Source organism: Streptomyces sp. G7(2002) (genome assembly GCF_028870195.1).
Classification (GTDB): Bacteria; Actinomycetota; Actinomycetes; order Streptomycetales; family Streptomycetaceae; genus Streptomyces; species Streptomyces nigrescens.
Genome location: NZ_CP102609.1, coordinates 7,787,823 through 8,015,903, shown reverse-complemented (window position 1 = coordinate 8,015,903; position 228,081 = coordinate 7,787,823). Strand labels below are relative to the sequence as shown.

The window sequence follows — 228,081 nt, the reverse complement described above, 5'->3', positions numbered from 1 at the left end:
CGGGCACTGGTGGCGAGTTGGATCCCGGACAAGGCCGAGGACGCCACCCGGGACCAGCTGGAGCGGCGGGTCGGCAGGGCGCTGACCGAGGAGGATCTGGACCGGCTGGCGGCCATGAGTGTGCTCGTACGCACCGATGATCCCCGGGTCTTCCGCGTCGACCCGGGTCTGCTGCACCTGGGCACCCGGCTGCTGGACGTCCCGATCTCCCTGGAGACCATCCTCGCGGCGCGCAGCGTGGTCATCGAGCACACCCGCTCGGCGGCCCGGGAGCTGAGCCGGCTCTTCAAGGACGAGGTGTGGGAGCCGAACCGGGGTGGCGGGCCGGACGAGGACGAGATGGCGCGGATGAAGTCGCTCTCGGCCCATATGCAGCCGATGGTGGTGCAGGCACTGGTGACCGCCTTCCAGCGGTCGATGAAGCAGGAGCTGCGGGAGTCGTTCGGCATGGAGGGCGACCGGAGCCAGGAGAGCCGCACCCCCGAGGGGTGACGGGGGCGGGCCGCCGGGGCCCGCCCCCATGACCGGTCAGTCGCTGAACTTCTCGCCCTTCTCGGCCTTTTCGACCAGCAGCGCGGACGGCGCGAACCGGTCTCCGTAGGCTTCCTGCAGCTCACGGGCGCGGGCCACGAAGCCGGGCAGCCCGACGAGCTCCTCCCGCCCCGGCCCACCCTGGTAGCCGTTGATGTACTGGATCACGCCGCCGGTCCAGCCCGGGAAGCCGATGCCCAGGATGGAGCCGATATTGGCGTCCGCGACGGAGGTGAGCACGCCCTCCTCGAAGCAGCGGACGGTGTCCAGCGCCTCGGAGAAGAGCATCCGCTCCTGCATGTCGATGAACGGAACGGCGGCGTCCTTCGTGGTGAAGTGCTCGCGCAGCCCCGGCCACAGACCGGTGCGCTTACCGTCCTCGCCGTACTCGTAGAAGCCCCCGCCACCACTGCGGCCGGGCCGGCCGAACTCGTCGACCATCCGGTCGATGACCGCGTCGGCCGGGTGCGGCTGCCAGGTGCCGCCGGCCTCCTCGACCGCCCGCTTGGTCTCCTCGCGGATCTTGCGCGGAAGGGTGAGGGTCAGCTCGTCCATCAGGGACAGCACCTTGGCCGGGTAGCCGGCCTGGGCGGCGGCCTGCTCGACCGAGACCGGGTCGAGGCCCTCGCCGATCATCGCCACACCTTCGTTGATGAAGTGGCCGATGACGCGGGAGGTGAAGAAACCGCGCGAGTCATTGACGACGATCGGGGTCTTCTTGATCTGGCGGACCAGGTCGAAGGCGCGGGCCAGTGCCTCGTCACCGGTCCGCTCGCCCTTGATGATCTCCACCAGCGGCATCTTGTCGACCGGTGAGAAGAAGTGCAGTCCGATGAAGTCCTGGTCGCGCTCGACGCCCTCGGCCAGCAGGGTGATGGGCAGCGTGGAGGTGTTGGAGCACAGCAGCGCGTCGGGCGCGACGAGGTGCTGGATCTCCTTGAAGACCTTGTGCTTGAGGCCCACGTCCTCGAAGACCGCCTCGATGACGGCGTCGCAGCCCGCGAGGTCGGTCGGCTCGGCCGTGGGCGTGATGCGCGCCAGCAGCTCATCGCGCTGCTGCTCGGTCGTACGGCCCCGGGAGAGCGCCTTGTCGAGCAGGCCCTCCGAATACGCCTTGCCCTTCTGCGCCGCCTCCAGGGAGACGTCCTTGAGGACGACCTGCATCCCGGCCCTGGCGCAGGAGTAGGCGATGCCCGCGCCCATCATGCCGGCGCCGAGGACCGCGACCTTCTTCACCGGGCGGGGCTCGATGCCCTTGGGGCGGTTGGCGCCTGAGTTGACGGCCTGCAGATCGAAGAAGAACGCCTGGATCATGTTCTTGGAGATCTGGCCGGTCACCAGCTCGACGAAGTAGCGCGCCTCGATGGTCTGCGCGGTCTCGAAGTCGACCTGTGAGCCCTCCACCGCGGCGGCGAGGATGTTGCGCGGTGCGGGGTAGGGCGCGCCGTTGAGCTGCTTCTTGAGGTTGGCGGGGAACGCCGGGAGGTTGGCCGCGAACTTCGGCTGGGCCGGGGTGCCGCCCGGGATGCGGTAGCCCTTGACGTCCCAGGGCTGCTGGGACTCGGGGTGCTCCTCGATGAAGGCGCGGGCCTTGGTGAGCAGTTCCTCGGGGGTGGCCGCGACCTCATGGATCAGCCCGGCGTCCTTGGCGCGGGTGGCGTTGTACTGGGTGCCCTGGAGCAGCACCTTCAGCAGCGCGTCGGCGATGCCGAGCAGCCGGACCGTACGGGTGACGCCGCCGCCGGCGGGCAGCAGGCCGAGGGTGACCTCGGGCAGGCCGATCTTGGTGCCGGGGGTGTCGAGGGCGATGCGGTGGTGGCAGGCCAGCGCGATCTCGTAACCGCCGCCCAGCGCGGCGCCGTTGATCGCGGCGACGACGGGCTTGCCGAGGGTCTCGATACGCCGCAGATCGCGCTTGATGCCGTTGCCCGCCTCGAAGGCCTGCTGGGCCTTGTCGGGGGTGACGGCGATCAGATCACGGAGGTCGCCGCCGGCGAAGAAGGTCTTCTTGGCGGAGGTGAAGATGATGCCGCGGACGCTGTCCTTCTCGGCCTCCAGGCGGTCGGCGACCGCGGTCAGGGAGGCCTTGAAGGCGTTGTTCATGGTGTTGGCGGACTGGTCGGGGTCGTCCAGGACCAGGGTGACGATGCCGGTCTCGTCCTGTTCCCAGCGGATGGTCGACGACGCAGGGGACTCGCTCACTGTGGCTTCTCCGTAAGGGGGGATGGGACGGGCGGTCAGAGGCGCTCGACGACGGTGGCGATGCCCATACCGCCGCCGACGCAGAGGGTGGCCAGGCCGTAGCGCTTGTCCTGCCGCTCCAGCTCGTCGATCAGGGTGCCGAGGATCATCGCGCCGGTGGCGCCGAGGGGGTGGCCCATGGCGATGGCGCCGCCGTTGACATTGACCTTGTCCAGGCTCAGGCCCATGTCCTTGACGAAGCGCAGCACGACGGCGGCGAAGGCTTCGTTGATCTCGACGAGGTCGATGTCGTCGATGGTCAGCCCGGCCTTGGCGAGGGCCTTACGGCTGGCGGGGGCGGGGCCGGTGAGCATGATCGTGGGCTCGGAGCCGGAGACCGCGGCGGAGATGATGCGGGCCCGCGGGGTCAGGCCGTAGCGCTCACCGACCTCCTTGGAGCCGATGGCGACGAGCGCCGCGCCGTCCACGATGCCGGAGGAGTTGCCGGCGTGATGGACGTGGTCGATCTTCTCGACCCAGTGGTACTTCTGCAGGGCGACCGCGTCGAAGCCGCCCGCGTCACCGATGGTGGCGAAGGACGGCTTGAGGCCGCCCAGGGAGTCGGCGGTGGTGCCGGGACGCATGTGCTCGTCGTGGTCGAGGACGACGAGGCCGTTGCGGTCGCGTACCGGGACGACGGAGCGCTCGAAGCGGCCGTCCTTCCATGCCTCGGCGGCGCGCTCCTGGGAGAGCGCGGCGAATTCGTCGACATCGCGCCGGGTGTAGCCCTCAAGGGTGGCGATCAGGTCTGCGCCGATGCCCTGCGGGACGAAATTGGTGTCGAAGTTGGTCATCGGGTCGGCGAACCAGGCGCCGCCGTCCGAAGCCATCGGGACCCGCGACATGGATTCCACGCCGCCCGCCAGGACCAGGTCCTCCCAGCCCGAACGCACCTTGGCGGCGGCCATGTTGACGGCCTCCAGGCCCGAGGCACAGAAGCGGTTCTCCTGTACGCCGGCGACGGTGTCGGGCAGCCCGGCGGCGATCGCCGCGATCCGGGCGATGTCGGAGCCCTGGTCGCCGACCGGGCCGACGACGCCGAGCACGATGTCGTCGACGGCCGCCGGGTCGAGGCCGGGGAAGCGGCGGCGTACCTCGTGGATCAGGCCGACGACCAGGTCGATCGGCTTGGTGCCGTGCAGTGCGCCATTGGCCTTGCCGCGGCCGCGCGGGGTGCGGATCGCGTCGTATACGTACGCTTCGGTACTCAAGTCAACAAGCCTTTCGCATGAGGGTGGAGGCAGGGGCAGCGGGTGGGGACCGGGGGCGGTCCGGGGTCAGCCGAGCAGGGAGCGGCCGATGATCTCCTTCATGATCTCGGTGGTCCCTCCGTAGATCGTCTGGATACGGCCGTCGGTAAAGGCCCTGGCCACGCGGTATTCCGCCATATAGCCGTAGCCGCCGTGGAGTTGCAGACAGCGGTCGGCGACCCGCTTGTGCAGCTCGGTGGCCCACCACTTGGCCATCGAGGCATGCACCGCGTCCAGCTCGCCGGCCGAGTGGTCGGCGATACAGCGGTCGAGGAACGCGCGGGTGACGGCACATTCGGTGGCCATCTCGGCTATCTCGAAGCGGATGTGCTGGAGCTTGGCCAGCGGCCGTCCGAACGCCTCGCGCTCCTTGACGTACTGGCTGGTGATCTCCAGCAGGTGCTCGGCGCCGGCGATACCGGCGACGGCGATGCCCATCCGCTCCTGGGCGAGGTGGGTCATCAGATGGCCGAAGGCGCCGTTCAGCTCGCCGAGCAGATTCTCCTTGGGGACGCGGACGTCGTGGAAGAACAGCTCGGCGGTGTCCTGGGACTTCTGGCCGATCTTGTCGAGGTTGCGGCCCCGCTCGAAGCCCTCCATACCCCGCTCGACGACCAGCAGGCTCAGACCGTGCGCCCCGCCCTCCGGCGTCGTCTTCGCCACGACGATGACCAGGTCGGCGAGGATGCCGTTGGAGATGAAGGTCTTGGAACCGTTGAGGATCCAGTGGTCGCCGGCGTCCTCGGCGTGGGTGCGGATGCCCTGCAGGTCGGAGCCGGCGCCGGGCTCCGTCATGGCGATGGCGGTGATGATCTCGCCGCTGCAGAAGCCGGGCAGCCAGCGGCGCTTCTGCTCCTCGGTACCGAGGGTCGTCAGATAGGGGCCGATGATGTCGTTGTGCAGTCCCACGGCGAGCCCGGCGGCACCGGCCCGGGTGAACTCCTCGGCGAGCACCGCGCTGTAGCGGAAGTCGTGCTGCCCGCCCCCGCCGTACTCCTCCGGCACGTCCAGCCCCAGCAGCCCCTGTTTGCCGGCCGCCAGCCAGGCGTCCCGGCTGACGATGCCGTCCTTCTCCCACTGCTCGTAATGGGGTGTCACTTCCTTGGCGAGGAAGGTCCGCACGATCCCTCGGAAGGCCTCGTGGTCCTCGGTGAAGATCTGGCGCTTCATCTGCGCGGTCATGTCTGCGGGCCCTCCTCGGAGCCAGTGCTTGACGGTCTCGGTGAACTCGGCGGGCCCCGGCCCTACGGGGCGGTGGTGAAGCCTCGTCCCGCCCGCCTCCCGGAAGCCCCCGGTCCGGTCGCGGACGTACCCGCGGGCCCGCAGAGCGGCTTCCGGTCGCGGAATGCGTCCCGCCCGGCCCCTGCGGGCCCAATGGGCGCCGAGGTCGGCCACGGCGAGGGCGGCAGCCTCGTCTGCGGCTTGGCGCGGGCCGGCCGCATACCGGAGCGTCGGGACGCGTTCCATCAGCCGGCGGTGTCCTTCTGCTCGGTGCGGCTCGGGCCGGCGGGCGGGGCGGGGGCGGCCGGCGACGAGGCGCTCGGCAACGGGGCGAGGAGGCCCGGGGCCTGCCAGTCGCGGGCGATCTCTTCGGTGTCCGCGCCGGGCAGCGCCGGCGGTCTGCGCACCGCGCCGGGCGTGTGCGAGAAGCGCGGCGCGGGCGCGGGCTGGGTGATCCCACCGTGCTCGACGAAGGTGCCGCGGGCGGCGAGATGCGGATGCGCCGGGGCCTCGCGCAGGGAGAGCACGGGCGCCACACAGGCGTCGGACTCCTGGAAAACGGCCGTCCACTCCTCGCGGGTACGGGTCTTGAAGCGGGCGGCGATGACGGTACGCAGCTCATCCCACGCGGCGAGGTCGTCGCGGCTGGGCGCCTCCTCTTCGATCCCCAGCAGGCGGATGAACTCGCCGTAGAACCGCTTCTCCAGCGCGCCGACCGCCATATGGCCGCCGTCGGCGGTCTCGTAGGCCCCGTAGAACGGCGTCCCGCCGTCGAGCAGATTGGCACCGCGCCGGTCCTGCCAGCCGCCGGCCGCCAGCATCCCGTGGATCATCGCCGTCAGATGAGCCGTGCCGTCGACGATGGCGGCGTCCACGACCTGGCCCTTTCCGCCCTCGGTGCGGGCGTGCTGGAGGGCGGCGAGGACACCGATGACGAGGTAGAGGGAGCCGCCGGCGTAGTCACCGACGAGATTGGCCGGGACGGCGGGCGGGCCGTCGGGCGGGCCGATCATGCCGAGCGCGCCCGTGATGGCGATGTAGCCGATGTCGTGTCCGGCGGTGTCGGCGAGCGGGCCCTCCTGCCCCCACCCCGTCATCCGCCCGTAGACCAGCCGGGGGTTGCGTGTCAAACACTCCTCGGGGCCCACCCCCAGCCGCTCGGCCACCCCGGGGCGGTACCCCTCCACCAGCACATCGGCGCGCTCGACCAGCTCGAGCACCTGCGCCACCCCATCGGGGCTCTTCAGGTCCACCAGCACGGAGCGCTTGTTGCGGTTGGTGATGTCGTAGGCCGGATCGATGCCCAGCCCCGCGCCTCCGGGCCGGTCGACACGGACGACATCGGCGCCGAGGTCGGCCAGGAGCATGGCCGCGAAGGGGCCGGGGCCGATGCCCGCGAGTTCGACCACCCGCACCCCGCTCAGTGGGCCGTTGCCTGGCTCTGCCATCGCGCCCCATGCCTTTCCGCACTGTGACACTTCTGATGTAACACTCGTGATGTTAAGAACGTGTTCCACTTTCCACAAGACCCCCGTGCCAAGTGGCCACCACGGAAAAGGCCCGTGCCGACGAGGCTCAACCGCCCTCGCCGTCACGGGCCTTTCGCGCGCCTGCCGCCGCTGCGCCGCTATGCCCCGTCAAGCTCGGCGATGAGCTTCTTGGGGGCTATGACGCGATAGGACTCCTCCGCCCAGTCGCAGAGCAGCTCGGCCGGCGGAGCGTCCGGCTCCTCCAGGGGGACCTGCACCCACCCGGACTTGCCCAGGCCGTAGCCCGCAGGCCGGGCGCCGGGCGAGGTCAGCGCATGGGCATGCGCCTCCGGGTCCTTGAGTTTCAGCGTGACCCCGAGCGGATGGCTGCCGTCGTCGACGCCGAGGAAGACGAAGACCTTCTTGTTGACCTTGATGACGCTCTCGCCCCAGGGAAACTCCTCCACGGCCCCGGGAAGGCCGAGCGCGAACGCCCGCACCCGCTCCCGCACCGCCGCCGGCCCGGCCGCCTTCGCCATGCGCTCCTCCATGTCCGTTCCCCCTCCGGCACCGCCTGCGATGCCGCCCGGCCGCACACTCCTCCCGCGCGGGCCGACCCACGCATTCCACGCTAACGGCGACCACTGACAACGGCCCGCGGAGCGCCGGACGGCGGGCCGGCCGAGGGACACCTGACGCCCTGTCCGGCCCTGTCCGGGCCCTTACGACGGCAACTCGCCGCGGCCCTGTCCGACTTCCGCGGCGGCCAGGGGGTACGCCGTTGCCCCGAGTCTGCGACAGGCGACGGGCGACAGCACCGCTGCTGTCCTCGCTGCCCGCCCGCAGCGGACGGCGGACTGCGCACGGCGGGCAGCGGCCCGTCTCTCGGCGGGCGACGGCCCGGCTCCCGGCTGCCCGGGGCGCCGCTATGCCGAGTCGGGCGCCGCCTTCCCGGAAGCGGAGCCGGACGTGGCGGGCAGGGCCCCCGCTCCCCCGGCCGCCGGCACCAGGTGATCGTCGGGCGCCTGACGGTCCACCAGACGCCCCAGCCGCTGGGGGACATTGCCGCCCACCAGGAGGATGACGACGAGCGTCAGCCCGAAGGTGAGCACGGCGAGTGCCCGCCCCAGGGACATGCCTTCGGCCAGATGGGCACCGAGAACGGGCGCCACCGCTCCGCCCAGGGCCCCGACGTTGTAGACGAAGCCCACTGAGGCGGCCCGGGTGGCGGTCGGGAAGTGACCGGCGAGGTACTTCGGCAGGATGCCGGAGATGCCCTGGCTGAGCGCGAGCAGCACGAAGACCAGCGCACCGAGCGCCGGGAGGCTGTCCTGCATCGCGAAGACCGGGAAGACGAAGACGAGCGACGCGAGCAGCGTGCAGGCGTAGGCGCGACGGGTACCGAGCCGGTCGCCAACGAAGCCCGCCAGCCAGCAGCCCGCCATGGTGCCGAAGCCCGCGTAGAACATCACGTCGGTGACCTGGCCGGGGGCGTATCCGAGGTCGGTCTTGAGGTAGGTGGGCAGCAGGGCCTGGATCGGCCAGCTGTAGAGGAAGGCGCAGAACACCGTCACCATCAGGGAGACGTACAAAAGCCATCCGCGCCGGCCGCCGAGCTGGGCGGCGAAAGCGGTCAGGCACAGCGCCGCGACGGCGGACAGCCAGGGGACATATCCCGCGCCGACGGGTGTGAAGACGCAGAACAGCGCCACCAAGGCGGCCACCGCGAGGGCCGCGTTGGCCCCGGAGCGGATCCGGCCGGTGAACAACGGCCGGAAGGGGTTCGGACGCGCCGCTGGCGCACCGGTGGCAGCGGCGCCGATCTCCTTCTGCCAGTCCCCGGCCTCCGGCAGCGCCCTGCGCATCCAGAGGGCGACCAGAACGGGCAGCACACCGATCCAGAACATCCAGCGCCAGCCCCAGTGGGGCACCACCCACTTGTAGAGCTCGGCCGCGAGGACCGTGCCGCCCGCGTAGCCGGAGATCAGGAATCCGGAGGCACGGTTGCGCCATCGGGTGGGCCAGCTCTCCAGCACATACGTCACGCCGGCGCTGTACTCCCCCGCCATGCCCAGGCCGATCACCAGCCGCGCGACGAACAAGCTGGTGTAGTCCCAGGCGAATCCGCAGGCGAAGGTGCCGAGCGAGTAGAGCAGGATGCTGTTGATCATGGCGGCCTTGCGGCCGTAGCGGTCGCCCAGCGCGCCCAGGGCCGCGCCGCCCAGCCATCGGGTGATGAAGGCGCCGGAGATCAGCGAGGCGGCGGTGGCGGTGCTCAGCCGGAAGTCCTCGGCGATTTCGGTCAGCACCAGGGTGATCAGGACAAAGTCGAAACCGTCGAGGAGGTAGCCGATCCAGGCGGCGAACATCGCCTTCCACTGGGGCGGGGTGACCTCCTGCCACCATCTCCGCGCCCGGTCAGGGGTGTCCGTGGGGGGCATCGTCACAGCAACCCGGCCTCCTCCGGCAGTCGGCGGACGGTTCGGTCCGGTTTCGGGGAAGAGCGACGACCGGCAGAACCAGACATTGGACGTCCTACGTCATCGGTGCCATTCGTGAATCTGGCCCCGCTTCGACACCCTGTCAAGACTGCATGCCAGACTCCGTAGCACCCACGGGGCGGCCAAGAGGGCTGCCAGGAGCGGACATTGACGGGGCAACGACGACTCCCGGGGTCCGGGCTCCAGGGCCAGTGAGCGATCGAGAGGATGCGCGATGCCACGGCAGGACACCTCCGGACGGGCCTATGACCTCGTCCTCTACGGCGCGACCGGTTTCACCGGCGCCCTCACCGCCGCCTACCTGGCCGCACACGCCCCCAAAGGCTGCCGTTGGGCACTCGCCGGGCGCAGCACCGCCAAACTGGAGCAGCTGCGCGACCGACTGGCGAAGTCCGACCCGTCCTGTGCCGACCTGCCGCTGCTGCGGGCCGACAGCAGCGATCCGGGCTCGCTGCGCGACCTCGCCGCCGAGACCCGGGTACTGGTGACGACCGTCGGCCCGTATCTGCTCCACGGCGAGCCCCTGGTGGCGGCCTGCGCCGCGGCGGGCACCGACTATGTCGATCTGAGCGGTGAGACGGAGTTCATCGACCGGATGTACGTGCGGCACGATGCGACGGCCCGCGCCTCGGGCGCACGCCTCGTGCACGCCTGCGGGTTCGACTCCGTCCCGTACGACCTGGGGGTCCGCTACACGGTGGGGCTCCTCCCCGAAGACGTCCCCGTACGCATCGACGGCTTCGTACGGACCAACGCGTCGTTCTCCGGCGGCACCCTGTCCTCGGCACTGACCGCCGCCTCGCGCCCGGTCGCCATGGCGCGGGCCGCCCGCGAGCGTCAGCGGGTCGAACCACGACCGGCCGGCCGTACGGTACACGCGCCCTTCGGCCCGCCGATTCGGAGCAGCGAAACGCGCACCTGGGGTGTGCCGTTGCCGACCCTCGATCCGCAGATCATCGCCCGCTCGGCGGCCGCGCTGGACCGTTACGGGCCCGACTTCCGCTACCGCCACTACGCGGGGGTGCGGCGGCTGCCGATCGCCGTCGGCGGGGTGCTCGGGGCGGGGGCACTGTGTGCGCTCGCCCAGGTGCCGTCGGCGCGGCGCTGGTTGTCGGGGCGTCTGGAGCCGGGCGACGGGCCGAGCCCCGAACGGCGTGCGCGCAGCTGGTTCAAGGTGCGCTTCGTCGCCTCCGGCGGTGACACACGTCTGATCACCGAGGTGTCCGGTGGCGACCCCGGCTACGACGAGACGGCGAAGATGCTCGCCGAGTCGGCGCTCAGCCTGGCCTTCGACGACCTGCCGGAGACGGCCGGTCAGGTGACGACGGCGGTGGCCATGGGGGCCGCGCTGACGGCTCGCCTCCAGGAAGCGGGCATCAAGTTCGGTGTCGTCCAGGAGTAGCCCGGGCCCGCGCCCCGGTACCACCGTCAGGCGTCGGCGAGCGCCCTCCGGCACAGGGCGTCGGCGGCCCGGGTCGTCTCCGGTAGACGGTAATCGGCCGCCAGATGGAGGGTGTGCGCACAGGCCCGGTCGAGGTCGGTGCGGTGCCCTACGGAGACGAAGACCGGCTTGACGCCCTTTTGGGTACGCAGCGCACGTCCCACCTCCTCGGCCCCGTCCAGAAGCGGCGAGGTGGCGCCGCGCTCCGGGCCGGGAGGTGCGTACCGGAAGGTGAAGGGGTTCTTGGCGACACCGATGGTGGGCAGCCCGGTCAGCACCCCCAGGTGGCTGGCGAGCCCGAAGCGGCGCGGGTGCGCCAGCCCGTAGCCGTCGCAGACCACCAGGTCAGGAGTGCGGGCGAGGCGGCCGAGAGCGTCGAGCACGGTAGGGATCTCGCGGAAGGCGAGCAAGCCGGGGACGTACGGGAAGTAGATCTGCCCGACGGCGGTGGCCCGGTCGACGACGGCGCGGGTGCGGGCGTCCAGTGCGACGGCGGCAGCGGCGACGACGTCTCGTTCGTCGTCGTAGGCGACATCCACCCCGACCACGGTGCCCTCGAACCCGGGTTCCGGCCCCGCCTCATCGAGCCGTACAGAGGGCCGCAACCGGTCCTGGACCGCACGCGCCTGGGCTTCGTCGGTCGGCCAGTGCCGCAGTTCGTCGTCGCAGGAGATCATTCCGGGAGTGTCCATGATGGCCGCAACGCTACCGAACCGGTGATCGATCCCATGATCGGGCGGATCGGCGCAAGGTTCAGCTGTTCAGAGCTCAGGGCACGCAGTCCAGGGCTCACTGTCAGTGGTGCTCGGTACCGTGATGAGCGTGAACCCAGCCGGTGTTGACCTGGATGCTCTCGACCGCCGGAACATCGCTGCCCGGCGGCTCGACGGGCGTACTGTGCGGCGGCGGGTCATCTCGTCGCTCGGCCACCGGGAGCGTACGGCCGCCGGCCCGGCACAGCGGTCGCCCGGCGGCGGACCGGCGCCGGGCACGGGGCTGCCGGCCCACGGTGCCTCGGTGTCTCCCGCCGTGAAGAGTCCGCCTGTCCGCTCCCCCGCCGCCTGCCTCCCTGACGCCCCCGGAGGTCCTTGATGCCCGACGCGCTCCATCAGCTCGATGCCACCGAACTCGCCACCCTGCTGCGCCGCCGCGACCTCTCCGCCCGAGAGGTCGTACAGGCTCATCTGGACCGCATCGACCAGGTCAATCCGGCCGTCAATGCGCTCGTCACCCTCGACCCCGAGGGCGCCCTCGCCGCCGCCGCGCGCGCCGACGAACGGCTCGTCCGGGGCACCGCCGTCCCGCCCCTGCACGGCCTGCCGATCGCCTTCAAGGACACCCGTCTCACCCGCGGTATGCGCACCACACACGGCTCACCGCTCTTCGCCGACCACATCCCGGACGACGACGATCTGGTGGTCGACCGGCTCCAGCGGGCGGGCGCCATCCGCCTCGGCAAGACCAACGTCCCCGAATTCGCTGCCGGTTCGCACACCTTCAACCCGGTCTTCGGCACCACCCGCAATCCGTACGACCTCACGCGCTCCGCGGGCGGCAGCAGTGGTGGCGCCGCCGCGGCGCTGGCGGCCGGGCTGCAACCCCTCGCCGACGGCAGTGACATGGGCGGCTCACTCCGCAATCCCGCCTCGTTCTGCAATGTGGTCGGGCTGCGGCCGACGCCGGGCCGCGTCCCTTCGCACCCCGGCAGCAACCTCTGGGACACCCTGTCGGTCCCGGGCCCCATGGGGCGGACCGTCGCCGACACCGCGCTGCTGCTGTCGGCGATGGCCGGTCCCGATCCGCGCTGCCCCATCAGCCTGGAGACCCCGGGAGCAGCCTTCCGTGTGCCGCTCGACCGCAATCTGCGCGGGCTGCGGATTGCCTGGGCACCCGACCTGGGTGGATTCGCCCCGGCCGACCCAGACGTGCTCGCCGTTCTGGAGCCCCAGTTGAGGGTCCTGGAGGAGCTCGGCTGCCGTGTCGAAAACACCTGCCCGGACCTCACCGGCGCCGACGAGACCTTCCGTACCCTGCGGGCGCACAGCTTCGACCTTGCCCTCGGCCACCTGCTCGACTCCGACCGGCAGGCCCTCAAACCCAGCATCGTCTGGAACATCGAACAGGGCCGCCGGCTCACCGCGGCCGACCTCCGCACGGCCACCGCGACCCACAGCCGGCTGTACCTCGGCATGCTGGATTTCTTCTCCGGGTACGACCTGCTCCTCGCCCCCGTCAGCCAAGTCGTGCCGTTCGACGCGGAGCTGGAGTATCCACGCGAGGTCGCGGGCCGGCCCACACACAGCTATCTGGACTGGATGCGGTCCGCCTACCTCATCTCTGTCCTCGGCGTACCCGCCCTTTCGGTGCCCGCGGGATTCACTCCGGGCGGTCTGCCCGTGGGGCTGCAGTTCATCGGTGCGCCGCGCGCCGACCTCGCCGTCCTCCAGGCCGGTCATGCCTACGAGAGCGCGACTCGGCACGGGCGGCGCCGACCGGACCTGCCGACGACCTGAAGCCGAGGTCCGCTCTATCGGGGGCGGGGGCTGGCCGGGAGCGCCCGCCCCGGGGGCAGGAGAACCAACCGCACATCGACTCGTCAGCTGCCAAGGCATCCCGCATACCGTCCTGGCCTGCGCATTCCTTGCGCGCTAGCACGCCGCGGCCCCACCCGCCCCGTCCTCTATATTGCAGCTATGTTCGTACTGGAACTGACCTATACCGCGCCCCTAGAACGCGTCGAAGCCGTCCTTGAGCAGCATGTGGAGTGGCTGCACAAGGAGTACGCCGCCGGGCATTTCCTCGCCGCCGGCCGCAAGGTCCCCCGGGACGGAGGCGTGATTCTCGCCGCCGGGATGGACCGTGCCACCGTCGAGCGGATCGTTTCCGAGGACCCGTTCACCCTCGCCGGGGTGTGTGAGTACCGGATCACGGAGTTCCTGGCGACGACGACCGCGCCGGCACTGGAGCAGTACCGGGAGCAGCTGCCCTCCTGAAGCACCGGCATCCTGGGGCCCGGACCGCCGGACTGCTGCCTTCGCACCGCTTTCCCCGCTCCTTCAACGGGATTCGCTCCGCCTACGGAGCCGCTCACCGCCGTCCCCCATCCTCATGGGGACGGCGGTTTTGGTTGCCGCCTATCGCTCCCTACGCCTCGAAGCTATGAAGTCGTGGTCGGAGGAACCCCTGAATTGGCGAGCTGGCCGGGGCCTGCCGAGGCGGGCGCGACCGGTGCGGGCCAGCGCCCCCCATTGCGCCAGTAATCCTGGATCTCCTCCAGCTGACGGCCCTTGGTCTCGGGTGCGGTGACGGAGGCGAAGACCAGGGCGGCGAGGGCGAGGACGCCGAGGCCCGCGAAGGTCCGGGCCGCGCCCGCCCAGGCCATCAGGGCGGGGAAGAACTGGGCGATCAGAAGATTGGCGACCAGATCGGCGGTGAGCATCACCGAGGCCCCGGTCGAGCGCAGTTGGGCGGGGAATGACTCGCTCGCATAGACCCAGATCAGCGATCCGAAGCCGAAGTTGAAGGCTGCGGTGAACAGGAGGATGGCGGCGAACCCCACCCAGGTCGTCGCCCCCTGCAGCTCGCCCATGCCGAAGACCGCCGTCAGGACGGCGAGCATGACGACCATCGTGCCGATGCCGCAGAGCAGTACCACCCGGCGGCCGAGCCGGTCGATGATGAGGATGGCGAGCACCGTCGCGGCCAGCGAGGCGAGTTGGACGAAGGACGGCAGCAGGAAGTTCTGGCCGTTTCCGGTGAACCCCATCTCCTCGAAGATCTGCGGGCTGTAGTACGTCACGGCGTTGATGCCGGTGATCTGGCAGAAGAATCCGAGGCCGACGACGAAGACCGCGGCACGGGCGTAGGGCTTGCGCAGCAAGGAGCGCGCCGACCCGCCGCTCTCTTCGGCGAGCGCGGCCTCCACGGCCGCGACCTCCGCGCGCGGATCGACGTCGGGGTCGGTCGTGGCCATGACCTCGACGGCTCGTTCCGTACGGCCCTTGAGGACGTACCAGCGCGGGGTGTCCGGCAGCCGGAGCAGCGGGATCAGGACAAGTGCGGCGGGGATCGCGGACAGACCGAGCATCCAGCGCCAGTGCCCGCCGCCGGACAGGCCCCAGTTGACGAAGTACGTGAGGACGATGCCCGCGACCGTGGCGACTTGGTAGGCGGCGACGGAGGCTCCCCGAATGCGTGCCGGGGCCGATTCGGCGACGTAGAGCGGGGCGGCGACGATCGAGATACCGATGGCGATGCCGAGCAGGAAGCGGACGGTGTCCAGCACGACGACGTTGGGCGCGACCGCGGAGAGGGCGACGAATACGGCGTACGAGGCGGCGACGATCAGCATCGCGGCCTTACGGCCCAGGGCGTCGGCGAGCTTGCCGCCCATCAGCGCGCCGACGATGGAGCCGAACACCAAAATGCTGTTGACCAGGCCCTTTTCGGTCTCGGTGAGATGGAAGTCCTTGCTCAGGAACACCAGGGCACCGGAGATGCTGCCGGTGTCGTAGCCGTAGATGACGCCGACGACGGCGCCGGTGAGCGCGAACAGCCGGCCGGTGCGGCGTGCGGTCTTGGGTGACGGCGGCGGGGGCGTCGCCGAGAGCGTGGCAATGGACATGAGGAGTCCTCTGTGCGGCGGAGCGGGCCTTGCTGCATGACGATCTCGCATGACTGATCTTGCGAGTATTCGGCGCCTTTCAAGCAACTGTCAACACATTCCCCATGCACTTTCCAGCCTGCCGCCCACCCCTCACGCGCCCCGTTTGCGCCGCACCCCAGCAGCTGACAGGGCCCGCACACTCTCATCCCTTCTGGCGCATCCACTCGTACGAGGGATGGATCGCGGTCAGGATTCTGCGTACAGTCGATTGCAACGAAGCCAAATTTTGCAGTTTCACGCACTCGATTGCCACATCACGGGAGGGTGGGCCATGAGCGAGACCTCGTACATGGAGCAGGAGCTGTGCAGCCAGCCGGAGACCTGGCGGCAGGCCGCACGGATCGGGGCGGCGGCAGGCCCCTTGCCGAAGGCCGGACAGCGGGTGGCCGTCGTCGGCTGCGGAACCTCATGGTTCATGGCCCAGTCGTATGCGGCACTGCGCGAGGCAGCCGGACAGGGGGTGACGGATCCGTTCGCCGCGTCCGAGGCGTTCCTCGGCGGTGACCGCGGCTATGACGCGGTGGTGGCGATCACCCGGTCCGGCACCACGACCGAAGTACTGCGCGTACTCGACGCCGTCAAGGGGCGCATCCCGACGGTGACGATCCTCGGTGACCCCGAGACGCCGGCGGTGGCACTCTCCGACGAGACGGTCACGCTGCCGTTCGCCGACGAGAAGTCGGTGGTGCAGACCCGGTTCGCGACGACGGCGCTGACACTGCTGCGCGCGCACCTGGGCGAGGACATCTCCCGCGCGGTGACCGACGCGGAGGAGGCGCTGGCCGCGCCGATGGAGAAGGAGTGGGTGGACGCCGAGCAGTTCTCCTTCCTCGGCTCGGGCTGGACGTTCGGCCTGGCCAATGAGGCCGCGCTCAAGATGCGGGAGGCATCGCAGAGTTGGACGGAGTCCTACCCCGCGATGGAGTACCGCCACGGTCCGATCGCGATAGCCGCACCCGGCCGCGTGACCTGGCTGTTCGGTCAGGCACCGGACGGGCTGGAGGCCGATGTCGTGCGGACCGGTGCGCGCTTTGTGCACCATGCGCGCGATCCGCTGGCTGATCTGGTGCTGGTCCAGCGGGTGGCGCTGGAGCGGGCCCGCGCCCGCGGTCTGGACCCGGACAACCCACGCAGCCTGACCCGTTCGGTGATGCTCGAGACGCCGGCCGCCTCGTAGACATCCACCTCCCCCGTCTCCACCAGTCCCGCCCGCAAGGGAGAAGGGAGCCGGCATCCCATGCCACTCGTTCCGACCTCATCGATCGTCGACGCCGCGCGTGAGGCGCGGGTCGGTGCCGCGGCCTTCAACGTCATCCACCTGGAAACTGCCGAGGCGCTCGTCACCGCCGCCGAGCGCACCGGTATCCCACTGATCCTTCAGATCAGTGAGAACTGCATCCGCTACCACGGCAGCCTGCTGCCCCTTACCCGCGCCACACTCGCCCTCGCCGAGGACTCCACGGCCCGGATCGCGGTCCACCTCGACCACATCACCGATGCGGACCTCGTCCATCAGGGCATCACCGCCGGGGTGGGATCCGTCATGGTGGACGCCTCCGCTCTTCCGTACGAAGAGAACGTCGCCACCACCGCCGAGCTCGCCGCCTGGTGCCATGACCGCGGCGCCTACGTCGAGGCCGAACTCGGCGAGGTCGGCGGCAAGGACGGGGTCCATGCGCCCGGGGCGCGCACGGACCCGGACGAGGCCCTGGCCTTTGTCCGCGCGACAGGTGTGGATGCCCTCGCCGTGGCCGTGGGTTCCTCACATGCGATGCATGAGCGCACGGCCGTACTGGACAAGGACCTCATCACGGCGCTGCACACCACTCTGCCGGTACCGCTGGTCCTGCACGGCTCGTCGGGGGTGCCGGACGATGAGCTGCGCCGCGCCATCGCCGCCGGAATGACGAAGATCAATATCTCCACGCACCTGGTCTCCGTCTTCACCCACTCGATACGGCAGACGCTGGGCGCCGATCCCGCGCTCGTCGACTCCCGTAAGTACATCAAGCCGGCCCGGGAGGCGGTGGCCGAGGAAGCGGCGAGGCTGCTGGGGGTGCTGGGTACTCCGGCGACGGTTCCGGGCCAGTACGCGGCCCAGGCGCCTGCTCGGGGATGAACCAGCGGACGGGACGACCGCCCTGGTCACACCTCGTCACGGCAGCAGAGCCCCCGCGGCGGCACCCTGTCTGGCGTGCCGTCCGGGGCCGCCGACCCCCGGCTTCGGCGGCGGCCGCCGGGGCGCCTACCGCGCGTCACCGTGGTGTGCCGAAACGAATTAGGCTCAGGCCATGAAGCGCCATGAACGGATGAACGCACTGCTTGAGCTGCTCGGGGACCGCGGCCGGGTGGACGTCGAGGAGGCGGCGACCGCACTGGAGGTTTCGGCCGCCACGATGCGGCGCGACATGGACGCCCTGGCCGAGCAGCAGTTGCTGACCCGCACCCGGGGCGGAGCGGTGCTCAGTTCGGTGGCCTACGACCTGCCGATCCGCTACAAGCACGCTCACCGGTCGGAGGAGAAGGAAGCGGTGGCGAAGGCCGCGGCGAAGCTGGTCGAGCGGGGTGATGTGGTCGGGCTGAGCGGTGGCACGACGACCACGGCGATCGCCCGGGTGCTCGCCACCCGTCCGGACTTTGCGGAGGCCGGCCCGCAACCGCATCTGACGATTGTCACCAACTCCCTCAACATCGCCAATGAGCTGGCGGTGCGGCCACAGATCAAGATCGTGCTCACCGGTGGGGTCGCGCACTCACGGTCGTTCGAACTGGTGGGTCCGTTCAGCGAGTTGGTGCTGCAGCAGATCTCCATCGACATCGCGTTCATCGGGGCCAACGGCATGGACCCGATGATGGGGGCCACAGTGCACGACGAGGCAGAGGCCCGGGTCAACCGCCTCATGGCCGAGCGTGCCCGGCGTGCCGTGGTCGTCGCGGACTCGTCGAAGATCGGCGAACGCTGCTTCGCCCGGGTCGGCGACGCGGATGTCTTTGACACGTTCATCACGGACAACGGCGCAAAGGAGGCAACCCGCCGCGAGTTCGCGGACCGGGGGCTGAAAGTGGTGACGGCACGCCCGTCTGCCGGAGAGTGAACCGCCGGCCCCCGGACGACGGCCGGCGGCTGACGGCTGACGACTGACGGCCCCGGACGACAGCCGACGACCGACGGCACTGTCAGGAATCCCTTGGCCTGTGGGGCTTCCTCGGGTGCGCCTTGTGACCGGGGGCGGCCGTAGCCAGGACTCCTAGTTGCTGGCTACCAGACGGGCGTCCGTCCTCCTCCCCCCGGACCACCACGTCGGCGCCGCCACCATCCACGAAGACGACCTGGCCGGTGACATGCGTGTTCTCGGGGGAGGTCAGCCAGGCGAGCAGCGGGGGCTACCTGCTCGGGGCGGGCGTGGCCGTGCAGCGGCATGAGGACGCTTGCGTCGACGGCCTTGCGTATTTTCGGCGTCGGCGAGCATGGGCTCGGTCATGGGGGGGCACGGTCGTGCCGGGGGCGACGGCGTTAAGGGGGATGCTGGCGGCGGCCCAAGCGTCGGAGATGGGCGTACGGCGGAGCCAGTGGGCGAGCGGCGGCGGCAGGAGACCCGGCTGGAGATCGCCGAGGACTCGGCGGCTCCTCTTCGGTCTCGGCCCGGCGGCTCGTGGGCACCGAGCAGGCCCGTCGGCTGGTTCGGGCATGGGCAGCGTTCCGGCCATTTGGATGCGGTGGCTCGCGGCGGGCCGGGAGATGCAGGATCGGCTGTTGCCGGCGCTCGCGGCACGCAAGGGTGCTCCGGAGAGCGGCATGGAGGTACGGCTGCCGGCCTGTGCCTTGCGCGACGCGATCGGTGTCGCCATGGAGCACTGGGCCTGGCAGGACGAACCGGAGGACGTGGCGGAGCTGACCCGGCGCGCACTGCGCTGTCTGCGCATTCGGCGCGTTGTAGCCCGGTGGCCCGGCCCCGTTCCGAAAGGGTCGCTCTTATGTAGCGCTTGTGTCCCTGTGTGGCCCCCGGGGCTGATTTCCATTGGGCGGGTATGGACAATGGGGAATGAACGTGCGAACACGGTAGAGGTTCGCGAGGGGATTCCAAGGTTTTCAACGGGGGAGATCACGTGCGGAAGATCATGGCCATAGCGCTGGCAACCGTGGCGTGCAGCGCCTCGCTGACACTGGCCACCGCCTCGGAAGCGGCAGCCGCGGGCCGGGCGCCGCAGTGCGTCAAGGTGCGGAAGTACTTCAACAAGGGCCACCAGCGCTACGTCCGCCTGACGAATCTGTGCACTCAGCGGACCTCGTGCTTCACCATCGTCGTCCCGCACCACCACGACCCCCGTGGCAGGCTCCCCAAGGGTGTGACCAAGGACATCCGTTACGGCACGACCGGGGCGCCGCGGGCCCTGTATGTGAAGAACGTTCCCTGCTGAGCGGTCACGGCCAAGGGGCCGGGGCGTGGCGCGGTTGGGCAAACACCCCCCTTGCGGGAACCGCCCCTTGCCAGGGCCTCCCCTTGCGGGAGCCGCCCCTTGTGGCTGTGGGTCACGTGCGTACGGCGATACCGTCCAGCACCATCGAGAGGTACTGGCGGGCGATCTCCTCAGGGCTGTGCTGCCCGCCCGGCCGGTACCAGCTCGCCGCCACCCAGACGGTGTCGCGGACGAAGCGGTAGGTGAGCCGGATGTCGAGGTCCGCGCGGAACGCACCGTCGGCCACACCGCGCTCCAGGGTGCCCAGCCAGGCCTTCTTGAATTTCTGCTGGGAGTCGGCGAGATAGCCGAAGCGGGGCTGCGCGGCGAGGTGCTTGGACTCCTTCTGGTAGATGGCGACGGCCGCGCGATGCCGGTCGATCTCCCGGAAGGACTCGGTGACCAGGGCTTCGATGGTCTCCCTGGGGCCGAGCCCGGCGGCGAGTACGGCGTCATAGCCGTCCCACAGCTCGGTCAGGAAGCTGGACAGGATCTCGTCCAGCATCGATTCCTTCGAGTCGAAGTGGTAGTAGAGGCTGCCCGCTAGCATCCCGGCTTCGTCCGCGATGCGGCGGACGGTGGTGGCGTTGTAGCCGTGCGCGGCGAAAACCTCCGCCGCGATGGTGAGCAGTTCGCGGCGACGCTCGGGCGAGGCACTCGCGGTCGTCGTCTTCTTCTTGGCGGCTGGCACCCGGCCATTGTCACCCTCTGCACCACACGACTGGTCAACCGCTCGTCGATCACATTTCTCCTGCCGGTCGCTCACGCCACCTGTCGCCCGCCCGCCCGCACCACCTGCCGGTCACCCGTACCTCCCGTCGCCCGCCCGCACCACCTGCCGGTCACCCGTACCTCCCGTCGCCCGCCCGCACCACCTGCCGGTCACCCGTACCTCCTGTCGCCCGCACCCCCGCTCAACGTCCACCCGTCCCGCGCGTCGCCCGCCCCAGCGCTCCCCACCGGCAGGAATATTTCACGAGTAAAACACCTGCTAACCTTCTCCGCATGGGGAAGCATGCCAAGCCGTCCGGGAAGAGTGCGTTCGATGCTCCGGGGGGCATGGTGCGCGCCCGGCCCCTGCCGGTCAGGAGCGCCGTGCGACTGCGCCGCCCCGTCGACATCTGGCACAAGCCGGCGCTCAGCGCGGTGGCGGCACTGGCGATCCCCGACCTCACGCTGTGGGCGCTGGGGCGGCTGGATCTGCTCCTTTACACCTCGGCCGGGGCGATGTGCGCCCTGTACGCGCACGGTCTGCCGTACGCCGCCCGCGCCCGCACGCTGGCGTGGGTGGTGCTCGGAATGGTCGCGAGCCTCGGCATCGCGCTGACCGCCGCCTCGTTGATCACCTCGACCGCACTGCTCGTCGTGTGCGCCTCGCTGGTGGCCTCGGTCCACAAGGTGGTCTGTGAGGCGACGCGTATCGGCCCGCCGGGCAACATCATCCTGACCTTTATCGCCGCGTCGGCGTTCTTCGTGCCGCAGCACCCCGGGCAGGTGCCCCTGCACATCGCGCTGGCGCTCGGCGCCGGGGTACTCGCCTGGCTGGTCTGTATGGCTCCGGCGCTGATACGGCCGCAGGGGCCCGAGCGGATCGTTGTCGCCCGCGCGCTGGAGGCGGCCGCGGGGTTGTTGCGTACGGAAGCGGAGGCCGACAGCGGGCAACCGGCCGGGGTGCCGCACGCCCGCCATGCCACCGCGGCCGCGGTGAATGCTGCCTGGCACACGCTGTTCCTGGTCCCGGTGCGTACCCCGGCCAGGGCCGCGGCGCGGGCAGGGCTCGAACGGCTGCTGGTGCGCGCCGAGTCGGCGTTGGGGGATACGGGGCCCGCGATCGAGGCATCCGCCGAGGCCGAGCCGCGCGACGCCCGATTCGCCAAGGCCGAGCCGCGCGACACCCGATCCGCTGAGCCCGAACCGCGCCACACCCGGACCACCGGGCCCGAACCGCGCCACACCCGATCCGCCGAGCCCGAACCGCGCGACGCCCGATTCGCCAAGGCCGAGCCGCGCCACACCCAGTTCGCCGAAGCCGAACCGCGCCACCCCCGATCCGCCGGACCCGAACCGCGCCACACCCGATCCGCCGGGCCCGACCCGAGCGACACCCGGCCCGCCGCGTCCAAGGCCGAGGCCGACCGGCTGGGTGGCTGGGCGCGTGAACTGCGGAGTGGGCGGCCGCTGCCCGAGGTTGTGCTCTCGGCGGCGCAGGCCGAGGAGTTGGCGGGCGTCGCCGCGGAAGAGCCGGGGTCACAGCGGCCGGGGTCGCCGCGTCCGGGGCCACGGCGGCCCGCGCCCGGTCACCCGCGCGGGGTGCGGGCGGTGCTCGCCCGGCTGGCGCCCGGGTCGCCGCTGCTGCCCATCGGCGCGCGGGTCGCCGCCGGGTGTGTGCTGGCGGGCTGGGCATCGATGGCCGTCGGAGTCGGGCATCCGTACTGGGCCGTGGTCACCGCGGCCTCCATCTACCAGGCCAACACCACGCTCTCCTGGCAGCGGGCGCTGCAGCGCACCCTCGGCAATCTGCTCGGGCTGCTCCTCTACACCGCGCTGCTGCCCCTGATGCACCTCGGCCCGCTCGCAATGATCGCGCTCGCGCTGGCCTGCCAGCTCGGCGCGGAGGCCGGTATCACCCGCAACTACTGGCTCGGTTCGGTGTGCGTCACCCCGATGGCGCTGCTGCTGACCGAATTCGGCAGTCCGGTCGCGGCGACGACGCTGATCGCCGACCGCTGGATCGACACCGTGGTGGGCGCGGCAGTGGGCCTGGCCTGCTGCGTGCTGGTCACCAATCGGCGTGCCGCGGACCGTATCGAGGTGGCGCTGGGGCGGGTGGCGGCCGCGGAGGCCGTCGCGTTCGGGCTGCTCGCGGCGGGGCCCACGCCCGGCGCTGACGAAGCCCGGGACATCGGCTGGGCCCGTGACCGGCTGGCGGGATGTCTGGTCGAGCTCCGTGAGGCCGTGGAGGTCGCGGCCGGTGAGTGGTGGCAGCGGCCCCTTCCGGAGGAGCGGATCGCCCACGCCGAACAGCGAGGTCACCGGGCGCTGGCCGGGCTCGTCCGGCGGCTCTCGGCGCCGGCACTCGCCGCCTGACCCGTGCGCCTGCCCGGCACCGTACGGCAGGCACAATGAGCGGCGTACGGCACGGCCGAGAGGAGACTGCGGGTGACCGAGGACATCGTCGCGGGGGTGCTGCGCCAGTGGCAGCAGGTGCACCCCGGGCTGGACACCGGCCCGATGGCGGTGATCGGGCGGCTCAACCGCTGTTCCGCACTGTTGCAGCAGGCGTCGGACGCGCCGCTGCGGAGGGCCGGACTCACCCGTCCCGAGTTCGACATTCTCGGCACCTTGCGCCGGATGGACCGCGAACTGACCCCCGGGCGGGTGGCCCGCGAGACCTTCGCCTCCGGTGCCGCGGTCACCAAACGCGTACGGCAGTTGGAGGAGCGGGGTCTGATCGTCCGTCGCCCCGACGACCGGGACCGCCGCGTCAGCCATCTCTCGCTCACCGACGAGGGGCGCGACACCATCGACCGGCTGCTGCCCGAACAGCTGCGGTACGAGGCGTCGCTGCTCGACGGCATCGGCGATCAGCGACAGGAGGAACTCTCCACGGCGCTGAGCGAGTTGCTGGTGGTTCTGGAGGGGCGGCTCGGCAGCCTGCTGGAGTGAGGAGGGCCGCCATGCTCCGGCCCTGGCAGGAGCATGGCCGCCCGGGCGGGACCGGCGGGCCCGGGAAGGCGTGGCGCGCCCGGGGAGGGCGGGCGACCGGGGAGGACGGGCGGCCGGGCAGGGACAGCGGGACCGCGCAGGCGTGGCGCACCCAGGCAGGACCGGCGGGCCCGGGCAGGACCGGCGGGCCCGCGCAGGCGTGGCGCACCCGGGCAGGGATGGCGCGGCCAGGCAGGGATGGCGGGACCGCGCAAGGACGGCGGGACCCCGCAGGGACGGCGCGCCCGGGCAGGGACGCCGCCCCCGCGCAGCGACAGCGCACCCGGCTCACCCGGCAGACCCAGCCGATCCACCCCCGAACGTCCCGCCCCCCCGAGGCCCCACCCCCACGCGGCTGACCGGCCCTCACGGCTCCAGGCGTGCGATCCGCCCCCGCTCGCCCGCGGCCCAGCAGCCCAGGTCGGGGGCGCAGTCGACGGTGTCGTACGAACCGCTGTCGAAGGTGTGCCAGGTGCGGCCGGCGTCGAGGGTCAGATCGCTGCCGGACGGGCCGACGGCCAGGGCGAGGCGGCGGGAGTGCGGGATCCAGGCGGCGCCGGAGCGGTAGGCCTTCGGGGGCTCGGCGGACGGCGTCCAGGTGGCGCCGGCGTCGTCGCTGACCGCGGCGGCGTGGGGTGAGGGCTGGTCGGGGCGGTAGTCGCCACCGACCGCGAGGGCGTGGCCGCGGTCGCGCACGGCGAGTGCGAAGACGCCCCGCGCCGGGTCGCCCGCGGGCAGCGGGGTGTCGGTGACCGACCAGGTGCGGCCGCGGTCAGCGGTGTGCAGGACGCGGGAGGTGGCCGCACCGCCGGTCGCGATCCAGGCGTCGCGGCTTCCGGAGGAGACCAGGCACTGGCCACTGGCGGCGAATGCGGCCTCGCCCTGCTGGGCCGGCGGCATCCCGTCCGACGGCAGGACCCGCCAACTGCGGCCGCCGTCCGCCGTGGACAGGATGCGGTACTTCCCGTCTACGGGGTCGCTGAGCGCGATGCCGTGCCGCCGGTCGAAGAAGGTCAGGCAGTCGTAGAAGGCCCGTGGGTCGGGGTTGCGGAAGCTTTCGGTCCAGGTGGCGCCCGCGTCATCCGTACGGAAGACGCGCGAGGCCGCCCCCTCCCCGATCGCGAGGACGACCGCGCGGCGCGCATCCAGCGCCTCGATGTCGCGGAACTCCAGCGCCCCGGCACCGGGTGGGGAGATGTTGCTCCAGTGCTTGCCGCCGTCGTGGGTGCGCAGCACAGTGCCTGCCGTGCCGGCGACCCAGGCGGTCGTGCGGCTGACGGCCGCCAGGCCGCGGAAGCGGGCGGTGCTGCCGCTGTCCTTGAGCCGCCAGCCGGCGTGCGGAGTGGTGAGCGAGGCCGCCGACAGCGACCCCCGGGCCGGGGCGTGGGGCGTCGCGGAGGAGACCGTGCGGGCGGTCGTGTGGGAGGCCGTATACGGGGTCGTGTGGGAGGCCGTGTCCGTGGGGGTGTTCATCGGCCGGGCCGCGGCCGCGGGGCCGGCCGCCAGCGCGGCGAGGACCACCGCACCGGTGGTGAGGGTCGCCCGGCGTCCGGCTCCGGGCGGGCGCAGCCCCCGGTTCTCCCCTCGCCCCGAGCCCAGACACAACAAACGTCCCGTGCGTCGCATTTCGCCCCACCCCGCTCTGGTTTTGGGCTGGAAGCTAGCCCAGCCCGACCGCCCCGTCCAGACCGCCGCCCCTCGCTGCCGCCTCTCGCCGCCGACCGTCGTCGCCCGTCGTCGCCCGTTACAGCCCGCACTCCCCGATGCGCCCTCAGTGGCCGGTGGGCCGTGACCATGGGGCGCCAACTCGCCTGACGGGCCGTCAAGTTGAACCTTCGAGGGTCGCACGCGAGCGCCGAGCACACAGCAAAGAGGGCATATACGTACATTCAAAGGCCCGTGACGCAGGTCACATAGGAATCCAATGCACCTGGTCCGATGGCCCGTGCGTCTTAGTGGTCGAAGACTCAATGAACCGCACCGAATGCAAGGGAGCCGGCGATGTCCAGCGTCATCGACCAAGCCGTTCAGGCCCGTCTCATCGCGACCGCTCCCCGGTCGCAGGTGATTCCGGCGAGCCTGCGTTATGACCGCGCCGACCCCTTCGCGGTGCGGTTGGTCTTTCCGCCGGCCGCGTCGCTGGACGGGGCGGAGGTGACCTGGACGTTCGGGCGTGAACTGCTGGAGGAGGGACTGCACGGGGCCGCCGGGGCGGGCGATGTGCAGATCTGGCCGTACGACGACGAGGCCGTGGTGATCGAGTTCCACGCCGTCGGCGGCATGGCGGTGGTGCAGTTCGAGACGCAGGAGCTGAGGGCCTTCCTGACGCAGTCGTACGAGCTCGTCGCGAAGGGCGACGAGGCGCGGCATCTGGACGTCGAGGCCGATCTCGCCGCCCTGCTGCGCGAGGCGTAAGCCACACCCCGTCAGCGCCGGAGCCCGCCCGAAGCCCCGGCGCACGACCACGTCGAGCCGCCCCACGCGAGCCGACCACTCATCTGCGGCACGCCGCCGGCTTCCGACAAGCCGCCGGCCTTCGATATGCCGCCCGCAGTACGGCAGATGCGCCCGCGGTACGGCAGACGCCGCCCCCGTTCACGGTGCGGCCCGGCCGGACGACGCCGGGGCTTCCGCTCCCCGCCCTCCCCCAACCTCGGCTGCCCGATCCGCCCCGCCTCGCGCTGCCCGCACCGCACCGCCTCCCACAGCCCGATCCGCCCCACCTCCCGCAGCCCGTTCCGCCCCGAAGAGATTCTCCAGATGCAGATCCAGCAGCCGTAGTGCGTCCTCGGGATCATGCACACCCAGCAGGACATAGGTGGCGAGCCCCTCGGTCATGCTGATCAGCAGCATCGCCTCGTCCTCGGTGGCGCGCTCCGGCGGCAGTTCGCCGCGGTCCGCGGCCAGCCGCAGCTGGTCGGCGAAGAACGTCCGGAGCGGGGGGATGCCGTTCTTGGCCTCGGCGCGCAGGGCCTCGTCATGGACGGCGCGGGCGTAGTAGGCGGCGCCGACCAGCAGGCCGATGCGGCTCTTCTCGTCCAGCGGCAGCATGCCCGACAGACAGGCCCGCAGCACCTCACGGGGCGTCGGCTCCTCGGCCAGCGACGCGATGCGCTCCCGGATCCGGTCCGCGGCGAGGCGGTTGATGTGCTGGAGGGCGAAGAGCAGCATCTCGTCCCTGGTGCGGAAGTAGTGCTGGAGCCGGCCGAGCGAGATGCCGGCCTCCGCGGCGACATCGCGCAGGCTCGTCCCGTCCAGACCTCGGCTGCCGGCGATCCGCCACAGCGCCTCGGAGATCTCCTGGCGCCGGGCTTCGTGGTCCACCTTCTTGGGCACGGATGACCTCCCTCGTACGGTGCGCGGTCCACGCGCGGGGTCGATTCCGTAGACCCGGCCCGTTTTTACAAGTCGCTTGTACCGTTATAACGTACCGCTACTCAATACGCTTGACTTGGAAACCGGTGACCCTCATGCCCGAGCACGCCGCCCCACTGCTGCGACCACCCCGCCACCGTGTCGACCCCCGGGCCCGCCGCTGGTGGACGCTCCAGGCGCTGCTGACCCTCAGCGGCCCGATGCTGCTCACCGCGCTCATCATGGCGGTCCTGTCCCTGCTCTTCTTCCCGGGCGCGATGCCGTGGCTGGGCCCGTTGCTGCTGGTCGTGCTGGTCCTGCCGGCCCTCGTCTATCTCGTGGTGATGCCGCGGTGGCGGTATGCGGTGCATGCCTGGGAACTGGGCGGCCAGGCGGTCTACGCGGCGGGCGGCTGGTTCTGGCAGAAGCGGCGGATCGCGCCGCTGAGCCGGGTGCAGACGGTGGACACCGTGCGCGGGCCGCTCCAGCGGCGGTACGGGCTGGCGACGGTGACCGTCACCACCGCCTCGACCGCGGGCGACATCAAGATCGCCGGACTGTCCGACGCGGACGCCGAGGAGCTGTCCCAGCGGATCAGCGAGGCCGCACAGGACGTGCCGGGTGATGCCGCATGAGCACGCCACGGGAACCCGGTGCGCCCGGCATGCACCCGGGCGCGTCCGCCGGGTCCGGGCCCGATGCCCCTGTCGAGGAGACACCGTGGCGGCGGCTGGATCCGCGCACCCTTCTCGTGCACTGCGGCTGGATGGCGGCACCGTTCGGTTCGCTGGCGCTGACGGCGCTGGCCACCGGGGGCCGGATCAGCATCGAGGCATGGATCACGCTCGCCGCCCTCACCGCCTCGTTCGCCGTCCTCACCACGCTCGGCCTCATCCGGTGGGCCCGTACGGACTTCCGTATCACCATGCCCCGGCCCGGCAGCGGACCGGGCGGCGCCTCCCCCACCTTCGATGTGCGGAGCGGGCTGCTGACCCGACGGCTGCGCAGTGTGCCGCTGCACCGGATCCGTACCGTCGATCTCACCGCGACACCGATCCACCGGGTGCTGGGCGTCACCGTGTTGCGGGCCGGTACGGCGGGCTCGGGGGACGGCAGCAGTGAACTGTCCCTGGAGGCGCTCGCGGTTGCCGAAGCGGAGCGGCTGCGCACGGAACTGCTCGCCTACGCCGATGCCGAGGCGGTCGCGAACGACCCGGTGGTGGCCCGGATCAGCTGGCGCTGGCTGCGCTACGCACCGCTCACCTTCTGGGTCATCGGCGGGGTGTTCGTGGTGGCCGGAGGGGCCTACCGGGCCCTGGACGGCATCGGCATCGAGCCCTGGAAAATCGGCCTCGTCCAGCAGGCGTTCACCGAATTCGGTACCAGTGCGCTCTGGCTGACGATCCCGGCGGCGCTGCTCGCCATCCTCGCGCTCGGTTCGGTCGGCGCGGTCGTCCTGTACGTCGAGAACTGGTGGAGCTACTGCCTGGAGTGGACCGATTCACGCACGCTGCGGGTGCGCCGCGGGCTGCTCACCACCCGTGCGGTCACCATCGAACGGGCCCGGCTGCGCGGGGTGGTGCTGCGCGAACCGCTGCTGCTGCGGGCCGGCGGCGGCGCGCTGGTGCGTGCGGTGGCGGGTGGTCTGGGCAACCGCGAGGAGAACCGCAAGCGCAGCGGGCTGCTGCCGCCGGCGCCCCGCGCGGAGGCACTGCGGGTGGCGGGCGGCGCACTGCGCTCACCCTTCCCGGGAAGCGCGGCACCGGCGGAGCTGACGCCGCACCCCAAGGTCGCCCTGCGCCGGCGCCGGGTACGTGGGCTGCTGTTCGTGGTCCTGCCGGGCACCGCCGTCCTCGCCGGTCTCGGCGCGGCGTTCACTCCTGTCCTGCTGCACTGTGCATGGATCTACGCGGTGGTCACGACGGCGATATCTCTGTGGCTGGCCCGGGACGCGTACCGCAATCTGGGACACGGCCTGCAGGGCCCGTATCTGGTTGCCCGCTCGGGCACCTTCAGCCGCGACACCGTCGCCCTCCAGCGCGACGCCATCGCCGCCTGGACGTTCTCGACCTCGCCGTTCACCCGCCGGGCCGGTCTGGTCACGCTCACCGCGGCGGTCGCGGCGGGCGAGGACGGCTACCGCATCCCGGACCTCCCGGCCGCCGACGCCCCTGGCTTCGCCACGACGGCGGCCCCGGGAATCCTGGACGAGTTCCTGGTACACCCCGGGCCGGAACACGTTCCGGGACAGCGACTGCGGTAGCGGCAGGCCCCGGTCCGCGCGGGAACACACGGTGTTTGCCGGGCAGTTGGGACGCGGGTGGATACCACCGCTCACGACGGCCGACGCAGCCGACAGCCGGCCGTCGGCAGCCACACGGCAGCTGACGCCTACGCCTACAACGGCGGCCCGTCCACCGAGGACGGGCCGCCTTTCGCGTACGGGCCCGGACGGCCGCTTCGCCCCATGGCGTACCCGACGCGGTTCCGCAACTCCCGCACGGCGGCCGGGTGCAGAGCCGATGCCCGGCAGGGGGCCGCATGACCTGCACACACGCCGCGATGCGGCATGAATCAGCCACCGCCGCAACATGAGATACCTCACACCCGTGTCGCGTGCACGACGAGGCCGGGCACACCGTCCTACTGGACGAGTCTTTGCCCATGACCCGACAGCCGTGAGGGAGCAGCGCGATGAACCCCGTCATCGACCAAGCCGTCCAGGTCCGCCTCATCGCCACCGCCCCCGGCCCGCAGGCGGTTCCCGCGGTGCTGCACTATCAGCCCGCCGACCCGCTGGCGGTGCGGATGTCCTTCCCGCCGGAGATCTCGCTGGACGGCTCGGCGGTGGACTGGGCGTTCGCCCGCGAACTGCTCGACGAGGGGCTGCGGGTGCCGGCCGGGCGGGGCGATGTGCGGGTACGGCCGTCCGGTCCGGACCGCACGGTGATGGAGTTCCACGCGGACGAAGGCATCGCCATGGTCCAGTTGAAGACCGCGGACGTACGGCGGTTCCTCGCCCGCTCCTACGAGGCCGTACCCGCGGGCGCCGAGCCGGCCCACCTCGGTATGGAGCGCGGTCTCGCGGAGCTGTTCGGCGCGGCGTGAGACGGAGAGGGGGAGGGGCGGCGGTATCCGCTACCGCCGCCCCTCCCCCTGCCTCACCGATGCTGCCCGGCGCCCTGGGCGTGCCGGGACAGCACACCTAGCGCTTCGGGAACCCGAACCCGTACCCCTGCTGCTTCATCCACGGCAGCAGCCGCTCCAGCGAGTCGACGGTCCGGGAGCGGTCGCCGCCGCCGTCGTGGAACAGGACCGTCGGGCCGTTGGGGAGTTCGCCGCGCACCGTTGCCTCGATCATGTCGACGGTGCCGCCCTCGAAGTCCTTGCTGTCGACGTTCCAGCCCAGCGGCCGCATGCCGTGGTCCGCGGCCAGCTTCCGGCTGTAGGGCGTGAAGGCGCCGCCGGGGGCGCGGTAGTACTCGACCTGGGTGCCGCCCGCCGCTTCCTCGATCATCTTCTGGGCGTCGAGTATCTGCTGCGACTGGTAGCTCTCCGACTCGTGATCCATACCGGTGTTGTGGCTCATGGTGTGGTCGCAGAGCTTGTGCCCCGCGGCCACCACCTTCTTGACCAGGTCGGGGTGCGCCTTGGCCTGCGGGCCGATCATGCAGAAGACCGCTTTGACGTCATGCCGCTTCAGCACCTCCAGCACCTTCGGGGTCCAGACCGGGTCCGGGCCGTCGTCGATGGTGATGTTCAGGCTGCGGCCGGGGCGGTCCGAGACGTGCACGATGGAGGGGTCGACCGGGACGACCCGGGGCGCCTTCTTGGGCTGCTCGGCGTTGTCCGCCGCACTGGAGTCCGTGCCGGCCCCGGAGAAGACGAGCGCCCCCGCGGCCGCGAGTGCCACGACAGCCGCCGCGGCCACTCCGATGATGCCGCTCTCTTTACCGAAGCCCCGTGCCATCCCGATTCCCGTCCCTCGTACCGTGCTCGTGTGCGTTCCGACCGGCGGTGGGTGCTGCACTCGCACCGCCTTGCACCACGACAGATGCACCAGGGATCGAGCAGGCTGCTCCTGTTACGGATCCATCATGAAACTTATTGATACTGGACCCATGCCACGTGTACTTCTGATCGAGGACGACGCCGCCGTACGGGACGGAGTGACCCTCGCGCTACGGCGGCGCGGCCACGAAGTGGCCGCCGCGGCCAGCGGCGAGGAGGGTCTCGATGTCCTGCCGGGTTTCCGTCCGGACATCGTGCTGCTGGATCTGATGCTCCCCGGCAAGGACGGCTTCGAGGTCTGCCGGCTGATCCGCGCCGACCGGCAGTTGCCGATCATCATGCTGACCGCCCGTGGCGACGACCTCGATGTGGTGCTCGGGCTGGAGGCCGGGGCCGACGACTACATCATCAAGCCGGCCCGCGGTGAGGTCCTCGAAGCCCGCATCCGTGCCGTGCTGCGCCGTACCGCACTGCCGGCCGACGGCACGCCGGCCGCCGCCGAGCCGGGCCCGGCCCCGGTCGAGACCTACGGCGAACTCGCCATAGACCGCGCCGGTCTGGTCGTCGGCAAGGGTGGCCAGGACCTGGCCCTGGCCCCCTCGGAGATGAAACTGCTGCTGTTCCTGTCCGCCACCCCCGGGCAGGTCTTCAGCCGCCAGCAGCTGCTGGAGCAGGTGTGGGAGCACAGCTACCACGGCGACGCGCGGCTGGTCGACGCCTGTGTCATGCGGCTGCGGACGAAGATAGAGGACACCCCGCGCAGCCCCCGTTACGTCCAGACCGTGCGCGGCTTCGGCTACCGCTTCGGACCCCTGTGAAGCGCCCCCGCCGCTGGGCGGACCTCCCCCGCCTCCGGCACGGGAACCCCCAGCTGCTGCGTGGACTACGGGCCCGGCTCGTCGTGGGATTCCTGGTGGTGGCCGCGGTCAGTGCGCTGACCACCGCGCTGCTGACCTACCAGGAGGCCCGTAACGCCATCCTCCAGAGCTCCCAGGACACCGCCGTCAACGATCTGCGGGCGCAGGTCAATTCGCTGGCGCCCGAGCTCCCGGTGCCGCCGGCCCAGGCGGACCTGGACTCCCTCCGGGTCCAGCTGGAGCGCTCCGGACAGCCGCGGGACTGGGACATTTCGGTGCGGTACCGCGGAATGCGGGACAGCGGCGCGGGGAGCACGCGGAGCAACCTCGTGATGCCGGCCGCCTTCACGAGTTCGGTGGAGAAGCGCCATGTACCGGTCTTCCAGCGTGTGACCCGCGACGGGAGTCCCTCCCTGCTGATCGGGATGCCGGTGCGGCAGACCGACGGCAAGGCCTCCGCGCTCTCCGTCTATGCCCAGGTTCCGCTGGACGACGAGGAGGCCAACATCGAGGCGCTGGTGGCCGCCGCCCAGCGGGGCGCGCTGCCGGTGCTGGTGCTGACCGTGATCCCGGCGCTGCTCGCCGCGCGCGGTGTGCTCCGGCCCGTACGGGGGCTGCGGCAGGCCGCCGGGCGGATCGCCGAGGGCAAGCTGGACACCCGGCTGGAGGTCAAGGGCGCCGATGAACTCGCCGATCTGTCCCGGACGTTCAACGACATGGCGGCCCGGCTGGAGGAGAGCATGGCCGAGCTGCGCCGGCTGGAGTCCAACGCCCGGCGGTTCGCTGCTGATGTGTCGCACGAGCTGCGGACACCGCTCGCGGCGATGACCGCGGTCACCGATGTGCTCGACGAGGACGCCGACTCCCTCGACCCCGACACCGCCTCCGCGGTCCGGCTGATCAGCCAGGAGACCGGGAAGCTGGCGCGGATGGTGGAGGACCTGATGGAGGTCTCGCGGTTCGACGCGGGAGCCGCGGCGCTCCATCTCGACGAGGTGGACGTCGCCGAGACCATCCGCAAGACCCTGCAGGCCAGGGCCTGGCAGAAGCGGGTGACGGCGGAGCTTCCGGCCGACGTACGGGCCCGGCTCGATCCGCGGCGGCTCGATGTGGTGGTCGCCAACCTGGTCGGCAATGCCCTGCACCACGGCGGCGAACCGGTCCGGGTGCGGCTGCACGCCCCGGAGCCGGGCGCGGACCGGCTGCTGATCGAGATCTCCGACAGCGGGCCCGGTATCGACCCCGAGGTGCTGCCGCACGTCTTCGAGCGCTTCTACAAGGCGGACTCCGCCCGCGCCCGTTCGGAGGGCAGTGGCCTGGGTCTGGCCATCGCGATGGAGAACGTACGGTTGCACGGCGGCGTCATGCGCGCCGCCAACTCCCCCGAGGGCGGTGCGGTGTTCACGGTGGATCTGCCGCTGCGCCACGGCGAGCCGGCCGGGTCGGCGGCCGAGAGGGCGGCCGACCCGCCGGACGCCCCCTGGGCGGGCGAGGAGACCGCGGACGACAACCGGGACGGCACGCGTCCCGAAGCCGGAGAAGAGAACCACATATGAGCGCCACGAACGCCCTGAACGCCCTGCGTGCGGTGCGGGCCCGGCGGCTCGTCCTGGGCGGTGTGCTCACCGGGGCGCTGGCCGGCGCCCTCTCCGGGGCGCTGGCGGGCTGCGGTATCGCGCCCACCGATGTCATCGACGCCGGCGAGCCCGCCACCGGAGTGAAGTCGCCGGGCCAGCCCGACGCCGATGTCCAGCTGTTCTTCTACGGGCCTTCCGGACTGCGCTCAGCGACCCGGCCGGCGAAGACACCGGCCGAGCCGGAGGAGGCCCTCCGGCTGCTCATGAAGGGGCCGAACCACGCGGAGCGGATGCGCGGCCTGACCAGTGTGCTGCCGAAGTTCCTCGCCGCGCCGACCGCCGAGACCCGCGAGGGCGCCGTCGTGATCACCCTGCCGCTGGGCGTCGAGCTGCTGGACTCCGCCTCGCTGAACCAGCTGGTGTGCACCGCCGCCAACGCCCGGGTGCCCGGGGACAAGCCGCCGGGGCAGGTCACCGTGACGCTCGTGAGCAAGGCCGACAAGGTCGGCCCCATGGTGTGCGGCGGCAACAACGCCTTTCCCGTCGTCGAGCCGAGCCCGACCCGTCCCGCCGACGCGGGCGGGTCCGGGGCGGGCGAGGCCGGCAGGGAGCCGGACCCGACGGGCTGAACCGCCACGGGCCGCCCCTCGCGCCCCGGCTCCGCGTTACCGTGAAAGCAGGAACGCACCTTCCTGGCACGCCGCCCGGTGCGGACCGGCCGAAAGGTCCCTGAACCCTCGGGAGACGCACGCGATGACCGAGCGCAAACCCCCCGGTGTCACCTTCGAGACCTGGATCGACAAGCAGATCCGCGAGGCGGCGGAGCGCGGCGACTTCGCCGGTCTCGCGGGCGCCGGCAAGCCCCTCCCCCACCTCGACCAGCCGTATGACGAGATGTGGTGGATCAAGGAAAAGATGCACCGGGAGCACCTCTCCTACCTGCCGCCGACCCTCGCCCTGCGCAAGGAGGCGGAGGACGCCCTGGAGGCCGCGGCCGCCGCTCCCACCGAGGCGGCGCTGCGCCGCATCCTGACGGCGGTCAATGAGCGCATCAGCGCGGCGCTCCGCACCCCCCTCGAAGGCCCGCCGCTGAACCTCGTGCCGTTCGACATCGACGAGGTGGCCCGCAAGTGGCGGGAGCAGCAAGGGAGTTGAACGACCGGAGGCCGACCGTCCGACCGGACCGGCCGCCGGACCGCGCGCCCCGGCTCACCGCCCGGCGGGGCCCATCCGGATCCGCAGGAACCGCGGCCGGTACAGATCCACATCGCCGTTGAGCCGGGGGTCGGCCGGGACGCCGGGCGGACCGAGCCAATTGATGTCGTAGCTGAGCACGAGCGCGCCGTCCGCGGTGAATTCGGGATGCGCCTGCGGGTTGTAGGCGGCGACGTACTGCGGGTCGGCGGCCGGCGGGCGGGGCGGGGTGAGCCGGCCGTTCGGCCCGTGCCAGGGGCCGTGGGGCGAGCAGGACCAGTAGCTGGTGAGGGACCGCATCCCGGCCGCGCCGCCGCCCCCGGTGTCCATGGTGATCAGCACCCAGGCGGGGCCGTCGCGGACGACGGTGAAGGCGCTGCCCACGCCGCGCCGGCCGCCGTCCCGCAGCACCGGCGCGGCCCGCCCGGCCCGCCGCTGCCAGTGGGCGCCGTCCCAGAACCGCCAGCTTCCGCGGTCCCCGAGCCGCCCGGCCGGGACCCGGGCGAGATAGGCGCTGGAGGCCGGTGACGACGGCGGGTCGTCGCTGCCGAAGACATAGGTCCAGCCGCCGTCGCGGACCGCCGCCGCACCATAGAGGACCCGCCGGCCCGGGTCCGCCGAGCTCGGGCCGACGGCCGGTGTGATGCCTTCCAGGCGCAGGCCGGGGAGCGAGAGCGTGGCGACCTCGGTGCCGCGCGGCAGGCCGAAGATCCACGGTCCGGTGCCGGGGGCGCGGTTCCACAGCAGGACACGGACCACTTTTTCGGGCGATCCCGGGCTGCGGGGCTCCACGCTCGCGCGGACCGGCCAGCGCCAGCCGCCGCCGGGCGGGTCGGGGAAGAACGGTCCGGGGGCCGCCGCGGTGCCGCCGGTCAGGGTGCGCTCCAGGCGGCCCGAACGGGACATCACCACGGCGGAGTTGTGCCGCAGGAACGGGGTGCCGCCGGTGTCGGTGGTGCGCCAACGGCGGTTCTCCCCTTGTGGGTTGGGCGGTGCCTGGACGCGGTCGAGGAAGGTGTCGGAGAAGAGCCAGAGCGTCCGGCCGTCGGGGAGCCGCACCGAGTGGGTGCCGTCGCCGCCGGTCCAGTCGTCCGTCCGGGTGTTGTCATTGCCGTAACGGGCGAATTCCGCGGTATGCCGGGAATCGGCGGACCAGGAGGTGATCCGGCGTCCGGTGCAGTCCGCGGCGCGGCCGGGGGCGCCGGCCCGTGGAAGGGCCAAGAGGAGCGCGGCGACGGCCAGCAGCAGCGTGGCGGCGGTCACGGTGCGGGTCAGCGGCGCCTTGGGCATCGCGCTCCTCGGTCGGGTGCCGCGCCCACCGTACTGAACCTGCGCCGACGCCCCGGCCGAGGCGCGGCCCGTGGGTCACATGATGACTCCGCGCGATACGGGCGACCCGCCCCACCTGCCCCATCCGGCCCATGGATATCAACATTTCTGCGCGGTCAACGAGTGCAACGTCACAGCTGGAGCCCCTGCTCCAGCTAACGGTCGTTCGCCTAGCCTGCTGCCATGACCGCCGAGTCCCCCGAACTCCCCCTGGCCGCAGCCTTCCCGGATGCCGACCGCGCACAGTGGCAGCGCCTCGTCGAAGGCGTGCTGCGCAAATCGGGCGTCGCAGAGGCAACGGGCGCCGCCGCCGAGGACACGCTCGCCACCGATCTCCAGGACGGCATCCGCGTCCGCCCGCTCTACACCGCCGAGGACGGTACGGCCGCCCCGGGCCACCCGGGCTTCCCGCCGTTCGTACGGGCCGGCCGGCCCGAGGGCACGACCGTCGCCGGGTGGGACGTACGCCAGCGCCATGTCCACACCGATCCGCGGCGCGCCAATGAATCGGTCCTGGCCGATCTGGAGAACGGCGTCACCTCGGTCTGGCTGACCGTCGGCGACGGCGGGGTGCCGGTGGCCGGTCTGGAGCAGGCGCTGCAGGGGGTCTATCTGGACCTGGCCGCGGTGGTGCTGGACGCGGGCGCCGATTTCGCGGCGGCCGCCGAGGAGTTGCTGCGGCTGTACACCGCGTCCGGTGCGCCGGTGCGCGAGGCCGCCGGCTGCCTGGGCGCCGACCCGCTCGGTCTGCTGGCCCGTACGGGCGACGACGCCAAGCTGCGCGTCCAGTTGGAGTCGGCCGCCCGGATGGCCGCGCGCTGCTCCGCCGAGGCACCCGGTGTGCGGGCACTGGCCGTCGATGCGCTGGCCTACCACGAGGCGGGCGGTTCCGCCGCCGAGGAGCTGGGCACCTCGCTGGCCACCGGCGTCGCCTATCTGCGGCAGCTGACGGATTCCGGCCTCGGCATCGACGACGCCTGCCGGCAGCTGGAGTTCCGCTATGCCGCCACCGCCGACCAGTTCCTGACGATCGCCAAGCTGCGCGCGGCCCGCCGGCTGTGGGCGCGGGTCGCCGAGGTGTGCGGGGCCTCCCCCGCCGCGTCCGCGCAGCGCCAGCACGCCGTCACCTCCACGGTGATGATGACCCGTCGGGACCCGTGGGTGAACATGCTGCGCACCACGGTCGCCGGGCTGTCCGCGGGAGTGGGCGGCGCCGACGCGGTGACGGTGCTGCCGTTCGACGCCGCCCTGGGCCTGCCCGACGCGTTCGCCCGCCGGATCGCCCGGAACACCCAGTCCGTGCTGCTGGAGGAGTCGCATCTGTCGAAGGTGATCGACCCGGCGGGCGGCTCCTGGTACGTGGAGAGCCTCACCGATGAGCTGGCCCGTGCGGCCTGGGCGTGGTTCCAGGAGATCGAGGGGGCCGGCGGCCAGGCCGCGGCACTGCGCTCCGGGATGATCGCCGGCCGGCTGGCCGAGACCTGGGAGCGCCGTACCGAGGACCTCGCCCACCGGCGCGAACCGATCACCGGGGTCAGCGAGTTCCCGCACCTCGCCGAGCCGCCGGTGAACCGCGAGCCGGCGCCCGCGCCGATCGGCGGCGGGCTGCCGCGGGTGCGCAGGGACGATACGTTCGAGCGGCTGCGGTCGCGCTCCGATGCGCATCTGGCGGCGAGCGGCGCCCGCCCCAAGGTCTTCCTGGCCGCGCTGGGCCCGGTCGCGACACACACCGCGCGGGTGGCGTTCGCCGCCAATCTGTTCCAGGCGGGCGGCATCGAGACGGTCGCCGAACCCGCGCCGGTGGATGCGGAGTCGGTGGCCGAGGCGTTCGCCCGCAGTGGCGCGCGGATCGCCTGTCTGTGCGCGGGCGACGCGGTGTACGGCGAGCAGGGGGCGGCCGTGGCGGCCGCGCTGAAGTCGGCGGGGGCGCTGCGGGTGCACCTGGCCGGCAAGCCGCGCGGGCAGCGGGACGAATTGGTAGCGGCAGGCGTGGACTCCTTCGTCTTCACGGGCTGCGACGCGGTCGAGGTGCTGTCCTCGGCCCTGGATGTCATGGAGGTGGCGTGATGGAGGAGACGACGCAGCAGACGGGCGCCGTCGGCGGGCCGCCGCACGGTTCCTCGGCGCCCGAGGGCGCCATCCCGGACTTCAGCACGGTCGAACTCGGGGGCCCGGCCACCACGGACGCCGCCGGCGGGGCCGGGGAGTGGGCCGCGGCCGTACAGCAGGCCACCGGCAAGGGCGTGGCGGATCTGACGTGGGAGACGCCGGAAGGCATCGACGTCAAGCCGCTGTACACCGAGGCGGACCTCGACGGTCTGGACTTCCTGGGGACCTACCCGGGCATCACGCCGTATCTGCGCGGCCCGTACCCGACGATGTACGTCAACCAGCCCTGGACGATCCGGCAGTACGCGGGCTTCTCCACCGCCGAGGAGTCCAACGCCTTCTACCGGCGCAATCTCGCCGCCGGCCAGAAGGGCCTGTCGGTCGCCTTCGACCTGCCCACGCACCGCGGCTACGACAGCGACCACCCCCGGGTGACCGGCGATGTCGGCATGGCGGGCGTCGCGATCGACTCGATCTATGACATGCGGCAGCTCTTCGAGGGCATCCCGCTGGACAAGATGACCGTGTCGATGACGATGAACGGCGCGGTGCTTCCGGTGCTGGCGCTCTACATCGTGGCCGCGGAGGAACAGGGCGTACCGCCCGAGAAGTTGGCCGGGACCATCCAGAACGACATCCTCAAGGAGTTCATGGTCCGCAACACCTACATCTATCCGCCGCAGCCCTCGATGCGGATCATCTCCGACATCTTCGCGTACACCTCGCAGAAGATGCCGCGCTACAACTCCATCTCGATCTCCGGCTATCACATCCAGGAAGCGGGCGCGACGGCCGACCTGGAGCTGGCGTACACCCTGGCCGACGGGGTGGAGTACCTGCGCGCGGGCATCGCGGCGGGCATGGACGTGGACTCCTTCGCCCCGCGCCTCTCCTTCTTCTGGGCGATCGGCATGAACTTCTTCATGGAGATCGCCAAGCTGCGGGCGGCCCGGCTGCTGTGGGCGCGCCTGGTGCAGCGCTTCGAGCCGAAGAACCCCAAGTCCCTTTCGCTGCGCACCCATTCGCAGACCTCGGGCTGGTCGCTGACCGCGCAGGACGTGTTCAACAACGTCACGCGGACGTGTGTGGAGGCGATGGCCGCCACCCAGGGGCACACCCAGTCCCTGCACACCAACGCCCTCGACGAGGCCCTCGCGCTGCCCACCGACTTCTCCGCCCGTATCGCCCGCAACACCCAGCTGTTCCTGCAGCAGGAGTCGGGCACCTGCCGGGTCATCGACCCGTGGGGCGGCAGTGCGTACGTCGAGAAGCTCACCCACGATCTGGCGCAGCGGGCCTGGCAGCACATCGAGGAGGTCGAGGCGGCCGGCGGGATGGCCAAGGCCATCGACGCGGGCATCCCCAAGCTGCGGGTGGAGGAGGCCGCGGCCCGTACCCAGGCGCGGATCGACTCGGGGCGGCAGGCGCTGATCGGCGTCAACAAGTACCGGGTGGAGACCGACGAGGAGATCGAGGTCCTCAAGGTCGACAACTCCTCGGTGCGCGCCCAGCAGATCGAGAAGCTCAAGCGGCTGCGCGCCGAGCGTGACGAGGACGCCTGCCGGACGGCGCTGGAGGCGCTGACCGCGGCGGCCAAGTCCGGTGCCGGTGAGGGGCTGGAGGGCAATCTGCTGGCGCTGGCGGTGGACGCGGCCCGCGCCATGGCGACCGTCGGTGAGATCTCGGACGCACTGGAGTCGGTCTACGGGCGGCACTCCGGCCAGATCCGTACGATCTCCGGTGTGTACCGAGACGAAGCGGGCCCCTCCTCCGGTGTGGAGCGCACCCGGGCGCTGGTGGCCGAGTTCGAGCGTGCCGAGGGCCGCCGGCCGCGCATCCTGGTGGCCAAGATGGGCCAGGACGGCCATGACCGTGGCCAGAAGGTGATCGCCACGGCCTTTGCCGACCTGGGCTTCGACGTGGATGTCGGCCCGCTGTTCCAGACGCCGGCCGAGGTGGCCCGCCAGGCGGTGGAGGCGGACGTCCATATCGTCGGGGTGTCCTCGCTGGCCGCCGGTCACCTCACCTTGGTGCCCGCGCTGAAGGAGGCGCTGGCGGCGGAGGACCGCGAGGACATCACGATCGTGGTGGGCGGGGTGATCCCGCCGCAGGATGTGCAGCCGCTGCGGGACATGGGCGCCGCCGCGGTCTTCCTGCCCGGCACGGTCATCCCCGAGGCCGCCCACGATCTGGTGCGGGACCTGGCGTCGGTCCTCGGCCACGAGCTCTGAGCGGGGGGTCATGCCTGCGACGATCGATGTCGAACGGTACGCCGAGGGCGTCCGGGCGGGTTCCCGTGCCTGGATCGCCCGCGCCGTCACCCTGGTCGAGTCCACCCGCCCGGACCACCGGGCGGCGGCCCAGCGGCTGCTGATCGAGCTGCTGCCGTACTCCGGCTCGGCCCGCAGAGTGGGCATCAGCGGGGTGCCGGGTGTCGGCAAGTCGACCTTCATCGACGCGCTCGGCACACTGCTGACCGGGATGGGACACCGGGTGGCGGTGCTCGCCGTCGACCCGTCCTCCAGCCGTACCGGCGGCTCCATCCTGGGCGACAAGACCAGGATGGAGCGGCTGGCGACCGACCCGGCGGCGTTCGTCCGGCCCTCCCCGACGTCCGGCACGCTGGGCGGGGTGGCACGGGCCACCCGGGAGTCCATCGTGGTGATGGAGGCGGCGGGCTATGACGTGATCCTGGTGGAGACGGTCGGCGTCGGCCAGTCCGAGACCACCGTCGCGGGCATGGTCGACACCTTTCTGCTGCTGACCCTGGCGCGCACCGGCGACCAGCTCCAGGGCATCAAGAAGGGCGTGCTGGAGCTGGCGGACCTGGTCTCCGTCAACAAGGCCGACGGCCCGCACGAGCGCGACGCCCGCTCCGCGGCCCGCGAACTGGCCGGTGCGCTACGGCTGTTGCAGCCGCCGGACGCGGCCTGGACCCCGCCCGTGCTGACCTGCAGCGCCCGCGAGGGCACCGGTCTGAAGGGCGTCTGGGAGCGGATCGAGCAGCACCGCACCCTGCTGGAGTCCACGGGGGCGCTGGCCGAGCGGCGCCGTACCCAGCAGGTCGACTGGACCTGGTCGATGGTGCGCGAGCGGCTGATCGACCGCCTCCAGGAGCACCCCGAGGTGCGCCGGCTGGGTCCGGAGGTCGAACGCGCGGTGCGCGACGGCGAGATCACCGCGACACTGGCCGCCGAACGCCTGCTGACGGCCTTCGGCCTGGCGGACCGGGCGCCGGGAGAGGCGTAGGGCCGGGAGAAGTGTAGGGCCGGGCGCCGGCCGTAGTTCAGCTACCGCGCCCGCCTCAACTACCCCATCGATACGGGACGTTGCCCCCTCTCGGCGAAGTGGGCGACGGCCAGGTCCCGGAAGCGCGCGGCGGCCGTGGAGAGATAGCTGTCCTCGCGCCGGACCAGGCTCAGGGTCCGTACGCAGTCGGGGGTGTCGAGGTGCAGCCAGGCGAGCGGCACCGAGGCGAGGTCGGCGCGGGCCAGCGCGGGCATCAGGCCGACGCCGAGACCGGCCGCGATCAGGAAGTGGGTGGCACCCGGCTCGTCCCCCTCGCAGGAGATCACCGGTCGGCGTCCGATCGCGGTGAACAGCCGCTCCAGCAGCGCCCGTTGCCAGTGGCCCGGCCTGGTGGTGATGAAGGGTTCCTCCGCGACCTCCTCGACCGTGACCCGTTCCCGGCCGGCCAGCGGATGCCCGGCCGGGACCGTGAGCAGCACCTCTTCGTGCAGCAGCCGCAGCGCGCCCAGACCGGGTCCGGGCAGCGGCTGCGAGGCGATGCAGAAGTCCACCTCCCGGGCGCGCAGCTGCTCCCGCATCATCTCGGGGGTGGACTGGAGGCCCCGGACGGTGACGCCGGGGTGGGCGGCGCGGAATCCCGCCAGCAGCTCGGTGAGGGGCAGCAGGGTCTCGGCGGCGATCGCGATCCCGCCGTCGTCGAGTCCGGCCGCATCGGCCATTTCCCGGCGGGCGTCGTCGAGTTCGTCCAGCGCCCGCTCGACCCGGGTCAGGAACGCGGCGCCATGACGGTTGAGCCGGATGGCCCGGCCGTGCCGGTCGAAGAGCGGCACGCCCAGTTCGGCCTCCAGCCGGGCGATCGTCCGGCTCACCGAGGGCTGGGCCACCCGTAATTCCTCGGCGGCCCGGCTGATGTGTTCTCGGCGCGCGACCGCCCGGAAGTAGCGCAGGGACAGCAGATCCATCGGTTTCTCGGGCCTTCCGCTCAGGTAACGGCGACCCGGGAATCGTCACATACGGCAGCGCCAGGACCCGTTCTTCACGGGAGGCCGGCGCAGCGTCCCGTACGGGCGGGTCTCAGCCGCGCATCGACATCGTCGCCCAGACCGTCTTCCCTGACCGGTCGGGGGGCGTCCAGCCCCAGGAGTCGCTCAGCCGGTCGACGATGTACAGGCCTCGCCCGGATTCCGACAGGGCGTCCTGGGGCTTGATAACGGGGGTGCCGGGGCCGGCGTCCGAGACCGCGCACAGCACGGTGGTCTCCTGCCGGGTCAGCGCCAGCCAGGCGTTGCAGAAGGGGACGGGTGCCGCGGTGTCCTTGCCGCCCGCTCCGGTGCCCCGGAGGCCGTGGCGCAGGGCGTTGCTGACGAGTTCGGAGACGACCAGGACCGTGTCGTCGGCGAGACCGGCGCACACCCGCCAGCCTTCGAGGGTCGCCCGGGTGAACCGGCGGGCTTCCGGCACGGTGCGCGCGTGGCCGCTGAGGGCACAGGCGGCGAAGCCGTCGGGGGCGGGCGCCCACCAGGCGTCCTCATACGGTTCCTCCCGAAGGGCGTCGTGCACGGTCTCTGCCGGATGTGTGGTCATCAACATCTCCGCGAAGGGGATTTCGGGGCTGGGCCGGACTGCCTCGGAGGGCTAATATCCTCGTCAGCCGTCGCCCGGTGCAAGTGCATCTGCAATTACATCGGTAAGTACGGCGACACAGGGGCTCGTTCACGCCAAGGTGATCGCAGGCTCGGCATCGATCGGAGGAACGCCCTCCAGCAAGGGAGCAGTTGTGATGGAGTCGGTGAGCAACGGCATGCAGGCGACCAGCATCGAAGGGGCCGTCTGGCGCAAGAGCCGCCGCAGCAACCCCAGTGGCAACTGCGTTGAACTGGCGGTTCTTTCGGACGGCGGAGTGGCGGTGCGCAACTCCCGGTTCGCCTCCGGTCCGGCGCTCATATACACCCGCGAGGAGATGGTGGCCTTCGTCCAGGGCGCCAAGGACGGCGACTTCGACGATCTCATCGCCCGGGACTGACGCGGATGCCGCCACGATTGGCGCATATGTCGACTGGATAATCCCCCCGCCTGTACGCAGCCTCGGGGCGATGGGACACTGGGCGTTCGCCCGACCACTCAGGGGAGTCAGCATGAGCGCCGCGCAGCCGAGCAGCGGTCCGTCCCTGCGCCGCTATCTCGACCATCCGCGGGGCGGCCCGACCGTCCTGCGCATCGTGCTGGGCACCCAGCTCCGCCGGCTGCGGGAAGGCGCGGGCATCACCCGTGAGGCCGCCGGGGACGCCATCCGCGGCTCGCACGCAAAGATCAGCCGCCTGGAACTCGGCCGGGTGAGCTGCAAGGAGCGCGATGTCGCCGATCTGCTGACGCTCTACAACGTCACGGACGAGGCGGTCCGCGCCGACTTCCTCAAGCTGGCCCGCCGGACCAGCAGCCCCGGCTGGTGGCATCAGTACGGCGATGTGCTGCCCGGCTGGTTCGAGACCCATATCGGCCTCGAAGAGGCCGCCTCGGTGATCCGCACCTACGAAGTCCAGTTCGTGCCGGGCCTGTTGCAGACCCCGGACTACGCCCGTGCGGTGGCGCAGCTCGGCCATCCGCGGTCCTCGCCCGAGGAGATCGAGCGCCGGGTGCAGCTGCGGGTACAGCGCCAGGAACTGCTGACCATCCCCGACGCACCGCGGGTGTGGGCGGTGATCGACGAGGCATCACTGCGCCGCCCGCTCGGCGGGCCGGAGGTGATGGCAGATCAGCTCAGACATCTGCTGAAGATGACCAAGCTGCCGAATGTCACGCTGCAGATCGCCCCGTTCAGCCTCGGTGGACTGGCGGCGGCCGGTGGTCCGATCACGATCCTGCGGTTCCTGGAGCCGGATCTGCCCGACATCGTCTATCTGGAGCAGCTGACCAGCGCGCTCTATCTGGACAAGCGCGATGATGTGGACCACTACCTCGCGGTGATGGACCGGCTCAGCGCCCAGTCCGAGTCGCCGCGCGAATCCGTGGCGATCCTGGAGCGGCTGCTCAAACAGGAGAGCTGATCCGCAGGCGCCGGCGGAGCGGGGCGGGGTACCCACCGGGGTGCCCCGCCCCGCTCCCGTGTCGCCGGGTGCCCCCGCTACGGCTTGCGGGCGACGCCCCCGTACTCGATCCACTCCTGGGTGAGCTGCTTGGGGCCGATGTCCGCGTCCGGCTTCCAGGTGGAGACCTCCACCAGGCCCGGCTCCTGGACCTCCAGCCCTTCCAGGAATCCGGCCAGCTCATGCGCCTGTCGTACCCGGCCCCACTGGCCGTGGGTGCTGACCCGCATGAATTCGGTGACGAAGTCGCGGGTCGCGGCGTCCTCGCTGACCAGCTGGCACACCACCAGGAAGCTGCCGGGTACCAGCCGGTCGGCGACCCGCTTGATCAGACCGGCCGGGTCGTCGGCGTCCGGTATGCAGTGGAGCACGGAGACGAACAGCGCGGCGACGGGCCTGTCGAAGTCGATCAGCCGCTCGACCTCGGGGCTGCCGAAGATGCCGTCGGTGTCCCGCATGTCCGCCTGGATGACGGCGGTGTTGGCGTTCTCCTCCAGCAGGGCACGGCCGTGTGCCAGCACGATGGGGTCGTTGTCGACGTAGACCACGCGGGAATCCGGGTCGACCTGCTGGGCGACCTGGTGGACGTTGTCCTGGGTCGGCAGGCCTGATCCGTGGTCGATGAACTGCCGGATGCCGTGTTCACGAGCCAGCCAGCGGACCACTCGCTGCAGAAAGCGCCGGTTGTTGATCGCCAGCACCTGGGTGCTCGGTACGACCTTGCTCAGCTCTTCGCAGGCCTCGCGGTCGACCGCGTAGTTGTCCTTGCCGCCGAGGTAGTAGTCGTACATCCGCGCCACACTCGGGATGCTGACGTCGACGGCGCTGGACTGCGGTCGCGTTTCTTGGCTCATTCCACACTTTCCCGTCGCTTCGGCAGCCATCAGCCAGGGGGCAGCGGCCGATCGTTGCGTGATTGTACGACCACGCCCCGCAGTCCCCAACATACCTAGCGGAGGGCGGTTGTTGCAGACGAGCGACAGTGTTCCTTGTGACCGGTCGCGAGGTGACGGCGCGTCACTTTATAGGCAGCCAGGCCACGGAGAAGGTTTCGGCCGATGCGGGGGTACGGGCCGCCACCACGCCACTCACAGGCGGCGGCCCGTTCCATTTCCCGGCGACACCCAACGCCGGGCACGCCCCGCGCGGTCCGGGCCCGGCCCAGGAACACCCGGGCCCTGCCGCATCCGTCCGCCTCAGCAGCCACCCGGACAACTGCCGTTGCGGAATGGAGCGTTGCGTGGGGTCGCCTACCACCGTCACCCCGCTTTACACCTCTCGATGGCGGCCCCGGCGAGCAGCGTCCCCTCCCCCGCGACCTTACTTCGAAGTAAACTTACCCATCAGTAAGGCTGAGGTAGGCTGGCACGAATGAGCGATACACGCAGGCGACGCATCCCCCGGCCGGTCCGGGAGCAGCTGATCATCGACGCGGCGATCGGGGTCTTCGCCAAGCGCGGCTACCACGCCTCCTCGGTCGACGAGATCGCGGAACTCGCCGGGATTTCCAAGCCGATGGTCTATCTCTATCTCGACTCCAAGGAAGGACTGTTCCTCGCCTGTCTGCGCCGCGAGGCCGAGCGCCTGGTGGCCGCGTTCCGGGCCGCCGCGGGCCCCGCGCCCTCCCCCGAGCTGCGGCTGCGGGCGGGGCTGCTGGCGTTCTTCACCTTCGTCACCGAGCATCCGGACAGCTGGGTCGTGCTGCACCGGCAGGCGTCGGAGCTGAGCCCGGCGATAGCGGCGGAGCTGGCGCAGACCCGGCGGGCGGTGCTCGCCGAGGTCTCCGGGCTGGTCCGGATCTGCGGCGCGGAGAGCACCGGCCCCGCCCGCCCCGACGACGAGGCCGACTTCGTGGCGTACACCCTGGTCGGAGCGGCGGACTCGCTCACCGACTGGATGGTGCTCCACCCCGACGAGCCCCCGGAGCGGATCACCGTGCGGCTGATGAACATGGTGTGGGTGGGGATGCGCAATGTCCTCGACGGGGAGGTGTGGACGACACCGGCCGAGGAGGGGTAGGAGGCGCCGGCCGTCCCTCCGTCCCCTACGGGTGGCCTCCCCGGCCCGGTGGGTAGGAGGGACGGATGACCATGAACAAGAGTGAACTGACGCCCTTACCCGGAATCCCGCCCACCGCCGAGGAGATGGTCCTGGCCAACCAGGCGAACTGGGACGCCCGTACCCCGGTTCATGTGGCCAGCGAGTTCTACGGACTGGACGGCTCCCGTACCGCCGAGGACTGGTTCGCGCCGTTCGAGTGGACGGATCTCGGCGAGCTGGCCGGGCGGGACGTGCTGCATCTGCAGTGCCATCTGGGCACCGAGACGGCCGCGTTCGCCGAACGGGGCGCGGCGCACACGGTGGGGCTCGACTTCTCCGCGGCGGCGGTCGCGGAGGCCCGGCGGCTCGCCGCGGAGGGCGGCCGGACCATGGAGTTCGTCCAGGCCGATGTGCACCGGGCCCCGGAGGCGCTCGGTGCGCGGCGGTTCGATGTCGTCTACACCGGCAAGGGGGCGCTGTGCTACCTGCCGGATCTGACCGCCTGGGCCGGGATCGTCAGCTCACTGCTCCGGCCGGGCGGGACGTTCTATCTGGTCGAGTTCCATCCGCTGCTGGACTCCCTGGGGCCGGCCGGGGGGCCGGACCAGCAAGAACTCCTCCTCCGGAACGACTACTCAGGCGGCCGCGGTCCCCTCAGGAGCGATACGCCGTGCACCTACACCGACGGTCCGCCGGTGCAGGGAGCCACGACGAGCTATGAGTGGCGGCACGGGCTCGGGGAGGTCATCTCCGCCGTGATCGGTGCGGGGCTGACCGTCGAACTGGTGCGGGAGACCGAGATGTTGCCCTGGAAGCGGTTCGATGCGATGGTGCCGGCCGAGAACGGCTGGTGGCGCCTTCCGCCGTCGGAGCCGATCGTTCCGCTGCTGTACGCACTGCGGGCGGTCAAGAACTGAGCCTTCGGACGGGCCCACCCCGTCCGGTCCCGTTGAGTGCCTTGGCCTCCGGGACCGGGCGGGAACCGCCGTATGCGGCTCAGCTCGCCGGCCCGTGGAACCGGCGGTGGGTCAGCGCCCACCAGACCTCGGCCAGATCCGCCGGGTCACGGAGGTTGGTACCGGTGATCTCCTCGAAGCGCCGGAGCCGGTTGCGCAGGGTGTTGGGGTGGACGTAGAGGGTCCGCGCGGCAGCCTCCAGGCGCAGCCCCTGTCGTAGATAGGCGGCCGCGGCCTCCTCCAACTGAGCGCCGTCCTCGCCCCGTTCGGCCAGCGGGGACAGGCGGAGCGTTACCAGTTGTTCGCCCACGGCCGGCAGCGCCACGACCGTGGCCCGTAGCCCCAGCTCCTCACGGGTGAACGCCCCGACGAGCCCGAATCCGGCGGCGGCCCGCAGCGCCTGGGTGGCCCGGGTGAATTCGGTGGCGAGTCCGGACGCGGGCGCCGGGGCGCCCAGTCCCAGCATCAGGCTGCGGCACAGCCCGGCCGGGCGCCCGACCAGCAGCCCGGCCACATCCCCGTCCACGGTCGTGACCAGGGGCCGCCCCGCCTCGTCCAGGGCGAGCCAGGGACGCAGCAGATCGACGGTCCGGCGGAAGGCGCGGTCGCCGGGACCGGCATGGCCCGCGGCGGCGGGGGCACCGCCCGGGTCGCCGGGCGGGGAAACCTCGGGCAGCCGCGCACGGAAGGGGAGGCGGAGGGCGCTGTGCACATATGAGCCGTCCTCGGTCTCCGCGTCGTCGGCCTGCCGCTCGGTCCGGTATCCGTCGGCCGGCCTGTCGCCGGTGAGCCCGGCGCCCCAGGCGCCGAAGCCGGCCGGGGACTTGTCCCACCGCGCCTCGCCGAGCAGCAGGGCGCGGACCATGGCCGCATGCCGGCGGTCCGCCGCCGGGTCGTCGCCCTGGAGAGCGACCCGGCAGGTGCGGACGATCCGCAGGGTGTTGGCGTCGACCCACGCCCGCAGGGTCTCGGCGATCGGCAGCAGATCCTCGGCGGTCCCGCCCCGGGCGGTCATCTCCTCGCCGAACCGCCGCCAGACGATGTCCGTCCCGATCCGGTAGGCCGAGATGATGTCCTCGACGGGCAGCGAACGGGCCAGGTCCGTCACCTCGTCCAGGTGCGCCGACGGGATGCCGTACGCCGGGCCGTCGTCGCGGCCGCTTCCCCGCGCGGTCCGCCGCTCCTCGGCCCAGCGCTGCACCAGCGAGAGGCCGTTGCGCAGCGACGCCATCACCCTCGGCCGGATCTGGTCCGCCGACACCGCCGCGTAGGAGGGGAGTTGGGCCCGCAGGCCGTCGATGACCTCGTCGGTGAGCGCGTCGATCCCGGCGTGCAGCGCGGCGGCGGACTCCGGCACCGTTGTGGAAGTCTCCACCCGTCCCCTCCCGACTCGGTGTCTTTCCCCATGGCGAAAGCGATCATTCGTCGCCATGCTACGAGGAAGCCGCCCGAACCCCTACAGATGTTCGATCTTGGATGACTTTCCCCAGTCATCCGGACTCGTCCCTGCGTTCGGTGCGCGGCCCCGCTGTTCCTCCCCGCCACCCCCCGCACCATCAAGGAATCCCATGGCTGTTTCCTGGCGTCGCCTCGCGGTGCCCGCCGCCGCGGTCGGCGTACTCGTCCCCGCCGCGCTCGGCACCCACGCCCTGTTCTCGGGTCCCGACACGCCGCGCACGTCCTCGGCCGGCATACCCGCCACCGGGCCGACGGCCCCCGGTGCCGTGCCGGACGATGCCCGCGCCTCCGGTCCGGAGGGCGCTGCCGCGGTCGCCCGGCCGTCCGACGCACCGACGCGTTCCGGCAATTCGGTCTCCGTGCAGCTCTCGTCGTACGACGCGCAGCGCAAGCAGGCCGAGCTCAAGCCGTCGGCCGGCAAGACCGTACGGACCGGTGATGTGATCGCCGCCGCGCCCAACCGGCACGCCCCCTCGGGTGCGCTGTTCAAGGTCGGCAAGGTCACCGGCTCCCGCGACGGCAAGGTCCGGGTGACCACGTCCCCCGCCACGCTCTCGGAGCTGCTCGGCGATCAGAAGGTGGACCAGCGCTCGGCGTTGCAGCCCGGCGAGATCTCGGTCAAGCCGCTCTCCTCGGGTGTCACCGTCAAGAAGCCCGCTACCGGCGCCGGTTCGGACAGCGGCGGCCCGGCACCGTCCGGCAGCCCGGGCACGTCGTCCGGCAGCCCGGACGCCACCGCCTCCGGCTCCCCGAGCCCGTCGGCGTCCGACTCCTCCGGGGTGCGCACCCAGCTCGTCCCCTCCGGCACCCGCCCGGCCCCCAGCTCCTCCGGCAGCGCGCTGTCGCCCGAGGCGCGCAAGGCGCTCACCACCCTGCGGCTGGGCGTCAATGTGCCGCTGCCCAAGGGCGTGCAGGCGACCGCCAAGTCCCCCGCCCGGCTGTCCGGCGAGGTGTCGTTCCGGCCCGAGCTGATCTTCCAGTACGAGAAGCGCGGCGGGCTGAACCTGCTGCCGCAGCGCGCGGCCATCGGCCTGGGCGGCTCCTACGGCTATGGCTGGCAGGTGCACGGCAAGGTCAAGGGCAAGGCGGACACCGGGCAGGTCGCGGTGCCGCTCGCGGCGGTCACCGGACGGCACGTCTTCTGGGTGGGCCCGATTCCCGTCGTGGTCAGCACCGAGGTCACCTTCACTTACCGCTTCTCCGCTGACGGCCGCATCGTGCTCGACGCCGACCAGCGCACCGCCGGTTCGTTCGCCGTCGGCGCGAAGTACGACCGCAGCCAGGGCTGGAAGCCGCTGCACGAGGCCCAGCAGCAGACCAAGGGAGCGGCGCCGCGGGTCGAGGGCGCGGCCTCCGCGACGGCCCGTATCGGGGCTCGGGCCGAGGTGTTCCTCTACGACACGGCGGGCGTGGGCGGCGAGCTGTCCGTCCACCTCACCGGACGGGCCGCGGGGGCGACCGGTGGCGGAGCCCCGGCGTGGGCGCTCAGCGCGGGCTATGACCTGAAGACCGAGCTGATGCTGCAACTGAAGATCTTCGGCATCCAGATCGCCGATCTGCGGACCACGCCGTTCGCGCTGCACGACGAGCGGAAGCTCTTCGGACGGGGGAAGCTGCCCGCCGCCTGAACCCTCATCTGACCGACGCCGGCACCCCCGCGGACATCTGTCCCCGGGGGTGCTGTGCGCTGTGTACGGGGGACGGCCCCGCGGACGCCCGCACCGGCCCGGTCGCGGTCACCCCAGCCGCCGGTAGACCGAGCACAGCAACTGGTCCTTCGCCGGACCGCCGACCCGCCACTCCAGATGCCAGGTGTCCGGCCCGACGGCGGTGAAGGTCCCCTCGTACCGGTCCGCGGCACAGGGGTGGACGGTGGTCCACCGGCCGGTCCGCAGGTCGAGGTCGTGGAAGGGCCGTCCGTCGGCGAACTCGATCGCGGCGGTGCCGTCCGGGCGGGGCCGTACGCGCAGGGTGCGGCTCACCGGAGCCACCGTCCCGCCCCAGCTCAGCTGCCCCTCCTCGCTGTGCAGCAGCCCCCCGCCGGCCGCGTCGGGCCGGAATGCGGCGGTGCCGCGGAAGCTGCCCTCGGCACCGGTCCGCAGGTCGCGGACGGTGCGCTCGATGCTCCAGCGCCCGGAGAGGTACGCCGCGACGTCGGGAACGGGGTGCCGCCCCGTGGCCGGCTCCTCCCGATCCCGACCCCGATCCCCGTCACGCTCCGGCTTCCGGTCCCGGCCCAGCTCGCTGCCCATCCCTCCATTCTCCTGTCCGCCCGCCCGTGTCACTCCGTCGGCCCCGCCCGGTGCCGCTCCCCTCTCCCCCGGCCCCTCGTACCGTGCGGAGCCGCACCGCCCGTCTTACTCTCGGTGCAGTGATCGTCACCGAGGTCCGCACGGCGGGCCGACCGGCGGCCTGACGCCGCCGGCCGGGGCGGCCGCGCCCGCCGCGGCCGCCCCGTACGAGCCCGGAGACCGGAGGCACCACCATGCCGGAGCTGTTCATCGGCGGTCAGTGGACCGCAGCGGCCGACGGGCAGGTGCGCGAGATCCGCTGCCCCGCGGACGGCACGCTGGTCGCGACCGTGGACGAGGGCGGGCCGAAGGAAGCGGCGGCGGCGATCTCCGCGGCCCGTACGGCGTTCGACGACGGGCCCTGGCCCCGTACCCCGGCGGCCGAGCGCGGCCGGCTGGTGCTGCGCGTCGCCGAGCTGCTGGAGCGCGACCGGGACGCGCTGGCCCGGGCCGAGTCGCTGGACACCGGCAAGCGGCTGGTCGAGAGCGGCTACGACATGGACGACATCGCCAACTGCTTCCGCTACTTCGGCAACCTCGGCGCGGCCGGGGGCACCGACCGGGTGGTGGACGCAGGTGCCGCGGAGATCGCCAGCACGGTGTGCCACGAGCCGGTCGGTGTCTGCGCGCTGATCACCCCGTGGAACTACCCGCTGCTGCAGACCGCCTGGAAGGTCGCGCCCTGTCTGGTCACGGGCAACACCTTCGTCCTGAAGCCCAGTGAGCTGACCCCGCACACCGCCATCCACCTCATGCGGCTGCTGGCCGAGGCCGGACTGCCCGACGGGGCCGCCAACCTGGTGCTGGGCACCGGCCCGGCCGTGGGTGCCCTGCTGACCGAGGATCCGCGGGTGGACATGGTGTCGTTCACCGGCGGTCTGCTCACCGGCCGGCGCATCATGGCCGCGGCGGCGCCCACCGTGAAGAAGATCGCGCTGGAGCTGGGCGGCAAGAACCCGAACATCGTCTTCGCGGACGCCGACTTCGACACCGCCGTGGACTACGCCCTGATGGCGGTCTTTCTGCACTCCGGGCAGGTCTGCTCGGCGGGCGCCCGGCTGCTCGTCCAGGAGGAGCTGCACGATGCCTTCGTCGACGAACTGGTCTCCCGCGCCCAGCGGATCCGGCTCGGCGGGCCGTTCGACGAGCATGCCCGCACCGGCCCGCTGATCTCGGCCGCGCACCGGGCAAAGGTCGAGGCGTATGTGTCGGCCGGGCTCGACGAGGGCGCCGTACTGCTCTGCGGCGGCTCCGCACCCGACGATCCGTCGCTGGCGAACGGCTTCTACTATCTGCCGACCGTGCTGGACGAGTGCACCCCGGACATGTCCGTCGTCCGCGACGAGAGCTTCGGCCCGGTGCTGACCGTCGAGCGGTTCCGCGACGAGGACGAGGCGGTCTCGCTCGCCAACGACACGGTGTACGGACTGGCCGGGGCGGTGTGGACCCAGGACAGCGAGCGTGCCCACCGGGTCGCCGCCCGGCTGCGCGCGGGAACGGTGTGGATCAACGACTTCCATCCGTATGTGCCACAGGCGGAGTGGGGCGGGATGAAGCAGTCGGGCGTCGGCCGTGAGCTGGGGCCCGCGGGGCTGGCCGAGTACCAGGAGGCCAAGCACGTCTGGCGCAACACCGCGCCACGGCCGCAGAGGTGGTTCGAGTGACCGGTCCCGAATCCTCCCGCCCCGGCACCCGGGCCGACGGTTCGCACGACGACGACGCGATCGCCGAACTCGGCTACAAGCCGGAACTCAAGCGCACGCTGGGCAACTTCCACACCTTCGCCGCCGGAATCAGCTATATCTCCATCCTCACCGGCACCTTCCAGCTGTTCTACTTCGGTATCGCCCATGGCGGCCCGGCGTACTGGTGGTCCTGGCCGATGGTCTTCGCCGGACAGCTGATGGTGGCGCTGTGCTTCTGTGAGCTGGCCGCCCGTTATCCGGTGGCCGGATCGGTCTACAACTGGGCCAAGAAGCTCGGCGGCCCGCACATCGGCTGGCTCGGCGGCTGGATGATGGTGACCGCGACCATGGTCTCGCTGTCCGCGGTGGCGCTGGCCTACCAGGTGACGCTGCCGCAGATCTCGTCGTGGTTCCAGTTCATCGGCGACGGCACCGGCAAGTCCGCGGCCGAGAACGCCGTACTGCTCGGCACCGTGCTGATCACCTTCACCACCCTGGTCAACGCCTTCGGCGTCAAGCTCATGGCGCGGATCAACTCCGCGGGCGTGGCGATCGAGCTGATCGCCGCCATCGTCCTGATCCTGCTGCTCGCCGCGCATGTCACCCGCGGCCCCGACGTGGTGACCGACACCTTCGGTCTGGGCGAGGGCGAGAGCCTCGGCTACTTCGGCGCGTTCCTGACCGCGTCACTGGCCTCGGCCTACGTCATGTACGGCTTCGACACCGCCTCGTCGCTCGGTGAGGAGTCCAAGGACCCCGGCCGCAACGCCCCCCGCGCGATCCTGCGGGCACTGGTCGCGTCCTTCCTCATCGGCGGTCTGATCCTGCTCTTCGCCCTGCTCTCGGTGCCCGATCTGCAGGCCGAACAGCTGAAGGTGGACGGGCTGCAGTACGTGGTGCTCTCCACGCTGGGCTCGACCGTGGGGCAGATCGTGCTCTGGTGTGTGGTCATCGCGATCACCGTGTGCGAACTGGCGGTGCACACCGCCGGCATCCGGCTGGCGTTCGCGATGGCCCGGGACAACAACCTCCCGGCCGCCTCCCTGCTCGCCAAGGTCAGCCCCCGCTTCCAGACGCCGGTGCTGCCGGCCGTCGTCATCGGGCTGGTGGCGGTCGGCATCCTGGTCATCAACGTCAACCAGCCGCAGATCTTCTCGGTGATCACCAGCATCGCGATCATCATGATCTATCTGGCGTATCTGTCGGTCACCCTGCCGATGCTGGTCCAGCGGCTGCGGGGCAACTGGACGCCGGCCAAGGGCAAGTTCTCCCTCGGCAGGTTCGGTATTCCGGTGAACATCCTGGCGGTCCTCTGGGGCATCGCGATGTCACTCAACCTCGCCTGGCCGCGCGCCGCGGTCTACAACGCGACCGGCCCGCAGCACTGGTATCTGCGCTGGGGCGCCTTCTTGTTCATCGGCGTCGTGGCGATCGGCGGTTTCGCCTACTACTGGTTCGTCCAGCGCAAGCGCACGGGCGTCCTCGCCATGCACGCCGCCGTCCGCCCGGACGGCGGCACCCCGGGCGACGCAGGCAACCCCACCCCCTGATCTGGAGACGGCACGATGTCCGAAGAGGCCCCTGTGGACGAGTTCGACTATGTCGTGGTCGGCGGCGGCACGGCCGGCGCCGTCGTGGCGGCCCGGCTCAGCGAGGATCCGACCGTCACCGTATGCCTGCTGGAGGCCGGCCCCTCCGACGTCGGCGACGAGAACGTGCTGCGCCTGGACCGCTGGATGGGGCTGCTGGAATCCGGCTACGACTGGGACTATCCGGTCGAACCGCAGGAGAACGGCAACAGCTTCATGCGGCACGCCCGCGCCAAGGTGCTCGGCGGCTGCTCCTCGCACAACTCCTGTATCGCCTTCTGGGCCCCGGCCGAGGACCTCGACGAGTGGGCCGCGATGGGCTGTACGGGGTGGAGCGCGGCCGACTGCTTCCCGCTCTACCAGCGGCTGGAGAACAACGACGCCGCCGGCGACCACCACGGCCGCAACGGCCCGGTCGTCGTGCGCACCATCCCGCCCCACGACCCCTGCGGTGCGGCCCTCCTGGAGGCCTGCGCGGCGGCCGGTATCCCGACCACTGCCTTCAACACCGGCGAGACCGTCATCCGCGGCGCGAACTGGTTCCAGATCAACTGCCGCCCCGACGGCATCCGTTCCTCCGCCTCGGTCTCCTACCTCCACCCCGTCATGGGCACCCGCAAGAACCTCGACGTACGCACCGGTCTTCAGGCCAGGCGCCTGAATTTCGACTCCGCACGGCACTGCACCGGTGTGGACTACCTCGCCCCCGACCTGATCCACACCCGCACGGTCAACGCCCGCCGTGAGACCGTCGTCTCCTGCGGCTCCATCGACTCCCCGAAGCTCCTGATGCTCTCCGGCATCGGCCCGGCCACCCATCTGCGCGCCACCGGTATCGAACCGATCGTCGACTCCCCCGGCGTCGGCTCCTACCTCCAGGACCACCCGGAGGGCGTGATCATGTGGGACGCCAAGAAGCCCATGGTCCGCTCCTCCACCCAGTGGTGGGAGATCGGCATCTTCGCCGACACCGAGCCCGGCCTGGACCGCCCGGACCTGATGTTCCACTACGGCCAGGTGCCCTTCGACATGAACACCTACCGCCGCGGCTACCCCACCTCGGAGAACGCCTTCTGTCTCACCCCGAACGTCACCCGCGCCCGCTCCCTGGGCACCGTGCGCCTGCGCACCCGCGACTTCCGTGACAAGCCCAAGGTCGACCCGCGCTACTTCACCGACGAACACGATCAGCGCGTCATGATCCACGGCCTGCGGCTCGCCCGCGAGATCATCTCCCAGTCCCCCATGGCCGATTGGGCCGGCACCGAACTCGCCCCGGGCCCCTCCGCCCGCTCCGACACCGAGCTCCTCGACTACATCCGCACCACGCACAACACCGTCTACCACCCCGCCTGCACGGTCCGGATGGGCGCCGCCGACGACCAGGTCACACCGCTCGACCCCCAGCTGCGCGTCAAGGGCGTCACGGGTCTGAGGGTGGCCGACGGTTCGGTGATGCCGTTCCTGCCGGCCGTGAATCCGTGCATCACGACGATGATGATCGGGGAGAAGTGCGCGGACATGATGCGGAGCGGCTGACCGGGGCACACAAAAGACCTACGAGGTGGGCTCCCTTCGCCGGCATTGTCCGGATCAGGTGCTTGGGGGTCGCCGTCCGGTCTTACGACCTTTCGGCCTCTCAGCCCGACCTTTCCTCTTGTCCTCGGCGAGAGCCAGAGCTCCCTTCCCCGAGGCCAGTCCGGTCGAACTCCCTCGCTCGCCCCGTAGGCCGGTCTTCAGGATACTCCCAAACAAAGGGGATGGAACAGGCATTTTGGACACCTCTTGCCCCGTCGCCCCAGAAATGCAGAAAACCCCTGCTCAGCAGGGGTTTCGCTGGTGTCCGAGGGGGGACTTGAACCCCCACGCCCGATAAAGGGCACTAGCACCTCAAGCTAGCGCGTCTGCCATTCCGCCACCCGGACTAGGTGTGATCTTCGCGGGGCGTTCCCCGCGGCGACATGGACAACAATACCAAGCTTTCGGAGTGCCCTTCACCTGCGTATCCGTCGCCCACATAACCTCGATTTATGGGCAATGAGGGACATATCGCACATATCAGTGGTCCGCGCAGGCCACGTGCGCTGTCACCGCTGCGGGAGCATCTGCGGGACACCTTCTGGTTCGCGCCGTCGGTGGGGCTGGTGGGTGCGGTGCTGCTGTGGTGGGGAGCGTCGACGCTCGATCTGGAGATCATCGCGCTGCTGCAGCGCGAGAAGGCGTACGCGGCGGTCCGGGAGCTGGTATCGATCGCCGAGGACACCAGGACGATCGTGACGACGATCAGCTCGGCGATGATGACCTTCATCGGTGTGGTCTTCAGCATTTCGCTGGTCGCCGTGCAGATGGCCAGCGGTCAGCTCACCCCGCGGGTGGTGCGGATCTTCATCCGGAGCCGGATCAGCAAGATCACGCTCACGGTGTTCCTGGCGACCTTCCTCTTCTCGCTGCTGGTGCTCACCTCGTACGAGAGTGAGACCGATGTCCGGCAGGTCACGTCGGTGCCCGTGGTGCAGAACCTGCTGACGATGGTCCTGGTGGCACTCAGTCTGCTGCTGTTCATCGCGTATGTGTCGGCCACGCTGCGGCTGATGCAGGTGGGGCCGGTGGTCGACCGGATCACCCGGGAGACGCTGCGGATGCTGGCGCGGCAGGGCACGGGCGGGGAGGGCGCGGAGGACGGGGCCTCCCTGGCGCCCGAGACGGGGCGCGTGGCGCATGCGGGCCGGGCCGGGGTCGTGCTGGATGCGCATGTGGCGCGGCTGGTGCGGGTGGCGCGGCGGCAGGGCGTCGTGCTGCGGCTGATTCCGCGGATCGGGGACTTCGTGCTGCCGGGGACGCCGGTGCTGGCGGTGCACGGCGGGACGACGCCGCCCCGGTGGGCGCTGCGGCGCACGGTGTCGGTGGGGGTGGAGCGGACCTTTCACCAGGATCTCGGGCTCGGGCTGCGGCAGTTGTCGGACATCGCGCTGCGTGCGCTGTCGCCGGCGGTGAACGATCCGACCACGGCCGTGCAGTGCCTGGACCGGATCGTGCAGATTCTCGCGGCGGTGGTGCGGCGGCCGCTCGGGGCGGTGCACCACCGGGACCGCCGGGGAGCCGTGCGGCTGGTGCAGAACGTGCCGGGCTGGGCCGATCTGGTGGACCTGGGGCTCACCGAGATCCGGGCGGCCGCGGTGCACAGTCCGCAGGTCACCCGGCGGATGCTGGCCGGGATCGATGATCTGCTGCTGCTCGCGCCGGAGCCGCGCCGGGAACCGCTGGTGCGGCACCGCACGCTCCTGTTGCAGGCGGTGGAGCGTGCGGTGCCGTCGGCGCCGGACCGGCGGTTCGCCTCGTCCCCCGATCGGCAGGGGATCGGCTAGGACCGCCGGTTTCGCGCCCTCGTCAGGGCATCAGGTGGTAGTCGGGGAAGTTGCCCGGCAGGCGTTCGGACACCGGGCCTTCGGTGACGGCGCGGACGAGGAGTTCACCGCCGACGAACGCACCGCTCCAGGAGTTGCCGAAGCCGCCGAAGAGCTCATCGCGGTCGCCTCGGGAACGGGGCTTGCCGTGGCCGACCTTGAAGGCGCGGATCTGCGGTGCGAGGCGGTCGTAGGTGTCCTTGTCGTCACAGGAAAGGCTGGCGACCAGGGCGCCGTTGCTGGCGTTCATGGCGGCGAGGAGTTCCGCCTCGGTGTCGACGAGGACGAGGGTGTCGACGGGGCCGAACGGCTCGGCGTGGTGGAGCGGGGAGGACGGGGGCGGGGCCAGGAGGGTGGTCGGCGGGAGGTAGGCCGAGGTGTCCTGGGAGGGCAGGAAGTGACCGTCCGCCAGGCTGCCGCGGTGCAGGGGGACCGCGCCCCGGGAGATCGCCTCGTTGGTGAGATCGGCGAGTTCCTTGGCCTTGGCGGCGTTGATCAGCGGGCCGAAGTCGAGTTCGGGGAGCGGATCGGCGGGGTCCGCGACGGCCAGGGGGTGGCCGAAACGGACGCTGCGGACGGCCGGGAGGTAGGCGGCGAGGAAGTCGGCGAAGGCCTCGCGCTGGACGACGAAGCGGGGGTAGGCGGTGCAGCGCTGCTTGGCGTAGTCGAAGGTCTTGCGGAGCAGCGGCGTCAGGGCCGGCCAGTCGGTGAAGTTCCAGATGCCCCAGGTGTTGAGGCCCTCTTGTTCGAGGATGTGGCGTTTGCCTAGGTCGGCGACCGCGGTGGCGACCCGGGCGCCGGTGTCCCGGCCGCCGACGAACGAAACACAGCCGATCTCGGGTGAGCGGACGAGGGAGGGCGAGAGCTCCTTGCCGCTGCCGCTGACCAGGGTGGCCGGGACGCCCTCCCGGGCGGCCAGGGCGCAGGCGAGGGTGAGACAGACCAGACCGCCGTCGGTGGGCGTCTTGGCGATCACCGCGTTGCCGGCCAGCGCCTGCACGAGCATCGCGTGGATCAGGACCGACATCGGGTAGTTCCAGCTGGCGATGTTGCTGACCGGGCCGGGCAGCGGGGTGCGGTCGACGAGCATCCGGTCGATCTCGGAGACGTACCAGCGGACCCCGTCGATGGCCCGGTCGACGTCCGCCTGCGCGAGCTTCCAGGGTTTGCCGATCTCCCAGACGAGGAGGAGGGCGAGCAGTTCGCGGTGTTCGGTCAGGGCGTCGAGGGTGGCGGAGATCCGGGCCTTGCGTTCGGCCAACGGGACCTGGCGCCAGGCCCGGTGCTGGTCGAGGGAGGCACGTACGGCGTGCAGCGCGGCGTCCGCGTCGAGCCGGGGCGGGCCGGCGATGGGGCTCCCGTCGACGGGGCTGGTGGCGGGCAGCGGGTGGCCGTCCGGGTGCCAGGCGGCGCCCCAGAGGTTGAGGGCGTGGTCGTCGCGGAACGCCTCGGGGGCCGCGGCCAGACTGCGCTGCCAGGCGTCCTGCCAGGACGTACCGGGCTTCAGGACGAGCGTCGGGGCGGGCGCGGGGCGGGCGCTGTGCCGCGGGTCCGCGGGGGATTCGGGGGTGGTGGCCATCGTGTGTCTCCGCTCTCGGTGCACGGCCGGAGGGGCAGGGTGGTGGCGCTCGGGCGGCTCCCGGAGGAACCGTGTTACTGGACGGTAGTGGGCGCGGTGACACTGCGGGACGGTCCGGCATCAGGTATGGCGAGTGTCACTCGGTATGGGCGGCGGGGCCAGCTGGGTGAGGCGACCGTGGGGCTAATGGTCAAGGACGAGCCGCGCCAATTTGCGGGTGGGAGGGGCGTCCGAGGGGTCCGCCCCGTCGCCGAGCTGCCTGCAGGGCGTGGTTCTTCGCGGGCGAGGCGCCGTCGGCTTCATGGCCTGCGGAGTGTGGAATTCGCGGCCGGTGGGCCGTGGGATTCGCGGGCGGGGCGCCGTCGGCTTCGCGGCCGGTGGACTGCGGGCTTCACGGCCGTGCGCCGCGGGCTTCGCGGCCGGTGTGCTGCCGGCCGCGTCGGAGACGAGGGCGCCCGCGGGGCGGTTGCCGCGCGGGCGGTGCCATGGCGTCCGTCGTGCGTACGGGGCTCAGCCCGCGGTGGGTCCGGCCGGTTCCGCCGGTTCCGCCGACGCCTCGTGCGTACGGTCGGCGATCGCCCGGTGGTGGCGGACGACCTCGCCGATGATGAAGTTCAGGAACTTCTCGGCGAACGCCGGGTCCAGCTTGGCGTCCTCGGCCAGCCGGCGCAGCCGTTCGATCTGCGCGGCCTCCCGGGCCGGGTCGGCGGGCGGCAGGCTGTGCCGGGCCTTGAGTTCGCCGACCTGCTGGGTGCACTTGAAGCGCTCGGCGAGCAGATGCACAAGGGCGGCGTCGAGGTTGTCGATGCTGCCGCGCAGGTAGAGCAGCCGCTCACGGGCCGCCTCGTCGGCGACGGAGGCCGCTTCGCCGGCCGCCGGTGCTGTCCCTTCGCTCATGTGCGTCTCGCCATTCGTGGTCGGTCGGGTGCCTGATGTGGTGTCGTGCTTCGGGCACGTCATCCGTGATCGGCTGCACATTACCCGGACAGAGGCCGGTGACCTGGGCTGGTCTCGCGGATCGGACCGGGTGGGGTGAGGTGGGATGAGCCTGTTCCAGCCATTTCGGTGGGAGGGTTCCGGCATCGGTCACAGGCGCCCGGGGCGGGCGCGGTCCGGTGGTGGTGCCGGTGGTGGGCGGCCGTGATGGCCCACGAGCAGAGCGCCCGAAACCGTGAAGAGGGCCGGGAGACGGAGGAGTTCGGCACGGGTTCAGCGGCGATGACCGAGGCCGCCGCTGTCGGTGAACTCCCCACCCCCGTAAGGGGGCGGTGTCTTCGGTACGCCCGGTGGCGGGATCCCCCACAGATCCCGTCACCGGGCCGTTCCTCGCGGGCCACGGCGGTCGGCCGGCCCGGAATCCGGGGCGCTGACCAGGCCCCGGTTCAACCACCTACCCACACCACGGCCCGGCCATCCCTCCGTCTTCCTCCTGTTTCTCCGACAGCCGGCCGGACTCATGCTCGTGACCGGTCCACGGTCGGCCGTCGTACGCGGAAGCAGCCACGTCCCGGCGACAGGGGCGACAGGGGCACCCCCGACGTCCCCCTCCGGACAACCGAGGTCGCCGCACGCGCATCCCCTGCCCCCTCCTGGACGACCCGCTGCTCCGCCACGTGGATCACGTCCGGAAAGGGGCAACTCCTGTGAGAATGTGCCCCGTCGACAGCAGGCCGCCGGCCGACCACCGGCCGCCGGAGAGTGCAGGGGGGACCCGCCGTATGAACACAGATCGCATTCAGATCGCAGGGGCCGATGTCGCCGTCGTGGGCGGCAGTATCGCCGGTTGCGCCACAGCTCTTGCCGCGCATCGCGCCGGCGCGGGCCGGATCACCGTCCTCGAACGCACCGCCGGCCACCTCGCCGACCGCGGCGTCGGCCTGGCGGTGCACGACGCCCGGTACGCCGAACTCGCGGCCGCCGGATATCTCGATGCCGCCATGCCCTGGGTGCAGCTGACCACCCGCCGCTGGTACCACCGCGACGGCGCCGCACCGCTCGGCCGCCCGCTCGCCGTCCTGCCCTTCCCGTTCCGCTCGTACTGCTGGGGGCCACTCTGGCGGGAGTTACGGCAGCGGCTGCCTGAAGACACCGTCTTCCGGCCGGGCGTACGGGTGGCCGGGGCCGGCACTTCCGCGGACGGCGCCACCCTGCAACTCGACGACGGCGACGGAAGCGGAAGCACCGGCACCGGCACCGGCACCGGCACCGGCACCGACAAGAGCGGAGGCGCGCGGCCTCACGCCGGAGACCGTACCGAGCGCTTCGACCTGGTCATCGGCGCCGACGGCTACCGCTCGACGGTCCGCGACGCCGCGTTTCCCGAGGTGCGGCCCGGCTACGCCGGCTATCTGGCCTGGCGCGGCGCCGTCCCCGCCGAGCGGCTGACGGCACTCGACTTCCCCGGCCTGCCGGCCACCCCCTGGGCGGTGGAGGACTGTATCTACGTCGTCTTCCCCGGCGGCCACGTCATCATCTACCGCATCCCGGACGGCCAGGGCGGCCACCGCGCCAACTGGGTCCTGTACACCGCCCCGCCCGCCGGTCTCGACCTGGCGCTGGAGTCCCCCACCAGCCTGCCGCCCGGCACCCTCACCGACGCCCTGCACACCCATCTCGCCCATGTCACCGATGAGTTGCTGCCTCCTTACTGGGGAGGGCTGATCCGGCTGACGCCCCGCGATGAGCTGTTCATCCAGCCGATGTACGACTTCACGGCGCCGCGCTACACCGTCGGCCGGCTGCTGCTCGCGGGCGACGCGGCCACCGTCGCCCGCCCGCACACGGCCGGGGGTGCGGTGAAGGCATTGCAGGATGCCGCCGCCCTGGAAGCCGCGCTGCGCGCCGTACCGGAGCGGCCGGATGCCCTGGACATGTACGGCGCCGAGCGGGGTGTGACCGGCCGGGCGATGGTCGAGCTGGGACGGCGGCTGGGCCGGTTCCTGGTGCAGGACACCCCGGACTGGCGGACGCTGGACCAGACCGGACTGGCGGCGGCCTGGTCCGCGGCCGACGGCTCGGGCGCGTTCGGGGGCCGCGAGATGCAGAACTGACACCGCCCGTCCCCGGCGCACCGCCCCACCCGCCTGTGCAGGAGAATGAGAACGCCGAGGTCACCTCGCCCCCGCGGCAGCCGGTGGCCACGGCGATCTCCGTATCAAGGTCCGCTTGGGCCGACGACACATACAGCACCGGGACTGCGCCGGCCCGGTGCGGACGGGACTGATCAGACATGGGACGGGTCACCGAGCGACGCCGCGTCATCCGGATCCGCGACGGTGCCGTGAGCACCCGCCCGGACACCCTCGTCGCCGAGGAGCCGATGGAGATCCGGCTCGGCGGCAAGCCGCTGGCGATCACCATGCGCACCCCGGGGGACGACTTCGCGCTCGCCGCCGGCTTCCTCGTCAGCGAGGGCGTCCTGGCGAGCGCCGCCGAACTGGCGAACATCGTCTACTGCGCGGGGGCCACCGGTGAGGGTGGGAGCAACACCTACAACGTGGTCGACGTCCGGCTCGCGGACGGGGTTCCGGTCCCGGACATCACCCTGGAGCGCAATGTCTACACGACCTCGTCGTGCGGGCTGTGCGGCAAGGCCAGCCTGGACGCGGTCCGCACCACCGCCCGCTGGCCCCTGGACACCTCCCCCGACACCCCGGTCCGGATCGAACCGGCGACGCTCAGCGCCCTCCCCGACCGACTGCGGGCGGCCCAGCGGGTGTTCGAGCGGACGGGGGGCCTGCATGCCGCGGCGCTGTTCACGACGGACGGTGAGCTGCTCGACATCCGGGAGGACGTGGGGCGGCACAACGCCGTCGACAAGATCGTCGGGCGGGCGCTGCAACAGGGGCGGCTGCCACTGTCCTCCTGTGTGCTGATGGTCTCCGGCCGGGCGTCGTTCGAGCTGGTGCAGAAGGCGGTGATGGCGGGCATTCCCGTGCTGGCCGCGGTCTCGGCGCCGTCCTCGCTCGCCGTCGATCTGGCCGTCGAGACCGGACTGACCCTGGTCGGGTTTCTGCGCGGCACCTCGATGAATGTGTACGCGGGTGAGCACCGGCTCGCCCTGAGCGCGGCGGCCTCCACGGACTGAGGCGCACACCGCGCACGACCCGGCGGCCGCACCTCACCCCTCCGGCAGCGCGATCCGGGTCAGCAGGGCGATCAACTGCTCGCGTTCGGCCGGGGTCAGGGCCGCGGTCAGCTCCGCGTTGGCCTCGTCGCCGAGCTGCTGGGTGCGGCGCAGCCGCCGCCGTCCGTCGGCGGAGATCTCGACGGCGTTCTTGCGCCGGTCCTTGGGGTCGGGAGTGCGGGTCACCAGCCCGTCCTTCTGGAGGTCGTTGACGATCGCGACCATGTCCTTGGGGTCGATGGCCAGCGTCCGGCCGAGCTCCGCCTGGGAGACCGGACCGAGTTCGGCGACCGCCGAGAGGACGGCGTGATGCATCATCCGCATGCCTTCTGCGGCGAGGGCGTCGGCTACCAGGCGGTGGCCGCGGGCGGCGGCGCGGCCCAGCAGCCAACTGGGGAGCGCACGGATACGGCTGGGGGCGTACGGAGTGTCGGCCATGGGGCCATCGTAGCGAGAAAGCCATTGGAGAGCCCAATGAAAAAACCATTGGCCGCCCCAACGGTTCGTCGGTATCGTTGGGGAACCCAATGAAGCCTGGCCGGTACGCACCGGCTGCCGACCCTGGAGGTGCCCGCCCATGCGCCGCGTCCGATTCCATTCCTACGGCGGTCCCGACGTCCTGCGCGTCGAGGAGACGGCGGAGGAGCCGGTGCCCGGCCCGGGTGAACTCCTGGTGCGTACGGAGGCGATCGGCGTCACGCTGCCGTGCGTACGGCGGGTCCGCGGTGACGGCAACGGGGGCGGCGATCCGCTGCCCTCCATGCCCGGCGGAGAGATCGCCGGTACGGTCGTCGCGCTCGGCCCGGACGTCACCGGCTTCGCCCCGGGCGACCGCGTCACCTCGCTCACCTTCACCGGTTCCTATACCGAACTCGCCCTCGCGCCCGCCTTTCTGGCGAGCCGGATACCGGACGGGGCGAGCGCCGTGGAGGCGGTGGCGCTGGTGCGCAGCGGGCATGTCGCGCTCGCCGCGCTCAGCACCGCCGCACCGCGGGGCGCCGAGTCCGTACTGATCACCGGCGCGGCCGGCGCCACCGGGCATCTCGCCGTCCAACTGGCCAAGCTCCAGGGGGTGCCCCGGGTGGTTGCCGCCGTCAGCTCGGCCGCCAAGGCGGAGTTCCTCCGCGGGCTGGGGGCCGATGAGGTGGTGACCTATGACCAGGAGTCCTGGGGTGCACCGGCCGATATCGTCCTGGACGGCGTCGGCGGCGAGCTGCTGCCGCGGGCGCTGGCCGCGCTGGCTCCCGGCGGCCGGCTGATCTTCTTCAACTCCGGTGGCGGCACGGTCCCGGCGTATGAACTGCTGGCGGGCGACAAGACCATCACCGGGCTGACGATGCGCCGCTTCTCCACCGTCCAGCGGGAGCTGTACGAGGAGCACCGCGCACAGCTGTGGGAGCTGGCCGGGTCCGGCCGGCTGCGGGCCGCCGTCCATGCCGAACTGCCGCTGGACGAGGCCGCGAAGGCGCACGAGATCATCGAGGCCCGGGCCAATCTCGGCAAGGTGGTGCTGCGGCCATGAGATCCGGCGGGCGTATACGGCACATGCGGTGCGCCGGGCACACGCGGCACTCCCGGCCCCCGCAGCGCACCCGGCTCACCCGGCGCACCCGGCGCAGTACCTGCGAGCCGGGAGAGTGAATTCCGGCTGCGGCACGGAGAACCGGCGCATGCTCCTTGTCGCGGTCCGCACGCGGCAGTAGCTTCCGTCGCGATGCACATAGGACGTGGGATGTCCTGATGACCCGACGCCGATGCCTCGAAGGGCAGGCCGGACCATGACGTCAGTTCTCCGCGCACACCCCAGCCCCCGCAGCAGACCCCGGCGACGCCGCGTCGCGGCCCTGCTCGCCGCACTGACCGCCACCGCCGTCGCCCTCCTGCCGACCGCCCCCGTCCATGCCGCGCCGGACGGTGCGCCGGGCTCCTCCGCCGCCCCCGCCGGTGGATTCGACCAGCAGATCCTCTTCAAGGCGTCGCAAGAGAAGGGCTACTACTGCTTCCGTATACCGGCCGTCGTGCAGTCCACGCGCGGGACCCTGCTCGCGTTCGCCGAGGGCCGGCGGCACGACTGCGGCGACGCGGGCGATATCGACCTCGTCCTCAAGCGCTCCACCGACGGCGGCCGGACCTGGGGACCGCTTCAGGTCATCAACCGCGGAAACGGCGACACCCACGGCAATCCGGCGCCCATCGTGGACCGCCGCACCGGCCGTATCGTCCTTGCCGAGACCTACAACAAGGGCCGCACCGACGGCCTCAGCTGTGATGTCCCCTGCGATCGCACCCCTCATCTCCAGTACAGCGACGACGACGGCTCGACCTGGTCCCCGCCCCGGGACCTGACCGACAGCATCCGGCCTCCGCAGTGGAACTCCTGGTACGCCACCGGTCCGGTGCACGGCATCCAGCTCACCCACGGACGGCACGCGGGCCGGCTGGTGTTCAGCATGAATGCCGAGAGCTACGCGGACCACCGGGTCACCGCCAACCACGCCGCCCTGATCCACAGCGACGACGGCGGCGCCACCTGGAAGGTCGGCGCGCTGGACACCTGGCCCGTCGCGCCGGGTGGGACGTTCCGTCAAAAGCCCTCGGAGATGACCCTCCTGGAGCGCTCCGACGGCTCGGTCTACGTCAACGGCCGCGAACAGGACGGCACCGACCTGGGCCATCGCACCGCGGCGGTCAGCCGCGACGGCGGCGGCTCCTTCGTCGCACCGTTCCGCGCCCTCCCCGACCTCTACACCCCGATGGTGCAGGGCTCGGCGCTGCGCCTGCCGCACCCGAGCACCGGCCGCAGCCGCACCCTGTTCGCGGCACCCGCCGACCCCGACCGGCGCCGGACCATGACCATCCGCTCCTCCTATGACGAGGGCCGCACCTGGGAGAGCGCCGACCGCGGCGCCCGGGTCGCCACCGACTGGTCCGGCTACTCCGATCTGGTCGCCATCTCCCATGAGGTCACCGGCCTGATGTATGAGGGCGGCGCGGTCGACGCCCGGGACGAGATCCGCTTCGCCCGCTTCACCGAGGACTGGCTCGGCCCGCGGCGCGCCCCGGATCCCACGACCCGCGACACCGCCCCCGGCGCCCGGCCGGCGCTCGTCCTGGGCGGCGCCCGCGGCACCGACGGCCACTTCGGCCGGGCGCTGTCCTTCGACGGCACCGACGATGCGGTACGCCTCCCCTTCCGCCGCTCCCTCCCCCTGGGCACCGGCGAGTTCACCTGCAGCCTGTGGTTCCGCTATGACGCCACCACCGGTGAACAGCCGCTGCTGTGGATGGGCAGTGTGGGCACCAGGTCCCCGCAGGTCTCACTCGCGGGCGACCCCGCCCATGACCGGATCGTCGCCCGCCTCACCGCTGTCGACGGCGCCCAACCGCCCGCCACCGCCCAGGCGGTGACCAACGACGCCTACAACGACGGCAGCTGGCACCATTTGGCGCTGCGCCGTAGTGGCGGCCGGCTGCTGCTCACCGTGGACGGGGGCGAGACCACCGTCGCCCCCGGTGTCCCCGGGTCGGTCAGCCGCGGCTCGGTCTTCGGCGTCCACCTCGGCCAGAAGCCCGACAGCCGCGTCCAGTTCACCGGTGCACTGGACGAGGTACGCGTCTACCGGCGGGCGCTGACCGACGCCGAACTGTCCGGCGTACGGGCCGGCAACGCCCCGGCGAACGGCCCACTGGTCACGGGGCTGCCGCTGGACCGGGTGCGGGGAGGCGCGAAGAACTGATCAGCGAAGAACTGATCGGCGCGGCGGACGACAACATCCATGGCCTACCCTGACGCGACCGCGTCGGGGCGGGCCATGGGCGTCTTACGGACCGGGGCGGGCCCGCGGGGACCGGCACGCAGCCTGCCCCTGTCCCCCTGAACCCCGGGACCGCACGGGGCTCCGCTAACGCCGCTCCACGCTGGCCACCACATCCCCCGCGGCCTCCGTCACCGCCGCGCTTCCCGCGGCGGCGCCCGCCACTGCCGCCTCCGGGGCCGCGGACTCCGCGAAACGCTTCGCGAGGACCGCGCAGACCATCAGCTGCATCTGGTGGAACACCATCAGCGGCAGCGCCGCGAGCCCGGCCTGTGCGCCGAAGAGGACGCTGGCCATCGGGAGACCGGCCGCCAGGCTCTTCTTGGAGCCGGCGAAGGTGATCGCGATCCGGTCCGCCCGGTGGAAGCCGAGCTTCTTCGAGCCGTACCAGGTGGCGGACAGCATCACCGCGAGCAGCACGGCCTCCACCCCCAGCAGACACAGCAGCCGCAGCGCGGAGACCTGGTGCCAGATGCCCTGGACCATCCCGGCGCTGAAGGCGGTGTAGACGACGAGCAGTATCGAGCCGCGGTCCACGTAGCCGAGGGCCTTCTTGTGCCGGATGAGCCAGTTCCCGACCCACCGCCGCAGCAACTGCCCGGCGAGGAACGGCAGCAGGAGCTGGCAGACGATCGAGACCAGTGACCCGGCGGAGAAGCCGCCGCCGCCCCCGTGCAGGACCAGGCCCGCCAGCAGCGGGGTGACGACGATGCCCACCAGGCTGGAGAACGAGCCGGCGCAGATCGCCGCCGCGACATTGCCGCGGGCGATGGAGGTGAAGGCGATCGAGGACTGGACCGTGGACGGCACCAGGCACAGGAACAGCAGACCGGTGTAGAGGGTGGGCGGCAGGATCTGGGGGACCAGTCCGCGGGCGGCCAGGCCGAGTACCGGGAAGACGACGAAGGTGCAGGCCAGGACGGTGAGATGGAGCCGCCAGTGGCGCAGGCCGTCCATCGCCTCCCGGGTGGAGAGCCGGGCGCCGTAGAGGAAGAAGAGCAGCGCTACGGCTCCGGTGGAGGCACCCTCGGCGGCGGTGGCGGCCGGTCCGCGGGCGGGCAGCAGCGCGGCCAGGGCGACGGTGCCCACCAACGCCAGGATGTAACCGTCCACGGGCAGCCGGGACAGGAGCTTGGGCAGAGGGGGGCGGCGCATGGTCTCTCTTCGGTCGTTCGGCGGCTCGGGGCACGGTGGCCCGGGCGGGCACGGGGCCTGGGCGGGTCCTGTGGCCTTGGGCGGGTCCTGTGGCCTGGGCGGGCCCTGTGCCTGGGCCCTGTCCAGGGTGCCGTGAGCTGCAGCGATCGGGAACCCCTCTTACCGTGGTCACTGTTATTACAGTTGGCGATGAGCGCCCAGGGGCCGGCAGGCCCGAGGGCCGGCCAGGGACGGAGGGCCCGTGTTCGAACCCGCCCAGCTGCGCACCTTTCTCGCCGTGGCGCAGACACTGAGCTTCACCCAGGCCGCGCACCGGCTCGGGCTGCGGCAGTCGACGGTGAGCCAGCACGTACGGAAGCTGGAGGAGGCCGCCGGGCGCCGGCTGTTCGCCCGGGACACCCATGGCGTGGAGCTGACCGAGGACGGCGAGGCGATGCTCGGCTTCGCCCGCACGATCCTGGAGGCGAACGAGCGCGCCGCGAGCTTCTTCGCGGGCACCCGGCTGCGCGGCAGGCTCCGCTTCGGCGCCTCCGAGGACTTCGTGCTGACCCGGATGCCGGAGGTCCTCGAAGAGTTCCGGCGGGACCACCCCGAGGTCGATCTGGAACTGACCGTCGAACTCTCGGGGACCCTGCACGAGCTGGAGGCGGCCGGTCGGCTGGATCTCGTCCTCGCCAAGCGGCGCACGGAGGACTCCCGCGGACGGCTGGTCTGGCGCGACCGGCTGGTGTGGGTGGGGGCCGAGCGGCTGCGCCTCGATCCGCAGCGCCCGGTCCCGTTGGTCGTCTACCCGCCACCCGCGCTGACCCGCGCCCGTGCGCTGGAGGCGCTGGAGCGCGCGGGCCGGGAGTGGCGGATCGCCTGCACCAGCGGAAGCCTGAACGGACTGATTGCCGCAACCAGGGCAGGCCTGGGCGTTATGGCACATACGAGGGGCATGATTCCGCCAGGACTGGTCCAGATTCAGCCACGTGCCGGACTTCCGGAACTGGGCGGCGTGGATTTCGTTCTCCTGTACGGACAGCTCGACCGCGCGGCGCGGGGCCCTGCGGAGGCACTGGCCGACGCGATCCTCGCGGGCGGCGACCGCCTGCAGCTCCCCTGATCGGCGACAGGAGTCAGGACGGACCGGCTGATCCACTGTCACGTGCAGAGATTTGGTGCAGATATGGTCCCGGCGTCGTGATCGTCCGGCGTTGAACCGGCTGGATCATGTCCACGCTTCTCCGAAGTAACCCGTTTTCTCCAGTTGGCCAGTTCCTGTGCGGCCGTGTTCGCGACGTGGTACGGCTCTGCCGGATGCCGTCACGGTGGGGTACGGTCGCGGCCTTGTGAGCAACACCACGAGGAGCTGGGTCATTGCGCGAGTTCACCGTCCCGCCTCTGGCGACCGCGCCCCGGGTCGGCGGGCTGGCGGACGCCGTCTACGAGCACGCCGAATCCGACCCCGACCGCGTCGCGCTGGCGCGTAAGGACGAAGCGGGGAACTGGCAGAACGTCACCTCCGGCCAGTTCCGGGACGAGGTCATCGCACTGGCCAAGGGCCTGCTGGCCCAGGGTGTCCGGTTCGGCGACCGCGTCGGCATCATGTCGCGTACGCGCTATGAGTGGACCCTGTTCGACTTCGCGCTGTGGTCCATCGGCGTCCAGTCCGTACCGCTGTATCCAACCTCGTCGGCGGAGCAGGTCTTCTGGATGCTGCACAACGCGGGCGTCTCGGCATGCCTGGTCGAGCACGAGGACCACGCGATGACCGTCGGCTCGGTCATCGACCGGCTGCCGCAGCTGCGCAAGCTGTGGCAGCTGGACGCCGACCCGGTGGCCGAACTCACCGCGGCCGGTGCGCATATCGACGACGATGTCGTCCACCGCCACCGGATGGCCGTCACGCCGGACGCCACGGCGACGATCATCTACACCTCCGGCACCACCGGCCGCCCCAAGGGCTGTCTGATCTCGCACGCCAACTTCATGGCCGAGTCCGACAACATCGTGCTGCGCTATGAGAAGGTCTTCCACTCCAAGCCGGGCGACGAGGCGGCCACGCTGCTGTTCCTCCCGCTGGCCCATGTCTTCGGGCGGATGGTCCAGGTGGCCGCGATCCGTGGCCGGGTCAAGCTGGGCCACCAGCCCGAGCTGGCGGCCCGTGCGCTCCTGCCCGACCTGCAGACCTTCCAGCCCACGTTCATCCTGGCGGTGCCGTACATCTTCGAGAAGGTCTTCGCCGCGGCCCGGCGCCGGGCGGAGGCGGACGGCAAGGTGGGGCCGTTCGACAAGGCCGTCGAGATCGCGGTCCGTTATGCCGAGGCGCAGGAGCACAAGGCCTTCGGGACCGGATCCGGCCCCGGTGCCTCGCTGCGGATGCAGCACCAGTTCTTCGACAAGGTGGTCTACAGCAAGGTCCGGGCGGCCATGGGCGGCAGGGTGCGGCATGCGATGTCGGGCGGCTCGGCGATGGAGCGCCGGCTCGGGCTGTTCTTCGCCGGCGCCGGGGTGCGGATCTTCGAGGGCTACGGGCTGACGGAGAGCACCGCGGCCGCCACCGCCAACCCGCCCGAGCGGACCCGCTTCGGCACCGTCGGCACCCCCGTCCCGGGCACCACCGTGCACATCGCGGAGGACGGCGAGATCTGGCTGTACGGCGGGCAGGTCTTCCACGGCTACCACAACGACCCCAAGGCGACCGATGCCGTGCTGCACGACGGCTGGTTCTCCACCGGTGACCTGGGCGCGCTGGACGAGGACGGCTATCTGACCATCACCGGCCGCAAGAAGGAGATCCTGGTCACCTCCGGCGGCAAGACCGTCTCGCCGGTGGGCCTGGAGGAACGGGTACGGGCGCATCCGCTGGTCGCCCAGTGCATCGTCGTCGGCAACGACCGGCCGTTCATCGCCGCGCTGGTGACCCTGGACCCGGAGGCGGTCACCCACTGGCTGGCCATGCGCGACAAACCGGAGATGCCGGCCACCGACCTGGTGCGCGACCCGGACCTGGAGACCGAGATCCGGCGCGCCGTAGTCGCCGCCAACACGCTCGTCTCCCAGGCCGAGTCGATCCGTACGTTCCGGATACTGGCCAACCAGTTCAGCGAGGAACACGGGCTGCTGACCCCGTCGTTGAAGCTCAAGCGCAAGGCGATCGAGACGACGTACACGGCCGAGGTGGACGCGCTGTACCAGGCGTGACGGTCGGGGCGGCCGTGGGCGCCGGCCGGCACCGCGGCGCTCCCCCGTCCGGCGGACCCGGATCGTCCGCCGGTCGGACGCCGTCCGCGCCGCGGCCGACGAGGCTCCTGCCATGGATACCCGACGCCTCACTCTCCTCGGCCGGCTCGCGGTCGTCGCCTGTGTCCCGTACCTCGCGCTCAAGCTGCTGTGGGTGCTGGGCTTCGACATCGGCGTCGTCGACAACCACCGCATCGGCCGCGCCGCCTGGATCACGGCCAATGTCGTCACCTTCCTCCTGGACGCCGTCGCCGCCGTGGTGGCACACACCCTCACCCGCCCGGCCGGCCGCCGCACCCCGGCCTGGCTGCTCGCCTTCCCGTTGTGGATGGCGTCAGGACTGCTCATCCCCTTGATGACGGGCCTCGTCGGCGGCAGCGTCACCGCCCTGGTCACCGGCGCCCGCAACCCGCTGTCCGCCGGCGACTTCCTCGCCCCGTGGGTGTTCGGCGTCGTCTACGGCGGCTTCGCCGTCGAGGCCGTCACCCTGCTCGGCGCCTTCGCGCTGTACGCACACCAGCGCTGGGGCGGTCTGCTGCGGCGCCCGCTGCGCGCGCTGCCGGACACCGGCACCCGGGCGGTGCAGCGGATCTTCCTGCTGCCCGCCGCGGTGCTGCTCGCGGCGCTGGGCACCGTCCACATCCTCTGGGGCGCGGGCTCGACCCTGGGTGTGGCGGCGCCCGATGTGGCCGCCCGTACCGTCATCAGCTCCGCGTCGGACTGGGCCGCGGGCCTGCTCTCGCTCGCCGGCGCCGCCGGGCTGCTGCTGCTGGTCCTGCCGGGCCCGCTGCCCCGGCTGAGGGTCCGTACGCCGCTGGTCCTGGCCTGGTCCGGCAGTGCCGCGGCCTTCGCCTGCGGTGGCTGTCTGTGGCTCGGGCAGGCGGTTGCCGACGGCCTCTCCCCCGGCGCCTCCGCGGTCCCCGAGGGGCTCCCGGGGCTGGTCGGGGCCCTGGAACTGTGTGCCGGACTCACGGTGCTGTGCGCCGGGGCGTTCGCGCTCTGCGAACTCACCGCCGCGACCCGCTCCGCACCCGCGGCCGCGGGCGGTCACCCGGCCCCGGCCACGGCGCACGCCCGGGAAAGCGACGCAACTCCTGCATCCCGTCCCGCCGCACGGGAATGCGCGACAGCGGATGATCGTTGACATCCCTGAAGACGAATGCCGACGTAAGGATCGATTCCCCCGTGAGCAAGGTTCCGTCCATCACGCTCAACAACGGCGTCGCGATGCCGCAGCTCGGCTTCGGCGTCTGGCAGGTCGAGGACGAGCAGGCGTTCAGCGCCGTCGGCCAGGCCCTGGACGCCGGGTACCGCAGCATCGACACCGCGGCGATCTACGGCAACGAAGAAGGCACCGGCAAGGCGCTCGCCGCCTCCGGCATCGACCGTGACGAGCTCTTCGTCACGACCAAGCTCTGGAATGCCGACCAGGGCCACGACGCGACGCTCCGCGCGTTCGACACCTCCCTGGCCAAGCTCGGCCTGGAGTACGTCGACCTCTATCTGATCCACTGGCCGCTCCCGTCCAAGGACACGTACATCGAGACGTACAAGGCGGTGGAGAAGCTCTACGCGGACGGCCGCGCCAAGGCCATCGGCGTCTCCAACTTCCTGACCGAGCACCTGGAGCGGCTGCTGGGCGAGACCTCCGTCGTCCCGGCCGTCAACCAGATCGAGCTGCACCCCCAGTTCCAGCAGGCCGCCTCCCGCGCCTTCCACGCCCGGCACAACATCGTGACCGAGGCCTGGTCGCCGCTCGGCCAGGGCAAGGGCCTCCTGAAGGACCCGACGATCGCGGAGCTCGCCGCCAAGCACGGCAAGACCCCCGCCCAGGTCGTGCTGCGCTGGCACCTCCAGCTCGGCAATGTCGTCATCCCGAAGTCCGTCACCCCCTCGCGCATCGCCGAGAACATCGACGTCTTCGACTTCGAGCTGGATGACGCGGACCTCTCCGCGCTGGCCGGCCTGGAATCCGGCAAGCGGCTCGGCCCGGACCCGGCCACCTTCGACGTGGCCTGATCCGCTGCCCGTCCCGGCGCCGCCCGGCTCCTCCGGGCGGCGCCGCGGTGCATCCGAGTGGCGGGCTCGGCGGACGGCGGTGAGTGTGGAGGGTGAGTGTGGGGTGGCTCCCGAGGCGTGCCGACCGGGGCCGGTACCCCTCCGCGTTCCGCTCCTCCCCCGTGCCTGAAGGGTCTGGGAGGTGCCCCATCGAGGAGGCCTTGATGCCTGAAGTCACAGCTCCCTACCAGCCCGGGACGCCCTGCTGGATCGACCTCGCGGCCCCTGACCAGCAAGCGGCCATCGACTTCTACTCCCAGGTCTTCGGGTGGACGGGAGAGATCGGGCCCCCCGAGACCGGCGGCTACGCGGTGTGTGAGCTCCACGGCAAGCCGGTGGCCGGCATCATGGCCGCGGTGCCGATGGGCGGCCAGCCCGCGCCGCCGACCGTATGGACCACCTATCTGGCGGCCGCCGACGCGGATGCCACCTCCCAAGCCGTGCGGGGTGCCGACGGCACGGTCCTGATGCCCGTCATGGACGTGATGACGCTCGGCAAGATGTGTATCGCGGCCGACCCCACCGGCGCGGTGTTCGGCGTCTGGCAGGCCATCGACTTCCCCGGCGCGGGCATCGTCAACGAGCACGGCGCGCTGATCTGGAACGAGCTCAACACCACCGACCCGTCCGCCGCCGCCACGTTCTACAAGGCCGCCCTCGGCATCGAGAGCTCCCCCATGGAAGGCGCCGACAACTACTACTCCCTGGTGGTGAAGGACCGTCCGGTGGGCGGAATGCAGCCGATGTCCGAGCAGATGCCGTCCGACACCCCCTCACACTGGCTCGCGTACTTCTCGGTGGCGGACACCGATGAGACGGTCGACAAGGTGACCGCGGCCGGCGGCGCGGCGCTGCAGCGGCCCTTCGACATGGTTGCCGGCCGGATGGCCGTGGTGAGCGATCCGCAGGGCGCGACCTTCGCCGTCATCCATCCCAAGCCGATGGATCAGGGCTGATCCGGGCGGAGACGGCAGGCCGGCGCACGGGCGCGGGGGCGCCGGCCGCCGCCCCGTGGGCTACTGCGCCCGTGCCGTGTGGACGGTCTGCGCCGACAGGAAGAAGGCGTCGGGGCGGCGGGTGATACCGGCGGCGTCCTCGGGATCGGTGAGGCGGGCGAGGGTGGCGAGGTCGTCCTCGTCGAAGCGGTCGCCGTACATGTCGCGCGCCTGGGTCAGGTTGGCCACGACGTAGGCGCGGGCACCGGCGGACAGCGGGGCCGGCAGATCCAGCAGGAAGCTGCGGGTCCGCGGGGTGCGCAGACCGGCGTCGGCGAGGAAGGCGGGCCAGTCCTCGGTCTCGTCGGCGGCGTCGGGCAGCGCCGCACGCATCTCGGTGAACCACTCCTCGCCGGCCGCGTCGAGCCGGGACTGCAGCCCCGGGCGGCCGATACCGAGGTCGCGCGGCAGAAAGCGCGGGGCGAGACCGCCCTCGGCGATGGCGAGCAGTCCGCCGGGCCGCAGATGCCCGGCCAGGGCGGCGACCGCGGCACGCTGGTCACCGATGTGGTGCAGGGCCTTGCTCGACCAGATGAGATCGGCGCCGCCGAGGGCGTCGAGTCCGTCCGGGAGCTCGGCGGGATGGGTGTGGACCCGGTCGCCGAGGCCGAGGCGGACGGCCCGGTCGCGGGCCCGCTCCAGGAGTGCCTCGGTCGCGTCCACCGCGACCACCTCGGCGTCGGGGAAGGCGCGGGCCAGCAGACAGCTGACGACGCCGGGCCCGCTGCCGATGTCGAGCACTCTGCGCACTCCGCCCGAGCCGGGGCCGGGCGCGCCGGTGGCCGGCTCACGCAGCCAGTCCGCGACCTGTTCGTAGAGCGGTGTGTACAGCTCGGCGCCCCGTTCGAGGTGCGGGCCGAGCACCTCCCAGTCGAGGTGGGCGCTGTCGTGCGGGTGGTGGTGCCCGGGGCCGGGCCGGTCGGGGTTGCTCATGCTCCGAGCCTCCGTGACGGATGGTGCGCATGCAATCTTCCTTGCCGGGCCGGCAACCCCAGGTTCCCGCGGGAGAGCGGGTGATCGTAGGGTCTTGGCCTGTGGCTACTCCGGGATGGATGCCGCCGACGGATACCGAGCGGCGGCTGTGCGAAGCAACGGCACGTGGGGACTGGGACGGTCAGGTCGCGGCGATCGCGGGTGAGGATCTGTATTTGGCGGTCCCGCAGCAGGGTCAGGACCCGCTGCCCGTCTACGACGACCCGGCGGCGGGCGGTAAGTGCATTCCCGTCCTGACCCGCGGCATGCTGCCGCCGTGGCAGGCGCAGCAGTTCTTCGACCGCGTTTCGGTGGAGGAACTGGCGCAGGACTGGCCGAACGACAAGTGGCGGCTCGCGGTGAACCCCGGGACGCCGTGCGCCGCGTACCTCGCCGCGTCACGCACCCACCGCGCCGGCTGGCTGCGGCTCCGCGCCCAGGGCGGGGTGCGGCCCGGCGGAATGCTCGTCACGCACTACGGCGGTCCGCTGCACGGCCCCGTCGCCCAGGGGCTGGCGTGCGGGGCGCCGATCGCGGTGCACCACAGCGTGCCGTGGAACGAACTCGGTACGGCCTTCCTCGACCACGCCGCGGACGCGCAGACCCTGCGCGACCAGTGGTCGGTGACCGACCCCGCCAGTTGGCAGCAGCGTCTGGACCAGCTGCTCGGCGGGCAGTTCGTCCCGGCGGAGACCGAGACGGCGCTGCGCGCACGCGCCCGGGCTGCCGAGGGCCAAAAGGACGCGGCCGGCGAGGAGCCGGAGGCCGCGGGCTCCCCGGACGCCGCGGACACCCCCGCCGTCCCCGAGCTCGTGACCCGCTACGAGGAGCGGTTCCGCACGGACGGGCTGCTGCCGGCCGGCGGCAGGGTGGTGTCCCTGGTCGCGCTGGACCATGCGCATGCCGTCAATCTCGTCCGCTGGGGCCTGGGCGCCCGGCTGTGCGCACCGCACCAGGCCGAGCAGGCCGTGCAGCAGGTCATCGCGCGGACCAGGGAGGTGTACGGCTCGTGGGAGGAGTTCGCCGCGGGCTATGCCCTGGGCCGGATGCTGGCGTTCGACAACGGCTGGTTCGGGCCGCAGTACGCGGAGGCGGTGCATCTCCACCGCGTCCTCACCCAGGACCCGTCCTCGCCGTGGCGCGGGCTGCCCTTCGCCTGACCCTCGGGCGCCGCGGCGGGCGGCTCGCGAGGCAGCGGTTCGGTGTAGACGTAGGGCATGGATGTAGCGCTCTGCCTGTTCAGCTCCGACCTCCGGCTGCACGATCAGCCGGTGCTGCATGCCGCGCTGCGGGCCGCGCCACAGGTGGTACCGCTGTTCGTCGTCGACACGGGAATCGCCGGCGCCGGGTTCATGGTGCCCAACCGGGCGGCGTTTCTGGCCGATGCGCTGGCGGATCTGGATGCGGGGCTGCGCGAACGGGGCGGTCGGCTGGTCATCCGTACGGGGGACGTGGTCACCGAGACCTGCCGGGTTGCCGCGGAGACCGGGGCCGGGGAGGTGCACCTCGCGGCCGGGGTGAGCGGTTACGCGCTGCGCAGGGAGCGGCGGCTGGGCGCGGAGCTGGCGGCGGCGGGGCGTTCCCTGGTGGTCCATGACGCGGTGATCACCGCGCAGCCGCCCGGCGCGGTGCTGCCCTCCGGCCCGGGCAAGGACCACTTCGCGGTCTTCACCCCGTATTTCCGGCGCTGGCAGGCCGCGGGACGGCGTTCGGTGCTGCCCGCGCCGCGCTCCGTACGGGTCCCCGCCGAGGTGCGGTCCGAGAAGCTGCCGTCCGCGCAGGTTCTGTGCCCGGACGGCGAGCCGTCGCCCGCGCTGCCGGAGGGCGGCGAGCGGGCGGGGCGCCGCCGGTTCGGGGCCTGGCAGCGGTCGGGAATGGCCGACTATCAGGACCGCCAGGACGATCTGCCCGGCGATGCCACCTCGCGGCTGTCGCCGTATCTGCACTTCGGATGCCTCTCGCCGGTCGAGCTGGTGCACAAGGCGTCCGGCCGGAGCGACGCCGGTGCCGAGGCCTTCGTACGGCAGCTGGCCTGGCGGGACTTCCACCATCAGGTGCTGGCGGCCCGGCCCGGTGCGGCACGCGCCGACTACCGCACCAAGGGCGACCGCTGGCGCTATGACGGCGCCGAGGTGACGGCCTGGAAGGAGGGCCTTACCGGCTATCCGGTGGTCGACGCGGGGATGCGGCAGCTGCTGCACGAGGGGTGGCTGCACAACCGGGCCCGGATGCTGGTGGCGAGCTTTCTGACCAAGACGCTGTATGTGGACTGGCGGGTGGGCGCGCGGCACTTCCTAGACCTGCTGGTGGACGGCGATGTGGCGAACAACCAGCTCAACTGGCAGTGGGTGGCCGGGACCGGCACCGATACCCGGCCCAACCGGGTGCTGAACCCGCTCGTCCAGGCCCGGCGGTTCGATCCCGAGGGCGCCTACGTACGGCGCTGGGTACCCGAGCTGGCGGGGCTCGCGGGCCCGGCGGTGCACCAGCCGTGGAAGCTGTCCGGGCCCGAGCGCGCGGCGTACGACTATCCGGATCCCGTGGTGGACCTGGCGGACGGGCTGGTGCGGTTCAGGCGGGCGCGCGGGCTGGAGTGAGCGGGGCACCGGACGGCCGTGTGTCGTGGGCGGCGGCCGGGCCGGGAGATGATGCAGGGCGGACCGACGGAGAAAAGGACGGATACGACATGGGCGGGAGCGGTATGCGCCGCGAGCTGGACCGGACACTGCTGGACCGGGCACTCGGGGCGGCGGGGCCGAGGCAGCCGGCCGCGCTGCCGACCTGGGCCCAGTGCCGTACCGCGCTGCGCCGTACGCCACTGTCCGTGTGGCACGACGATGTGACGGACTGGGCCGCGAGCCTGACGTACTACTCGGTGCTGGCGCTGCTGCCGTCGCTGATCGTCACGGTGTCGCTGATCGGTCTCGCCGATCCGCCGGCCACCGAACAGCTCATCAACCAGATCAGTTCGCTCGCCCCGGCCGAGGCGGGCCCGACCGTCCACCGGGCGCTGGTCGGCATGGCGCAGCAACAGACCGCCGCGTGGGTGGTGGTGGGCGGCGCCCTGATCAGCGCGCTGTGGTCGTCCTGCAGCTATCTGGCGGTGTTCCGCCGTGCGCTGCACGCCATGCACCGCACGAAGGACGACCGGCCGCCGTGGCGGAAGGCGCCGCGCATCCTGTGCACGGCGCTGCTGCTGATGGCGCTGCTGATCAGCAGCGCGGTGGCGCTGCTGGTGAGCGGGCCGATCGCGACCGCACTGGGCCGGGCCGTGGGGCTCGGGGAGGCGGGCGAGGCGACCTGGAACGTGCTGAAGTGGCCGCTGCTGCTGCTCCTGGCCACGGTGCTGGCGATGGTGCTGTTCCGTTCCGGACCGCCCAGTTCCCGCGGTGTGCGCAGGGCGGCCCCCGGCGGCGTGGTCGCCGTGCTCCTCTGGCTGATCTCCTCCGCCGGATTCGCCCTCTACGCCTCGTACGTCGGCACCTTCAACCGGCTCTACGGCTCGCTCGCGGGGCCGGTGGTGTTCCTGATCTGGCTGTGGTTCTCCCATCTGTCGCTGCTGTCCGGCGCCCAGTTCAATGTGGAACTGGCACGTGCGGGGCGCGTGGTACGGCCCCGCACCGGCAGCTGAGCCCGCGCCGGGTCAGCGCACCCCGTGGCCCGGCGCGATCTCCTCGATACGGCGGGCGAGACCGAAGTCGAGGTGGGTGATCCGGCCGCCGATGCTGTGGGTGTTCACCGCGATGTCGATCCGGTTGTAGCCCAGGGTGAGATCGGCATGGTGCCCCAACTCCTCCTGGATCTGCGCGATGTGGAGGACCATGGCGGCGGCCGGAAAGTGCCCGTGGAAGAGGTAGTGCCGGCGCAGCTGCTCACCCTCCACGGACCATCCCGGCAGCTCCGCGAGACGCTCCTCGACCTCCGTCGCGCTGAGCGGTTCCACCTGAGCATTCATCGCGCTCGCCTCTCGCCGTGTGCCGGCACCGATGAGCCGGCTCCCGATACGTATCACTGTCCGGCCGCCGCCTCCTGCCGCGCCGGCCACACCACTCCCACCCTGGCACGCCGCCGCCCCTTTCCCCCGTAACGGCAGCACGGCACCCACCCCCTCCCGTCCGGGCCCCCGCCCCCGGCTCGTTCCCCCAGCTCGACCTGCCCGCATCCCCACCCCTCGGCTACCGTCCCTCCCATGACAACTGCTGCGGCGTCCTCGCCGGAGACGACCACGGGCGTGGGCACACTGTTGCGCGAATGGCGCGGCCGGCGCCGGATCAGCCAGCTGGAGCTGGCGCTGCGCGCCGACTCCTCCGCCCGCCACATCAGCTTCATCGAGACCGGCCGCTCCCGCCCGAGCCAGGAGATGGTCCTCCGGCTCGCCGAACATCTCGACGTCCCCGTACGGGAGCGCAACGCCCTGCTGATCGCGGCGGGCTACGCCCCGACCTTCCCGGAGACCCCGCTGGACGACCCCTCGATGGCCGCCCTGCGCTCCGGTATGGAACGCCTGCTGACCGGCTACGAACCGTTCCCCGCGCTGGTGGTCGACGGGACCTACCACGTCCAGGCGGCCAACCGCGGCATCAGCATGCTGCTGGAGGGCGTGGCCCCCTCGTTGCTGCAGCCGCCCCTGAACGCCATGCGGATCACCATGCACCCCGAAGGCCTGGCCCCCCGCATCCGCAACTACCGCGAGTGGCGCGGCCACCTTCTCTCCCAGATGGAGCGGCAGCTGGCCCTGATGCGCTCCGCCCCCCTGCGCGCGCTCTACGACGAGGTGCGCGCCTACCCCCTGCCACCGGGCGGCCGTGAGGTGGCGGCCTTCGGCGACCATGCACCCTTCGCACTGCCCATGGTGATCGAACACGACAACACCGTGCTGTCCTTCATCTCGACCATCGCCACCTTCAACACCCCCATGGACGTGACCGTCTCCGAACTGGCGGTGGAAACCTTCCTGCCGGCCGATCCGGAGACGGCGGCGTATTTGCGGGGCGAGGTGAGGTCGTAGCGCCGCCGGGTTCGGCTGCCGGACTCAAACAGCAGGCACCCGGTCCAGGAACCCCAGGACGGACCGGATCCGCCCGTCCTCCCCCAGCCGCATCACATCGAACCCGGCCACCGGCGCCGCCCCGTCCACCACACTGACCAACTCCCACCCGAACCGCGCAATGTCGTGGTGCCCGTCCACCTCACCCAGCTGCCGGAACTCATAACCGGGGAACTGCGCGTGGGCCCCGGCGATCGCGGCCACCAGCCCGTCATGCCCCACGACATCGGCCAACGGATCGGTATAGGTGACGTCCTCACAGAACGCCGCCCCAACGGCCTTGCCCAACGCCCCCTCCTCGCGCGCATTCCACGCCTCGAAGTACCGCGCAACGGCAACCGTGTACTGGTCGCCGGCGTTAGGCGCCTGCTGAGCGACCTGCTCCTGATGCTGCGTCATGACGTACTCCCACTCCTCGTCATCCATCACGCGTGATGCGTCATGCGTGAATGCGTGATGCCCGAACAGCACCACTGCCTGGCACCGATCCACGGGCCGGAGTGCGCCGGCCCGTGAACCGATGCCTTCACCTTGCCGGGTGGTGGGGTGGGGGTCGATTACGCGGGAGGTAATGAGAGAAGGGGGCCAGGCACATGCCTACGCGGCGCGCGGGGATCTCGCTCAGCTGTGATAGCGGATGTAGCCGTTGCCGTCGGAGTCGGAGCCGCTCTTCGTGTAGGCGTGGACATCCGAGCGGCTGCCGGAGGGCTTGTACAGGTAGATCGTGTCGCGGTCGTTGTTCCACATGAAGTTGCAGTTGTCGCGGTAGACCACGTTGTACGTGTCGCTGTCGGTGCCGTGGCCGCCACGGAGCTTCACGTAGTCGCCGGGCTGGAGGTAGTGGCTGGCGGTGAAGGTGAAGCGATTGCCGGTGGCGTCCTTGACGACATAGCCCTTGAGGTTGATGGTCGCCGAAGACGAGTAGTTCTTGATCGTCAGGTACTCCTCGTCGGTGTTGCCCGAGGAGCAGCTGTTGGAGTCCCGACCGGGCGCGTCGTACTGGACGCCGCGAATCTTCAATGCTGAGTGGTATTCCGCGGCCTGAGCCGGGGCGGCGGCGAGAAAGGACAGCGCGCCGGCAGTGACAGCGGCGGCAGCAGCGACGACAGGACGCTTACGCAAGAGAGATCCCCTCCACAGTTTGACGAATTCGTGTTGCATGTGGAGGACTGGCAACGGTCCACGATGGTTGCACGGTGAACAACAGTGACTGAACTCAACCGTAGGGGGTCGAAGTTTGCCCGTGGATGTACGTGGGAGCACGCCTCGCCAACGGCTCATGCGGGTCGCGAAGGGCGGGCCCAAAGGGAAGTCAGCCCGACGTACCCGGCCAGAGCCAATGAGCCGCGCGCCATGAAGTCGACCCACAAGTCGGTGAGTTCGGCGATGTTGCCTACCCGCAGGACGCCCCACAGGAAGGCGAGCGTGAGCGTGCCGGCCACGGTCAGGGCGAATGCGTAGCTGACGAGCGCTCCCCTGTTTCTGCCGAGCCAGCTGCCCAGAAGGCCTGAGGGAATTTGCACCATCACGTGGAAGGTCACGCAGGCGAGCAGGGCGGCCAGGAAGATCATGAACGGCGGCACGTCTGCTGTGGGATCGCCGGCCGGTGCCGCTCCATAGGCGTCCAGAGCCCACGCCGGCGGGACAAGGAAAGTGAGCGCCAGCAGCGCTCCACTCAGATGCATTGCGCCGAGGTGTACCGCCGTTCGGCGGAGCAGGAGCTTCGAGCGACTCGTCATCGAAGCCGGATGGTCGGACCCCGCAATCATGCAACCCCCATCTGAGCCTGGTCAGTTCTCCTCGTGCATCAGCAGTCAGTATGGTCTCGGCTTCTTTGATGAGCGGGTGCGGGGTGAGTCCGAACAGTCGTCGTCGCGATGCCTGCGCCGTGTTCGTGGCGTATCCAGCCCCACGTGAGCACGGTGCCGTCGGGCGGAACCGCCAAGCCGTGGGACGGACCGGCGGCGATGCGTTGCACTCCGGTCAGGTCCGCACACGGACGGCGGTGGAGCGGTTGGCGTTGCTGCCGTCGCCGAGCTGACCGTTTCGGTACGAGAAGCCCAGGTCACAGGGGAGGGACCGGCCCCCAGGAGTCGTGAACGTTGCGCAGAGCGTGGGGCGGCATAGCCTGGGGGGTATTGCCACGCTTGCCCCGGCCCCGTGCCGCTGGGCGGCATCCGGCGGCGACTGCGGCAAACCCGTGTCCGCCCGTGTCGAGCGGGTGGCCGGTGAGCGACGCCGACGAGAGGACAAGCCATGAGCACCCCGACACCCGACGAAAACGCGCCCCCGAGCGGGGCCTCGTCCCCCGAGGGAGCGCCGTCCGCGGCGGAGGCGGCGGATACCCAGGCCGCCCTGGTCGAACTCGCGAACAGTATGGCCCTGCTGCCGCAGGCACCGCCGGTCGAGGGCGAGGAGGCGCGTCCGGAGGGCGCCATCTCGCTGCCGGTGATCGAGCAGGACGGCAATCGGTACATCCCCGTCTTCACCACCGAGGACGCGCTGGTGGCGGCCGGGGGAGATCCCGGTGCCGCGCTCAGCATCCCCGTCGTCGAGCTGGCCGCGAACTGGCCGGCGGACGACCTGTGGCTGGCGGTCAACCCGTCCACCGAGGAGGGCCTCGCCCTTCCCCCCGACCTGGTGCGGGCGCTGCCCGTCTTCAGCCAGGGCAACGGCCAGGTCGACCTGTCGGGCCAGGCCGGTGCGGAGGGTGGTGGCGGCGCCGGGGAGCCCGGCCGGACACCGAACGGCGGATGATCCGCACACCCCGTCCGTCATGGACGACATGCACACCCCGCCCGGGCGCCCGGCACCCCGCCGCGGGGAGGCAGGCACCCCCCTGAGGTAGCGGTAACCCCCGGCTCGGTGCGGGGGTGGACCGGCTGTCGGGGCGGGGGCCGGGTCAGAAGACTCGTCGGTATGACGACGAGTCTTGAGTTCTTCCGTTCGGCCGGCGGTCCGGCGGCGTCCGCGGGCAGTGACTTCGCACGGCTGTCGCGCCGCATCGTGGCGGCGGGGCTGCTGCAGCGCCGGCCCGGCTACTACGCCGTGCGGCTCACTCTCGTGACGATGGCGTTCGCCGGTGGCTGGGTGGCGTTCTTCGCGCTGGGTGACAGCTGGTGGCAGATGGCCGTGGCAGCGTTCCTGGCGGTGGTGTTCGCGCAGGTCGCGCTGGTCACCCATGATGTGGCGCACCGTCAGGTGTTCCGCGGGCGCCGGCCTAGTGAGGTCGGTGGTCTGCTGTTCGGCAACCTCGGTGTGGGGATGTCGTACGGCTGGTGGATGAACAAGCACACCCGGCATCACGCCAACCCCAACCATGAGGAGCTGGACCCGGATGTCGCACCGGACATCCTGGTGTGGTCGCGGGACCAGGCGCGGGCCGCCACGGGGCTGCCCCGCTTCATCGGCCGCTATCAGGCGCAGCTGTTCTTCCCGCTGCTCACGCTGGAGGGGTTCAACCTACGAGTGTCGAGCATCCGGGCGCTGCGCTCCCCCACCATGAAGCACTGGGGAAGCGAGGCGGCGCTGTTGCTGACCCATATCGTCCTGTATCTCAGCGCGCTGTTCCTGGTGCTGTCTCCCGGTAGGGCGCTCGCCTTTCTGCTCGTCCACCAGGCACTCTTCGGTGTCTACCTGGGGTGCACCTTCGCGCCGAATCACAAGGGGATGCCGACGCTGACGGGCGGCGCCCGGCCGGACTTCCTGCGCCGTCAGGTGCTGACCTCACGGAACGTCCGGGGCGGGGCGCTGACCGACTTCCTGCTCGGCGGGCTCAATTACCAGATCGAGCACCACCTCTTCCCCAGCATGCCGACACCGCACCTGCGGCGTGCGCAGACGATCGTGCGGGCGTACTGCGCCGAGCTGGGTGTCCCGTACCACGAGACCGGGCTGATCAGGTCGTATGCGGAGGCGCTGCGGCACTTGCGGCGGGCGGGGGAACCGCTTCGTGGTCCGCGGGCGTAGGCAGCGAGGTCGCCGCCTCCTCCCCCTGGCGCGCCGTACGACGGGCCGCCATCCAGGCGTAGACGAGGATGCCGGCGAACAGGAAGAGCACGCCCTGGTAGATCGCGGCGTAGCCGGCGCCGGCGACGAGCCAGAAGGTGAAGCCGAAGGCGGTCAGGGCGAGGGTCAGATCGCGGGCGAAGCGGGCGGGGCGGACCTTCTCGCGGCGGCCGGTGAGCAGGAAGTAGACCTGGGCGCCGGCGGCGAGGAGGTAGGGCACGGTCGCCGAGAAGGTGGTGATCAGCACCAGGATCTCGAAGACGCCGCCGGAGCCGATCAGGTAGTTGATCACCGTGAGGGCGCTGGCCAGGACGACGGCGGCCAGGACTCCGAAGGTCGGCACACCGCGCCGCTTGGTCAGGAACGGTGCGGGGAACAGCCCGTCCTTGGCCGCGGCGTACGGGGACTGGGCGCTCATCAGGGTCCAGCCGTTGAGGGCGCCGATGATCGAGACGACGGCGGCGATCGCGACGACCGTGCCGCCCCAGTGCCCGCCGAACATCGCGTTCACCGCGTCGGAGAACGGCGCCTGGGACTTCACCAGCTTGTCGTGGGCGACGGTGCCGAAGACGGCGACGGTGCCCAGGAGGTAGACCACGGCGGAGCCGATGGTGCCGAGGACGGTGGCCCGGCCGACGTTCCGCTCCGGGTCGCGGACCTCGCCCGCGCTCATCGCGGCGGACTCCACACCGACGTAGGAGTAGAGCAGGATCGCGGCGGCCGCGGACATCCCGCCGAGCGCGCTGCCGCTGCCTTCGTGGAACGAGCCGAGGTTGGCCGGGTCGAAGAAGAACAGGCCGACGACGGCGATGAAGAGCAGCGGGATGAACTTGAGGACGGTGGAGACCGTCTGGACCAGGCCGACGTAGCGGGTGCCGGCGAAGTTGGCGAGGGCCGGCAGCCAGAGCGCGCCGAGCGCGATCGCGAGGTCGGTGGCGTCGGTGGGGCGGCCGGGGAGCAGGACATGGACGTAGCCGACGATGGCGACCGCGAGCGCCGCGTTGCTGACCCAGGTCATGGTCCAGTACGACCAGGCGGAGAGGAATCCGGCGAAGTCGCCGAACGCCTCGCGCGCGTAGACGTAGGGGCCTCCGGTGTCCGGGTGGCGCTCGGCGAGCCGGCCGAAGACCAGGGCGAGGGCGACGGCGCCGACGGTCAGTACGCCGAAGGCGACGAGGCTGACGGTGCCGAACGGGGCCACCGATGCCGGCAGCAGAAAAATGCCGCCACCGATGATGTTGCCCATCACTAGGCAGGTGGCGGTTCCCAGACCGAAGCGGCGCGTGTGCCGGTCGTCCATGGCGTGGTGGGCCTCTCGTCGTGCGCTGTGCACCCGGGGTTACCGAGCGGTGCTCATCGTCGGCGATCGGTGGCGTCCGCCAAAATCAACGGGATTTGTCCTGCGCGGCGGGGTCCGGGGGTGGAAAACCTTCGGGCGGACGCACTCCGCGCCGTAGTTCGTCCGCCGCGGGTCCCAGGGGCAGTTGTGGCCCCTCGGCCTCCCCCAGCCAGCGGCGGAGCACCCGGTGCACCTGTTCGGCGCCGGTCAGCGTCTCACCGTCCGGGGCCGGCGGGGTGAGTTCGGCGGGCCACAGGAGGAAGGGCCGGCTCTGGGCGCCGCCCAGCCCGCCGTGCGAGCCGATCTGTTCCTCGAAGGCGTGTACCGCGCCGGTCTCCGGGTCACAGGCGGAGTTGACCATGACGTCGGCGGCATGCGGGAAGCGGTCGGTGCGGCGTACGGCATCGGCCGCGCCGTCGCCGAACGGTGCCAGCGGGTCGGCGCCGATGAGGCGGCCGGTGTCGAGATGGTGCTCGGCGCCGGCCGGGCCGAGCACCACGGGGCCGTGCACCGCGGAGCGGACCAGCAGAAAGCCGATGCCGGGGTGGTTGGCGAGGGTGGAGAGCAGAGCGGGGTGTCTGCGGTCCAGTTCCTCGCGGGTGATCCGGCCGGGCACGTCGGGGAAGGACACCAGACCGAGGTTTCCGGAGGCCAGCACGAGGGGCTGGGAGGAGCCCGGGCCCGCCGTCCGTTCCGGGCGCTGTCCCGCGGCCTCCTCGGGGCGGTGCGGCGCGGCCTCCTCGGGGCGGTGCAGCGCGGCCCGCGCCGCCTCCCTGGCCTCGGCTCCGCTCGGCGTGCGTCCCGCGCGGCGGGGTACCGGCAGCCCGCAGCCGGCGCGGACGAGATCGCCCAGGCTCAGCCCGTAGCGCTCCAGGAACGTCGGGCCGTGGCTCTGGCCGTGGTCGGAGAGCAGCACGATGCGGTAGGGGCGCGGTGCGTGCCGGGCGGCCCTGGCGATCAGCGCGATGGCCCGGTCGAGGCTGCGCAGGACCTGGAGCGCATCGCGGTGGGCGGGCCCGGAGTGGTGGGCCACCTCGTCGTAGGCGACGAGGTCGGCGTAGATGGCGGTGCGGCCGGCGAGCAGGTCACCGATGACGGCCGCGACCACCACATCGCGCTCGACGACCGTGGCGAAGGCCCGGATGACGGGGTAGAGGCCGCCTCGGGTGACCCGCGGCAGTTCGCGGCGGAAACGGGTGCGCAGCGACTGGACGAGCTCGCGGACGACCTCGGCGGCGAAGGAGACGGCGGTACGGGTCGCATTGGCCGGGTCGGAGAAGTAGGCGAAGTAGCCGGCGCGGGAGCGGTTGTACCTGCCGCGCCGGGCCGCCACCGACATCACCAGGGCGACCTGGTCGGCGCCGCCGCTGAAGAGGTTGCCGCGGCTGGCGCCGTCGTAGGCGAGCAGTCCGCCGTCGCCGGTGCGCTCGATGGCGCGGCGCTGGAGTTCGGCGGCGCTGCTGGGCCGGTTGCTGACGACGACGGTGCGGGTGTCCTTCTCGTACCAGCGGAAGGCCGGTACGTCCTCGTTGCTGCCGTGCAGGAGGGCGAGCTGGCTGGCGCCGGTCTGGCTGGACCAGTCGGTGCGCCAGGGGGTGAGGCGGTGGCCGGCGCCGGTCCAGCGGGCGACGGTCGGCATCAGCGGCTGCTCGCCCCGGACGGCCTCGCACAGCAGGTCGTGGCCCACTCCGTCGAGCTGGAGGAAGACCGTGCCCGGGGAGGCCGGGCCGCGGGCGGGGCCGGCCCGGCGGCCGCGGCGGCGTCCGGCGAGCCGGACCAGTCTGCGGTGGTAGGCCTCGTCATTGCGCACCGCGAGGAAGGCGGAGGTGGCGGAGGAGGCGGCGGACATCACAGCCGCGACGATCACCGCGGTCTCCGGTGCGGCCTGTCCGCGCCCCTCGGGGATCAGATCGAGGGCGAGCAGCAGCAGGGAGCCGTTGAGGAAGAAGACCAGCAGTCCGAGGACGAGCGCCGGCACCAGCAGCAGGGCCCGCACGAGAACGGGCCACACCAGCGCGCTGAGCAGGCCGAACGCGCCGGCGCCCAGCGCGGCGGTGACAGCGGTGCGGGTGAGGCTGTCGCCGCCCGGCGACTGCAGCCGGAAGTCGGGCAGCAGCGCGGCGAGCGCGAGCAGGGTGAGGCTGGACACGAGCCAGATCGCGAGCACCCGGAACAGGGCACCGCTGAGGGCCTTCCACCGCGGCATCCGCACGCCGTTCCACCTCACCCTCCGGCCCGCCCCGGCCGTGCGGGCCTGCCGCCAGCATGGCACCAGGTGCCGCGGGCACAAGTGCTGCCCCGTATACGGCGTTGCACGCGCATCCGCTGATACGGGGACGCGCCGCTCAGTCGCGCCGATACGGCTCTGGCGGCGCGCCCGGGACCGGGTCGGGGCACCCGGTGCGCCGGGCCGGTCGCTCCCCCGCCGGCCTTTTTCCGGGCCGGATGGTGGAGGATCGAGAGGACCGCACACGGGAAGCGGGAGGACCACACACAGGAAGCGAGGCGGCCGCCCGCGGAACGGGGCGGCGCGTCGGGACGGGAGGTGCTCGGTGTCGGTGGAGGTCACCTGGTGGGGGCATGCCACTGTGACGGTCGAGGACTCCGGGGTGCGGGTGCTGACCGACCCGCTGTTCGTGCGCCGGCTGGCCCATCTGCGGCGCCGGCGGGGCGCGCTGCCGCCTGCCGAGGCCGCGCGGGCCGATGTCGTCCTGGTCTCGCATCTGCACGCCGACCATCTGCACCCCGCCTCGCTGGCCCGGCTCGCGCCGGGGACCCGGCTGGTGGTGCCGCACGGGGCGACGGCCGCGGTGCCGGGGCTGCGGCGGGTGGCCGCGGCCCGTGCGCTGCGGGTCACCGAGCTGCGGGCGGGCGAGGAGTGCGCGGCCGGCGCTCTGACGGTCCGTGCGGTGTCCGCCGCGCACGACGGGCGGCGGCTGCCCTACGGACCGCGCCGGGTGCCTGCGCTCGGCTATGTCGTGAGCGGCGCGGCCCGGACGTACTTCGCGGGCGACACCGGGCTGTTCGAGGAGATGGCGGAGGAGGTCGGGCCGTGCGAGGTGGCGCTGCTGCCGGTGGGCGGCTGGGGGCCGTTCCTCGGGCACGGCCATCTCGATGCGCGGCGGGCGGCGCAGGCGGCGGTGCGGCTGGCGCCGGGCTGTGCGGTCCCGGTGCACTACGGCACGTACTGGCCGATCGGGATGGATGCCGTACGTCCGCATGAATTCCATGCGCCGGGCCAGGAGTTCGAGCGGCAGATGGCGCTGCTGGCGCCGGAGGTGACGGTGCACCGGCTCGGGCACGGCGAGTCGGTCCGGCCGAAGGTCGTGTGATGACGCTCTTCGGTGAGCTGGTGCCGAGCGTGCCGCCGGAGTCGACGCAGCAGGTGGTCGGCTATCCGTCGCTGTTCCTGCTGGTGGTGCTCGGGTCGCTGGTGCCCGTGGTGCCGACGGGGGCGCTGGTCAGCTCGGCGGCGGTGGTCGCCTTCCATCACACCTCGCCGTTCGCCCTGCTGATGGTCTTCGTGGTGGCGTCGTCCGCGGCGTTCCTCGGCGATGTGGGGCTCTATTCACTCGGACGGCGCGGCAGCCACTCCCCTCACGGTTCGCGCTGGCTGGCCCGGCTGCGCGCCCGCGCCGCACCGGAGCGGCTGGCCCAGGCGCAGCACAAGCTGCGGGAGCACGGCGTCCTGGTACTGGTGCTGTCCCGGTTGGTGCCCGCAGGGCGGATCCCGGTCATGCTGGCGTGTCTGCTCGCGGCGATGCCCCTGCGGCGGTTCGTCCGTGGCGATGTTCCGGCGTGTCTGGCGTGGGCGGCGACGTATCAGCTCATCGGGCTGCTGAGCGGCTCACTGTTCCGCAATGCGTGGCAGGGCGTGGCCATGGCGATCGCCCTGACCGTGGTGATCGCGGCGGCGCCGGCCGTCTGGCGACGCCTCGGACCGGCCCGTGGCGAGGGTGGGTCGTAGGGCTCTAAAGGCACTATCCGATGGGTCGTGTGACCAGCCCGGCATCCACAGCGTTCCGGTTGGCATGAGCGGGGTGGTCTGTCGGATCAGCACTACATCCATTGCAGAGCGGTTTGCGCGGCTCGAACGAAGTTCAAGACAGACTGCCAGAACGGTTCGTAGCACTTGTTGAACGTCTCGGCGGCATCCGGATCGCCCTCGATCGCGGCCAAAAGCGCGTCGTACGGAGGGGCGGTTGACCGTCGAAGACCGTCCGCGGCGTCGGCTACTTCACTCGGCCCTTCCAAGGTGACGATCCATACCAGATGGCGCAGTTTGCCGTACTCGTCGCGCAACCGGAAGCGGAGGTCTCTCAGAGCAGGCAGCTGCTCCTGCTCGCAGCCAGTCCGGTGAACATCGGACACCAGCCAGTACAGCTCACCGATGCGCTGAGCCTGCTCGACGAGGTTGGCGTAAGCGGTCCGTCGCGTTTCGCGGAGCCGTTCGGTCCGCTGAGTGTTCGCGGCGGCATCAGCTTGTATACAGGCAGCCCGAGCCGTACCTCGACTTGTCACCCAACTGGCAAGAACGGCAGTGCCGCCGGTCAACGAAGCAATCCAGAGTGCGGTGTCAACCATGTTCCTCAGTATCTTGGTTCGCAGGATACTGAGGAACATGGTGCTGAGCCCGCCCCGCGCCCGGTCGAAACCAACGCCAATACGCCCTGGCAGTGGGACGATCACACGACCCAGACAGCCCCAAGTCCCGCCCGCGGTCCGCCCGTTCCGGTTCGCGGACGCGTCAACGCACGGCCAACACCCGCTCAGCGCGCGGCCAGCACCCGGGAGGCGCCGACGGGCAGGTCCCAGAGGTCCGCGCGGGGGCGTCCGGTGGCGGCCCAGGCGGCGCGGACCCGGTGCAGCGGTTCCAGGGGTGGCTCGCCGGAGAGCAGAAAGGTCGACCAGTGCATCGGGGCCAGGGCGCGGGCGCCCAGGTCCTGGCAGGCCTTGACCGCCTCCTCCGGGTCGGTGTGCACCGGCCGCAGCATCCAGCGCGGGTCGTAGGCGCCGATGGGCAGCAGCGCCAGGTCGATGCCGGGGTAGCGGCGGCCGATCTCCTCGAACCAGTGGCCGTAGCCGGTGTCCCCGGCGAAGTGGATCCGCCGCCCGTCGGGCGCGGTCAGCAGCCAGCCGCCCCACAGGGAGCGGCAGGTGTCGGTCAGGGTCCGCTTGCTCCAGTGGTGGGCGGGGACGAAGTCGACGCGTACGGGGCCGCCGGGGGCGGGCAGTTCGACCGCCTCCCACCAGTCGAGATCGGTGACCCGGGTGAAGCCGCGCCGGCGGGCCCAGGGCGCCATTCCGGCGGGGAGCAGCAGCGGGGTGTGCCGCGGCAGCCGCTTGAGGGTCGGGGCGTCGAGGTGGTCGTAGTGGTTGTGGCTGATGACGACGGCATCGACCGGCGGCAGGTCTTCCCAGCGGACGCCCACGGGGGTGACCCGGGCGGGCGTGCCGAGGATCTTGCGGGACCAGACCGGGTCGGTCAGTACGGTCAGTCCGCCGATCCGGATGATCCAGCTGGCGTGCCCGGCCCAGGTGACGGCGAGGGTGGTGGTGTCGGCGGCCGGCATCGGGCCCGGTTCGAAGGGCAATTGCTGGATCTCGGCGAGCGTCTCGGGCGGCGGGCGCAGTTTGCCCTCCCGGGCGATCCGGGCCAGGGCGCGGACGCCGGGCAGCGGCGCGGTCAGCCGGTGGGTGAAGTCCCGCGGCCAGGTGCGGGGTTCGCCCAGCGGGCGGGGTGCGGTGAGCGGGGGCGGGGTGGCGTGCGGGAGGACGGGCGCGTCCGTGGTGACCTGCGGGAGGACGGGCGCGTTCGCGGTGGCGTGCGGGAGGACCGGCGCGTCCGCGGTGGCCTGTCCGGGGGCCTGCCCAGTGGCCTGCCCGGGGGTCTGCCCGGTGGCCTGCCCGGTGGCCGGGCCCGGGGTGTGGCCCGCTCCCCCGCCCCGTTCGGCGGCCTCGCCGGGTGCGGCGGGCGGCAGCCGCTCGGTGTCGGGGGGCCGCTCGGTGTCGGGGGGCTGCTCGGCGAGGGAGCGCTCGGTCTGTTCGGTCATCGAGGGGCTCCTTTCGGTGGACAGAACCGGGGCGGGTCCGGGTGAGATGGGGCGCGGGCGGGCGCCGGGGCGGTCAGCCGTCCGCGGATGTCGTGAGCCCGGCCAGTGCGCGGGACAGGGCGGTCAGCACCTCGGTGATGTGCGGGAGTTCCAGCGGATCGGGGGCCGCCAGGGCGCGCCGCCGCTGCTCCCGGTCGGCGCCCAGCAGCGCCTCGGCGCCGAGCCGTACCCGCAGCGCGCCCGGCGCGTCACCGAAGTGGTGTCCGCCGCGCGCCGCCCAGGGCGCCAACTTCCGTTCCAGCGCGTGGGATTCCACGATCCCGCGGGCCCCGAGGGGACGGCGCAGCGGCTCGAAGTCGGCGTACAGATGGCTGCCGGAGTGCGGCGGACGGCAGACGGCACCGGCCTCGGTGACGGTGTGGTGAAGTGCCGCGGCGAGGGCGCCGTACACCCGGGCGACGGTGGCCGTCCTGGCGCGCACCTCGTCGGACTCACCGAGCGCATGGGTGACGGCGCAGCCGAGCGGCCCCGGAAGCGGTGTACGGACCGCGGCGAGCGCGTCCAGCACGGCAGCCCGGAGGACGGTTCCCCGGTCGGTGCCGGGGAAGCGGGCCAGGGCGGCGGGCCAGGAGGCGGGGACCAGCGTGGCCCGAAGGTCGGTGAGCACCACGACGCCGTCGGGCAGCATCTCGGCGGGGCTGAGCACCACGGTGTCATGCGGATCGTGCAGCAGATCGCGGCGGCTCTCGTCGCTGATGACCCACAGCCCTTCGTCCGCCGCCGCCTCACAGACCTCGTGCAGCTGTTCCGGCGCGGGGCAGGTGCCGGTCGGGTCGTCGGCGACGGAAAGGACCAGCACGCGGGGGGTGTCGCCGTGCATCCGGGCCCGGCGGACGGTCTCCAGCAGCGCGAACGGGTCGGGCACCCCGCCCGATTCGGCGGGTACGGGGGCGAGGTGCACCGGCCGGCCGAGCAGCCGGGCGGGGGGTGCGTACGACGCGGAGCAGGGCCGCGGCAGCACCACGGCGCCGCCGGCCGCGGCGTACAGCGCGAGCAGCAGGGCCGGCGCCCCGGGGGCGGCGAGCACCCGGTCGGGGGTGGTGACCAGGCCGCGGCGTTCCCAGTAGCCGCAGGCCGCGGTGCGCAGCGGCGCGGCGCCGCCCAAGGGCTCGGGTTCGGTGCGGTCGGCGGCCGCGGCGAGGTGGGCGGCGAGTTCCGGGAGGACCGGCAGGCCCACCGGCGGATCCGGGTCCGGCTCAGGCCGCGGATCCGGGGCGGTCCGCTGCATCCGTTCCTCCACTCCACGACGGCGGGTCGATCGTGGGCCCATCACATGAAGGGCGGCCCCGTCCACCTTGGCAGATCACGGGGGTGGCGACGGGGGGCGACACGTCAGCGGAGGGTGGGACCGGCGCTCAATGCGCCGGGCGCGCCGGCTGCGCCTCGTAGCGATGCACCGTGACCACCTCGCCGGTGCCCCAGTCCTGCCGCTCGGTGGCGCGGCGCCGCCAGCCCAGCCGCTCGTAGAGGGCGATGGCCGTGGTGTCGGTGGTCTTCACCTCCAGTACGGGCCGCAGTCCGCGGGCCGCCGCCTCCGCCTCGACGGCGCGCAGCAGCCGTCCGCCGAGGCCCGCACCGCGGGCGGCGGGGGCGACATACAGCCGGCTGACCTCGGGGCCGCACAGCGCGGCATGGCCGGTGACCGTGCCGTCCGTCTCGGCGACCCAGGCGGCGGTCAGCCCGTCGGGGGTCAGCCAGCGCGCCGGATCGTCCGGCCAGTGGTGCGGATAGCCGTTGTGGGTGTGCACCTCGGCCAGGACGGCCACACAGGCGTCGAGGTCGCTGTCGTGACGTCTTCTGATCATCCGGGCATGGAAGCACGGCGGGCGGGGGGCCGGCAGCCCGTTGGCCGCTGGGGGCGCTCTCCCCGATCTCCGTGGGGCCGGACGCTCCGCTGCGCCGCGCGCGGGGCCCGCGCGGCGGGATCCTGCCTGTTCCGGGCCGTGTGGGGTACAAGGTGGCGCATGCGATCGCTACTGACCCATCTCGACCGGCGGACCTTTGACCTGATTGCCGCGCGCGAATGGCCGGGCGCGCAGCGGGTGCTGCCCCGGCTGACCCGGAGCGCCAACCACGGGCTGCTGTGGTTCGGCCTCGCGGCCGGTGCGGCCGCGCTGGGCGGCCGGCCGATGCGTCGGGCCGCGCTGCGCGGAGTGGCCTCGCTGGCCGTGGCGTCGGCGACGGTGAACACCCTGGGCAAGCGCTCCGTACGGCGGCAGCGCCCGCTGCTGGAAGCGGTGCCGGTGATACGGCAGCTGCACCGCCAGCCCATCACCTCGTCCTTCCCCTCCGGGCACGCGGCCTCGGCGGTGGCGTTCGCGACCGGTGTGGCCATGGAGAACAAGTGGTGGGGGCTGGCGCTGGCGCCGGTCGCCGCGTCGGTGGCGTTCTCCCGCGTCTATACGGGCGTGCACTATCCGGGTGATGTGCTGGCGGGTGCCGCGCTGGGGGCCGGGGCGGCGTTCGCGGTGCGCGGTTTCGCACCGACCCGCGCCCAGCTGGCGCCGCCCGCCCGGCCTCGCGCGGAGGCGCCCGCACTGCCGCGCGGCCGCGGTCTGGTCGTGGTGGCGAACCAGAGGTCGGGGCAGCGTTCGGGCCCCCGCCCGGACCGGGCCGAGGAGGTGCACGGGGTGCTGCCGCAGGCCGAGGTGACGGTGTGCGGGGATCCGGACGGGCCGTCGCTGGACAAGGCCCTGGAGGACGCCGCGGAGCGGGCCAGGACACTGGGCGGTGCGCTGGGGGTGCTCGGCGGGGACGGCACCGTCAATGCCGCGGCGGCGGTCGCGGTACGGCACGGACTGCCGCTCGCGGTGCTGCCCGGCGGCACGCTGAACCACTTCGCGTACGACCTGGGCATCGAGACCTATGCGTCGGCGGCACGCGCCGTGGAGACCGGTGAGGCCGTCGCGGTGGATGTGGCGCGCTTCCGGGCCGGGCCGCATCTGGAGGGGCGGCAGTTCCTCAACACCTTCTCGATCGGCGCGTATCCGGAGCTGGTGCGGATCCGCGAGCGGTGGGCGGGCCGGATCGGCGCCTGGCCCGCCGGGGTGCTGGCGGCGTGGGAGGTGCTGCGCACCGCCGAGCCGCTGACCGTACGGATCAACGGCGAGCGGCGCGCCGTATGGCTGCTGTTCGTCGGCAACTGCCAGTACCGGGGGCTGGGGTTCGCGCCGGTGCGGCGGCACGATCTGGCGGACGGGGTGCTCGATGTGCGGGTGGTGCACGGCGGGCGGCTGGCTCGCACCCGGCTGCTTCTCGCGGCCCTGACGGGCACCCCGCGCAGCTCTCCGGTACTCGGTGAGGCGCGGCTGTCCCGGCTGCGGATCAGCGACCTCCCCGAGGGCACCACACTGGCCTTCGATGGCGAAGTGGCCCCTGCGCCAAGCGAGTTGACGCTGGAGAAGCAGAACGAGGAGCTGACGGTCTACCGCCTGCTGCCCGAATGATGAGATGCCACTCTCATCATTCGGGATGGCGGCGTACGGTGTGGACACCACACCGAGGGGCGGCCGCGGCGCGGTGCGAGCGGTCGCCCGGGCGGCGGCCGGGGGTGCTGTGGTGCGCCGCCCGGCCGCCCTCCGACGCATGTGAAGGAGCCGGCCATGCCGCAGGAATCCGCCGTCTACACCCATGGGCACCACGAGTCCGTACTGCGCTCCCACACCTGGCGCACCGCCGCCAACTCGGCCGGATACCTGCTCGGCGCACTGCGTCCGCACATGCGGATCCTGGACATCGGCTGCGGCCCCGGCACCATCACCGCCGATCTGGCCGCACTGGTGCCGGAGGGGCAGGTCACCGGCCTGGAGCAGGCGCCGGACGTCCTGGAGCAGGCGCGCGCCACGGCCGACGCCCGCGGGCTGACCAACGTCCGCTTCGCGGTCGGGGATGTCCACGCACTGGACTACCCCGATGACACCTTCTGTGTGGTGCACGCCCATCAAGTCCTGCAGCACGTGGGCGACCCGGTCCAGGCGCTGCGCGAGATGCGCCGGGTCACCGAGCCCGGCGGGATCGTCGCCGTCCGCGATTCGGACTACGCGGCGATGACCTGGTACCCGGAGAGCGACGGGATGACCGACTGGCAGCGCCTGTACCAGCGGGTGGCCCGCGGCAACGGGGGCGAGCCGGACGCCGGACGCCGGCTGCAGGCCTGGGCGCGGCAGGCCGGTTTCGCCCCGGACGCGATCACCGCCACGGCCGCCACCTGGCTCTTCCGTACGCCCGAGGAGCGGTCCTGGTGGAGCGAACTGTGGGCGGACCGTACGGTCAGCTCCTCGTACGCACAGATCGCGGTGGACGGCGGGCACGCCACGACGGAGCAGCTGCACCGGATCGCGCGGGCCTGGCGGACCTGGGGAGCCGACGAGGACGGCTGGTTCGGCGTCCTGCACGGCGAGATCCTCTGCCGCGTCTGACCGCGGCGCACCGCGCCCGGCGCTGACGGACCGCTCACCCCGACACCGGCCACACGGCCCCGCGGCCCCCACCGCTGAGGACCGCCCGGCCGGACCGGCCCTCCGCTCATCCCTCCGACGGCCCAGCCGCACCCCCTCCCCGGCAGATAAATCCTATTAATCCCGGTATGGATGGGGCGTGACCCCACAACGACGCCTGGCCGCGATAGCGGCGCTGACCCTCCTGGCGGCGGGCTGCGGCACCCAGCAGTCCGCCGGCCCCACACGCTCCGCGCCGCCCTCCCCGCCGGGCGGCGCGCGGGCCTCCGCCACGGCCGGCTTCACCCTCCTGGCCACCGGCGATGTACTGCCGCACAGCGAGATCATCCGGCGGTCCGGCGCCGATGCGCACGGCCAGGGCCATGACTTCCGCGCCATGTTCGCCGGGGTGAAACCGGTGGTCTCCGGCGCCGACCTGGCGATCTGCCATATGGAGACGATCTACGGCAGGGACGGCGGGCCGTTCACCGGCTACCCCAGCTTCAAGTCCCCGCCCCAGGTCGCGGCCGCCCTCAAGGACGCCGGCTACGACTCCTGCTCCACCGCTTCCAACCACACCCTCGACGACGGCGCCGACGGGGTGCACCGCACCCTCGGCGCCATGGACGCGGTCGGTCTGCGCCATGCCGGCTCGGCCCGCTCCGCCACCGAGGCCTCCCGGGTCACGCTGCTGCGGGCCGGCCCCGCGAAGGTCGCCCAGCTCTCGTACACCTACGGCACCAATGGCATCCCGCTGCCCGGCAAGGCGCCCTGGGCGGTCAATCTGATCGACCGGAAGAAGATCCTCGCCGATGCCCGCGCCGCCCGCCGGGCCGGTGCGGATGTGGTCGTCGTCAGCATCCACTGGGGCACGGAGTGGCAGCAGCCGCCGGACGAACAACAGCGCACCCTGGCCCGCGCGCTGACCGCGGCACGCACCGCGGGACGGCCCGACATCGATCTGATCCTGGGCACCCATGCGCATGTCCCGCAGGCCTACGAGAAGGTCAACGGCACCTGGGTCGTCTACGGGATGGGCGACCAGCTCGCGGGCCATATGTTCAACCACAGCGACCGGCCGGACGGCCGCGGCAACCAGAGCTCGATGGCCCGCTTCACCTTCGCCGGACCGACCGCTCCCGGCGGGCGCTGGACGGTCCGCAAGGCGGAGTTCCTCCCCCAACTCACCGACGTCAACGACGGTTTCCGGGTCGTGAACCTCAACGCGGCGCTGGCCGCGCAGCCCGGGCGCAGCGACTACGCACGGGCCCGGGACAGCATCCGGGACATCGTGCTGTCCCGGGGCGCGGCGAAGAGCGGGCTGATCATGGCCAAGTGATCGCGCACCGGCAGGTCCCCCAACTAGGGTGGTCCGTATGGACATTCTGGGGACCTCATTGCGGGTGTGCGTCAGTGATCTGGATTCCGCGATCGGCGTCTACGAACGGCTGACCGGGGCCGAGGCCATCCGCTTCCAGCGCGGCGGGGTGGCGGTCGCGGCCGTCGGGTGCTTCTTCCTGATGAGCGGCCCCGAGGCGGAGTTGTCGGTGCTACGGAAGATCACGGCGACGCTCGCCGTCAAGGACGTGGACGACGCGGTGGCCGACCTGAAGGCGGTCGGCGCGGACATCATCGCCGGCCCCCTGCCCACACCGATCGGCCGCAACCTGGTGGCCCGCCACCCGGACGGTTCGGTCTTCGAGTACGTCGACCGGAAGCAGGACGCGGACGCCTAGGACGGGCAATTCCCAAGTCCTGGTCGGTGGTCGTAGGCGATGCCCGGCCTTGGTCAGGTAGGTGAATTCCGGCGGGGCTCATCCCACTCCGGTCGCCTCCTCCGGCCGGGCGAAGGCGAGGATGGCGGGGACCGCTTCGCGCAGGCTCGTGAAATGACGGTGCACACCGGCCACCGCGGCCGCGGAGTTGACGCCCCACACCGTCATTCCGGCCCGGAGACCTGCTTCGACTCCGGACGGGGCGTCCTCGATGACCAGGCAGTCCTCGGGCCGGGCACCGAGCTGCCCGGCGGCCAGGAGGTAGGGCACGGGTGAGGGTTTGCCCTCTTCCACCGCGGCGGCATCCACGATGACGGGCGGGACCGGCAGACCGGTCCGAGCGAATCGCCCGCGCACCCGGTGCTCGTAGTTGGAGGTCACGAGCGCCCACGCCTCCGACGGCAGAGCGCCCAGCAGCTCCGACGCACCGTCGAAGGCCGCGTAGACGCCGGACCGGACGTCCTCGTCCTCCAATGTGTGCAGCGCCGCCAGGCACTCCCGTGGATCCTGGTCCGGGACCACTCTCGCGAAGGTCTCCAACGGCCGCGTCCGCAGCGCCACCCGGTAGACCTCCGCCGCGTCCAATCCGTATCGCCCGGCCCACGTTTCCCAGACCCGGCGCTGGTTGTCCACGGCGTCGATCAACGTGCCGTCGACATCGAGGAGGACACACTTCCTGGGGTCGGGCCGCACCATCTCACCGGTCACGCCGTGATCATGCCAGGTGCCCCTGAAGAACATCTACGCGAATGTGGCGGGTGAGATGAGTGAGGCGAGTGAGGCAGTGGTGAACGGATGCCCGAGGTCCGGGGGTTGCCTCTACCGTGCATGGGCCTGCCGTCCGGATGGTTCAGTGGACCTCGAATGCGCAGGCTGAACGGGTCGGATGCGCGAGGTGCCCAGCAGGGTGCACAAGGAGGGTTCCCCATGCTCGATCGTTCTCGTGGGGTGCGGCGTGTGCGTGTCTCAGCGTCCGGGCGGCGGCGGGTGATCGCGATGGGCGCCGTGATGGCTGCGGCTCTGGCCGTGGGCGGCGCACTGCCCTCGTCCGCGACGCGGGCCGATGGCTCCGGTGATGCCGTGCGGAAGGGGCTGGACCGTCTGGTGCACGAGGACCGGTACCCCGCCGCCCTGGCCTCCACCGTCGGGCGTGACGGGCGCGTCCACCACTTCACCGCCGGTGTCGCGGACTTGCGGACCGGAGCGAAGGTGCCGGTCGACGGGCAGGTGCGGGCGGGGAGCAACACCAAGGCGTTCACCGCCACGGTCGTCCTCCAGCTGACCGGCGAAGGCAAGGTCGCTCTCGATGCCCCCGTCGAGCGGTATCTGCCGGGCCTGGTGCGGGGCGAGGGCATCGACGGACGCCGCATCACGGTACGTCAGCTGCTGCAGCACACCAGCGGACTGCCCGACTACACCGACTTCATCCCTGACCCCACCGGCACGGCCCGCCACACCTACGTCCGGCCCCGCGCCCTGCTCGATACGGCGCTGGCGCACAAGGCGGTGTTCGCTCCCGGGACCAGCTGGGCGTACAGCAACACCAACTACGTCCTGGCCGGGCTGCTCATCGAGAAGGTCACCGGCCGCCCGCTCGCCGAGCAGCTCACCCGGCGGGTCATCGACCGGACCGGGCTGCGCCACACCTACTTCCCCGGCGTGGGCGACGAGGGCATCCGGGAAGCGCACCCTCAGGGCTACTTCGCCGCGAAGCCCGGCAGACCGCTGGAGAACATCACGGAGCTGGACCCGTCCTGGGGCTGGGCCGCCGGACAGGTCATCTCCACCCCGAGCGACCTGAACCGCTTCTTCACCGCCCTGCTCGACGGCGAGCTGCTCGAACCCGCGCAGCTCGCCCAGATGCGCACCACCGTCAAGGTCCCCGAGAGTGCCGGTATCGGGCCCGGCGTCCGGTACGGGCTGGGGGTGACCAGCGCGCCGCTGAGCTGCGGCGGCCGGTCGTGGGGGCATGGCGGGGACATCCCCGGCTACGCCACACGCACCGGTGTCACCGATGACGGCCGCGCCGTCACGGTCGCCGTCACCGCCGACGGACCGCCCACCGAGCAGGGGCCCGGCGATGTCCTGGCTCTCCTCGACTCCGCCCTGTGCTCCTGAGGCCGACGGGCCTGTGACGACGGGCCTGCGACGGTGCGGCATCGGTAGCCGTGCCCGGCTCTGTCGGCCGCCGCGAAGCCGGCTGGTGAGCATGCGGGGGAGCCAGGACGCTGGTGTCGCCCAAGGCGGACGACGGTGTGGCCCCCGCCCGCGGAGCCGGGGCGGGCGCCGTCACCTCGATGAGACCGGCTCACTCCATGGCCGGGTAACGCCCCCCGCCTCAGGACACATCCAGCACGATCTTGCCGCGGGTCCGTCCCGTCATGCTCTGCCGGAATGCCTCGGCCGTTTCGGTCAGGGGGAAGGTCGCCGCGACCGGCACCGTCAGCTTGCCGGCGTCCGCGAGCGCGCCGAGGGCCGTCAGGTCGGCGGTGTCCGGACGGACCCACACCATGTGGCCGCCCTTCGCCTTCACCTCGCCGTCGGCGATGGAGGCCACCCGGCCGCGGTCCTTGAGCAGTTCCTGCGAGACCTCCACGACGCCACCGCCGACGAAGTCCACGGCCGCATCGACGCCTTCGGGTGCCAGCTCGCGCACCCGGTCGGCGAGACCGTCACCGTATGTGACCGGTTCGGCGCCCAGGGACCGCAGGAACTCGTGATTGTGCTCGCCGGCCGTGCCGATGACGCGCGCTCCCTGCGCGACCGCGATCTGGACGGCGAGCGAGCCGACGCCGCCCGCGGCGGCATGCACCAGAACGGTCTCGCCCGCCGTCACACCGACCCGGCCGAGCGCCTGATAGGCCGTCAGTCCGGCGAGCGGAAGTCCGGCGGCCTGCTGCCAGCTGAGCGATGCCGGCTTGCGTGCCAGGGTCCTGACCGGGGCGGCGACCAGCTCGGCGAAGGTGCCGTGCTGGACCTCGTCCTTGCGGACATAGCCGATGACCTCGTCGCCGACCGCGTACTCGGTGGCGTCCGCGCCGACCGCCTCGACCACGCCCGCCACGTCCCACCCGGGGATGAGCGGGAAGTGGCAGTCCATCATCGGGTCCAGATAGCCCGCGAGGATCTTCCAGTCCACCGGATTGACGCCGGCCGCCTTGACCCGGATCAGGAAGGAGTCCGGGCCCACCTTCGGATCGGGGTGGTCGGTGTATTCGAGGACCTCGGGGCCGCCGTAGCTGTTTGCGATGATTGCCTTCATGATCCGCTACAACGCGTGACGACCGGGGTTCATTCCACGCTCGCGCCGACGGTCACCGAAATGGCGTACGAGGCGCGCGGGGACCGGGCGGAGCGGGCTCGGCCGGCGTGGTCAGCGCTGGGCGCGGTGGGCGCCGGGGGTGTGGCCGAAGGCCCGGCGGAACACGTCGATGAAGGCGCTGCTGGAGGCCCAGCCGCAGCGGTGTGCCACGACGGTGACGGGGGTTTCCTCGGCCAGCAGACGCAGGGCGTGGTGCAGACGCAGCTGGGTGCGCCACTGCGGGAAGCTCATGCCGAATTCGGCCCGGCACAGCCGGGTGAGGGTGCGGTCGCTGACACCGGCCGTGGCGCCGAGTTGCGCCAGGGTCCGGTTGTCGGCCGGGTCGTCGCGGAGCAGGGCACACACCGCGACCAGCCGCGGGTCGGTGGCGGCGGGCACATGGAGGGGCTGTTCGGCCGAGTGGCGGAGCTGGTCGAGCAGGACGGCCCGGAGGCGGCGGCGTTCGGCGCCGCGGTCGGCGGGCCGCTCGGTGTAGGCGAGGATCAGCTCACGCAGCAGCGGGCCAACCTTGAGGACCGCGGGCCGGTCCAGGCGCAGCGGGTTGTCCCGCACCGGCAGTGCCACCAGATGGAGGTCGGTGTCGCCATGGGCGTGGTGCTCGTGGACGGTGCCGGCCGGGATCCAGACGGCCCGGGTGGCGGGCGCGATCCAGCTGCCCGCCTCGGTGGTGACGGACAGTACGCCGCGGCCGGCGTAGACGATCTGGTGCTCATCATGGCGGTGCGCGTCGACGCCGGTACCGGCGGGCAGAGGGCGCAGGCCCGTGGTCATGCGCGGGGCGTGGCGGCTTTTCGGCATTGCTTGTCAATTTATCGGAAGCGGACGGCTCCCCGCGGCGCCGATCATCGAGGAACTACGGCAGACCAGGCCCACCGTCAGGAGTCCCCCTCATGGGCAATCTTTCGATCCCCCCTCTCGCGGAACTGCGGAAGCGCCGGAGCGCGAAATGGCGGACCTTCCCGGACGACGTCCTGCCCCTCCCGGTCGCGGAGATGGACTTCCCGCTGGCGGAGCCGGTCGCCAGGGTCCTCCATGAGGCGGTCGACCGGTCGGACACCGGCCATGCGGCGCCGACCCGCGAGCTGGCGGACGCGATCGCCAACTACGCCCGGCGCAGCTGGGATTGGCGGATCGACGCCGACGAGGTGCGCACCGTCGCCGATGTCGGGATCGGTATGGTCGAGGTCCTGCGCCGGGTCGTCAGCGCGGGTGACCGGGTGGTGATCAGCCCTCCGGTGTACGAGCCGTTCGCCTGGTGGATACGTGAGGTCGGGGCCCACGTGGTGGAGGCACCGCTGGCCCACGGACCACACGGGTGGCAGCTCGATCCGGACGCTCTGGAACGGGCCTTCGCCGACCACGCCACGGCGTATCTGCTGTGCAATCCGCACAATCCGGTGGGCCTGGTGCACCGGCGTGAGGAGTTGGCCGTGCTCGCCGAGCTGGCCGACAGATACGGCGTTCATGTGCTGTCCGACGAGATCCATGCCCCGCTCGTGCTGCCGGGGGCCGAGTTCGTCCCGTTCCTGTCGGTGTCGGACGAGGCGAGGCGCTGGGGGTTCTCGTTCCTGTCGGCCAGTAAGGGCTGGAATCTGGCCGGGCTCAAGGCGGCCGTCGTCGTCACCGCCGATCCGGCGCCGAGGCGGTATGTCGACCGCCTGTCGCCCCACTCGCTCTATCGCACCGGGCACCTCGGAGTGCTCGCCACGGTGGCCGCGTTCAACGACGGCGGCCCCTGGCTCGCCGACGCCCTGGAGGTGCTCGACCACAACCGGGTGCTGCTGGCGGATCTGTTGGAGAAGCTGCTCCCCGACGTGCGCTACCGGCAGCCGCAGGCAGGCTTTCTGGCCTGGCTCGACTTCCGCGCCCTCGGCTGGGGCGACGATCCCACCGCGCGTCTCCTTGCCGCCGCCCGGGTCGCCCTCAACGCCGGTCACCGCTACGGCCCTTCCGGCCACGGCTTCGCGCGGCTGAACTTCGGCTGCGCACCGCAGACGCTCACCGAGGCCCTCACCCGTATCGCCGCGGTCCGCTGAGACCTCGCAGAGCGGGACGGGCGGCCGCCGCTCATGGTGGAGCGCGCTGCCGGCAGGCCGGAAAGCCTGTCCAGCGGCCCCGCCCCGGCCCCTCAGCCGGGCTGTGCCCCCATGGCGCGCAGCAGGAACGGGAGGAGTTCGCTGATCGCCGCCTCACCGGAGGTGGGGCCGTCCGTAGCGCCCTGGTGGGTCACATCGGGGGTCAGGAAGAGGCGGCTGACCATGGAGCCGACGACGAGATCGGCCAGCACATGGGCATCCTCCAGCGGCGGGATGTCGCCGCGGGCGACCGCGCGGCGCACCACCTCGGCGGCCCGGTCGCGGACCGGCTGGACGATCGCGGAGTCCAGGACCCGGGCCAGCGCCTCGTTGTGCGCGGCCTCGCCGATCAAGATGTGCAGCAGCCGTCCGCCGGGGCCCTCCAGCGTTTCCGCCTTGTCCCGGAGCAGGACGGCGAGGTCGCCTCTGAGGCTGCCGGTGTCCGGCTGCGGGCCGAGGTCGCTCGCCCAGCTGACGGCGGTGCCCACGACCAGATCTTCCTTGGAGCGCCAGCGGCGGTAGAGGGTCGCGGTGGACACCCCGGCCCGCTTGGCGACGGCCGCGGTGGTCAGTCCGCCGTAGCCGCTCTCCTGCAGGACCTGGAGGGTGGCCGCCAGCAGTGCCCGGTCGCGTTCGGCGTCCCGCGGCCGGCCGCGGGCGGGCTGCCCCTCGGGGGGCGCGGTCTGGTTGCTCTCGGTGCGTTCGGCCACACCGGGAGTCTACCGCCAGCATTACGAAACGAAATGTTTTCGTTTCGTGTAGCCTCGGCGTCATGGCCCCTCAGAACCACACCACCGACCTGGACGCCGCCGCCGTCGTCGGCCGGCTCCGCCGCACCTTCACGACCCACCGCACCGCCTCCCCGGAATGGCGGCGCGGCCAGCTGACGGCCCTGCGCACCCTGCTCACCGACCACCGCGACGACCTCCTCGCCGCGCTCGCCGAAGACCTCGGCAAGGGCCCCGAGGAGGCCTATCGCACCGAGATCGGCTTCACCCTCCACGAGATCGACCACACCCTGGACCGGCTCGACGACTGGCTGGAGCCGCGGCCCGCTGAGCTGCCCGAGCGACTGCTCCCGGCAACCGCGCACACCGTCCGGGAACCGCTCGGCGTCGTCCTGGTGATCGCGCCCTGGAACTATCCGCTGCAGCTGGCGCTCGCCCCGCTCGTCGGCGCGCTGGCCGCGGGCAACTGCGCCGTCGTCAAGCCCAGCGAACTCGCCCCCGCCACCTCGGCCGCCCTGGCCCGGCTGCTGCCGCGCTATCTGGACAGCGACGCGGTGGCCGTCGTCGAGGGCGCCGTCCCGGAGACCACCGCCCTGCTGGCCCAGCGCTTCGACCACATCTTCTACACCGGCAACGGCACCGTCGGCCGGATCGTGCTGGCCGCCGCCGCACCGCATCTGACCCCGGTCACGCTGGAGCTGGGCGGCAAGAGCCCGGTCGTCCTCGACCCGGGCACCGATCTGGCCGCGGCGGCCCGGCGGCTGGTGACCGGCAAGTTCCTCAACGCCGGCCAGACCTGTGTGGCACCCGACTACGTCCTGGCGATCGGTGACACCGCCCGGGAGATCGAGCCGCATCTCGCCGCGGCGGTGCGCGAGACGTACGGAGCCGATCCGGCCGGCGCCGAGGAGTACGGACGGATCGTCAACGAACGGCACTTCGACCGGCTGACGGCCCTGCTCGACAGCGGCCGCACGGTCATCGGCGGTGCGCACGACCGCGCCGCGCGCTATCTGGCGCCCACCGTCCTCGCCGATGTCGCCCCCGACGCACCGGTGATGCAGGAGGAGATCTTCGGCCCGATCCTGCCCATCGTGCCGGTGCCCGACCTGGACGCTGCGATCGCCTTCATCAACGACCGGGACAAGCCGCTGGCGCTCTACGCGTTCACCGCGTCCGAGGACACCAAGCGCCGGCTGCTGGCCGAGACCTCCTCGGGCGCGCTCACCTTCGGGCTGCCGGTCGCCCATCTCACCGCGCCCGAGCTGCCGTTCGGCGGGGTCGGCGAGAGCGGGATGGGGCGCTACCACGGCGAGTACTCGCTGGACACCTTCAGCCACACCAAGGCGGTGCTCGACAAGCCGCTGGCCTGACGGCGGACGGGGCGGGGCGGCGGACGGTGCCGTCCGCCGGGCGTCGGGCGCCGTCCGCCGGGCGCCGACTACACCGGCCGCATCCGGTACTCGTAGCGCTCCGGGAGCGGATGCGCGGACCGGGCCGCGGCGCGGACCTCCTCGGTGACCGGGCCGCCGCCCGCGACCAGTTGCTCGGCGATGGCGTACCAGGTGTCGCAGAGCACCTCGTCGCCCTCCCGCAGACCGGCGATCTCGAAGCCGGCCTCGAAGATCTCCCGGGCGGCGACGGGCTGCCCCTGGGCGAGCAGCACCTGCGCGGTCAGCAGCTGGAAGCGGCCGTCGGCCGGGTCGGCCGGCCGCAGGTCCGCCAGCAGCTGCGCGGCCTCATCGGTACGGCCGGCCGCGAGCAGCGCGGGCACCGCCTCCCGGGCGAGCGCCGGCAGCACCACCCGCCAGGCCCGGGCGGCCGGGTCCGGTGCCGAGGCCGCCCGGGCCGCCTCGGCGCAGGCCTGCGCATACCGGTCGGCGGCGCGCGCCGGCTCGCCCGCCGTGGCCTCGGCAACGGCCAGGCAGTACAGCGGCAGACAGCCGGCACCGTGCCCGAGGGCCCGCTCCCAGCTGCGGACGGCCTGGGCGCGGTCGCCCGCCTGCCACTGGGCGAGCCCCAGGTGGTAGTCGGTGGACGGGCCGGGAGGTGCGGACTCCAGCAGGTCGCGCCAGGCGGGTGCGGTCAGCACCGGTCCGGGTACGGGGCCGCCGGCCGGCAGGTCCCCGGTCCTCAGCAGCGTCAGCCACGGCTCCTGCTCCGCGCCCAGCGTGGCCGGGCCGAAGGGCGTACCGGGCAGGTCCAGACCCGTGCGGGCCACCTCCAGTGCGCCCCAGCCGGAGCCGGTGGCCAGCGACTCCTTCGGTTCCTGATCGGCATACGGCAGCCAGGCGGCGTACGCGGCCTCGACATCCGCCCGGGGCAGGGCCGCCTGCAGCCGGGCCGCGACCTCTTCGCGGGCCGCGCCCCAGTCCGCACCGTGCACCGTCGCGGGGTCGGCGTCCAGCGGCCCGTACGCCTCCAGCCAGGTGAACTCACCGCCGGCGTCCAGCGGCAGATGCTCCAGCTGGGTACGGGCCAGACCGGCCTGGATCTCGGCGTAGCCGCCGGTGCCCGGCTCGGTGAGCCACTGCTGCCAGCGCCGCCCGGCCCGCCCCGCGCCCCACAGGAACAGCTTGCGGCCGCGCAGGGTGTCGGTGGAGGTCTGCACCAGACCGCGGCCGTCCGCGTCGAGGGAGGTGACCCAGCGGCGGGCGCCGTCGGGCACGTCGTAGAAGTAGTCGGCGGGGTAGGTGCTGCGCAGCGGGTAACTGCGGTCGGTGCCGTCGTGTTCGGGGACCGGGACGCGGCGCAGGGTCCGTTCGTAGCCGAAGTGCCAGGCCGCGTCGGCGGGCGCCAGGACGCGGGTGCGCTCACCTTCGGGCACGGCGGTGTTGGACCACCAGTAGACCGGCACGGTGTGGTGGTGCGGATTACGGATCCGCACGCCCACATGGAGGAAGTCGGAGCCCTCGGGCAGCCACAGGTCCACCTGGAAGGGCAGATCGCGCAGCCGCTCCCACTCCCACAGCCGCAGCATCTCCCCGCCGTCCGGCGCCGGGACGCAGGCGGCGTGCAGCGGGGCACAGGAGAGGGTGGTGTGACCGGTGGCGCCGATGTTCCACTCGATGCCGCCGGAGAACCAGGCGCCGTTGAGGGCGAAGGCGGCGGGCTGGAACACCGGGTTGCGATAGAGGAGTTCACGGTCGGTGGGCTTGTGGTGCAGGGAGTACACCCGGCCGCCGAGGCCGGGCAGGACGGTGGCGCGCAGCCGGTCGTTCTCGATGACCAGCGCGTCGAGGTCGGTGCTGCGGCGGGCCCGGCCGTAGCCGTCGCGCAGCGGGGCGGGCAGGATCGAGCGCAGCGGCGCACAGCCGATCTGCCGCGCCATGTCGGCGGGCAGACCGGCGTCCCGGGGGACCTCGATGTGGTGCGGGTCCTGGCCGGCGCGCAGCGCGGGGAGGGGGTTGTCCGGGCCGAGGGGGGCGGCGGGAAGGGTCAGGGTGGTGCGTCGCACACTCGTGGCCACGGCTGCCTCGCAATGCTGGACCGGGCCACCTCGGCTGCGGCGGCCTCCTGTTGACCATGGAACCGCGTGATCGCCGCTCTGCACAGGGCTCCCGGGGGCGGGGCGAGGTCAGGGTTGCGCAAAGACACTCTCAAGGAGCTCGGCGAGCAGCACCGCGCCGGTCCCCTCGGGGTCGCGGTCCGGGTCGTAGATGGTGACGTTGATGCCGACGCAGCGCGGTGAGGCGGCCAACGGCCCCAGCAGCGACCGGAGTTCGTCGGTGAGCAGACCGCCGGGGTCGGGGCTGTCGACGGCCGGCATGACGGACGGGTCGAGGACATCGGCGTCGAGATGGATCCAGAAGCCGTCGAGGTGCGAGCGCTGGAAGTGGGTGAGGACCTCACGGGCCACCGCCTCCGGGCCGCGCCGCCGGATCTCGCCGACCGGGGCGTGGCTGATGCCGAGGCCGGTCAGCTCCTCCTGGTCCTCGTCCGCGTCGCGGATGCCGAGGACGCACACGTCCTCGTCGCGGACGTACGGCCCCAGCCCGTCGAGGTCCGTGAGGTCCGCCTGGCCCCGTCCGGTGATCTGTGCCACGCCCTCCCCGGCCGCGGCCCCGACCGGGCCGGAGACCGCCGTGTTGCCGGGATGCCGGAAGTCGCCGTGCCCGTCGAGGTAGGCGACGCCGTAGCGCCCCAGCCGCCGCAGCGCGAGCACCGCGCCGAGCAGGATGCTGCAGTCACCGCCCAGCACCACCGGGAAGTCGCCGCTGCCCACATGCCCCTCGATACGGGTCGCGAGCCGGCTCGTGTAGGCGGCGAGGGCCGCGGCGTTGAAGTCGCCGTCGCCCTCCTTCCACTCCCCCAGGTCGTAGCGCGGCGGGACCACCACACCGCCCTCCAGGGCACCGAGCCGGCGCAGCAGTCCCTGTTCACGCAGTGCGCCCGCGAGCTTGTAGCAGCCGGGAACGGTGCCGGGCGCGGGCGGTCGCAGCCCCAGGTTGGAGGGGGCATCGATCAGTACGGTACGGCGCATACGGTGATCGTCACATAGGCCCACCGGAAATTGGGAGGCCCCGGAAGATCCGGCGAAATAGCCTGGCAACTCGGCTCATTGACACCCGCGGAACGGAAAACGGCCCCCATGGCGACCCAGCACACCTACCGAGTCATCGTCCGCGGCAAGTGGGACGGTCTGACCGCCGGGTCCCGGGAGAAGCTGCTGGCCGAGGTGGACGAGCACGGTCTGGCCCAGATGCAGTTCACGCCTGAGGGCTCGCTGGCGTACGACACCGCGCTGCACTCCTTCAGCTACCGCTATGTCATCGTCTCGGACGCGGCGGACGGCGAGGAGATGGCGGCCGCGCTGGCCGAGGACAAGGCGGAGACCGCGCTGCGGGCCGCCGGACTGGGCTACCGGGACCTGCGGTCCACGGCCACCGACATGGACACCATGAAGATCAACCGCAAGTCCCGGTAGCCGGGGCCCCGTCGGACGGCTGCGCGGCGGCGCCCGGTTCGTTGAAGCGCAGCCGGTTGCCGAAGGGGTCGGTCAGCGTGAGCGAGGTCCCGATCTCGTCCTGCTCCAGACCGGGCCGCAGATACGGGTAGTTCTTGCCGGCGAGCTCGGCGTGCAGCGCACGCACCCCGGTCAGCTCCGTGTAGACCGTGGAGCCGGGTGTCGCATCGCCGTGGTGCTCCGACAGATGCAGTACGAGGTCACCGCGCGACACCTGGGTGTAGAGCGGCATACCGGGCTCGAAGCGGTGCTCCCAGTCGACCGTGCAGCCGAGGTAGTCGAGGTAGAACTCATGGGCCTTGGCCACGTCGAAGATCCGGAAGACCGGCACGGTGCGGTGGAAGTCAGGGGTCATGGCGGACATCGAATCACTCCGCCTGCCCGGAGACCATCTCGGCGGTGATCGCCCAGCGCTCGTGGTCGCGCCAGGCGCCGTCGATGAAGAGGAAGTCCGGGGAGAACCCCTCCAGCCGGAACCCGGCCCGCTTGACCAGGGCGATCGACAGCTCGTTGGCCGGCTGGATGTTGACCTCCAGCCGGTGCAGCCCCATCGCCGTGAAGGCGTGGTGCAGCACGAGCCGCAGGCCCTCGCTCATCAGCCCGCGGCCGGCGGCATGCGCGAAGGCGCCGTATCCGATCGCGCCACAACGGAACGCGCCGTGCACGATGTTGTTGACCGTGAGGTAGCCGGCGATCCGGCCGTCGGCCAGCTCGCAGATCAAGAACCCCTCGCGCTGCGGCTCCTGGAGCCGCAGCAGATAGCTGTCGTACGCGGCGTCCGTGGTGGGCGGGAAGAGCCAGGGGCGGTGCAGCTCCGCGCTCTCCCGCGCCCGCGCGGTGAACTCTTCCCGGTCGGCGGCGGTGAAGTGCCGGATGCCCACCCGCGGTCCGCGCGCGAGGTAGCGGTCGTTGCTCGTCATCGGCAGATCGTACGAAGGGCGGCAGCGGCAGGCCAGCCGAAGCCCTGGCGGCGCGCCCGGACCCGTCCGGCCGTCACGGGCCCTCCCGCCACACCGGCGCGTCCGTTCCGCACAGACCGGGCGGGGTCGTCCAGGTGGCCGGTGCGCCGGCGAAGGAGACGGGCGGGAGGGCGTGGCGGAGCCGGCCCGCGGGGCTGTCGGTCTCGCGGAGGTGGTCCGCGGGGTCGTAGAGGGCGTCGCCGGGGGTCGCCGTTCCGGTCGTGAGCGGGCCGTCGTGCCCCGCCAGGCCGTGCGTCAGCCATCGCGCGGTGCGGGCCAGGGAGAAGGTCGCGAGGGTGGAGCCGCCCGTGCGGCTCTGTTCGGTCAGCGCGCGGAGCACCGCCGCGGCCATGAGGTAGCCCGTACCGTGATCCAGCGCCTGGGCGGGCAGTGCGCCGGGCGTGCCGCTGCGCTTCACTCCGCCTCTGCTCTCTTTTGAGTCCTCGGACGCAGAGCCCGCCTCGGCTTCGACGGCGGCGATCCCGGTGGCCACCTGCACCAGGCTGTCGAAGCCGCGCCGGCCACCCCACGGCCCGTCCTCGCCCCAGGCGGAGAGCCGGGCCACCACCAGCCCGGGGCGGCGTGCGGCCAGTACCTCCGGGGTGAGACCGAAGCGGTCGAGGGCACCCGGCCGGTAGCCGGTCACCACGACATCCGCGCGGGCCAGCAGTGCCTCGAAGTCCGCCCGGCCGGCGGGCGAGCCGAGGTCGAGCAGCGCGGACCGCTTGCCGAAGCCGGTATCGCTGTGGGCGTCCTGGCTCTCCGGCAGCTGGGGGGCGTCGATCCGCAGCACGTCCGCGCCGAGCAGTGCCAGGGTGCGGGTGGCGACCGGCCCGGCGATCACCCGGGTCAGATCGAGCACCCGCAGCCCGGCGGCCGGCCGCACCGGGTCGCCGGCGAGCGGCGGCAGCGCCCGGGGCGGCGCGTCGGCGCCGAGCGGTCCGAGGGTCAGCAGCGGCGGGGCGGCCGCCGCGGCGCCCTGGGGGTGGGCGGCCCACTCCTCGGGGGTGCGGACGGCGACGGCCAGCCCGCCCGCGGCGTAGACGGTTTCCTCGATCTCGACGGCACGGCGGCCGGCCAGTGCGGTCTCGACGTCCGGCACCCCGGCGCTGTCGGGCAGGTCCAGGGCGTGGAGCAACCGGGCGCGGTGGTGGGGGTAGTTGGCGTGGGTGCGTACCCAGCCGTCGGCGGTGCGCCAGAAGCGGGAGAGCGGGGCGAAGTTCGAGGGCGCCCGGCCGTCGGTCCGCAGATGGCGTTCGCTGACGAAGGCGGTGGCCACCGCGCCGTCGTCGACGCGTACGGCGGGCAGCGGACCGCCCTCGCGGCGGGCGGCGAGTTCGGCCGCCGCGAGGGCGCAGACCGCGACCGTGGAGCGGGCCAGCGACAGGGCCGGGAGCCTGGCCGGCAGCAGACCGGGCGGACCGCCGTAGGTGATCCGTTCCGTCAGGGCCGGGTCTCCTCCGAGCGCCGACCAGGCCTGCTCCGTACCGCTGTTGTGCCCGCCGGAATGTCGTTGTCCCATACAGGCAGTGTCCCACCCACCACCCGTGTCACACGGGGGCCGCCGCCCGCTCCCCCGCCGTCGGTGCGGCGAATGCCAGCCGGCGGTGGATGCGGCGCAGCATCAGACGGGCCATGAACGGGTGGACATGGCGGACGACGGCGAAGTAGAGGCGGCCGGCGGTGTGGTGGAGGCGGACGACCGTGCTGAGCGTGACCCGGCCGTCCGCGACCAGGATCGAGGCGCGGAAGTCCAGGTGCCGGGCGTCCTTGCCGAGCAGGATCTCGCCGTCCGCGCGCCCGGCGACCGGGAAGGACGCACCGCGCAGCACCCCCTCCCACGCCTCCGGCTCCTGCGGCATACCGGGCAGCAGATCCATCTGCCAGGCGTCCTGGAAGTCGGTCCGCGGGAAGGCGCGGTGCGCCAGCCGGGCCGCGGCGGGGAGCTCGACGGCCCGGGGCCGGTCCCAGAGCAGCCGGTTGAGCAGGCGTACCCGCGGGGACCGGCGGACCGGTGCCGACGCCCGGCCGGTGGCGGCCCGTTCGATGTTGTCGAAGATCTCCTCGACGACGGTGCCGTGCGCGGCGCGGATCGCCAGTGTCCACATCACTCGCCGACCCAGCGGGAGCCGGCTCTGCAGGACGTGCTCCACCCGGCAGCTGCCGGGCCCCAGGGGCCGGACGGTGATCTCGTGCCACCCGTCCTCACCGCCGGTGAAGTCGAAACGGACGCGGCGGCCGGGCTCATACGCCGCGACGCGGTAGCGGACGAAGCCGTGCCCGCCGTCGGCGCCGACACCCAGGGGGCGGTCGAAGCGCATCGGCGGCCAGACGGGCGTGGGGAAGAGCGGATCGTCCGCACCGCCGAGCCGGTCGAGCAGGGCGCCGACGGTGTCGGCCGGGGCCTGGACGGTGCGGGCATGAACATCGCGGACGGTACGCACAGGGCACCTCCATACGGTGGCGTATGTTTGACCGTACGGTACCGTATGGATATGGCGCAGCAGCGAGTGAAGGCACCCCGCGACAGCAGTGCACGGCAGCGGCTGACCGCCCGGGACTGGGCCGACGCGGCCCTGGCGGCCATGGGCGAGGGCGGCCTCGCCGCGGTGGCCGTGGAGCCGCTGGCCGCCCGGCTGGGCACCACCAAGGGCAGCTTCTACTGGCACTTCAGCAACCGGGACGCCCTGATCGAGGCAGCGCTGGAGCACTGGGAAGAGACCTGCACCGAAGCCGTGATCGCCGAGGTGGAGGCCGAGCCCGATCCGGGCAGACGACTGCGCCTGCTGCTCGTACAGGCCACGACACTGGCCGCCACGGACCCGCTGGAGGTCTCCCTGCTGGCGAGCGCGGCCGATCCACGGGTGGCCGCCGCGCTCGCCCGGGTGACCGACCGGCGCATCGGCTATGTCGCCGCGCTCTTCGAGGCGCTGGGCTTCCCCGGGGACGAGGCCCGGCACCGCGGTCTGCTGGCCTACACCGCCTACCTCGGACACACCCAGCTGGGACACGCCGTCCCTCAGAGCCTGCCGGCCGACGCCGCACGCGACCGGTATCTGGACGGCGTGATCGACACCCTCGTACGACCGCGAAACGGAGGTGATCGGTCCGAACTCGACCGAACCTGAACGAAGTTGGCCGAACTGCGCGTAGACATGCCCGGCATCCGAGGCATGAGGTGAGATCGGCGCGGCGATAACGGCGCGCCGCAGCATTGCCCACTCACACACGAGCAACGTGAGCCACTCAAGCCTCGTACGGGAGGAATTCCGTGACCGAAGCCATCCCCTACTTTCAGGACCGCACCTGTCCTTACCACCCACCCGCCGGCTATCAGCCACTGCGCGAGGCCGGTCCGCTGACCCATGTCACGTTCTACGACGGCCGCAAGGTGTGGGCGGTCACCGGCCACACCGAAGCCCGGGCGCTGCTGAGCGACCAGCGGCTCTCCTCCGACCGGCAGAACCCGGCCTTCCCGATTCCGTTCGAGCGCTTCGCGGCGATCCGCCGGGTCCGGACCCCGCTGATCGGGGTCGACGACCCGGAGCACAACACCCAGCGCCGGATGCTGATCCCCAGCTTCAGCGTCAAACGGATCGCCGCGCTCCGCCCGGAGATCCACCGGATCGTCGACGGGCTGCTCGACCGGATGCTGGAGCAGGGCCCGCCCGCCGAGCTGGTCTCCGCGTTCGCGCTGCCGGTCCCCTCGATGGTGATCTGCTCACTGCTCGGTGTCCCGTACGCCGACCATGAGTTCTTCGAGGAGGAGTCCCGCCGGATCCTGCGCGGCCGGACCGCCGAGGAGGCGGAGGACGCCCGGCTGAAGCTGGAGGAGTACTTCGCCGGGCTGATCGCCGCCAAGGAGAAGAACCCGGGCGACGGGCTGCTGGACGAGCTGATCGAGGAGCGGCTGCGGCCCGGCTCCCTCACCCACGACGAGCTGGTCCGGCTCGCCATGATCCTGCTGGTGGCCGGTCATGAGACCACCGCCAACATGATCTCGCTCGGCACCTTCACCCTGCTGGAGCACCCCGGACATCTGGACCGGCTCAAGGCCGAGGAGGACCTGATGCCGGCCGCCGTCGAGGAGCTGATGCGGTTCCTGTCCATCGCGGACGGCGTGCTGCGGGTGGCGAAGGAGGACATCGAGATCGGCGGGCAGATCATCCGCGCCGACGACGGGGTCCTGTTCCCCACCTCGCTGATCAACCGGGATGACACCGTCTATCCGTCGCCGGACGAGCTGGACCTGGACCGTTCGGCCCGTCATCACGTGGCGTTCGGCTTCGGGATCCACCAGTGCCTGGGGCAGAACCTCGCCCGCGCGGAGATGGAGATCGCGCTGCGCTCGCTGTTCACCAGGATCCCGGAGCTACGGCTCGCCGTGCCGGCCGCCGAGATTCCGTTCAAGCCCGGAGACACGCTGCAAGGCATGATCGAACTGCCGCTGGCCTGGTAGCAGCCATGACGGCAGACCAACGAAAGGGGTCCGGAATGCGGATCGCGATCGACACCGACCGCTGCATCGGCGCCGGCCAGTGTGCCCTGACCGCGCCGGGGGTCTTCACCCAGGACGACGACGGTTTCAGTGCGCTGCTGCCCGGCCGTGAGGACGGCGCGGGCGACCCGCTGGTGCGGGAAGCCGCCCGCGCCTGCCCCGTGCAGGCCATCGAGGTCACGGACGACTGAGCCGTCACCCTCGCGGACGCCCCGGCTGACGCGCCCGGCTACCGGCTGACACCGGTGCCCGCAGCGCGCCCGAGACGTTCCGCCCCTCCACTTGTCCCTACGGCATCCACCCCATCCGCTACCGCAACACCCCTTGGGTGACGGGCAGTTCGAGGACCCCGGTGTCCTCGGGCGTACTGCTGACCGTCACCGGCTTCACGCCGCGATTGCCCGCATAGGCGTCGTCGCTCGCGGCGATCACGAAGCGCAGCCGGTGCCCCGGCTCGTAACGGTGCACGATGGCCGGCAGTTCCACGGTGAACGGCCGGGTCACATCGGGCACGCGGGCCGGGGCCACCAACCGGTGCACCAGCGTCTTCTTGCCGTCCGGCGCGACATCGTAGAGCTTGGCGAACAGCACCAGCCTGTCGGCCGCGTCCGAGGACTTCTGGGCCTGCTCGGCCCGCGGTGAGACGACCTTCAGCGTCGCCCTGGGCGCGCCCACCACCTCCACCGGCCCGCCCGCCACCGGCGCCGACGTCCAGTCCAGAAAGGTGCCCCTCGCGTCGTACGGCGCCACGTCCGGCAGCCCCAGCATCCCGGCCAGCGAACTCTCCGAGTGGCTGCTCGCCATCCGCAGATTGCGGTACGACCGGCTGCCGCGCGCCACCTCACCGCGGTGGCCGACGAGCTTGCCGTCCCCGGAGAGATACAGCCGCCGGGTGCCGCCCGCCGGGAAGGCGGGCGAGGTGGCGTAGGCGGACCCGTCGGTCACCCAGTCCCGGTGGTAGGCGAAGGCCGGGCCGGTGCCGGTCGCCGTCCGGTGCCGCAGATAGCGGTCGAACCACGCCAGGATCCGCTGTCCGACGTAACTGGTGTCCAGATTGCCCTGCCCCAGGTTGAGTTCGCCCTTCGCCGGCTTCTTCATCCCGCCGCTGTGGCCCCATGCCTGCCAGATCATCTTGACCGGGGTGCCCTGCGCGGCGAGGGTCCGGTAGGTGGCGGTGGCCTCGTTGAGGTTGAACAGGCTGTCGTTCTGGCCCTGCACGAGCAGCGTCGGCGCCTTGACCGACGGCAGGTACGAGACCGGGGAGACGCTGCGGGCATAGCGGAAGACGGCGTCGGTCTTCTCCGCCGGGTACTTTCCGGAATCCAGCAGCCGCTTGGTCTCGCAGGCCCGCGCGACGAAGTGCAGACAGCCGGAGCCGCCGGTGCGCGACGGGTCGAGCTCCGGATGCAGCAGCCCCTGCGCCTCGCCGATCAGGAAGAACCCGTTCGTCCACTGCCACTTGTAGGCGCCGGGCAGCGGGCCGGTGACCCCGTGGGTCAGGCCGGCGTTGTTCGGGTCGAGCGAGTAGGAGAGGTCGTTCCAGGTGATGAGCGGGACCAGCGCGTCGACCCGGTGGTCGACGGCGGCGGTGGCCAGCTGGATCGCGCCACCGTAGGAGCCACCGATCATGCCGACCCGCGGATCCTGTGCGCCGTCCTTGGCGACATAGTCGAGACGTGTCCCGTTGTCGGCCGTACGGGCACCGGCCAGCAGGTCGACCAGCCCGCTCGCCGCCCGGCCGTCGATCCCGGGGTCGTCGAGGGAAATCGGGCAGCCGGTCTTGCCGAAGCCGAGCCCGGAGTAGGCCAGCGCCACATACCCGCGGGTGGCGAAGGCCTTGGCGAGGGCGTCGGTGGAGCCGTCCGCCTTGCTGCCGCCGAAGCCGTTGGTGGTCAGCACGGCGGGCGCCGGGTGGGCGGCGTCGGCTCCGGCCGGGCGGTAGACATCCGCGTCCAGGGTGCAGTGGCGTTCGCCGGCCCGGACGGTGACCTTCAGAGCGGTGACGGTGTACGGGTCGGCGGCTGCGACCGCGGGGGCGGTCAGGAAGAGCGGCGCGGCGAGGGCGGAGCCGGCCAGCAGGGCGAGGGACCTGCGGAGCACGGGGCGGGACACGGCTCGGGACACGCTGGGCACGAGGACCTCCACACAGGTCGTACCAACCAGTCGGTAGCGGCGCGCTCATGCTGTGACACGAGTAACGGCAAGTCAACGCTCCTGACACGCGTCGCCGTTAGGACGTGCGTTCAGGAGCGTCCCGGTCCAGGAGAGCGGGGGATTTCCCATGAGGCCCTGGACGGCGGGGCAATGACAAACCGTCAAGACGGCTAAGCGCTCACACCGTCGCCGGCTCCTCGAAGGTCAGCGTGCCGGCCGTGGCGTCCAGCTCGGCGGGGAGGCCCAGCGGAACCGTCAGCGCGGAATCCCCGTGTCCGAAGCCGAACTCCTCGGCCACCGGCACCCCGAGCCCGGCCAGCCGGTCCACCAGCACCTCCCGCACCCGGTCGTAGGGACCGCAGCGGGCCCAGGAGCCGAGCACGATCCCCGCGACTCCGTCCAGCCAGCCGGAGCGCAGGAGTTGGGTGAGCGCCCGGTCGATGCGGTACGGCGGTTCCCCGACGTCCTCCAGCAGGAGCAGCCCGCCCGCCGCGCCCTGCCGGGCCCACGGGGTGCCCAGCTCGGTGGCGAGCATGGCCAGACAGCCGCCGACGGTGACCCCGCGGGCCCGGCCCGGCACCAGCGGCCGGGCGGACGGCGACACCAGGGTGCGGACGGTCTCCGGCGCGAACAGCGTGCGCCGCAGGTGGTCACGGGTGGCGTCGTCCTTGAGGAAGACCTCCCCCGCGACGGCCGGCCCGTGCAGGGTGGACACCCCGGCCCGCACCGCGAACGCCTCGTGCAGCACCGTCACATCGCTGAAGCCGATCAGCGGTTTGGGGGCCGCGGCCCGGAGGGCGTCCCAGTCCAGCAGGTCGACCATCCGCTGGGCGCCGTAGCCACCGCGCGCCGCGAACACCGCTTTGACGGACGGATCGCACCATGCCTCCTGGAGGTCACGGGCCCGCTCCTCGTCGGAGGCGGCGAGATGGCCCAGCGTGGGGTGGGTGCCGCGGGCATGGGGCGCGGCGACCGGGTCGAGATCCCAGCCGCGGAGCACATCCAGCCCGCGGTCCAGCCGCTCCGCCATGAGCGGGCCGCTGGGCGCCACGACCGCCACCCGGTCGCCGGGCCGCAGCCGCGGCGGCCGGACCGCCCCGGGCGGCGTCATCCGCGCAGCTCCAGCGTCGGGACATCGCCGCGGGTGATGCCGAAGGTCTGGGCGTAGAGGGAGAGTTCGGCCTCCACCGCGCGCACGATGGTCTCCGCGCGGCGGAAGCCGTGTCCCTCCCCGGGGAACGGCAGATAGGCGTGCTGTATACCGCGCCCGGCGACCTCGGCGAGGAACCGTTCGCACTGCGCGGGCGGGCAGATCACATCGTCCAGGCCCTGGAGCAGCAGGAAGGGCGCGGTGATCCGGTCCGCGCGGTGCAGCGGCGAGCGCTCGCGGTAGCGGTCGGGCACCTCGGCGAGCGGTCCCACCAGCGAGTCCAGATACCGCGACTCGAAGTCATGGGTCTCGCCGGTGGCCCAGCCGGTCAGGTCCAGGATCGGATAGCTGATGGTGCCGCAGGCGTAGAGGTCGGTGGCGGTCAGGGAGGCGGCTGCGGTCCAGCCGCCGGCGCTGCCGCCGCGGATGGCCAGCCGGGCGCGGTCGGCGGTGCCCTCGTCGGCCAGCGCGCGGGCGACGGCGGCACAGTCCTCGACGTCCACCACACCCCACTGGCCGCGCAGCCGCTCGCGGTACTCCCTGCCGTAGCCCGTCGAGCCGCCGTAGTTGACCTCGGCGACGCCGATGCCACGGGTGGTGAAGTAGGCGATCTCCAGGTCGAGCACCAGCGGGGCCCGGCCGGTGGGGCCGCCGTGCGCCCACACCACGAAGGGCGGCAGCTCACCGTCGGGGGCGCGGTGGTCGGGGTTGTGCGGCGGGTAGATGTGGGCGTGGATGTCCCGCCCGTCGGGGCCGGTGAAGGTCCGGTCGACCGGCCGGGGGTAGTAGGCCGGGTCCAGGACATCGGCATGCCGGCAGGCCAGCACCCGGGCGCGTCCGGTGCAGGTGTCCAGCTCGACGACCTCGTACGAGCTGTGCGGGCCGGCGGCGATGCCGAGGACACGGCTGCCGTGCACGGCGAGGCTGGGCGCCCATTCGGTCCACGGGCCCGCCGCGTCGACCAGCTCGCCGCTCACCGGGTCGAGGATGCCCAGGGAGGTGGCGCCCCGGCCGTGGATCACCGCGAGGGTGCCGTTCTCCAGGGGCAGGAACCAGCGCTGGCCGACGGTCCACAGCGGCCCGCCGAACTCCTCCTGCCGGGCGGGGCACAGCGCGCGGCTCGCCACCACACCGTCGTCCGCCGCGTCGGGGTCGATGCGCTGCAGCTCCCACCAGCCGCTGAGGTCCGAGACGAACAACAGGGAGCCGTCGGCCGCCCACTCGATCTGGGCGACGGACTCACCTGCCGCGCCGCCGTGCGGCGCGCCGGGGCCGAGGTCGCCGACCAGCGGCCGGATGTCCTCGAACTCGCCCTTCCCGGTGACCCGCGCCACCATCGCCAGCGTGCCCTCCCAGGGCATCCGGGGGTGGTCCCAGGCGAGCCAGGCGACCCGCCGTCCGTCCGGGGAGATCCGCGGACCGGTCACGAAGCGATGCCGGTCGTCGCTCAACTCCCTTACCGAGGCCCGGTGTTCGGCGGCGGAGCCGTCGAGCGGCACGGCCGCGATCACCCGGCGCACATCGGTCGGCCGGTCGCCCGTGAACTCCTCCAGGACGCACCACACCTCACCGAGCTCCGGGCGCAGCACCGGATCGGCCCAGCGCAGCCCGTCACCGACGCCGGAGTGCGGGGTGAGCGGGCGCGGGGCCTCGTCGCTGTCCGGTGCGTAGGCGTACAGCCGCTGGTCGGCGAAGTTGCTGAAGACGACCAGCGGTCCGCGCTCGGTGACCGCACCGGCCCAGGGCTGGCCGCCGTACTCCAGTACCCGGCTGCGGACGTTCCAGGGCGCGGGAAGTACCGACTCCTCGGCGCCGGCCGGCCGCCGGCGGACCAGCGCCCGCCGGCCGCCCTCGGCGGGCCGCGGCTCCGTCCACCACACCTCGTCGCCGACGACACCCACGAAGGCCGGCCGGCCGTCGTGCGCCGCGACCATCCGGGCATCTATCGGGGACGTCCAGCCACCGTACGGAGCCGTGGTCACCATGCTGCAGTTCCTCTCCACCACCGGTCGGGCCATGCGTTCGGCCGGTCAGACCGCACGCAGGAAATGATCGAGTACCCGGACACCGAAGTGCAGCCCCTCGACCGGCACACATTCGTCCACACCGTGGAAGAGCGCCTGGTAGTCGAAGCCCTCGGGCAGTTTCAGCGGCGAGAAGCCGTAGCCGGTGATGCCCAGCCGGGAGAACTGCTTGGCGTCGGTGCCGCCGGACATGCAGTACGGCACGACACGGCCGTCCGGGTCGAAGCGCTCGATCGCGGCCCGCATCGCGGCGAACGTCGGAGAGTCGACCGGGGCCTCGAGCGCCACCTCGCGATGGTGGTACTCCCAGCTCACGTCCGGTCCCGTGAGCTCATCCATGGTCGTACGGAACTCCGCCTCGCCGCCGGGGAGCACCCGGCCGTCGACATGGGCGACGGCGGTTCCCGGGATCACATTGACCTTGTAACCGGCCGCCAGCATCGTCGGGTTGGCGCTGTTGCGGACCGTCGGCTCGACCAGTTTGGCGGCCGGGCCGAGCTTGCCGAGCAGCGCGTCGACATCGAAGCGCGGCGAATCGACATCCGCCTCGATGCCCTGCAGCGCGGCGAGTTCGCGGAGCGCGGCCCGTACCGTCGGGGTGAGCCGGACCGGCCAGTCGTGCTCGCCGATCCGGGCCACGGCCGCGGCCAGCCGGCTGACGGCGTTGTCGCGGTTGACCTTCGAGCCGTGCCCGGCCCGTCCCCGGGCGGTCAGCTTCAGCCAGGCCGTCCCGCGCTCCCCCGCGGCGACCGGATACAACTGCATCCCGCCGCCGGCATGGAAGGTGAAGGCCCCGGACTCGCTGATGCCTTCGGTGCAGCCCTCGAAGAGCCCGGGGTGCCGGTCGGCCAGGAAGCCGGAGCCGTCCTCGGCGCTGGCCTCTTCGTCGGCCGTGAAGGCGAGCACGATGTCCCGCCGCGGCCGCACCCCGCTGCGGGCCCATTGGCGGACCACGGCGAGCACCATCGCGTCCATGTTCTTCATGTCGATGGCGCCGCGGCCCCAGACCACACCGTCGCGGATCTCCCCGGAGAAGGGGTGCACACTCCAGTCCGCGGGCTCGGCGGGCACCACGTCGAGATGGCCGTGCACCAGCAGGGCATCGGCCGCGGGGTCGGTGCCCTCGATACGGGCGACCACATTGGTACGGCCCTTGCTGCGCTCCAGCAGCGTCGGCGTCAGTCCGGCCCCGGCCAGCCGCTCGGCGACGTACTCGGCGGCCGGGCGCTCCTGACAGGTGCCGTCACCGGCGTTGCTGGTGTCGATCCGGATCAGGTCGGAGGTGAACCGCACCACCTCGTCGAGCGCCTGCCGGTCCACACCGGGGGCCTGCCCGGTCCCGGGCTCCCCGGCGGACTCCACCTCAGCCATATTGTTCCTCCACGGCGGACGAGACGACGGTGGTGACCGCCTTGAAGCACCGGATGGCCTCGTACATGTTCTGACTCGTATACGCGATGCGGCGCTCCCCGCATCGTTCCACGCCGGGCACGCAGGTGGCCGCGCCCACCAGATGTTCCGCGTCGAATTCCAGCTCGAACCGGAACGGCCCGCGCCGGGACGGTTCATGACGCACCGCCAGCGCCGCTCCCTTGTGGGCGGCGGCCCGGATGTCGGCCGCCGTACGGGCCGGCGGCCGGCAGACCGCCGCATAGCGCGACACATAGTCCTTGACCGCCACACCGGGCGCCTGCGGGGCGTACCCGAGCGCGTCCTGGCAGGTGCGGTCGTCACCGGTGACCAGCACCACGGGGACGCCGTACTCGGCGACCACCAGGGAGTTCAGATAGCCCTCGCTCGCGCGGGTGCCGTCGACCCAGACGCCGGTGAGGGTGTTGGCGAGGTAGGTGTGCGCGAGGACGCCTTCGGTGCCTGCCCCGGTGTGGTAGCCGACGAAGGCGATCCCGTCGACGTCGCCGTGCTGCACACCTTCGACCATGCTCAGCGATTTGTGCCGTCCGGTGAGCATCTGCGCACGCTCGTCGAGCTGTTCCAGCAGGAGATTGCGCATCGTCCAGTGCGCCTCGTTGACCAGCACCTCATCGGCGCCGCCGTCGAAGAATCCGGCAATCGCCGCATTGACGTCGGACGTGAACATATGGCGGCAGCGCTCCCATTGGGGCGTGCCCGGCAGCACATCGGCCGGCCAGGTCACACCCGTGGCGCCCTCCATGTCCGCGGAGATGAGGATTTTCACATGCACCAGTCCCGTCGCAGCTAGGAGGCGGTACGCACGACATCTCACGTCGCCCGGTCACCACAGTTTCGGCGATGCCGAACGGATTGCCCAGCCTAACCAGGGCCTTCTGCCTGACGCCCCGTCCAGCGCGCTCCAGGGCAGCCGCGTTGAGCGCAACCCGCACGACTTCTTCATCACAGCAACACGATTCCTTTCAAGCGGAAGCTGGGGGTACGCTCGTCTCCCACCGCATCTCGCACAGTTTCTGTCGCAAAGCGGAAGGACTTCTGACGGAATCCGTAAGGACTTCTGAACGAGTTCTGTCAGCTGCCGACGGCACATGCCAGGTGAGGTACAACAGGCCGGACCAGCTTCCCACGCGATGAAACAGAGGCAGAATGGTGAGCGAGGCACTCAATGGCGTCCGGTTACCGCAATGCGGTGACACGCGAGCCGACAGCGAAGCCCAACTCGCGATCTTGACCGAACTGATCGCGCAGTCTCTTTGCGATCGCAATCCAGGCTTCAAGGAAGTGATCGAGCGGGGCGGCCCGCAGCAGGTGGCAAGGCTGATCCAGGACGTCCTGCGGTCCGGCCATCCGCTGCCCGAGAAGGTGCGCGCGGTCATGCTGCGCACCGACACCGACATCCATCTGGTGGCGTCCGCGCTGGGCGACTGCCTCGTCAGCACACCGGGCGAAGCGCCGGGCCTGCTGATCCCCGCCGCGCTGGCCGACGGCAAGAGCGGACGGGCCCGGCTGAAGGGCGTCCTGCGCCATCGCGCCGCGGTGGTCGGTCATGCGGTGGCGCCGACGGAGGCCGAGGCCTCCGTGCGCGCCGCGTCCCGGCTGCTGGACCTGGCGTCCGCGCACGACGGCCCCGACGCCGGAGTGGTGTTCGTCGACGACCACCTCTCCTCCCTCGTCCTCCTCCAGGACGAGTCGCTGGCCCACACGCTGATCGCCCGCCGTCTGCGCCCGCTCGCGGGGCTGACGCCGGAGCGGTGCGAGCGCCTGGAGGCCACCCTGCTCGCCTGGCTCGGCGGCATGGGGGCCCCGGAGGTGGCCAAGGCGCTCAGCATCCACCCGCAGACCGTCCGCTACCGGATGCGCCAGCTGGAGAAGCTGTTCGGCCCCCGCCTCCGGGACCCACGGACCCGCTTCGAGATCGAGATGGCCCTCCGCAGCCGCCAGCTGATGGCCGCCGCACGCCGGCGCCGGACGGGCGCGACCCGCCGTCCGCGCGTCACCACCAAGCCGCGTAAGGCCCTGCCACGCCCCTAGGGGGCGTCTTCCCGATCCGGCCTGACCGGGAAGACGCCCCCTGGAGACATGCCCGCATTCGCCCCCGGATTTGGCGAATGTCACATCCCGATACACCCCCCAAATACGGACAATCCACCCATCACGCCCGGGATGTCCGCACCCCCGCCGCGTATCGTCACCGTGACCCATGAAGCGGGACACCGGCCGGCCGCACGGCCGCAGTGGCCCGACGCACATCCGGTCGCACGAGGCCGGCCGCCCCACGGCGGAGCCTCCGGTACACAGCGGGACAGGACACCTTCTCCATGCACGGATCACGCATATCGACCTCCGCGCGCCGCGGGCTGGCCGCGGTCGTGGCTGCCGGATCGCTGCTCACGGTGCTCACCACGGCGACCCCGGCCTCGGCCGGCTCCGCCAGCACGCCGGTGGGCGGCTCCAAGGTCGTGTGCACCTCGAAGAAGCCGGGCCTGGCGCCCGCGCTGTCCCAGGACATCGCCGACGCCCTCCACGGGCGGGAGGGCGCCTCGGCGCTGGCGGTCTACGACCGGCGCACCAGGACCCACTGTGAGTTCAAGGCCGGCGCCCACTTCGACTCGGCGAGTGTGGTGAAGGTCACGGTGCTCGCGGCCCTGCTGCGGCAGGCCGAGGAGGCCCACCGCAAGCTGACCCCGCACGAGAAGCGGCTGGCCACCGCCATGATCACCAAGTCGGACAACAAGTCGACCACCGCGCTGTGGCGCCGCGTCGGCCCGGCCGGCATCAAGCACTTCCTGTCCCTGGCCGGTATGCGGCACACCGTCCCGGGCACGCACGGTGCCTGGGGCCTGACCCAGATCACCGCCGCCGACCAGCTCACACTGATGCAGCTGCTCACCACGGACAACCGGGTGCTCACCGCCGCCTCCCGCGGCTACGCCCTCGACCTGATGCACCGGGTCGTCCCCGACCAGCGGTGGGGCGTCCCCGCCGGCGCCCCGGACCCCGACGCCGTCCACGTCAAGAACGGCTGGCTGCCGCGCAAGACCGACGGCTGGCGGGTGAACAGCGTCGGCACCTTCAACGGCAGCGGGAACGACTACGGCATGGCCGTCCTCTCCACCGGAAACCACACCATGGACGACGGCGTGGCCACCGTCGAGCGCGCCGCCCGGGTCATCCACCGCGATCTGACGCACTGACCTCCGGTCCCACGGCGCCGGGCGGCCGCCCGCATACGCGGCCGCCGATTGTCGTCCACCCGCAGGCAGAGGCGGGCCCCCTCCCTCATCTCCCGCTCGGGAAGATCCGCTGCCCCGGCAGCGCCGGACGGCCGCAGCCCCGGCGCTCGGCCTGGTCCCGGGCGAACGCGACGAGCAGCGGCCGCAGTTCACGCCCCGCGAGAGACCGGCCCGCGCTGTCCGGGTAGCTGCTCGCCTCCCAGTGGGCGGACTCGCCCTCGCAGCGGGCGAGGGCGGCGGTGCCGAAGTGCTCGGTCATCACCTGGCCGTCGTCCGGGAAGCCGCGCGGCAGCCGGACGTTGGCGCCGATCAGTGTGTCGAAGGACTTGTCCGTCCAGTCTCCGTACCAGCCGCTGAACTCGGCGTACTCCGCCCCGCTCGTGCCGTCCACGAGTGCGCAGCTGGTGACCGCCGCATGCGGGTCCGTACGCGCGATGACCCGCCAGTGCTTGCCTCCCGGCTTCTCGGGGAGCCGGGCACGGGCCAGCCAGCCACAGCCGGCGCCGCCCTTCTCCAGCGGCACGGCCGTCGGACGCAGCACCGCCCGCTGCGGCAGTGGCAGCCGCGGCGCACCGCAACCGGCCTTCTCCGCCGCGCCGTTGGCGAGCGAGACGGCGATCCGCAGGGTGGCGGGCGTGCCGTGCTTCTCGTCCCACTTGCCGTTCACCCAGGTGACCAGCCGCCGGTTGCGGCCGAGGGAATCCCGCCCGAGGTCCGGGCACTCCTGCACGAGGTAGTGCCCCAACCCGGCATGGAAGCCGGGGATTCCCGCGGGGAAGACGAACCGCGGCGGGGTGGGGATGGTGAATTCGCCGCTGAGCAGGCGGTCCACCTCTCCGGGATCGGATTCCACCCTCGCCATCAGCGAGAATTCGTGGTCCGACGTGTTCACCCCGCACTTCATCCGACCGTGGGCGAGATCCGCCTCCTCCTCAGCGGCCTGCAGCTGCTTGGTGGGGAGTACCTCCGCCAGGTCGTCCGCCGAGAGCAGTCCCGCGCAGACGTTTGTCGCGTACCACCACGGCTGCCACAGCGGTTTCGCGGCGTACCCACCTCCGGCGAGCACCGCCAGGACCACGACGAGGACGACCACCGCCCTCCGGCCCGGTACCCACTTGCGCCACCCCGCTGCCGCCATGACTCCCCCGTCCCCCTTGGTCCCGCGGCGGATTCCCGGGGAATCCGCGGCAGAAACCCTACGCGCCGTACGGGCACGGGCCGTTGGCGGGCCGCCACGGCCGCATCCGTCCCCTCCCGGCCGCCGTACCAGGCGGTACGACGCAGTACAAGGCGGTACGACTTTGCACTCCCCAGGGTGACCGGCACCCCGAACGGCCCCGTGCGGGGCGGGACCGGGATATCAACGCCGCATGAGCGAGGCAGCGCAGCCGGTGGTCCGCCGGGCCTGCGCGCCGCGGCTCACCGCCCCACACCGCACTCTGGGAGGAACTCGGTGCCAGGCCGCGTCAAGGCAGACCTCAAGGGAGTTCCCGAAACGGCGTTGTGGACGCTCTATCACCGCGCCGCCGAGGCCGCCCGCCCGGACACGGTGCTGCCCGATCCACGCGCCGTACAGCTCCTCACCGAGATCGAGTTCCCCTTCCGGGAGCGGATGGGCGCCGCCCGGCCCTGGCTGGCGCAGGCCATCGCCCTGCGCGCCCTCGGGTTCGACCGAGTGGTGCGCGCGTTTCTCGCCGACCGGCCGGACGGCACCGTGGTCGCTCTCGGCGAGGGCCTGGAGACGCAGTTCTGGCGGGTGGACAACGGCCGGGCCCAGTGGGTCACCGTCGACCTCAACGGCCCGTTGGCGCTGCGGAAGCGCGTCCTGCCGCACGGGGCGCGGCAGCGGCTGGTGGCCTGCGACGCCCGGGACAGCCAGTGGATGGCGGACATCGACCCCTCGCGCGGTGTCCTGGTGACCGCTCAGGGCCTGCTGATGTATCTGCAGCCCGCGCAGGTGACCCGTCTGATCGCCGCCTGCGCCGATGCGTTCCCCGGCGGCACGATGGTCTTCGACACCGTCTCGCGGCGCTTCAGCACCCGCACTCGCACCCGTACGAAGGGGCCGGGCGGTCATCGTCTGCCCCCGATGCCCTGGGGCATGGACGCGGTCGACCGGGACCTTCTGCGGCAGGCCCATCCGGCCATCAGCGAGGTGTCAGAGGTGCCGCTCCCCGCGGGCCGCGGCTTCATCGGCTATCTCGCCCCGCGCGCCGCCGCCCTGCCACTGCTGCGCACGGACCGCCCGCTCATCACCCGGCTGCGCTTCGGTGCGGCCCCCGCCTCCCTCACGGGTCAGCCCTGACGGTTCTCCACCACGCCGAGAAAGGTGTGCACCCGCTCCGCGAGCCGCTCCGGGTACTCCCCGTTGATCGCATGGGAGGCGTCCGGCCAGACCTCCACGGTGCTGTCGCGCAGGGTGCGGGCGCGGGCCGCGGCCTTCCCGGCGTCATGCGCGATGCTCTTCCCGGCGATCAGCGCGAGTACGGGGACGCCGAGGGAGCGCAGCGCGTCCTCGCCGGGCAGGGCCGGGGCCGGGAAGCTGACCTTGAAGTCCCGCATACCGGAGGCGATCAGCCGGCCCTCGATGTGCTCCGAGGCGTCGTCGATCCCGCCCGAGATCCAGCCCAGCAGCCGGTTGCGCAGCCCCTCCGGCATCCCGGGGAGCACACTGCCCAGCGAGACGACGATCATCTTCCAGCTCAGCGGCGCGAAGGTGTTCGCCGGATCCAGCGCGATCACCGACGCGATCCGCTCCGGACGGTGCAGAGCGACCTGCACCGCCAGCCAGCCCCCGATCGACACCCCGAGCACATGCGCCCGGGGCAGGGCGAGCCGGGCGAGCATCTCGTCGATCCAGGCCGCCTGGTCGGTGCCGGACGTCATCGGCGCCGACTGTGCGCTGCAGCCCGGCTCCCCGAGGCCGTCGACGGCGTACACGGGGCGTCCGCTGCGCATCAGCCCCGGCAGATTCGTCCGCCACAGCGGGGTGCACGACTGCCTTCCCGGCATCAGGACGAGCGGCACTCCGTCCCCCGTACCGAAGCGGTACACCCGCACCGCCCCGTACGAGGTGTCCACGGTCCGCTGCTCATCGGGCTCGGGCAGACCGTCCATCGCCTCCCGGTACACCGCCGCGAACCGCTCGAACGCCGCCGCGTCACGGAACGCCCCGATGCGCCGCCGCGCCCATTCCGGCCCGATGCGCGGCTCCGGAAAACTGATCTCCGCCATACGGGCATCCAACCACGGGGGCGCCTGCCGTAGGGGCCGCGGGGGACGGGCCACATCCCATCCCCCTTTAGCTGCGGCATATTTGACGAGGCATCAGATACAGCTGTTACGGCAACCGTCTCGGTGCGTTCAGTCCTCGTGCCCCAGCTGGAGGTCGCGTTCGGTGCGGCCGCCGCCGGCCACCTGGAGGACGGTGGCCACCGGCGGGTATCCGGCGGCGATGACGGTGTACTCGCCGGCCGACAGATCCACGAAGCGGAAGAGCCCGTCGGGCCCGGTGGTCGCCGTGTCGACGACATTGCCGGCGGCGTCGAGCAGAGTGACCCTGGCGTCCTCGACGGGGCGGCCACCGCCGGCCCGTACGGTCCCGCGCAGCACCGCGCCACCGGCGAGCTCGATGTCCTGGCGGGTCTCCCGGGAGGCCTGGACGGTCACCGGCAGCGCGGCGGGGCGGAACGCCGGGGCGCTGGAGGCCAGGGTGTACTCGCCGGCCACCAACTCCCCGATGACATAGCCGCCTTCGCGTCCGCTGCGGGTGGTGGCGACGACCTCGCCGCGTACATCGGTGAGGGTGACCATGGCATCGCGTACGGGCGTGCCGTCGGCGGTGGTGACGGTGCCCGCGAGCCGCCCGGCGCCGCCGAGCACGACATCCAGCTCGACCGGCCGTTCGCCGACCGTGACGGTCACCGCCTGCGGCTGGTGGCCGCCCGCCGACGCGATCAGCACATACGAGCCGGCGCCCGGTGTGCTCAGCGCATACCGTCCGTCCTCTCCGGTGGCGCCGCGGCCGATCTGCCGGCCGGCGACATCGATGAGGGTGAGCGCGGCGCGCGGCACGATGCTGCCGTCGTGGTGCTGGACGGTGCCGCAGACCGGGACGCCGGCCATGACGGCGGTGTGTCCGGTGGTGGTGTGGCGGTGTGCGCGGGTGTAAGGGGAGCCGGGGCCATGGGAGTTGACGGCGTTTGTGTCCGCCGCGGCACGGGCCTGCGGTACGGCGGCGGGGTCGGCCGGGTCGCCGTACGGCATCTGCGGGGACGGGGCGGCCTGCGGGGCAGGAGAGGCGTGGGACACCAGGGGTTTCCCTTTCAGGAAGAAGGCGAGCACAAGGCTCAGGACGAGCACCGGCACGAGAAAAAGGAAGATCCGCGGCATGGCGTCCGCGTACGCGGCGACAGGGCTGTCGCGCAGCGCGGCGGGCAGCGCCCGTACCAGTCGCGGGGTGAGCGACTCCGGAGCGGGCAGCCGCGCCGACCCGGGCAGCCGGTCGCCGAGCCGGCGGGCCAGCCGGTCGGCGAGGAGGATGGCGAAGAGGGCCGCGCCGACGCTGCCGCCGATCTGCCGGACGCAGTGGGTGGCGCCGGTCGCGGCGCCGGGGTCGGGGGTGCGTACGGAGTGCCGCACGGCGAGCACCAGCACCGGCAGGACGAAGCCGATCCCGAGGCCGAGCAGGGCCGTCCCGAGGCTGTAGACCTCCCACGCGGTGTCCTGCTGGCACCGCGACAGCAGCCACATCCCCACCGCGGCCGGCACACACCCCAGGACGGGGAAGACCTTGTGGCGGCCGGTGCGGCTGATGAGGCGGCCGGAGACTAGGGAGGCGATGACGAGGCCGCCCGTCAGGGGCAGCATCAGCAGCCCGGACTCGGTGGCCGTGGCGCCGTCGGCCCTCTGCAGGAAGGCCGGCAGACAGCTGACGGCGCCGAAGAGCGCGAGGCCGACGGCGGCGCCGGTCAGACCGGTGACGTGGAAGACCGAGTCGCGGAACAGCCGCAGCGGGATCAGCGGTTCGGTAGCGAAGTACTCGACCGCGAGGAACAGCAGGGCGGTGCCGAGCGCACCGGCGGCGAGGCCGAGGACGACCCGCGAGTCCCAGGCGTAGGTGGTGCCGCCCCAACTGGCCAGCAGGACCAGGCAGATGGAGAACGCGGCGAGCAGCAGCGCCCCGGCGAGGTCCGGCTTGGCGCGCCTCGTGGGGCGGGGCAGCTTCAGCACGCAGGCGATGACCAGGAACGTCAGCACACCCAACGGAACGTTGAGGGAGAAGCACCAGCGCCAGGAGGCATGGTCGGCGCAGAAGCCGCCGATCAGCGGTCCGGCCACGAAGCCGAGGCCGAAGACGGCGCCGAGCAGACCCGTGTAGCGGCCGCGGGCCCGGGGCGGTACGACATCGGCGATGATCGCCTGGACGCCGATGATCAGCCCGCCGCCGCCGACGCCCTGGACCGCCCGGAAGACGACCAGTTCGTCCATGGTCCGCGACCAGCCGGCCAGCGCCGAGCCGACGGTGAAGACGAGGAGGGCGAAGAGGAAGACGGGCTTACGGCCGAAGAGATCGCCGAGCTTCCCGTAGAGGGGCAGTCCGATGACCGAGGCGAGCAGGTAGGACATCACCACCCAGGACATCGCGCCCGGACCGTGCAGCTCACCGGCGATCTCCGGGAGCGCGGTGACGATGATGGTCTGGCCGAGGGCGGCGAGCAGCAGCGTCAGCATCAGGCCGGCGACGACCGGCCGGAGACGGCGGGGGCCGAGCGGCGCCGGTGCACCGGGGTGGCCGGGCTCCTCGGGTTCGCCGCTCGCGACCGGAGCCGGGGTCGGGGTCGGTGCCGGAGCAATTGCCGGTGCCGGAGCAATTGGCACTGCCGTTGCCGTTGCCTTTGGCGTTGCCGTCGTCGCACCGGATACGGGCGGATCGGTTCGCCCGGCCCGCTCGCTCAGGGTGGTCCCGCCCACGTGCTGCTCCCCTCGTCACGCCTGTTGCCGCCCAAGTTCTCGCATTGGGCGACAACACCGATCAAGCGCGGCAAAGGGGGTCGGACGGGGCGGGACCGGGCGTCAAGTACGTTGCCCGGGAGGCCTATTGGGCTCCCATCAGGGCTTTCCGTACGGAACCGCTCCGGCGGGCCGCACACTTCGACTCGGCGGAAACCACCCGAACCGGTGAGTGTGACGGCATGCATGCCGGGTGACGGGAGTGACGGCCGCTCACTTCTCCACGTGGGCGGCGAGGTTGGCGAGCAGGCTGTCGTAGATCCGGCCGAGCCCCTTGGGGGCGAAGGTCCTCTCGAAGAAGCCGCCGATACCGCCGGCGCCCTGCCAGGTGGTGGTGACGACGACCTTGGCGCGCCCTTCGCCGGCCGGGGTGATGACCCAGGTGGTCACCATCGAGGAGTTGCGGTCCTTCTCCACGAGCTGGCCGTCGGTCGGCTCGTCGACCTCCAGCAGGCAGTCACGCACCCGCTTGCTCGTGGCCTGGAGCTTCCAGTGGACGAGGGTGCCCTTGCCGTCGCCGCCCTCGCGGACCTCGTACTCGCTGAAGTGCTCGGGCAGCAGCTGCCGGCGCGTGCCGGTGTAGTCGGCGAGCGCGTCGAACACGTCCTCCGGGTCCGCCGCGATCTCGCGCTGCGTGATGGCCTCGACCTGCCCCATGTGCGTCTTCCTCCAGTAGTAGACCTGCCGGTCCTGCGGTGCGCCGCCAAGCCAACCACCCCTCGGCGGCACGCCCAAATTCAGGGCCGCCGGGCCGCAAGGGAACATGTGTTCTATTATTGCGAAGGGGGCTCGGCAGGATCCAGAAGGAGGCCCGATGCGCTGGGACAATCTCGGCGAAAGCCCGTCCGCGCTGTTCGGCACGGATGTCGTCAGCCGGACGATCGACAGCCCCGACTTCCGCGGGATCACCTTCCACGAGGTGCGCGCCCGCTCGATCGTGAACCGCGTCCCGGGCGCCTCCCGGATGCCGTTCGAATGGACCGTGAACCCCTACCGCGGCTGCAGCCACGCCTGCGTCTACTGCTTCGCCCGCAAGACGCACAGCTACCTCGACCTCGATACCGGGCAGGGCTTCGACTCGCAGATCGTGGTGAAGGTCAACGCCCCCGAGCTGCTGCGCCACGAGCTGTCCGGGCGCCGCTGGCGCGGCGACCACATAGCGATGGGCACCAACGTCGACTGCTATCAGCGCGCCGAGGGCCGCTACCGCCTGATGCCCGGCATCATCGCCGCACTGCGCGATCACGCGAACCCGTTCTCGATCCTCACCAAGGGCACGCTCATCCTGCGCGATCTGCCGCTGCTGCAGCAGGCCGCCGAGGTCACCGACGTCGGCATCTCGGTCTCCGTCGGCTTCCTGGACCGCGAGCTGTGGCGCACGGTCGAGCCCGGCACGCCCGCCCCGGACCGCCGGCTGGACGTGGTGCGGACGCTCACCGCGCACGGCATCCCGTGCGGTGTGCTGATGGCGCCGGTGATCCCGTTCCTCGGGGACGCACCGGAGCAGCTGCGGGCCACGGTCCGGGCCATCGCGGAGGCCGGCGCCGGTTCCGTCACCCCGCTGGTGCTGCATCTGCGGCCCGGCGCCCGCGAGTGGTTCATGGCGTGGCTGGGGCAGCACCATCCGCATCTGGTACGGCGTTACACGACGATGTACGCGGACGGCGCCTACGCCCCCAAGTGGTACCAGCGCCGGATCACCCGCCAGGTCCATGAATTCGCCGCGGAGTACGGCATCGGGCCCGCCCGGCCCGGCGAGGCCCGCCGCATCCCGCCACCGGACACCGCTCCCGGACCGGCCGGCAACCTTGGCGACCAGGCCTCCGACCGCCCTGCGGAACCGACCCAGTTGACCCTGATCTGACCCTGCCGCGGCCCTAAGGGGTGCCTCCGTTCTAGGCCTGGCCGGGCGGCACCGATTCCAGGGCCCGCGCCAGCCGGTCGCGGGCCTCGGTCTGGGCGGCGATCCGCTCATCGATGACCGCGAGCCGCTCGCGGGCGATACGCAGCCCCTCGGGCGACGGCGCGGCGGTGGTCATATCGCCGTCCAGACAGGGTGTGAAGCAGTGGACGTCGGCGAGCGTGAGCCCTGCCGCCAGGAGGTGGCAGATGTTGCGGACCCGTACGGCCGCGTGCGCGTCGTAGACGCGATAGCCGTTCGCCGCGCGCTCCGAGGTGATCAGCCCCTCGCGTTCGTAGTTGCGCAGTGCGCGCGGCGACGCCCCCGTGAGCTGCGCCAGCTCCCCGATCCGCACCGGATCACCTCCCCTGTCCGGCACCGTTTCTACCAGGGCGGGGCGCGCGGCCCCGCCCCGGCCGCCGGTCCGTCAGCCGACCACCGCTCCCCCGTCGACCGGGAGGACCACCCCGGTCACGAAGGACGCGGACGGCGCGGCGAGCCGGGTGACGGCCCAGGCCACCTCCTCGGGGCGGCCCACCCGCCCCAGAGGGGTGTGCGCGATCTGCCACTCCCGTACGGCCGCCCGCTGCTCCGGGGACCACCCTTGGTGCCGTGCGATCGGGGTCTCGATCGCCCCGGGCGCGACCGCGACGACCCGTACGCCGCGCGGTGCCAGCTCCACCGCCCAGCTACGGGTGAGGAGTTCGAGTCCGGTCTTCGTCGCGGCGTAGACCGAGTTGCCCGGCCAGCCCCGCTGGCCGACCGAGGTGCTGATGTTGACCACCACCCCGCCGGTCCGCTCCAGGTGGGGGACGGCCGCCTGGGTCATCAGTACCGGCGCGACGAGGTTCGTCGCCAGCAGCGGGGCCACCCCTTCCTTGGTGAAGCTGCCGAGCGCCCCGCTGCCCACCACCGCGGCATTGTTGACCAGCACATCCAGCCGGCCGTACGTCTCGACCGCGTGGCCGACGAGTTCCTCGGGCGCCCCGTCCACGGTGATGTCGGCGGCGTACGGCACGATCTCGCCGTCCCCGGCGCCGGCCCCCGCGGCCGTCTCCGCCAGCGGTCCGGGCCGGCGGCCCACCGCCAGCACCCGTGCCCCTTCCGCCGCGAAGGCGTGGGCCGTGGCGCGCCCGATCCCGGTGCCTGCGCCGGTGACGAGCACGACCCTGCGATGCGTTCCGGGCGCGGACGGCCCGGAGTTGCTTGCCTGTTCCATGCCGGGAGTCTCGGACCCTGTCCCCTGGGACAAGGTCAAGCGGCGCCCCGCGCGCGGCCGGAGAAACCCCTTGACGGACCCCCTAACCTCTCGGGCATGGATGGGACCGAGAGGACTTTTGCGCACGTATCCACCCGGCCGCCCCGCCCCGTACGGATACGGGAGATGACCGAAGCGGACATCGAAGCCGTCTCCGCGGTGCGGGTCCGCGGCTGGCAGACGGCCTACCGCGGGCTGATGCCCCAGGCGTATCTGGACGCGATGAGCGTGGCGGCGGATGCCGAGCGGCGGCGGTCGTGGTTCGGACGCCGGTCGCCGGAGGTGTCGGACCTGGTGGCCGAGCGGGACGGGGAGGTCGTCGGCTGGGCGTGCGTCGGTCCGGCCCGTGACCCCGATATCGCCCCGGGAGCCGGGGAGTTGCCCGCGCCGGAGCCGGCCGCGGGCGAACTGCTCGCCCTCTACGTGGCACCCGGTCTGATCGGCACCGGCATCGGACGCGCCCTGATGGCCGCCGGCACCGCCCGCGCCCGGGCGCACGGCTTCCACACGCTGTATCTGTGGGTGGTACGCGGCAACACCCGCGCCCAGCGGTTCTACGAGCGGGCCGGCTTCGTTCCGGACGGCGCCGAGGAGGCGTACGAGGTGGGCGGGAGCAGCGTCCCGGAGCTGCGCTACCGACGCCCGCTGACGCCGGAGCCCTGAACCGTCCGCAACGGTCCGACGGCAGGGAACCGGCCGGAGCGGCCTGCCGAGCGGGAACCGGCCGCAGCGCCCGCCGGCCAGGTACCGGCCGGGCGGAAGCCGGCCTCACGCACTCCGTAGCCGGACAGCCCCTTAGCCGGACAACCCCTGACCGCCGCCCGGCCCCGCCCCCCGCTCCGGGCCGGGGACCCGGCTCGCCGGGCGGGCTGCGCGGGCGTTCTCCCCGTCGTCCGGCCCGTCCGCCGCCGAGGCCCCGTCCGCCGCCGCTGCCCCGTCCGCCGCCGTCACGTCCTCGTGCACCCCCAGCCGCGCCAGGGACGCCGCCGCGGCGGCCGCCAGCCGCGGATGGGTGACGGCGGCGGTGAGTGCGGGGACGGCGCGCCGGTCGCCCAGCGCGCCCAGGCCCTCCACACAGGCGAGCGCCACCCGCCAGTAGGGGTTGTGCGGGGTGAGCAGCCGCTCCAGGGTCGCGATCAGCGCGGGGACGGACTGCGGTGCGCGGAGTTCGGCGAGCAGCCGGACCGGGTGCAGCGCGTAGGCGGTACGCAGCGGATTGGTGGCGAGCGCGGCCGCGGCGCGGGCGGTGCGGGGGTCGCCGAGCCGGCCCAGCGCATGCGCGGCGGTGGCGCAGCGCACCGGGTCGCGGTAGTTCAGTAAGAGCACGAGCGTCTCGAAGGCCCGCTTGTCGCCGGCGCAGCCGAGGATGAAGGCGGCGATCTCCCGGGCCCACAGCGGACGTTCGACGGCGACCAGCATCCGGGCCAGTTCCTCCCGCCCGGCCGGGGTGTTCTTGCGGGCCAGCCCGAGCAGCCGCTCGTAGGCGACCAGATCCTGTGGGGAGCGGAGTTCGGCCCGCACCCGGTCGGTCAACTCGTGGAATTCCTCTTCCATTTGCCGCTCCCCTCCCGCCGGGCCGCCCCGGTTCCCGCGACGTGGCCTGCACCACAGCCTAGTGACCCCCGCTACCCCTGGCGCTCTGGTTACTCACCGGTTAACCTGCTGGAACGAGCAGCACCACTGCTCGGGCGGCCTGGTGACGCAGCCGCCACAGAGTGAAGTCGGTTCGGCACAGCACGACACAGTACGGAGCACACGGCAGGGCCCCGGGACAGGGCTTCCGCCGCGTCTCCCACACCGCCGGCGCTGCCATGGCGCTGCGGCTCCTCGCGGCTTTCCGCCGCTGTTCTGCCGCTGCGATCGCAGGCCTCGCGTCCGCGCGGATACCCCTCAGTCGTCACTTCTCCCCTGCCCTCAGGGGAACACCCTCAGGAGTCTCGCGATGGGCACTCAGTCCACCCCTGATCTCTCAACTCAAGCCCCCTCACTGTCCCTTTCCACCGTGGCCGTCATCGGCCTGGGCACCATGGGCACCGGTATCGCCGAGGTGCTGACCCGGGCCGGCCGTGAGGTCATCGGCATCGACACCGACGAAGCCGCGGCCCGCCACGCCGTCTCCGCCCTCGAATCCGCCACCGCCCGCGCCGTGCAGCGCGAGCGGCTCACGGAGCGGGAGCGCCAGGACGCCCTGGCCCGGTTCCGTACCTTCACCGATCTGCAGGCCGCCGCGGACGCCGATCTCGTCATCGAGGTGGTGCCCGAGGACTACGAGCTCAAGCGGCAGGTCTTCGCCGAGCTGGACGCGGTGGTCCGGCCGGACACCATCCTGGCCACCGGCACCAACGCCCTGTCCGTGACCCGGCTGGCCGCCGATTCGCAGCGCCCCGAGCGGGTGCTCGGTGTGCACTTCTTCAACCCCGCGCCGGCCATGAAGCTGGTCGAGGTGGTCTCCTCGGTGCTGACCGCGCCGACCGCGGTCGCGGCCGTCACCGAGCTCGCCCGCGACCTGGGCAAGGACCCGATCGCGGTGGGTGACCGCCCCGGCTTCGTCGCGGACGGCCTGCTGTTCGGCTATCTGAACCAGGCCGCGGCGATGTACGAGTCCAAGTACGCCACCCGCGAGGACATCGACGCCGCGATGCGGCTCGGCTGCGGTCTGCCCATGGGCCCGCTGGCGCTGCTCGACCTGATCGGCGTCGACACCGCCCGTACGGTCCTGGAGGCGATGTACACCGAGTCCCAGGACCGCCTGCACGCCCCCGCGCCGATCCTGGGCCAGCTGGCCGAGGCGGGGCTGACCGGCCGGAAGGCGGGCCGCGGTTTCTACACGTATGAGGCTCCCGGAAGCGCCACGGTCGTGCCGGACGCGGAGAGCCCGGCGTCCGCCGATGAGCTCGCCGCCGGGCGTACGGTCACCGGCGTCGGTGTGGCCGGTTCCGGGACGATGGCGAGCGGTATCGCCGAGGTCTTCGCCAAGGCGGGCTACAAGGTCGTGCTGGCGGCCCGCAGCCTGGAGAAGGCCGAGAAGGCGAAGGCCAGGATCGCCAAGTCGCTGGGCCGCTCGGTGGACAAGGGCCGGATGAGCGCCGAGACCCGGGACGCCGCGCTGGCCGCGATCACCCCGGCCGGGTCGCTCGACGCGTTCGCCGATGTGGACCTCGCGGTCGAGGCGGTGGCCGAGGATCTGGCGGTCAAGCAGGAGCTGTTCAGGACGCTGGACAAGGTCTGCAAGCCGGGCGCCGTCCTGGCCACCACCACCTCGTCGCTGCCGGTCGTGGCCTGCGCCCGCGCCACCTCGCGCCCGCAGGACGTCATCGGGATGCACTTCTTCAACCCGGCGCCCGCCATGAAGCTGGTCGAGGTGGTCCGTACGGTCCTGACGGCCGACGACGTCCACGCCACCGTGCGGTCGGTCTGCACCAAGGTCCGCAAGCACCCCGTGGACTGCGGCGACCGGGCCGGCTTCATCGTGAACGCGCTGCTGTTCCCGTACTTGAACAACGCGATCAAGATGGTCGAGGAGCACTACGCGACCCTGGACGACATCGACGCCGCCATGAAGCTCGGCGGCGGCTACCCGATGGGCCCGTTCGAACTCCTCGACGTGGTCGGCCTGGACGTGTCACTGGCCATCGAGAAGGTGCTGCACGCGGAGTTCCGCGACCCCGGGCTGGCTCCGTCGCCGCTGCTGGAGCACCTCGTCGCCGCGGGCTGCCTCGGCCGCAAGACGGGCCGCGGCTTCCGTGAGTACGCCCGGCGCTGACGCGTGGCGGCACCCCGGCCCGGCCGGGGGAGGATGGGGTGGACTGCTGGAACCCGACGGCGGTCCACCCCCGCTCACCGGGGCGGAGGTGGCACCTCATGCCGCAGGTCGCGTAAATATGCAGTACCGTCCCCACATGTCCCAGCCCGCTCGTACGCAGCCCTCCGACCCCGACGCCGCCACTCCCGGGACCCGCCGGGCGGCCGCGCAACGGCTCAAAATGCGCCGTGAATTGTCGGCTGCGGCGATGGAGCTGTTCGCGACCAAGGGCTATGAGGCGACGACGGTCGATGAGATCGCGGCCGCCGCGGGCGTCGCCCGGCGCACCTTTTTCCGCCACTTCCGCTCCAAGGAAGAGGCGATCTTCCCCGACCACGACGACACCCTGGTCCGCGCGGAGGCCGTCCTGGACGCCGCCCCGCCGCACGAGAACCCGCTCGACACGGTCTGCCGCGGCATCAAGGAGGTCATGCGGATGTACGCGGCCTCCCCGGCCGTGTCGGTGGCCCGTTACCGCCTGACCCGTGAGGTCCCCACGCTGCGCGAGGCCGAGATCGCCTCGGTGGCCCGCTACGAGCGGCTGTTCACCCGCTACCTGCTGGGCCACTTCGACGAGGGCGCACACCGCGAGGGCGATGACGATCCGCTGCTCGCCGAGGTCGCGGCATCCGCCGTGGTCACCGCGCACAACCATGTCCTGCGGCGCTGGCTGCGGGCCGACGCCCAGGGCGATGTCGAGGCACAGCTCGACCATGCCTTCGCGATCGTCCGGGAGACCTTCGGCGCCGGTATCGGCGCGGGCCGCACCAGCGGTGGGGAGACCCCTCCGGCGTCCGTCTCACGGGAGGGCGAGGTGCTGGTCGCGGTGGCCCGTACGGACGCCCCGCTGGACGAGGTCATGCGCACCATCCGCAAGGCGATCAAAGAGCGGAAGTAGCGGCTCTCCGGCCACCACCGGACACGAGCGCGGCCCGGCACCCTTCGGCTGACCGGGCCGCGACCCGGATGGCGTAACGCCCTCCCCGCACACGCTGCGCACACATCACCTTTCTTTGTGTCACCTCCAGGCCTCCCATCGGCCCTCTTTTGCTCATGCGTGCCGACCAGATGACATCTGAGAGAAATTCTTGGCACTCAGTGTCTTGTCGCCTGGCACGCGGTGTCATACGTTGAAGGTGTCCGGGCGGCCGGCACGCTGATGAACCCACGCGTGCCGGCTGTCCCACCAGCCCTACGTGGCTGTCCGCCCGGATGCCTGCGTCACAGGCACCTCCCAGCTGCCGCTGGGCACCGCGCTCACCCAGCGCTGCCAGGCACCGCGGCCGACGGCTCTGCGACCCCCGCAGAGGCGAAGGCAACGGAGCCACCCCGGCCGAACCGACGGCACCACCTCCGCAACACCCCCGACGTTCCCTCAAGCCGTTCCCTCAACGGACTTCGCCGGAGGCACACCGTGAACGAAATCCTGGACGCAATCCTCGCGCCTGACACCACCAGCGCCGACTTCGCCGGCCTGACCATCCCCGAGTCCTACCGCGCGGTGACCGTGCACAAGGACGAGGCCGACATGTTCTCCGGCCTGGAGACCAAGGAGAAGGACCCCCGCAAGTCGCTGCACGTCGATGAGGTGCCGGTGCCCGAGCTGGGCCCGGGCGAGGCGCTGGTGGCCGTCATGGCCTCCTCCGTGAACTACAACTCCGTGTGGACCTCGATCTTCGAGCCGATGTCGACGTTCGGGTTCCTGGAGCGCTACGGCAAGCTCTCCCCGCTCACCAAGCGGCACGACCTGCCGTACCACGTCATCGGCTCCGACCTGGCCGGCGTGGTCCTGCGCACCGGCCCCGGTGTCAACGCCTGGGGCCCCGGCGACGAGGTCGTCGCGCACTGCCTCTCCGTCGAGCTGGAGTCCTCCGACGGCCACAACGACACGATGCTCGACCCCGAGCAGCGCATCTGGGGCTTCGAAACCAACTTCGGCGGTCTGGCCGAGATCGCGCTGGTCAAGTCCAACCAGCTGATGCCCAAGCCGAAGCACCTGAGCTGGGAGGAGGCGGCGTCGCCCGGTCTGGTCAACTCGACCGCCTACCGCCAGCTCGTCTCGCAGAACGGCGCCGGGATGAAGCAGGGCGACAACGTCCTGATCTGGGGCGCCAGCGGCGGACTCGGCTCGTACGCCACCCAGTTCGCGCTGGCCGGCGGCGCCAACCCGATCTGTGTGGTCTCCTCCGACCAGAAGGCGGAGATCTGCCGGAAGATGGGCGCCGAGGCGATCATCGACCGCAACGCCGAGGGCTACAAGTTCTGGAAGGACGAGCACACCCAGGACCCCAAGGAGTGGAAGCGCTTCGGCAAGCGCATCCGCGAGCTGACCGGCGGCGAGGACGTGGACATCGTCTTCGAGCACCCCGGCCGGGAGACCTTCGGCGCCTCGGTGTACGTCACGCGCAAGGGCGGCACCATCGTCACCTGCGCCTCCACCTCGGGCTACAACCACGAGTACGACAACCGCTACCTGTGGATGTCGCTGAAGCGGATCGTCGGCTCGCACTTCGCCAACTACCGCGAGGCGTGGGAGGCCAACCGCCTGATCGCCAAGGGCAAGATCCACCCGACCCTCTCGAAGACGTACACCCTCGAAGAGACCGGACAGGCGGCGTACGACGTGCACCGCAACCTCCACCAGGGCAAGGTCGGCGTGCTGGCACTGGCCCCCGAGGAGGGGATGGGCGTGCGCGACGAAGAAATGCGCGCCAAGCACCTCGACGCCATCAACCGGTTCCGGAACGTCTGAGGCGACTCGGACTCCGGACCACGAAGATACGGGCCTGATATGACTGAGCGTCAGAAGGATCGTCCGTGGCTGATGCGGACGTACGCCGGCCACTCCACCGCCGAGGCGTCCAACGAGCTGTACCGACGCAACCTCGCCAAGGGCCAGACCGGCCTGTCGGTCGCGTTCGACCTCCCGACGCAGACCGGTTACGACCCCGACCACGTCCTCGCCCGCGGCGAGGTCGGCCGGGTCGGGGTCCCCGTGTCCCACCTCGGTGACATGCGACGGCTGTTCCAGGACATCCCGCTGGACCAGATGAACACCTCGATGACCATCAACGCGACGGCCATGTGGCTGCTGGCGCTGTACGAGGTGGTCGCCGAGGAGCAGGGCGCCGACATCTCCAAGCTGTCGGGGACCACGCAGAACGACATCGTCAAGGAGTACCTCTCGCGCGGGACGCATGTCTTCCCGCCGGGACCCTCGCTCCGGCTGACCACCGACATGATCACGTACACGGTGGCGCACATCCCGAAGTGGAACCCGATCAACATCTGCAGCTACCACCTGCAGGAGGCGGGCGCCACACCGGTCCAGGAGATCGCCTACGCGATGTCCACCGCGATCGCGGTGCTGGACGCGGTGCGGGACTCCGGGCAGGTGCCGCCGGAGAAGTTCGGTGATGTCGTGGCCCGTATCTCGTTCTTCGTGAACGCCGGAGTCCGGTTCATCGAGGAGATGTGCAAGATGCGCGCCTTCGGCCGCATCTGGGACAAGATCACCCGCGAGCGCTACGGCATCGAGAACGAGAAGCAGCGCCGGTTCCGCTACGGCGTCCAGGTCAACTCGCTCGGCCTGACCGAGGCGCAGCCGGAGAACAACGTCCAGCGCATCGTCCTGGAGATGCTGGCCGTCACGCTCTCCAAGGACGCCCGCGCCCGCGCGGTGCAACTCCCCGCCTGGAACGAGGCGTTGGGGCTTCCCCGCCCCTGGGACCAGCAGTGGTCCCTGCGTATCCAGCAGGTCCTCGCCCACGAGAGCGATCTGCTGGAGTACGAGGACATCTTCGCCGGCTCGCATGTCATCGAGGCCAAGGTGGACGCCCTGGTCACCGAATGCCTCACCGAGATCGAGCGGATCCAGGAGATGGGCGGCGCGATGGCCGCGGTGGAGTCCGGCTACCTCAAGTCGCAGCTGGTCTCCGCGCACGCCGAGCGGCGGGCCCGGATCGAGGCCGGCGAGGAGAAGATCGTCGGCGTCAACTGCTTCGAGGGCACCGAGCCCAACCCGCTCACCGCGGATCTCGACACGGCCATCATGACCGTCGACCCGGCGAACGAGGCGCGGGTCGTCCAGGCGCTGCACGACTGGCGGGACAACCGCGACGAGACGCGCGCCCAGGACGCACTGTCGGTCCTGAAGAAGACCGCGGCGGGCGACGGCAACCTCTTCGCGGCGACCGTGGAGTGCGCACGTGCCGGTGTGACGACCGGTGAGTGGGCCTGGGCGCTGCGGGACGTCTTCGGCGAGTTCCGGGCTCCTACGGGCGTCTCCAGCGCCCCCCTGGCGGTCACCGCCGAGGAGGGCAGCCCGCTCGCCGCGGTCCGCGAGAAGGTCGCCAAGACCGCTGCCGAGCTCGGCAGCGGCAAGCTGCGGCTGCTGGTCGGCAAGCCCGGCCTGGACGGGCACAGCAACGGCGCCGAGCAGATCGCCGTACGGGCCAGGGACGCCGGCTTCGAGGTGATCTACCAGGGCATCCGGCTGACCCCAGAGCAGATCGTCTCGGCCGCCGTCGCCGAGGACGTGCACTGCGTGGGGCTGTCGATCCTGTCGGGCTCGCACGCCGAGCTGGTGCCGGACGTGCTGGCCCGGCTGCGCCGCACCGGCGTGGACGACATGCCGGTCATCGTCGGCGGCATCATCCCCTCCGCCGATGCGGCGGCGCTCCGGGAAGCCGGAGTGGCGGCCGTCTTCACCCCCAAGGATTTCGGTATTACGGAGATCATCGGCCGTATCGTCGACGAAATCCGGAAAGCGAACCAGCTCGACCCTCTGGAGGTCCCCGCATGACCCAGGCTCACCGCCTGCGCCCGCGCCGCTCCTGTCTCGCGGTCCCCGGCAGCAACCCGCGCTTTCTGGAGAAGGCCCAGGGCCTCCCGGCCGACCAGGTCTTCCTGGACCTGGAGGACGCCTGTGCGCCGCTCGCCAAGGAGGGCGCCCGGCACCACATCGTCGAGGCGCTGAACGAGGGCGACTGGACGGGCAAGACGCGGGTCGTGCGGGTCAACGACTGGACGACGCACTGGACGTACCGGGACGTCATCACGGTCGTCGAGGGCGCCGGCCCCAACCTCGACTGCATCATGCTGCCGAAGGTCCAGGACGCCCAGCAGATCGTGGCACTGGACCTGCTGCTGACGCAGATCGAGAAGACCATGGGCTTCGAGGTCGGCAGGATCGGCATCGAGGCGCAGATCGAGAACGCCAAGGGCCTGGTGAACGTCGATGAGATCGCCGGGGCCTCGCCGCGCCTGGAGACCATCATCTTCGGCCCGGCCGACTTCATGGCGTCCATCAACATGAAGTCCCTGGTGGTCGGCGAGCAGCCTCCCGGCTATGGGGCGGATGCGTATCACTACATTCTGATGCGCATTCTGATGGCGGCACGCACCTACGATCTGCAGGCGATCGACGGTCCGTACCTTCAGATCAAGAATGTTGACGGTTACCGCGAGGTCGCCGGCCGCGCCGCCGCCCTCGGCTTCGACGGCAAGTGGGTGCTGCACCCGGGTCAGGTCGAGGCCGCCAACGAGGTGTTCTCCCCCTCCCAGGAGGACTACGACCACGCCGAGCTGATCCTGGACGCCTACGAGTGGCACACCTCGGAGGCGGGCGGAGCCAAGGGTTCCGCGATGCTCGGCGACGAGATGATCGACGAGGCGAGCCGGAAGATGGCGCTGGTCGTCGCCGGCAAGGGCCGGGCCGCCGGCATGATCCGCACGTCCAAGTTCGAGGCCCCGGAGGCTTAAGCGCGATGCAGTTCGGCCGCACCTATGAAGAGTTCACCGTCGGCGATGTGTACAAGCACTGGCCGGGGAAAACCGTCACGGAATACGACGACCACCTCTTCTGTCTGCTCACGATGAATCATCACCCGCTGCACATGGACAGCAACTACGCGGAGCAGACCACCGACTTCGGAAAGAATGTCGTCGTCGGTAACTACATCTACTCCCTGCTGCTGGGCATGTCGGTGCCCGATGTCTCCGGAAAGGCCATCGCCAATCTGGAGATCGAGTCGCTGAAGCATGTGGCGCCCACCTTCCACGGCGACACGATCTACGGCGAGACGACCGTGCTCGACAAGACCCCGTCCCGCTCCAAGTCGGACCGCGGCATCGTGCACGTCGAAACCAAGGGGTACAAGCAGGACGGCACCCTGGTCTGCGTCTTCCGGCGCAAGGTCATGGTCCCCACGGCCACCTACATCAAGGAGCGCGGCGGCGAGCAGCCCGGCCGCCCGGAGCTGCAGGCCCCGCCGGCCAAGAAGGAGAAGTAGCCATGACCCGTCTCGCGCAGACCGAGGGCCTGACCGACATTCAGCAGGAAATCCTCTCCACCGTCCGCGATTTCGTGGACAAGGAGATCATTCCGGTCGCCACGGAGCTGGAGCACCGCGACGAATACCCGTCGCAGATCGTCGAGGGCCTCAAGGAACTCGGTGTGTTCGGCCTGATGATCCCCGAGGAGTACGGCGGTCTGGGTGAGTCCCTTCTCACCTATGCGCTGACCGTCGAGGAGATCGCCCGCGGCTGGATGAGCGTCTCGGGCATCATCAACACCCACTTCATCGTGGCGTACATGCTCAAGCAGCACGGCACCCAGGAGCAGAAGGACTATTTCCTGCCGAAGATGGCGGCCGGTGAGATCCGGGGCGCCTTCTCGATGTCGGAGCCCGCACTGGGCTCGGATGTTTCGGCCATTTCTTCCAAGGGTGTGCGGGACGGTGACGAATACGTCCTCAACGGCCAGAAGATGTGGCTCACCAACGGCGGCTCGTCCACGCTCGTCGCCGTGCTGTGCCGTACGGACGAGGGCCACCCGGAAGGCACCGCGCCGCACAAGTCGATGACGACCTTCCTCGTGGAGAAGGAAGCCGGTTTCGGCGAGGTGCGCCCCGGCCTGACGATTCCGGGCAAGATCGACAAGATGGGCTACAAGGGTGTCGACACCACCGAGCTGATCATGGACGGGCTGCGGATCCCGGCCGATCGGGTGCTCGGCGGCGAGACCGGACGTGGCTTCTATCACATGATGGACGGCGTCGAGGTCGGCCGGGTCAATGTCGCCGCGCGCGGCTGCGGTGTCGCCCAGCGCGCCTTCGAGCTGGGTGTTTCGTACGCACAGCAGCGCCACACCTTCGGCAAGCCGATCGCCCAGCACCAGGCCATCCAGTTCAAACTGGCAGAAATGGCGACAAAGGTCGAAGCGGCGCATGCCATGATGGTTAACGCCGCTCGCAAAAAGGACTCGGGCCAGCGAAATGACCTCGAAGCGGGCATGGCGAAGTACCTGGCCTCCGAGTACTGCAAGGAGGTAGTGGAAGACGCCTTCCGCATCCACGGTGGCTACGGCTTCTCGAAGGAGTACGAGATCGAGCGCCTTTACCGCGAGGCCCCGATGCTCCTGATCGGTGAAGGTACCGCCGAGATCCAGAAAATGATCATTGGTCGACGGCTACTCGAGGAGTACCGGATCCAGGGGTGAACATCCCGTTTGGGCCGGTATGGCCTAGACGAAGATCACACCCCGTCATCGTTCTTCGGCCACGGATTGGCTCTGGCTCTTGGCCAGTTGCCGCTCGTAACCGATAGCATCCATGGAAAGCCGCCGTCCCCCGTATCCATAAGCGGCATCCTCCGCTACGAAGGTCATCCATGCCCCACAGCCAATCCTCTGCATCACGCGGTCGTGTCCGCCTCGCGCGCGGAGCGTCGCCGTGGCTCCTGCTGACCGTTGCCACGGCAGCGGTCAGCCTCGCCCGGTCCCGCCGGTCGGGCCGCTGGGCCGCCGTTGCCGTGCCCACCACCGCACTGGCGGCGGGCATGCTGTGGTTCTTCCGGGACCCCGAGCGGGAGATCGCTCAGGGCCGGGTCATCTCTCCGGCCGACGGCGTGGTGCAGAGCATCATGCCGTGGAAGGACGGACGGACTCGCGTCGCGATCTTCATGAGCCCGCTGAACGTTCATGTCAACCGTGCGCCGCTGGCCGGCACGGTGACCTCCGTGGAGCACATCCCCGGCGGATTCGTTCCGGCGTTCAACAAGGAGAGCGAGAACAACGAGCGGGTGGTCTGGCACTTCGACACCGAGCTCGGCGACATCGAGATGGTGCAGATCGCCGGCGCGGTGGCCCGCCGCATCGTCCCCTACGTGCCCCAGGGCACCAAGGTCGAGCAGGGCGAGCGGATCGGGCTGATCCGCTTCGGCTCGCGGGTCGACGTCTACCTCCCGGAGGGCGTCGAGGCCGCGGTCGAGGTCGGCCAGGCCACTACCGCGGGGGTGACTCGCCTTGACCGTGATTGATCCGGAAACACAAGCCGGCTGGGCGCCCGAGACCGACGAGGACGAGGACGACATGCCGCTGTCCACGCGGCTGTCAATAGCGGACACCCTCACCCTCGGCAACGCGATCTGCGGCTTCATGGCCGTGTACTTCACCACCACCGGCGTGCTCATCCCGCACCTGACGGGCAACGAGGACGGCGGGATGGCGCGGCACAGCGCGGCCATGGCCGTGATCCTGATGCTGCTCGCGTCGGTCTTCGACCTCTTCGACGGGCTGGTGGCACGCAAGCTGCGGGCCTCGGCGATGGGGGCCGAGCTCGACAACCTCTCCGACCTGATCAGCTTCGGTCTGGCGCCCGCGTACTTCGTGGTGACCTGGGGCATGGTCACCCAGGACGCGAACCAGCGGGTGTCCGTGGTCGCGGCCGTCGTGGTGCTGCTGGCGGTGGTGCTCCGGCTTGCGCGGTTCTCCTGCGTGCCGATGCGTGACGGCATGTTCCAGGGCATGCCCGGCCCGTTCGGCGCACTGACCGTCGTGGCCATCGTGCTGCTGGAGCTGCCGTTCGTGCCGACGCTGCTGGCGATCGTCGGGGTGGCCTGGCTGATGGTGAGCCGGGTCGAGTACCCCAAGCCGCGGGGCAGGCTCGCGGTGGCGATGCTCAGCTGGATCCTCCTCAGCATGGGCATGCTCACGGCCTGGGCCCTGGACGCCCCGGGCGGCCAGCTGCTGCTGCAGACCGGCTGCTCCCTGCAGGTGGTCCTGGGCGCGATGATCCCGCTGTTCGCGACGGCCCGGAGGGTGAACACCTTCCGCGACAACCGCCGTGAGTCGCGCGCGGAGTCCCGCGCCGCACAGCTTCCCTAGCGGAACGCAGAACAACGCCGCGGGCCCCGAGCGAATCTTTCGCTCGGGGCCCGCGGCGTTGTGGCGGTGCGGCCCGCGGCGGGCCGCACCGCGCCTCAGACCAGGAAGTCCCGCGCCAGCTGCTCCGCCGCCCGCTCCAGCAGCGGCCCCGCCTCGGCCATACAGCGGGCCGGGTCGGGCTCCAGATCCGCCAGGGCGTACGCACGGCGGATACCGGCCGCGGTGAGCGCCTCCTGGGACAGCTGGAGCCGGCCGCAGACCGCGACCACGTCCAGGCCGGCCGCCCGGGCCGCGGCGGCGACACCGGCCGGTGCCTTGCCGTGCAGGGTCTGCTCATCGAGCGAGCCCTCGCCGGTAATGACGAAGGTGGCCTTCGCCAGCGCCGGGGCGAAGCCCAGGACGTCGAGCATCACGTCGATGCCCGGCCGGAAGTCCGCGTCCAGGCCGACCAGCGCGCCGTAGCCGATACCGCCCGCGGCGCCCGCGCCGGGCGCCAGGGCGTGTTCCGCGGCCCGGGGGCCCACCGCGCGCTCCAGCACCTCGGCGTAGTGCGCCAGGGCCGAGTCCAGCGCGGCCACGTCCTCCTCGCTCGCACCCTTCTGCGGGCCGTAGACCGCCGGGGCGCCCTTCGGGCCCGTGAGGGGGTTGTCGACGTCGCTGGCGAGCACGATCTGTGTCGTCGCCAGCCGGGGGTCCAGCCCCGACAGATCGGCGGTGGCCAGGTCGCGCAGCGGGCCGCCACCGGGGGCGACCGGCTCGCCGTCCGCGTCCAGGAACCGCGCGCCGAGCGCCGCGAGCATCCCCGCCCCGCCGTCGGTCGTGGCGCTGCCGCCGACACCGAAGACGATCGAGGTCGCGCCCGCGTCGAGGGCGGCGAGCAGCAGCTCGCCGGTGCCGTACGTGGTGGCCTTCAGGGGCGCGAAGACGCCTCGGGGAAGGTGCTGGAGTCCGGACGCCTCCGCCATCTCCACCACCGCGGTGCCTCCCCCAGCTACCGCTGGGGGTGCCCCCACGCGCATGGCGAAGGTGGCCGTGACCGGCGCGCCCGTGGGGCCGGTGACCCGGGCCTCGTGGCGGGTGAAGCCGGCCGCGAGGGCCGCCGCCACCGTGCCGTCGCCGCCGTCCGCGACCGGGACGGCCGAGACCTCCAGACCGGGGGCCGCGCGCCGCAGACCGGCCGTGACATGCTCGGCGACCTCGACGGCCGTGAGCGAACCCTTGAATTTGTCCGCGGCGATCAGCACATGTGCTGAGTGTGTCCTTGATGCGTCCGCCACCGTGTGACCCCTTGCTTTCGAACTGGCAGTCGCGCCGCTGTGACCTTATCCGGCACGCGGCGCGGCGAACAGGGCACACCGGTCCGCGGTGCCGCCGAGCGCCCCCGGAGTGCGCCCCTCGAAGATCCGCCGGACGGGCGCGGCGCCGGAGCCGCTCCGTCTAGGCTCGCGCCGTGACGACCCTGGACTACGCCGCCTACATCGCCGGTCTGCCCCGTGTGCTCGCGGGCGCGGGCACCCTCTTCCGCGACGCGGAGGGCCGCCTGCTGCTCGTGGAGCCCAACTACCGCGACACCTGGATCCTGCCCGGCGGCACCGTCGAGTCGGACGCCGGTGAATCGCCCCGCCAGGCCGCGCGCCGCGAGACCGCCGAGGAGATCGGCCTGGACATCGAGCCGGGCCCGCTGCTCGCCGTCGACTGGGTACGCAGCAGGCACCGGCCGCCGCTGGTGTTCTACCTCTACGACGGCGGGGTGCTGGACGCCGCCCGGCTGGCCGCGATCCGGCTCCAGGAGGAGGAACTGCTCTCCTGGCGGCTGGTGCACTGGGACGAGGCACAGACCCTGGTCAGCCACGAGATGGCGCTGCGGCTCGACGCCGCGCTGAAGGCCCTCGCGGCCGGCCGCGGCCCGGCAGAACTGGAGGACGGAATTCCGCAGAGCGGGACTGACGGTCCGTCGTAAAAGAGATGGACGGCGGAGCGGCGGTGCTGCCTAGGGTGAGGTTCATGGACGAGATCGCAGCCGAGGTCGCACAGGTGCCGGGAGTTGTCGGGGTGATGCTCGGCGGGAGCCGGGCCCGGGGAACTCATCGGGCGGACTCCGACTGGGATCTGGGTGTCTATTACCGGGGTGAGCCGGATCTGGCGGCGCTGGAGACGCTGGCCGCGGAGGTGACCGGCGGTCCCGTCGAGGTGTACGGGCCGGGGTCCTGGGGTGCGTGGGTCAACGGCGGGGCCTGGCTGGTGCTGCCCGACGGCCGTCATGTGGACTGGATCCTGCGGGACGTCGACCGGGTGCGGCAGGTGTGGGAGGAGTGCCGCGCGGGCCGCTTCGAGATCGGCGTCCAGGCCGGCCACCCGCTCGGCTTCTGGTCCCCCGCCTACCCGGGCGAGGCGGCACTGGGCCGGGTGCTCGCCGACACCGACGGCGAACTGGCCCGCCTCCGCCACGAGACCCAGGACTACCCGGAGGCCCTCCGCAAGGCGCTGACCCGCGACGCGGTCTGGGACGCCGGGTTCTCGGTGGCGATGGCGGGCAAGTCGTACACGGCCGGGGACGTGCTGCATGCGGCCCTGTGTCTGTCCCGCGCCGTCGGCGACCTCGTCCAGGCCCTGCACGCCCACCACCGCGTCTGGTGCCTCAACGAAAAGGGCGCACTCGCGGCGGCCGCGGCGATGCCGGAGACACCGCCCGGCTTCGGTGCCCGCGCCACCGCCCTGCTCAGCGAACTCGGCCGCACGGACGAGGAGTTGCACCGGTCACTGACCGCGGCGGAGGGGCTGGTGGCGGAGGTACGCGCGGTGACGGGCGGCTAGGGCGTGTCCGCAAAGTCCCGTCGTCCGCCCGGAGGGCGGGGCTCGCGGCGTCTGGTGCACTTCGCTCGCTGCGCTCGCTTCGTCTCGGCTCCTCAAAAGAGCCACCGGATGCCGAGCGCGATCGCAAGGCGGAGGGTCGTCCGCGTAGTGGGTCTACGTGGACGATCCCGACAACGCAGCGAGCGTGCGTGCCAGGCGTCGCGAGCCAGGCGGGACTTTGCGGACACGCCCTAGGGCCGGCCGCGGGCTGCGGCGTGTCGGGTGCGTCCGTACGGGACCGCCGTCACCCGCACGCCTCCGCCGGGAACAGGCCGTCCTCCGTCCGTTCGAAGGCGAGCAGCCGGCGCTTGCGGTCGAGGCCGCCGCCGTAGCCGGTGAGGCTGCCGTTGGCGCCGACGACGCGATGGCAGGGGACGATGATGCCGACCGGGTTGCGGCCGTTGGCCAGGCCGACCGCGCGGGACGCCGACGGGGCGCCGAGCCTCTCGGCGAGCTGCCCGTACGAGACGGTCTCGCCGTACGGGATCGCGCACAGCGCCGCCCACACCCGCCGCTGGAAGGGCGTGCCGTGGAGGGCGAGCGGCAGGTCGAAGATGGTCAACTCGCCGCGGAAATAGGCCTGGAGCTGGGCGATGGTCTCGGCGAACGGCGGCTCGTCGGGGTCCGCCGGGTCGCCGAAGGTCTCCTGGGGCGGGCGGTGGCGCTGGTCGGTCATGTAGAGGCCGCTGAGGGCCTCGCCGGCGGCGACGAGGGTGAGCGGCCCCACCGGGGTGCCGTCCAGGACGGTGTGGGTGACGGGGGCGGCGGGTTCGGCTGCGTGAACGGTCATGGTGGTGGGCTCAGTTCTTCGGGAGGTGGTTGATGGGGTGGTCGTCGGTCGCCCAGAGGTACTGGACGGCGTAGGCGCGCCACGGGCGCCAGAGCGCGGAGTGCCGGATGAGGGCCGCCGGGGTGTGCGGCAGGCCGAGGCCGGCGGCCGCGCGGCGCAGACCGAGGTCGGTCGGCGTGAAGGCGTCCGGGTCGCCGAGCGCGCGCATGGCGATGCATTCGACGGTCCAGGGGCCGATGCCCGGCAGCGCCGCGAGCTGCGCCCGGGCGGCGTCCCGGTCGGTGCCGACACCCAGTTGCAGCGCACCGGAGCATAGGGCGGCGATGACGCCGGTGAGGGTGGCCCGGCGGGTACGGGGCATCGCCAGCTGCTCCGGGTCCAGCCCGGCGAGCGCGGCGGCGGACGGGAAGAGATGGCTGAGGCCGCCGCCCGGGTCGTCGATCTGTTCGCCGTGGGCACGGACCAGCCGTCCGGCGTGGGTACGGGCCGCCGCGGTGGAGACCTGCTGGCCGAGGACGGCGCGGACCGCGAATTCGTCGGCGTCGACCGTCCGCGGGACCCGGCGGCCGGGTGCCTTGTCGACGAGCGGGGTCAGTCGCGGGTCCTCGCGGAGCAGTCCGTCGACGGCTTCGGGGTCCGCGTCGAGGTCGAGCATCCGGCGGCAGCGGGCGATGGCGCCGGCCAGATCGCGCAGATCGGTGAGGGAGAGGCGGCAGTCGATGTGGTCGGGGCGGGGTGCGAGGGCGACGATGCCGTGCCCGTAGGGGAGGTCCAGGGTCCGGCGGTAGGCGCCGTCCCGCCACTCCTCGACTCCGGGGACGGCGGTGGCGGCGAGATGCCCGAAGAGGTTGTCGGGGTTGAGCGGCTGGCGGAAGGGCAGCCGCAGCGCGAGCGCACCGGGCACCGTCCCCCGCGGGCCGGGCCGTGCGCGTTGCCGCAGCTCCGTCGGGGACAGGGCGAAGACCTCCTGCACCGTCTCGTTGAAGGTGCGGATGCTGGCGAAACCGGCGGCGAAGGCGACCTCGGCCATCGGCAGTGCGGTGGTCTCCACCAGGAGCCGGGCGGTCTGCGCCCGCTGGGCGCGGGCCAGGGCGAGCGGCCCGGCCCCCAGCTCGGCCAGCAGCTGCCGCTCGATCTGCCGGGTGCTGTAGCCGAGCCGGGCCGCGAGTCCGGGGACGCCCTCGCGGTCGACGATGCCGTCGGCGATCAGCCGCATGGCGCGGGCGACGAGGTCGGCCCGCTCGTTCCACTCCGGGGACCCCGGGCTGGCGTCCGGGCGGCACCGCTTGCAGGCCCGGAAACCGGCCTGCTGGGCGGCGGCCGCGCTCGGGTAGAAGCGCATGTTCTCCGGCTTGGGAGGCACCACGGGGCAGCTGGGACGGCAGTAGATACGGGTCGTGAGCACGGCGGTGTAGAACCAGCCGTCGAAGCGGGCGTCCTTGGACTGCACGGCGCGCAGACAGCGCTCGGTGTCGGTGTGCATGACTTCAGGATTCCTCAGCCGGGGCCCGTTCGGCTGGCGAGAATCCGACATCGACGTCGGGTGACCAGGGAGGGCTCGGTCCTCCTCGGTCCTCGTTCGGTGGAGGGGCCGGGGTCGCTTTCGCGGGGACGGCGCCAAGGACCCGCCGTCCGGCCGCCCGCCGCACCGTTAAGATGAGCTCCACTCAGGCGTCGTCCCGCGGCAGCATGTCATGGGCATGCTGCCCTTTCGGCGTCCGACGCACATGTGCGGACATCACAGAACACTCGGGGGAGCGATGGCCGGTCAGTCCGGATACCACGTCCAACAGGGCGGTATGGACGCCGAGGCGGACAAGCTCGACTCGGCGGGCGACGATACCGGCGACATCAAGTCCGCCATAGCCGACGCGGTCTGCTTCGACGACGACATACTCGGCGGCACCGATTCCGGCCCCGCCTACCGGTCGTTCTCCACCGCCTGGCAGGACGAAGCGAAGACGCTCGAAAGCGCGCTCCACGAACTCGCCGGCAAAGTCCGTGCCTCCCGGTCCAATTACGACCAGGCCGACCACGAAGTGATCGCCCAGGTCAACTCGGCGGGGAGCGCCGGAGATTCCCAGGTGTCGACGAGGCCTGCCGCCGTGACCGGCCCGTCCCCCTTCGGCTGAGCCCGGCCCGCGCTTTCCGTCCCCCGACCGCATCGCACACAAAGGCCTTTCCACACTCGATGGCTGAGCAGGGATCCACCACGGAGCGTCGCGCCAAGCTGGAGGAGTGCTACAAGCGGCTCCTCGACTGCGACGACAAGAACGAGATGATCGCCGAGATCAATACCGCCCTCGCCGTCCCGGCGCCGGTCGGCTCCCCCGGCACACTCGAACTGCTGGGCAAGCGCTACCGCACCCAGTCGAAGTCCGCCGAAGAGGTCGCCGTCAAGGTCGACCAGGTGGCCACGTCGGGCCTGCCGGAGGTCTGGGTGGGGAAATCCGGCGTGGCGGCGTCCGAGGTCGTCCAGGCCGCGGCCCGTGCGGCCCATCAGATGACCGAAGCCCTGCAAAAGGGGGGCAATGCGCTGCTGTCCCTGAGTGACGCGGTCGAGGACGCCCAGAAACTGGACGGGACCGGCCGCGGCCAATTGCGCGAGGCACTGTCCATTCTCGGTGCCGAGGACGGTTTCTTCGACAACATGGTGGACACCGACGAGGAGGAGGACGCGATCTGGCGGGCCGGCACGGTGGCCTGTGCCGGTGTCGACAAGATGCGCTCCGCGGCACGGTCCGCCGACGACGCGGCCCGCGCGGCCGCCCGTGACCTCAACAAGTTCGCCTCCGAGGCGCGGGCCGGCAAGATGCACACGAGTGGCCTCTCCGCCGCCGACAAACTCGCCCTCGCGGACACCGCGGGCCCCTCCGGTCCGGCGGAGATGAACGAGCTGCTCAGCGCGAACGACCTCGAACGCTCCGGTCAGTACATGGAGAAGATGAGCGCCCGCGACCGCGCCGCGTTCGACAGGATGCTCGCCGACTCCAAGTCGCCGCAGGAACGCGCCTACCTGGTCAAGGCATTGGCCGCGGGGTACGACCTGAACGCCGTGTCGGAATTCCAGGGAAAGATCCATGGCAAGGACCCGGCCTGGCTCCAGCGCCACCTCACCCCGGTGACCACCGCCGCGGACAGCATGGACAACGAGGGGCGCGCCAAGGACGGCAGGAACAACAACACCGACGACCAGGCCTTCAACGGCGAACGGTGGTCGCAGGACGGAAACACCTGCGTTCCGTCCTCCACCGTGAGCGCACGGGCCATGGTCGACCCCGTCTACGCCCTTGAACTCACCGGCGGCCCGTCCGGCCAGGAGGACGACCCCGGGGCGTTCCGCGACCGGTTGGGCGCCGAACAGCAGCGGGTGCACGACGAGGGCGACGGGAACTACGACTATGACTTCCCGTTCTCCCGGCACCCCAACGGCATGGACAACGACGGCAAGACCACCGTGGTCGACAAGGAGATCAGCCCGCACACCGGAGCGTCGTACGACTTCCAGGAGACCAGGAGCGCCGATGCCCGGCGCGATGTGCTGCCGGACATCGAGAAGTCCGTGGCCGAGGGCAAGCCGGTGCCGATCGGCGTCGAGGGGTACAACAAGGACGATGAGCGCTCCGGTCACGCGATGATGATCATCGGCCAGGAGGGCGACATGCTCCAGGTCTACAACCCCTGGGGCACCACCACCTGGGTCAGTGAGGACGACTTCGTCAACGGCCGCATGGACAAGGCCTCCGACAACCGCATGCCCGACGCCTACGCCGTCCACCTGCCCGCCGACTGAAGCGATCCATGATGCGTACTCAACTCCCGGGCACCGCCCTTCGCCGGGCACTCACACCGGCACTCACCGCCCTCACCACTCTCGCCGTCCTCACCGCCCTCACCGGATGCGGTCTCATGGGTCCCAGCACGTACGACACGGACGAGACCGCCATCGAGGCCGACTCCGGCGAGGAGTTCACGCTGTCCGTGCCCTCCAACGCCTCGCTCGGCGAACGCTGGTACGTGGCCGAGCCGAAGCCCGCCGCCCGTGTGGTGCGCGCGGCGGGCGAGGATCAGGAGAACTCGGGGAGCGAGGCGGACGGGGCAAGCGGCGGCAGCCAGCTCTTCCGCTTCAAGGCCGTCGGCCGGGGCAGCACCACGATCCGGCTGATCCACTGCCCCGTGCACGCCTGTATCGACCAGGGCGACGACTCGGCAACGGCTTCCCCGCCCCCGCCCGCCGGATCCACGGCCGCACCGGCATCGAGCCGTCCGACCTACCACACCTACACCGTCACCGTGAAGTGACCGATTCCGAGACAGGTATGCATCCCTCACCTCCCCCGGGCAGGACCGACGACGAACTCGCCACGCTGGATGTCACGGCGCTGCTGCGCTACGGCATCGGATTCGGTGGCTCGCACCGCACCACGCTGTTCGGGGACGGGGCGGTGGGCGCCGCCGTCGTACTCGACCGGCAGGGCGTCCTTCCGCGCGCGGTCGCCTTCCTCGCCGAAGTGGTCCGCAGCGGCGGGACCGCGTACGCCGCGACGCTCCCCGAGCCGGTGCCGGGCGACGCCGCCGCACAACTGGTACGTGACTGGCTGCAGTCGGCGGCGTCCCTGGTGCGTACCGTGGAGGGCGACCAGGACGTCGCCCGGTGGCTGGAGTCCGTCTCCGCCCTCATGGCGCTCCGGCTCACCTACCGGACCAGGACCGCCGGACCGGGCAACGGCTGAGCCTGCGTTTTCGCAGGTCAGCGCCCATATCTTGGTACCTGTAGCTCAGCACCCGTCGCGCAGTGGAGGGGGGCGCAGTGGAGGTGGCTCAGTGCAGGGAGCAGGCGCCTTCGGCACGCGGCATCCGTTTCTGCGGCATCCGTTTCTGCCGTAGTCAGTCGACGAGCGCGGCGAACACCGCGTACGCCTGCTCGTCGAAGAGGACGAACCGCACCTCTTCCACCGCCGTCTCCGTGTCCCGCACGGTCTCCACCGCGATGCGGGCGGCCTCCTCCATCGGCCACCGGTAGACGCCGGTGGAGATGGCCGGGAACGCGACCGTCCGCGCGCCCAGTTCGTCAGCGATCCGGAGGGACTCCCGGTAGCAGGAGGCGAGCAGGGCGGAGCGGTCCTCGGTCTCGGAGTACACCGGGCCGACGGTGTGGATGACCCAGCGGGCCGGCAGCAGGCCGGCGGTGGTGGCGACGGCCTGGCCGGTGGGCAGGCCACCGCCGTACTGCGCGGCACGCAGGTCGCGGCACGCGTCGAGGATCTCCGGACCGCCGCGCCGGTGGATCGCGCCGTCCACTCCCCCGCCGCCGAGGAGCGACGAGTTGGCTGCGTTGACCACGGCGTCCACGGCTTGTTCGGTGATGTCGCCCTGGATGAGGGTGAGGGAGGTGCTCATGGTGGCTGAGCCTAGGCGGTGTCCCACGGATCCGCGGGTAACGACGAGCGGGGGCGGGGTGCGGGGCGGGGTTGCGGGGCGCCCGCCCGTGCGGCGGGGCGCCGAACGGGCCGTTGGTCAGCGGTGGTTGGCGCGCAGGCGGCGCCAGACCGCCTTGGCGGCGTAGTGGCCCGACATGCCGTGGACGCCGGGGCCGGGCGGGGTGGCCTGGGAGCAGAGGTAGACGGCGGGGTGCGCGGTTTCGTAGGGGACCCGGGCGAGCTTGGGGCGGATGAGCAGGCGCAGGCCGGCCGCGGAACCGGTGGCGGTGTCGCCGCCGACGTAATTGGCGTTGCGGGCGGCGATCTGCGGCGGGCCGGCTACCGCACGGGCCAGCACGAGGTCGCGGAAGCCGGGGGCGAAGCGCTCGATCTGCCGCTCGACGACCTCGGTGGCGTCGCCCTCCCAGCCGTGGGGGACATGGCCGTACGCCCAGAAGGTGTGCTTGCCCTCGGGGGCGCGGGTGGGGTCGATCAGGCTGGGCTGAGCGGTGATCAGGAAGGGGACGGAGGGGTCCTGGCCGTGGGTGGCGGCGTTGAGCGAGGCGCCGATCTCGCCGCTGGTGGGGCCGATGTGGACGGTGCCGGCGCGCCGGGCCTCCTTGGAGGTCCACGGTGCCGGGGCCGACAGCGCGTAGTCGACTTTGAAGACGCTGGGGCCGTACTTCACGTCGCGGTAGGCATTGCCCAGTCCGGCGATCCGGGCGAGCGCGGTCGGTGAGGTGTCGAAGACATACGCGCGGGCCGGCGGCAGATCGTCCAGCCGCTTGACCTCGAAGTCGGTGTGCACCACTCCGCCATGGGCGCGCAGCAGCCCGGCGAGGGCGTCGGAGATGGCCTGGGAGCCGCCGCGCGGCACCGGCCAGCCCTTGTGGTGCGCGGCGAGCGCGAACATCAGGGCCATACCGGAGGTCCCGAAGCCGCTGAGCGGGGCATTGGCGTGGGCACCGAGCCCGGCGAGCAGCCCGCGGGCCTTCTCGTCCTGGAAACGGCGGTTGAGGAGGCTGACCGGCTGCATCCCGACCAGGCCGAAGCGGGCGTAGGTCAGCGGGTCCTGCGGCAGGCCCAGCCACTGGGTGCGCAGGAAGTCGTGGGCCATGGTGTCCCACTTGCCGACGAAGGGCGCCATGAGCCTGCGGTAGGTCCCGGCGTCGCGCGGTCCGAGGGACATGGCGGTCTCGCCGACGGAGTGGGCGAGCACGGCGGCCGTGCCGTCCGGGAACGGATGCGCCATCGGGAGGTCGGGGTGCAGCCATTCGAGGCCGTGGCGGTCCAGTGGCATGGCGGAGAAGGCGGGTGAACCGATGCCGGTGGGGTGCACCGCCGAGCAGGGGTCGTGGCGGAAGCCGGGGAGGGTCAGCTCCTCGGTCCGGGCGCCGCCGCCGATGGTGCCGCGGGCCTCGAAGACTTCCACGGACATACCGCGGCGGGCCAGTTCGACGGCCGCCGTCAGGCCGTTGGGTCCCGCTCCGATCACCACGGCATCGAGCATCCTCGGCACCTGCGCCACTCCCCTCACGTCCGGCCCTCGTCCTTGAGGGTCAGTTGGCGGCTGCCAGCAGTCCGAGGATACGCCGCGCCGTTTCGGCGTCCCGCGCCGCGGTGAAGGGCAGCGCATTGCCGCCTTCGATACGGAACGGCCGGCCGGCTACCGTGCCGCTCGCGCCGCCCGCTTCATGGACCAGCAGCAGCCCGGCCGCGTGGTCCCAGGCGTTCTCCCAGCTGAAGGCGATGGCGTCGATCTCGCCGCGGGCTATGTGCAGATACTCCAGGCCCGCCGAGCCACAGGGGCGCGGGGCGATACCGCCGGTCTCCAGGGTGGCGAGGACCCGCTTCTGCTCGTCGTCGGTGAAGTCGTAGTGGGACGTGGCGACATCGAGGACCGCACCGGAGGACGGGCTGCCGGCCTGCAGCGGTACGCCGTTCAGCTGGGCGCCGGCGCCGCGGCGGGCGATGGCCATCAGGCCGAGTGCGGGGGCGTACGTCCAGGAGGCCAGCACCTCACCGCGGTGGGCGAGCGCCACGAGCGTGCAGAAGCCCGGGTCGCCGTGCACGAACTGGCGGGTGCCGTCGACCGGGTCGACGATCCAGACGGGGTCGTCACCGTGCAGTGCGTCGAGCACCCGCGGGTCGGCGTGCACCGCCTCCTCGCCGACCACCCGCGAGCCGGGCAGCAGGGCCGTGAGGGAGGCGGTGAGGTGCTCCTCGGCGAGGCGGTCGGCGACCGTGACGAGGTCGTGCGGCCCGTTCTTCTCGACGATGTCCTCGGCGGCGAGCTGCCGGAAGCGGGGCACGATCTCGTCGGCCGCTGCGCGGCGGATCGCGGTCTCGACGGCGGCCAGGTCCAGCGTGGACAGGTCGAGCGACGGCTCGCCGGGGGCGGTGGCCGGGGTCGCGGCGGGCGGGGTGGTGGCAGTCGGGGTAATCGCGGTCTCTCCCGAATCTTGGGTACGAAGTGCTTCGATCATGTGTCCATCGAAACACGAGCCACTGACACGACGGCTGGACTCCAGGTGAATTCCGGATGCCGCGGCGGGCACCGCCGGGCGCCGGGCCGCCCGGTGCGCACCAGCGGCGCACCCGCCCCCGGCCCCGGCGGGGCGCCTCAGCGCCCGACCGCGTACCCCTGCATCCCCCGCGGATTCGCCGCCGCGGACAGCACCCCGGACTCCGGGTCGCGCGCCACCGCGCACAGCCGGCCCTCGGACCAGGCGTCACCCACCGTGACGCGGTGACCACGCCGGCGCAGCCCGTCGATGGTCCCCTGCCCGATCCGGGACTCCACGGTCACGCTCCCCGGCCGCATCCCGCGCGGGAAGAAGGACCCGGGGAAGGAGTCGTTGTGCCAGTTCGGGGCGTCGACGGCGCCCTGCAGGTCGAGTCCGCCGCGGACCGCCCCGCGCAGCGCCACGGCCAGGAAGAAGTGCACCTGCCACTGGTCCTGCTGATCGCCGCCCGGCGTCCCGAAGGCCATCACCGGGACCCCGTCGCGCAGTGCGAGGGACGGGGTGAGAGTGGTGCGGGGGCGGCGCCCCGGAGTGAGCGAGTTGGGCAGGCCCTCCTCCAGCCAGGCCATCTGCAGCCGGGTGCCGAGCGGGAAGCCGAGCGCCGGGACGACGGGGTTGGACTGCAGCCAGCCACCGGACGGGGTGGCGGAGACCAGGTTGCCCCAGCGGTCGACGACGTCGATATGGCAGGTGTCGCCGCGGGTGGCACCGTTCCGGTCGATCTCGGGGGCGACATCCGCCGGTACCGCGCCGGGCCCGGCCGTCCCCGGCACCCCCTGTGCGACGGTCGGCTCGCCCGCTCCGCTCCCGGCGACTCCCAGCGCGTCGAAGCCGTCCACGCCCGCCGCTGCCGCCGCCGCGTGCTTGCTCAGCCGCGGGGTGCGGCCGTCCGGACTGCCGGGGCGCAGCTCGTACGAGGCCTGCGCGCCGATCAGGGCCCGGCGGTCGGCGTTGTACCCGTCGCTCAGCAGGGTGTCGAGCGGTACGTCGGCGGCGTCGCCGTACCAGGCCTCGCGGTCGGCCATCGCCAGCTTGCAGCCCTCGATGAGCAGATGGACGTACTCGGGGCTGCCGTACGCGGGCAACTCCGGTGGCAGCAAGGCGAGTTGCTGGAGGAAGGCCGGGCCCTGGGACCAGCCCCCGGCCTTGGCGACGGTCCAGCCGTTCCAGTCGTGGGTGACGGGCGCCTCGTAGGTGGCGGAGAAGGCGGCCAGGTCGTCGCCGGTGAGGGTGCCCGCATGGCGTTCACCGGAGGTGTCCATGGCGGGCCGGGCCGCGAAGCCGGCGAGGGCCTCACCGATGAAGCCCTCCCGCCAGATGCGGCGGGCGGCCTCGATCTGCGCCTCGCGGCCCGACGCGGCGGCCTCCGCCTCGGCGGTCAGCCGGCGCCAGGTGGCGGCCAGCGGACGGTTCCTGAGCAGCCCTCCGGGGGCGACGGGCCGGCCGTCGGGGAGGTAGATCTCGGCGGAGGAGATCCACTCTGTCTCGAACAGTGCACGGACCGTCTCGACGGTCTCACCGATCCGTTCGACGGCGGGATGGCCGTGCTCGGCGTAGCCGATGGCGTACCGCAGCACCTCGGCGAGGGACTTGCTGCCGTGGTCGCGCAGCAGCAGCATCCACGCGTCGAAGGCGCCCGGGACCGCGGCGGCGAGCGGTCCGGTGCCGGGCACCAGGTCGAGCCCCAGTGAGGTGTAGTGCGCCACGCTCGCACCGGCCGGCGCCGGGCCCTGGCCGCACAGCACCCGCACGGGCCCGTCCGCGGGCGCCAGGATGATCGGCACCTCACCCGCCGGCCCGTTCAGATGCGGCTCCACCACATGCAGCACGAACCCCGCGGCCACCGCTGCGTCATAGGCGTTCCCGCCGTCCTCCAGGACGGCCATCGCGGACTGGGACGCCAGCCAGTGCGTCGTGGAGGCCATACCGAAGGTGCCTTGGAGGGTCGGGCGGGTGGTGAACACGGTGACTCCTCGGGTGCGGTGGGAAGGCGGTGCGGTGGGCGCGGGGCGGCCGCTCCCGTCGGCCGGGCCCTTCGCGATCGTACGTACGACCGTCCCGGCCGCGGGCCTTAGGCTCATGTCCGGTCCCGGTCCCGGTAGCCGGGCGTCCCGGACTCCCGGAGCCCCTCCTGCCCCCTGCCCCCCGAAGAAGCGAGGCGACACCCATGAAGCGCACCACGCTCCCCCGCTCCGCCGAGGGCGTCCGCTGGGAAGGGCTGGCGCTCGGCGTGGACGGACCGGCCCGTCCCCCGCTCCGGGCCGAAGTCGGCGACGGGCGGCGGCTGGTGCTCCTCCAGGGAGACCAGGTCGTCCTGCTGGCGCGGCAGCGCGTCACCCATCGCGGAGTGCACTATGCGCGCACCGGCCGGTACACCTCGCCGATACCTCCGTTGCGCGCCGAGACGGCCCGTACGTACCGGGAGGTCTGCCCGGACGACGACGCCTGGTTCGCCCGGTGGGCGCATCACTTCGCGAGTGCGCTGCGGGAGAGCGGCAACGGGCCGCTGCATGAAGGGGATTGGCATCTGCGGCCGGGCATGTCCCCTTACGCGGTCGACGCCTACTGGGAAACGCTGGCGCAGCACGATCCGGACCGCGGCCATATCGCCTGGTTCTGCGGAAGCCCCGCGCACGACAGCCGGGACCTCCTGCCGTTGCGTCCGCTGTCCGCCCCGGATGCCCCACGGGTGAAGGCCTGCCGGCGCCAGTACCGCGAGGGGGTGCTGCCACCGGTGGTGCTGTGGGGGATCAGCGCGCTCGACACCAGTGTGGTGCTGGACGGCCACGACCGGCTCGCGGCCGCGCTCGCCGAGGGCGGCCGCCCGCCCGTGCTGCGGCTGAACCGCGCGGGACTGCCCGAGTTGCACGCCCTCCTGGCCCAGCCGGATCTCCGGGCCTACGAGGAACGCATCGCGTCTCTCCAGCGGCAGCGGGACGCCGGTGATCCCCTCGCGCCGTACAAGATCGCCAACGAGGGGCGGCGGCTGGCGCAGCTGCTGCACGAGGCCCACTCCGGCGGTCATCTCACCCGCGGCTGGCCCCTCCCCGGCGGCTCCCCCGCCTGGGACGCACTCGCCCGCCGGCACGCCCCCGGCTGGCACCCGGACACCGAAAACTGACACGACGCCCCGCACAGGGACTGCGTACGCTCGCACCATGACCGGTACCGCCCCCTCCCCCGACCAGCCGCCCCGCCGCCCCCTCGTCGCGATCCTCACCGGAGCAGGTGTCTCCACAGACTCCGGGATCCCTGACTACCGCGGGCCGAACGGACTGTGGCGGCGGGACCCGGAGGCGGAGAAGCTGGTCACGTACGACACGTACATGGGCGATCCGGAGATCCGGCGGCGGTCGTGGCGGATGCGGCAGGAGAGCCCGGCATTCCGGGCGCGGCCGAATGCCGCGCACGAGGCGGTGGCCAGGCTGGAGCGGTCCGGGACACCGGTGCGGGTGATCACGCAGAACGTCGACGGACTGCATCAGCGCGCCGGGATGCCCGAACGCAAGGTGCTCGAACTGCACGGCACGGTACGCAAGGTGATCTGCACCCACTGTCACGCCCGGTCCTCGATGGAGGAGGCGCTGGCGCGGGTGGCCGCGGGCGAGCCGGATCCGGCGTGTCTGGTGTGCGGCGGGATTCTGAAGTCGGCGACGGTGATGTTCGGTGAGCGGCTGGACCCGCAGGTGCTCGGTACGGCACTGGGCGTGGCGAAGGCGGCGGAGGTCTTCCTCGCGGTCGGTACGACGCTGCAGGTGCAGCCGGCCGCCTCGCTCGCGGGGGTGGCCGCCGAACACGGCGCACGGCTGATCATCGTCAACGCCGCGCCGACGCCGTACGACGAGCTCGCCGCCGAGGTGATCCGCGAGCCGATCGGCAGTGCGCTGCCCCGGCTGCTGGAGGGGCTGGCGGCGCGCCCGTGAGAGAGCTCAGCGGTTCCGTGGGAGGGGGAGGCGACATGCAGGGCAGACATCACGGTGAGTACAAGGTGCCGGGCGGCAAGCTCGTGGTGGTCGATCTCGCGGTGGCGGGCGGGGTGCTGCGCGGGGTCCGGGTCGCCGGGGACTTCTTCCTGGAACCGGACGAGGCGCTGGAGGCCATCAACGGCGCGTTGGAGGGTGCTCCGGCGGACGCCGCGGCCCGGGACCTGGCGGCGCGGATCGATGCGGCGCTGCCCGCCGGTGCCGCGCTGTTCGGGTTCAGCAGCGAGGCGGTGGGCATCGCGGTCCGGCGGGCGGTCGCGGATGCCGCCGAGTGGACCGACTTCGACTGGCAGATCATCCATGCGGGCCCGCAACCCCCGGCGCTGCACATGGCGTTGGACGAGGTGCTGACGAGCGAGGTCGCGGCGGGGCGGCGGCCCCCGACGCTCCGGGTCTGGGAGTGGGACCGGCCCGCGGTGATCATCGGCAGCTTCCAGTCGCTGCGCAACGAGGTCGACGAGCGGGGCGCCGAGCGGCACGGTGTCACCGTCGTCCGGCGGATCAGCGGCGGTGGCGCGATGTTCGTGGAGCCGGGCAACACCATCACGTACTCGCTGAGTGTGCCGCAGTCCCTGGTGCAGGGGCTGTCCGTCGCGGAGAGCTATGCGTATCTGGACGACTGGGTACTGGCGGCGCTGGGCGATATGGGCATCAAGGCCTGGTACGAGCCGCTGAACGACATCGCGACGGAAGCCGGGAAGGTCGCGGGGGCGGCGCAGAAGCGGTTCGCCTCAGGCGCCGGGGCGGTGCTGCACCACGTGACCATGTCGTACGACATCGACGCCGGCAAGATGACCGAGGTGCTGCGGATCGGCAAGGAAAAGCTGTCGGACAAGGGCATCACCAGCGCCCGGAAGCGGGTGGATCCACTGCGGCGGCAAACCGGGCTGCCCCGCGCCGAGGTCATCGAGCGCATGATCGCGTCGTTCCGGGCACGCTACGGCGGTTCGGACGGCATGGCCTCGGACGCGGAGCTGGCACGTGCGCAGGAGCTGGCGGCGGGCAAATTCAGCTCGCGCGAGTGGCTCGGCCGGGTGCCCTAGGCCGTGTTTTAGGTAGCGGGTGAGTCTTGGGCGGATAGTTCTTCGGTCAGTTCCATACAGCGCAGGCGGGCTGGGGAGAAGTCGTAGGGCATCTTGCCGATGGCTTCGAACACGCTCATGGAGTCAGCCTCCCGCCTGCCAGAGCTGAGGTCGGCCTCGTCCTCGCCGTCATCGGCGGTAGCAGGGTGCAAAGTGTCCCAGGCGTCGAAGAGGGCATCGTCGTCCTTCCCCAGGCCGGACTCCTCGATGACGGCCTGCAGGGCGCTTTCGAAGGCGTGCCGCTCGACGGCCACTTGAGCCACCCGTGGATCATCGACGGCGACGCTGTCATCGAGTGCCTCCTCGGCGTCATCGATGCGGTCGGAGTCCTCCCGCAGAGTGGGATGCGTGGCCAGGACGACGAAGCGGGTGGCCTGGACGGCCGCGCCGAGCGGGCCGAAGATCCGCTCGGTGACCAGCAGACTGTCCAGGTCCGCCTGACGCAGAGAGCCCTCGGGCAGGCTCTTGAGGCGTTCGGTGACGAAGTCGGAGAGCAGACCCATCCGGCTTCCTTCGGTGCGCATCCGCTGCACGGCGGTCCGTTGCCGCCGCAATTCCGCCTCCTGCTCGGTGAGGGTTTCCTCCAACCGCTCCAGAATGCCCGCGATACCGTCTCCGCTGTCCGCACCGACGGAAGCCGTGCCGGTGGTAAAGGCGTCACGGATGTCGTCCAGGGCGATCCCGGCGTCGGCCATCTTGCGAATCCACAGCAGGCGGATCATGTCCTCGTACCCGTAGCGGCGGCGGTCATCGCCGCCCCTCTCAGGCTCGGGGAGCAGGCCGATCTCGTGGTAATGGCGAATCGCCCGTGGCGTGCTGCCGGCGAAGGCCGCCGCGTCACCGATCTTGACCTGGCGGGGTGGCATGAAGGACGAATGCATGAGCAGGGACCTTTCCTCAAGGGATCGGGACGTAAGTCCACCGGACCACATGCCGCTACGGAAGGTGCAACCCGATACACACCGCCCCGCGCCAATGCCAGGAAATGCGCCCTTCCTCCGTAATGACCGCAGGCCCGTCCTTTCCTGCCGGGGCATCCGCACGACGGCAGACTGAGGGTTCACAGCCACTGATGAATCGCCGCGACCTGAACCGTCGCCTCGAACCGAACCGCAAGTTTGTCGAACCGGGTCGCCACGGCCCGGTGCTGCTTGAGACGGCTGATCCCGCATTCGACCGCGTGCCGGGCCTGGCACCCCGATCGCGTTCAGGACCGGCTCGAACTGCGGACTGTCACCGCGCTGCCCGGCGGTGATCAGCAGCGACAACGGCTTCTGTCCCTGCTCACACGCCAGATGAATCTTCGTGGTGAACCCGCCTCGCGACCTGCCCAGTCCATGGTCTTCAGGTTCGGCGCTCACTCCGCCCGGCGGTTCCTTCTGCACAGCACCGCGTTGGCGGGCACCGGCAGCATGCTGGTGTGCCCGGCAGATGGTGGAGTCGACATTGACCTCCCAGAAGATCAGCCCGGCCGCATCAGCCCTCGCCTGCAACAACGTGAGCAGCCGGGCCCACACACCCCGACGCTGCCATCTCCGGAACAGTCCATACACCGTCTGCCACGGTCCGTACTCAAACGGCAGGTCCCGCCACGGAACTCCGGTCCGAACCCACCACCGCACACCGTCTACCAGCCGCCGACAGCCAGGCCACCTGCGACTTATGCCCACCGCAGGCAGCAACGACTCCAGCATCGACCACTGCTCATCAGCAGCATTCGAAGTATTGGGGGTAATAGGTGTGCTTCATTGAGACCTGCTCTGGCGTGAGGTCGTGTACGACCATGTTCCCCACGACGAGTGCGTGATGGTTTGACCAATCGACAACATCAATCCGGCGTTCTCCGGGTTCCATGCGCCAAGCGGCATGGGGCAGCTGCACAACGAGGTCGGCTTGCATGATGAAGGCGCGAGAAGCTTGCGTGATGATCCACTGCGCCTTTTCGCGATCCTGCGCTGTCGTGCGACAGCATCGAGTCGCCATTTGCCACAGCTTCGGCCACCGCACGCCCGGCGTAAGCGGGCCGACATATGCAGTCTGACGGCCATCAGAGAGTGTGGACGCATAGCCGAAAACCGGCCCGAACATCGAGAATGCCGTCACTCTGCCAGTGCCCTGATGGGATGCCGGCATGAATTTCCTCTCCAGGGAAATGACTGGCGCCCGGGCTGAGGAGCCCGGGCGCCGGAGTGAACTACCTAGCAGCAGGGGCCGTCACCACAGCAGGCGGGAGGATTGCAGTCGGCCGTGGTGCCCCACAGCCGCTCATCCACCTCGAACCCCTGCGCTTTGATGCGTCCGACCACATCGGCCATCAGGCCCTTCGTGCGAATCTTGCTTTTCGGCCTGTGGTGCAGGAAGTAGCCGAAGTTCTGCTGACACCAGCTGGCGTACTCCTCGGTGTGGAGCATGAAGGTGTGCCAGCCGGAATCCACCTGCTTGCTCGGGGCCATGTCGTCACCGGCCTGGGTAATGCCCATGACGTGGCACATCGCGATGGCCTCGCTCTGAACGCGCTCTGCGACGGAGCGTTCGAGGCCGTACTCGTCGGCGCAGAAGTCCACCAGGCGCTCAAACAGCTCCGGTGTAACGAGGTCGCGGCCTTGCCGGGCCTTGACCGGTTGGTCTAAGACGACTGCCATGGTGTTCCTGCCCTTCCCTGGGAGAGGCCGACCTGCGACGCTCAGAGGGTCGGCCCTGGATCACTTGCTCTCCGCCCCGGCTGCTCGACTGTCCAGGTTTCTGCGGCCGGGGTGGGAGTCATTGGCGCCCTTTGCCCATGCGCGACATGGCTTCGGATGTCCCGGGCGACGGCGCGTGCGACCGGCCAGTCCTTCCGCTTGAGCGCCCGAATACGCATTTCGTCCGAGGCAGCGCACTGTTTGTAACCGGGGGCTCCTAGCCCTTCCAGCAGCCAGCCGTCCAGGGGCAGTTCCACGAGTTGTTGGGTGTACCCGAATCGGGGTGCTCATGGCCCTCCGCCGTTCGCCTCGCACGTTGTCTCGGTTCAGTCAACGGCTGCGGGCAAGACGGGCTCAACGAGTGTGCCCGAACTTGCCCACGATCACCCGAGAGCGTCAATCGCTTGCGTGATGAGGCTGCGCGCCCCTGCCCCATATACGGCTTGCTCAGCAAGGGTGGTGAACGTATCCGCGTACAGGCCGATTTCATGTCGCTGCACGATGGTCAGATGAGCTGAGATCAGCTCGACGTTCGCTTGTGCGTCATCGAAGAGGAAAAAGCCTTCCACGGGCCACAGCCCTGAGCGATCAGCTGTCAAGGGAATGACGCCGAGGCTTACGGACGGCAGCGTTGAGACAGTGAGCAGGTGCCCCAGTTGGCCGGCCATCGTCTCGACTCCGCCGATCCGGTACCGGAGGGCAGACTCTTCCAAGATGATCGAGAATCGGTGATTGCCCTCGTGCACGATGTGCTGCTTGTCGAGGCGAACGCGCACTGCCTCCTCAACGTCATCGATGAGTTGGCGCCGGTCGCGGATCGAGGTCAGGAGGGCTCGAATATATGCCTCGGTCTGCACCGGGCCTGGGATGAGCCACGAGGAGTAGATGCGGTAGCGGAGCGTGCGCTCCCAGACAGGGAGCACCGACTCTTGGGCTCGGCGCAGTCCTGACCGTTCCAGTTGGCACCACTCGACGTACATGCCATCGATGCCGCGTGCGGTGTCGATCAGGTCGTTGGCGAGGTGCGGAACTCCGCAGTGTTCAGCGTAGGCACGAATGTCATCGAATGACGGTGGCCTGGTCCCGCTTTCGATCTTCGAGCACTTGGATTCGTGCCAGCCTGCGAGCGCGGACAGCGCCCGCGCGGTGAGTCCGGAGTCTTTCCGGATCTCGCGCAGGCGCCGGCCGAAGGATTCTCGTGCCTCTCTTACTGCGGAGGAGGAAGGTGGAGTGGCCACTGTGCTTCAGGCTGTCCCGTCGTCACACCAACCGGTACTGCGCGTGGGGGACAGCCTTGTCCCAGACCTTCTCGAACGCTGAGGAGAGGAAGGATGCCAACTGGGGGTCCTCGGTGTACTCGTGCTCCAGCGAGTCGCCATCACCATCGAAGTGGTTGACCAGCACCGCCTTGTCGTCGAAGACCCAGAAGTCATTGCCCGGCAGAGCCAGTTCCGTCGCCTGCTGGCGTGGCAGCCAGCCGACTTCTTCTCCCGCGTTGATGTTGAGCCCGTCGGTGACCGAGTGCTCGAAGCGGATGTAGTCGGAGACGGGCTCCGAGACGATGCGTGCGCGACGGACCGATACTCCTCGTCCTGTCGCCTCCTTCACGATGTCGAGCCAGCCTCGCCAACGTTCTGCGGGGTCGATGGCCTTCCCCGCGGCCCAGTCGATGAAGGCGGGATCGGACCTCATGTACCCGTCCCGCATCTCCAAGTGGACTGCCGAGCGTTGGCAGTTGCGGAACAGGGAATCAAACGTCGGGGCCTGCGTCACCCTTCACCTCCAAAAAGAACTGCACCATGCGTCGGGGGATCTCGACCACCGTCTCATGAGTGGGAAGGTCCAGTTGAGTCAGGCGGTCTGCGTCCTCGACCTTCAGCCCTTGGACCAGGTACGTATCTTTTGCGTCATCCAGGTAGATCGTGGGAGACCCCCCGCTGGGGCTCTCGGGGTCCTTGCCGAGTTTGTGCAGAGTCATGATGTCCTCCTCGGTCGGAGATGACGATCTCTGTGACAGAGCTTGCTATGGACGGCCCACGGGCAAAAGGAACTTGCCCAAACTTGCCCACTTGTCCGATGAGCAGGTGGCAGGGGCATCGGTGCACTCCCGGGTAGCCGGGATACGCCCGGACCTGTCAAGGCCCACCTTCCTTCGTGGAGGGCGGGTCCCTCGTCGTGTCCGCGGCCGTCCGCCCGCTGCCCGGCCGCATCAAGGCGGACACAGCCGGACAGGGGAAAGGGCCCCGCCCATGCACCACGCGGGCAGCACACGGACGGGGCAGTCTCAAAGAGCCCAGCAGTCGGCCGGATCGTCCAGCCATACCCTTTTGCCCTCGGCGGTCACGGTCAGGCCGAACCGGGTGTGGTCCGGCTTTCCGCGGTGGACCCACCAGCGGAACGCGTTCTCCACGTGATCCCAGAGCCGGCGGGGGCCTTGTTGCCACACACGGGCCGGCTTCCCGTCGCGGAACTGCACACACGCCCATGAGTCGTCACTCAGGCTGTAGAACCAGACCGGCCGTGCGCCGTCGCTCTTGTTCGCCACGACGTACGAACACTGGGGGACGCGGAGCCCCATGGCGAACCGCTCCGGGCCGAACTGGTCCCCGACGAACTCCGCTTCCGTGATCGTCGTGGATGACTCGTCGCCGTCCGCCACGCTCCCCTCTACGTAATCGGAATGCGCCCGGTGGGCAAACCGCTGGGACCGGAGCTTCATGAACTCCACGGGACCGGTGAACTTCCCGGACGCGCTCGCTCCGTCCGGGGCCACGACCAGGCGGGCCACGGCGTCGGCGTGGCTGTAGTTCGTCCCCCACGGAACCACGATGACCCCGCCGGGCCGGCACTGCTCCACCCACGCGAACGGGATGGACCGGAGACCACACGTAGCGATCACCCGGTCATACGGCGCCCCTTCCAAGTAGCCCTGGAACCCGTCGCCGTGGACAACGTGAAGGGGGATTCCCAGCCGCTCCACCGTCGCCATGGCGGCTGTGGCCACCACCCGGTCCACCTCCACCGTGGTCACGCACCCCGGCCCCGCACGGTGGGCCATGAGCAACGCGTTCCAGGTGGTGGCGGTGCCGATCTCCAATGCCTTGTGGCCCGGCTGGAGGTCCAGGTCCTGGAGCATCCGGAACACCACGGAGGGCATGGACGCGGAGCTCGTGGGGACGTTTCCCGGTTCGGTGCCGGTGTGCTTCCCGTCGTCCCACTGAGTGACGATCGGTACGTCGGAGTCCGCATACTCCTGCCACTTGGCGGGGTCGTCCGCCCTGGAAACGGCCACGCTCCGGCCGACCGCCATGTCGAACGGCCACATGAGGTCCGGCAACACGGTGGAGCGGGGAACGGCCGCGTACGAGGGGGCCCAGTCGGAGGAGAGGGCCCCGGAAGACATGAGGGCACGCCCCAACCCGTCCAGGCTGGGGCGCTCCTTGTGTGCGTCGGTGGTCACTGCTCACGCAACCTTGGGCGGGTTGGGGACGCCGGGGCCACCGTCCGGGGTCGGGGACGGCTGCGGGCCCGGCCACGGCTCACCCGGGAGCTTGTCGCCACCGTTGTTCGCAAGGATCGTGATCACTGTTCCTCCAGGTGACTTCACCGATGGTTGACCCGGCCGGCTGCCGATGTCCATGGGAGTCGGCCGGGGGTCTTACCCGCCCCCCTGTCGGGATCACTCAGCACGCGGGGGCGCCGGAACGGACATCCGGCAGGGGGACGGAATTCAGGGGGCTAGCCGTTCGTCGGCTTGCCGTGGATGCGCTCCCGCATCCGGTCCAACAGGGCGGCTTTCTCGTCGCGTTGCTTGCCCGCGCTCTGATCGTCCTTGGTCACAAGGGCAGTCTTCTTCAGATCCCCCCTGGGCTTACGGGCACCAAGCGGCCGGCTCATTTCTCGTCGCCTCTCGTGGGCGGTAGCGCACCGATCTCCACGGCCGCCCCGTCGTGCTGCGGGTGACGCCGGAGCAGCACCCGGCAGTCAACCGCTCTGGTCATGTCGCCGACCCTTTCGTCCGCCTCCAAATCACGTTCCAGCTCAGCGCACTTCGTGCAGGTCACGGCAATCCCCGCTTCCTGGCCCGCTGGAGCTTCGCCAAGGCCTGAAGCTGTCGTTCCTCGCGCCGCGTGCCGGGCCGCAGGCGCGCGTACGCCACGCCCCAGATAAGACCCGTAGGCCGCTCCAGGTCGACCATCAGGCCCTTCACCTTTCGGACCACGGCCACCATGTCGGCGTCCCGGTCAAAGACGACCGTCCCTACCGTGAGCTCTTCGGGTGATCTGAAGGACGCGGGTTGCGTCTCAGTCGTGGTCATGCCCGTACCTCCCTTCCGTGTGGATGGCCCGCGATAACGGCGTTACAGCTCCGGACGGTCAACGAGCGTCCGTCCCGGCGTGCCGGCGCCCTCTCCCGGTCGCAGGACTGGCACACGTCGCACCCCGGAACGGCGACGGGTTCCAACTCCGGACCGGCAGACACCATGACGGCCGGGGCGCGATCAGCGGCAGCCATGACGCACGCTCCATAACCCGGCCGGCGTGCGCGCCATGAGGGCACGACTCGGCTCCGCGTACGGGTTGTGCGGCGGCGCCGACGCCTCCAGATGCCACCGTCGTCTCTCCCATCGGAGGGCCGTCGTGTCCCATGCCGTCAAGGCGCCGTCGTCCGATGCTTCCGCTTCTCTGCGCGGGTCACCTGCCATGACGGACAGCATTCCGGCCCTCTTGCGCTTCAGGAGCGGCCTGCGTGTATGCCTCTGCGTAGGCCAGACTGGGGTCATGACTGGGGAGACCATCCGGGCAATGATCAGTCGCCTCCGCAAAGCGCGCGGCTGGTCGCAGGATCGCCTGGCGGAGAAGCTGAACGAAGTTGCCCGCGATCTCCCCACACTGGGGCTGAATGCCTCCCTGGGTCGCCAGGACGTGTACCGGTGGGAGGCAGGGAAGCGGAAACCGCGCGAATGGCTGCCCCTCCTGGCCACCGTCTTAGGGGTGTCCAGGGAGGAACTAGAGACAGCAACGGCTGCAGAGGAGGCGACCGCCCCAGCCGAACCGCGCACGGTGGACGACTTTCTCCCGCCTGGTGACCCGTTCGCCCCGCTGGCCGACGGCCCCGGCCGACGGATCGGGCGGTCCACGGTGGTGGACCTGGCCAACCGGGTCCACGGCCTGCGATTGGCGGACGACGTGGTGTACGGACGTGACCTGATCGGGCGCGCACGCCGTGATGTGAGGTCCGCGGTGGACCTCTTCCGAACGACCACGCACACAGAAGCCGTTGGGCGGGATCTACTCCGGGGGATTGCGGAGCTGGCCCAGATTGCGGGTTGGGTGGCCAGCGACGCCGGAGAGTACGCGGAGGCGGAGAAGGTCTACCGTCTGGGCCTCTCTGCCGCGCAGAAAGCCGGAGATGGCACCCTGGCGGGTCAGCTTCTGGGCACGCTCGCTTACCAGGTGGCCAATCAGGGTGATCCCCGTGATGCCGTGGAGATGGCGGTGGCTGCCGTTGACGCCGCCGGGCCGGACGCTCCACCCCGCGCACGCGCACTGTTCCTGGACCGCGTGGCATGGGCACACACAAGGGCCGACCGCCCTCAAGAGGCGATTCAGGCACTGGGCCAGGCCCATGAAGCGCTTACGGATGAGCACGGGGCGGATGAACCAGTCTGGACTTACTGGGTGTCCGTGGACGAGCTGGAGGTCATGGACGCCAGGGTCTACACGGAACTGCATAGGCCGCTTCGTGCCGTTCCACTCCTCACCCAGGTCTTGGACCGCTACAACACCACACACGCACGCGAGTTGGCGCTCTATCTCTCATGGTTGGCGGTGGCCTATGCGGACGCCAACGAGCCGGAGGAAGCGGCGGCAACCGCAGAACGCATGCTGGCTCTTTCCACCGGCGGGGCCTCTGAGCGAACGGCCGACCGGGCGCGGGTGGTTCTTGAGAGCCTGAAGCCCTTCCGAAAGGTGCCGGAGGTAGCGGCGCTCCTCGGGGAGTACCCCGCCGCCTGAGACCGGACATGACTGTGGCCCCCTCCTCGATGCGCAGGAAGGGGCTGTCTTGCATCGAGCCCAGGGCCCCGGGTGGTCAGAATCTAGGATCTGTCCGGCTGCTCACGGCCAGGTGCCCTAGTGGTCATCAGCACCGTATAGAGCGCCAGCGCCGTGGCGAGCCCCACCGCCCAGCCGTAGTCGGCCAGCGGTTTGAGGAAGGGGAGGAGACCGTCGGTGGGGAAGGGGCCCTTGCCGGGGTGCGAGTAGGAGCCGCCGACCGCCAGGAGTCCGCCGATGACGAAGGCGAGGACGGCTCGCCAGTTCCAGCCGGCCGTGTACCAGTAGTGGCCGCCGGGGCGGTAGAGATCGGCGAGGTCGAGGACGGTGCGGCGGATGATCCAGTAGTCGGCGATGAGGATGCCGGCCACGGTGCCGAGCAGTCCGCCGACCACTCCGAGCCAGGTGAAGATGTACAGCTCGGGGGTGGCGGTGAGCTTCCACGGCAGGATGATCACGCCGATCACGCCGGTGATCAGCGCGCCCGTACGGAAGTTGATGAATTTCGGCGCCAGATGGGCCAGGTCGTAGGCGGGCGAGACGACATTGGCCGCGATGTTGACGGAGATCGTCGCGATCAGGACGGTGACCAGCGCGAAGAGCAGGCCGAAGACATTGTCGGCCTTGCCGGCCAGCGCGACCGGGTCCCAGATCGGCGCCCCGTACACCGCCTGCGAGCCCGAGGTGACCAGTACGGAGAGCAGGGCGAACGCGGTCATCGTGGTCGGCAGCCCCAGGGACTGTCCCCAGACCTGGGCCCGCTGACCGGCCCCGAAGCGGGTGAAGTCGGGGATGTTGAGGGAGAGGGTGGCCCAGAAACCGATCATGCCCATGAGAGACGGGAAGAAGACGGGCCAGAAGTCCTCGCCCCAGCCCAGTGTGCTCGGCTGGTCCAGCAGCGGGCCGAATCCGCCCGCCTTGGCCGCCATCCAGCCGAGCAGCGTCAGCGCGCCGACGAGGACGAAGGGCGCGGCCCAGTTCTCGAAGCGGCGCAGGGTCTCCATGCCCCGGTAGATGATGGCGAGTTCGACGACCCAGAAGACCAGGAAGCACAGCCAGAGGGTCCAGGGATAGCCGGCGATTTCCGTGGCCCCGGCCCAGCCGCCGCCGAAGACCTTGCCCAGCAGGATGTAGATGCCCTGGCCGCCGATCCAGGTCTGGATGCCGAACCAGCAGCAGGCCACGGCGGCGCGCACCAGCGCGGGCAGGTTGGCGCCGCGCAGCCCGAACGACGCCCGTGCGAGCACCGGGAAGGGGATGCCGTACTTGGGGCCGGCATGCCCGGTGAGCAGCATCGGGACCAGGACGACGAGGTTCGCCAGCGCGATGGTCAGTACCGCCTGCTTCCAGTCCATGCCGAGCGCGACCAGGCCGGAGGCGAGGGTCCAGGAGGGGATGTTGTGGGCCATGCCGACCCACAGGGCCGCGAAGTTGTAGGTGGTCCAGCGGCGTTCGGCCAGCGGCACGGGGCGCAGATCGGCATTGACGTACCGGCCGTGCGGGGCGATGGCGCCCGGCGCCGGTTCGACGCGGCCGTCCGGGGCGGTGATCTGGCCCGCTGGTGTTATGGGGAGTTCCGGCGGCACGGGTGAGGAGGGCGCGGACATGCGGGGACCTTTCGTCCGGGTGCGGGCCGCCGGTCGCCGGCCGGCGCGGCGGAGGGCTCGGTCGCCGCGCCCGGCGGGCGGCCCGGGCGCGACGCGCGCAAGGCATCAACGCGCCGCGCACCGGGCCCCGTTCAGTCGGCGAACGCGGGAAGGACCTCTGCTCCGTAGGCGTCGATGGTGGATTCCTTGGCGTCGTGCATGGCGTAGAGCGCGAACTGGTCCACGCCCAGCGCCTGGAGCTGCCGCAGCTTTTCGATGTGCGCGGCGGCCGGGCCGAGCAGACAGAAACGGTCGATGACGGTGTCCGACACGAAGCCGGCGTCCGGGTTGCCCGACCGGCCGTGGTGGGCGTAGTCGTAGCCCTCCCGGGACTCGATGTACGCGGTCAGCTCGTCCGGCACCATGCCGGAGTGCTCGCCGTAGTGTGCGACGAGGTCGGCGACGTGGTTGCCGACCATGCCCCCGAACCAGCGGCACTGCTCACGGGCGTGTGCGAGGTCCTCGCCCACGTAGGCGGGGGCGGCGACACAGATCGTCACCTCGGCGGGATCGCGGCCGGCGTCCACCGCGGCCTGCCGTACGGCCTTGATCATCCACTCGGTGAGGAAGGGGTCGGCGAGCTGGAGGATGAATCCGTCGGCCAACTGGCCCGCCATGGCAAGGGCCTTGGGGCCATAGGCGGCCATCCAGACCGGCAGCTTGCCGTCCTTGATCCAGGGGATCTTGATCCGGTGTTCGCCGACGTACGCCTCCCGCCCCTCGGCCAGATCGCGGATGACTCCGATCGCCTGGCCCAGCCGGGCAAGGGTGTTGGGCGGGCGCCCGGCCACCCGCATCGCGGAGTCGCCGCGCCCGATGCCGCAGACGGTGCGGTTGCCGTACATCTCGTTGAGGGTGGCGAAGGTGGAGGCGGTGACCTCCGGGGTGCGGGTGGAGGGGTTGGTGACCATCGGGCCGACGATCAGACGCTCGGTGTGTTCCAGAACGCGGCTGTAGATGACGAACGGTTCCTGCCACAGCACGGTCGAGTCGAAGGTCCAGCCGTAGCGGAACCCGTTGCGCTCGGCGCGGCGCATCAGGGACACAACGGCGGAAGCGGGCGGGTCGGCCTGCAGGACAACTCCGAAGTCCACAGCGGCGCTCCTTAGATGAGGTACTGGCAGGTGCCGCGCGGGATGTACTGCCCGTGTCCCGCGCGTCCGGTGAACTCCCGCCGGTCGAGGACGAGTTCACCGCGGGAGAGGACGGTTTCGACCTGTCCGGTGAGCTGTTTGCCCTCGTACGGCGAGTAGTCGACGTTCATGTGGTGGGTCTCGGCGGAGACGGTCTGCTCGACGGTGGGGTCGTAGATGACGAGGTCGGCGTCGGAGCCGGGGGCGAGGGTGCCCTTCTTCGGGTAGAGGCCGAACATCCGGGCCGGGGTCGCGCAGGCGATCTCGATCCAGCGGCGGCGGCTGATACGGCCCTCCACGACCCCTTGGTGGAGGAGGTCCATCCGGTTCTCCACGCCCGGCATCCCGTTCGGGATCTTGGAGAAGTCGCCGCGGCCGAGCTCCTTCTGCCCCTGGAAGCAGAACGGGCAGTGGTCGGTCGAGACCACCTGGAGGTCGTTGGTGCGCAGCCCGCGCCACAGCGCCGCCTGGTGCTCACGCGGCCGCAGCGGCGTGGAGCACACGTACTTGGCGCCCTCGAAGTCCGGCTCGGCGAGGTTGTCGGTGGACAGGAACAGGTACTGCGGGCAGGTCTCGCCGAAGACGTTCAGCCCCTTGTCGCGGGCTTGGGCGATCTCGGCGAGGGCTTCCTCGGCGGAGACATGGACGACATAGAGCGGGGCGCCGGCCACCCGCGCCAGCTGGATGGTGCGGTGGGTGGCCTCGGCCTCCAGGAGGACCCGGCGGACCTCGCCGTGGTAGCGCGGATCGGTCCGGCCCGCGGCCAGCGCCTGTTCGACGAGGACGTCGATGGCGATGCCGTTCTCGGCGTGCATCATGATCAGCCCGCCGTTGTCGGCGGACTGCTGCATGGCACGCAGGATCTGTCCGTCGTCGCTGTAGAAGACGCCGGGGTAGGCGGTGAACAGCTTGAAGGAGGTGACGCCCTCCGCCACCAGGAGGTCCATCTCCTTGAGGGTGTGCTCGTTGACGTCCGAGAGGATCATGTGGAACGCGTAGTCGATGGCGCACTGGGCGTCGGACTTGGCGTGCCAGGCGTCCAGGCCGGCGCGCAGCGACTTGCCACGGGACTGGACCGCGAAGTCGATGAGGGTGGTGGTGCCGCCCCAGGCCGCGGCGCGGGTCCCGGTCTCGAAGTTGTCGGAGGAGAAGGTCCCGCCGAAGGGGAAGTCCAGGTGGGTGTGGGCGTCGACGCCCCCTGGGATGACGTATTTGCCGGTGGCGTCGATGACACGGTCCGCCGCCCCGGCCCAGCCGTCCGCGCTGGGGCTGCCGTGCGCCGCGAGGGCGGCGACCCGGCCGTCCTCCACCAGGACATCGGCGTGGACCTCATCGGCGGCGGTGATCACCAGTCCGCCCTGAACGACCGTACGGCTCACAATCCTGCTCCCTTCCACACCAGCGACATCGGCGGCACGGGAAGGCGGAGCTCGACGCGCACCATCCCCTCGGCAGGTCTGCTCCGCTGACGCCACGCCACAACCGGTCTACACCCGTAGATCACGGTCGAGAAGGAGACCGTAGAAGCATGTCACCCACGGTGGCAATACCGTGACCGTTAATCAGCGGAGACGTTCGTGTTGCACCGATGATCAGCTGGACGGTTCAACGCGGGCCGCGGAGGCGGTGGGCACGGCGGCCGCGGGAGGGGTGCGGGAGTGGCGCGATGGGCAGATATCCGCCGACACCGGCGGGCGAACCCTGGGGGCGGCCCGGCATTCTGACGGACGGATCGGAAAGGCGGCGGGTTCATGGAACAGAGCACACCGTGGGAGTTCTCCGACGACCGGGGGCGCCTGGCGGTGGCCGGTGACCGGCCGCTTCGGATCGTGACGTACATACAGGCGGGGGCGACGCTGTGGGACCACGGCATACGCCCCGTGGGGCTCTTCGGGTCCCAGCACGACGGCGCCGCCCCCGATCCCGCCAAGGGCGGTGAGCTGCCGCTCGCGGAGATCCCCTACCTCGGTTCGGGCGGCGCGCTGCACCCGGACACCCTGCTGGAGGCGCGCCCGGACCTCGTGGTGGCCGTGACCTATGACGGCGAGCAGGTCTACGGGCTGGAGCCGAAGACCGCCCTGGAGCTGGAGGCTCATGTCCCGGTCGCCACCGTCGCGGTGGGCCCCGGCCGGAGCCTGGCCGAGGTGCGCGAACGGTTCGCGGCGCTCGCCGGCTCGCTCGGCCAGGGCGAACCCCTCGTCCGCGCACGGGAGTTGGACGCCGCGGAGGACACCCTGCGGCAGGCGACCGGCGGGGCGGTACGGCCGCGGGTGCTGGCACTGTCGCCCGCGGGCCCGGAGCGGGTGCATCTGGCCCGGCCCAGCTCCTGGCCGGATCTGCGGGCGCTGACCGAACACGGCGTGGGACTGCTGCAGCCGGCGGCGGGGGCCGGGGTGAACTGGTCCACCGTCGGCTGGGCGGACGCCGCGGCGATGGAGCCGGACATCGTGCTGATGGACGTACGGGCCAACGCCGCCCGGCCCGAACAACTCCGGTCCGACGCCCACTGGCGCGCGATCGAGGCCCGGTCCCGGCTGCTGCCGTGGAACCCGGAGGCCCCGTGCAGCCGGCGCGCCCACACGCGCTTCTTCACCCTGGTGGCCGACACGGTGCGCGAGGCCGCCGGGGCCGCATAAGACCTTCCGGGACCGCATGAGGCCTTCCGGGGCCGGGGCTTGCCCTGCGCGGTCCGGCCGGGCCCGTGTCGTCCGGCACTGCATACCCTGTTCCCCCCACGGACATCGGCAGTGGGCAGGCGGGAGGCTTCGCGCCCGGCGACGCCCCCGCCCCCGCCGTGTTCCTTATGCCGGGGCCGCCAGCCGCCCCTGTGCCGTCCGCAGTGCGTCCGCCAGCAGATCCGCGCCCTCTTCCGCCTCGGCGACGGTCAGCGTCATCGGGGGCGCGATCCGCAGCGAGGCGCCGCCCTGGCCGCCCTTGCCGATCAGCAGACCGCGCTCGCGGGCAGCCTCCAGGACCAGGGAGGCGGCCTCCGGCGAGCGCTCGTCGGTGCCCGGGCGGACCAGTTCGATGCCGATCATCAGGCCGCGGCCGCGCACTTCCCGTACGAGATCGAGGCCCGCCGCGACCGCCCGCAGCCGCTCGATGAGCAGACCGCCGACCCGCCGGGAGTTGCCCTGGAGGTCGTGTTCGAGGAGGTAGCCGAGGTTGGCCAGGCCCGCGGCCATGGTGACCGGGCTGCCGCCGAAGGTGGAAATGGAGTTCGCGGAGAGCGAGTTCATCACCTCGGCGCGGGCCACCACCCCGCCGATGGACATGCCGTTGCCGATGCCCTTGGCGAAGGTCAGCATGTCGGGCGGACCGTTGTCGGCGTGCGCCTGCCAGCCCCAGAAGTGGTCGCCGGTACGGCCCCAGCCGGTCTGCACCTCGTCGCTGATCCAGAGGATGCCGTGCCGGGCGAGCACCTCGCGGAACGCGGCGTAGAGACCGTCCGGCGGCATGGTGAATCCGCCGACGCCCTGGACCGGTTCGGCGATCAGCGCGGCGACCCCGCCCGCGGTCTGCTGGAGCATGTCCTCCAGGTCGTCGACGCAGGCCGCGATGTACGCACCGTCGCTGAGCTCCGCGTACGGGCCGCGGCTGCGCACCCCGCCGTGGACGTACAGCGTCTGCAGGGGCGAGAGGCTGGTGGGCGACCAGCTCTGGTTGCCGGTGATGCCGACGGTGGAGAAGGACCGGCCGTGGTAGCTGTTGCGCATCGCCAGGATCTGGTTGGAGCGGCGGTGCGTGGTGGCCAGCAGCAGGGCCGCGTCATTGGCCTCCGTACCGGAGGTGGTGAAGAAGACCCGGGCGTCGGGGATGCCGGAGAGCGCCGCGATCCGCTCCGCCAGGTCGACCATGGGCCGGGAGAGGTAGAGCGTCGAGGTGTGGATGATGCGGCCGGCCTGGTCGCTGACGGCCTTGGTCACCTCGGGCAGCGCATGCGCCGTCATGGTGGTGAGGATGCCGCCGAAGAAGTCGAGATAGCGGTTGCCCTCGGCGTCCCAGACGTGGCGGCCCTCGCCATGGGTGAGTTCGAGGGGCCGCTCGTAGTAGAGGCTGAGCCAGGAGGGCAGGACGGCCTGGTGGCGGGCGTGCAGGCCCGCGGGGTCATGGGTCACGGCTGCACCAGCCCGTCGTACGCGTCGGGGCGGCGGTCGCGGTAGAAGGCCCACTGCTGGCGGACCTCGTCGATGAGGGCGAAGTCCAGGTCCCGGATGACCAGTTCCTCCTTGGAGTCGCTGGCGACATCGCCGACGAACTGTCCCCGGGGGTCGACGAAGTAGCTGGTGCCGTAGAAGTCGTTGTCGCCGTACTCCTCGACGCCGACCCGGTTGATCGCCGCGATGAAGTACTCGTTGGCGACCGCGGCCGCGGGCTGCTCCAGCTGCCAGAGGTAGGCCGACAGGCCGCGGGAGGTGGCGGAGGGGTTGTAGACCAGCTGGGCGCCGTTGAGGCCCAACTGCCGCCAGCCTTCGGGGAAGTGACGGTCGTAGCAGATGTAGACGCCGACCTTGCCGACGGCGGTGTCGAAGACCGGCCAGCCGGCGTTCCCCGGCTTGAAGTAGTACTTCTCCCAGAAGCCCTTGACCTGCGGGATGTGGTGCTTGCGATAGGCGCCCAGGAACGTGCCGTCGGCGTCGATGACGGCCGCGGTGTTGTAGTAGAAGCCGGACTGTTCGACCTCGAAGACGGGGACGACGATGACCATGCCGGTCTCGCGGGCCAGGTCCTGCATCCGCCGGACGGTCGGGCCGTCGGGCACCGGCTCGGCCCAGCGGTAGTGCTCGGGCTCCTGGACCTGGCAGAAGTACGGAGCGTTGAAGACTTCCTGGAAGCCGATCACCTTCGCGCCCTGCGCGGCCGCCGCTCTGGCGTACTCCTCATGCTTCGCGATCATCGATTCGGTGTCGCCGGTCCAGGTCGCCTGGACCAGTGCGGCACGCACAACATCGGCCATGAGCTGCTCCTTTGTCGATGCGTTCAGCCCTGCAGCCCGCGCGGGATCTACGCGTGTGGAGGTGACCGTAGGCCCCGTCACGCACCGTGGCAAGACCATCTCTCGCGTGGCGCGGCCCGGGGACCCGGTCCAGCTCAACAGGCAAACTTGCAAGTTTACCTGTCGTTCTCCTACGCTGGCGGTATGCCCGAAAAGGACCACGAACGTCTCGCGACGGAGCTGAGCGCCACCGTCTCCCTGCTCATGCGGCAGCTGCGCGCCGCCTCACCGCAGGGAGAGCTCACCGCGACCCAGCGGGCGGTGATCGGCCGGATCGACACCGGGGGCGAGGCCACCATTGCCGCGCTGGCCCGCGCCGAGCTGGTCCGTCCGCAGTCCATGCGGCTGACCGTCGGGGCGCTGGAGGAGCGCGGCATCCTGGTCCGCAGCCCGCATCCGACGGACGGCCGCCAGGTCGTCTTCTCCCTCACCGAGGAGGGCCGGCGGATGCTCGCCCTCGTCCGGCAGGCCAAACACAACTGGCTGGCGGTGGCCATCGCCGAGCGGCTGACCGCGGAGGAGCGGCGGACCCTGGCGACGGCCACCGAGCTGATGCGGCGGCTGATGCCGGAATGAACACCGCCGAGCCGGAGCGGGAGGGTGCCGCACCGCAGGCGGCCGCTTCCCCGGCGGTCGCCACCGCGCGCGGGACCGGCCGGACCGCCGCTCCCGGTGCATCCGACGCCTCCGGCCGCCCGTTCGGCGCCCGGCTGATGACACCGCTGCTGCTCGGCTCGCTGCTCAACCCCCTCAACTCGACGATGATCGCCACCGCCCTGGTGGCCATCGGCCAGGACTTCCACGTCGGCCCGGCCGGCACCGCCTGGCTCGTCTCCGCGATGTATCTGTCCAGCGCGGTGGGCCAGCCGGCGCTGGGGCGGCTCGCCGACCGCATCGGCCCCCGCCGGGTGTTCGCCGCCGGTGCGCTGACGGTCTGCGCGGCGGGCCTCCTCGGGGCGCTCGCGCCGGGCTTCACGCTGCTGATCGTCTCGCGGGTCGTGCTCGGGATCGGCACCGCGGCCGCCTACCCCGCGGCGATGGCGCTGCTGCGCAGCGAATCGCGACGGGTGGGCCGGCCCACGCCCCGCTCCGTACTCGGGCGGCTCTCGCTCGCCGCGCTGGGCAGCGCGGCCCTCGGTCCCACCCTCGGCGGGCTGCTCGCCGCGACCGCGGGCTGGCGCGCGGTGTTCGCCGTCAACATCCCGCTGGGGCTGCTCGCCCTGCTCGGCGCACTCGCCTGGCTTCCGGCCGATCCGAAGGACGCGGGCGGCGGAGGGGCGAAGACCACCCCCGCCGGTTCGTCCGACCCGCTGGGCATGGTGCTCTTCGCCGCGACGCTGACCTGCGCGATGTTCTTCCTGCTGGGCCTCCAGGACCCGCGGTGGCCGCTGCCGGTGGCGGCCGGCGGGCTGGCGGGCGTCCTGGTGTGGTGGCAGCTGCGCCATCCGGCGCCGTTCCTCGATCTGCGGATGCTTGCCCGAAACGGCGCGCTGGTCCGCACCTACCTCCGGCACGGGCTGGCCTATCTCGTCATCTACTGCGTGCTCTACGGCTTCAGCCAGTGGCTGGAAGAGGCGCACGGCTTCTCGTCGTTCCACGCCGGTCTGATCTTGCTGCCGATGTCCGGCGCGGCGGCGTGCTGCTCGCTCGCGGGCGCCCGGACGAAGGGCATCCGCGCGCCGCTGACCGTGGCCGCTGTCTGTCTCGCCCTGGGCAGCGCGACCCTCCTCCTGCTGCGGGGCAGCAGCCCGCTGGTCGCGATGCTGTGCGCCGGGGCGCTCTTCGGCATCCCGCAGGGGCTGGCCGCCACCGGCAACCAGGCCGCCGTCTACGACCAGGCCCCGGCCGACGGCGTGGGCGCGGCCGCCGGGCTGCAGCGCACCGCCCAGTACCTCGGCGCGATCACCGCGGCCGGCCTCATCGGGCTGCTGTACGGGGCGCGCGCCTCCGGGCTGCATGCGATCGCCGTGACCGGCGTCGTGCTCGGTCTGCTGCTGCTCGCCCTGACCCTCGCCGACCGCAGCTTGCGGAACGGCGTCCCCCGGAACAGCGAGCCCCGGAAGACCGGCCCGCCCCGGAGCGGCGAGCCCGGGACCGAAGCGCCCCGGACCGGCGGCTGAATCCGGCCATCGATGCCCGGGGCGCCGCTCCGGCCGGAGCGCCACTCCGGCCGCACCCGCACCCTCCCTGATCCCCCGTCACCACCCCACTAGGAGCCCCACATGCCCGTCACCACCCTCGACGCCACGACCGCCCTGGTACTGATCGACCTGCAAAAGGGCATCGCGGGTCTGCCCACCGCGCCCCTGCCGGCCGCCGAGGTCATCGAGCGCGGCGCGCGGCTGGCCGCCGCGTTCCGGGCGCGCGGGCTGCCCGTCGTCCTGGTGAACGTCACGGGCGGCGCCCCCGGCCGTACCGAGTCCGCGCGGCCCGCCGGCGAGCCGCCCGCCGACTGGGCGGAGCTGGTGCCCGAGCTCGGCCGGCGGCCCGGCGACCTCACCGTCACCAAGCAGACGTGGGGCGCCTTCCACGGCACGGACCTGGACCGGGAGCTGCGCCGCCGCGGCGTGACCCAGCTCGTCCTCGGCGGCATCGCCACCAGCATCGGTGTGGAGTCCACCGCCCGCGCCGCGTACGAGCACGGCTACCACGTCACCCTCGCCACCGACGCGATGACCGACCTGGACGCCGACGCGCACCGCAACAGCCTGGAGCGGATCTTCCCGCGGCTGGGCGAGACCGGCACGACCGAGGAGGTCCTCACCCTCCTCGGCTGAGGCCCTGGCCGTCGGCCCCGGCGGCCCAGGGCGGTCCGCCTCCGCAGCTCAGGGCCGACCGCCCCCGCACCTCAGGGCCGGACCCCGTCGTACGGCACCGGATGGCCGGCCGGGCGCCGCTCGTGCCAGCGCAGATCGTCCTGCAGCTGGGCGGCCAGCGAGATCAGCTGCGGCTCGCCGTGGGCCGGGCCGAGCAGCTGGGCGCCCAGCGGCAGACCGTCCGTGCTGAACCCGGCGGGGACGCTCACCCCCGGCCAGCCGAGGACATTCCACGGCCAGGCATACGGGCAGGCGGCGATCATGGCCTGATCCGTACGCCAGCCGCTGAGCTTGGCGAGGGTGCCGATCCGCGGCGGCGGAGTGGCCGTGGTCGGCGTCAGCAGCACGTCGTAGGGGCCGAACAGCGCGCCGATCCGCCGCTGTTGGCGCTTCTCGGCGGCGCGCGCCCGGCGTAGTACGGGCCCGCCGAGCAGCCGGCCCATCCGGGCCGCCTCCCGCGTCCGGCGGTCCAGGAGCGAGCGGTCGGGGACCCGGTCCGCCCACTCCCCCACCCCGGCCGTGGCACGCGGCACGAAGGCCAGCCCGACCAGCCCGTAGTCCGGCTCCGCCTCCTCGACGAAGTGCCCGAGGCGGGCCAGCGTACGGGCCACACCGGTCACCGCGGCCCGGACGTCGGGGTGCAGCGGCTTGGGCGTGAAGGTGAAGGCCGCCTTCCAGGACAGCGCGATCCGCAGCCGTCCCGGGTCGCGGCCGGCGGCCTCGCGGGCCGCGATGGCGGGCGGCCGGTGCAGATCGCCGTCGTGGTTGCCGCTGGCCACGTCCAGCAGCAGCGCCGCGTCCTCGACCGTACGGGCCAGCGGTCCGATACCGGTGATCCCCTGGAAGGCCTCGGGGTCCGGCCAGGTGGAGATGCGGCCGCGCTGGGGTTTGATGCCGACGAGATGGGACCAGGCGGCGGGGATACGGACCGAGCCGGCGCCGTCGGTGCCGAGGGCGGCGGGGACCAGCCCGGCCGCGACCGCGGCGGCCGAACCTCCGGACGAGCCGCCCGGAGTGTGGGCGAGGTTCCACGGGTTGCAGGTGTTGCCGAAGGCCGGGCCCTCGGTGAACGGCCACTGCCCCAGCTCGCAGGCGTTGGTCTTGCCGACGATGATGGCGCCGGCCGCGCGCAGCCGCCGGACGACCTCGGCGTCGCGCTCCTTGGGCGGGAACTCTCCGGCGCAGCCGAACGCGGTCGGCTCGCCCGCCACATCGGTGTCGTCCTTGACCGCGACCGGCACCCCGAGCAGCGGCAGCCGCTCCCCGGCCGCCAGCCTGCGGTCCGCCTCCGCGGCCTCCGCCATCGCCGCCTCGGCCCGTACCCGCCGGAAGGCGTTGACGGTGCCCTGGGTGGCCTCGATGCGCTCCAGCGACCGCCGTACCAGCGCGGTCGAGGTCACCCGGCCCTCGGCGAGCGCCCGTGCCTGCTCGGCGAGGCCCTCCAACTCGCCCGCCGTGGCACCGATGTGCCGGGCCGGGACCTGCCCGGTCTCGCTGTCCTGGCTCTCGTCAACGCTCACGCTGCGTGCCCTCCCTGGGACCGCTCATTCGAACGAACGGTCCCAGGAGGCTAATCGCCACCGCCATGACCATCAACGACGCCGCGCGGAGCGGAACATCGACGACACACGGACGGCACACAGCGGTCCGTCCGTGTCGGCGGTGTGACATCCGGCTCCCGCGCCGCGGGCGTTACGACCGGTGCACGACCCTCGCCGAGCCGCCGCCGCGCCGTACCTTTTCGGCCGCGGCCAGCCAGCGGCCGTCCGGCAGTCGCTGGACGCCGGTCGTCGCGCCGATCTCGGGGTTCTCCTTGAAGGCATGTCCGATCGCTTCGAGTTGCCGGCGGAGCGGGCTGTTCCACAGGCCGGGTTCGAGCTCGGTCCGGGCCGCGTTGCGCTGGCTGGCACGCGGTGCGGCGATGGCGTCGACCAGCGGCATTCCGCGGTCGAGGTGGTTGACCAGGGTCTGCAGCACGGTGGTGATGATGGTCGCGCCGCCGGGCGAGCCGAGCGCCACCACCGGCCGGCCGTGCCGCAGCACGATCGTCGGCGACATCGACGAGCGCGGCCGCTTGCCGGGCCCGGGCAGGTTCGGGTCATGCACGGAGGCGCTGGCGGGCGCGAAGGAGAAGTCGGTGAGCTCGTTGTTGAGCAGGAAACCACGGTGCGGGACGACGATGCCGCTGCCGCCGGTCTGCTCGATGGTCAGGGTGTAGGCGACGACATTGCCCCACTTGTCGGCAACGGTCAGATGGGTGGTGTTCTCCCCCTCGTACGTCGTCGGCGCGGCCCGTCCGCCCGTACCGCAGCGCTCGGGGTGGCGCGGGTCGCCGGGCGCGAGCGGGCTGGTCAGCGCCTTGTTGTCGTGGATGAGGCAGGCGCGGGCATCGGCGAACCGCTGGGAGGTCAGGCCCTTGGTCGGGACGTCCTCCTGCGCCGGGTCGCCGACCCAGCGGCCACGGTCGGCGAAGGCGATCCGGGCCGCCTCGATGAAGCGGTGCAGGTACTGCTTCTCGCTCAGCCGGGAGACCTCGCTCTTCTCCAGGATGTTGAGCGCCTCGGCGACGCTGGTGCCGCCGGAGGAGGACGGCGCCATGCCGTAGACGTCGAGCCCGCGGTAGCCGGTGTGGGTCGGCGCCTGGCTCAGGACCCGGTAGGCCCGTAGATCGCCCGCGGTCAGATCGCCGGGCCGTACCGTGCGCGGGGAGCCGGCGCGCACCGGCGGCTTGCGGACGGTGCGGACGATGTCCCGGCCGAGCGCCCCGTCGTAGAGCGCGCCGACGCCCTTCGTCGCCAACTCCCGGTACGTACGGGCAAGATCGGGGTTCTTCATGGTGGAGCCGACCACCGGGAGCTTGCCGCCGGGCAGGTAGAGGCGGGCGGACGCCGGGAAGTCGCGGAAGCGCGCCTCGTTGTCCGCGGTCTGCCGGCGGAAGGTCTCGTCGACCGTGAAGCCGTCCGCGGCCAGCCGCTGTGCGGGACGCAGGACCTGGTGCAGGGAGCGGCTGCCCCATTTGCGCAGGGCGGTGTCCCAGGTGGCGGCGGTGCCCGGGGTGCCGACGCTCAGCCCGCTGGTGACGACGTCGTCGAACGGGAGCGGGGTGCCGTTCTCCAGGAAGAGGTCCTTGCCGGCGGAGCGCGGGGCGGTCTCCCGGCCGTCGAGGGTGCGTACGGTCCTGGACCGGGCGTCGTAGGAGACGAAGTAGCCGCCGCCCCCGATGCCCGCGGAGTAGGGCTCGGTGACGCCGAGCGCGGCGGCGGTGGCGACCGCGGCGTCGACGGCGTTGCCGCCCTTCTTGAGCACCGAGATACCGGCGGCCGAGGCATCCGGGTCGACGCTGGAGACGGCCCCGCCGTGGCCGACGGCGACCGGGGTCTTCTCCGGTGTGACGGTGGTGGCGCGGTCCCGGTCCACGGGGGCGGGCCGCGCGGGCGCGGCGGATCCGGCGGCGGCCGGGACCACCACCAGGGAGCCGGCCAGCGCGGCCACTGCTCCCAGGACGGTGAGGCGTCGGGCTCTGGTCATACCGGGGTTTCCTCCAAGAGGGTGCACGGGGGCGGCAGGGGCCCGGAGCCTACTCGCGGCAACACCGCGCCGACAGAGGGCATTTCGGGCACGGGCCCCCGGTGGCGGCCGGGATCAGCTGCCCGTTTCCGTACGGATCAGGTATGCCCGTACGGACCGGGACAAGCCGTCCCAGCCGCCCGCCCCGCCCTCGAACACCCACCCGGAATGCCGCTACGCTCCCCGCCCATGGACGACACCCTGCTGCTCCTGACCGTGGCGGCCGCGGCCCTGATCGTGGGGCTGGCCGCCGGCTGGGCCGTGCAATCCGCGGTGGCCCGCCGGAAGCTGACCCGTGAGCAAGGCTTCTTCGGGCTGCCGGGCGGTTCGGAGTGCGTCCTGGTCACCCACCGGGACAGCTCCTCGGCCCACTGGAGCATCCCGCGCCATGACGCGCTGGCGCTGCTGGGACTGGCCGCGGTGATCGAGAACTGCGGTGCGCACCCCGAGGTCGCCCCGCACGACACCGGTCTCCAGGGCTTCGGGGCGCGCACCGAGTTCTGCGTCGGCGACCCGACCGCGCACCGCCGGCTGGCGGCCCATCTGGCGAATCTGCTGCCGGGTGTCGCGGTGCACCCCGGTGACGAGTCCGGCGCGGGCCGCGGCACCTTCACGATCGGCGGCTCGACGTACCGGATGGAGCCCGGCGCCGTCGAATATGTCCTGCTGGCCCGGCTGACCGCCGGAGAGGGCGACCGCCCGGTGTTCCTGGCGGCCGGCCAGCGCCCGGTCACCCACCGGGCCGCGGTCCGGCATCTCGTCCGCAACCGGGCCCGGCTGACCCGGAAGCACGGCACCGATGGCCAGTTCTGTCTGCTGCTGAAGGTGGTCAACTCGCAGGCGTACGGGCCCGATGTCGTGGAGCTGGTCGCGGATGTCACCAAGGCCGCGCTCACGGCCGCGGAGCCGAAGGGGCACCGGGCGGCGGCCTGAGCCCGGCGGGGTGGCGGTGATCCGGCCCGCCGGCCGCGGGCGTCGCGCCGGCCCACGGCCCGTGCGGCCCCGGCCCCTCCCCCTACACCTCCCCTACGCCTCCCCCGGCTCCTTGCCGGACGGGAGCCGATAGGGCACGTTGACCACCGTCACGCCCGGCGTGAACAGCAGCCGGGCCTTCAGCCGCAGTGCGCTCTGGTTGTGCAGCGGCTGCTCCCACCAGCGTCCGACGACGTATTCGGGGATGACGACCGTGACGGCGCCGCCCGGATACCGCGCACAGACATCCAGGATGTAGTCGATCACCGGCCCGGTGAAGTCCCGGTAGGGCGAGCTGAGCACCTGGAGCGGTACGTCGATGTCATGGGCGTCCCACTGCGCGCGCAGCTCCCGCACATCGCCGGGCTCGACCGCGACGGTCAGCGCCTCCAGCGAGGTGGGACGCATCGCGCGGGCATAGCCGAGGGCCTTGAGGGTCGGCGCGTGCAGGGAGTTGACCAGCACCCGCACATGGTTCCCGGCCGGTTCCCAGGGCCGGGCGCCGGGGGCGACCGCCAACTCCCGTTCGAGGCGCCCGTAGTGCTGGTGGATCGCGCGCATCCCCAGGAACAGCAGCGGCATGGCGATCACCACGATCCAGGCGCCGTGCAGGAATTTGGTGATCAGGACGATGATCAGGACCACCCCGGTGAGCACCGCGCCGACCGCGTTGATCGCCTGGGAGCGCCGGTGCCGCGCCCGCTCCCGTGACGGCAGCCCCGGCGCGGCGAGGACGCTCCGCCAGTGCCGGACCATGCCCGTCTGGGAGAGCGTGAAGGAGACGAAGACGCCGATGATGTAGAGCTGGATGAGGCGGGTGAGCTCCGCGTCGAACAGGATGATCAGCCCGATCGCGGCCAGCGCGAGCAGGATGATGCCGTTGGAGAAGACCAGCCGGTCCCCGCGGTTGTGCAGCTGCCGGGGCACGAACCCGTCCTCGGCGAGGATCGACGCCAGCATCGGGAAGCCGTTGAAGGCGGTGTTGGCGGCGAGGATCAGCACCCCGGCCGTGAACGCCTGCAGCAGGTAGAAGAGCGTGTCGAGGTCGCCGAAGGTGGCCCGGGCGATCTGGGCGAGCGCGGTGGAGGTCGGGGTGCCCGGCGGCAGCCCGAGTTCGGTGGGCTGCACCGCGACATGCACGTCGTAGAGCATGGCCAGAATCGTGATCCCGCCGAACATGGTGACCGAGAAGAACCCCATGACCAGCAGCGTGGTGGCGGCATTGCGGCTCTTCGGCCGGCGGAAGGCGGGCACTCCGTTGCTGATCGCCTCGACACCGGTCAGCGCGGTGCAGCCGGAGGCGAAGGCGCGCATCCCCAGCAGGACCAGCGCCAGCCCCGTGTAGGGCGAGACGGCGTGCAGCGGCAGGTCGGCGGACTCGGCGCGGATATGCGCGCCGGTGGCCATCCGTACGGCCGCGAACGCGAACATCAGGTAGATGAAGAAGACGAATCCATAGGTGGGGACGGCGAAGACCCGGCCCGATTCCCGTACCCCGCGCAGATTCATCAGGGCCAGCAGTGCCACGAACCCGACGGACAGCGCCACGTCATGGCCGCCGAGGGACGGGATCGCGGAGGTGATCGCGGCGACGCCGGAGACGACGGACACCGCGACGGTCAGCACATAGTCCACCAGCAGCGCGCTGGCCGCGGTGAGCGCCGCGCTCCGCCCGAGGTTCTGGGCGCTGACGCGGTACGCCCCGCCGCCGCTGGGATAGGCGTAACAGGTCTGCCGGTAGGACGCCACGACCACGACCAGCACGAGCACGATGGCGGCCGCGGCGTACCAGGTCAGGTGGAGCAGCGCGATCCCGCCGAGGCCGACGACCAGCAGGATTTCCTCGGTGGCATAGGCGACCGAGGACAGCGGGTCACTGCAGAAGATCGGTAGCGCCAGTCGCTTCGGCAGCAGCGTCTCACCGAGCCGCGCACTGTCCAGCGGACGGCCCACCATCATCCGCTTCGGCCTGAAGAATTGGCTCATAGGCGGACAAGCTATGGGCCGCCCGGCAGCGGGAGAGGGAGGCTCGCGGGCCCGCGCCGCATCGCGGCCGGTGCTCCGGCGCCCTCCGGCGGCGGCTGCCGGGGCGGCCCGCGGGTGCGGGCCGATCGGGTACGGAACCCGCCCGCCCCGGTGTCGCTCCCGTACCCGCCGAAGGCCGCGTGAGAGCACGTGAGGGGTGGACTCCGATAGGCATACGCGCACCCGGCGGAAGTTCCTGCAGGCCGCGGTCGTGGTCGGTGCGCTCTCCGCCGCCCGGGTCCTGTTCTCCTCCGACGGCGGCGCTCCGGAGACCGGTCCGCGGCCGTCGGCCCCGACCCGTCCGACGCAGCCACCTGCCACCTCGGCCGGGCCGCCGCTGCCTGCCGAGTACGCCGGCCCGGCGAGCGCCCCGGGCCCGTTCCGGCTCCGCCCGATGGCCGGCGAGACCTCCCGCTCCGGGCCGGGCGCCTCACCCCCGCACCCCGATGTCGCCTTCCGTCTGTCCACCGACCGCCGGGAAATCTTCCTCACCTTCGACGACGGGCCGCACCCCGCCCACACCCCCGAAATCCTGCGGATCCTGCGCCGCCACGACACCCGCGCCACGTTCTTCGTCATCGGCGAGAACGCCCTGGAGTTCCCCGACCTGCTGCGCGCCCTCGCCGACGACGGCCATGCCGTCGCCAACCACACCTGGACCCATCCGCAGCTCACCACGCTGCCGCCGGGCCTCGTCCGCAGCGAACTCGGCCGCACCAGCGACCTGATCGAGGACGTCCTCGGCGCCGCTCCCGACCTCGCCCGCGCCCCGTACGGCGACTGGGACGAGACCTCGCTGAGCATCTGCAACGCCCTGGGCATGTCTCCCGTCGGCTGGGCGGTCGACTCGCAGGACTGGACCGTCCCCGGCGCGGAGACCATCGCCTACACCGTCCTGGACCAGATGCACCCCGGGGCGATCGTGCTGTCGCACGACGGGGGCGGCGAGCGCAGCCAGACCGTCGAGGCACTGGACTGGTATCTGCCGCGGCTGCTGGACGACGGTTATCGGCCGATCCGTATCGAGCCCTGACGAGGGGCCCGCGCGGGTCGGCGGGGCCGGTCACGGGTGGGAGCGGTCACCAGGTGGCCGAAAACCGACCCAATGGTTTATCGTTCAATTGGAAGCGGGTGCCGTCCCGAGGGTGCCGCACGGCCCTCTCCGGGAAGCCGGCCCACCGCCGCTCGGCAGCAGGCCCGGAGGCCACCGCCGTCGCCGCCCGCGCCCCCCGAAACCGCCCCGGCCGAATTCCCCCGTTCGGCCGGGGCTTCCCCGTTCTCAGCGCAGATGCGACGCCCCGTTGATGTCCAGCACCGCCCCGGAGGACCAGAGCGCCTCGGGCGAGGCGAGGTAGTGGACGGCGGACGCCACGTCCCGGGGGGCGGCGACCCGGCCGAACGGGCTCTGCTGCTGTACGTCCTCCGTGAGACGGTCCGCGACCCGCTCGGTCGCCACGAATCCCGGAGCCACGGAGGCCACACCGATGCCGTAGGGCGCCAGGTGGACCGCCAGCGACTGGCCCATCGCATGCAGCGCCGCCTTGGACGCGCCGTACGCCGGGTGATCCGGTTCACCGCGGAACGCGCCCCGCGACCCGATGTTGACGATCCGCCCCTCCACCTCCCGCTCGATCATGTTCCGCGCCGCGCAGTAGCTGACGTGCGCCGCCCCCAGCAGATTCACGTCCACGACCTGCCGCCAGGCGCTCTGCCAGTCCTCGAACGAGGTGCGGTCCAGGGGGTGCGCCACGTTCGCGGCCGCGTTGTTGACGAGCACATCGACCCCGCCCAGCCCGTCCACGGCCGCGTCGACCAGCGCCGCCGCGCCCTCGGGCGTACTCACATCCCCCTGCACCAGCACATGCCCGCTCCCCGCCAGCCCCGCGAACGCCTCCTCCGCGGCCGCCCGCCGCGACGCGTAATGCAGCGCGACCCGGTCCCCGTGCGCGGCGAAGATCTCGGCCACCGCCCGCCCGATCCCCCGCGACGCCCCGGTCACCAGCACCGCCCGGCTCATCGGGCACCCCCCGCCCCGGCACACGTTCCACGGCAACAGCCGGAACACCCAAGGGACATACCGAGCTCAACAGGCGCCCAGGAATGGTTCATCAACAGATCGGTCCTTACCTCGTGCCGTGCCACAAGTGATCGTAAGGAATCGTAAGGAGCCGTACGGGCAGCAGGAACGGCCAGGCGACGACGGCAACGCACCAACCGCATCCGCTACACCGCGGAAGCCGAGCGCGATCCGCTCATGGCTTCACCGGAAGAGCTGCCTCAGGCGTGCCTGAATCAGCGGTAGGCCGACCGTGGGCACGTCATAGTGGCCGGCCCCCTCGAAAACGGCGAGGTTGATGTCGTTGGCGTTGGCCAGCATCTTGTTGACGACGTGGTAAGTGACAGAGCTCGGGCTGGTGATGTCATCGGCCCCGTAGAGCCAGAGGACCGATCCCGGCAGTGTCGAGTTCTCCAGCTTTCCTTGGTTCCGTTCGAAGAATCGCCTGTTCTCCGGCAGCGAGTTCGGACGGTTTCCGCGGATCCCCGGATATGAGGACAAGCGGCGGGAAGGCGAGGAATTCAGATAGCTTTTGATGTCACGCTTGACCATGGCATTCAGATCGTCCAGACACGTCCGCCAGTCCTGCTGATAGAACTTCAGCATATTCTGGCCGTAGATCCTTTCGGGGGCGACACGATAGCCCGCATAGCGTTGGGTTTTCGTGAAATAGATGGTCTCCGCGTTGGCGAAGACAAGCTGGTCGATCTGATGTTCCGTGGGCGTGGTCCCGGGCTTGGAGCCGTTGGCGATGTCCCGCCACAGGAGCTTGTTCATGGCGGGGACGTCCGGGACGGGGGCGAGGGAAATCGTCCCCCGGTAGTCCAGAGCGGGCTCTGCCTTCTTGGACAGCCGGGAGTAGTATGCGGCGGCGAGTGCAGCAAATCCCCCTTCGGACCAACCAGCCGGCACCCATTTCCCGGACGCCTTTCCGCCGAGATACCGTTTCGCGGCGACTGCGGCGAAAATCATGGACTTGCCCTGGCTTGAGAGATGGTAATAGCCGTGTCCGGCCGTGACGCCCGCTGCCACCGGACCCATCCCCTCGTAGTCCGGGGCCACAACAGCAATGCCCATCTTCAGGACGGCCGCCAACAACGCGGCGTTCGGCTGGTCAGCCCATTTTTTGTGTTCCTGGAGCTGGACGCTCGGTGCGCACTCCGGGGCCCATCCGACGGTCCCGTGACCCCATACGAAAAGTGGCCAGCCGCCGGCCGGCGGAGATTTTCTGGGAGTGAACAGCATGGCGGTTGCATTGATCCGTTTTCCTTGCATGCCCGGCATGCGGTAGACGACCAGTTTCCCGTCGGCCAGGGTGGACAGTTCGCGGGGCACGTTGCGCAGCGGCGCGGGAGTGCCCACCACGTCGCCGTTGCCCGTGTTCTCCCCGGAACCGTCGGAGTCTCCCGAGGGCGTGACGAATCCGCAGCCGGTGAGGACCATCGCCAGCAGCAGAGCAGCCGCCGGTTTGCCCGACCGCTTGATGCGCCCCCTAAGACTGCCTACCCGCCGGCCTCCTTTCCTGGGAGGGAAGCGGCGGACGCCTGACCGGAGCGGGTGTGCGCACACGGCGGCTTCACTCATTGCTGATGATCGCACCTGTGCCTACTTCCTGTCGTCCCTCTCCCGGCCAAATACCCAGGACTGCTCGATGCCGGGAGCCGTGCTCTGTGACGCTAGGCGCTGCGGCTCGTTCGTGCCTGCTCAGCGCCGGTCTGATGGACCGTTGGGTCGGCATGACCACGTATGCCGCCGGGGGACTGGGTGAACGGTCCACCGGACGGCGTCTCCAGCAGGCGGCGGCTGACCCCAGCGCTTAGCGTCACCGGCAGCACAGGTCTCCCGGCTTTGATCTTGCTGACGGACCTTCCCGGGCGGCTCAGGAATGTGACACATCGCGATGGAGAGACGATGGCAGAGGGAAAGCCGTGGGCTCGCAGGGCCAGGCGGATGAGCCGCGCCCCAGGGACCTGCGCACTGGCCGCGGGGCTCGCCTTCGCGTGCTGTGTGGTTCCCGCCGAGGCGAGTTCGCCCCCAGGGCCCCGCTTGTGTGCGACCGAGCCGGCGCCTCCGTCGGGGAGCCCCCCTGCGCCGGAGCTGATCACCTCGGGCCCCGGCGTGTGGAGTTTCGTCTCGGCGCCGAGACTTCGTCCCATGCGGGTCAGCGTGACCGCGCAGCGCCCGGGAACGGCAACCGGGAAAATCTTCACCGGCCCGTACACCATCAGCAGCCCGATGATCGGCCAGACCGGAGCGCTGATTTCCGACAACTCCGGTGAGCCGGTCTGGTTCCGGCCGCTGCCCTCAACCAGCCTGCAGAACGCCGACTTCAAGGTGCAGACCTATCACCACCCCCGGAACGGCACGTCGGAGCCCGTGCTGACCTGGTGGCAGGGGTCCATCGCGATCCCGCCCGCATACACCAACCTGCCAGGCGGCGCCCCCGAACCGGGCGGGTGTTACTACATCTACGACAGCCACTACCACCTGGTCAGAACGGTTTTCGCCCGTCACGGCTTCCATCCGGACGAGCACGAATTCATCCTGACCCGCAGAGGAACCGCACTGTTCATCGCGACCAAGCCGGTCCCCATGGACCTCAGCCCCTACGGCGGTCCGGAGGACGGCGCCATCCTGGACAGCGAGGTTCAGGAGGTCGACCTCGCCACGGGGGAACTCGTCTTCTCGTGGGACATTCTCGATCACGTCGATCCGACCGAATCCGAGGTGCCCGCCTCCGATGCGTCGTCATCCGGCGGAGTGTGGGACGCCTACCACATGAACTCGATCGACGAAGGACCCCATGGTGAAGTGCTGGTCTCGGCACGCAACATGTGGGCGGCCTACGACATCTCCAGAAGGACCGGCCGGATCCGCTGGCAACTCGGCGGAAAAAAGAGCGACTTCACCTTCGGCCCGAATGCGGACTTCTACTGGCAACACGACGTCAGGTTCCGGCCGGAGGGCCGGATCAGCATGTTCGACGACGGCTGCTGCAGCCAGCCGGACGGCACACCCGAGCAGCAGTCACACGGCCTGATCCTCAACCTCAACTTCGCGCGCCGCCGGGCGACCGTCCACAAGACCTACTACCACGCACCGCCCTTGTACTCCGCCTCCCAAGGGAACACCCAGGCCCTTCCCAACGGGAACCAGTTCATCGGGTGGGGCCAGAATTCCTACTACTCGGAGTACGCGTATCCGGGAAACTCCCAGAACAACGGCTCGCAGAGCCTGCTCTACGACGCGAAGATGCCGGGATCCAACATCTCGTACCGTGCCTTCCGCAACCAATGGGTCGGCCGGCCGTACTACCCGCCGAGTGCGGCGGCACGAGCCAGGGGCGGACACGGCGTCGTCTACGCCTCGTGGAACGGCTCCACGGAGACCAGAGGGTGGCAACTGCTCGCCGGACCCCGTCCCCACTCCCTGCGGGTCGTCCGCGGACGCGTCCCCCGCACCGGGTTCGAGACGGCCCTCGCGACAGCGAACCGGGGCCCGTACTTCCAGGTCAGGGCGCTTGACGCACACGGGCGGGGGCTCGGTACTTCGAGAGTCGTGACGCTGACCAGGTGACGGCGGGCACGGCACCACGTGAGCGCGGGCACCATGGCTTACATGGCGGGACTTTGCGTGCACGCCCTAGGTTCGGTGGATGCCTTTCGACCACAACGACCACTACCACCGTCTGCTGTTACGGCACCTGCCGCGCGGCTGCCGCACCGCCCTCGACGTCGGGTGCGGGACCGGCCGGTTCGCGCGCCGGCTGGCCGGGCTGGGGCTCGATGTCCATGCGGTCGATCCGTCGGCCGAAGTCCTCGCACGGGCCCGGGCCGCGGACGGGGAAGTCGCGGACGGAGGCGGACTGCCCCGCTATGAGCACGCGGACATCACCCAGCTGGAACTGCCCGACGGGCACTACGGGTTCATCTCCTGCCTGGCGAGCCTCCATCACATGCCGTTCGACACGGTCACCGCGCTGCGCAAGGCCCTCGCACCGGGCGGAGTGCTGGTCGTCCTGGGCTGCTATCAGGAGAAGTCACCGGCCGACTGGGGCTGGGGGCTGGCTGCCGCGCCGGTGAATGCGGGGATCAGGCTCACCGTCGGCGCCTCGGAGAGGCTCCGTCCCTCCGGTACGGCTCCGGTGAAACCACCCGTCGCACCGCCGGGCATGCCGCTCCCCCGCATCCGCCGGGAGGCCGCCGCGCTGCTCCCCGGGTGCCGGATCCGCCGGCTGCTCTTCTGGCGCTATCTGCTGGTGTTCCGCAAGGAAGCGCTCCCCACCGGCGCTTGACGCCGGTGACGCACCCGTTCGGCCGACACCCGTATTCCCCGGTGGGCATGCCGCGGCGGCGGAACCGGCGTTGACTGCTGCCTGTCCGTATGTGCCAGGAGCGCCGGCCCGCATCGGGAGCAGCTATGTCGTTGCCGAGGAATCCGAGCGGGGCGGCCGCACTCGGCGCGTCCGGCGACAAGGGGCTGCTGCGCAGGACCGGCGAGTGGTGTGCCCGGCACTTCGTCGTCGTCCTGGTGCTGTGGCTGGTCGCCCTGGCGGGGCTGCAGTTCCTGCAGCGTACGTACGGCGGGGAGTACTCCGACGACTTCGCGCTGCCCGGGGTCCAGTCGACGCGGGGCCGCGAGGTGCTCCAGGAGCACGAGCCGAAGGCCGGGGGCTACAGCAGCCAGGTCGTGCTGCATGACGCGGCCGAGCCGCTGACGGACTTCCGCGACGAGATCGACGGCGCCGTCACCGCTCTCGGCAAGCTGCCGGATGTGCTGTCCGCGCAGAACCCGCTGCCGTCGCCCGGCGCACCGCCCGCCAAACCGCCGCCGGGGACGCCCGACGTCGGCCCGCTGTCCACCGACGGCCGGACCGCGTACATCACGGTGCGGTTCAGTGTGCAGCCGTCCACTCTGAAGCCGGACTATCTGCACGGGGTCGACTCGGCCGTGCGGCCGCTGCGTTCCGCGGGTGTGGAGGTGGAGTACGGCGGGCCGCTGGGCGAGCTGGCCCGGCCCGAGCCCGACGACCGGACCAGTGAGGTGATCGGCTTCGGGGTGGCGATCCTGGTGCTGCTGGTCGGCTTCGGAAGTGTCCTGGCCGCCGGTGTGCCGCTGTTGACCGCGCTGATCGGCGCCCTGTGCGGGCTGGCGTGTCTGGGGCTGATCGCCGCCGTCTTCGTCTTCGCCACCGTCTCCCCCACCCTGGCCACGATGATCGGCCTCGGCGTCGGCATCGACTATGCGCTCTTCCTGATCACCCGGCACCGGCAGAACCTCATGGACGGTGCGGATCCGGTCACCGGGGCGGGGCGGGCCGTGGCGACCAGCGGCCGGGCGGTGCTGGTGTCCGGCTGCACGGTCATCATCGCGCTGATGGGGCTGTGGGTCTCGGGCGTCTCCTTCATCGGCAAGCTGGGTGTGGCGGCCGCCATCACCGTGGTCTCGGCGGTGCTCGGCGCGCTCACCCTCGTACCGGCGCTGCTCGGGCTGATCGGCCGCCGGATCGACCGGCTCCGGGTCCGCCGCCCGATCGCCGAGACGGACGCCGGACCGGGTGAGGCGGCGCAGGGCACCTGGCACCGGTACGCACAGCGGGTGGAGCGCCGCCCGTGGTGGTATCTGGCCGGTGGGGTGGTCATCGTGGTCGTGCTCGCCATCCCCGTCTTCTCCATCCAGCTGGGGCACATCGGCGACGGCGCGGACCCGAAGTCGTTCACCGACCGGCGCGCCTTCGACCTGATGTCCTCGGCGTTCGGCCCCGGCTCCAACGGCCCGCTGACCCTCGTCATCGACGAGTCCGCTGTCCCGCAGGCGGACCGCCCGATGCTGGCGACACAGGCACGGAAGGTGCTCACGGATGTCCCGGGCGCGGCCTTCATCACCCCGCTGAAGGCCACCCCGGACGGCGCGGTGCTGACCGGGACCGCCTACTCCACCCAGGCCCCGCAGAACGCGGACACCACGGATCTGGTCAACCGGCTCAAGCACGATCTGCTGCCCGCGGCCGTGAAGGGGACCGACGCGCACGGCTATGTGACCGGTACGACCGCCGGCCAGGTGGACTTCCTGGACATCGTCTCCAGCCGGCTTCCGCTGATCATCGCCGTGGTCGTCGCGCTCGCCTTCGTCATCATCCTGGCCGTCTTCCGGGGCGTGCTGGTCGCGGTGAAGGCGGCGGTGCTCAACGTCCTGTCGATCGCCGCCTCGTACGGGGTGGTGGTGGCGGTCTTCCAGTGGGGCTGGGGCGGGCCGGCACTCGGGGTCTCGGGCACGGTGCCGATCGAGAGCTATGTGCCGATGATGATGTTCGCGATCGTCTTCGGGCTGAGCATGGACTACGAGATCTTCCTGCTGTCGCGGGTGCACGAGGCATGGCTGCGCACCGCCGACGCGAAGGCGAGCGTGGCGCACGCCCTGGAGATCACCGCCCGGGTGATCACCTGCGCCGCACTGATCATGGTGAGCGTGTTCGCCGCGTTCATCATCAGCGACAACATCGTGGTGAAGATGCTGGGCCTCGGGCTGGCCGTGAGCGTACTGATCGACGCCACGGTGGTCAGACTGCTGCTGGTCCCCGCGGTGATGACGCTGCTGGGCCCGGCGGCCTGGTGGACGCCCCGGTGGCTGGACCGGATCCTGCCGCATGTCCGTACGGAGGGCGAGGAACAGCTGCCCGCGGAGGGACCGCCGCGCGGGGACGCCCCTCGGAGCGGGGCACGTCCGGGCGGGGGCGGCTGAGCACCCGGGAGGGACCGCCTCGCCCGGCCGCGTGCCGGTCTGCGAACGTCCCCGTATCGCCCGCCCGCATGCCGATCTGCGAACGCCCCCGGATCGCCCGATCATCGAACCATGGCCCCGTCCGCCGAGCGTGGCTCGGCCTCCTACCCCGTGATCCGGCCGATGCTGGCCACGGTCGGCCCGCTGCCTGCCGGGAACGAGGAGGCGGCCTGGGCGTTCGAGGCCAAATGGGACGGTGCGCGCTGCATCGTCAACACCTCCGGCGACGGCACGATCCGGCTGGTGACCCGGGCGGGCAACGACGCGACCGGCACCTACCCGGAGCTGGCGCCGCTGGGTGAGCAGCTGCGGGGCCGGACCGCGGTGCTCGACGGTGAGGTGGTGGTGCTGGACGCGCGCGGACGGCCCGACTTCGGGCTGCTGCAGCGCCGGATGGGTGTGGTGAACCCGCGCCGTACGGCCCGGCTGGCCATGGAGTACCCCGTACACCTCGTCCTCTTCGACCTGATGTATCTGGACGGCTCGCTGCTCGGGTCGCCGTATTACGAGCGCCGGTCCCTGCTGTCCGGGCTGGGGCTGCGCGGCCCGAACTGGTCGGCGCCCGGATATGTGGAGGGCCATGGGCAGCAGGCGTGGGACGCCTCGCTGCAGGCCGGTCTGGAAGGGGTGGTGGCAAAGCGGCTGACCTCGGCTTATCTGCCGGGTGTGCGGTCACCCGAGTGGCGCAAGACCAAGCATCTGCTGACCCTCGACGTGATCATCGGAGGCTGGACGGAAGGCCATGGCGGGCTGGCCGGACTCCCCGGTTCCGTCCTGGCGGGCGTGGCGGAACCCGCGGGGCTGCGCTATGTCGGTTCGGTCGGCTCGGGGCTGTCCGACCGGGAGCGCCATGAGCTGGCCCGGTACCTGGACGTGATCCGGCTCGACCGGTCCCCGTTCCTCAACCCGGTGGAGTTGGCGGGGGTGCACTGGGCAGAGCCCCGGCTCGTCGCCGAGATCACGCTCACCGGCTGGACCTCGGCCGGCCGGCTGCGGCATCCGATCTGGCACCGGCTGCGCCCCGATCTCACCCACCTCGGCTGAGCCGGGCCTCCCGTGGCCCGGCCGCGGCCGTGCGCCGGGCGGCTGACGCGGGGGAAAACCCGCCCCCGTCAGGGAAGGCTCGCCCTGAGGACCCGGAGCAACCGCAGACGGAAGGAGTCGGTGATGCCCCACCCCGATGCCGGCAACAACGGCGGCACCACGGGCGGCACCTCGGACGCCGCCACCGACGCCGCCACCGACGCCGCCACCGACGGCAATGTCGCGTACGGCAGGAAGCCCTTCAAGCGGTCCAGGAGCCACTTCGCGGACCGCGTCACGGCGGACGGCCGCGACGGCTGGCCGGTCGAGGCCGGCCGCTACCGGCTGGTGGTCAGCCGCGCCTGCCCCTGGGCGAGCCGCGCCGTCATCTCACGACGGCTGCTCGGCCTGGAGGAGGCGGTCTCGCTCGCCCTCACCGACCCGATCCAGGACGACCGCAGCTGGCGCTTCACCCTGGATCCGGGCGGCCGCGACCCCGTACTCGGCATCCGCTTCCTCAGCGAGGCCTACGACGCCCGCGAGAGGGACTACCCCGGCGGGGTCAGCGTCCCCGCCCTCGTCGACGTGCCCAGCGGTCAGCTCGTCACCAACGACTTCCAGCAGATCACCCTGGACTTCGCGACGGAGTGGACGGCGCTGCACCGGCCCGGCGCGCCCGATCTGTATCCGGAGCCGCTGCGCGAGGAGATCGACATCGTCATGGCGGGCGTCTACCGGGACGTCAACAACGGCGTGTACCGGGCCGGTTTCGCCACCGGGCAGAGCGAGTACGACGCCGCCTTCCGCGATCTGTTCCGGCGCCTGGACCTGCTGTCCGAGCGCCTCCATGACCGCCGCTACCTCGTCGGTGACACCCTCACGGAGGCCGACATCCGGCTGTTCACCACGCTGGTCCGCTTCGACGCCGTCTACCACGGGCACTTCAAGTGCAACCGGTTCAAGCTGGCCGAGGACCCGGTGCTGTGGGCCTACGCCAAGGACCTCTTCCAGACGCCCGGCTTCGGCGACACCGTCGACTTCCACCACATCAAGCAGCACTACTACCGGGTACACACAGGCATCAACCCGACCGGAATCGTCCCGGACGGTCCGGACCTCTCCGGCTGGCTGACACCGCACCACCGTGAGGAGTTGGGCGGCCGGCCGTTCGGTGACGGCACCCCGCCGGGCCCGGTGCCGCCGGCCGAGGAGGTTCCGCCCAGCGGCCGCCCCGAGCATCTGCTGACCGGCTCCGATGCGCGTCCGCACCCCGGGGACGGACCTGACCCCGGCACCCCGGCCATGAGATCCTGAGAACAGACAGGGACAGACACGCACAAGCGGTGCACCGGAGCTTCCCGAGGAGGCGCCGAGCACCCGGGCTCCCGGTTCGCCGCCGCGCTCCACCCGCCCCACGCCCTCCACGCGAGGAGTGAGCCAGATGAGGATGGTTCTGACGGCCCGGATACCGACCGAGACAGGCAACGAAGTGATCCAGAACGGCAGTCTGCCGAAGATCATGGAGACGGCCATCGCCGCCCTGCAGCCGGAGGCGGCCTACTTCACCCTCGACGACGGTGAACGCACCGCCTACTTCTACTTCGAGATGACGGAGTCGTCGCAGATGCCGACGCTCCTCGAATCGTTCTTCATGGATCTGCACGCGAAGGTCTCGCTGCAGCCCGTGATGAACACGGCGGAACTGCGCACCGGTCTCGGACACCTGATGAGCGGCACCTGATGAGCGGCACCTGATGAGCGGCACCTGAGCCGCCGCCCGCCCGGCCCGGCGCCCCCTCACTCCGCCCCGGTGTCCTCCGGCGCCCCCTGCGCCAGCCCGGCCAGGACGTCGAGCGCCCCGGCCAGGACGTCGAGGGGCGGCGAGGCGAGCGCCAGACGTACGGCGTTGGGGGCGTGGCCCGGGCCGATGGCGAACGCTCCGGACGGGGTGACGGCGATCCCGTGGCGCGCGGCGGCGGCGACGAAGGTGTCGGCCCGCCAGGGGTCCGGCAGTTCCCACCAGCAGTGATACGCCTGTGGATCGGCCCGGACCCGGAAGCCGGCCAGCCGTTCGGCGGCGATGCGCTGACGTGCCGCGGCATCGGCGCGCTTCTCCTCCTCGACGGCCGCCGCGGTGCCGTCGGCCATCCAGCGGGTGGCCGCGTCGAGTGCGAAGCGGGAGGCGGTCCAGGTGCCCGCCCTGAGGGCGGTCGCGAAGTCCTGTGTGGCGCCGTCGGGCACCGTGAGGAATCCCAGTGTCAGTCCGGGCGCGAGCCGCTTGGACAGACTGTCGATGACCACCGTGCGCTCCGGTGCGAGGGCGGCGAGCGGGGACAGGTCGTGGCGGAGGAACCCGTAGATCGCGTCCTCGATGGCGTAGAGGTCCAACTCCCGCAAGATGTCCGCGAGTTCCGTACGCCGACCGGCAGGCATGGTGTGGCCCAGCGGGTTGTGGAGGGCGGGCTGGACGTAGACGGCGCGCAGCGGAGGGGCGGTGCGCAGCGCCTCGGGGGTCGGGCCGTGCTCGTCCATGGCGAGGGGGACGAGCGTGACGCCGAGGCGGGCCGCGATGCCCTTCACGACGGGGTAGGTGAGCGCTTCGACGCCGAGCCGCTCACCGGCCGGGACCAGCGCGGCGATCGCGGCGGCCACCGCCTGCCGGCCGTTGCCCGCGAAGAGCAGCTGGCGGGGATCGGGGGCCCAGTCACCACGGGCGAGATGCGCGGCCGCGGCCTGACGGGCCACGTCCGTGCCGACGGCCCCCACCGGGCGGAGCGCGCCGGCCAGGGCGTCGGGGCGCAGCAGATGCCCCAGGCTCTTGGCGAGCAGCGCGGGCTGGCCGGGCAGTACGGGGAAGTTCAGCTCCAGGTCGACCCGGGCCTCGCCCGGCTCGGCCAGGGCGGGCTCGGTGGCGGGCGCGGCGGTGCGGACGAAGGTGCCGCGGCCGACCTCGCCCACCGTCAGCCCGCGTCGGCTCAATTCCCGGTACACCCGGGCCGCGGTCGAGCTCGCGATGCGCCGGTCACGGGCGAACCGGCGCAGCGGCGGCAGCCGGTCCCCCGGGCGGAGGCGGCCGGCGGCGATCTCCGCCGCGAGTTCCTCGGCAATCACGCGATAGTCGTCCATCGCTCACTCCCCCATGGCACCCGAAGCACATTGCACCGAGCGCAATATTTACATTGCACCGAGAGATTGCCCTCTATAGCATCGAGGCGTCAAGCCGCAGCGGAGGGGACGGTCCATGAGTTCGGTCTTTTGCCGAGAGATCACTGTCGGGTACGAGGACGAGGGCAGCGGTGAGCCGCTGGTGCTGGTGCACGGTCACCCCTTCGACCGCTCGATGTGGCGCCCGCAGACCGAGCACTTCAGCCGGGCCGGATGGCGGGTGATCGCCCCGGATCTCCGTGGCTACGGGGAGAGCACGGTCGTCCCCGGCACGACCCCGCTGGAGACCTTCGCCCGCGACCTCCTCGCCCTGCTCGACGGGCTCGGCATCGAGCGCTTCGTCCTCGGCGGTCTGTCCATGGGCGGCCAGATCGTCATGGAGTGCTACCGGCTCTTCCCGGAGCGGATACGGGGCCTGGTGTTCGCCGACACCTTCGCCGCGGCGGAGACCGAGGAGGGCAGGACCGCGCGCCGGGACATGGCGGCGCGACTGCTCCGCGAGGGCATGTCCGGCTATGCGCAGGAGGTGCTGGGCAAGATGGTGTCCCCGCACACCCTCACCCACCGGCCGGAGGTCGCCGCCCACGTCCTCGCCATGATGACGGCCGCGCCTCCCGAGGGTGCGGCTGCCGCACTGCGCGGCCGTGCCGAACGCCCCGACTACACGCACCTGCTGTCGCAGACAGCGGTACCGGCCCTGGTGGTGGTCGGCACGGAGGACGCCTACACCCCCGTGAGCGACGCCCGCGACATCCATGCGCGGGTCCCGGACGCCACACTGTCGGTCATCGAGCAGGCGGGCCATCTGCCGAATCTGGAACGGCCGGACGAGTTCAACGCCGCGCTGGCGGAGTTTCTCCACTCCCTGCCCGACAGCGCGGAACCGGCGGCGGCGAGCGGCTGACGCCGGACGGGACAGGGCGCGGGGGGCCGGCTACCTCACACGCCCGCCCGCCCCTCAACGTCCTTCAACGTCCTTCAGTGCGCGTCGTAGATGCCCCGATAGTGGCCGAGCGCGGTCTCGTGCACCTTGCGGTCGCTCCAGTGGTCGAAGCGCCCCGGCGCCAGTCGGGCGGGGTCCACGGCGGGCCTCCCCGTTTCCAGCAGCATGGCCGCCACCTGCCGGCCGACGCCGGCGGCATGGGTCACCCAGCTCGCCTCCGCTACCCACAGTCCGGGCACCTCGGCCACCGGGCCGACCAGCGGCAGCTCGTCGGGCGTCAGGGCGAAGACACCATTGAGCCGGCGCCCCGGCGAGGCCTGCCGGAAGGCCGGGACGAGCCGGCGCGCCTCGGCGAGCGCCGAGCCGAAATCAGCCTCCTGGAACGGCACTTCGGCACTGTCACGGGTGGCGGACGGCTCCCAGGGCAGGGGGCGGTGCGCATAGCTGCCCAGGCCGTAGCGGCGGCCGTGGCGGCGGGTGTAGACGGCATGGTCGGGGTAGCGCACGATCGGTGCGTCGATGGGGGTGTCGTCGAGCTCGGGCCGCTCGGCGGTGAAGACGTACGGATGCTGGACATCCACCATCGGCAGCCGCACCCCCACCCCGGCGGCCAGCACCGGGCCCCAGATGCCGGTGGCCAGCACGACCCGGTCGGCCCGCAGCAGTTCGCCCGTCGTGCCGGTGCGCATCCCGACGAGGCGCCCTCGGTCCTCCTCCAGCGCCTGTACGGGCGTCCGCCAGCGGAAGCGGGCACCGGCCGACTCGGCGGCGGCGACGAGGAGCCGGGTCAGGGCGGCCGGATCGGCGGCCCCGTCGGACGGGATGTGCAGCGCCCCCAGCGCCCGCTCGGCATCGACCAGTGCGGGAGCCAGCGCCACGGCCTCCGCCGCGTCGAGCACCCGCGCCTCGATGCCCAGCCCACGGCCCTGCGCGACATCCTGATGGGCCTGCGCGAGGCGCTCCTCGGTGGTGGCCACTTCGAGGCAGCCGACCTGCCAGAAGGCCGGCTCGTCCGCGGCGGCGGACAGTGCCCGGTACGTGGCCACGCTGTCCTTCGCCAGTACGGCCAGCTCCGGTGTGGCGCTGAGCTGGCCGACGAACCCCGGAGCCAGGCCCGTTGACCCGGGAAGCGCCTCCGGGCCCCGGGAGTCCAGCACGGTCACCCGCTCATGGCCGAGCCGCGTCAGGTGATACGCCACCGAAGCGCCCACCACACCGGCCCCGACGACCAGCACCTCTTCTCCCGCGGCCATACCGCTCCCCCACTCCCGATCGGTCGACGTCCGCGACGACACTCTCGCCCCGGATCGTAAGCGGCCGGCCGGTCGGGCGGCCGCTCCGGGGCACCCCCTACCCCGCCCCCGACTCCCCCTGAACACACGGGCGTTACCCACCCGTAACCTACCGACGGGTTACCAGAGGTAAGGAGCGGACCTTACTCTCCAGTCACATTCGGGTCCGCCGCGCGCCCCACCTGTCCTCGGACAGCGTGCGGCGGCCCGCGTCCTGAGATCTGGAGCAGAAGATGACGCCCTCCCGTACGACGCCGCGCGTCGCGATCGGCACCGTCTCCGCGGCCGTCCTCGCCGCCACGGTCCTCACCGGCGCACCGGCCACCGCCCAGGCGGCAACACCGGAATCCGCCCCCGCGGCGGCGACTTCGGGCGGCTCCGCCTCCCTGCGGTTCGTCGACATCGAGGGCGACGGCGGCATCACGCTCAAGGCCAACGTCTTCACCCCGGCCGGCGCCGACGGCACCCGGCGCCACCCCGTCATCGTGCTGCCCACGAGCTGGTCGATGCCGCAGGTCGAGTACCTGGCGCAGGCCAGGAAACTGGCCGAGGCGGGCTATGTGGTCGTCGGATACAACTCCCGCGGGTTCTGGCAGTCCGGCGGCGAGATCGAGACGGCCGGCCCGAAGGACATCGCCGACGCCTCGAAGGTCATCGACTGGGCGCTGGCCCACACCCCGGCCGACCCGCAGAAGGTCGGCATGGCCGGGGTCTCCTACGGCGCCGGGATCAGCCTGCTGGCGTCGGCATTCGACAAGCGGATCAAGGCAGTCGCGGCACTCAGCGGCTGGGGCGACCTCATCAGCTCGATCTACAGCGGCCGGACACAGCACAAGCAGGCGGCCGCGATGCTCGGCGGCACCGGCGAGCTGACGGGGCGCCCCAGCGCCGAACTCCGCACGATCCTCAAGGACTTCCTCGCCTCCGACCTCTCCAAGGAACAGGACATGATCGAGTGGGGGAGGAAGCGCTCCCCCAGCACCTACCTCGACAAGATCAACGCCAATGGCGCCGCGATCATGCTGGGCAACGCCTGGGGTGACTCCCTCTTCCCGCCCAATGAGTACGCCGACTTCTACGAGAAGCTGAAGGGCCCCAAGCGGCTGGAGTTCCGCCCGGGTGACCATGCCACGGCCGAGGGGCTCGGACTCTTCGGGCTGCCCAACGACACCTGGACCAACACCAAGCGGTGGTTCGACCACTACCTCCAGGGCGCGGACAACGGCATCGACCACGAGTCGCCGGTGCTGCTCAAGTCCCGTTCCACCGGCGCGTACGAGGGCTACAAGAGCTGGAAGGACGTGCCGTCCGCGCACCGGAAGATCGAGCTGGCCGACAGCAAGCGGATCCACACCAACTGGGACTCCGGCGCCAACGGCGGCCTGATCTTCCTCTCCAGCATGATGGACCAGTTCTTCCGGCTGCCGCCGATGGCCTCGATCCCGCTGCTGCCGCGCCCCCTCGCCGGCGTCTGGCAGTCCGAACGCTACGAGACCGGCCAGCGGGTGCGGGGAACCACCCGGCTGCACACCACCGTGACCAGCACCGCGGAGAGCGGCACCGCCATCGCCTACCTCTACGACGTGGGCCCGCTCGGCATCGGCAAGCTGGTCACCCATGCGCCCTACACCTTCCACGGCAAGACCCCGAACCAGCCCTTCGGCGTGGACCTGGAGCTGTTCTCCACGGCCTACGACGTACCGGCCGGCCACCGTCTCGCCGTGGTCGTGGACACCGTCGACCCGCTGTACATCGAGCACAACCCGTCCGGCGCCCGGCTGACGTTCTCCTCCCCGGCGAACGATCCGTCGTATGTGTCGGTGCCGGTGCGCGACTAGGCATTCTCCGCCGTGACCGGGTAATCCGGCGGGCCGGGGCAAACCGGTGGGCCGGGGCCCGGTCGTACGACCCGGGACCTACCGCCCCGGCCCGAGGCGGCGCAGGCGCATGATCGATAGCCTCCCGCCATGACGGGTTACCCACCGGCGCGCGAGGCCGGTCAGCGGAAGCGGGATGCGCTCAGGCGGCTGGAGACGGACGAGGATGCGTGGGTGTCATCGGCGTCCGGTGAGGGCCCGCCCCGCCTCGTGCCGCTGTCCTTCGTCTGGCACGACGAGCGGCTGTGGATGGCCACCAAGGCGAAGAATCCGACGGTCCGCAACCTCCGGGCGCAGGAGGAGTGCTGGGTCGCCCTGGGGCCCACCCGCGATGTGGTCCTCATCGAGAGCACAGCGGAGGTGATCGCCTCGGACGGCCTGCCGGACGACACCGGGGACGCCTTCGTCAAGAAGCTGGGCTGGGATCCGCGGGGTCGCGACACCTGGGTGTTCCTCGCGTTCCGGCCGCGCCGGATGCTGGTGTGGCGCGAGGAGAACGAGCTGGCGGACCGGGAGTTGATGCGGGACGGGGTCTGGCGGGTGTGAGGGGCGGAGGAGCCGGGCCGGCCGGGCCCCTCCGCCGCGTACGGACGGTGCCCCATGAGGAATGATCACGGGCATGGGGAAATCCGATCCGAACCGGCACCCGCACCTGCCCACGACCGAGTCCGCCGTCTCCGCCATCCGTGACCTCGCGGACGAGTACCGGCTCGGCCTGACCGTCACGGATGACATCGGCGCGGACCGGACCTCCCGCCGCACCTCCGCCGGGCTGTTCACCGTCCTGGACCCGGACGGCTCGCTGCCGCACGAGGCCTTTGTGGAGCTGGGCGGAGCGCCCGCGGTCAGCGTCCAGCTGTTCCCGGAGGACGATGCGAAGATCACCGTGGACGGGGTGGAGTTCGCCGATGTCCCACGGGATGCGGTACCGGCGTTTCTGCGGTCGGTGTACGGCGGTCTCGCCCACGTCAAGGGGCGGCTCTTCCCGCCGGGCGAGTGGCTGGTCGTGCCACTGCCCGGCGATGAGACCTACAAGGAACTGATCTTCCGCGGCGCTCTCACGCCCTGGCTCGCGCGTATCGCCCGCTGAACCGGGGCCCGGCCTCAGGCCGGCGGCTTCGGGCGGCCCCCCGGCAGCAAGGTGCCCGGTTCGGGGGCGGCCACCTCGACGGCCTCGACCTTGGGGTTGCGCTTCTGCCGCTTGGAGACCCAGTTGGCCAGCCAGGACAGCAGCATGCACATCCCGATGTAGATCGGCGAGATGATCATGACGACGGGGATGAACGGCAGGTCGTAGTCGAGGTTGGACGCGATGAGCTTGCCGGCGTGCAGGAACTCCTCGTAGGTGATGAGGAAGCCGAGCGAGGTGTCCTTCAGGGCGACCACCAGCTGGCTGATGATGGCCGGGAGCATCGCCCGGACCGCCTGCGGCACCAGGACATGCGTCATGACCTGGGTCTTGCGCATGCCCAGTGCGTAGGAGGCCTCCCGCTGACCGCGGTCGACGGAGTTGACGCCGGTACGGAAGACCTCGGCGAGCACCGAGCCGTTGTAGAGGGTCAGTCCGGCGACCAGGGCGGGCAGCGGCTCCACCTTCAGCGCGACATAGATGAAGAAGATCATGACCAGGACGGGCATGGCCCGGAAGAACTCCACCAGCAGGGTGCACACCCAGCGGGCGATCCGGTGCTCGGAGAGCCGGCCGGTCGCGAGCACCGCGCCCAGCGCCAGCGACAGCACCGCCGCGAAGGCGAAGGCCTTCAGGGTGTTGCCCAGGCCCCGGAGCAGGAGGTCCTGAATTCCCGTGTAGGTGAAGGGAGTCCACTTCGCGGCGACGAACTGGCCGGTGGCGAAGAGGAGGTAGACGATCCAGGCGATCAGCGCGAGGATCACGACCGTCCCGCCGAGGCCGTAGAGCCGGTGCCGCTGCCGGGTCCGCGGGCCGGGGACGTCGTAGAGAGCGGTGGTCATCGGGCGACTCCGAAGCGCTTCTCCAGCACGTTGAAGATCGCGCTGATGGTCAGGGTCACGAGCAGATAGCCGACGGCGATCCAGACGAAGGTCCAGATGATGCTGTAACCCATCTCGTTGAGCGGCTTGTAGACCCCGAGCAGCTCGACGACGCTGAAGGCGCCGGCGATCGCGGAGTTCTTGGCGAGCGCGATCAGCGTGGAGCCGATGGGCGGGATGACGGACCGGAAGGCCTGGGGAAGGACGATGTCACCGAGGGTCTGCGGGAAGGTCATGCCCAGACTGCGGGCCGCCTCGCCCTGCCCGACCGGCACGGTGTTGATGCCGGAGCGCACCGCCTCGCAGATGAAGGCGGAGGTGTAGCAGCCCAGCGCGAGGATCGCGAACAGCTTGAAGGGCAGGACCAGGCCGAACCGCGGCAGCCCCAGCACCACGGCGAAGAACAGCAGCGTCAGCGGCGTATTGCGCAGCACCGTCACCCAGGCCGTGCCGAAGGCCCGCAGCGAGCCGACCGGCGCGACCCGGAACGCGGCCATCAGGAAGCCGAGGGCGAGGGCGAGCAGGGAGGCGTAGACGGTGAGTTCGACGGTGCCCAGCAGGCCCTCCCCGTAGAGGGAGAGGTTGTCCAGGAGAACGTTCATCGGTCAGTTCCTTGCCGGCTCAGGTCGCCGGGTAGCGGTCGATCGGGGGCGGCTTGGGGGCGGGCACCCCGGACAGGCCGAGGGTCGCGTCGTACGCCTTCTGCCAGAGGCCGTTCTTCTCGGCCGCGGCGAGGGCGTCGTCCAGCGCGAACCGCAGCGCGTTGTCGCCGCGGGGGACGCCGATGCCGTACGGCTCCTCGGAGAACGGTTTCCCGACCACCTTCAGCTCGTCGGGCACCTTGGCGGCGTAGCCCAGCAGGATCGCGTCGTCGGTGGTGACCGCGTCGACCTGGTAGGTGAGCAGGTTGTCGACGCACACCGAGTAGGTGTCGTAAGCGACCAGGTTCGCCTTGGGGTACTCGGCCTGGATGCGCTGGTACGGCGTCGAGCCGGCCGCCGAGCAGACCCGTTTGCCGGCGAGATCCTGCGGTCCCTTGATGTCGTTCTCGTCGGTGCGCACCAGCAGCGACTGGCCGGCCATGTAGTAGGGACCGGCGAAACCCACCAGCTTCTTGCGCTTGTCGTTGATGGTGTACGTGCCGACGTAGAGGTCGATCTGGCCGTTCTGCAGGGCGGTCTCGCGGTTGGCGGAGGCGATCGTCTTGAACTCGATGGTGCTGGGCGGGAAGCCGAGGGCCGCGGACATCATCTTGGCGATCTCGATGTCGAAACCGGCGTAGAGGCCGGAGGCCGGGTCCTTCTCTCCGAGGTAGGGCTGGTCCTCCTTGACACCGATGACGAGATGGCCGCGGCTCTTGGCCTTCATCCAGGTCGGGGACTCGGGCAGGGAGAAGTTCTTGGCGACCGGGTACTGGGGCAGTTCACTGCCCGTGGGGCCCTTGACCGGCGGGCTGCCGGCCCGGCCACAGCCGGCGAGGGCCAGCGCGAGCACGGCGAGCGCGAGCGCCACGAGGGCGCGGCGCAGGGGCGAGGAGTGACTGTGCGGCATCGCGACGCCCCCGTTCAGTGCTTGAGGATCTTGGAGAGGAAGTCCTTCGCCCGTTCGCTGCGCGGCGCGGTGAAGAACTCCTCGGGGGTGCGGTCCTCGACGATGCAGCCGTCGTCCATGAACACCACACGGTTGGCGGCGGAGCGGGCGAAGCCCATCTCATGGGTGACGACGACCATCGTCATACCGTCCCGGGCGAGCTGCCGCATGACTTCCAGCACCTCGTTGATCATCTCCGGGTCGAGGGCGGAGGTCGGCTCGTCGAAGAGCAGCGCCTTGGGGTCCATGGCGAGGGCGCGGGCGATGGCGACGCGCTGCTGCTGGCCGCCGGAGAGCTGCGCGGGGTATTTGTCGGCCTGGGAGGCGAGCCCGACCCGGTCGAGGAGTTCACGGGCCTGCCGGGCGGCGTCGTCCTTCTTCTTCTTCCGGACCTTGATCGGCGCCAGCATCACATTGGCCAGCACGGTCTTGTGGGCGAAGAGGTTGAACGACTGGAAGACCATGCCGACTTCGGCACGCAACTGGGCGAGCGCCCGGCCCTCTTCGGGCAGCGGTCTGCCGTCCAGCTTGATGCTGCCGGACTCGACGGTTTCCAGGCGGTTGATGGCCCGGCACAGTGTGGACTTCCCGGACCCGGAGGGCCCGATGACCACGACCACCTCCCCGCGGCCGACGGTGAGGTCGATGTCCCGGAGGACATGGAGTTTTCCGTAGTGCTTGTTGACCCCGCGCAGTTCAATCAGCGCATCACCGGCCATATGCAGACCTGCCCACTCTCATCCGTACAGCGGAGAGCCCGCAACCTACCGGGGCACATGGGGCACTTCTCCACTGACACGCACGTATGCGCGGAGATGGGCGGATAAATCAGGGTTACCGATGAACGTCCCGCGGACCCGGTACGGGACTGCCACCCGGCCCTCTGACGCCGGTCTCAGGCCTCGGAACCGGTCTCAGGCCCGGAACCGGTCTCAGGCCTCGGAGACCTCGGCGCAGACCTGGGACAGTTCGGGCACCCCGGTGTCGGCCCATTCATGGCCCGCCGCCACCACATCGATCTCCCGCCCGGACGCCAGCCGGACCACCGGCTGTCCGTCCGGCCAGACATGCCAGACGGCGCCGCGCACCGTGCGGACCAGCACCGTGCCGAGGTAGAGGCCGGCGTCGTTGCCGAGCCAGGGCAGCACCTCCGGATCGTCCCGCCACACGGGCTGGAGCTGGTCCAGCAGCTCCAACGAGCGTACGGAGTCGTCCAGTTCCACACCCGCCGTGGCGGCCTGGGCCCGGAGCAGCTCGCACTCGGACAGCAGCTCGACGACGCTCTCGGGATCGGCCCGCACCGACTCCGCGAGCGGCACGGACCGGTGCGCCTGATGACGCTTGCGCCACTTGTCCAGGAAAGACATGTTCATGGTGTGCAGGGTCCCACCCGGCCTGCGGACCCGGCCACAGGCGCGCGGCGCCATCGTGCCCCGTTCGTCACCTTGACGCTCCCTCATCGTCTCCCTAACTTCATGGCGCTCGGATCGGATCTGCTGGATCCGCAGAAGCCCCCTGTCCTTCGCGGGACCGGCCTGGATCGCAGCGCACCACCTGCCCGTTGACGCCACCCGGAGGGATACGGACCGATGCGTGTACGACGATGGGGCACCGCCCTGACACTGCTGCTCACCACGACCGCACTGCCGGCCACCGGCCCCGGCACGGCCACGGCCGCGCCGGCCGGCCCGGCACAGTCCCCGCACCGCCCGCTGCCCTTGGCCCGGCACTTCGACAACCGGGCGGTCAGTGACAACTCCGCACCCGGCGCGGCCGACTTCGACGGTGCGGGCCGGTCGCTGTCCGCCCAGGACCTGGCGGCGGCCGGCTGGTCGCCGGGGAGCGTCCTGACGCTCGACGGTACGCGGCTCGGCCTGCCGCGTACGGCACCCGGCGCGCCGGACAACGTGGTGGCGGAAGGCCAGGCGGTGGCGGTCCGCGGCCGGGGCGAGGCGCTCACCTTCCTGGTCGCCGGGACGGGCGGCCCGGCCGCCGGCACCGGAACCGTGCACTACGGGGACGGCTCGCGCAGCAGCTATGAACTCACCGCGCCCGACTGGCGGTCGGGGCCGCTGAGCACCAAGGCCGTGGCGCTGCCGCACCTCAACACTCCGGGCGGGCCGTCGGACGAGTCGGCGCGGCTGTACGCGGTGACCGTACCGCTGCCGGCCGGGCGGGAGGTGGCCTCGGTGGTGCTGCCCACGGCGGACGGGGCGGCGGGCGCGCTCCATGTCTTCGCGGTGGCGGTACGTGACTCCGGGCGCAGGACCGGGAGTTGGGCGGCGAGCACCGCGGGCTACCGGGCGGTCGGGCCCTGGACGGACCGTACGCTGCGGCTGGTCGTGCACAGCGGTGCCGGCGGACCACGGGCCCGCATACGGCTCGCCAACACCTTCGCGGCCACGCCGGTGGACATCGGGGCGGCCAGCATCGCGGTACGCGGCGCGGGGGCGGCGGCGGACCGCGCGCCGGTGCCGCTGACCTTCGGGCGGGGGCACACCGGGACCCGTATCGCGGCCGGGGCCGAGGCGTTCAGCGATCCCGTGGACTTCACCGTTCCGGCCGGCGCCGATCTGCTGGTGAGCATCCATCTGCCGGGGACGGTGACCGCGGCGCCGGTGCACCAGGAGGCGGCCCAGCTGTCGTATCTGAGCGCGGCGGGCAGCGGGGACCGCACCGCGGACGCCGGGGGCACGGCCTACCCGGAGACGCTGACCGTCTGGCCGTTCCTGACGGGGGTCGAGGTCGAGGGCGGCCCCGGCTCGATCGTGGCGCTGGGCGATTCGATCACCGACGGGGTGAAGTCGACCAGCGGCACCAACCGGCGCTGGCCCGACGTCCTGGCCCGCCGCTTCCAGACGCAGCAGGCACTGCCCCGCTACGGCGTGCTCAACCACGGCATCTCGGCCAACCGCATCGTCACCGACCGCTATCAGGGCGACGGGGTCAGCACCGACACCGGCGGGGTCAGTGCCCAGCACCGGCTGGAGCGGGATGTGCTGGCGCAGCCCTCGGCGCGGACGGTGGTGGTGTTCGAGGGCATCAACGATGTGCGCTGGGGAACGTCGTCGGACGAGGTCATCGCCGGTCTGCGGGCTCTCGCGCGGCGGGCGCACGAGCGGGGGCTGCGGGTCGTGGTGGCGACCATCGCACCCTGTGAGGGCTACCACGACTGCACCCCGGCCGTGGAGGCCCGCCGGCAGGCCGTCAACGCCTTCGTCCGCGCCAACGCCGGCGCGGTCTTCGACGCGACCCTGGACTTCGACGCCGTGATCCGCGATCCGCAGCGGCCCCAGCGGATGCTGCCCGCCTACGACAGCGGCGACCATCTCCACCCCGGCGACGCGGGCCTCAAGGCGCTGGGTGAATCCGTGGACCTCCGGAAGCTGCTGCCTGGGAGGCACTGACGCGGCGGGGCCCGTCGCACGGACGGCGGCGGCAGGCCCCTGGGGGCGCTCCCCGGGGGCCTGCCCTCCACCTCACTCAGCCCTGGACGTCGAGGTCCACCACGACCGGGGCGTGGTCCGAGGCGCCCTTGCCCTTGCGCTCCTCGCGGTCCACATAGGCGTCCGAGACGGCCTTGGCGAACGGCTCGTTGCCGTAGACCAGGTCGATGCGCATACCGCGGTTCTTGGGGAAGGCGAGCTGGCGGTAGTCCCAGTAGGTGTACGGCCGGTCGTACTTGAGGGGGCGCGGGACGACGTCCGACAGGCCCGCCTCGCGCAGGGCCGTCAGCGCTGCCCGCTCGGCGGGGGTGACATGGGTGGCGCCCTCGAACACGGCCGGGTCCCAGACGTCCTCGTCGGTCGGTGCGACGTTGTAGTCGCCGAGGACCGCGAACGGGCGGGGGCCCGCCGCGTCCTCGGCGACCGCCGTCTTCAGCGCCTCGAACCAGCCGAGCTTGTAGGCGTAATGCGCATGGCCGACCTCGCGGCCATTGGGGACGTACACCGACCACACACGGGCCGGGCCGCAGGTCGCCGAGACGGCCCGCGGTTCCTGCGCCCCTTCGTAGTCCGGGCCGCCGGGGAGGCCCATGACGACGTCCTCGAGCCCCACCTTGGACAGCAGGGCGACACCGTTCCACCGGCCGTTGGCGTTGACCGCGGCCTCATAGCCGAGCTCGCGCAGCTCGTCGTGCGGGAACTGCTCGGCGGTGCACTTGGTCTCCTGGAGGCACAGCACGTCCGTGCCGGTGCTCTCCAGCCAGGCCAGCAGCCTCGGGAGGCGGGCGGTGATCGAATTGACGTTCCAGGTCGCGATGCGCATGTCTGTAAACCTACAGCGAGGGACTGACAGTCAGGCCGTCAGCCGAGAGCGGCACGGGCGCCGGGGGCGAGCCGGCCGTGATCGGTGCCGCCCAGCTTGTCGATCATGGAGTCGTAGATCGGGCGGGCGTGGTCCTGGAGCAGGCTGTCGTGGATGTCGATGGCCCGTTGGGGCGCGACCTCGCGGACGTAATCGATGATCTCGGCGACCTTGTTCCAGGGGGCGTGGACGGGCAGCAGGAGGGTGTCGACCGAACGGCCCTCCGGGACGGTCAGGGCGTCGCCCGGGTGGAAGACCGCACCGCCGTCGATGAGGTAGCCGACGTTGGTGATGCGCGGGATGTCGGGGTGGATGACGGCGTGCAGCTGGCCGTGCACCTCCACCTCGAACCCGGCGGCGGTGAAGGTGTCCCCCTCGCCGACCGTGTGCACCCGGCCGGGGAACGCGGCCGACAGCTGCTCGGCGACGCTGGCCAGCGTCCAGATCTCGGCTGCCGGGTTGGCCTCCATGCCCGCCCGCAGCCGCTCCTCGTTGAAGTGGTCCATGTGCTCATGGGTGACCAGGATCGCGTCCGCACCGACGGCCGCATCCGCTTCGCTGAAGACACCGGGGTCGATGACGAGTGCCCGCCCGTCCTTCTCCAGCCGGACACAGGCGTGCGTCTTCTTGGTGAGTTCCATGGGGCCATCTTGCCCCGCGCTCACGCCTCCGGCGTGGTCTCCTCCCGTATCACCCGCTGGGCGACGGCGAATGCGGAGTTCGCGGCCGGGACACCGCAGTAGATGGCGGTGTGCAGGAGTACTTCCTTGATCTCCGTGGGGGTGAGGCCGTTGCGCAGGGCCGCGCGGGTGTGCAGGACCAGCTCGTCGTGGTGGCCGCGGGCGACCAGCGCGGTGAGCGTGATGATGCTGCGGGTACGGCGGTCCAGGCCCGGCCGGGTCCAGGTCTCGCCCCAGGCGTAGCGGGTGATGAAGTCGTGGAAGTCGCCGGTGAAGTCGTCGGCGGCGGCCTCGACCCGGTCGACATGGGCGTCGCCGAGCACCTCACGGCGGACCTTGATGCCCGCTTCGTAGGTGGCCCCGCGGACCTGCTCCGGCTGTGCGTGGCCGGACTCTATGGCGGCGGGCGGCGCCTGCGGGGGCACCGGGGGCGCGATCTGCGGCTTGGGGGCGGCGGCACCGATGGCGGTCTGGCCACCGGGGCCCGGCTTGTCGTGCCAGGCGGTGCTGAAGTGCCGGATGAGCAGTTCGGTGACGGCCGAGGGCTGCTCGACGGGGGCCAGGTGGGAGGTGCCGGGCACCAGCGCCAGGCTCGCGTCGGGTATGCCGGCGACGAGGGTGCGGGCGTCGGTGGTCGGGGTGACCTGGTCCTCGGAGCCGACGACAACGAGCGTGGGGACGCCGACCCGGCCGAGGGAGGACCGCACGTCGAAGGAGGCCAGCGCCTCACAGGCGGCGATGTAGCAGCCGGGGTCGGTGGTCCGCACCATCTGGACGGCCCATTCCACGATCGCGGGCTGGGCGCCGGCGAAGCCCTGGGTGAACCAGTGCTCGGGCGCGGTGCGGGCGATCGGGTCGAGCCCGTTCGTGCGGATGACCACACCACGCTGGCGCCAGGCGTCAGCGGTGCCGTAACGCGGCGAGGTGGACACCAGGGCCAGCGAGGTGACCTGATGGGGGCGGGTGAGCGCCAACTGGACGCCGATGGCGCCACCGATGTTGCAGCCGGCGTAGCCGAAGCGGTCCACACCCAGTGCGTCGAGGGTGGCGATCAGCCGGTCGGCCAGTTCGGCGACGGAGGACGCCGCGTGCGCGGGCGAACCGCCATGGCCGGGCAGGTCGAAGCGGATGACCCGCCAGTGGCGGGTCAACTCGGGGATCTGCCGGTCCCACATGTGCCATGTGGTACCCAGAGCGGCACCGAGGACAAGTACGGGGGCGTCGTCGGGGCCGTCGATCCGGTGCTGCAGGGTCTTCTCACTCACCCGGCCACGCTACCGACTCTCTGACAAGATCCTTACACCCGGGTCAGGAAGAGCCACCGGAGCATGGCCGCCGACGGCGCCCGAAGCAGGGTTTGCGCAGGTCAGAGCCTCAGCGTGGAGACGACGTGGACGATCGCATGCCCCGGCTCGTCGTAGCTCACCGTGATCTGCCGGTACGGATGCGGTGCCTTGCTCATGATCAGGGCCGGCGTCTTCTGGCCCAGAGAAGCGGCGTTGCGGGGTGGGCGCGGACAGCTCACTCACGCCTTGCACGCCCTCAAATCTCACCAACCTCGCCTGGCTCGGCGGAAACGCCACCGCGTGGCTGACAGGCTCCGGCACGGCAGCGCCTTACCAGCCGATCGGAGCGCTCCTCCATCCCGACCAGCTGTGGCCCGGCCTCGACCACACCGCGCTGCTGTTCGGCACCCGTATCGTCCCCATCGCCGTGCTGGTCACCCTGGCCGTTGTCGGCTTCATGCTGTGGTCTCGGCACAAGAGCACCTCCGGCGGAAAGAAGAAGCCCCTGCGCGGGCTGGCGCGCAAGAGGGACATCGAGCCCCTCCTTGCCAAGGCCATGACCGCCAAGGCCCGCTCCCTGCGACCGAGCTTGAAGGACGCCAAGCACATCGCTGCCCGCGACACCGGAGTCCTCCTCGGTGATCTGCAAGGCACCCGGCATGAGGTGCGGATGGGCTGGGAGGACGTCGCCGTAGCGATCATGGCCCCGCGCTCCGGCAAGACAACCTCGCTCGCGATCCCCTCGATCCTCAACGCCCCCGGACCGGTCCTGCTGACCTCGAACAAGGCCGGCGGCGACGCCTACACGGCCACTATCGATGCGCGGGCGACGGTCGGCCGGGTCTGGTCGATGGACCCGCAGCAGATCGCCCATGCCGAGCGCACCATGTGGTGGAATCCCTTGGCGGATGCCAAGACCCTCGAGGGTGCCGGCCGTCTGGCCGGTCACTTCCTCGCCGCCAGCGTGGACGCCTCCCAGCAGGGTGACTTCTGGTCCAAGGCCGGATCCAACATCCTCTCGCAGTTGTTCCTGGCCGCCGCGCTCGACGAACGACCCATCACGGACGTGACGTCCTGGCTGGCCTTCCCCGCGGACCGCACCCCGCTGGACATCCTGCGCGACCACGGCTTCGTAGCTGTCGCCGCCCAGCTCAAGGGCACCGTCGAAGGCCCGCCGGAGACCCGCGACGGCATCTACGAGACCGCCCGCCAGTACGCCGCCGCCCTGCTGAACACGGAGATCGCCGCGTGGGTCACCCCGCAGGAGGGCACCCCTGAGTTCAAGCCGTCGGAGTTCGTGGACAGCACCGACACGCTCTACCTGCTCTCCAAGGACGGCGGCGGCGGTGCCAGCGCGCTGATCGCGGCGTGCGCGGACTCGGTCATGCGGGCCGCGACCGCCCGCGCCGAACGAGCCGGCGGAAGGCTCGACCCGCCGATGCTCGCGATCCTCGACGAGGCCGCCAACGTGTGCAAGATCTCGGACTTGCCCGACCTGTACTCGCACCTGGGCAGCCGCGGCATCATCCCGATCACCATCCTGCAGTCCTACCGCCAGGGCCAGAAGGTCTGGGGGGATGTCGGCATGGACGCCATGTGGTCGGCCTCCACCATCAAGGTCGTCGGCCCCGGCATCGACGACCCCGACTTCGCCGACAAGCTCAGCCGGATGATTGGCGACCACGACGTGGAGAGCACGTCCATCTCGCACTCCGAGTCCGGCAAGTCCACCAGCGTGTCCATGCGACAGGAACGCATCCTGGCGGCCGACGCCATTCGCGCCCTGCCCAAGGGCAGCGCGCTGTGCTTCGCCACCGGAATGCGCGTTGCCGGTCTCGATATGAAGCCCTGGTACCTGCAGCCCGAAGCGGACGAGATCTCCGCCGCCTCGGAGCGTGCCTCGAAGGCCATCACCGAACGCGCCGTCGCCAAGACCACGCCGAAGCAGAGCGACTTCACAACGGCCGCGTAAGCCCGCCACCACACCCCGCGTGTAACACCAGCAACGCCCCCGCAACGCCAGCCGACCGCTCCTCCCCCGCGCGTCACTGAACCGCCGCGGCCGGGACGACACACGCCGTCCCGGCCGCGGACGGACCGCAGGAGCGAGCAGATCGCCCGCACACGCTGCCAAGCCCCCTGACAGGACACCCTCATCGACACCTACGAACCCTATGAACTCGACGACATGACGCCAGCCACAGCGCTGGACGCCGTCATCGCCGACGTTCGCTCCCACCCCGTCGACGCCGGCCCCGGCGGCTTCTTCACCGCCCTGCGCCACATCGACCTGCTCAGCCATCTCGCCCTGCGCTTCGCCGGCGACGCCCACTACCACCTCGACTCTGCCCACGAAACGGGCTCCGCCTGGCACCCGGTCAAGGAACTCACCAACGCGGCCGTCCCGCTCAGCAGAGCGCAGTACCACTACGCGCAGGCCATGGTTCCGCTCGCCACGCTCAGCAAACCGAACCCCGACACGTCCACGGCTGCACGGCTTCACGACATCGAGCATCACTGCGCGCTGCGCATGCATCTCCACGCCGCCGCACACTCCCTCGACGAGGCCCGCAGCACCCTGCGCACGCCCACCCCGACGCGGCTTCCGTCCCCCGCCGCCCCGCCCCCGGTGGCGACATCGGAACAGACCGCTTCGCGCCGGGCCCGCTAAGCAACCGCCAGACCCCACCCCCAAGAAACCACCTGGACCGCCTTGCCTCTTCTGGACATCCCCGATGTGTTCATCGGGTCCACCGACGACGGGCACACCTTCGTCGTCCTCAACCGCCGCATCCCCGCCGCCGACCGGCTGCTGAACGATGCCGGATTCCTCGCCCGTGAACACCTCGGCCGCACCCTCTACCTGCTCCCACCGGGCACGGCCCAGGACGCCAACGAGCGCGCCGGGGACGCGATGTACGGGCTCCTGGCCCACACCCTCGACCTTGTCGACCTCTCCTGGACGACGCGCTGGAGCCCCGGCACTCCCGAAGCCGATCCGGACCTCCGCTTCCAGTTCACCGACGCCACCGTGACAGCAACAGCCCAGACCTCCGCCGCCCGCTCACTCCTGGAGCAGCACGGCTTCGCCCTCGCGGCGGACGGCTCCTCCTATCAGCCGCCACCCGGGCTGGATCAACGCGGCCTGCTCGGCGCCGTCACGGCCGCCGAAACGCACGCCTACACCCACGGCCTCACCGTCCGCGTCGGCCTCGGCATCCCCACACCGATAGATATCCCGGCCGCACCCCGCCGTGCATCACCTGCGCCCCCCAGCCCGCCGTCCGGCCCGGCGACCCGTCGTCGCCCGCGCTGATTCCCACACCCGCCGCCCTTCTCAAGGACATGCCCCCGGAGCCCTGTTGACCACCGACATCGATCTCAACGAGCAGATCTACCACCTGCGCCACCTCGGCGACGACTTCATGGCCCTCCACGACCGGGTCCGCGGCCTCGCCGCCGCGCCTGGAACAGAAACCCTTCGGCAGCTCGCACCCCTCGTACTCAAGAGCCAGGAGCTTGTCGGGAAGGTGCTCCTGTCGCTGTCCGCCCTCGACGGAAGCCCGTACGCAGCCGTGATCGGCAGCCGACAATCACTCAGGGGTCTCGGTGGCCTCGTTGCCGATGCGTCCCAGGCCAGTTGGGACCTCGCGCAAGCGCTAGCCGGCAACCCCCTGGACGGCATCGGCTTTGGCGGACCGAGCCACGACGAGGACAACATCCGCAACGCAAGGCACGCCCGTGACGCACCGGAGATGGCCGGCCACCTCGGCGACGCCGCCTGGGACCTCAACGTGTGCGCGGCCTCCTGCCACCAGCTGGCCACCGGCATCGGCCACGATCTAGAACGCGCATTGCCCACCACCCGACAGGCGCTACAAGGGATCAGTCCCACCCAGTACGAAGCACTGACCTCGCTCGCGAAGGGCGGGGCCACGATGCAGACGCGAGACCGCGGCTCGACCATCGTCCTCACCCCCGACCACACACTCATCACCATCGCCACATTCCAATCCCTGGACAAGCGCGGCCTGGTCTGCCTCGACACCTCCATACCGCTCCACCAAGGGCGGGGCATCACCGTGACCACCGAGGGACACCGCGCGCTGGCCCAGCACCGGGCCCGTACCGGTGCGACCACAGTGCCGGCCGCCGCGTCAACAGCCGCGGCGGCCACCATGCCCACGGTTGCGGTGAAGCGGGAGGTGCGCCGATGAGCCCGTACGCACACGACGACCGGGTCATGGTTTCGCCTCGATACATGGCAGGCGCCGGCGACCGGGTCGCCGACGTGATCGGCCCCCTGATCCACCTCTTCGGGTGGAAGCACGAGCACGATGCCGCCACCGGGCACGTCGCAGTCGACAGCCCCGACGCCAGCCTGTTCGTCGACTTCGCCCCACTGCACCCGCGCGGTCAGTGGCTCACCGTGGCCCACCATGAGCCTTACTGGGAAGCGACGTTCAGCAGGCAGACGCCCCTGGAGGCGGTCGCCGCCGTCACCCAGGCACTGCCCCAGCTGCTCGGCGATGCCCGTCACGCCGACCGCATCCCGATCACAGACATGCCCCTGGACCAGCTCGCCGAGCTGAACGACTGGTCCGCCGAGGACGACGTCCTCACCTCGCCCGACCTGTATTGCCGACTGCAGCACACGCCCGGCCAGGAGATCGCCTGGCAGGTCGAGCACGTCTACTACGAGGGCGCGCCGCTGGCCACGTTCACGCAAGACACCCCTGAGTGCCTCGTCCGCAACTTCTTCGCCCACCTGACCGCGCCAATGGCGGTGGAGCGGGTCGTTGCCGACATCCCCCTCAGCACGCGGCATGGAAACAGCGCCTTGATCACACCGGTCCGCGGGTCCGGAGTGAATCCCCAGATCCATCACGCCCTTGCACAGCTCGACCGCCCCAGCCGCCCCGGCCGCCGCCGCTGACTCCCCGATCGCCCCTGAGCCATCCTGACCGAGAAGACCGCCTCCCCTGAGCCCGCCGAACAACTCCTCAATCTGGCGACCGACTTCACCCGATTCAACGACGCTCACCAGCGGCACGCACTCAACGGGCCAACCCCCGCCACCCTGCTGAACGCCCAGACGGAATCTGCACAACACCTGGCCCGGTCCGCGCTCGCCATCGTGGACACCCTCAACGCCCAGCCGATGTACCACAGCCCCGCCATCCACGCGGTATACGCACGCGTGCGCCAACTCGCCCATCTCGCATCCGACGCAGCCGACCATCTCATCGACGCCGTCGACCTCCTCGACCACACCCGCGCGGGGCTGCCCGTTGAACTGGGCGACGGCTTCCTGGCGGTCGTGACCGAGCAGGAAGCCCGCCGGGAAAGGCCCCGCCCTGACCACTTCCGATCCCCTTCACGCCCAACCCCGCTGCTCGCTTGGCGTGTTCGTTCCGGCCGGCCTCCATCCTGATGGGGATTCTTGAAAACGGCTCTGACCGCAGTTCCGTGAATCCCCAGGTCAGCGACGGGAACGGCGAACCGTTTCATCAGGGTCTCGTGCACCGTGGTGATCAAGACGATCGAAGATGTGCTGTTTCCCGGGATCGATGTGAGGTTGGAGCGGGTTGCGTTCACTGCGGACGCGTTGGAGGTGTCGGCTGCGGCATGCGGTCCGGCGCCCCGCTGTCCGGGGTGCTGGGCAAGAGCGCGTCGTGTGCACTCCGCGTATGAGCGCGGTCTGGCCGAACGCCCGCTGACTGGGCGCAAGTTACAGGTCAGGCTCCGGGTGCGGCGCTTCTTCTGCGACCGCTCCTCTTGCAAGAGGAAGACCTTCGTCGAGCAGGTCCGCGGGCTGAGCGAACGCTATCGACGCTCCAGCATCGGCACGAAGCAGTGGCTGCACGCGGTCGCCGTCGAGCTCGGCGGCCGAGCCGGGGAACGCCTTTGTCGACAGCTCCGTCTGTCCGCCGGCCGCAGCAAGCTGCTGGGACTGCTCGAAGCGCCCGTGGTGCCGGAACGTTCGCCGCGAGTGCTGGGCGTCGATGAGTTCGCCTTCCGCAAAGGCTGCACCTACGGCACCGTTCTGGTCGACGTCGAGGCCGGACGCGTCGTGGATGTGCTGCCGGACCGCACCTCCGAAACGTTCGCCGACTGGCTTCGCGCACATCCAGGCGTCGAGATCGTCTGCCGAGACAGGGCCACCGCATACACCCGAGCGGTCAAAGAAGCAGCTCCGCATGCCCTGGAGATCGCTGATCGCTGGCACCTCCTTCAAAACCTTTCCGCCGCGGTCGAGAAGACCTGCCATCAGCACCGCGCCTGTCTGCGTAAACGCATCGAAGATGAGGCACCCGACCCACCCGAGCCACCTCGCATGGATCTACCGTTGCCCGGCCTTCCAGCAACACAGATGGTCGAGCGGACACGGCACCGGCACGAAGACGTGCACCGCCTCGTGGACGCCGGCTGGACCATCAGCGCCATCGCCCGGAGGCTGAACCTAGACCGCAAGACCGTCCGTCGCTTCCGCGACACCGACCTCGACCAACTGCTGGCCTCCGCCCGCGATCGCCGCCCTGCCGGAATCCTGGAACCGTTCAAGCCCTACCTCAACAGCCGCTTCACCGAGATATCAGGCCAGGTCAGCGGCACCAGACTATTCCTGGAGATCCGCGAACGCGGCTACCGGGGCAGCCGTCAGGTCGTCCGCAAGCACCTCGCCGCGCTCCGGGCCGGCACCGCTGAACCCGTCCGGGCCGACATCCCGAGTCCTCGCAAGATCACCTCATGGATCATGCGGCCACGCGAGGCCCTGACCGAAAGCCGGGAGGAACGACTGCTTGAAGTCCGCCTCGCCTGCCCCGACATCGCCCGCGCCTGCGACCTCGCCCGGTCCTTCTCCGACCTCGTCCGCCACCAGCGCGGACACCTCCTGCTCGAATGGATTCCCCAGGCCGAGCAGGACGCCCCGAAACCGATGAGCGGGTTCGCCGGCTTCCTCCGTCGCGATCTCGACGCCGTCACCGCCGGCCTCACTCTCACCTGGAGCTCAGGCGTCGTCGAAGGCCACGTCAACCGGATCAAAACACTCAAGAGAGCAATGTATGGCCGCGCGTCGTTCCCGCTCCTTCGGACCCGGATCCTCACCCCACCATGAGCTTCACGGCCGTGACGTGGGTGACGGTACCGACGGAGTCGGACTTCTGCTCCGCATTCCTCGCCCTTCCGGCGGAGTCGAATCGTCCGCGGAGCTGATCCAGGCTCGTGGGTTGCCCCGACATAGTGAAGGCATGACAACCCACACGGCGCACATCAACACGACAGCGACAGAACGGCCCGTTCCCCGGTGGGCTGCCCGAGCAGCCCATGCGATGCCTTTGGTCGCACTGCCTGTCTGCCTGTGGCGTCTGCCCATCGCCTTCGGCTATGGCATGGGCGGGGAGGTCCTGCCCCCGTCACCGTGGAACATCCCCTACGTCGTCGGACTCAGCGTGACGTCCGAGGCATTCGCACTGCTCAGCTTCGGCTTGGTGCGTCAGTGGGGTGAGGTTGTGCCCACCTGGGTCCCCAAGCTGGGCGGCAGACGCATCCCGCCCTTCGCAGTGACCATCCCCGCGACGATCTGTGGCCTCTTCTTCACCGCCTTGATGGTCCACTGGGCGTTCGGGGCCTTCCGCCTCGGCGGTGCTGACGGCTTCCCGTACGCCGAGGGCTGGGACGTGCTGGCGATGACGGTCAGCGGTCTGTTCACCTTGTGGGGCCCCCTGCTGCTGGCCCTGACGTTCGCTTATCACCATCGCCGTTGCTCCCGCTGAGCCGGTACCGACGCGTTTCACGGAATCACGGTCAGATCCATTTTCAAGGAGCCCCATCAATCCGGTATCCGCCGAGCGCCGTCACCTCGACCAGCTCGCGCAGGCAGGTGCCGACCTTTTCGAGGTCGGCCTGGCCACCGAGGACGCCGTCCTCGACGGCCCCGTCATCCAGGCCGCCTACCACCGCGCGCTGCGACGCGGAAACGCCCTCGATGCCGCCGTCCGCGCCGTCGAGCATGCCGCCGGCCTCCGGCCGACCGTCGTCATGACCTACTGGGAGCCCGTCCGCCGCCACGGCCCCGAGCACCTGGCCCGCCTGTTCGCCGACGCAGGTGCCGCCGGCGGGATGGTCGTCGACCTGGCCCACCATGTGGCCCGCTGGCACGACACCGCGCGGGAAGCGGGCCTTCGCACCCCACACCTCATCCCGCGCACCACCCCCGACACCAGCCTCCCCGCCGCGGTCGCCGGCGCCTCCGGATGGCTCTACGCACCCGCCAGCACAGCCCCGACCGGCTACCAAGGGCCGGTCGACATCCCGGCGCTCGGCCACTTCACCCGGCGCCTGAGCAGCGTGAGCCCGCTGCCCGTGGTCTCGGGCGTGGGGATCTCCACCCCGGCCCTCGCCGCGCGCGTCGCCCCGGTCGTGACCGGCTCGTCCCGCCCCACCCGCTAACACCCCAGCCGCATTGACGGCGCGTTCCCCATTCCCCACCCCAGGACAGACCATTTCAGATCAGCCCCGATTCCGCGCCCTTTCCCTGGGCGCGGGAGTTCAGTCCAGCACCCTCCTCGCCCTTTCCGCCGAGGGGACCCTCCCGAAGGTCGATTACGCGATTTTCGCCGACACCGGATGGGAACCCGAAGCCATCTACGCCCATCTAGACCGCCTGGAACGGGAGATAGCCAAGCCCGCCGGAATACCCCTTCTACGTGTGTCGTCCGGGAACATTCGCAGCGACGCCCTGAACCCGGACCACCGATTCGCCTCCATGCCCCTCCACATCCTGAACAAGGACGGGCGTCCAGGAATGACCCGCAGGCAGTGCACGGGCGAATACAAGATCAAGCCGATCAAGAAGCAGGTCCGCGAACTCCTCGGCTACCCCTACCCCGCCCGCATCCCGCGCGAGGTGTTCGTCGAGCAGTGGGTCGGGATCTCCACCGACGAGTTCCAACGGGCCAAGGACGCCGACGTGAAGTACATGCGCAACCGGCACCCGCTCATCGACCTCGGCTGGAGCAGGGCCGACTGCGTGCGCTACCTGTCGTCGCTCAACCTCGCGGACACCCCGAAGTCGTCGTGCCTCGGGTGCCCGTTCCACGGCAACGCGCAGTGGCGCCACATCCGCGACACCTCGCCTGCCGAGTGGGTGGACGTGGTGGCCTTCGACGCCGCCATCCGTCAGGGAAACGCCCGCGCCAACGCCAGCGGCAACCGCCTGCTGGGCGAGGCATTCCTGCACCGCTCCCGCGTCCCTCTCGGCGAAGCACCGATCGATCACGTCACCTCCGCCGAGCGGGCCGCCCTGCGCATCGGGGCTGACGATGCCGACGAGCTGGAGAACGGCGTCGTGGACGGCTGCTCGCCCTGGGCCTGTCGCGGTGATGCCGAAGCCGCGGTGCAGGACGACTTCGGGCTGGCCGCTTGATCCTCGACCTCTTCGCGGGGCCGGGCGGCTGGAGCAGGGCACTGAGCGTCCTCGGCGCCCAGGATCTTGGCCTGGAATGGGACGAGTGGGCCTGCAAAACGCGTACTGCCGCTGGACAATTGACGATCCGGACCGACGTGGCGACGTATCCGACGTGGCCCTTCATCGGCCGAACGCACGGGTTGATCGCGTCCCCGCCGTGCCAGGCATGGTCGATGACCGGCAAACGCCTCGGGCTGATCGACCAGCCCTTGGTCCACCAGGCGGTCTCAGGCCTCGCCGCTGGTCGCGACACCCGCGAAGCGCTCCTCGGCGCCTGCCGGGATGTGCGTTCCTTGTTGGCCGCCGAGCCCATGCGCTACCTCCACGACCTGAATTTGGTCGGAGAGCCGGAGTGGGTCGCCATGGAGGAAGTGCCGGACGTCCTCCCCCTGTGGAAGCAGTACGCGGTGATCCTGCGCAGCTGGGGGTTCTCCGTGTGGACGGGCATCCTCAACGCCGCGGACTACGGGGTGCCCCAGACAAGGAGGCGGGCGATCCTGCTCGCCTCCCGCGTCCGCACCGCCCAGGCGCCCCCGCCAACCCACGCCAAAATCGAAGAGCCCGAGGGGCTGTTCGGGCCGGGCGCACCCGTTGGGTCAGCATGGCGCAGGCTCTGGGCTGGGGAGCGACCGACCGGCCTGTGCCCACCGTCTGTGCCGGCGGCGGGCCCGGCGGCGGCGCCGAGCCCTTCCCCTCCGGCTCGCGGAAGGCGTTGTCCACCGCCCGAGACCGCGGCACCTGGACACCCCACTCGGAAACCCCCCTCCAGCGCTCCAACCGGGCAGGAACCGAGCCTGCCGCCCGGCACAGCGCCCAGGACGAACAGGCAGCGGGCCGTCCCGTGCCGGAGCCTGACTGGTCGTGGTCCTTGCGGAGCAACAACCAGGCCCACGCCACCATCCGGCCCTTGTCCGAGCCCGCGGGAACGCTGTTCTTCGGGCATCGCTCGAACGAATGCACCTGGGTCGCCGAGCCCGCTGCCTCGCCTGCCGGGGACGCGGAGTCGCTACCCGTCCCGGTGCCCATCCGGATCACCGCCCAGGAGGCGGGAGTTCTGCAGACCTTCCCGGCCGACTACCCCTGGGCCGGCAACAAGGGCCAAGTCTTCAGCCAGATCGGCAACGCCGTACCGCCCCGCCTCGCCGCCCACCTCCTCGCCCCACACCTCGGCAAGACCCTCAACCCCGACGATTTCACCCTGGCCGCCTGATGCCCCGCACCCCCGACACCCATGCGGACGACCTCGACACCATCCCGCCGGCGCAACCGGTGTTCCACGTCGAGCAGGCCCTCCTCGGCGCTCTCCTCCTCGAACCGCAACGTCTCAGCGACGTCACCGGGATCGTCTCCGAGGCGTTCTCCACCGCCGTGCACGCCGCGCTGTTCGCCGCGATCCGCTCCCTGCCGGCCCCCGACCCGCTCCAGCACACGAAGAACACAAAGTGGCTCGACGAGGTGCTCGCCGCCGCCCACAAACAAGTGCGCGGGCTGTCCGCCTCCTATCTGCACACCCTGATTCAGGTGTGCCCGTGGCCCCGGCACGCCCCCGCGTACGCGCGGATGATCGAGGCAGAGCACTCACGGCGCCGACTGTGCGCCGCCGCCCAGCGGCTCACGCAAACCGCGCGCGACACCTCGCTCCCCCAGCGCGTGGCCACCACCCTCGCCGAAGCCGACGCCCTCGCCACCGTGGCGGACGACATCGCCGCCCGCTTCCCGCCGCACTCCGGCTCCCTGCCCCACACCCCCGCACCCTCGCCCGCCACACCCCACGACGAGGAGGCAGCCGACGAGGAACGGCTACTGCTCGCGACCGCGACCGCGCATCCAAGCAACGTCGAACAGATGCGGTGGCTGACCCCCGACGACTTCACGCACCCCCTGCACGCCGAGCTGTGGCAGTGCCTGATCACCCTGACGCGGCGCGGCACCCCCGTCGACCCCGTGACGGTCCTGTGGGAGGCACAGCACCGTGGCCTCCTCAGCGCCGGGGCCGAGCCGCGAGAGCTGCTCGACCTCCTCGCCAGACCCGTCGGCTCCCCGGAATCCTGGGGCGAACGGATC

General features: G+C 71.4%; 199 protein-coding genes, 1 tRNA gene and 3 pseudogenes (2 of these 203 running past the window's edge). 111 read left to right on the top strand and 92 right to left on the bottom strand.

Annotated elements, in window-relative coordinates; translation table 11 throughout:
• A protein-coding gene (locus NUT86_RS34385) for a MerR family transcriptional regulator (RefSeq protein ID WP_078518671.1) crosses the window boundary here: on the top strand, window positions 1-492 show its 3' portion. Its footprint begins 267 nt before the window's first position; the window shows 492 of its 759 coding nt (coding positions 268-759); its start codon lies beyond the left edge, outside the window; the stop codon is at window positions 490-492.
• A gap of 36 nt (window positions 493-528) precedes the next feature.
• Here NUT86_RS34385 and NUT86_RS34380 read toward each other — a convergent pair whose 3' ends face one another.
• From NUT86_RS34380 to NUT86_RS34355, 6 genes are all read right to left on the bottom strand, one after another.
• Window positions 529-2,733, bottom strand: coding sequence for a 3-hydroxyacyl-CoA dehydrogenase NAD-binding domain-containing protein (locus NUT86_RS34380; RefSeq protein ID WP_274739238.1), 2,205 nt, complete (start codon window positions 2,731-2,733; stop codon window positions 529-531).
• A 35-nt stretch (window positions 2,734-2,768) separates the two neighbouring features.
• Window positions 2,769-3,983 (bottom strand): acetyl-CoA C-acetyltransferase, encoded by a 1,215-nt coding sequence (locus tag NUT86_RS34375; protein WP_018090588.1) that lies wholly within the window; start codon window positions 3,981-3,983, stop codon window positions 2,769-2,771.
• 66 nt (window positions 3,984-4,049) lie between these two features.
• The gene (locus NUT86_RS34370) at window positions 4,050-5,192 is read right to left on the bottom strand and encodes an acyl-CoA dehydrogenase family protein (RefSeq protein WP_274740723.1); all 1,143 of its coding nucleotides are present in this window, start codon (window positions 5,190-5,192) and stop codon (window positions 4,050-4,052) included.
• A 296-nt stretch (window positions 5,193-5,488) separates the two neighbouring features.
• Complete coding sequence (locus NUT86_RS34365) at window positions 5,489-6,691, bottom strand: CaiB/BaiF CoA transferase family protein (protein ID WP_274739236.1); 1,203 nt, start codon at window positions 6,689-6,691, stop codon at window positions 5,489-5,491.
• A 179-nt stretch (window positions 6,692-6,870) separates the two neighbouring features.
• Window positions 6,871-7,263, bottom strand: a complete 393-nt coding sequence (locus NUT86_RS34360; RefSeq protein WP_109894428.1) for an MmcQ/YjbR family DNA-binding protein — start codon at window positions 7,261-7,263, stop codon at window positions 6,871-6,873.
• A gap of 375 nt (window positions 7,264-7,638) precedes the next feature.
• A complete protein-coding gene (locus NUT86_RS34355) occupies window positions 7,639-9,153 on the bottom strand; it encodes a sialate:H+ symport family MFS transporter (RefSeq protein WP_274740722.1) in 1,515 nt (504 codons plus the stop codon).
• A gap of 274 nt (window positions 9,154-9,427) precedes the next feature.
• Here NUT86_RS34355 and NUT86_RS34350 point away from each other — a divergent pair, with 274 nt between their 5' ends.
• Complete coding sequence (locus tag NUT86_RS34350; RefSeq protein WP_266443986.1) at window positions 9,428-10,615, top strand: saccharopine dehydrogenase family protein; 1,188 nt, start codon at window positions 9,428-9,430, stop codon at window positions 10,613-10,615.
• A gap of 26 nt (window positions 10,616-10,641) precedes the next feature.
• Here NUT86_RS34350 and NUT86_RS34345 read toward each other — a convergent pair whose 3' ends face one another.
• Window positions 10,642-11,346, bottom strand: coding sequence for an endonuclease V (locus NUT86_RS34345; RefSeq protein WP_274739233.1), 705 nt, complete (start codon window positions 11,344-11,346; stop codon window positions 10,642-10,644).
• A gap of 399 nt (window positions 11,347-11,745) precedes the next feature.
• Here NUT86_RS34345 and NUT86_RS34340 point away from each other — a divergent pair, with 399 nt between their 5' ends.
• Window positions 11,746-13,167, top strand: coding sequence for an amidase (locus NUT86_RS34340; RefSeq protein ID WP_274739231.1), 1,422 nt, complete (start codon window positions 11,746-11,748; stop codon window positions 13,165-13,167).
• Window positions 13,168-13,347: 180 nt separating this feature from the next.
• Window positions 13,348-13,647, top strand: coding sequence for a YciI family protein (locus NUT86_RS34335; protein ID WP_159485061.1), 300 nt, complete (start codon window positions 13,348-13,350; stop codon window positions 13,645-13,647).
• A 164-nt stretch (window positions 13,648-13,811) separates the two neighbouring features.
• Here the strand turns inward: NUT86_RS34335 and NUT86_RS34330 are convergent, their stop codons facing one another.
• Window positions 13,812-15,278 carry a sugar porter family MFS transporter gene (locus tag NUT86_RS34330; protein WP_274739229.1) on the bottom strand — a complete coding sequence of 489 codons (1,467 nt, stop codon included), beginning with the start codon at window positions 15,276-15,278 and terminating at the stop codon, window positions 13,812-13,814.
• Between the two features lie 313 nt (window positions 15,279-15,591).
• On the opposite strand from NUT86_RS34330, the gene NUT86_RS34325 reads away from it, so the two are divergent.
• The 4 genes from NUT86_RS34325 to NUT86_RS34310 all read left to right on the top strand — a co-directional run bounded on the left by NUT86_RS34325 (window position 15,592) and on the right by NUT86_RS34310 (window position 19,739).
• Complete coding sequence (locus NUT86_RS34325) at window positions 15,592-16,497, top strand: SIS domain-containing protein (RefSeq protein WP_148589848.1); 906 nt, start codon at window positions 15,592-15,594, stop codon at window positions 16,495-16,497.
• Window positions 16,498-16,557: 60 nt separating this feature from the next.
• Entirely contained in the window at window positions 16,558-17,439 is an 882-nt protein-coding gene (locus NUT86_RS34320) for a class II fructose-bisphosphate aldolase (RefSeq protein ID WP_148589849.1), read from the top strand.
• A 172-nt stretch (window positions 17,440-17,611) separates the two neighbouring features.
• Entirely contained in the window at window positions 17,612-18,415 is an 804-nt protein-coding gene (locus NUT86_RS34315) for a DeoR/GlpR family DNA-binding transcription regulator (RefSeq protein ID WP_018090575.1), read from the top strand.
• A 1,012-nt stretch (window positions 18,416-19,427) separates the two neighbouring features.
• Window positions 19,428-19,739, top strand: a complete 312-nt coding sequence (locus NUT86_RS34310) for a hypothetical protein (protein WP_018090573.1) — start codon at window positions 19,428-19,430, stop codon at window positions 19,737-19,739.
• Between the two features lie 112 nt (window positions 19,740-19,851).
• On the opposite strand, the gene NUT86_RS34305 is transcribed toward NUT86_RS34310, so the two are convergent.
• Window positions 19,852-20,469 carry a TetR/AcrR family transcriptional regulator gene (locus NUT86_RS34305; protein ID WP_018090572.1) on the bottom strand — a complete coding sequence of 206 codons (618 nt, stop codon included), beginning with the start codon at window positions 20,467-20,469 and terminating at the stop codon, window positions 19,852-19,854.
• A 314-nt stretch (window positions 20,470-20,783) separates the two neighbouring features.
• On the opposite strand from NUT86_RS34305, the gene NUT86_RS34300 reads away from it, so the two are divergent.
• A complete protein-coding gene (locus NUT86_RS34300) occupies window positions 20,784-22,865 on the top strand; it encodes an FUSC family protein (RefSeq protein ID WP_446750802.1) in 2,082 nt (693 codons plus the stop codon).
• A gap of 72 nt (window positions 22,866-22,937) precedes the next feature.
• Window positions 22,938-23,444, top strand: coding sequence for a MarR family winged helix-turn-helix transcriptional regulator (locus NUT86_RS34295; protein ID WP_018090570.1), 507 nt, complete (start codon window positions 22,938-22,940; stop codon window positions 23,442-23,444).
• 405 nt (window positions 23,445-23,849) lie between these two features.
• Here NUT86_RS34295 and NUT86_RS34290 read toward each other — a convergent pair whose 3' ends face one another.
• On the bottom strand, window positions 23,850-25,109 hold the full coding sequence (locus NUT86_RS34290) for a WD40/YVTN/BNR-like repeat-containing protein (RefSeq protein ID WP_274739228.1): 1,260 nt from the start codon (window positions 25,107-25,109) through the stop codon (window positions 23,850-23,852).
• A 375-nt stretch (window positions 25,110-25,484) separates the two neighbouring features.
• Between NUT86_RS34290 and NUT86_RS34285 the strand changes: the two genes are divergently transcribed.
• A complete protein-coding gene (locus NUT86_RS34285; protein WP_109894410.1) occupies window positions 25,485-25,898 on the top strand; it encodes an SsgA family sporulation/cell division regulator in 414 nt (137 codons plus the stop codon).
• 180 nt (window positions 25,899-26,078) lie between these two features.
• Here the strand turns inward: NUT86_RS34285 and NUT86_RS34280 are convergent, their stop codons facing one another.
• On the bottom strand, window positions 26,079-26,819 hold the full coding sequence (locus NUT86_RS34280) for a TetR/AcrR family transcriptional regulator (protein WP_274739226.1): 741 nt from the start codon (window positions 26,817-26,819) through the stop codon (window positions 26,079-26,081).
• A gap of 134 nt (window positions 26,820-26,953) precedes the next feature.
• Between NUT86_RS34280 and NUT86_RS34275 the strand changes: the two genes are divergently transcribed.
• The 3 genes from NUT86_RS34275 (at window position 26,954) to NUT86_RS34265 (ending at window position 29,945) form a co-directional block, all read left to right on the top strand.
• The gene (locus tag NUT86_RS34275) at window positions 26,954-27,472 is read left to right on the top strand and encodes a PH domain-containing protein (protein ID WP_109896709.1); all 519 of its coding nucleotides are present in this window, start codon (window positions 26,954-26,956) and stop codon (window positions 27,470-27,472) included.
• Complete coding sequence (locus tag NUT86_RS34270) at window positions 27,469-29,100, top strand: PH domain-containing protein (protein WP_381680783.1); 1,632 nt, start codon at window positions 27,469-27,471, stop codon at window positions 29,098-29,100. Before NUT86_RS34275 ends, NUT86_RS34270 begins: the two co-directional genes overlap by 4 nt.
• Before the next feature lie 431 nt (window positions 29,101-29,531).
• Window positions 29,532-29,945: an SsgA family sporulation/cell division regulator gene (locus NUT86_RS34265; protein ID WP_018090564.1), complete on the top strand. Its 414-nt coding sequence runs from the start codon at window positions 29,532-29,534 to the stop codon at window positions 29,943-29,945.
• Between the two features lie 97 nt (window positions 29,946-30,042).
• On the opposite strand, the gene NUT86_RS34260 is transcribed toward NUT86_RS34265, so the two are convergent.
• Entirely contained in the window at window positions 30,043-30,807 is a 765-nt protein-coding gene (locus NUT86_RS34260) for a polysaccharide deacetylase family protein (protein WP_274739225.1), read from the bottom strand.
• 151 nt (window positions 30,808-30,958) lie between these two features.
• On the opposite strand from NUT86_RS34260, the gene NUT86_RS34255 reads away from it, so the two are divergent.
• From NUT86_RS34255 to NUT86_RS34240, 4 genes are all read left to right on the top strand, one after another.
• Window positions 30,959-31,666 (top strand): response regulator transcription factor, encoded by a 708-nt coding sequence (locus NUT86_RS34255; protein WP_018090562.1) that lies wholly within the window; start codon window positions 30,959-30,961, stop codon window positions 31,664-31,666.
• Complete coding sequence (locus tag NUT86_RS34250; protein WP_159485074.1) at window positions 31,663-33,261, top strand: sensor histidine kinase; 1,599 nt, start codon at window positions 31,663-31,665, stop codon at window positions 33,259-33,261. Before NUT86_RS34255 ends, NUT86_RS34250 begins: the two co-directional genes overlap by 4 nt.
• Window positions 33,258-33,911, top strand: a complete 654-nt coding sequence (locus NUT86_RS34245; RefSeq protein ID WP_159485076.1) for a GerMN domain-containing protein — start codon at window positions 33,258-33,260, stop codon at window positions 33,909-33,911. The genes NUT86_RS34250 and NUT86_RS34245 overlap by 4 nt, the downstream gene beginning before the upstream one ends.
• Window positions 33,912-34,035: 124 nt before the next feature.
• Window positions 34,036-34,437 (top strand): DnaJ family domain-containing protein, encoded by a 402-nt coding sequence (locus NUT86_RS34240; RefSeq protein WP_274739224.1) that lies wholly within the window; start codon window positions 34,036-34,038, stop codon window positions 34,435-34,437.
• A 54-nt stretch (window positions 34,438-34,491) separates the two neighbouring features.
• Here the strand turns inward: NUT86_RS34240 and NUT86_RS34235 are convergent, their stop codons facing one another.
• Window positions 34,492-35,766 (bottom strand): DUF4185 domain-containing protein, encoded by a 1,275-nt coding sequence (locus tag NUT86_RS34235; protein WP_274739222.1) that lies wholly within the window; start codon window positions 35,764-35,766, stop codon window positions 34,492-34,494.
• Between the two features lie 222 nt (window positions 35,767-35,988).
• On the opposite strand from NUT86_RS34235, the gene mutA reads away from it, so the two are divergent.
• From mutA to meaB, 3 genes are read left to right on the top strand one after another with little or no spacing between them, the layout of a single operon-like run.
• Window positions 35,989-37,872, top strand: a complete 1,884-nt coding sequence (mutA, locus tag NUT86_RS34230) for a methylmalonyl-CoA mutase small subunit (protein WP_093645440.1) — start codon at window positions 35,989-35,991, stop codon at window positions 37,870-37,872.
• Window positions 37,872-40,145: a methylmalonyl-CoA mutase gene (gene scpA, locus NUT86_RS34225; protein WP_202466029.1), complete on the top strand. Its 2,274-nt coding sequence runs from the start codon at window positions 37,872-37,874 to the stop codon at window positions 40,143-40,145. Before mutA ends, scpA begins: the two co-directional genes overlap by 1 nt.
• Window positions 40,146-40,155: 10 nt before the next feature.
• Window positions 40,156-41,163: a methylmalonyl Co-A mutase-associated GTPase MeaB gene (gene meaB, locus NUT86_RS34220; RefSeq protein WP_148589555.1), complete on the top strand. Its 1,008-nt coding sequence runs from the start codon at window positions 40,156-40,158 to the stop codon at window positions 41,161-41,163.
• A 59-nt stretch (window positions 41,164-41,222) separates the two neighbouring features.
• Here the strand turns inward: meaB and NUT86_RS34215 are convergent, their stop codons facing one another.
• Both NUT86_RS34215 and NUT86_RS34210 read right to left on the bottom strand, forming a co-directional pair.
• Window positions 41,223-42,125: a LysR family transcriptional regulator gene (locus NUT86_RS34215; RefSeq protein WP_274739220.1), complete on the bottom strand. Its 903-nt coding sequence runs from the start codon at window positions 42,123-42,125 to the stop codon at window positions 41,223-41,225.
• 112 nt (window positions 42,126-42,237) lie between these two features.
• Window positions 42,238-42,747: an ATP-binding protein gene (locus NUT86_RS34210; protein WP_274739218.1), complete on the bottom strand. Its 510-nt coding sequence runs from the start codon at window positions 42,745-42,747 to the stop codon at window positions 42,238-42,240.
• 196 nt (window positions 42,748-42,943) lie between these two features.
• On the opposite strand from NUT86_RS34210, the gene NUT86_RS34205 reads away from it, so the two are divergent.
• Both NUT86_RS34205 and NUT86_RS34200 read left to right on the top strand, forming a co-directional pair.
• Window positions 42,944-43,186 (top strand): DUF397 domain-containing protein, encoded by a 243-nt coding sequence (locus NUT86_RS34205; RefSeq protein ID WP_018090552.1) that lies wholly within the window; start codon window positions 42,944-42,946, stop codon window positions 43,184-43,186.
• A 112-nt stretch (window positions 43,187-43,298) separates the two neighbouring features.
• A complete protein-coding gene (locus NUT86_RS34200; protein WP_148589552.1) occupies window positions 43,299-44,207 on the top strand; it encodes a helix-turn-helix domain-containing protein in 909 nt (302 codons plus the stop codon).
• A gap of 77 nt (window positions 44,208-44,284) precedes the next feature.
• Here NUT86_RS34200 and NUT86_RS34195 read toward each other — a convergent pair whose 3' ends face one another.
• Complete coding sequence (locus NUT86_RS34195; protein WP_148589551.1) at window positions 44,285-45,100, bottom strand: SAM-dependent methyltransferase; 816 nt, start codon at window positions 45,098-45,100, stop codon at window positions 44,285-44,287.
• 517 nt (window positions 45,101-45,617) lie between these two features.
• Between NUT86_RS34195 and NUT86_RS34190 the strand changes: the two genes are divergently transcribed.
• Together NUT86_RS34190 and NUT86_RS34185 are read left to right on the top strand one after the other, a co-directional pair.
• Window positions 45,618-46,265 (top strand): TetR/AcrR family transcriptional regulator, encoded by a 648-nt coding sequence (locus NUT86_RS34190; RefSeq protein ID WP_109894394.1) that lies wholly within the window; start codon window positions 45,618-45,620, stop codon window positions 46,263-46,265.
• Between the two features lie 65 nt (window positions 46,266-46,330).
• The gene (locus NUT86_RS34185) at window positions 46,331-47,203 is read left to right on the top strand and encodes a class I SAM-dependent methyltransferase (protein WP_274739216.1); all 873 of its coding nucleotides are present in this window, start codon (window positions 46,331-46,333) and stop codon (window positions 47,201-47,203) included.
• Window positions 47,204-47,282: 79 nt separating this feature from the next.
• Here NUT86_RS34185 and NUT86_RS34180 read toward each other — a convergent pair whose 3' ends face one another.
• Complete coding sequence (locus tag NUT86_RS34180) at window positions 47,283-48,617, bottom strand: PucR family transcriptional regulator (protein ID WP_274739215.1); 1,335 nt, start codon at window positions 48,615-48,617, stop codon at window positions 47,283-47,285.
• A gap of 193 nt (window positions 48,618-48,810) precedes the next feature.
• On the opposite strand from NUT86_RS34180, the gene NUT86_RS34175 reads away from it, so the two are divergent.
• Window positions 48,811-50,328, top strand: a complete 1,518-nt coding sequence (locus tag NUT86_RS34175) for a hypothetical protein (RefSeq protein WP_274739214.1) — start codon at window positions 48,811-48,813, stop codon at window positions 50,326-50,328.
• Between the two features lie 108 nt (window positions 50,329-50,436).
• Here the strand turns inward: NUT86_RS34175 and NUT86_RS34170 are convergent, their stop codons facing one another.
• Window positions 50,437-50,952 (bottom strand): DUF6314 family protein, encoded by a 516-nt coding sequence (locus NUT86_RS34170; protein ID WP_274739213.1) that lies wholly within the window; start codon window positions 50,950-50,952, stop codon window positions 50,437-50,439.
• Window positions 50,953-51,185: 233 nt separating this feature from the next.
• Here NUT86_RS34170 and NUT86_RS34165 point away from each other — a divergent pair, with 233 nt between their 5' ends.
• Genes NUT86_RS34165 through NUT86_RS34155 form a run of 3 tightly spaced genes read left to right on the top strand, consistent with a single transcriptional unit; the run spans window position 51,186 to window position 55,804 of the window.
• Entirely contained in the window at window positions 51,186-52,655 is a 1,470-nt protein-coding gene (locus NUT86_RS34165; RefSeq protein ID WP_018090544.1) for an aldehyde dehydrogenase family protein, read from the top strand.
• A complete protein-coding gene (locus NUT86_RS34160; RefSeq protein WP_106430898.1) occupies window positions 52,643-54,226 on the top strand; it encodes an APC family permease in 1,584 nt (527 codons plus the stop codon). Before NUT86_RS34165 ends, NUT86_RS34160 begins: the two co-directional genes overlap by 13 nt.
• A 15-nt stretch (window positions 54,227-54,241) precedes the next feature.
• Complete coding sequence (locus NUT86_RS34155; RefSeq protein WP_274739212.1) at window positions 54,242-55,804, top strand: GMC family oxidoreductase; 1,563 nt, start codon at window positions 54,242-54,244, stop codon at window positions 55,802-55,804.
• 298 nt (window positions 55,805-56,102) lie between these two features.
• Here the strand turns inward: NUT86_RS34155 and NUT86_RS34150 are convergent.
• Window positions 56,103-56,190: transfer RNA gene (locus NUT86_RS34150), tRNA-Leu, on the bottom strand.
• A gap of 105 nt (window positions 56,191-56,295) precedes the next feature.
• Between NUT86_RS34150 and NUT86_RS34145 the strand changes: the two genes are divergently transcribed.
• A complete protein-coding gene (locus NUT86_RS34145; protein ID WP_159485092.1) occupies window positions 56,296-57,630 on the top strand; it encodes a DUF2254 domain-containing protein in 1,335 nt (444 codons plus the stop codon).
• 22 nt (window positions 57,631-57,652) lie between these two features.
• Here NUT86_RS34145 and NUT86_RS34140 read toward each other — a convergent pair whose 3' ends face one another.
• The gene (locus NUT86_RS34140; RefSeq protein ID WP_274739211.1) at window positions 57,653-59,248 is read right to left on the bottom strand and encodes an aldehyde dehydrogenase family protein; all 1,596 of its coding nucleotides are present in this window, start codon (window positions 59,246-59,248) and stop codon (window positions 57,653-57,655) included.
• A gap of 510 nt (window positions 59,249-59,758) precedes the next feature.
• Window positions 59,759-60,145: a chorismate mutase gene (locus tag NUT86_RS34135; RefSeq protein WP_018090539.1), complete on the bottom strand. Its 387-nt coding sequence runs from the start codon at window positions 60,143-60,145 to the stop codon at window positions 59,759-59,761.
• Between the two features lie 821 nt (window positions 60,146-60,966).
• On the opposite strand from NUT86_RS34135, the gene NUT86_RS34130 reads away from it, so the two are divergent.
• Window positions 60,967-62,298 (top strand): FAD-dependent monooxygenase, encoded by a 1,332-nt coding sequence (locus NUT86_RS34130; RefSeq protein WP_274739209.1) that lies wholly within the window; start codon window positions 60,967-60,969, stop codon window positions 62,296-62,298.
• A 179-nt stretch (window positions 62,299-62,477) separates the two neighbouring features.
• A complete protein-coding gene (gene fdhD / locus NUT86_RS34125) occupies window positions 62,478-63,335 on the top strand; it encodes a formate dehydrogenase accessory sulfurtransferase FdhD (protein ID WP_274739208.1) in 858 nt (285 codons plus the stop codon).
• Window positions 63,336-63,368: 33 nt separating this feature from the next.
• Here the strand turns inward: fdhD and NUT86_RS34120 are convergent, their stop codons facing one another.
• Window positions 63,369-63,812 carry a MarR family winged helix-turn-helix transcriptional regulator gene (locus tag NUT86_RS34120; protein WP_093645417.1) on the bottom strand — a complete coding sequence of 148 codons (444 nt, stop codon included), beginning with the start codon at window positions 63,810-63,812 and terminating at the stop codon, window positions 63,369-63,371.
• 139 nt (window positions 63,813-63,951) lie between these two features.
• Between NUT86_RS34120 and NUT86_RS34115 the strand changes: the two genes are divergently transcribed.
• Window positions 63,952-64,896 (top strand): quinone oxidoreductase family protein, encoded by a 945-nt coding sequence (locus NUT86_RS34115; RefSeq protein WP_274739206.1) that lies wholly within the window; start codon window positions 63,952-63,954, stop codon window positions 64,894-64,896.
• A 256-nt stretch (window positions 64,897-65,152) separates the two neighbouring features.
• On the top strand, window positions 65,153-67,111 hold the full coding sequence (locus NUT86_RS34110) for a sialidase family protein (protein WP_274739204.1): 1,959 nt from the start codon (window positions 65,153-65,155) through the stop codon (window positions 67,109-67,111).
• Between the two features lie 165 nt (window positions 67,112-67,276).
• Here NUT86_RS34110 and NUT86_RS34105 read toward each other — a convergent pair whose 3' ends face one another.
• Window positions 67,277-68,344 (bottom strand): bile acid:sodium symporter family protein, encoded by a 1,068-nt coding sequence (locus tag NUT86_RS34105; RefSeq protein ID WP_274739202.1) that lies wholly within the window; start codon window positions 68,342-68,344, stop codon window positions 67,277-67,279.
• 241 nt (window positions 68,345-68,585) lie between these two features.
• On the opposite strand from NUT86_RS34105, the gene NUT86_RS34100 reads away from it, so the two are divergent.
• From NUT86_RS34100 to NUT86_RS34080, 5 genes are all read left to right on the top strand, one after another.
• A complete protein-coding gene (locus NUT86_RS34100; RefSeq protein ID WP_018090532.1) occupies window positions 68,586-69,449 on the top strand; it encodes a LysR family transcriptional regulator in 864 nt (287 codons plus the stop codon).
• A gap of 254 nt (window positions 69,450-69,703) precedes the next feature.
• A complete protein-coding gene (locus tag NUT86_RS34095; RefSeq protein ID WP_274739199.1) occupies window positions 69,704-71,530 on the top strand; it encodes an AMP-dependent synthetase/ligase in 1,827 nt (608 codons plus the stop codon).
• Between the two features lie 112 nt (window positions 71,531-71,642).
• Window positions 71,643-72,713, top strand: a complete 1,071-nt coding sequence (locus NUT86_RS34090) for a hypothetical protein (protein WP_266442784.1) — start codon at window positions 71,643-71,645, stop codon at window positions 72,711-72,713.
• 41 nt (window positions 72,714-72,754) lie between these two features.
• A complete protein-coding gene (locus tag NUT86_RS34085; RefSeq protein ID WP_159485106.1) occupies window positions 72,755-73,588 on the top strand; it encodes an aldo/keto reductase in 834 nt (277 codons plus the stop codon).
• Between the two features lie 203 nt (window positions 73,589-73,791).
• Window positions 73,792-74,583, top strand: coding sequence for a VOC family protein (locus NUT86_RS34080; RefSeq protein ID WP_018090528.1), 792 nt, complete (start codon window positions 73,792-73,794; stop codon window positions 74,581-74,583).
• Window positions 74,584-74,643: 60 nt separating this feature from the next.
• On the opposite strand, the gene NUT86_RS34075 is transcribed toward NUT86_RS34080, so the two are convergent.
• On the bottom strand, window positions 74,644-75,555 hold the full coding sequence (locus tag NUT86_RS34075; RefSeq protein ID WP_018090527.1) for a class I SAM-dependent methyltransferase: 912 nt from the start codon (window positions 75,553-75,555) through the stop codon (window positions 74,644-74,646).
• A 119-nt stretch (window positions 75,556-75,674) separates the two neighbouring features.
• On the opposite strand from NUT86_RS34075, the gene NUT86_RS34070 reads away from it, so the two are divergent.
• From NUT86_RS34070 to NUT86_RS34060, 3 genes are all read left to right on the top strand, one after another.
• Entirely contained in the window at window positions 75,675-76,754 is a 1,080-nt protein-coding gene (locus tag NUT86_RS34070; RefSeq protein WP_274739195.1) for a DUF1266 domain-containing protein, read from the top strand.
• Window positions 76,755-76,811: 57 nt separating this feature from the next.
• Window positions 76,812-78,191, top strand: coding sequence for a cryptochrome/photolyase family protein (locus tag NUT86_RS34065; protein WP_274739193.1), 1,380 nt, complete (start codon window positions 76,812-76,814; stop codon window positions 78,189-78,191).
• An 89-nt stretch (window positions 78,192-78,280) separates the two neighbouring features.
• A complete protein-coding gene (locus tag NUT86_RS34060) occupies window positions 78,281-79,225 on the top strand; it encodes a YihY/virulence factor BrkB family protein (RefSeq protein WP_018090524.1) in 945 nt (314 codons plus the stop codon).
• Between the two features lie 12 nt (window positions 79,226-79,237).
• Here the strand turns inward: NUT86_RS34060 and NUT86_RS34055 are convergent, their stop codons facing one another.
• Window positions 79,238-79,549 (bottom strand): 4a-hydroxytetrahydrobiopterin dehydratase, encoded by a 312-nt coding sequence (locus NUT86_RS34055; protein ID WP_026169787.1) that lies wholly within the window; start codon window positions 79,547-79,549, stop codon window positions 79,238-79,240.
• 234 nt (window positions 79,550-79,783) lie between these two features.
• Here NUT86_RS34055 and NUT86_RS34050 point away from each other — a divergent pair, with 234 nt between their 5' ends.
• Window positions 79,784-80,602 carry a helix-turn-helix domain-containing protein gene (locus NUT86_RS34050; RefSeq protein WP_159485112.1) on the top strand — a complete coding sequence of 273 codons (819 nt, stop codon included), beginning with the start codon at window positions 79,784-79,786 and terminating at the stop codon, window positions 80,600-80,602.
• Window positions 80,603-80,626: 24 nt separating this feature from the next.
• Here the strand turns inward: NUT86_RS34050 and NUT86_RS34045 are convergent, their stop codons facing one another.
• The 3 genes from NUT86_RS34045 to NUT86_RS34035 all read right to left on the bottom strand — a co-directional run bounded on the left by NUT86_RS34045 (window position 80,627) and on the right by NUT86_RS34035 (window position 82,326).
• Complete coding sequence (locus NUT86_RS34045) at window positions 80,627-81,040, bottom strand: nuclear transport factor 2 family protein (protein ID WP_266442903.1); 414 nt, start codon at window positions 81,038-81,040, stop codon at window positions 80,627-80,629.
• A gap of 222 nt (window positions 81,041-81,262) precedes the next feature.
• Window positions 81,263-81,802, bottom strand: a complete 540-nt coding sequence (locus tag NUT86_RS34040; protein WP_446750801.1) for a lamin tail domain-containing protein — start codon at window positions 81,800-81,802, stop codon at window positions 81,263-81,265.
• A gap of 116 nt (window positions 81,803-81,918) precedes the next feature.
• Window positions 81,919-82,326, bottom strand: a complete 408-nt coding sequence (locus NUT86_RS34035) for an alpha/beta hydrolase (protein WP_229837920.1) — start codon at window positions 82,324-82,326, stop codon at window positions 81,919-81,921.
• A gap of 571 nt (window positions 82,327-82,897) precedes the next feature.
• Here NUT86_RS34035 and NUT86_RS34030 point away from each other — a divergent pair.
• Window positions 82,898-83,398: an SseB family protein gene (locus NUT86_RS34030; RefSeq protein ID WP_018090517.1), complete on the top strand. Its 501-nt coding sequence runs from the start codon at window positions 82,898-82,900 to the stop codon at window positions 83,396-83,398.
• Window positions 83,399-83,560: 162 nt separating this feature from the next.
• The gene (locus tag NUT86_RS34025; RefSeq protein WP_148592194.1) at window positions 83,561-84,610 is read left to right on the top strand and encodes a fatty acid desaturase family protein; all 1,050 of its coding nucleotides are present in this window, start codon (window positions 83,561-83,563) and stop codon (window positions 84,608-84,610) included.
• On the opposite strand, the gene NUT86_RS34020 is transcribed toward NUT86_RS34025, so the two are convergent.
• A complete protein-coding gene (locus tag NUT86_RS34020; protein ID WP_274739190.1) occupies window positions 84,540-85,949 on the bottom strand; it encodes an amino acid permease in 1,410 nt (469 codons plus the stop codon). The two genes, NUT86_RS34025 and NUT86_RS34020, sit on opposite strands and share 71 nt — an antisense overlap.
• An 85-nt stretch (window positions 85,950-86,034) precedes the next feature.
• Complete coding sequence (locus tag NUT86_RS34015; protein WP_274740720.1) at window positions 86,035-88,194, bottom strand: phage holin family protein; 2,160 nt, start codon at window positions 88,192-88,194, stop codon at window positions 86,035-86,037.
• A gap of 346 nt (window positions 88,195-88,540) precedes the next feature.
• Between NUT86_RS34015 and NUT86_RS34010 the strand changes: the two genes are divergently transcribed.
• Window positions 88,541-89,320 carry an MBL fold metallo-hydrolase gene (locus NUT86_RS34010; protein ID WP_018090513.1) on the top strand — a complete coding sequence of 260 codons (780 nt, stop codon included), beginning with the start codon at window positions 88,541-88,543 and terminating at the stop codon, window positions 89,318-89,320.
• Window positions 89,320-89,955, top strand: a complete 636-nt coding sequence (locus tag NUT86_RS34005) for a DedA family protein (RefSeq protein WP_274739187.1) — start codon at window positions 89,320-89,322, stop codon at window positions 89,953-89,955. The genes NUT86_RS34010 and NUT86_RS34005 overlap by 1 nt, the downstream gene beginning before the upstream one ends.
• 92 nt (window positions 89,956-90,047) lie before the next feature.
• On the opposite strand, the gene NUT86_RS34000 is transcribed toward NUT86_RS34005, so the two are convergent.
• The 4 genes from NUT86_RS34000 to NUT86_RS33985 form a co-directional block, all read right to left on the bottom strand.
• A complete protein-coding gene (locus NUT86_RS34000; RefSeq protein WP_266442807.1) occupies window positions 90,048-90,572 on the bottom strand; it encodes a hypothetical protein in 525 nt (174 codons plus the stop codon).
• 185 nt (window positions 90,573-90,757) lie between these two features.
• Window positions 90,758-92,041 (bottom strand): MBL fold metallo-hydrolase, encoded by a 1,284-nt coding sequence (locus NUT86_RS33995; protein WP_274739184.1) that lies wholly within the window; start codon window positions 92,039-92,041, stop codon window positions 90,758-90,760.
• 73 nt (window positions 92,042-92,114) lie between these two features.
• Window positions 92,115-93,329 carry an aminotransferase class I/II-fold pyridoxal phosphate-dependent enzyme gene (locus tag NUT86_RS33990; protein WP_159485122.1) on the bottom strand — a complete coding sequence of 405 codons (1,215 nt, stop codon included), beginning with the start codon at window positions 93,327-93,329 and terminating at the stop codon, window positions 92,115-92,117.
• A 127-nt stretch (window positions 93,330-93,456) separates the two neighbouring features.
• Window positions 93,457-93,906 carry a GNAT family N-acetyltransferase gene (locus NUT86_RS33985; protein WP_159485124.1) on the bottom strand — a complete coding sequence of 150 codons (450 nt, stop codon included), beginning with the start codon at window positions 93,904-93,906 and terminating at the stop codon, window positions 93,457-93,459.
• 159 nt (window positions 93,907-94,065) lie between these two features.
• On the opposite strand from NUT86_RS33985, the gene NUT86_RS33980 reads away from it, so the two are divergent.
• The 4 genes from NUT86_RS33980 (at window position 94,066) to NUT86_RS33965 (ending at window position 98,273) form a co-directional block, all read left to right on the top strand.
• Window positions 94,066-95,547, top strand: a complete 1,482-nt coding sequence (locus tag NUT86_RS33980) for a phosphatase PAP2 family protein (RefSeq protein WP_093645382.1) — start codon at window positions 94,066-94,068, stop codon at window positions 95,545-95,547.
• Window positions 95,548-95,703: 156 nt separating this feature from the next.
• Window positions 95,704-96,519: a class I SAM-dependent methyltransferase gene (locus NUT86_RS33975; protein WP_274739180.1), complete on the top strand. Its 816-nt coding sequence runs from the start codon at window positions 95,704-95,706 to the stop codon at window positions 96,517-96,519.
• Between the two features lie 178 nt (window positions 96,520-96,697).
• Window positions 96,698-97,876 carry a CapA family protein gene (locus NUT86_RS33970; RefSeq protein WP_148590104.1) on the top strand — a complete coding sequence of 393 codons (1,179 nt, stop codon included), beginning with the start codon at window positions 96,698-96,700 and terminating at the stop codon, window positions 97,874-97,876.
• Window positions 97,877-97,913: 37 nt separating this feature from the next.
• Window positions 97,914-98,273, top strand: a complete 360-nt coding sequence (locus NUT86_RS33965) for a VOC family protein (protein ID WP_026169783.1) — start codon at window positions 97,914-97,916, stop codon at window positions 98,271-98,273.
• A 78-nt stretch (window positions 98,274-98,351) separates the two neighbouring features.
• On the opposite strand, the gene NUT86_RS33960 is transcribed toward NUT86_RS33965, so the two are convergent.
• On the bottom strand, window positions 98,352-99,008 hold the full coding sequence (locus NUT86_RS33960; protein WP_446750845.1) for an HAD family hydrolase: 657 nt from the start codon (window positions 99,006-99,008) through the stop codon (window positions 98,352-98,354).
• Between the two features lie 252 nt (window positions 99,009-99,260).
• Between NUT86_RS33960 and NUT86_RS33955 the strand changes: the two genes are divergently transcribed.
• Entirely contained in the window at window positions 99,261-100,430 is a 1,170-nt protein-coding gene (locus NUT86_RS33955) for a serine hydrolase domain-containing protein (protein WP_274740718.1), read from the top strand.
• 220 nt (window positions 100,431-100,650) lie between these two features.
• Here NUT86_RS33955 and NUT86_RS33950 read toward each other — a convergent pair whose 3' ends face one another.
• On the bottom strand, window positions 100,651-101,574 hold the full coding sequence (locus tag NUT86_RS33950) for an NADP-dependent oxidoreductase (protein ID WP_159485134.1): 924 nt from the start codon (window positions 101,572-101,574) through the stop codon (window positions 100,651-100,653).
• A 111-nt stretch (window positions 101,575-101,685) separates the two neighbouring features.
• Window positions 101,686-102,432, bottom strand: coding sequence for an AraC family transcriptional regulator (locus NUT86_RS33945; protein WP_159485136.1), 747 nt, complete (start codon window positions 102,430-102,432; stop codon window positions 101,686-101,688).
• 92 nt (window positions 102,433-102,524) lie between these two features.
• Here NUT86_RS33945 and NUT86_RS33940 point away from each other — a divergent pair, with 92 nt between their 5' ends.
• Entirely contained in the window at window positions 102,525-103,670 is a 1,146-nt protein-coding gene (locus NUT86_RS33940) for a MalY/PatB family protein (RefSeq protein ID WP_274739176.1), read from the top strand.
• A gap of 92 nt (window positions 103,671-103,762) precedes the next feature.
• Here the strand turns inward: NUT86_RS33940 and NUT86_RS33935 are convergent, their stop codons facing one another.
• Entirely contained in the window at window positions 103,763-104,419 is a 657-nt protein-coding gene (locus NUT86_RS33935) for a TetR/AcrR family transcriptional regulator (protein WP_274739175.1), read from the bottom strand.
• A gap of 62 nt (window positions 104,420-104,481) precedes the next feature.
• Between NUT86_RS33935 and NUT86_RS33930 the strand changes: the two genes are divergently transcribed.
• A complete protein-coding gene (locus tag NUT86_RS33930) occupies window positions 104,482-105,810 on the top strand; it encodes an aldehyde dehydrogenase family protein (protein ID WP_274739173.1) in 1,329 nt (442 codons plus the stop codon).
• 68 nt (window positions 105,811-105,878) lie between these two features.
• On the opposite strand, the gene NUT86_RS33925 is transcribed toward NUT86_RS33930, so the two are convergent.
• Both NUT86_RS33925 and NUT86_RS33920 read right to left on the bottom strand, forming a co-directional pair.
• The gene (locus tag NUT86_RS33925) at window positions 105,879-107,906 is read right to left on the bottom strand and encodes a DUF5107 domain-containing protein (protein ID WP_274739171.1); all 2,028 of its coding nucleotides are present in this window, start codon (window positions 107,904-107,906) and stop codon (window positions 105,879-105,881) included.
• Between the two features lie 108 nt (window positions 107,907-108,014).
• Window positions 108,015-108,920 (bottom strand): arginase family protein, encoded by a 906-nt coding sequence (locus NUT86_RS33920; RefSeq protein ID WP_159485144.1) that lies wholly within the window; start codon window positions 108,918-108,920, stop codon window positions 108,015-108,017.
• 108 nt (window positions 108,921-109,028) lie between these two features.
• Here NUT86_RS33920 and NUT86_RS33915 point away from each other — a divergent pair, with 108 nt between their 5' ends.
• A complete protein-coding gene (locus NUT86_RS33915) occupies window positions 109,029-109,364 on the top strand; it encodes a DUF6204 family protein (protein WP_266442843.1) in 336 nt (111 codons plus the stop codon).
• Here NUT86_RS33915 and NUT86_RS33910 read toward each other — a convergent pair.
• From NUT86_RS33910 to NUT86_RS33895, 4 genes are all read right to left on the bottom strand, one after another.
• Complete coding sequence (locus NUT86_RS33910) at window positions 109,345-109,758, bottom strand: glyoxalase superfamily protein (RefSeq protein ID WP_109896697.1); 414 nt, start codon at window positions 109,756-109,758, stop codon at window positions 109,345-109,347. The two genes, NUT86_RS33915 and NUT86_RS33910, sit on opposite strands and share 20 nt — an antisense overlap.
• Before the next feature lie 13 nt (window positions 109,759-109,771).
• Window positions 109,772-110,323: a GNAT family N-acetyltransferase gene (locus NUT86_RS33905; protein WP_274739167.1), complete on the bottom strand. Its 552-nt coding sequence runs from the start codon at window positions 110,321-110,323 to the stop codon at window positions 109,772-109,774.
• Between the two features lie 73 nt (window positions 110,324-110,396).
• Window positions 110,397-111,884, bottom strand: a complete 1,488-nt coding sequence (locus NUT86_RS33900) for a CoA transferase (RefSeq protein ID WP_274739166.1) — start codon at window positions 111,882-111,884, stop codon at window positions 110,397-110,399.
• 28 nt (window positions 111,885-111,912) lie between these two features.
• Entirely contained in the window at window positions 111,913-112,806 is an 894-nt protein-coding gene (locus tag NUT86_RS33895) for a DUF2867 domain-containing protein (RefSeq protein WP_274739164.1), read from the bottom strand.
• A gap of 45 nt (window positions 112,807-112,851) precedes the next feature.
• Between NUT86_RS33895 and NUT86_RS33890 the strand changes: the two genes are divergently transcribed.
• The 3 genes from NUT86_RS33890 to NUT86_RS33880 all read left to right on the top strand — a co-directional run bounded on the left by NUT86_RS33890 (window position 112,852) and on the right by NUT86_RS33880 (window position 115,051).
• A complete protein-coding gene (locus tag NUT86_RS33890) occupies window positions 112,852-113,490 on the top strand; it encodes a TetR/AcrR family transcriptional regulator (RefSeq protein WP_274739161.1) in 639 nt (212 codons plus the stop codon).
• A 143-nt stretch (window positions 113,491-113,633) separates the two neighbouring features.
• Complete coding sequence (locus NUT86_RS33885; protein WP_159485154.1) at window positions 113,634-114,821, top strand: cytochrome P450; 1,188 nt, start codon at window positions 113,634-113,636, stop codon at window positions 114,819-114,821.
• A gap of 35 nt (window positions 114,822-114,856) precedes the next feature.
• Window positions 114,857-115,051 (top strand): ferredoxin, encoded by a 195-nt coding sequence (locus NUT86_RS33880; protein WP_018090488.1) that lies wholly within the window; start codon window positions 114,857-114,859, stop codon window positions 115,049-115,051.
• Window positions 115,052-115,169: 118 nt separating this feature from the next.
• On the opposite strand, the gene NUT86_RS33875 is transcribed toward NUT86_RS33880, so the two are convergent.
• The 5 genes from NUT86_RS33875 to NUT86_RS33855 all read right to left on the bottom strand — a co-directional run bounded on the left by NUT86_RS33875 (window position 115,170) and on the right by NUT86_RS33855 (window position 122,385).
• Entirely contained in the window at window positions 115,170-116,984 is a 1,815-nt protein-coding gene (locus NUT86_RS33875; RefSeq protein WP_274740716.1) for a CocE/NonD family hydrolase, read from the bottom strand.
• Between the two features lie 208 nt (window positions 116,985-117,192).
• On the bottom strand, window positions 117,193-118,125 hold the full coding sequence (locus NUT86_RS33870) for a S66 peptidase family protein (protein ID WP_159485156.1): 933 nt from the start codon (window positions 118,123-118,125) through the stop codon (window positions 117,193-117,195).
• The gene (locus NUT86_RS33865) at window positions 118,122-120,149 is read right to left on the bottom strand and encodes a prolyl oligopeptidase family serine peptidase (RefSeq protein WP_274739159.1); all 2,028 of its coding nucleotides are present in this window, start codon (window positions 120,147-120,149) and stop codon (window positions 118,122-118,124) included. The genes NUT86_RS33870 and NUT86_RS33865 overlap by 4 nt, the downstream gene beginning before the upstream one ends.
• Window positions 120,150-120,194: 45 nt before the next feature.
• Window positions 120,195-121,559, bottom strand: a complete 1,365-nt coding sequence (locus NUT86_RS33860) for a M20/M25/M40 family metallo-hydrolase (protein WP_274739157.1) — start codon at window positions 121,557-121,559, stop codon at window positions 120,195-120,197.
• Window positions 121,552-122,385, bottom strand: a complete 834-nt coding sequence (locus NUT86_RS33855) for a M55 family metallopeptidase (RefSeq protein WP_093645344.1) — start codon at window positions 122,383-122,385, stop codon at window positions 121,552-121,554. The genes NUT86_RS33860 and NUT86_RS33855 overlap by 8 nt, the downstream gene beginning before the upstream one ends.
• A 461-nt stretch (window positions 122,386-122,846) precedes the next feature.
• Here NUT86_RS33855 and NUT86_RS33850 point away from each other — a divergent pair, with 461 nt between their 5' ends.
• Together NUT86_RS33850 and NUT86_RS33845 are read left to right on the top strand one after the other, a co-directional pair.
• On the top strand, window positions 122,847-123,650 hold the full coding sequence (locus tag NUT86_RS33850) for a PucR family transcriptional regulator (RefSeq protein ID WP_262370889.1): 804 nt from the start codon (window positions 122,847-122,849) through the stop codon (window positions 123,648-123,650).
• A 287-nt stretch (window positions 123,651-123,937) separates the two neighbouring features.
• A complete protein-coding gene (locus NUT86_RS33845; protein WP_274739154.1) occupies window positions 123,938-124,813 on the top strand; it encodes a serine hydrolase in 876 nt (291 codons plus the stop codon).
• Between the two features lie 85 nt (window positions 124,814-124,898).
• Here NUT86_RS33845 and NUT86_RS33840 read toward each other — a convergent pair whose 3' ends face one another.
• On the bottom strand, window positions 124,899-125,990 hold the full coding sequence (locus NUT86_RS33840) for a hypothetical protein (RefSeq protein ID WP_274739152.1): 1,092 nt from the start codon (window positions 125,988-125,990) through the stop codon (window positions 124,899-124,901).
• A 315-nt stretch (window positions 125,991-126,305) separates the two neighbouring features.
• Between NUT86_RS33840 and NUT86_RS33835 the strand changes: the two genes are divergently transcribed.
• The gene (locus NUT86_RS33835; RefSeq protein ID WP_167540494.1) at window positions 126,306-127,157 is read left to right on the top strand and encodes a class I SAM-dependent methyltransferase; all 852 of its coding nucleotides are present in this window, start codon (window positions 126,306-126,308) and stop codon (window positions 127,155-127,157) included.
• Here NUT86_RS33835 and NUT86_RS33830 read toward each other — a convergent pair.
• The 3 genes from NUT86_RS33830 to NUT86_RS33820 all read right to left on the bottom strand — a co-directional run bounded on the left by NUT86_RS33830 (window position 127,148) and on the right by NUT86_RS33820 (window position 131,521).
• The gene (locus tag NUT86_RS33830; RefSeq protein ID WP_274739151.1) at window positions 127,148-128,086 is read right to left on the bottom strand and encodes an alpha/beta fold hydrolase; all 939 of its coding nucleotides are present in this window, start codon (window positions 128,084-128,086) and stop codon (window positions 127,148-127,150) included. The genes NUT86_RS33835 and NUT86_RS33830 overlap by 10 nt on opposite strands.
• Window positions 128,087-128,215: 129 nt before the next feature.
• Complete coding sequence (locus NUT86_RS33825) at window positions 128,216-130,825, bottom strand: MFS transporter (protein WP_446750800.1); 2,610 nt, start codon at window positions 130,823-130,825, stop codon at window positions 128,216-128,218.
• Window positions 130,826-131,077: 252 nt separating this feature from the next.
• Window positions 131,078-131,521, bottom strand: a complete 444-nt coding sequence (locus NUT86_RS33820; RefSeq protein ID WP_018090476.1) for an SRPBCC family protein — start codon at window positions 131,519-131,521, stop codon at window positions 131,078-131,080.
• 157 nt (window positions 131,522-131,678) lie between these two features.
• Here NUT86_RS33820 and NUT86_RS33815 point away from each other — a divergent pair, with 157 nt between their 5' ends.
• Window positions 131,679-132,728 carry an Rv2578c family radical SAM protein gene (locus tag NUT86_RS33815; protein WP_274739149.1) on the top strand — a complete coding sequence of 350 codons (1,050 nt, stop codon included), beginning with the start codon at window positions 131,679-131,681 and terminating at the stop codon, window positions 132,726-132,728.
• 31 nt (window positions 132,729-132,759) lie between these two features.
• Here the strand turns inward: NUT86_RS33815 and NUT86_RS33810 are convergent, their stop codons facing one another.
• Window positions 132,760-133,119, bottom strand: coding sequence for a MerR family transcriptional regulator (locus NUT86_RS33810; protein ID WP_274739147.1), 360 nt, complete (start codon window positions 133,117-133,119; stop codon window positions 132,760-132,762).
• 72 nt (window positions 133,120-133,191) lie between these two features.
• On the bottom strand, window positions 133,192-133,983 hold the full coding sequence (locus NUT86_RS33805) for an SDR family NAD(P)-dependent oxidoreductase (protein ID WP_274739145.1): 792 nt from the start codon (window positions 133,981-133,983) through the stop codon (window positions 133,192-133,194).
• A gap of 165 nt (window positions 133,984-134,148) precedes the next feature.
• On the opposite strand from NUT86_RS33805, the gene NUT86_RS33800 reads away from it, so the two are divergent.
• A complete protein-coding gene (locus NUT86_RS33800) occupies window positions 134,149-134,685 on the top strand; it encodes a GNAT family N-acetyltransferase (RefSeq protein ID WP_018090472.1) in 537 nt (178 codons plus the stop codon).
• Between the two features lie 303 nt (window positions 134,686-134,988).
• Here NUT86_RS33800 and NUT86_RS33795 read toward each other — a convergent pair.
• Window positions 134,989-135,576: pseudogene (locus NUT86_RS33795) on the bottom strand (HEAT repeat domain-containing protein); the annotation flags it as partial.
• 388 nt (window positions 135,577-135,964) lie between these two features.
• On the opposite strand from NUT86_RS33795, the gene NUT86_RS33790 reads away from it, so the two are divergent.
• The 9 genes from NUT86_RS33790 to pssA all read left to right on the top strand — a co-directional run bounded on the left by NUT86_RS33790 (window position 135,965) and on the right by pssA (window position 146,990).
• Window positions 135,965-137,785 (top strand): 3-hydroxyacyl-CoA dehydrogenase family protein, encoded by a 1,821-nt coding sequence (locus NUT86_RS33790; RefSeq protein ID WP_093645323.1) that lies wholly within the window; start codon window positions 135,965-135,967, stop codon window positions 137,783-137,785.
• A 136-nt stretch (window positions 137,786-137,921) separates the two neighbouring features.
• Complete coding sequence (locus tag NUT86_RS33785; RefSeq protein ID WP_187412903.1) at window positions 137,922-138,722, top strand: TetR family transcriptional regulator; 801 nt, start codon at window positions 137,922-137,924, stop codon at window positions 138,720-138,722.
• A 516-nt stretch (window positions 138,723-139,238) separates the two neighbouring features.
• Window positions 139,239-140,576: a crotonyl-CoA carboxylase/reductase gene (gene ccrA / locus NUT86_RS33780; RefSeq protein WP_018090468.1), complete on the top strand. Its 1,338-nt coding sequence runs from the start codon at window positions 139,239-139,241 to the stop codon at window positions 140,574-140,576.
• Window positions 140,577-140,615: 39 nt separating this feature from the next.
• Window positions 140,616-142,628 carry a protein meaA gene (locus NUT86_RS33775; RefSeq protein ID WP_274739142.1) on the top strand — a complete coding sequence of 671 codons (2,013 nt, stop codon included), beginning with the start codon at window positions 140,616-140,618 and terminating at the stop codon, window positions 142,626-142,628.
• Window positions 142,625-143,587: an HpcH/HpaI aldolase/citrate lyase family protein gene (locus NUT86_RS33770; protein ID WP_109894284.1), complete on the top strand. Its 963-nt coding sequence runs from the start codon at window positions 142,625-142,627 to the stop codon at window positions 143,585-143,587. Before NUT86_RS33775 ends, NUT86_RS33770 begins: the two co-directional genes overlap by 4 nt.
• A gap of 5 nt (window positions 143,588-143,592) precedes the next feature.
• Complete coding sequence (locus NUT86_RS33765; RefSeq protein ID WP_018090465.1) at window positions 143,593-144,117, top strand: MaoC family dehydratase; 525 nt, start codon at window positions 143,593-143,595, stop codon at window positions 144,115-144,117.
• Between the two features lie 2 nt (window positions 144,118-144,119).
• Complete coding sequence (locus NUT86_RS33760; protein WP_018090464.1) at window positions 144,120-145,325, top strand: acyl-CoA dehydrogenase family protein; 1,206 nt, start codon at window positions 144,120-144,122, stop codon at window positions 145,323-145,325.
• 170 nt (window positions 145,326-145,495) lie between these two features.
• Window positions 145,496-146,143: a phosphatidylserine decarboxylase gene (locus tag NUT86_RS33755; protein ID WP_274739137.1), complete on the top strand. Its 648-nt coding sequence runs from the start codon at window positions 145,496-145,498 to the stop codon at window positions 146,141-146,143.
• Complete coding sequence (gene pssA / locus NUT86_RS33750; RefSeq protein WP_026169773.1) at window positions 146,130-146,990, top strand: CDP-diacylglycerol--serine O-phosphatidyltransferase; 861 nt, start codon at window positions 146,130-146,132, stop codon at window positions 146,988-146,990. The genes NUT86_RS33755 and pssA overlap by 14 nt, the downstream gene beginning before the upstream one ends.
• 95 nt (window positions 146,991-147,085) lie before the next feature.
• On the opposite strand, the gene NUT86_RS33745 is transcribed toward pssA, so the two are convergent.
• Entirely contained in the window at window positions 147,086-148,234 is a 1,149-nt protein-coding gene (locus NUT86_RS33745; protein ID WP_274739135.1) for a glycerate kinase, read from the bottom strand.
• 206 nt (window positions 148,235-148,440) lie between these two features.
• Between NUT86_RS33745 and NUT86_RS33740 the strand changes: the two genes are divergently transcribed.
• Window positions 148,441-148,950 carry an NUDIX domain-containing protein gene (locus tag NUT86_RS33740; RefSeq protein ID WP_159485182.1) on the top strand — a complete coding sequence of 170 codons (510 nt, stop codon included), beginning with the start codon at window positions 148,441-148,443 and terminating at the stop codon, window positions 148,948-148,950.
• A gap of 44 nt (window positions 148,951-148,994) precedes the next feature.
• Window positions 148,995-149,804 (top strand): DUF4037 domain-containing protein, encoded by an 810-nt coding sequence (locus NUT86_RS33735; protein ID WP_274739132.1) that lies wholly within the window; start codon window positions 148,995-148,997, stop codon window positions 149,802-149,804.
• Between the two features lie 283 nt (window positions 149,805-150,087).
• Here the strand turns inward: NUT86_RS33735 and NUT86_RS33730 are convergent, their stop codons facing one another.
• Window positions 150,088-150,633 (bottom strand): methylated-DNA--[protein]-cysteine S-methyltransferase, encoded by a 546-nt coding sequence (locus tag NUT86_RS33730; protein ID WP_159485186.1) that lies wholly within the window; start codon window positions 150,631-150,633, stop codon window positions 150,088-150,090.
• A gap of 10 nt (window positions 150,634-150,643) precedes the next feature.
• Complete coding sequence (locus tag NUT86_RS33725; protein WP_148588297.1) at window positions 150,644-152,116, bottom strand: DNA-3-methyladenine glycosylase 2 family protein; 1,473 nt, start codon at window positions 152,114-152,116, stop codon at window positions 150,644-150,646.
• 277 nt (window positions 152,117-152,393) lie between these two features.
• Here NUT86_RS33725 and NUT86_RS33720 point away from each other — a divergent pair, with 277 nt between their 5' ends.
• From NUT86_RS33720 to NUT86_RS33705, 4 genes are read left to right on the top strand one after another with little or no spacing between them, the layout of a single operon-like run.
• Complete coding sequence (locus tag NUT86_RS33720) at window positions 152,394-152,765, top strand: hypothetical protein (protein ID WP_018090456.1); 372 nt, start codon at window positions 152,394-152,396, stop codon at window positions 152,763-152,765.
• Between the two features lie 59 nt (window positions 152,766-152,824).
• Entirely contained in the window at window positions 152,825-154,426 is a 1,602-nt protein-coding gene (locus NUT86_RS33715) for a peptidoglycan-binding protein (protein ID WP_266444600.1), read from the top strand.
• 8 nt (window positions 154,427-154,434) lie between these two features.
• On the top strand, window positions 154,435-154,935 hold the full coding sequence (locus tag NUT86_RS33710) for a protease inhibitor I42 family protein (RefSeq protein ID WP_018090454.1): 501 nt from the start codon (window positions 154,435-154,437) through the stop codon (window positions 154,933-154,935).
• Window positions 154,936-154,952: 17 nt separating this feature from the next.
• Window positions 154,953-155,366 carry a hypothetical protein gene (locus tag NUT86_RS33705; protein ID WP_018090453.1) on the top strand — a complete coding sequence of 138 codons (414 nt, stop codon included), beginning with the start codon at window positions 154,953-154,955 and terminating at the stop codon, window positions 155,364-155,366.
• 154 nt (window positions 155,367-155,520) lie between these two features.
• Here the strand turns inward: NUT86_RS33705 and NUT86_RS33700 are convergent, their stop codons facing one another.
• The 4 genes from NUT86_RS33700 to NUT86_RS33685 form a co-directional block, all read right to left on the bottom strand.
• Complete coding sequence (locus tag NUT86_RS33700; RefSeq protein ID WP_274739129.1) at window positions 155,521-156,033, bottom strand: O-acetyl-ADP-ribose deacetylase; 513 nt, start codon at window positions 156,031-156,033, stop codon at window positions 155,521-155,523.
• Between the two features lie 117 nt (window positions 156,034-156,150).
• The gene (locus tag NUT86_RS33695) at window positions 156,151-157,572 is read right to left on the bottom strand and encodes a phytoene desaturase family protein (RefSeq protein ID WP_274739128.1); all 1,422 of its coding nucleotides are present in this window, start codon (window positions 157,570-157,572) and stop codon (window positions 156,151-156,153) included.
• A 40-nt stretch (window positions 157,573-157,612) separates the two neighbouring features.
• Window positions 157,613-158,539, bottom strand: coding sequence for an inositol monophosphatase family protein (locus tag NUT86_RS33690; RefSeq protein WP_159485196.1), 927 nt, complete (start codon window positions 158,537-158,539; stop codon window positions 157,613-157,615).
• A gap of 137 nt (window positions 158,540-158,676) precedes the next feature.
• The gene (locus NUT86_RS33685) at window positions 158,677-160,542 is read right to left on the bottom strand and encodes a gamma-glutamyltransferase family protein (protein ID WP_274739125.1); all 1,866 of its coding nucleotides are present in this window, start codon (window positions 160,540-160,542) and stop codon (window positions 158,677-158,679) included.
• A gap of 203 nt (window positions 160,543-160,745) precedes the next feature.
• Here NUT86_RS33685 and NUT86_RS33680 point away from each other — a divergent pair, with 203 nt between their 5' ends.
• The 3 genes from NUT86_RS33680 to NUT86_RS33670 are packed head-to-tail and all read left to right on the top strand — an operon-like array spanning window position 160,746 to window position 163,604.
• Window positions 160,746-161,699, top strand: a complete 954-nt coding sequence (locus NUT86_RS33680; protein WP_274739123.1) for a hypothetical protein — start codon at window positions 160,746-160,748, stop codon at window positions 161,697-161,699.
• Between the two features lie 37 nt (window positions 161,700-161,736).
• Window positions 161,737-162,501, top strand: a complete 765-nt coding sequence (locus NUT86_RS33675; protein ID WP_274739121.1) for an SIR2 family NAD-dependent protein deacylase — start codon at window positions 161,737-161,739, stop codon at window positions 162,499-162,501.
• A 35-nt stretch (window positions 162,502-162,536) separates the two neighbouring features.
• Entirely contained in the window at window positions 162,537-163,604 is a 1,068-nt protein-coding gene (locus NUT86_RS33670) for a lipoate--protein ligase family protein (protein ID WP_274739119.1), read from the top strand.
• 8 nt (window positions 163,605-163,612) lie between these two features.
• Here NUT86_RS33670 and NUT86_RS33665 read toward each other — a convergent pair whose 3' ends face one another.
• From NUT86_RS33665 to NUT86_RS33625, 9 genes and pseudogenes are all read right to left on the bottom strand, one after another.
• Complete coding sequence (locus NUT86_RS33665; RefSeq protein ID WP_159485206.1) at window positions 163,613-164,524, bottom strand: MerR family transcriptional regulator; 912 nt, start codon at window positions 164,522-164,524, stop codon at window positions 163,613-163,615.
• A gap of 179 nt (window positions 164,525-164,703) precedes the next feature.
• A pseudogene (locus NUT86_RS33660) lies at window positions 164,704-165,337 on the bottom strand (IS5 family transposase).
• A 13-nt stretch (window positions 165,338-165,350) separates the two neighbouring features.
• Window positions 165,351-165,776 (bottom strand): hypothetical protein, encoded by a 426-nt coding sequence (locus NUT86_RS33655; RefSeq protein WP_274739117.1) that lies wholly within the window; start codon window positions 165,774-165,776, stop codon window positions 165,351-165,353.
• Window positions 165,777-165,841: 65 nt separating this feature from the next.
• Window positions 165,842-166,285 carry a hypothetical protein gene (locus NUT86_RS33650; protein WP_274739115.1) on the bottom strand — a complete coding sequence of 148 codons (444 nt, stop codon included), beginning with the start codon at window positions 166,283-166,285 and terminating at the stop codon, window positions 165,842-165,844.
• Window positions 166,286-166,707: 422 nt separating this feature from the next.
• On the bottom strand, window positions 166,708-167,562 hold the full coding sequence (locus tag NUT86_RS33645; protein WP_266444576.1) for a helix-turn-helix domain-containing protein: 855 nt from the start codon (window positions 167,560-167,562) through the stop codon (window positions 166,708-166,710).
• Between the two features lie 22 nt (window positions 167,563-167,584).
• On the bottom strand, window positions 167,585-168,097 hold the full coding sequence (locus NUT86_RS33640; protein WP_274739112.1) for a DUF6879 family protein: 513 nt from the start codon (window positions 168,095-168,097) through the stop codon (window positions 167,585-167,587).
• Window positions 168,075-168,302 carry a hypothetical protein gene (locus NUT86_RS33635; RefSeq protein WP_159485214.1) on the bottom strand — a complete coding sequence of 76 codons (228 nt, stop codon included), beginning with the start codon at window positions 168,300-168,302 and terminating at the stop codon, window positions 168,075-168,077. Before NUT86_RS33635 ends, NUT86_RS33640 begins: the two co-directional genes overlap by 23 nt.
• A gap of 306 nt (window positions 168,303-168,608) precedes the next feature.
• Window positions 168,609-169,784 carry a protein-L-isoaspartate(D-aspartate) O-methyltransferase gene (locus NUT86_RS33630; RefSeq protein ID WP_274739111.1) on the bottom strand — a complete coding sequence of 392 codons (1,176 nt, stop codon included), beginning with the start codon at window positions 169,782-169,784 and terminating at the stop codon, window positions 168,609-168,611.
• 600 nt (window positions 169,785-170,384) lie between these two features.
• Complete coding sequence (locus NUT86_RS33625) at window positions 170,385-170,642, bottom strand: hypothetical protein (RefSeq protein ID WP_018090437.1); 258 nt, start codon at window positions 170,640-170,642, stop codon at window positions 170,385-170,387.
• A 463-nt stretch (window positions 170,643-171,105) separates the two neighbouring features.
• On the opposite strand from NUT86_RS33625, the gene NUT86_RS33620 reads away from it, so the two are divergent.
• The gene (locus NUT86_RS33620; protein WP_274739110.1) at window positions 171,106-172,341 is read left to right on the top strand and encodes a helix-turn-helix transcriptional regulator; all 1,236 of its coding nucleotides are present in this window, start codon (window positions 171,106-171,108) and stop codon (window positions 172,339-172,341) included.
• Between the two features lie 83 nt (window positions 172,342-172,424).
• Here the strand turns inward: NUT86_RS33620 and NUT86_RS33615 are convergent, their stop codons facing one another.
• The 3 genes from NUT86_RS33615 to hydA form a co-directional block, all read right to left on the bottom strand.
• Window positions 172,425-173,987, bottom strand: a complete 1,563-nt coding sequence (locus NUT86_RS33615; RefSeq protein ID WP_274739108.1) for an NCS1 family nucleobase:cation symporter-1 — start codon at window positions 173,985-173,987, stop codon at window positions 172,425-172,427.
• A 131-nt stretch (window positions 173,988-174,118) separates the two neighbouring features.
• Window positions 174,119-175,120, bottom strand: a complete 1,002-nt coding sequence (locus tag NUT86_RS33610; RefSeq protein WP_159485228.1) for a TIGR03842 family LLM class F420-dependent oxidoreductase — start codon at window positions 175,118-175,120, stop codon at window positions 174,119-174,121.
• An 11-nt stretch (window positions 175,121-175,131) separates the two neighbouring features.
• Window positions 175,132-176,538, bottom strand: a complete 1,407-nt coding sequence (gene hydA, locus NUT86_RS33605) for a dihydropyrimidinase (protein ID WP_018090433.1) — start codon at window positions 176,536-176,538, stop codon at window positions 175,132-175,134.
• Between the two features lie 372 nt (window positions 176,539-176,910).
• On the opposite strand from hydA, the gene NUT86_RS33600 reads away from it, so the two are divergent.
• A complete protein-coding gene (locus NUT86_RS33600; RefSeq protein WP_159485230.1) occupies window positions 176,911-177,795 on the top strand; it encodes an ABC transporter substrate-binding protein in 885 nt (294 codons plus the stop codon).
• 165 nt (window positions 177,796-177,960) lie between these two features.
• Here the strand turns inward: NUT86_RS33600 and NUT86_RS33595 are convergent, their stop codons facing one another.
• The gene (locus NUT86_RS33595; protein ID WP_274739106.1) at window positions 177,961-179,277 is read right to left on the bottom strand and encodes an aspartate aminotransferase family protein; all 1,317 of its coding nucleotides are present in this window, start codon (window positions 179,275-179,277) and stop codon (window positions 177,961-177,963) included.
• Window positions 179,274-180,116 (bottom strand): nitrilase-related carbon-nitrogen hydrolase, encoded by an 843-nt coding sequence (locus NUT86_RS33590; protein ID WP_018090430.1) that lies wholly within the window; start codon window positions 180,114-180,116, stop codon window positions 179,274-179,276. Before NUT86_RS33590 ends, NUT86_RS33595 begins: the two co-directional genes overlap by 4 nt.
• 183 nt (window positions 180,117-180,299) lie before the next feature.
• Here NUT86_RS33590 and NUT86_RS33585 point away from each other — a divergent pair, with 183 nt between their 5' ends.
• The 3 genes from NUT86_RS33585 (at window position 180,300) to NUT86_RS33575 (ending at window position 182,932) form a co-directional block, all read left to right on the top strand.
• On the top strand, window positions 180,300-180,731 hold the full coding sequence (locus tag NUT86_RS33585) for a MarR family winged helix-turn-helix transcriptional regulator (RefSeq protein ID WP_274739103.1): 432 nt from the start codon (window positions 180,300-180,302) through the stop codon (window positions 180,729-180,731).
• Between the two features lie 137 nt (window positions 180,732-180,868).
• Complete coding sequence (locus NUT86_RS33580) at window positions 180,869-182,275, top strand: MFS transporter (RefSeq protein WP_446750844.1); 1,407 nt, start codon at window positions 180,869-180,871, stop codon at window positions 182,273-182,275.
• 102 nt (window positions 182,276-182,377) lie between these two features.
• Complete coding sequence (locus NUT86_RS33575; protein ID WP_266444548.1) at window positions 182,378-182,932, top strand: isochorismatase family protein; 555 nt, start codon at window positions 182,378-182,380, stop codon at window positions 182,930-182,932.
• 71 nt (window positions 182,933-183,003) lie between these two features.
• Here NUT86_RS33575 and NUT86_RS33570 read toward each other — a convergent pair whose 3' ends face one another.
• Together NUT86_RS33570 and ggt are read right to left on the bottom strand one after the other, a co-directional pair.
• Complete coding sequence (locus tag NUT86_RS33570) at window positions 183,004-184,491, bottom strand: amidase (protein ID WP_018090427.1); 1,488 nt, start codon at window positions 184,489-184,491, stop codon at window positions 183,004-183,006.
• Between the two features lie 172 nt (window positions 184,492-184,663).
• Window positions 184,664-186,499 (bottom strand): gamma-glutamyltransferase, encoded by a 1,836-nt coding sequence (gene ggt, locus NUT86_RS33565; protein ID WP_274739100.1) that lies wholly within the window; start codon window positions 186,497-186,499, stop codon window positions 184,664-184,666.
• Between the two features lie 228 nt (window positions 186,500-186,727).
• On the opposite strand from ggt, the gene NUT86_RS33560 reads away from it, so the two are divergent.
• Window positions 186,728-187,471, top strand: a complete 744-nt coding sequence (locus NUT86_RS33560) for a hypothetical protein (protein WP_266444542.1) — start codon at window positions 186,728-186,730, stop codon at window positions 187,469-187,471.
• A 93-nt stretch (window positions 187,472-187,564) separates the two neighbouring features.
• Here NUT86_RS33560 and NUT86_RS33555 read toward each other — a convergent pair whose 3' ends face one another.
• A complete protein-coding gene (locus NUT86_RS33555) occupies window positions 187,565-189,496 on the bottom strand; it encodes an APC family permease (RefSeq protein ID WP_274739098.1) in 1,932 nt (643 codons plus the stop codon).
• 196 nt (window positions 189,497-189,692) lie between these two features.
• Between NUT86_RS33555 and NUT86_RS33550 the strand changes: the two genes are divergently transcribed.
• Entirely contained in the window at window positions 189,693-190,568 is an 876-nt protein-coding gene (locus NUT86_RS33550) for a polysaccharide deacetylase family protein (RefSeq protein WP_274739096.1), read from the top strand.
• A gap of 246 nt (window positions 190,569-190,814) precedes the next feature.
• Here NUT86_RS33550 and NUT86_RS33545 read toward each other — a convergent pair whose 3' ends face one another.
• Both NUT86_RS33545 and NUT86_RS33540 read right to left on the bottom strand, forming a co-directional pair.
• Window positions 190,815-191,552 carry an SDR family NAD(P)-dependent oxidoreductase gene (locus NUT86_RS33545; protein WP_274739095.1) on the bottom strand — a complete coding sequence of 246 codons (738 nt, stop codon included), beginning with the start codon at window positions 191,550-191,552 and terminating at the stop codon, window positions 190,815-190,817.
• 243 nt (window positions 191,553-191,795) lie between these two features.
• Window positions 191,796-193,034 (bottom strand): alpha/beta hydrolase family protein, encoded by a 1,239-nt coding sequence (locus NUT86_RS33540; protein WP_159485242.1) that lies wholly within the window; start codon window positions 193,032-193,034, stop codon window positions 191,796-191,798.
• Window positions 193,035-193,745: 711 nt separating this feature from the next.
• Here NUT86_RS33540 and NUT86_RS33535 point away from each other — a divergent pair.
• The 6 genes from NUT86_RS33535 to NUT86_RS33510 all read left to right on the top strand — a co-directional run bounded on the left by NUT86_RS33535 (window position 193,746) and on the right by NUT86_RS33510 (window position 201,135).
• Window positions 193,746-195,167: an arylsulfotransferase family protein gene (locus NUT86_RS33535; RefSeq protein ID WP_274739092.1), complete on the top strand. Its 1,422-nt coding sequence runs from the start codon at window positions 193,746-193,748 to the stop codon at window positions 195,165-195,167.
• A 79-nt stretch (window positions 195,168-195,246) separates the two neighbouring features.
• Window positions 195,247-195,885, top strand: a complete 639-nt coding sequence (locus NUT86_RS33530; RefSeq protein ID WP_274739090.1) for a class I SAM-dependent methyltransferase — start codon at window positions 195,247-195,249, stop codon at window positions 195,883-195,885.
• 125 nt (window positions 195,886-196,010) lie between these two features.
• Window positions 196,011-198,332: an MMPL family transporter gene (locus tag NUT86_RS33525; protein WP_274739088.1), complete on the top strand. Its 2,322-nt coding sequence runs from the start codon at window positions 196,011-196,013 to the stop codon at window positions 198,330-198,332.
• Window positions 198,333-198,443: 111 nt separating this feature from the next.
• Window positions 198,444-199,415, top strand: coding sequence for a non-homologous end-joining DNA ligase (ligD, locus tag NUT86_RS33520; protein ID WP_109894219.1), 972 nt, complete (start codon window positions 198,444-198,446; stop codon window positions 199,413-199,415).
• Window positions 199,416-199,538: 123 nt separating this feature from the next.
• Window positions 199,539-200,708, top strand: a complete 1,170-nt coding sequence (locus tag NUT86_RS33515) for a glutathione S-transferase family protein (RefSeq protein WP_274739085.1) — start codon at window positions 199,539-199,541, stop codon at window positions 200,706-200,708.
• Between the two features lie 127 nt (window positions 200,709-200,835).
• A complete protein-coding gene (locus NUT86_RS33510; RefSeq protein ID WP_026169769.1) occupies window positions 200,836-201,135 on the top strand; it encodes a hypothetical protein in 300 nt (99 codons plus the stop codon).
• Window positions 201,136-201,191: 56 nt separating this feature from the next.
• Here the strand turns inward: NUT86_RS33510 and NUT86_RS33505 are convergent, their stop codons facing one another.
• The gene (locus NUT86_RS33505) at window positions 201,192-202,520 is read right to left on the bottom strand and encodes an aminotransferase-like domain-containing protein (protein WP_274739084.1); all 1,329 of its coding nucleotides are present in this window, start codon (window positions 202,518-202,520) and stop codon (window positions 201,192-201,194) included.
• A gap of 115 nt (window positions 202,521-202,635) precedes the next feature.
• Between NUT86_RS33505 and NUT86_RS33500 the strand changes: the two genes are divergently transcribed.
• The gene (locus NUT86_RS33500; protein ID WP_274739083.1) at window positions 202,636-203,463 is read left to right on the top strand and encodes an alpha/beta fold hydrolase; all 828 of its coding nucleotides are present in this window, start codon (window positions 202,636-202,638) and stop codon (window positions 203,461-203,463) included.
• A 74-nt stretch (window positions 203,464-203,537) separates the two neighbouring features.
• Here NUT86_RS33500 and NUT86_RS33495 read toward each other — a convergent pair whose 3' ends face one another.
• On the bottom strand, window positions 203,538-204,755 hold the full coding sequence (locus NUT86_RS33495) for an NAD(P)/FAD-dependent oxidoreductase (protein ID WP_274739082.1): 1,218 nt from the start codon (window positions 204,753-204,755) through the stop codon (window positions 203,538-203,540).
• A gap of 272 nt (window positions 204,756-205,027) precedes the next feature.
• Here NUT86_RS33495 and NUT86_RS33490 point away from each other — a divergent pair, with 272 nt between their 5' ends.
• From NUT86_RS33490 to NUT86_RS33480, 3 genes are all read left to right on the top strand, one after another.
• On the top strand, window positions 205,028-206,632 hold the full coding sequence (locus NUT86_RS33490) for an alpha/beta fold hydrolase (protein WP_159485254.1): 1,605 nt from the start codon (window positions 205,028-205,030) through the stop codon (window positions 206,630-206,632).
• A gap of 129 nt (window positions 206,633-206,761) precedes the next feature.
• Complete coding sequence (locus NUT86_RS33485; RefSeq protein ID WP_262039681.1) at window positions 206,762-207,217, top strand: pyridoxamine 5'-phosphate oxidase family protein; 456 nt, start codon at window positions 206,762-206,764, stop codon at window positions 207,215-207,217.
• A 73-nt stretch (window positions 207,218-207,290) separates the two neighbouring features.
• Window positions 207,291-207,761, top strand: coding sequence for a hypothetical protein (locus tag NUT86_RS33480; protein WP_274739080.1), 471 nt, complete (start codon window positions 207,291-207,293; stop codon window positions 207,759-207,761).
• A 14-nt stretch (window positions 207,762-207,775) separates the two neighbouring features.
• On the opposite strand, the gene NUT86_RS33475 is transcribed toward NUT86_RS33480, so the two are convergent.
• The 5 genes from NUT86_RS33475 to NUT86_RS33455 form a co-directional block, all read right to left on the bottom strand.
• Window positions 207,776-208,642 (bottom strand): amino acid ABC transporter permease, encoded by an 867-nt coding sequence (locus NUT86_RS33475; RefSeq protein WP_148591027.1) that lies wholly within the window; start codon window positions 208,640-208,642, stop codon window positions 207,776-207,778.
• Window positions 208,639-209,283 carry an amino acid ABC transporter permease gene (locus NUT86_RS33470; protein WP_018090409.1) on the bottom strand — a complete coding sequence of 215 codons (645 nt, stop codon included), beginning with the start codon at window positions 209,281-209,283 and terminating at the stop codon, window positions 208,639-208,641. Before NUT86_RS33470 ends, NUT86_RS33475 begins: the two co-directional genes overlap by 4 nt.
• Before the next feature lie 19 nt (window positions 209,284-209,302).
• Window positions 209,303-210,232 (bottom strand): glutamate ABC transporter substrate-binding protein, encoded by a 930-nt coding sequence (locus NUT86_RS33465; RefSeq protein ID WP_274739078.1) that lies wholly within the window; start codon window positions 210,230-210,232, stop codon window positions 209,303-209,305.
• A gap of 14 nt (window positions 210,233-210,246) precedes the next feature.
• Window positions 210,247-210,990: an amino acid ABC transporter ATP-binding protein gene (locus NUT86_RS33460; RefSeq protein WP_018090407.1), complete on the bottom strand. Its 744-nt coding sequence runs from the start codon at window positions 210,988-210,990 to the stop codon at window positions 210,247-210,249.
• 213 nt (window positions 210,991-211,203) lie between these two features.
• Complete coding sequence (locus NUT86_RS33455) at window positions 211,204-211,644, bottom strand: DUF6278 family protein (protein ID WP_109896685.1); 441 nt, start codon at window positions 211,642-211,644, stop codon at window positions 211,204-211,206.
• Between the two features lie 216 nt (window positions 211,645-211,860).
• On the opposite strand from NUT86_RS33455, the gene NUT86_RS33450 reads away from it, so the two are divergent.
• Entirely contained in the window at window positions 211,861-213,678 is a 1,818-nt protein-coding gene (locus NUT86_RS33450) for an SGNH/GDSL hydrolase family protein (RefSeq protein ID WP_274739077.1), read from the top strand.
• 76 nt (window positions 213,679-213,754) lie between these two features.
• On the opposite strand, the gene NUT86_RS33445 is transcribed toward NUT86_RS33450, so the two are convergent.
• From NUT86_RS33445 to pcaDC, 3 genes are read right to left on the bottom strand one after another with little or no spacing between them, the layout of a single operon-like run.
• The gene (locus NUT86_RS33445) at window positions 213,755-214,540 is read right to left on the bottom strand and encodes an exodeoxyribonuclease III (protein ID WP_018090404.1); all 786 of its coding nucleotides are present in this window, start codon (window positions 214,538-214,540) and stop codon (window positions 213,755-213,757) included.
• Window positions 214,541-214,578: 38 nt separating this feature from the next.
• Window positions 214,579-215,220, bottom strand: coding sequence for an MBL fold metallo-hydrolase (locus NUT86_RS33440; RefSeq protein ID WP_018090403.1), 642 nt, complete (start codon window positions 215,218-215,220; stop codon window positions 214,579-214,581).
• A gap of 20 nt (window positions 215,221-215,240) precedes the next feature.
• A complete protein-coding gene (pcaDC, locus tag NUT86_RS33435) occupies window positions 215,241-216,524 on the bottom strand; it encodes a bifunctional 3-oxoadipate enol-lactonase/4-carboxymuconolactone decarboxylase PcaDC (protein WP_018090402.1) in 1,284 nt (427 codons plus the stop codon).
• 241 nt (window positions 216,525-216,765) lie between these two features.
• Here pcaDC and NUT86_RS33430 point away from each other — a divergent pair, with 241 nt between their 5' ends.
• From NUT86_RS33430 to NUT86_RS33375, 12 genes and pseudogenes are all read left to right on the top strand, one after another.
• Window positions 216,766-218,517, top strand: a complete 1,752-nt coding sequence (locus tag NUT86_RS33430) for a TraM recognition domain-containing protein (protein ID WP_274739073.1) — start codon at window positions 216,766-216,768, stop codon at window positions 218,515-218,517.
• Between the two features lie 216 nt (window positions 218,518-218,733).
• The gene (locus NUT86_RS33425) at window positions 218,734-219,216 is read left to right on the top strand and encodes a hypothetical protein (RefSeq protein ID WP_274739071.1); all 483 of its coding nucleotides are present in this window, start codon (window positions 218,734-218,736) and stop codon (window positions 219,214-219,216) included.
• Window positions 219,217-219,258: 42 nt separating this feature from the next.
• Window positions 219,259-219,861 (top strand): hypothetical protein, encoded by a 603-nt coding sequence (locus tag NUT86_RS33420; RefSeq protein WP_274739070.1) that lies wholly within the window; start codon window positions 219,259-219,261, stop codon window positions 219,859-219,861.
• A 46-nt stretch (window positions 219,862-219,907) separates the two neighbouring features.
• On the top strand, window positions 219,908-220,762 hold the full coding sequence (locus NUT86_RS33415; protein WP_274739068.1) for a hypothetical protein: 855 nt from the start codon (window positions 219,908-219,910) through the stop codon (window positions 220,760-220,762).
• Window positions 220,759-221,481 carry a DUF317 domain-containing protein gene (locus NUT86_RS33410; RefSeq protein WP_274739066.1) on the top strand — a complete coding sequence of 241 codons (723 nt, stop codon included), beginning with the start codon at window positions 220,759-220,761 and terminating at the stop codon, window positions 221,479-221,481. Before NUT86_RS33415 ends, NUT86_RS33410 begins: the two co-directional genes overlap by 4 nt.
• 201 nt (window positions 221,482-221,682) lie before the next feature.
• On the top strand, window positions 221,683-221,979 hold the full coding sequence (locus tag NUT86_RS33405) for a hypothetical protein (RefSeq protein ID WP_274739064.1): 297 nt from the start codon (window positions 221,683-221,685) through the stop codon (window positions 221,977-221,979).
• Between the two features lie 93 nt (window positions 221,980-222,072).
• Window positions 222,073-223,665 carry an ISL3 family transposase gene (locus NUT86_RS33400; RefSeq protein ID WP_274739062.1) on the top strand — a complete coding sequence of 531 codons (1,593 nt, stop codon included), beginning with the start codon at window positions 222,073-222,075 and terminating at the stop codon, window positions 223,663-223,665.
• Window positions 223,666-223,879: 214 nt separating this feature from the next.
• Window positions 223,880-224,323: a hypothetical protein gene (locus NUT86_RS33395; protein ID WP_274739060.1), complete on the top strand. Its 444-nt coding sequence runs from the start codon at window positions 223,880-223,882 to the stop codon at window positions 224,321-224,323.
• Complete coding sequence (locus tag NUT86_RS33390; protein WP_342456286.1) at window positions 224,298-224,999, top strand: tryptophan synthase subunit alpha; 702 nt, start codon at window positions 224,298-224,300, stop codon at window positions 224,997-224,999. Before NUT86_RS33395 ends, NUT86_RS33390 begins: the two co-directional genes overlap by 26 nt.
• Window positions 225,000-225,084: 85 nt before the next feature.
• Complete coding sequence (locus tag NUT86_RS33385; RefSeq protein WP_274740709.1) at window positions 225,085-225,975, top strand: hypothetical protein; 891 nt, start codon at window positions 225,085-225,087, stop codon at window positions 225,973-225,975.
• Window positions 225,972-227,227 (top strand): annotated as a pseudogene (locus NUT86_RS33380) (DNA cytosine methyltransferase). Before NUT86_RS33385 ends, NUT86_RS33380 begins: the two are co-directional and overlap by 4 nt.
• Window positions 227,227-228,081, top strand: partial view of a DnaB-like helicase N-terminal domain-containing protein gene (locus tag NUT86_RS33375; RefSeq protein ID WP_274739058.1) — the 5' portion only. Its footprint extends 267 nt past the window's final position; 855 of the gene's 1,122 nt are visible here — the first part of the coding sequence; the start codon lies at window positions 227,227-227,229; the stop codon falls past the right edge of the window. Before NUT86_RS33380 ends, NUT86_RS33375 begins: the two are co-directional and overlap by 1 nt.

Excerpts from the sequence above, each read along its gene's own strand:
- NUT86_RS33410 (WP_274739066.1), top strand. The coding sequence starts at position 220,759 with ATGAGCCCGTACGCACACGACGACCGGGTCATGGTTTCGCCTCGATAC.
- NUT86_RS34255 (WP_018090562.1), top strand. The coding sequence starts at position 30,959 with ATGCCACGTGTACTTCTGATCGAGGACGACGCCGCCGTACGGGACGGA.
- NUT86_RS33450 (WP_274739077.1), top strand. The coding sequence starts at position 211,861 with ATGCGTGTACGACGATGGGGCACCGCCCTGACACTGCTGCTCACCACG.
- NUT86_RS34335 (WP_159485061.1), top strand. The coding sequence starts at position 13,348 with ATGTTCGTACTGGAACTGACCTATACCGCGCCCCTAGAACGCGTCGAA.
- ggt (WP_274739100.1), bottom strand. The coding sequence starts at position 186,499 with ATGACCAGAGCCCGACGCCTCACCGTCCTGGGAGCAGTGGCCGCGCTG.
- NUT86_RS34140 (WP_274739211.1), bottom strand. The coding sequence starts at position 59,248 with ATGGCCACCACCCCCGAATCCCCCGCGGACCCGCGGCACAGCGCCCGC.
- NUT86_RS33575 (WP_266444548.1), top strand. The coding sequence starts at position 182,378 with ATGCCCGTCACCACCCTCGACGCCACGACCGCCCTGGTACTGATCGAC.
- NUT86_RS33770 (WP_109894284.1), top strand. The coding sequence starts at position 142,625 with ATGACCCAGGCTCACCGCCTGCGCCCGCGCCGCTCCTGTCTCGCGGTC.
- NUT86_RS33700 (WP_274739129.1), bottom strand. The coding sequence starts at position 156,033 with ATGAGCACCTCCCTCACCCTCATCCAGGGCGACATCACCGAACAAGCC.
- NUT86_RS33480 (WP_274739080.1), top strand. The coding sequence starts at position 207,291 with ATGGGGAAATCCGATCCGAACCGGCACCCGCACCTGCCCACGACCGAG.
- NUT86_RS33995 (WP_274739184.1), bottom strand. The coding sequence starts at position 92,041 with ATGACCGAACAGACCGAGCGCTCCCTCGCCGAGCAGCCCCCCGACACC.
- NUT86_RS34020 (WP_274739190.1), bottom strand. The coding sequence starts at position 85,949 with ATGGACGACCGGCACACGCGCCGCTTCGGTCTGGGAACCGCCACCTGC.
- NUT86_RS33965 (WP_026169783.1), top strand. The coding sequence starts at position 97,914 with ATGGACATTCTGGGGACCTCATTGCGGGTGTGCGTCAGTGATCTGGAT.
- NUT86_RS34350 (WP_266443986.1), top strand. The coding sequence starts at position 9,428 with ATGCCACGGCAGGACACCTCCGGACGGGCCTATGACCTCGTCCTCTAC.
- NUT86_RS34015 (WP_274740720.1), bottom strand. The coding sequence starts at position 88,194 with ATGCCGCGGTGGAAGGCCCTCAGCGGTGCCCTGTTCCGGGTGCTCGCG.
- NUT86_RS33590 (WP_018090430.1), bottom strand. The coding sequence starts at position 180,116 with ATGGCCGATGTTGTGCGTGCCGCACTGGTCCAGGCGACCTGGACCGGC.
- NUT86_RS33515 (WP_274739085.1), top strand. The coding sequence starts at position 199,539 with ATGCCCCACCCCGATGCCGGCAACAACGGCGGCACCACGGGCGGCACC.
- NUT86_RS33920 (WP_159485144.1), bottom strand. The coding sequence starts at position 108,920 with ATGCGCCGTACCGTACTGATCGATGCCCCCTCCAACCTGGGGCTGCGA.
- NUT86_RS33495 (WP_274739082.1), bottom strand. The coding sequence starts at position 204,755 with ATGGCCGCGGGAGAAGAGGTGCTGGTCGTCGGGGCCGGTGTGGTGGGC.
- NUT86_RS34060 (WP_018090524.1), top strand. The coding sequence starts at position 78,281 with ATGGGCGGGAGCGGTATGCGCCGCGAGCTGGACCGGACACTGCTGGAC.
- NUT86_RS33760 (WP_018090464.1), top strand. The coding sequence starts at position 144,120 with ATGACCCGTCTCGCGCAGACCGAGGGCCTGACCGACATTCAGCAGGAA.
- NUT86_RS34355 (WP_274740722.1), bottom strand. The coding sequence starts at position 9,153 with ATGCCCCCCACGGACACCCCTGACCGGGCGCGGAGATGGTGGCAGGAG.
- NUT86_RS33635 (WP_159485214.1), bottom strand. The coding sequence starts at position 168,302 with ATGACTCTGCACAAACTCGGCAAGGACCCCGAGAGCCCCAGCGGGGGG.
- NUT86_RS34275 (WP_109896709.1), top strand. The coding sequence starts at position 26,954 with ATGCCCGAGCACGCCGCCCCACTGCTGCGACCACCCCGCCACCGTGTC.
- NUT86_RS33500 (WP_274739083.1), top strand. The coding sequence starts at position 202,636 with ATGAGTTCGGTCTTTTGCCGAGAGATCACTGTCGGGTACGAGGACGAG.
- NUT86_RS34080 (WP_018090528.1), top strand. The coding sequence starts at position 73,792 with ATGCCTGAAGTCACAGCTCCCTACCAGCCCGGGACGCCCTGCTGGATC.
- NUT86_RS34130 (WP_274739209.1), top strand. The coding sequence starts at position 60,967 with ATGAACACAGATCGCATTCAGATCGCAGGGGCCGATGTCGCCGTCGTG.
- NUT86_RS33905 (WP_274739167.1), bottom strand. The coding sequence starts at position 110,323 with ATGACGAGCAACGACCGCTACCTCGCGCGCGGACCGCGGGTGGGCATC.
- NUT86_RS34240 (WP_274739224.1), top strand. The coding sequence starts at position 34,036 with ATGACCGAGCGCAAACCCCCCGGTGTCACCTTCGAGACCTGGATCGAC.
- NUT86_RS34260 (WP_274739225.1), bottom strand. The coding sequence starts at position 30,807 with ATGGCACGGGGCTTCGGTAAAGAGAGCGGCATCATCGGAGTGGCCGCG.
- NUT86_RS34090 (WP_266442784.1), top strand. The coding sequence starts at position 71,643 with ATGGATACCCGACGCCTCACTCTCCTCGGCCGGCTCGCGGTCGTCGCC.
- NUT86_RS34000 (WP_266442807.1), bottom strand. The coding sequence starts at position 90,572 with ATGGTTGACACCGCACTCTGGATTGCTTCGTTGACCGGCGGCACTGCC.
- NUT86_RS34285 (WP_109894410.1), top strand. The coding sequence starts at position 25,485 with ATGTCCAGCGTCATCGACCAAGCCGTTCAGGCCCGTCTCATCGCGACC.
- NUT86_RS34290 (WP_274739228.1), bottom strand. The coding sequence starts at position 25,109 with ATGCGACGCACGGGACGTTTGTTGTGTCTGGGCTCGGGGCGAGGGGAG.
- NUT86_RS34360 (WP_109894428.1), bottom strand. The coding sequence starts at position 7,263 with ATGGAGGAGCGCATGGCGAAGGCGGCCGGGCCGGCGGCGGTGCGGGAG.
- NUT86_RS33765 (WP_018090465.1), top strand. The coding sequence starts at position 143,593 with ATGCAGTTCGGCCGCACCTATGAAGAGTTCACCGTCGGCGATGTGTAC.
- NUT86_RS33395 (WP_274739060.1), top strand. The coding sequence starts at position 223,880 with ATGCCTTTGGTCGCACTGCCTGTCTGCCTGTGGCGTCTGCCCATCGCC.
- NUT86_RS34035 (WP_229837920.1), bottom strand. The coding sequence starts at position 82,326 with ATGCATCTGAGTGGAGCGCTGCTGGCGCTCACTTTCCTTGTCCCGCCG.
- NUT86_RS33530 (WP_274739090.1), top strand. The coding sequence starts at position 195,247 with ATGCCTTTCGACCACAACGACCACTACCACCGTCTGCTGTTACGGCAC.
- NUT86_RS33555 (WP_274739098.1), bottom strand. The coding sequence starts at position 189,496 with ATGAGCCAATTCTTCAGGCCGAAGCGGATGATGGTGGGCCGTCCGCTG.
- NUT86_RS33710 (WP_018090454.1), top strand. The coding sequence starts at position 154,435 with ATGATGCGTACTCAACTCCCGGGCACCGCCCTTCGCCGGGCACTCACA.
- NUT86_RS34040 (WP_446750801.1), bottom strand. The coding sequence starts at position 81,802 with ATGCAACACGAATTCGTCAAACTGTGGAGGGGATCTCTCTTGCGTAAG.
- NUT86_RS34170 (WP_274739213.1), bottom strand. The coding sequence starts at position 50,952 with ATGGGCAGCGAGCTGGGCCGGGACCGGAAGCCGGAGCGTGACGGGGAT.
- NUT86_RS33510 (WP_026169769.1), top strand. The coding sequence starts at position 200,836 with ATGAGGATGGTTCTGACGGCCCGGATACCGACCGAGACAGGCAACGAA.
- NUT86_RS33870 (WP_159485156.1), bottom strand. The coding sequence starts at position 118,125 with ATGACGCCGCCCGGGGCGGTCCGGCCGCCGCGGCTGCGGCCCGGCGAC.
- NUT86_RS33800 (WP_018090472.1), top strand. The coding sequence starts at position 134,149 with ATGACCGAAGCGGACATCGAAGCCGTCTCCGCGGTGCGGGTCCGCGGC.
- NUT86_RS34120 (WP_093645417.1), bottom strand. The coding sequence starts at position 63,812 with ATGGCCGACACTCCGTACGCCCCCAGCCGTATCCGTGCGCTCCCCAGT.
- NUT86_RS33845 (WP_274739154.1), top strand. The coding sequence starts at position 123,938 with ATGCACGGATCACGCATATCGACCTCCGCGCGCCGCGGGCTGGCCGCG.
- NUT86_RS34270 (WP_381680783.1), top strand. The coding sequence starts at position 27,469 with ATGAGCACGCCACGGGAACCCGGTGCGCCCGGCATGCACCCGGGCGCG.
- NUT86_RS33440 (WP_018090403.1), bottom strand. The coding sequence starts at position 215,220 with ATGGAACTCACCAAGAAGACGCACGCCTGTGTCCGGCTGGAGAAGGAC.
- NUT86_RS34245 (WP_159485076.1), top strand. The coding sequence starts at position 33,258 with ATGAGCGCCACGAACGCCCTGAACGCCCTGCGTGCGGTGCGGGCCCGG.
- NUT86_RS34030 (WP_018090517.1), top strand. The coding sequence starts at position 82,898 with ATGAGCACCCCGACACCCGACGAAAACGCGCCCCCGAGCGGGGCCTCG.
- NUT86_RS34205 (WP_018090552.1), top strand. The coding sequence starts at position 42,944 with ATGGAGTCGGTGAGCAACGGCATGCAGGCGACCAGCATCGAAGGGGCC.
- NUT86_RS33485 (WP_262039681.1), top strand. The coding sequence starts at position 206,762 with ATGACGGGTTACCCACCGGCGCGCGAGGCCGGTCAGCGGAAGCGGGAT.
- NUT86_RS34175 (WP_274739214.1), top strand. The coding sequence starts at position 48,811 with ATGGCTGTTTCCTGGCGTCGCCTCGCGGTGCCCGCCGCCGCGGTCGGC.
- NUT86_RS34165 (WP_018090544.1), top strand. The coding sequence starts at position 51,186 with ATGCCGGAGCTGTTCATCGGCGGTCAGTGGACCGCAGCGGCCGACGGG.
- NUT86_RS33985 (WP_159485124.1), bottom strand. The coding sequence starts at position 93,906 with ATGATCAGAAGACGTCACGACAGCGACCTCGACGCCTGTGTGGCCGTC.
- NUT86_RS33505 (WP_274739084.1), bottom strand. The coding sequence starts at position 202,520 with ATGGACGACTATCGCGTGATTGCCGAGGAACTCGCGGCGGAGATCGCC.
- NUT86_RS33625 (WP_018090437.1), bottom strand. The coding sequence starts at position 170,642 with ATGACCACGACTGAGACGCAACCCGCGTCCTTCAGATCACCCGAAGAG.
- NUT86_RS34215 (WP_274739220.1), bottom strand. The coding sequence starts at position 42,125 with ATGGATCTGCTGTCCCTGCGCTACTTCCGGGCGGTCGCGCGCCGAGAA.
- NUT86_RS33720 (WP_018090456.1), top strand. The coding sequence starts at position 152,394 with ATGGCCGGTCAGTCCGGATACCACGTCCAACAGGGCGGTATGGACGCC.
- NUT86_RS34110 (WP_274739204.1), top strand. The coding sequence starts at position 65,153 with ATGACGTCAGTTCTCCGCGCACACCCCAGCCCCCGCAGCAGACCCCGG.
- NUT86_RS34065 (WP_274739193.1), top strand. The coding sequence starts at position 76,812 with ATGGATGTAGCGCTCTGCCTGTTCAGCTCCGACCTCCGGCTGCACGAT.
- NUT86_RS34105 (WP_274739202.1), bottom strand. The coding sequence starts at position 68,344 with ATGCGCCGCCCCCCTCTGCCCAAGCTCCTGTCCCGGCTGCCCGTGGAC.
- NUT86_RS33730 (WP_159485186.1), bottom strand. The coding sequence starts at position 150,633 with ATGACCGTTCACGCAGCCGAACCCGCCGCCCCCGTCACCCACACCGTC.
- NUT86_RS34330 (WP_274739229.1), bottom strand. The coding sequence starts at position 15,278 with ATGTCCATTGCCACGCTCTCGGCGACGCCCCCGCCGCCGTCACCCAAG.
- NUT86_RS33900 (WP_274739166.1), bottom strand. The coding sequence starts at position 111,884 with ATGGGACAACGACATTCCGGCGGGCACAACAGCGGTACGGAGCAGGCC.
- NUT86_RS33540 (WP_159485242.1), bottom strand. The coding sequence starts at position 193,034 with ATGGTCCTCACCGGCTGCGGATTCGTCACGCCCTCGGGAGACTCCGAC.
- NUT86_RS33690 (WP_159485196.1), bottom strand. The coding sequence starts at position 158,539 with ATGATCGAAGCACTTCGTACCCAAGATTCGGGAGAGACCGCGATTACC.
- NUT86_RS33470 (WP_018090409.1), bottom strand. The coding sequence starts at position 209,283 with ATGAACGTTCTCCTGGACAACCTCTCCCTCTACGGGGAGGGCCTGCTG.
- NUT86_RS34315 (WP_018090575.1), top strand. The coding sequence starts at position 17,612 with ATGAAGCGCCATGAACGGATGAACGCACTGCTTGAGCTGCTCGGGGAC.
- NUT86_RS33990 (WP_159485122.1), bottom strand. The coding sequence starts at position 93,329 with ATGCAGCGGACCGCCCCGGATCCGCGGCCTGAGCCGGACCCGGATCCG.
- NUT86_RS33980 (WP_093645382.1), top strand. The coding sequence starts at position 94,066 with ATGCGATCGCTACTGACCCATCTCGACCGGCGGACCTTTGACCTGATT.
- NUT86_RS33665 (WP_159485206.1), bottom strand. The coding sequence starts at position 164,524 with ATGCATTCGTCCTTCATGCCACCCCGCCAGGTCAAGATCGGTGACGCG.
- NUT86_RS34155 (WP_274739212.1), top strand. The coding sequence starts at position 54,242 with ATGTCCGAAGAGGCCCCTGTGGACGAGTTCGACTATGTCGTGGTCGGC.
- scpA (WP_202466029.1), top strand. The coding sequence starts at position 37,872 with ATGGAGGAGACGACGCAGCAGACGGGCGCCGTCGGCGGGCCGCCGCAC.
- NUT86_RS34345 (WP_274739233.1), bottom strand. The coding sequence starts at position 11,346 with ATGGACACTCCCGGAATGATCTCCTGCGACGACGAACTGCGGCACTGG.
- NUT86_RS33975 (WP_274739180.1), top strand. The coding sequence starts at position 95,704 with ATGCCGCAGGAATCCGCCGTCTACACCCATGGGCACCACGAGTCCGTA.
- NUT86_RS34055 (WP_026169787.1), bottom strand. The coding sequence starts at position 79,549 with ATGAATGCTCAGGTGGAACCGCTCAGCGCGACGGAGGTCGAGGAGCGT.
- NUT86_RS34195 (WP_148589551.1), bottom strand. The coding sequence starts at position 45,100 with ATGAGCCAAGAAACGCGACCGCAGTCCAGCGCCGTCGACGTCAGCATC.
- NUT86_RS33830 (WP_274739151.1), bottom strand. The coding sequence starts at position 128,086 with ATGGCGGAGATCAGTTTTCCGGAGCCGCGCATCGGGCCGGAATGGGCG.
- NUT86_RS34210 (WP_274739218.1), bottom strand. The coding sequence starts at position 42,747 with ATGACCACACATCCGGCAGAGACCGTGCACGACGCCCTTCGGGAGGAA.
- NUT86_RS33445 (WP_018090404.1), bottom strand. The coding sequence starts at position 214,540 with ATGCGCATCGCGACCTGGAACGTCAATTCGATCACCGCCCGCCTCCCG.
- NUT86_RS34200 (WP_148589552.1), top strand. The coding sequence starts at position 43,299 with ATGAGCGCCGCGCAGCCGAGCAGCGGTCCGTCCCTGCGCCGCTATCTC.
- NUT86_RS33815 (WP_274739149.1), top strand. The coding sequence starts at position 131,679 with ATGCGCTGGGACAATCTCGGCGAAAGCCCGTCCGCGCTGTTCGGCACG.
- NUT86_RS33675 (WP_274739121.1), top strand. The coding sequence starts at position 161,737 with ATGACCGGTACCGCCCCCTCCCCCGACCAGCCGCCCCGCCGCCCCCTC.
- NUT86_RS33580 (WP_446750844.1), top strand. The coding sequence starts at position 180,869 with ATGACACCGCTGCTGCTCGGCTCGCTGCTCAACCCCCTCAACTCGACG.
- NUT86_RS34185 (WP_274739216.1), top strand. The coding sequence starts at position 46,331 with ATGACCATGAACAAGAGTGAACTGACGCCCTTACCCGGAATCCCGCCC.
- NUT86_RS34235 (WP_274739222.1), bottom strand. The coding sequence starts at position 35,766 with ATGCCCAAGGCGCCGCTGACCCGCACCGTGACCGCCGCCACGCTGCTG.
- NUT86_RS34025 (WP_148592194.1), top strand. The coding sequence starts at position 83,561 with ATGACGACGAGTCTTGAGTTCTTCCGTTCGGCCGGCGGTCCGGCGGCG.
- NUT86_RS34190 (WP_109894394.1), top strand. The coding sequence starts at position 45,618 with ATGAGCGATACACGCAGGCGACGCATCCCCCGGCCGGTCCGGGAGCAG.
- NUT86_RS33790 (WP_093645323.1), top strand. The coding sequence starts at position 135,965 with ATGGGCACTCAGTCCACCCCTGATCTCTCAACTCAAGCCCCCTCACTG.
- NUT86_RS33860 (WP_274739157.1), bottom strand. The coding sequence starts at position 121,559 with ATGGCTGAGGTGGAGTCCGCCGGGGAGCCCGGGACCGGGCAGGCCCCC.
- NUT86_RS33735 (WP_274739132.1), top strand. The coding sequence starts at position 148,995 with ATGGACGAGATCGCAGCCGAGGTCGCACAGGTGCCGGGAGTTGTCGGG.
- NUT86_RS33840 (WP_274739152.1), bottom strand. The coding sequence starts at position 125,990 with ATGGCGGCAGCGGGGTGGCGCAAGTGGGTACCGGGCCGGAGGGCGGTG.
- NUT86_RS33650 (WP_274739115.1), bottom strand. The coding sequence starts at position 166,285 with ATGGCAGTCGTCTTAGACCAACCGGTCAAGGCCCGGCAAGGCCGCGAC.
- NUT86_RS33960 (WP_446750845.1), bottom strand. The coding sequence starts at position 99,008 with ATGGTGCGGCCCGACCCCAGGAAGTGTGTCCTCCTCGATGTCGACGGC.
- NUT86_RS33880 (WP_018090488.1), top strand. The coding sequence starts at position 114,857 with ATGCGGATCGCGATCGACACCGACCGCTGCATCGGCGCCGGCCAGTGT.
- ligD (WP_109894219.1), top strand. The coding sequence starts at position 198,444 with ATGGCCCCGTCCGCCGAGCGTGGCTCGGCCTCCTACCCCGTGATCCGG.
- NUT86_RS33600 (WP_159485230.1), top strand. The coding sequence starts at position 176,911 with ATGGAACAGAGCACACCGTGGGAGTTCTCCGACGACCGGGGGCGCCTG.
- NUT86_RS33475 (WP_148591027.1), bottom strand. The coding sequence starts at position 208,642 with ATGACCACCGCTCTCTACGACGTCCCCGGCCCGCGGACCCGGCAGCGG.
- NUT86_RS33890 (WP_274739161.1), top strand. The coding sequence starts at position 112,852 with ATGGATATGGCGCAGCAGCGAGTGAAGGCACCCCGCGACAGCAGTGCA.
- NUT86_RS33425 (WP_274739071.1), top strand. The coding sequence starts at position 218,734 with ATGACGCCAGCCACAGCGCTGGACGCCGTCATCGCCGACGTTCGCTCC.
- NUT86_RS34340 (WP_274739231.1), top strand. The coding sequence starts at position 11,746 with ATGCCCGACGCGCTCCATCAGCTCGATGCCACCGAACTCGCCACCCTG.
- NUT86_RS34050 (WP_159485112.1), top strand. The coding sequence starts at position 79,784 with ATGACAACTGCTGCGGCGTCCTCGCCGGAGACGACCACGGGCGTGGGC.
- fdhD (WP_274739208.1), top strand. The coding sequence starts at position 62,478 with ATGGGACGGGTCACCGAGCGACGCCGCGTCATCCGGATCCGCGACGGT.
- NUT86_RS33930 (WP_274739173.1), top strand. The coding sequence starts at position 104,482 with ATGGCCCCTCAGAACCACACCACCGACCTGGACGCCGCCGCCGTCGTC.
- NUT86_RS33755 (WP_274739137.1), top strand. The coding sequence starts at position 145,496 with ATGCCCCACAGCCAATCCTCTGCATCACGCGGTCGTGTCCGCCTCGCG.
- NUT86_RS33460 (WP_018090407.1), bottom strand. The coding sequence starts at position 210,990 with ATGGCCGGTGATGCGCTGATTGAACTGCGCGGGGTCAACAAGCACTAC.
- NUT86_RS33865 (WP_274739159.1), bottom strand. The coding sequence starts at position 120,149 with ATGGTGACCACGGCTCCGTACGGTGGCTGGACGTCCCCGATAGATGCC.
- NUT86_RS33620 (WP_274739110.1), top strand. The coding sequence starts at position 171,106 with ATGACTGGGGAGACCATCCGGGCAATGATCAGTCGCCTCCGCAAAGCG.
- NUT86_RS33805 (WP_274739145.1), bottom strand. The coding sequence starts at position 133,983 with ATGGAACAGGCAAGCAACTCCGGGCCGTCCGCGCCCGGAACGCATCGC.
- NUT86_RS33705 (WP_018090453.1), top strand. The coding sequence starts at position 154,953 with ATGCATCCCTCACCTCCCCCGGGCAGGACCGACGACGAACTCGCCACG.
- NUT86_RS34365 (WP_274739236.1), bottom strand. The coding sequence starts at position 6,691 with ATGGCAGAGCCAGGCAACGGCCCACTGAGCGGGGTGCGGGTGGTCGAA.
- NUT86_RS33915 (WP_266442843.1), top strand. The coding sequence starts at position 109,029 with ATGGCGACCCAGCACACCTACCGAGTCATCGTCCGCGGCAAGTGGGAC.
- NUT86_RS34075 (WP_018090527.1), bottom strand. The coding sequence starts at position 75,555 with ATGAGCAACCCCGACCGGCCCGGCCCCGGGCACCACCACCCGCACGAC.
- NUT86_RS33545 (WP_274739095.1), bottom strand. The coding sequence starts at position 191,552 with ATGAGCCGGGCGGTGCTGGTGACCGGGGCGTCGCGGGGGATCGGGCGG.
- NUT86_RS33525 (WP_274739088.1), top strand. The coding sequence starts at position 196,011 with ATGTCGTTGCCGAGGAATCCGAGCGGGGCGGCCGCACTCGGCGCGTCC.
- meaB (WP_148589555.1), top strand. The coding sequence starts at position 40,156 with ATGCCTGCGACGATCGATGTCGAACGGTACGCCGAGGGCGTCCGGGCG.
- mutA (WP_093645440.1), top strand. The coding sequence starts at position 35,989 with ATGACCGCCGAGTCCCCCGAACTCCCCCTGGCCGCAGCCTTCCCGGAT.
- NUT86_RS33910 (WP_109896697.1), bottom strand. The coding sequence starts at position 109,758 with ATGACCCCTGACTTCCACCGCACCGTGCCGGTCTTCCGGATCTTCGAC.
- NUT86_RS34005 (WP_274739187.1), top strand. The coding sequence starts at position 89,320 with ATGACGCTCTTCGGTGAGCTGGTGCCGAGCGTGCCGCCGGAGTCGACG.
- NUT86_RS33820 (WP_018090476.1), bottom strand. The coding sequence starts at position 131,521 with ATGGGGCAGGTCGAGGCCATCACGCAGCGCGAGATCGCGGCGGACCCG.
- NUT86_RS33585 (WP_274739103.1), top strand. The coding sequence starts at position 180,300 with ATGCCCGAAAAGGACCACGAACGTCTCGCGACGGAGCTGAGCGCCACC.
- NUT86_RS34370 (WP_274740723.1), bottom strand. The coding sequence starts at position 5,192 with ATGAAGCGCCAGATCTTCACCGAGGACCACGAGGCCTTCCGAGGGATC.
- NUT86_RS34135 (WP_018090539.1), bottom strand. The coding sequence starts at position 60,145 with ATGAGCGAAGGGACAGCACCGGCGGCCGGCGAAGCGGCCTCCGTCGCC.
- NUT86_RS33670 (WP_274739119.1), top strand. The coding sequence starts at position 162,537 with ATGCAGGGCAGACATCACGGTGAGTACAAGGTGCCGGGCGGCAAGCTC.
- NUT86_RS33455 (WP_109896685.1), bottom strand. The coding sequence starts at position 211,644 with ATGAACATGTCTTTCCTGGACAAGTGGCGCAAGCGTCATCAGGCGCAC.
- NUT86_RS33940 (WP_274739176.1), top strand. The coding sequence starts at position 102,525 with ATGGGCAATCTTTCGATCCCCCCTCTCGCGGAACTGCGGAAGCGCCGG.
- NUT86_RS33715 (WP_266444600.1), top strand. The coding sequence starts at position 152,825 with ATGGCTGAGCAGGGATCCACCACGGAGCGTCGCGCCAAGCTGGAGGAG.
- NUT86_RS33615 (WP_274739108.1), bottom strand. The coding sequence starts at position 173,987 with ATGTCCGCGCCCTCCTCACCCGTGCCGCCGGAACTCCCCATAACACCA.
- NUT86_RS34070 (WP_274739195.1), top strand. The coding sequence starts at position 75,675 with ATGCCGCCGACGGATACCGAGCGGCGGCTGTGCGAAGCAACGGCACGT.
- NUT86_RS33535 (WP_274739092.1), top strand. The coding sequence starts at position 193,746 with ATGCGGGTCAGCGTGACCGCGCAGCGCCCGGGAACGGCAACCGGGAAA.
- NUT86_RS33560 (WP_266444542.1), top strand. The coding sequence starts at position 186,728 with ATGGACGACACCCTGCTGCTCCTGACCGTGGCGGCCGCGGCCCTGATC.
- NUT86_RS34320 (WP_148589849.1), top strand. The coding sequence starts at position 16,558 with ATGCCACTCGTTCCGACCTCATCGATCGTCGACGCCGCGCGTGAGGCG.
- NUT86_RS33950 (WP_159485134.1), bottom strand. The coding sequence starts at position 101,574 with ATGAAGGCAATCATCGCAAACAGCTACGGCGGCCCCGAGGTCCTCGAA.
- NUT86_RS34045 (WP_266442903.1), bottom strand. The coding sequence starts at position 81,040 with ATGACGCAGCATCAGGAGCAGGTCGCTCAGCAGGCGCCTAACGCCGGC.
- NUT86_RS33490 (WP_159485254.1), top strand. The coding sequence starts at position 205,028 with ATGACGCCCTCCCGTACGACGCCGCGCGTCGCGATCGGCACCGTCTCC.
- NUT86_RS34115 (WP_274739206.1), top strand. The coding sequence starts at position 63,952 with ATGCGCCGCGTCCGATTCCATTCCTACGGCGGTCCCGACGTCCTGCGC.
- NUT86_RS33465 (WP_274739078.1), bottom strand. The coding sequence starts at position 210,232 with ATGCCGCACAGTCACTCCTCGCCCCTGCGCCGCGCCCTCGTGGCGCTC.
- NUT86_RS34145 (WP_159485092.1), top strand. The coding sequence starts at position 56,296 with ATGGGCAATGAGGGACATATCGCACATATCAGTGGTCCGCGCAGGCCA.
- NUT86_RS34300 (WP_446750802.1), top strand. The coding sequence starts at position 20,784 with ATGGGGAAGCATGCCAAGCCGTCCGGGAAGAGTGCGTTCGATGCTCCG.
- NUT86_RS34325 (WP_148589848.1), top strand. The coding sequence starts at position 15,592 with ATGAGCGAGACCTCGTACATGGAGCAGGAGCTGTGCAGCCAGCCGGAG.
- NUT86_RS33775 (WP_274739142.1), top strand. The coding sequence starts at position 140,616 with ATGACTGAGCGTCAGAAGGATCGTCCGTGGCTGATGCGGACGTACGCC.
- NUT86_RS33945 (WP_159485136.1), bottom strand. The coding sequence starts at position 102,432 with ATGCCGAAAAGCCGCCACGCCCCGCGCATGACCACGGGCCTGCGCCCT.
- NUT86_RS34265 (WP_018090564.1), top strand. The coding sequence starts at position 29,532 with ATGAACCCCGTCATCGACCAAGCCGTCCAGGTCCGCCTCATCGCCACC.
- NUT86_RS33655 (WP_274739117.1), bottom strand. The coding sequence starts at position 165,776 with ATGCCGGCATCCCATCAGGGCACTGGCAGAGTGACGGCATTCTCGATG.
- NUT86_RS33725 (WP_148588297.1), bottom strand. The coding sequence starts at position 152,116 with ATGCACACCGACACCGAGCGCTGTCTGCGCGCCGTGCAGTCCAAGGAC.
- NUT86_RS33680 (WP_274739123.1), top strand. The coding sequence starts at position 160,746 with ATGAAGCGCACCACGCTCCCCCGCTCCGCCGAGGGCGTCCGCTGGGAA.
- NUT86_RS33785 (WP_187412903.1), top strand. The coding sequence starts at position 137,922 with ATGTCCCAGCCCGCTCGTACGCAGCCCTCCGACCCCGACGCCGCCACT.